The sequence below is a fragment of the Shewanella sp. SM68 genome (genome assembly GCF_025653925.1).
In the GTDB taxonomy this organism is placed as follows: domain Bacteria; phylum Pseudomonadota; class Gammaproteobacteria; order Enterobacterales; family Shewanellaceae; genus Shewanella; species Shewanella oncorhynchi.
On sequence record NZ_JAKKRU010000006.1, the window covers coordinates 1 to 230,686 of the forward strand.

The following is a 230,686-nucleotide window of genomic DNA, read 5'->3' on the forward strand; positions in this document are numbered from 1 at the left end:
TCCAATCGCGGAAGGCCCGAAGGTCCCCTCCTTTCCCCCGTAGGGCGTATGCGGTATTAGCAGTCGTTTCCAACTGTTATCCCCCTCGACTGGGCAGATCCCTAGGCATTACTCACCCGTCCGCCGCTCGCCACCTCAGRAGTAAACTCCCTTGTGCTGCCGCTCGACTTGCATGTGTTAGGCCTGCCGCCAGCGTTCAATCTGAGCCATGATCAAACTCTTCAATTAAAGTTTTGTTGCTTCCGTCTTGCGACTTCAGCGGCTCAATGAATTCTGATTTTTTGTTTCTCGCACTCCCTATAAAAGAAGGGCTGAAACAAACTGTACATATTACTATGAACACTCATTGTTACATTGATTTAAATTTTTGACTGCCAACCCGAAGGCTAAGCAGTTTCGATTAACTCAACACCTGTGAGTGTCCACACAGATTTCTTGTTTTATCTTGTTAAAGAGCAACTCAATATTCGTAAGAGAACTTGAGTACCAGACTGAGCGCCGAACGCTTCCAGTTGGCTAGGGCTGCGTATTCTACGCATTTCCCGTTTCGCGTCAAGGAGTTTTTGCAACTTCTTGCTACTGTTGAATTAAGTGCTTAAAAGCTAATCAATTCAACCTAACTCGTCAGCTGGCTTTCGCAGTCTGCCGTGTCAGTGGATGCGCATTATAGGCAGCAGGAGATTTTGCGCAACCCCTATTTTAAGGAAATTTGCAGTTAATTCTAATTATCTAATCTAGCCACAAGATACCCACTACTTACCCCCAAAGTTATCCACAAAATAGCGTTTTATCTGTAATTTGGCCCAATTGATTACCAGCGTACAGTATCAAGACAAAGGGATCATGAGCATGAATGCTATCAGATTTAAATGAGAATAACGGCTGCTCGAACCGGAATATCTCACCTCCACTTTTATATGGAGTCGTTTATGGGAGAATGACGGGGAACAACAGAAGAAAATGACACTCTGAGTGTATTTGGCGATGAAGATACTTTACCTATATATAGTAGTTGCCTCCCATCAACACACCATAGAAAGTCGAAACAACGTAATCAGCAATATAAAGAGGGTCTCTTTGATACTTATTCGTTAGTAACTGGCTACATTAGATATCAGCATGTAGTAGCAGTAATAAGTAGTTCAGAGACCATTCAACTCTATTCACCTTAATCCATTACCGAGTTGAGTGGATTAGCTCGCACTCCATAGCAGTTGTCCGCAGTCGGTAAGATCATAGCCACCAAGTAGTGCCGCCATTTGCCTCGAGTGACCACTCGCCAACATAGTAAAAAGTTGTTGAAGCTGACGACGGAAGTAAATGCTTTGCGGCATAACGAAATCGAAAGACTCTTTAATCAGTGGCACGAAACTTAAACCACTTTCCAAAGCCACAGATTGACAACCAAAACCAATATCGGCATCACCCCTAGCGATATAACCCGCCAACTCGCGTTCACTATAGGCAGTTAGCACGACATTAAGTTGATCTAAGCGAGCACCTTGCTTTAACAACCAATGCTCTAAGTGCTGTTGGCTACCTGCGCCCCCCTGACGACTCACCCAACGCCAAGGCAAGTTCACGACTTTATCTTCTTCTTGGCATCTGTGGTGCATATCGGCACGCATGATCAACCCTTGCTGACGGGAGTAACCATGCACCATGATCCATTGTTGATGGTTGTTATAACCTTTAAGTAAAGCTGGGTGGCGAATATTTCTATCCTCCATGCTACCCCAGTGTAAGGTGCACACATCGGCATAACCTTTAGCAAGCAACTCTAACCCTAAGCGTGAACCTGTTGCGCTGTAGCTTATCAACTCACGGCTACCAACTTGCGCCATCAAACGCGCCACCAGCATAGATAATAGTGGATCGTCACTACCAGTGATCAATAAACGGTCGGTCAGCATGCCACTGTGGCAAGAATCCATTACCCAACGGTCGATTAACACTTTCGGAAATAGCCATTTACCGGTGATTTTAGTGGCGGGGAGAATTCTGTCATTAGCCATGGCGTAGACTTTTTTCTCATTAAGATCTAAATACTCAGCCACTTGCTTCGCGCTCATGTAGACCAATTCACTGGCAGACGTCATCTTGTTTCCTTGTCTTATTCTTCGTTACTGCATGTAAGTCTTAGCATTACTGTCTTAGCTAACTTGGGGCTAAGGAGCCGTATTGGCATCAAACTGCAGATTTTCACTACCGTGGTACACCAAAAAGTGACGGCCTTTAGCGCGGGCAATAATAGTAATACCCAACTGCTGCGCTAGTGCTAAGCCCATCTGAGTCACGCCACTGCGTGATAGCAAAATAGGGATCCCCATTTTGGCGACTTTAATCACCATTTCCGAAGTTAAGCGGCCAGTGGTATAAAATATCTTATTATCGCCGCGATCCTGAGTCAGCCACATATCCCCAGCCAAAGTATCTACGGCATTATGACGGCCAACATCCTCGACGAAAGCCATAATTTTATCGTCTTCGCACAAGCCACAACCGTGTACAGCACCCGCATTTTTATAGGTTTCATTATATTCGTTGATATTTTTCAATAAGCTATAAAGGGTGCTTTGCTTAAGACTTGGCGTTGGTAAATTGATGCCGTCTAAATCTTGCATAAAACTGCCATAAACCGTGCCTTGACCACAGCCTGATGTCACCGTTTTTTCGGAGAGTTTCTCATCCAGATCGGCGGTTTGTTCACGGGTAACCACGGCTGCAGAACTCACATCCCAATCGACAATAACCGAGTCCAATAGACTGACATCCGAAATAAAGCCTTGGTTCTTAAGATAACCTAACGCCAGTGACTCAGGTTTCGCCCCTAGGGTCATAAGTGTCACTATTGGTCGCCAGTTCAAATACACGGTAAGCGGACGTTCGCAGGCGACAAATTTATCCAACACTTCCCCGGCTTCATTCACTGCTTTTACAGCAATGGTTAGCGGTACTTCCACTTGAGTTCTCACAAAAGAACACTGATGCTGAGTTTTTTGAGAAGGATTGGCTGCCGCTATTTCGCTATCTGTGCTCATGTTGTTATCAGGAATAGTGATATTTTCAGAGATCATAATGTTACCGCTTAACGAGTCATAGCCAGAGCATAGCAATATTTATACCTAGACATAAAAATTGGGGTTAAATGCGTGATCTGCCGCAATGCTGATTTTTCATTAGCCCTTTTATGTCCCAAACAAAATCCTGTACTGGACAAAATGTCCAATTTATAGGGTGTTTTTGATGATCTAGCTCAAACTAATCCACTATGTTTACTGGCACCAATATTGCAGTGACCTTTTATCGCAATTTGTTGGTAAAACCGAACCGTTCACTCTACGGTTTGTCCATCAACACGGCTGAGACGGAGAGACAATGCAACATACAACTAGTGTTTGGCCTATGTACGTTTCACTCAAGAAAGTAGAGAAGCAAGTTGGCCGCTGGACCTCAGTACAATGGGAAATTGATCACCTACTTCCCGCCACCCATCAAGCCCCAGACGATGCAACCTTAGTGCTACTCGAACTGCACAAAGACGAACGCGCCAGCTATCGCCTCAATCTCGATTTAGATAACGCCATGCTGTATTTAGTATGTGATGAAACGGCCGATGGCACTTGGATACCGGCGGCATTATCGGCGGATCAGAATGTCGCGGCGGGTTGTCTTGAGGGCAATACCCCTGTCCTCAACTTATTGATGCCAAAAGCTATCGCTTGTTGGATTGAAGCCTTTATCACCCAATATGGTGAAGTCGAAATTGCCGCTCATCGCCGTAAACATGTCGATGGCCGTAATAATCAAGGCCCGAGTCACGATCCATTACGGAGGGACTAATGGCTGAATCCATACAAAAAACAGGCGGGCTACTGAGTCGCTGGAACCAACGGCGCGAACAAGTTGCAGCAGAGGAAGCGCGAGCTGACGGGGAAATCACACCTCTGGAGACCATCGTAGCCGAGCCCACTATGGCAGTTGAGCAGCTTCAACCCACAGAGTCAGCCTTTGAACCTAATACTGCAGAGTATGACGATCCTAATCGCATCCTCACTGCAGCGGATTTACCCAATCCCGACGAAATTGAAATAGGCGGCAGCTTTGCAAGTTTTATGGGCGCCAATGTTGACCCTGCGGCTAAATCTGCAGCGCTACGTGCACTGTGGAAACAACCGCATTTCAACGAGATAGATGGGCTTTTGGAATATGCACTCGATTACAGTAATCAACCGAAACTCAGTGCAGAAGTCTCAGCTGAATTGATGCAAAAAGTCTTCCGTTACATAGCCGAAGACAGCGAGACCTCGGATGAAGAATCAGCTGTTTTAGCCAAACAAACTGAAGAAAGCAATCCATCCACGAGTCTTGATGTAAGCGAAACAACAACTCATGAGACTAATGAAGTCGAAGTCGAATGGGCAGCTGAGCCGATAACGGACAATTTGGATGGGGAGACTGATGACCTACCCCAAAATGCACCAGAGCCCTTAGCTCAGGCACATACCCGAGTTGTTTAACGTCAGTTTAGCTAATTTTAATGTCCGTAACTTTGGTATGTGAATTGCTGTACTAAGATATAAAAAAGCTTAGATAAAAGCAGAAAAGGCAATGACTTACTTATTACCAGCCGCCTAAATCTGCCCAGATACAGTAAAACAAGAAACAGCCAAAGTACTGTTCAGGAACGCAATGTGAGCACTTATTTGATGACCAATCAAACCCAAGAAGCGTTAAAACAAGCGCGACAACAGGTATTAACGCAAACTCAGATGTTGCAGAATCTGATCCCGCCAACTGTCAGCTATACCACCGAAGGCAATGTTCTTATTATTGGCCCAGAAGATCTGGCTCGCCTTGCCGCGGACAAATTGTCCACTATGGCCCATAGGGTGATTTTAGCCAACGAAGCCATTACCAGCCAAGATGAAGCGCACCTAGAACGTGTCATGGCGGCGGCAACTGATGTCGAAAGCTATTACAACAAACTCATTGGTGTAAAAGGCTTTTTAGGCCAATTTCAAGTCAGTGTTGAACATCAAGATGGTGCTGCCGAACTCAGTTTAGTGTCAATCCGTAAACCCCATTTCGATATCGTGCTCGATTTGAGCAGCGCAGCTTGTTTGAACTTAGAAATGCTGCCACCCGGCTATTTTTACGTAGGCCAAGACGCTGAAAAACTCGAAGATGCCCTTGCGCAAATTCCCGATCTCATCGGCCAATTTGATAAGCCGCGCTACGTCAAAATTAACCCAGATATCTGTGCCCACGACCGCAATGGCATCAATGGTTGTAATCGTTGCCTCAACTTCTGCCCAGCAGATGCGATCAGCAGTGTCGCAAAGAAAATTGAAATCGATCCATATCTTTGCCATGGCGCAGGCAGTTGTACCAGCGCTTGCCCAACGGGTGCCATCAGTTACGATTTACCTACGCCACAAGCTTTGCATTCATACCTGAACAAAGTCGTTAGCCGTTTCCGCGAACAAGCCCAAACCGCACCGGTGATTTTGTTCCACGATAATGCTGTCGGCGCCAACTTTATTAGCGACGATTTAGCAGGCGACATCATCCCCGTTGCCCTCGAAGAAATTACCGTTGCTAGCGTAGATCATTGGTTGTCAGTACTCGCTTGGGGCGCGCGCCAAGTGCTGCTCCTCAACACAGACGCAACAGCGCCAACCCTAACGCAAATGCTTAAAGGCGAACTGTCGTTAGCCAATAGCATTTTAGATGAAATGGGCCAGCCACAACGCATTAGCCTCATCGACCCGAGCATGCTTGCCGATTTAGATTCGATGCTCGATATCAGCTTAGATTGGCCCGTGATCGTGCCCGCTGTATTTGCGTCGACCACAAAACGCAATACGCTATTTGAAGCGATCGACCACCTCAATAGCCAAGCGGGTGAAATCGATACTTGCCTCAGCCTCAGCAATATTCCCTTTGGCAAAGTCAGTGTGAATGTCGAAAAGTGCACTATGTGTATGTCCTGCGTGGCAATTTGTCCCACGATGGCATTACAAGATGGTGGCGACAAACCTGCACTACACTTCATCGAGCAAAACTGCGTGCAATGCGGTTTATGTGAGGCAGCGTGTCCTGAAAAAGTGATAAGCCTTACGCCACAAATTAACTTTGATAAAGCTGCCCGTCAGCAACAACACACCCTGAAAGAAGAAGCCCCCTTCGAATGTATTCGCTGCGGCTCTCCTTTTGCGACCCAATCTATGGTGCATCGGATGCTGGATATGGTCGGCGCGCACAGCGCATTTTCTGCCAATATTGAACGCTTGAAAATGTGTGGCGACTGCCGGGTAAAAGACATGTTTGAAGACATTCTTCAAGATCCTGAAAAGCAACTGCGATAAGAGATCCGCTATGACCGAATCAGTAAGACAAGTTTCAGAAAACGATCAGTTGAGAGCCGATATCTATCAACTGTTAGCCGCCCTATTGCGCCGTCAGCCAAGCCCTGAACTGCTACACTTTTTGGCTAATCTTGAAATTGATGCCAATGAAGACAACGAGATGACTAAAGCTTGGTTATCACTCCAACTCGCCGCACAGCAGTTCAACAGCGCACAACTAGAAGACGAGTATTTTGCCCTGTTCCTCGGTGTAGGTTGCGGTGAGATCCTGCCCTACGGCAGCTGGTTTATGACGGGCTCATTGATGGATAAACCACTGGCATTGCTACGCCAAGACTTAATGCAACTAGGGTTTGAACGCGAAGACAACGTCAAGGAACCCGAAGATCACGTTGCAGCCCTGTGTGAAGTGATGGGAACCCTGATTTTAGAAGCGCCAAGTTATCGCCAATTGGCTTTTTACCAACGCCATATCGGCAGCTGGATTGGCCGTTTTTGCGACAATTTAGCCAAAGCGCCAAGTGCGGCGTTTTACGCCACGGTTGCACAGCTAGCAAAAGCTTTTTTTGCAATGGAAGCCAGTGCTTTTGAGCAATTAAGCTTAGATATTCCAGTCAATTGCCCAGGCAGCGCAGACTTACAGCCAGCCACCAGCGATTTAGCAAAACCAGTAGAGTTAATGAACTAAGACTAAACTGAGTGATAGCGCGGCATGTGCGTGCTAAATGTAAATGTTAGAGATGAGTTCAAACTGCGAAGGTGAGATTAATGTTTACCTTAGCAACAATAACGGAAGCTTAGGCTTCCACAATAACCGAGGTGGTAGCCGTTTGTACCACCTTATCCAGTAACACAAGGAGACACTATGAAGAAGCCAGCTTCCGACATGGGCCGTCGTCAATTGCTTAAAGCATTGGCACTCGGCAGTGCGGCAGGCGCAGTGGTCACTGTGAGTAGTCAAGCGTTAGCTTCGACAAAAACGGCAGCAACCACAGAGCCTAAAAGTGAGAACTACCGCGAAACCGACCATATTCGTAGCTATTATGCGTCGCTTTAAAACTAAAATAGAGGAGAGTGTGTGATGCGATTAACCCGCAAAACAGACCAGGTTGTCGAAACTAAAGCGCCAGCACTGGGTCTCAATCGTCGTCAATTCTTAAAATCGGCAAGTCTTGCCACAGGAGGGATCGCTGCGGCGTCCATGCTGGGCACAGGCATGATGCGTAAAGCACAGGCCCAAGAAGATATTGGCCACAATGTTCCCACCGAAGTAAAACGTACCATCTGTTCTCACTGTGCCGTAGGTTGTGGTGTGTATGCAGAAGTACAAAATGGTGTATGGACGGGTCAAGAACCCGCATTCGATCACCCGTTCAACGCTGGCGGTCACTGCGCGAAAGGGGCTGCACTGCGTGAACATGGTCACGGCGAAAAACGCCTGAAATACCCCATGAAGTTAGAAGGCGGAAAATGGAAAAAGATCTCTTGGGATCAAGCGATTAATGAAGTCGGCGATAAAATGGCTTCAATTCGTCAAGAGTCAGGTCCAGATTCAGTCTACTTTATGGGTAGCGCTAAGTTCTCTAACGAACAAGCTTATTTATATCGCAAATTTGCGGCACTGTGGGGCACGAACAACGTCGACCATTCTGCCCGTATTTGTCACTCTACCACGGTAGCCGGTGTTGCTAACACTTGGGGCTACGGTGCGCAAACCAACTCAATCAACGATATTCGCAACTCTAAGTGCATCATGTTTATTGGGGCAAACCCCAGTGAAGCGCATCCTGTTGCCATGCAGCATATTTTGATTGGTAAAGAACGTGGTGCTAAAATCATCGTTGTTGATCCACGTTTCACCCGTACTGCAGCGAAATCTGACGAGTACGTGCATATCCGTCCTGGCACAGACATCCCCTTCATTTATGGCCTGTTATGGCACATATTTGAAAACGGCTGGGAAGATAAAGAGTTTATCAAACACCGTGTCTATGGCATGGATCGTATCCGCGAAGAAGTAAAAAAGTACCCCCCAGAAGAAGTTGAACTGGTTGCGGGTGTACCAAAGGCGCAGATGTACCGCGTCGCCAAAATGATGGCGGAAACCAAACCCGGCACCATTATTTGGTGTATGGGTGGTACTCAGCATCACGTGGGTAACTCGAACACCCGTTCATACTGCATGTTACAACTCGCTTTAGGCAACATGGGTGTACCTGGCGGCGGCACTAACATTTTCCGCGGCCATGATAACGTGCAAGGCGCAACCGACTTTGGTTTGTTATTTGATAACTTACCGGGTTACTACGGTTTAACGACTGGCGCTTGGGCCCATTGGAATAATGTGTGGGATCTCGACCCTAATTGGGTAGCGAGCCGTTTCGATCAAGGCGAATATCTAGGACAAAAACCGCAAACCTCTGCGGGTATTCCTTGTTCGCGCTGGCACGATGGCGTGTTAGAAGATAAAACCAAGATAGCGCAAAAAGACAATATTCGTCTGGCGTTCTTCTGGGGACAATCGGTCAACACTGAAACCCGTGGCCGTGAAGTGCGTGAAGCTTTAAATAAAATGGATACCGTCGTCGTTGTCGATCCATTCCCAACCATGGCGGGTGTTATGCACCAACGTCAAGATGGGGTTTATTTACTTCCTGCGGCAACCCAGTTTGAAACCTACGGTTCAATCTCTGCGACTAACCGCTCAGTACAATGGCGTTCTAAGGTCATAGAACCCCTGTTCGAATCCCTGCCTGATCATGTGATCATGTACAAACTCGCCAAAAAAGTGGGTATAGATAAAGAGCTATTCAAGCATATTAAAGTCAATGGTGAAGAGCCTTTGATTGAAGATATCACCCGCGAATTTAACACAGGTATGTGGACTATCGGTTATACCGGACAAAGCCCAGAGCGTTTAAAAATGCACCAAGAAAACTGGGGTACTTTTGATGCTGACAGCCTAGAAGCCCCCGGCGGTCCTGCCAAAGGCGAAACCTACGGCTTACCTTGGCCATGTTGGGGCACACCAGAGATGAAACATCCTGGTACCCAGATTCTGTATAACGAAGCCAAACATGTGAAAGACGGTGGCGGTAACTTCCGTGCTCGCTATGGTGTGGAACATGAAGGCAATAATATTCTTGCCGAAGGTACTTACTCTAAAGGCAGTGAGATCCAAGATGGCTATCCTGAATTTACCGCCGATATGCTTAAGCAATTAGGTTGGTGGGATGACCTGACCGAAAACGAGAAAAAACACGCCGAAGGCAAAAACTGGAAAACTGACATTTCCGGCGGTATCCAACGTGTTGCTATCAAGCACGGCTGTATCCCTTACGGTAACGCTAAAGCTCGTTGTATTGTATGGACATTCCCAGACGATATTCCACGCCACCGCGAACCACTTTACACGCCTCGTCGTGACTTAGTCGCTAAATACCCCACCTACGAAGATCGTATGGTTGCTCGTTTACCGACACTGTATAAGTCAATTCAAGACAAGGATTTTGCTAAAGACTTCCCATTGGCACTCACATCAGGCCGCCTAGTGGAATATGAAGGTGGTGGTGAAGAATCCCGTTCTAACCCTTGGTTAGCTGAACTACAACAAGAAATGTTCATCGAAATGAACCCTGCAGATGCAGCGGATCGCGGTATTCGCGACGGTGACAATGTTTTTGTTCATGGTCCAGAAGGCGCCAAAATCACGGTTAAGGCTATGGTGACACCGCGCGTTATTGCCGGTGAATGTTTTATGCCATACCACTTTGCTGGGGTGTTTGAAGGCGAAAGCCTAGCGAAAAACTATCCAGAAGGCACTGTGCCTTACGTGATAGGCGAATCTGCAAACACCATTTTAACTTATGGCTACGACGTTGTGACTCAGATGCAAGAAACTAAGTCCAGCCTATGCCAAATCAGCAAAGCCTAACCTACTTGATGAGGAGATAAGCCATTATGGCAGTCATGAAATTTCTGTGTGACACCAAGCGCTGCATCGAGTGTAACGGTTGCGTCACTGCATGTAAGAACGAAAACGACTCCGCTCTCGAGTGGGGAATTCAACGTCGCCGCGTGGTGACGATCAACGATGGTCTACCTGGCGAAGCCTCAATTTCAGTGGCATGTATGCACTGTACTGACGCTCCCTGCATGGCCGTATGTCCGGCAGATTGTTTCTACCGTACCGAAGACGGCATAGTGCTGCACAACAAAGATACTTGTATCGGTTGTGGTTATTGCTTCTATGCTTGTCCATTTGGTGCACCGCAATTCCCGAAAAAGACTGCCTTTGGTAGTCGTGGCAAGATGGACAAGTGTACTTTCTGTGCCGGTGGCCCAGAAGAAACCTTCTCCGAAGCTGAGCGTAAAAAATACGGTGCCAACCGTATTGCTGAGGGCAAGTTACCTATGTGTGCTGAGCTTTGTTCTACTAAAGCGCTGCTCGCAGGTGATGCGGAAGTGGTATCAAACATTTACCGTCAACGTATGGCCTCTCGAGGCAATCCTAACGTGATTTGGGGTTACAACCCCAAGACAGGTGAGATTAACTAAGCAGAGCGAGGGTTAGGGAGAAATCCCTAACCTCTGGCAAGGAGTGAAAATGTTAAACAAACAGTTAAACAAATCACTGCGCAGTCTGTTTGCTCTGTTGGTGCTCGTCATGGGATTGGGATTAGGTTCAGTCATGAGCTCAAACCCAGTACACGCAAGTGATCAGCAATCGAGTCAACAACAGGCGAAAGCGCAAACCAGCGATGCCGATCTTTGGCGAGCGGTAAAAGCAGGCGATGCCGGCTACACCACTGCCAAAGGGATAGATACTGGGGTGTTGATTAACGTTGCCGGTAACCAAGGTAAAGAACTGAGAAATGAATACTTAACCCCCGTCATGGCGCTAGCCGTGGTAGGTGTGTTTGGTGCTTTCTTATTGTTTTATCTGGTGAATGGTCCATCAAAACTGAGTCATGGCTTTTCAGGCAAGATGGTTTCGCGCTGGTCAAAGGCGGATCTGTGGATCCATTGGATCATGGCGAGCAGCTGTCTGGCACTGATGTTTACCGGCCTAACCATAATGTTAGGTAAGCATGTCATACAGCCAATGTTAGGCCCCGACCTTTGGGCGCCATTGATCTATGGCAGCAAAACAATCCACGATTGGGCAGGTCCCATTTTTATCGCGGCTTGGGCTGTATGTGTGGTGAAATGGATGCCGTTACAAACCTTCAAGATGTATGATTTGAAATGGTTTTTAGTGGTAGGTGGTTATATCAACTTTGGCCCGTTCAAAGGTAAGCACCCTGACAGTGGTTTCGCTAACGCCGGTGAAAAAATGTGGTTCTGGACCCTGATGTTGTTTGGTTTATTCATCAGCGTATCTGGCATCATGTTGGTATTGCCAGGCTTGGATTTACCCCGCGAAGCCTCTATGGGCGCGCTGCTGATCCACTCTATCAGCGCCATTATCTTGATTGCCTTTACTATAGTGCATATTTGGATGGCGACCGTACTGAGCGAAGGCGGTATGGAGTGCATGAAGTCAGGCTATTGTGATGAAAACTGGGCAATCCAGCACCATAATCTCTGGTATGACGAAATCAAGGCCAACGGCAGCTTAAAGTATAAAGACTAAGTTAAACCGCAGCTTTTACATCCTCAAAACACCCCGCATCGCGGGGTGTTTTTTATTCACACTGTTCCCCTCGCATTAATACCAATCGTATTAAATATATGTTCATTCAGCGGGAGTTCAACGCGCTTTAAACAAGGCGAAGGCTTGAAGGCATAGTGGTGCTCTGTCGAAAGCCTTAAACGCAGTATAAAGCGCGTTGCCATGCCGTTAACATCAGCCGCCCTTCGGGAGCCTCACAGGCATCCCACTCCCGTGTTGCATTGACTTAAAAGGGAATAACCATTTCTGCGTCAATGCGCCTTGGATTGAGATGCCTGTGAGGCTCTGAACTGATTAGATATTTAATGTAATTGGTATAATTCAACAGTACAAAAAATTAACAACTGAAACAGCGAGATACAAAAATCCGCCAACGCCATCCTCCCCAGTAGTTCACTAAACTATGAGCGAGTTAACGCTTTAAGAGAACGGCCGCCGATTTCAGGGCTGCAAACTGTCCTAGATCAATTCCTACTCAACCCTTTCCTACTATATTGCCGTCACGCGCGATGATTGATGGTAAACAAGATGATTTCATTATCTTTTCCGCCGCTAATCTTCACTTTTTGATAACAAGATAAACCCCACAAAAAGCCGTGCGTTCTCAAAAACTAAACCCTAATTTCAGGAGTCAGCATGAAGCAGCAACCCAGCGATTTATCTCGCCGATCTTTGCTCAAAGCGCTCACCGTCGGCAGCGTAGCGGGTGCCGCCATTGCCGCAACCGGCATGAGCGTGGCACAGGCCAGCGAGAGCAGCAAGGTAACCACTAAAGAGTCAAAGGGTTACCACGAAACTGCGCATATCAGCAGCTATTACGATAGCTTGCGCAGCTAATCTAGGAGAAGTCAGCGATGAAGTTAACTCGCAAGTCCAATGTTGCCACAGTGGCAGACAAACCGGCGTTAGGCATCAGCCGTCGTCAATTTATGAAGCACGCAGGTATCGCCACAGGTGGTATTGCCGCAGCATCTCTGATGGGCACAGGCATGATGCGTCGTGTCGAAGCCAAAGAAGTGCCGCATGATGCGCCAATCGAAATCAAACGTACTATTTGTAGTGCCTGCGCCGTCGGTTGTGGCCTGTATGCCGAAGTACAAAATGGTGTGTGGACGGGCCAAGAACCCGCATTCGACCATCCATTCAACGCTGGCGGTCACTGCGCGAAAGGTGCTGCACTGCGTGAGCATGGTCATGGTGAAAAACGCCTGAAATATCCAATGAAATTGGTTGATGGCAAGTGGAAAAAAATCTCTTGGGAAGATGCTATTAACGAAGTGGGCGACCAAATGCTCAACATTCGTAAAGAATCTGGCCCAGACTCAGTGTACTTCATGGGTAGCGCTAAGTTTTCTAACGAAGGTTGTTACATGTACCGCAAGTTGGCGGCTATGTGGGGCACAAACAACGTCGACCATTCAGCTCGTATTTGTCACTCTACCACGGTAGCCGGTGTTGCTAACACTTGGGGCTACGGTGCGCAAACGAACTCTTTCAACGATATCCAGAATGCTCATGCCATCTTCCTGATCGGGGCAAACCCAGCAGAAGCGCATCCCGTTTCGATGCAACATATTCTGATCGCTAAAGAAAGAAACAACGCCAAAATCATCGTCGTTGACCCACGTTTCTCTCGCACTGCAGCGCATTCAGACTTGCATTGTGCAATTCGCCCAGGCACTGATATTCCGTTTATTTACGGTATGTTATGGCACATTTTTGAAAATGGTTGGGAAGATAAAACCTTTATCAAGCACCGCGTTTTCGAGATGGAAAGTATCCGTGCTGAAGTGAAGAAGTTCCCACCTAAAGAAGTCGAAAACATCACTGGCGTGAGCGAAGCCGAGGTTTATCAAGCGGCTAAATTAATGGCTGATAACCGTCCTGGCACTGTGATTTGGTGTATGGGTGGAACTCAACACCACGTGGGTAATGCCAACACTCGCGCTTATTGTATTCTGCAATTAGCACTGGGCAACATGGGCGTTTCAGGTGGCGGCACTAACATTTTCCGTGGCCACGATAACGTACAAGGCGCAACTGACTTAGGTTTGTTATTTGATAACTTACCCGGTTACTACGGTTTGACCTCAGCAGCATGGAGTCACTGGACCCATGTTTGGGATCTGGACATGGCATGGGTGAAAGGTCGTTTCGATCAAACAGCCTACCTTGGCAAAGATCCAATGACGACACCGGGTATACCTTGTTCTCGTTGGCATGATGGTGTGTTAGAAGATAAGAGCAAGTTAGCACAGAAAGATAATATCCGTATGGCGTTTTTCTGGGGACAATCTGTCAACACTGAAACCCGTCAACGTGAAGTGCGTGATGCCTTAGACAAGATGGATACAGTCGTCGTTGTCGATCCATTCCCAACGATGGCAGGTGTTATGCACCGTCGTAAGAATGGCGTATATCTGCTGCCTGCGGCAACTCAGTTTGAGACTCACGGTTCAGTATCTAACTCAGGCCGTTCTATCCAGTGGCGTGAGAAAGTCATCGAACCACTGTTCGAGTCTAAAACCGACATCGAAATCATGTACCGTTTAGCCCAAAAACTGGGTATTGCCGAGCAGTACACTAAACGCATCGCGATTGAAAATGGTTTACCTGTGATTGAAGAAATCACCCGTGAAATCAACCGCGGTATGTGGACTATCGGTATGACAGGTCAAAGCCCTGAGCGTATCAAGTTACACACCCAAAACTGGGGCACTTTCAGCAACAAGACGTTGGAAGCCGCAGGCGGCCCAGCTAAAGGCGAAACCTACGGTTTACCTTGGCCATGTTGGGGCACACCAGAGGCTAAACACCCTGGCACTCAGATCCTTTATAACCAAGCCAAACACGTTAAAGACGGCGGTGGTAACTTCCGCGCCCGTTACGGTGTTGAATATAAGGGTCAAAGCATTTTAGCCGATGGCACTTATTCTAAAGGCGCTGAAATTCAAGACGGTTACCCAGAATTTACTGCCGATATGCTCAAACAATTGGGTTGGTGGGATGATCTGACGGCGGAAGAAAAAGCGGAAGCCGAAGGTAAAAACTGGAAAACAGATTTGTCAGGCGGCATAGTGCGCGTGGCGATCAAGCACGGTTGTATCCCCTTTGGTAATGCTAAAGCTCGTTGTATTGTTTGGACTTTCCCTGATCAAGTCCCTGTACACCGTGAACCGTTATACACAGCACGTCGTGACTTAGTGGCGAAATACCCAACCTATGACGACATGCAAGTACACCGTCTCCCTACGCTGTATAAGTCTATCCAAGACAAAGACATGAGCGGCAAGTATCCGCTGGTACTGACATCGGGTCGTCTGGTTGAATACGAAGGTGGTGGTGAAGAATCTCGCTCCAACCCTTGGCTGGCTGAACTTCAACAGGAAATGTTCGTTGAGATAAGCCCTGCCGACGCTGCCGATCGCGGCATTCGTAACGGTGAAGACGTCTGGTTAGAAGGCGCCGAAGGTAGCCGTATTAAGGTGCAAGCCATGGTTACCCCAAGGGTAAAACCCGGCGTTACCTTTATGCCATACCACTTTGCGGGTGTGATGCACGGAGAAAGTTTAGCGCCTAATTATCCAGAGGGAACAGTGCCTTACGTTATTGGTGAATCTTGTAACACTGCGCTGACCTATGGTTATGACCCTGTGACACAAATGCAGGAAACCAAGGCATCACTCTGTCAGATTGTTAAAGCGTAAGTGCAGCTTAAGCTAGGAGAATTGCCATTATGGCTACAATGAAATTTTTGTGTGATACCAAGCGCTGCATCGAATGTAACGGTTGTGTCACTGCCTGTAAAAACGAAAACGACTCCGCTCTCGAATGGGGTATCCAACGCCGCCGCGTAGTGACAATCAACGATGGTCAACGTGGTGAAGCCTCAATCTCTGTCGCCTGTATGCATTGCTCAGATGCACCTTGTATGGCGGTTTGCCCAGCAAACTGCTTCTACAGAACCGACGATGGCATAGTGCTACACGACAAAGATGCCTGTATTGGTTGCGGTTACTGCCTGTACGCCTGTCCATTTGGCGCACCTCAGTTCCCGAAAAAAGGTGCCTTTGGTAGCCGCGGTAAGATGGATAAATGTACCTTCTGTGCCGGTGGCCCAGAAGAAAACCACTCAGATGCAGAACGCCAAAAATACGGTTCAAACCGTATTGCCGAAGGCAAACTGCCTATGTGTGCAGAACTGTGCGCGACTAAAGCCCTGTTAGCAGGTGATGCCGAAGTGGTTTCAAGCATCTTCCGTGAGCGTGTGGCTTATCGTGGTGCTAAAAACGCGGCTTGGAATTAATTCAGGTCAACAGGATCTGTCCACAGACTTAGCTTAGCGCCTATCTAGGTAGGCGCGACTAAGTGAGAGAGGATGTATGATGAACAAATGGTTCAAACACATAGGTTTAGCCATAGCACTATTATTTAGTGCTGTGTGTATAGCCAATGGTGGTGATGAACTGGCGAATCAAGTTCAACAGTCTGATGCCCAAATTTGGGCGCAACTGAAGGATGGTGCCACGGGATACACTACCTCCCAAAGTGAGTTTCATGCTCAGCCTATCAATACCTACGATTTACGAGTATTGGAGCTGCGTAGCGACTGGTTAGCGCCTGCCTTAATGGCAGCACTATTCGGTATGATCATTATCTTTGTCCTATTTATAAAGGTGAATGGCATCTCCAAGCTGCACCATGGTTTTTCAGGCAAGTTAGTGCATCGCTGGTCTAAGTTTGATGTTTCAATCCACTGGTTAGGCGCGATTCCATGCTTACTGTTGATTTTAACAGGCTTAACCTTATTAGCAGGTCGCTTCTTCTTCCAACCTTGGTTGGGCGAAGGCATCTGGGAAGCAATCGTCTATGGCGCGAAGCAAATCCATGACGTGATGGCGATTCCCTTCATGATAGGTTGGGCATTGATGACCACCCTATGGGCGAAAAACCAACTGCCAAAAATGTACGACGTAAAGTGGTTCATGGTAGTAGGCGGTTACATTAACTTTGGTCCGTTCAAAGGTAAGCACCCAGATGCAGGTTTTGCTAACGCGGGTGAGAAAATGTGGTTCTGGGCATTTGCCCTGTTTGGATTAGTGATTTCGGCCTCGGGCATGTTATTACTCTTCCCTAACCTGTTCGAGCCAAGCCGTACATTAAGCTTGATCGCCCTGGTACTGCATTCAGTGAGCGCTATCGTGATCTGTGCTTTCTCTATCGTACACATCTTCATGGCAACTGTGATGTCAGAAGGTGGTATGGAATGTATGGTGTCAGGCTACTGTGATGAAAACTGGGCAAGCCAACATCACAACCTATGGTTTGATGAAATCAAAGCCAACGGCACGCTTAAATATAAAGAATAAGACTGAAATCTAGTTGTAGGTATTCCAAAAATACTTAGCCACTAGCAAACGTAGAGCCCCCGTCAATCACTACTGGCGGGGGCTTTTATTTCAGCATGAGTCATCGGCTTTAACTATACGTCTGAATTACATTTTGAATCATTTGTAGCATTTGAGTACGAGATCACAAAGACCAATTTAAATGCTAAATCACTGTAAAAAAATTGCATATATCATAGTTATTTAATAATAAAAACAATCATCTAGATAAAAATTGAATTTAAACAACACAACACTTCGTAACCTAGCAACCAACCAGATGCAACACCAATAAAACAATTCAATTAAAAACAGTATCTTAGTAGACATTTCCATAAAATACTCTCTTGCTGGCTAGCTCACGCACACGCTAAAATTACCTATAGCGTAATTAAATTACGCATTGCTGCTTTTTATCCTAGAAGGTCACCATGTTTAAAAATGCCAAAACCAGTACATTGACGGCATTGCCATCAGTGTTTACAAGTATCTTACTGATCATCATAGGTATTTCGTGCTATCGAAGTTTTAACGAACTCGGTGAGACCAGTAAAAGCCTAGTCGACAACACTCAGCTCGCAGAAACTTTCACTACAGTACGAGAATCCTTTTTTGAGCTGCGCTTAGCCACCTTAGTCCACAACGGTAAAGCTATAGCAGATCAACAACATAAGGTTGCACAACTCGTCTCTCAACTGACCAAATTTAATACCGACTTCATGGGCACTGATGCTCAAGCTATTCACACTCTTTTACCACAAACAGAACATTATGTTCGTCTCTACCAAGAAGAACTGGCACTCGCTAAACAAACTGGAGCAGTACCTGAGCTAACCGCTGAGCGTGCTGCGCTCGGGCCTAATGTCAGTAATCAAATCAACCAATTAGTCACGCTGATCACTCAGCGAAATCATGAGTTAGGCAAACAAGCTGAAGATAAAGTCACCTCAACAGAAAGCATCCTACTGGGATTGATCTTGTTCGCGATTGTAGCGTCACTCTTCAGCGCCCTCATTATGAGTAAACAACTCGTCCACATAATCAATGAGATAAAACGGGTAATGGAACGTCTTGCCCATGGCGACCTAACTCATAAAACAAATATTAAAGGACAAAATGAGCTCTGCTCACTCGCAGAAGATCTCGACAGCGTGATAGGTAATCTACGTGAAATTATGTCTGAAATTACCCAAGCCTCGGATCATATGTCCGACCAAATTGGGCAATTGAATGTACAGTCAAATGCCAATAATCATGCACTGCAAATCCACGCCGTTGAAACCGACCAAGTCGTGACAGCCATGACTGAAATGAGCGCCACGGCCCATAATGTCGCGGGTGATGCAGCATCTGCAGCCCAGTTTACTCAACAAGCAAATGCGCAAGCGGATAAATCGAAGAAAGCCGTTGAACAAGCTGCCAACACTGTGATTGCCTTGGTCGCTAAAGTCGATGTCGCCGCTGATGCGATTAATGATATGAACGAAAATACTCGTCATATCGCCGCGATTTTGAATGTAATAGGTGAAATTGCCGATCAAACCAATCTGCTAGCGCTTAATGCAGCCATCGAAGCCGCCCGTGCAGGTGAACAAGGTCGAGGCTTTGCTGTTGTCGCCGATGAAGTTCGCTCACTGGCCGCGCGCACGCAAGCAAGTACCGCAGAAATCAACCAGATGCTGGAACAACTTTATCTTGGTGCCAATGCCGCCGTAACCGCAATGGAGCAAACTAAACACAGTTGCCAACAAGCCGCAGATACCACCAATCTGGTAACGGAAAATCTCGATACCCTGACCACTTATGTGTTCGATATTAATGGGCTCAGTAATCAAATCGCCACCGCAGCAGAAGAGCAAAGCGCTGTGACCGAAGAGATAAACCGTAATCTGGCCACCATTCGTGAAATGGTCGATGAACTGAATCAAAGCGGTAAAGCCACCCTCAATAGCGCAACCTCTTTGGCCGCGACAAAGGAACAACTCGTCGGCGTGGTCTCGCATTTTAAGCTTTAGGTTTAGGCTCCCTAAAAAAAGCTTTTAAATCTGCGGCCTAATAACAAAAATTATTGGGCTGTCAGATTTTTAGATGAGATATAAAGCGAAACACACACCTGCAATATAAATCGCAGCCAAGAAAAATAATCTATTATTAATACTATATTTTTATAAAAATTATTTACCAAAAAATGATTAAATTGATTCAGTGTCAACTGTACTAAAGCAATAATAAGAGCGTGAAGCCTATAGTTCAGGAATGAAGATACGTATTGCCCATCTCCCACAATATTGAATACCACTAAAAAACTTCGGACTCAGCTAATCAACGATTAGCTATCGTCGGCTTCCATGTAACGCCAACACACGGCAGTGCTACCGCTGCAATTCATCCGCCTGTCCATAACACAGTGGTAAACCACAAGGCTTGCTTGTAGCATAACAAGCCTCTACGTTAAACAACTTCACTAGCACTACCGCTTACAAGTACCCGCTTAACGACAAGGATGTTATGAAGATATTCACTATTGCTACTCTCCTATTACTGTTGACCGTAAGCTTTGCAGCAACTGCAGAAAAGTCCGCGCTGGAACAGCTATTTGAGCAACAACAATACAACGCTTTCTTGCAACAAGCACAGCAGCAAGCAGCAGAGAACAATGCTGAGGCGTTATTCTTACTGGGTAAAGCCTACCATCTCGGCCGTGGCGTCACGCAAGACAATGCCACCGCCAGCCAATACTATGAACAAGCCAGAGCCTTAGGTTCGGCCCGTGCCAGCCATAATCTAGGCAGCATGGCGCTGGATAATGATCGAAAAATGCAGGCCATCCCCTTGTTAGAAGAAGCGCTGGCGCGGGGTCTTAAACTACCGACCTTATATAACCTAGGACGAGCACACAGTCCGGCAGATCCCAGCTCAAGGTTCTATCTAGCGAAAGCAATCACTGCGGCGCAGCAAGCGGGGAGTTACTTTGGGCAAGCCTTTGAACTCCAGCCCGATAACCTCTATCTGGATAATGCCTCACGCGAGTGTCTGCGCGCGTACTTAATGGCGATGCAAAGTGTCGGCAGCGAAAGAGAAAGCATCAACATCCCGCAGTTACGCCAGCAAGCCATTAAAGTGGCTAGAATTGGGTATGGCAGCAGATGACGGTACGGCGTGGACAAACTACGGCGCTCTGCTGTTGAATGAAAATGACTACAGCGGTGCGAAAGCCGCATTTTTACAAGGTGCTAAGCATCAAGTTGCCATCGCTAACTATCATTTAGGCAGCATAGAAGAGCGCGGTTTGGGCGCAGAAGCCGATAAAGTGCGAGCACTGGCATACTACGAGAAAGCGGCGTTAGCCGGCATGGAACAAGCTAAAACGCCCGCATATAATCTGCTTAATGCACAACTGGAATACGAAAATGATCTCACTAAATTGGAACAGGGCATTGCCCGCTTTTATGCACTAAAACAGCAAGATCAGTATGTTCCCATCTCACTGGACTCAGTTATAAATCGGCTAGCGTGGGGTAAGTTTCTGGCACTGCAGCGACAACAGATTATTTCGCTGCCAGCAGCGGCCAAAACCCAATTAAGCTTGCAGGCCTGTGGTTTAGGATACAACCAACTGCATGGCAGCATATACAATATTGGAGAAAACTCGCACTGGCGTATGGCAGCCTATCTAACCTTAGCTGACAAAATCGCCTTACCACTAGAAGGCAGAGTCGATGAACATGGCTGCGCCAGTTTAACGATTGCCATGACTGATCAGCTGTATCACTTGTTACAACAAGGTGCCGTATTCGGATTGCGCTTTCCCAACTACACACTGCCACTGGCATTAAGCCGGCAAGAAAATATCTTGCAGCTGACACTTATGCCCGTCGAGACCCCATTACCGGTTAATTAGTCACAGCAATTTAAGCCTGTGGCCGCGCTTGCTCAGGTTACAGGCATAGTCTATTTTCGACAGCAACATCTTATTAATCTTGCGATTCCCTCGCCCAATATCCGGCCAACATGGCGCCTGATAGGTTATGCCATATCGAGAAGATGGCACTGGGGATAGCGGAAATGGGGCTAAAAAATTTAATACATAAAGCAGTGGCGAGACCGGAGTTTTGTAGGCCAACTTCGATAGAGATAGTTTTACAGACTGTGTGGTTAAAGCCTAATAAACGGCAACAGAAATAGCCTAAGGCGAGACCAAGACCATTATGTAAGAACACGGCCAGCAGAATAATCGGGCCAACTTTATCAAACTGATTGGCATTTAACGCCACGATAATCGTAATCGCCATCACAATTGCCAAGATAGAAATCAGTGGCAATGCAGGAGCGACTTTAGCCACCAGCGATTTAAAAAAATGATTGATAATCACGCCAACGCTGACAGGGATCAGCACAATTTTCACTAAACTCAGCAGCATATCGGCGAAGGGTATATCGATCATTTCCCCAATCAACAGCTTAATAATCAGTGGTGTTAACACAACGCCCGCTAAGGTTGATAGTGCCGTCATGGTTATCGATAAAGCCACGTCACCTTTCGCTAAATAACAGACCACATTAGAAGCGGTGCCGCCTGCAACACTGCCCACCAACACCATGCCTATGGTGAGTTCCCTATCTAACCCTAATAACAGGCTGATCAATAATGCGCTGAGCGGCATGACCGAAAATTGCAGCACGAGTCCTGCGAGTACCGCACGTTTCTGTTTGAAGGCATTAGCAAAATCCTGAAGATCTAAGGTGAGCCCCATAGATAGCATGATGATCACCAACAGCGGCACTATGGCGGATTTAAGCTCAGTAAACCAACTCGGTATCAGATAAGCTGTCATTGCGCCTATCAGTGCCAACAGCGGGAAGAAGCGGTTTACGTTTGCCAACATAGTGGGCCCTTTACATCAAGAGGTTATTTTTATCGCTCGGATGATGACAGCCGTCCCTTGGATAGACAAGCGCTAATCCGCCAGCAACAAAATGCCTAGAATGGTGATTTTCAATCTCAGTATTTAGACTGACACGGCAAGCTAACCCCGCAAATCTACAATAAATTCCGCTAAAAAATGCATGATAAAAATGCATTCTCAATCGCTAAAACATGATCTGCTTAACAAAAAGCCCGTGATTTCCTTGTTAGGAAACCGTAACTTATAACCAGTTCACGTTTTAACAATTACATACGAGGTAGTCTTATTGCGCTAGGTGGTCGTGAATTACCTAAAGCAATTTCGGTGTTTACGGTTAGCACTCTCAGATAGGAATCGTTATGTCATCAGTTATTCAAACGCTCAGCGGCGCTATCGCAACGCCTTATCAAGCGAATATTACCGTCCCTAACTGGATGCTCGGCTCGATGGAACGGGTCATGCAGTACTATGTCGATAAGAATCTTCGCCTCGATACGCTTTCCGCAGAAATGATGCCAGCACCGGTTGAAGGCAAAAAATATATGCTATACGCACATATTCCCTTCTGCCATACCCTGTGCTCTTACTGTACCTTCCACCGTTTTATGTTTAAGGAAGACAAGGCGCGTGCCTACTTCATCTCATTACGTAAAGAGATGGAAATGGTCAAGGCCCTCGGCTATGACTTTGAATCTATGTACATTGGTGGTGGTACCACCACGGTATTAGAAGACGAATTAGCCCGTACCATAGAACACGCTAAAACCCTATTTCCTAGCATTAAAGAAGTCTCCTGCGAGTCCGATCCGCAGCATTTAGACAGCCCAGGCTTTAAACAGCTCAAAGGCTTAGTGGATCGCATGTCTATCGGCGTGCAAAGCTTTAATGACGATATTTTAAAAATGACCGACCGACTCGATAAATTCGGCACGGGTCAGCAAACCTTCGACAAGATCATGGGTGCCAAAGAGTTGTTCCCTATTATCAACGTCGACCTGATTTTTGGTTTCCGCGGCCAAACCGATGAAGTGATCCAACACGATCTCGACATGGCATCGCGCTTAGACCCAAGACAAATTACCACCTATCCGCTGATGATCACTCATCAAACCCGTAAAAGTGTTAAAGGCAAATTAGCGGCGCCGCAAGCGGATATGGCAAACCAATATCGCCAAATATTAAACAGTCTTAATGGTCAATATAATCAATTGTCTGCATGGGCATTTGGTAAAACCGATGATGAAGGATTTGACGAATACGTTATTGATTACGACGAATACTTAGGGGTAGGTTCGGGCTCATTTAGCTTCTTAAATGACACGCTTTATGTGAATACTTTCTCGCTACGTAAGTACCAAGAACGCATCGCAGCGGGTCAAATGGGTGTCGAGCAACAAAAGAACTACAGCAAAAAAGACGTGATGCAATATCGCTTTTTGCTGGGCATGTTCTCCGGCCGTTTATCGCGTAAATATTTCCGCGAAACCTTTGGCGTCAATTTAGATACCGCCTTATTTAAAGAAATGACCTCGATGAAACTGATTGGCGCCATCAAAAACGACCCAACAGATCCAGACAATCTGATCGTCACCGATAACGGCAAGATGATGGGTCTATTGATGATGAAAGAGTTTTACGCCGGCATGGACAACGTGCGCGCCCAGTTGCGTAAACCGCTCAAACCCTGTGATATGTAACACTTATTGATGATTGTTGATTCATAAAGACTAAACAGGCCCTTCGAGGGCCTTTTTGTTAACTCGGTTTAAAGGTAATCTTGCCCAGTACTATTAATTGAGCACAATCCCAACAATAAAGGAGTATTCGTTATGGGTTTTAATGAACAAGAAAAACAAGCCTTATTAGCACTCAAAGGCGTTGGCCCGACGGTAATTAAACGCTTCGAAGAAATTGGCATCAGCTCGCTGCAACAACTCGCCCAACACGAAGTGGATGATATTGCTAACTTAGTCGCCAGCATGCTGCGCACCACTTGCTGGAAAAATAGCCCACAAGCGCGAAATGCGATAAGTGCGGCCATCGACCTCGCCCGCGCGCAATAATCGTTCCCCATTGATACTAAAACATCCAACTAGAGTTAAGAAGTACATGTCAGCACACTTAGCCATACCCCTTTTTGCTATAGTTTTACTCGTCTACGGAGAAACTGCCTCTGCCAACGATAGCAGTTTTGGCGATGCTAATGGCTCTATTACCTTGAAATATCAGCCTAATATCAGTATGGATAAAGAGTCCCTCTTCATCAGCGAGACCGAAGTCAGGGTCGATTATGTGTTTACCAACACCAGTTCGCAGGATCTTATCGTCCCCATCGCCTTCCCCATGCCACCGATGTTTTTTGGCTCCGCCGATCACAGCAGCATTGATAATTTCACCCTTAAAGTGAATGGCAAAACCCAGCCAACTCAGCACAGGCTTGTTGCCCAACTTGCCGATAAAACCGATATTTCAACCGAGCTGAAACAGCTTGGTTGGGGGATAGATGAAGTCGCTTACTTTGCCGAATATGCCGAAGTCCCCGAGGGCAAACCCGCGCTCCCCAAACAATGGTTGGATGAGGACCAACAAATCGCCTTTACCCTAAGTGATTACTTTGTGTGGGAACAAACCTTTCCCGCGGGCCAATCTGTCGCTATCAGCCATAGCTACACGCCAAGCCTCTCAACGGGCATCCCCGATACTGCCAGTAGTATTATTGATACTTACACTGAACTGGCCTGTTTAGATGAAAGCGCCAAGCAAGGCATTAGGAAGCGCAACCTTATCGTTAAACAAGACGGTGAAGATCAGGAGATTGGCGTCGAATGGAGCCATCTTAGCTATATTTTGGTCACAGCTAATAACTGGCAAGGGTCAATTAAGGACTTCAAACTCACCCTAAAAAAATCCCAGCCCACAGATCTCATTAGCTTGTGTTTTGATGGCGAGCTTAAAAAAACTGACCCACTCACCTTTGAGTTCCAGCAAAAACAGTTCACGCCAAAGCAAGATCTCAGCGTCCTGTTTATTCGTAAACCGAATTTTGAATAATCAAAAAAGAAGCCAGCTAAGTGCTGGCTTCTTTATAACTCGCTATTTTTAATTTAAAAACTATAGGTCATACCTAACCAGTAACGGCGGCCATCTTCGATATAACCGTATTCTTCTTGGGTAATTTTCTTATCGAAGGCGTTATAAATGCCCGCGCTAAATTTCAGGCTATCGTTCAACTGGTAGTTAGCCCCCAAATCCAGCAGAGTATAAGAAGGGGCGATTAAACTGCTCGATGAAGGTCCTGTCGTCGGTTGGCTCTCTTCGCCACGGTAGTTCACCCTCAACCAAGTGCTTAAATTATCAATAGGCTCGTAGTTGAAAGACGCTTGGATCAAATGCTTAGGCAATTGATTCAATGGGCTACCTTTATAAACACCTGTCTTTTGCTCCGAATCCGTATAGGTATAGTTACCTGTCAAACTCAAGTTTGAGCGAATGCGATAGTCGATACTCAGTTCAATCCCTTGGGTCACAGCTTCGTCGACGTTCACATAAGTCGTCGGATTAGAACCAAATTGATTTGGACCATCGGTACATTGAGTCGCAGGACAGGCAACGCGGGTGATCTTGTCATTAAACTCGTTATAGAACACACCCGCGCTAGCGGTAATGCTCTCGGTCAGATCAGAATACAAACCTAACTCGTAGTTAACTGAAGTTTCAGGTTGTAAATCTGGATTACCGTACATGTTGCCACCGCGGCTAACTTGTCCCCAGTCGGGCACTGTCTGGCGTAAACTCGGCGCCCTAAACCCTGTTGATACACCGCCCTTTAAGGTGGTGCTGTCGGTTAATCCCCACACGCCATAAACGCGCGGACTGACATGATTACCAAAGTTCTCATCATCATCCAAACGCAGCCCCATGGTCAGAGCAAAGTTATCGACAATGCGCCATTCATCCTCAGAAAACACCGACCATTGTTTGCGACTAATATCAGTTAAGTCACTCACTTGGTTACCTGTTTCGTCGGTGAGATCTTGATGGTTGAATGCTGCGCCAAAGGTCGCTGTATGACTTTGGCCTAACGTAGTGATAAGGCTAGATTGCGCATCCGTGTTAGTGATTTTCATCTTACGGGATTTATTATCAAACACTTCATGCTTGATATAACTATCCGAAGTACCAAAGTCCCAACGACCTGTATGTGAAAGGGAGAAAGTGCTGTTTTCATATTCTGTCGTTGAAGATTCAGGGCAACCGCGACGACCACAGGCTTCGCCCGGTGCTAACGGTGTGACGGTTTTACCTAAACTGCTGTCGAGTTCTTGGTTAGAGGTGCCAACTTCAAACATGATATCGTGATTTTCATTGGGTGTGAGCGCAAATCTCGCGGTCAAGTTAGTCGCATCGCGACCTCGGTAACCACCATAGATTTGATCTTCTTCACGCTGGGTATATTGACCATAAAGTTGCATCCCTAGCAGATCTTTGATCAAACCACCGTTGACGAAAAAGTTGCCTTGATACACATTTCCCGAGTCAGACTTTTCCTGCAAAGTGCTGTCGAGTCGCACCTCACCCTGCCACTCGTTTGGCACTTTGCGAGTGATAATGTTAATTACCCCACCAATGGCATCCGAACCATAAAGTGACGACATAGGCCCACGAACGATCTCAATTCTATCGATAGCAGCCAATGGTGGCGTCCAAGCGCCTTCAACGCCTGGGCCGTCACTGTTGGTCCGTGTCTCGCGCGAGGATTGGCGTTTACCATCCACTAAAATTAACGTGTATTGGCTACCCATGCCCCGCAGACTGATATCCTGACGGTCTGCACCGCCCGTAATCACCACGCTGGGCACTTCTAACATGGCATCGGTTAAGTCGCGGTAGAAGCGGTTATCCAGATCCTCACGGGTGATCACGCTGATAGAAGCTGGCGCATCGCGAATTTGCTGTTCAAATCCCGATGCAGTCACCACGATTCTTTCCATCATCTTTTCTTTATCTGACGCGGTATCCGCAAGGGCATTTGTTACTGGTACTGTGGGCAACAAACATAAAGCGGTGATCACTTGAGCGAGGTACTTCTTACGACTTAACAACATAACCGACAAGTCTCCATTAGAGCAAAGATTGTAAATGAGAACAATTTTCAATACGGCAATGTATCTCTATGTTACAATCAGCTCAAGTTAGACTTTAGGTATTCACTTGTAAGAGTTACTTAAAAATGAATAAAAACATGATCAAAGGGATGATCGTTTTTGCGACAATCGCAGAAAAGGGCTCAATGAGTGCCGCAGCGCAGCAATTAAATCTCAGCTCGTCGGCGGTAAGTCAGCAAGTGACCAAGCTCGAAATGGACATGGGGATCAGCCTGTTCCACCGCAATACCCGCAACCTCACGCTCACCGAAGCGGGCAGTTTGTTCTATGAGAATTGCCGCAAGGTCATAGCGATAGTCGAAAGCACAGAGCAGAAACTTAATAACTTGAAAGGTATTCCATCAGGGGAATTAAAGATTGCCGCGCCTATAGGATTTGGCGGCGGCCTGTTAAGCGAACCTTTTAATTACCTGTTGGCAGCACATCCACAGATAAGTTTGAATTTACTGCTGCAAGATGGCCCGATAGATATAGTCAACGACGGTATCGATCTGGCGATTTGCATCGGCCCCTTATCGGATTCCAACCTAATTGCCCGCCATTTAGCCGATTGGCGTATGTTACTGTGCGCCTCACCCAATTATCTGCCAATGCATAAAAACCTTAGCCACCCAACGGAGTTAGCTGAATTAAATCGGATCTATCACACTTATGCTAAAGGCGATATCTTAACCCACGCCTTCAGCCAAGAGTGTTTTGAACTGACAAGCCAGCGAATTAGCGTCAACAATATGCAGGCGTTAATTCAACTCACACTCGATGGTCTAGGATTTGCCGCCCTGCCCGAACCTGAAGTACACAAATACCTCGAAAGCGGCCAACTTGTCACCCTATTACCCGAATGGTCACTCAATACCTACAGTGTTTATAGCGTAACGTCGGCGCGAGATAAGCAGCCCGCAAAAGTGAAAGAAGCGCTCAATGCACTTAGCCAATACTTTAGTCAGACAGATTTTCACCAAGCCTATCATGTTAATCTGGGCCATCAAAAAGATAGCGTAAACGATAACGTAACCAATATCTTACCAATTAAAACTAAGAAAAAGTCACATCATCTTGATGTTGGTCACGCATCTTGAGGATACCTTACACGCATTCATTTCTGCGCTAAGCTGGGGTATTCTGCGGTGATAAACCGATAAAAAGATGTAACTCGATGAAAGATGTGGCCTTAGTGTTGGAAGGTGGTGGCCTCAGAGCCATTTATACCGCAGGTGTATTAGACGCGTTTTTACAGCAGTCACTTCACTTCAACTATGTAATTGGGGTATCTGCAGGTGCCATTTATCCCGCGTCCTATGTATCCCGCCAATTTGGTCGCAATCTCCACATTCAGCAGCAATATCTCAATGACAAACGCTATATGGGCATCCGCCATTGGCTGGCAACCGGTAATTATGTCAATACAGACTTTACCTACCGTCGCATGGCTTATGAGTTGCTGCCATTTGATTTTGATACATTTTTAAATAGTAATACCGAATTCAAGGTCGGCGCCTTTAACTGCAACACAGGAAAAACCGATTACTTTGGTATGGCCGATTTTAATGAACACGATAAATTGCTCGACGTGCTCATTGCCTCCTCTAGCCTGCCTTTTATGTCTAAACCCAGCGTGATCAACCAAAATCCTTACCTCGATGGCGGCATCGGCGAACCGATACCGTTAGCGCAATCACGCAAAGATGGTTATGCACGCCAAGTGGTGATCTTGACTCAAGATCAGCATTACCAAAAATCCGCGATGAAAATGAATTGGTTAGCCCGCAAAACCTATAAACGCTACCCCGCCGTTGCCCATGCGTTAAGTGAGCGCCACCGAGTTTATAATCAAGCATTAGTCGAGTTAAACCAAGCCGTTGCGAATAATAAAGCCTTTGTGATCCGCCCAGCGCAACCACTTAATCTATCGCGGCTCGATCGCAATATCGGTAAAGTAACCGCTGTCTATCAGCAAGGCTTAACAGATGGGCAAAATATCTTGCCCGCATTAATCACTTGGTTAGCCGCACCAAAACGGCCTAAATCTGAAGTGTAATCGAACGCAGCACTTGGCTAATAATCAACTCTCGCAGCCATTTATGGCTCAAGTCGTGTTCGAAGTGTTTGTGCCACATCAATAAATACGCACCGGGGATCAGCTTGATGGGTGATGGTAAAGACTGAAGCTCAAAAGACTTCATCACAGCCAAGGCATAGCGCGAAGGTGCGCAGAGGATTAAATCGCTCTGTTCACACAGGGTGAGAGCACTCTGAAAGTCGGTCATATTCACGGCAATATCCCGTTTACGGCCCTCGAGTTGCAACACATCATCCAGCAACCAATGCTCTAAACCGCCAAAGGCCACTTGCAGATGGCGATAACTCAAGAAGGTATCTAAATTCCATTCTTGTGTTAACGCCGGATGATCACGACGCATCAAACACACGGGATAATCCTGCACTAACTCAACATGGCATAAGTCATCGGGAATATTATTCACATGCATGGGCGAGCGCTCATCCCACTCGCGGCAACCTATGGCTAAGTCGATGTCGCAGCGCAGTAATCTGTCCATGGTATCGAGTCGCCACGTTTGGCAATTGAGACTCACACCGGGCGCTTGAGTGAGCAACATGGGCATAAAATGAGGAAAGGTCAGTGAATAGGTGGTTTCGACCAAATGCATTCTAAACTGTCGTTGGCTCAAGGCGGGTTCGAAGGTGTCCGGCCGAGTAAATTGCGCCAATTGCTGTAAGCATTGGCGCAACTCAGGCGCGAGTGACAAAGCCTTGGGTGTCGGTTTTAGGCCGTAGGCGGTACGCTCAAATAAAGGATCATCAAATACTTCCCTCAGACGTGTGAGCTGTTTACTCACCGCCGACTGGCTCAAATGCAACCGCGCAGCAGCGGCGGTCACGCTTTGCTCCTCAAGTAGAATTTCGAGTACGGGCAGTAAATTCAGATCCAAACGTTTTAGCATCTATGCCTCATTCACCCCAAAATAATGACTAGGGTTGCACTTTTTTAAATGGATTTAACCTTAAATTCTGCGGCAACTTCATCAATAACAGTGACAATAAAATCACAGCTATTCCCATCCATTGGCGCATATCTAAAGTTTCCCCCACAATCATGACCCCTAATGATACGGCAACCACAGGGTTGACTAAAGCGACCATACCCATGATTTCTGGCCCTAAGTTTCGCATAGACCATAACCAAGCCCAATAGGCAACGGCGGTGTTGGCAATCACTAACCATATCAGTGAAGGTACAAGCGTCATACTCGGTAGCTGCGGTGGCCCTGCCATAAACCAAGCCAGTGGGATCAACATCAAACCGCCTAATAATAGCTGCCACGCGGTCAGCACTAAAAAGTCACCCACATCCCACTTTTGCATCCAGCGAGAAGAAAAGGCAATTAACGTAGTGGCGCTCAACATGCACAACACGCCGATAGGATCGAGATCCGCCGAAGGGTTAAGCAGTAAAATCACCCCACCAAGACCCATTAAGCCTAATAATAACCACTTCATTGCTGGGCGTTTTTTATCAATGAGCCAAGCCAGTATTAAGAAGATGAGCGGCAGAGTGGCCCCTAAGGTTCCCGCCACCGCGCCCGGCAAACGATACGCGCCGATAAATAGCAAAGTGAAGAAGGCACCGATATTACAAAAAGCCAGCAAACCAAGCTTTGACCAAACCAAAGTTGGCAAACGAGGACGCAGCATCAACATCAGAATCCCCGCAGGCAGCGCGCGCCACACAGCCACCCAATAGGGCGACATATCATGTAAGTAGAGACTCACTAACGCATAGGTCGTCCCCCAAAATACAGGGGCGAGTAACGCAATAATAAAGGGCATAATGACTTCTTAAAAAGTATCTTGATGTTGAGATATATTACTTTGAGATAATAAAACAGGCAAGCCTTGAGATAACAATTCCACCGATTACAACCTCTATTGCATGAACTTAGCCAAATCCACCCACAACAGACACTGCGCTTGGGCGCCGTTTGCCGTATAATCGGCCGTCATTTTCTACAGGCGGGCCAGTATGTTCCATATCGCACTCTATGAGCCAGAAATCGCACCTAACACAGGTAATATCATTCGCCTTTGCGCAAACAATGGCTGCCAGCTGCATTTGATTGAGCCATTAGGTTTTGATCTAGAAGAAAAAAAGCTACGCCGCGCGGGTTTGGACTATGCCGACTTAACCAATGTGACTCGCCATAAAGACTTCGATGCTTTCCTCGAAGCCATGGCTGGCAAGCGCATTATGGCCTGTACGACTAAGGGGAGTAGCCAGCATACTGAACTGAGTTTTGCCAAAGACGATGTGCTGCTATTCGGCCCAGAAACCCGAGGTTTACCGATGGCGATTATCGAATCTATCCCCACTGAGCAGAGACTACGCATCCCCATGGCGGCCACCAGCCGTAGCTTGAATCTTTCTAATGCGGTGGCGATTATCAGCTATGAAGCGTGGCGCCAACTGGATTTTGCTGGCGCACTTTAAGCGCTATCGAAGGTAAATCGGATTGGCGACTAAGGAGATGGCGCGACTGGCGTCATCTCTATCCCGCGAAAAAGCTGATAGCGATCAACATCATCGTCTAAATATTGAATATTCTGCGTCCATTGCCATGTGTTAGCTTGAGCACCCGCCCCCTTTGCCTCGAACAGTAATTGAATTAACGCAGACCGGGCAGTCACCACGCCCTCACCCAGCAAAGAATAATCGCCATTTTGACGATATAAGCTAAAGACTTGCTGCTTCTCTTGGGACACGCCATCGTAATAAGTCAACAACACTTGCTCGCCCTGCTCCCTAAACCACCAGGTTTCACTATAGGGCGCACGCGTGCCAACACTCACAGACAATAACAGCTGCCGCTTATCATGGGAGCAAAATCCGGTGACTGTGACTTTTCGTGGCACTTCCCCCACTTTAGCGGCATCGCCCACCCATTGACCGGTAAACTGAGGGCAAAACTCACTAAAACTTACCCTAGCCGCGTGCGCAGCCAGAGGAATAACAGTACTCAGTGCAATTGTCACTCCCCATAATAGTCTTAATCGATTGATTTTATTCTGCATCTACCTAGTCCTCAGCCGAAATCTCATCCTAGATTAGCCTGTAATTCTGCCATCAACAAATCACAATTAGCCGACAACCATTCACAGATGCTTACACAAAGCGTCCCGCTATGGGTTATCACTCAGTTTGCTTTCATGCTCGGTTTCTATACTCTCGAATCTGCACCATAAATAAAATCATTATAACTATATGTATGATAAGGAGACTCACAGTGAAGAAGGCAGGAATCTTATTGCTCTGTCTGTTGATGCCATTCGGCTCAGCATTTGCGGAGCAGGGTAAACCGCTCTCGGTGGAATTGCTCTGGCAACTTAAGCGTATTGGTAGCCCAGTCGTATCGCCCTCTGGTGAGCATATTATTGCGCCAGTCACGGAATATGATCTGAAGGAAGATAAAGGTTCGACCCAGTTATGGCGTTTTGATGGCGAAGGTAAAAATAATCGTGCTATTACAGTCAAAGGGTTAAAGGTAAGTGAACCCGTGTTTTCGCCCGACGGCAAAACCTTAGCCTTTGTGAGTGAGCGAAATGAAGACGACGCAGGCCAAATCTACCTATTGCCTATGGACGGTCCGGGTGAAGCGCAGCGCTTAACCGACATACCTACTGGCGTAAATGGTATTAAATGGGTTGGCAAGCATTTGTATTTCATCAGCAATGTATTCCCAAATCAAACATGGGACGAGATGAAAACCCAACTAAAAGCCGATGAGGACAATAAGGTCTCCGCTCGTCAGTGGAACGCTTTGCCCTACGCTCAGTTTGATCACTGGTTAGATGAACGTCGCCAAGCCCATGTATTTAGGCTCCCCGCTTCGGGCGGCGAAGTCGAAGCCGTGACGCAAGCACTCGGCCATGAGTTACCACGCTCGAGCCAAAGCAGTTCAAGTTACGATATTTCGCCTAATGAACGCTTAATTGCCTTCAGTACTTATGGCTCAGACAACCGTATCGACCCTAAACTGGATATTTTCCTTGCGACGATTGGCAGTGGTAAAGCAGAGAATATCACCCCAGAAAATCAAGCCGCAGATGCTGATCCCAGCTTTAGCCCCAATGGCAAAACGTTGGCTTTTACCCGTCAGAAAATCCCCGGTTTCTATGCCGATACTTCAAGGCTGATGTTACTGGATATCGATAGCCGTAAACTTAATACGCTAACACCAGAGTGGGATCGTTCGGTCAGCCAATTTAATTGGACCCCCGACAGTAAAGGCTTTTATGCCACCATCGAAGATGCCGCCACTAACCGCATTTATCATATCGATGCCAAAAACGGTAAAGTCAAAGCCATTACAGAGGCAACTGACTTTAGCCAACCCGCCATAGGTAAAGACGGTGAACTGATTGCCACCAACGAGAGCTTTTTGCACCCAGCGCGCTTGGTCAGCATTAATCCCCGCAATGGTAAGACGGTACGCCTAGAGAATTTTAATGACGATATTCTCAAAGATGTTGATTTAGGCACTTACGAATCAGTGACCTACAAGGGATATCAAGATCAAGATATTCAAATGTGGGTTCACTATCCCCCCGGATTCGATCGCAGTAAAAAATATCCCCTCTTTATGCTGGTTCACGGCGGGCCACATAACGCCATTACCGACGGTTTCCATTACCGTTGGAACGCACAAACCTTCGCCTCTTGGGGATATGTCACTGCTTGGCCAAACTTCCATGGTTCTAGCGGCTTCGGACAAGCGTTTGCCGATGCGATTAACCCAGATTGGAAGAATAAATCCCTCGAAGATGTGCTCAAGGCAGCCGACTGGTTTAAACAACAAAGCTGGATAGACAGCGACCGCATGGTGGCGGGTGGTGCAAGTTACGGTGGTTATCTGACCTCAATTATTTTAGGTCAACCACATCCCTTTAAAGCCTTGTTGATCCACGCTGCGGTTTACGACATGTATTCACAAATGGCGTCGGATTTTGCCGTCCACAGCACTCGATTTGGCAACTACTGGGATAATCCTGAACTGTATAAAGCCATTTCTCCGCATTACTTTGCGGCTAACTTTAACACTCCGACCTTAGTCAGCCACGGTCAGCTCGACTACCGGGTACCAGTGGGGCAAGGGTTTGAACTGTTCCGCACCCTGCAAACTCGCAATGTGGAATCACGGATGATTTACTTCCCCGATGAAAATCATTGGGTTATGAAACCCAATAACTCTATCTATTGGTATAACCAAGTGAAAGATTGGATGACCCATTATGCTAAGCCGAGTGGACAATAAACGCTGCATCTAGCACCAAGAACAGAAAAGCAAAAGGTCTGCACTATGCAGACCTTTTCTTTATTGAATCAAGCCTCGCAATGATGGCTTATTGGCCAAATCCCGTGGCGTTAATATCGACGGTTTGCACTTTGCCGTACTTAGCGGCAATAGGTGCAATCTTAGCCGCATTGCCAATCAGCACAAATTGCAGATCTTTTTGCGGGAAGTAAGTTTTCACTAACCTTTGGGTTTCTTCTAAGGTCAAACCATCCACCTTAGCTTGGAACTCATTGATAAACTTATCATCGAAACCGTATAGATACATGCCAGATAAGAGCCCCGCCAGCTGCCCTGAGGTTTCAAACTGAGGCGGGAACTGACCCTTAACGTAGGCTTTAGCCGAATCTAAGGTCGCTTGGTCTACACCTTTTTCCCATAAACGTGCATAGGTTTTTAAGGCTAAATCCATCGCTTCTTGAGTGGTTTCCGTCTTAGTGAAAGTACTGATAGTAAACACACCCGAGTCGGTATAAGGACTAAAACCTGAGCGCGCGCCATAGGTTAGCCCCGCGTTCACCCGCAGCTCGTCGTTAAGCCAAGAGGTAAAACGACCACCTAAAATAGTGTTCACTACCGTTAAACCTACATAGTCTGGATTGTCACGACTAATGCCTAAACCCCCAATCACAAAAGTAGTTTCGATTGCATCGGGTTTATCCACCAGCAAGACTTTGGCCTCGGTCAACTGAGGCAAACCTTGGTTTAAATCAGGTTGTACCAGTTTTTCGCTGCCCTGCCACTGACCAAAGGTTTGCGTCAACTTGGCTTTCATCGTCGCCACATCAAAGTCACCCACGACAGTTATCGCAGTATTGGAAGGCTGATAGTAACTCTTATGGAAGGCGCGCAGCTGCGACACAGTCACTTGCTCCAGTGAGTCACTGTTACCCGAAGCCGCATTACCATAAGGATGTGCACCAAATACGAGCTTATCGAAGTAACGACCAATCACAGCTCGTGGGCTTTCTTTATCCTGCTGCAGCCCAGCAATCGCGCGCTGTTTGAGTTTATCGAACTCGGCGGCATCAAAATCAGGCGTTAACATCGCCGCGCTAAATAAGCCCAGCATCAAGTCAATGTCCTTCGCCATAAAGTCAGCACTCAGATAACTGCCTTCCTTATCCGCTTCGGCCACTAAACTTGCACCGAGAAAATCCACTTGCTGCTCGATATCCGCCTTAGATTTCCCCGCCGCACCTAACAACAAACCTTCTGCTGTCATTTGTGCCACGCCTGCGGTGGTGTCATTCACAGCACCGGCGCGTACCACGGCATTTAAGGTAATTAACGGCACTTCGCGCTGCGGCATTAAGTACACAGTTAAGCCGTTATCTAACACAAACTTATCGTAACTTGGCATCGCAAAGCTGCCAGTATCGACCCGCTTTGGTGCCGATGTCGCCGCGCAGCCCGCTAAGACTAAGCTTGTGCCTAAAGCCAATGCTGCCATTAACTTAGACGATTTCCAAAGTGATTCCATCTTAAGTGATTTCACTGCTGTCGATTTCATAGGGAAGACTCCTCAGTTGCCGCCAGCACAGCCACAGTGCGATTCGATTTACGTAAGTAGGTTTGGGCAACTCGTTGAATATCCGCAGGCGTCACCTTGTTATAGGCTTCAGGTGCATTAAATAACTTGTCGTAACTGCCAAAATACATCTCATAGGTGCCTATGGTATTAGCCTTACCATTAATGGTTTCCATAGAACGATAAAAATCCATCAACTTGATATTTTTAACTTTATCCAGCTCTTGCTGAGTAACGCCCGTTGTCGCAATCGCATCGATTTGCTCAATCAGCGCATGCTCCAGCGTCGAGGCTTTCACCTCAGGTATAGCCACACCCATCACATAGAAAAGGTTAGGATCGACCGACATCGGCATGTAGGTTTGCGCTTCTAAGGCCACTTGTTTATCAACCAATGATTGATATAAACGTGAGCTATTACCTTGGCTTAGAATCGAGCTTAATAAGTCCAGCGCATAAAAATCCGCATGAGTTGCCGCCGGAATATGGTACGCCAACATTACGTTAGGTGTGCTGACCGATGCCTTTTGCACAAAGGTGCGACGCTCACCCTTTTGCTCAGGTTCGACAGTGCGAATCGCTTTAGGCGGAGTCTGTGCCGGAATAGGCGCAAAGTACTTGTCTGCCAAGGCTTTTACTTGGGCAAGCTTTACATCGCCAGCAATCACGACCACGGCATTGTTCGGCGCATAATAGGTTTTATGGTACTGGACTAAATCTTCCAGCGACCAAGCGGCGATATCCGACTCGTGACCGATCACCGACCACGAATAAGGGTGGGCTAAAAACGCCACGCCTTTGATTTCGCCTTCGAGGGCATTCCAGTTAGAGTTTTCTAAGCCAGTGGAACGCTCCGACTGCACTACGCCACGTTCGCTATCGACCATGGCTTGGTTGATATCTAAGTTAGCGATGCGGTCAGCCTCGAGATCGAACATAGTTTCGAGCGCATTGGCGGGGAACCAATCGGTATAAACCGTCATGTCTTCAGTGGTATACGCATTGTTCGCGCCACCGGCGGCTTCCATAGTACGGTCGAACATTTTTGGGCCGTACTTTTTCGAACCGTTGAACATCATGTGTTCGAAAAAGTGCGAAATACCAGTAATGCCGGGCACTTCGTTACGTGAACCGACCTTCCAAAATAAATACATGTTGGCATTGGGAATTGAGGCATCTTCTAGCACCATGATTTTCATGCCGTTATCTAGCGTGAAACTCTTAATGTCTTCTGCCGTGGTGGCCTGTGCTTGGCTTAGGGGGTTCAAAAGTCCCATGGCCAACACCAGAGCCGATAGCGTGCGCTTCATCTTGTTCGCTCCTTGCTGTAAATATCCACATATAGAGGTAAATTGTTTAACAAATCAAGCGCAGGAAGCGTATCCCGCGCCGATTTTTTGTAAGCTCAAGTTATACCGCAGCGCTTACGGAATAATGCATTAGCCACTTATTGGGCTTTGAGCGCCGTTAACGCCACTTTGGTCATGGCCTCAACGCCCACTTTTAGCGCGCTTTCATCCACATAAAATGCCGGCGAATGATTGCTGGCCGCCGTTTCAGGGTCCGTTCCCTTTGGCGTCACCCCGAGGAAGAAAAACATCCCCGGCGTTTCTAAGGCATAGTAAGCAAAGTCTTCGGCACCTGTGATTAACCCGGGTTCAATCAGCATCTTATCGCCCACCACGCTCGCAAGCACAGGCCGCATGCTGGCGACTAATTCAGGATTATTGACCACCACAGGATAACCTTGATGGATCTCAGTAGTCGCAGTCGCCCCTAAGGTTTTCGCCGACAGCTCGGCCATTTGCGCTAAACGCACTTTGATATCGGCGCGCATGGGTTGGTCGAAGGTACGAATCGTACCAATCAGCTCGACTTCATCGGGAATAATGTTAGAGCGAATGCCACCATTTACCGCACCAAAACTCACCACAGCCGGCGCTTTAGTGATATCCACCTGACGGCTGACGATCGTTTGCACGTTAGTGATAATTTGTGCCGCAGCAACAATAGGATCGACCCCATTCCAAGGACGAGAACCGTGGGTTTGGCTGCCTTTCACTTTGATGGTAAAAGAGTCTTCACTCGCCATTGCTGGACCACTGCGCAGGCCAATCATGCCACTCGGCATACTCGAGGTGACATGCATACCAAATACTTGCTCGGGTTTGCGCTGAGCAAACAGCCCTTCTTTGAGCATCAATTCCGCGCCGCCCTCTTCACCCTCTGGCGCACCTTCTTCAGCGGGTTGGAAGATAAACATCACATCCCCCGCTAGACTGTCTTTCACTTTAACCAAGTTTTCAGCCACGCCCATCAACATGGCCACATGGGTATCGTGCCCACAGGCATGCATCACACCCACTTTTTGATCGCGATAAGTGTCAGTCGCCTTAGAGGCAAAAGGCACATCGACCACTTCAGTCACAGGCAGTGCATCCATATCCGCTCGAATCGCAATCAACGGACCAGGCTTGCCGCCCTTCAGCTTCCCGCCTTTCAAAATGGCCACCACGCCCGTATGTGCAACACCCGTTTGCACTTCTAATCCTAAGGATTTCAGATGTTTTTCAATAATCTTGCTGGTGCGAAACTCACGGTTAGACAACTCAGGGTGTTGATGCAAATCACGACGCCAGTCGATCACCTTTTGCTCCACACCCGCCGCCAACTTAGCCGCATCAGGCATAGCACTGGTCGCCGCTTGCACCGAATTAAAACCTGTGCCCATAAAGCTTAAGGCTAAGGCCGACGCGAGTAAGGTCGTGGAAAAATGAGATTTATTTACTAGGGGCTTAAATTCAAATGATGTTGATGCAGCAAGTGATACAGAGGGTAAAGTCATAGCGATAGCCTATTGTTGTTTTTATAAGCTACCTAAACTACACGGACAAGGAGGAATTGTTAATAGATTTAGTGATAAAGGTAAAAGAGACTGTGCTTCATTAGAGGCTGTCTTTAACCGTCATTCCCGCAATGTTTGTGGGCGGGAATCAAACTTTTAGATAAATCAACCTGAAAAAAGATAGGGATGGCGGATCTCAGTTAAAGAAACTCAAGGCAACGGAAAAGCTGTCCTAATGCTTGGCATCGTTAGCTTTAGTCACAAAACAACAAATTCACGATTTTCTTTAAAACCACATGGCCATCGGCCTTGGCTATACAACTCAGCCACCTCACTCCATACGCCCTTTTGTCTGAGAGCGGCCTCTCTCGCTGCCATTTTGAAGGCAAAGAGTGCGCCGCCTCTAAAGCTCTCAGTAAAATCATGAGGACCATACACAAGCAAAGGATGTGACCGGCCAATTTTTCTCAGAGATCTGAGCGCCGATTTATACACAAGCATCTCCGCGTCTTTTGTTTCCTCACATTTTTTCGGACCATTCAAAGGATCCTCTTGATCTCTGCTTGTAGGCAGCCATTCCCATCCATATGTAGAACCCAATACGCCTTCAATGGGACTTGCAGCCGAGAGCCAGTCAATAAATTCAACTTGTTTGGCTAGATATTCAGGTGTCATAGGAGGTTAACGCCGTGTTAAAGGAGTTTCAAACTGAAGCAGCAGTTTGAACTTCCAGTGAGTAAAGCGAAGGATTTTAAACGCTTTGTTACGTTTTGGCTCCTTAGCTTAGTTTACCAGCCAAAGTCTAGCCACCCATTTTAAATCAACAACATAATGCACTTTCGGTTTCTCTACCACCTGTACTGGCTAAAATTACTTGAACAAGAGCCATCATATGTGGATGTCTGGCTAAAATGCTTAGCTAAAATTGCCTTTCTGAGTAACACAGTATTGCGCGGGAATAATAGTAGTAAAATTTAGTCAGCAACTCACAGAAAATTAAGCTCTTCATCTTGAAGGGATAAAGCACTATCAATGGAGGCTAATAACACACCATAGGTGTAACCGCAGTTGCCCACAAAAATCACTTGATTACCATTGAGTACCATCACTTCTACCCCATGATCGGTTTCCCAGTTGCAGGCGTAATGATAACGAATTGCCCGAGTCTCCATTGTGCTGGTGTCATCCAATATAATGTACAACGGCTGGGTATTTGCGGCTATTTCATTGATGGTATTTAAAGAAACCTCCAAATCACCACAATAATCTTCAAAGTACTTATGCATTTTGAGCATAGCATTTAGAATTTGATGCTTCGTTTCTGGTGTCATCAGAGAAACGTCTTCGAGCATTTTTATGCGTAACTTATCGTTGCCCTGAAGCTCACCTTCAATAATCAGTTCACTCGGTTTGTTGAATAATGGATCGTACATTTTTGTTATCCTTAATCCTCAATTAATTCATATGGATATAGCGCGATTTGCGCCAAGGATTGTGCAAAAAATTGGCTTAGGTTTGGGCTGATAAAGTCCATCATATCGGGGTCATGGGTGTATGAGATCACTTGTCCCATTTTACCTAATGCCGAGGGCGAATGATCTGCAATCAAGAGTAATGTGCCACCCCCAAATTGGGCAAAGGGCAGCCAACCTTCTTGATACCATCCCGATTGGATTTTGGGATCCCGCACTTCTGGCTCTTGGTAATTAGCGTAGTGCTGGGCCCGTTTTTTCATTCGGTCACGATATGTAAGAGATGAGGCTAAAGACAAAAAATCATACCGGCAAAAGTAATCTTTTCGGGCAAAGACTGTGCTCCACTCATTGCCGCCATTGGCATATCCCCAAAGCTCCCTTAACGGAGAAACAAATTTAAAACCTAATTGTTTTTCGGCTTCATCTAAGACTGAGTTTGATAAGCCACGATCCAGTTCTAATGTTTGATTCATGTTGGCGTAAATAGCACTCAATGCTTGTAGATACGTCTTAACATCCATTGTATTTATTCCTTCATCTTGACACTTGGCCGCAGTATTAATCCATTTGCTTTATACCGCGAACATATACACTTGGCGAACTTAGTTAATCGAATTAACCACATAAATTCTATTTTCATATTGCTACGACAGATTCTGTCTCAGCCTTCTATTACTTACTAAGCCGCTATTCCAGTCATACCTTATTAACTAGATATACAGCCTAATTTTCAGCGTCAAGTGACCCTTACTCAGTTTGAACCCTCGCTCGCCCCGCAAAATATAGGTGAATGAATTAATCGAGCGTCTTGAAAACCACACGCAGAATACGAGTAAACGTTCGGTGCAACATCCACTACTCGATGATATAGACCAAGCACTGGCGGCAATTGTGAGTGTCGTCGCGAGGAACACCATAGAACTCAGTTAATATAATCAGATAGGCGTGCTAAACAAAAAATGCCCCCCACGATGCCATAGTGATTATCGGGCTAACGGCTAACCCTAATCTTGAGTCAGAGCTTGAGGTATTAGTAATAGCCACTGGCATTGCAACAAAGCCCATAGAAAATCAGGCATCTATAGCGTCACAAATTGATGATAAGTACATTTAAGCGACAACAGCATTAACTCGACTGATGAATTCCTTTATGCATCTCTTTATGCCTCCCTTTATGCAAGAAGACTACGTCCTTATCAATAATTTCGAGTCGCCAGCCATAGTGATGCGCGATCCACTCAAAGGTCGCTTCGGCGTAAAAATTGATGTGGGTGGGATCGTTTTTATAGTGCCAGTGGGCAAATGCGGTTTTATCCTGCACACGCTTGGTCATGACCGCCAGAATGCCGTTGGGTTTTAATAACCTATCGAGCTGAGTAAGCAAACCTGCGGCACCACTCACGTGTTCTATGACTTCGGTTAAGGTAATAAAGTCGTATTGGCGGGCTAACGTTTCGGGATTATTGGCGTAATAAAGGTCGTAATTATCTATCTGATAACCGCGCGCCTTTGCCATTAGACTCAATGCCTTACCTTCTCCGCAGCCAAAATCGAGCCCTTGGGCCGAAGTGCTAACACGGCTAAGTAGTGGCTCAAGTGTGCGATTTAAAAATGTTTGATAGCCGAGATCATCGGCATGATTCTCGTGCTTATCGTACTCGGCTTTTTCTGCCTCGGCCGAAAGATAAAACTCAGAAGGCACGCTCACCAGTTGGCAGGTTTGGCATTGCAGGTAGCTACGCTTCCTATCTTGATGATAAGCGAGTAATTCAACGCCATGGCATAAGGGGCAGATATTCAACAACAATTCCTAGGGATAGTAAGGTGCATAGTAATGAGAATAGTCGTAATGTTCACAAATAATGCTAGCACTGACTAGCTGAAATCGACTGTGTTGATGGCTTGATTAAGGTTTAGGGATTTTACGCTCTTTTGCGGCGGCTTCTTTTGCTTCCCGTAAATATTTTTGCTCGCGACTTTCTCTTTCGTCGAACTGTTTTTGTGCCTTAAGTTTTTGCTGCGCTTCCCAATCGTTGGTTTGGGATTGTTGCTTAATTTTATCTTCCCGCTCTGTCGTCTCTTTAGTGGCTTGACGGGCCTTTTCTAATTGAGCCTGTTCTAATCGCTGTGAGTCGATGCGTGCCTTATCGGCTTTTTGCTCTAGGGTCAATCTAGGCTTTGGCGCCTCGGCGGCATTCGCTAACGCGAGATGAAAATTAAAGATGAAGACTAGCGATATTAATATTTTAGAGATTAACACTTTAAATAAATACGCCATTTCCGGTCTCCTTTATTCGATAATTGAATGAATCAATGATAAAAGCCAATTCACGCAAGATGTGCAAAACATAGCATAAAATCTGCCTAAGCTTGAAATATGCAGCAGGTGTTCTTAAAAAATATGCTTGAATACAAGTCTTAAACTACACTTTTTAAGTTTCTATTTGAGTGAAACAACAATTAGGTTTATTTTTAACCCCATTGGAATGATGTACTATTGGGCAACTTCGTGTTCAACGAAGACCTAAAAATGGGATGTGACTATTTTGCGTCACAAGGGAGTATCCTGAATGATCAGATGGCAACACTTACTTAAGAAACTCAGTACAGATGATCCTGTACTGCAAGAAAAGCTGTCTCTCTGGCAAGCACATCCCCATAAAACCCCCTTAGCCTTAATTCAAGGCTTTAGCTTTATTAGTGCCAACCAAGCCACCCTCAGTTATTTTGAGACTGAATACGATGCTTTTGTGAATGCGACTCCCTATGATTTTTCTCCGAGGATCCAATCTTCAGGCCGCAATAGTGTTGAATTTGCGCGGGAAATGATCCTTGAAGCCATTGCTGGCAATAATGTTGAATTCAACTGGCTGCACATGAGCCAACAAGGCAATGAACTGCCGACTCGAATTAATCTCTATCGCTGTTATCTGCAACAACAGCCCGTGGTACTCGTTGAATTACAAGCTCTTAATCGCCGCAATCAAATGCGCGAAACGATTTCTGATGGTTTTGCTCATATTCCCAAAGAAATTTTGTCGACCACGCTCGAAGAAAGTGCCGAAGCTGTGTATATCACTGACACTGATAATCAAATTTTGGCTGTCAATAAAGCAATGTGCCGTATTTGCGGCTATAGCGCTGAGCAGCTCATCAGTAAAACCCCTGAATTTTTAGAGGTAAGAACCCATAATATGGGGGAAGAAACCGAATGCCAAATCGCCTTGAAACAAAGGGGATTTTGGCAGGGCGAAACGTGGAAAAGACGTTCAGATGGCAGTAACTTTCCTGCTTGGCAGAGCAGTCGTAAAATCGTCACGGAAGATGATGCTCATTATAATGTGAATATTTTCAGTGATATTAGTACTAAAAAACTATTAGAAACCCAGCTAACAACTCGAGCTATGTACGATACCTTGACTGGATTACCTAACAGGTTCCATCTCAAGCAGATCCTCAATAGTGCCCTCGAAAAACTTAAAACAGATCCCCTCGCACTGGGCGCGTTGATGTTTTTAGATCTCAATGGTTTCAAGAATATCAATGACAGCTTCGGTCACTCCATGGGCGATAGAGTATTACAACTCGTCGCAGCCAGACTCGAAGCAGGTTGTATCGAAAAGGCCGACATAGCCCGTATGGGCGGAGATGAGTTTACCTTAGTGCTGCAAGACTGTAGCTGCAAAGATGAAATCCAACTGTTTGCAGAACAGATACTCAGCTTATTTGAGAGTCCCTTTGAAATTGAAGGCCAAAAGTTCTTCCTCGGCACTAGCATAGGCATTGCGCTATTTCCTATCCACAGTAACCAAGCGGGACAGCTGATTAGTCTTGCCGATACTGCCATGTATTGCGCTAAAAAGAGCTTACCGCATCTCGTGTTTTACGATAAGGAAATGAGCCTAGCAGCCGAGTTAAAATTACAGTTAATCAATAACCTAAGGCATGCGCATAGCCTAAAACAATTCACTCTCGCTTATCAAGCCATAGTCGATTTACACACAAATCAAACTATTGCTGCCGAAGCCCTGCTCCGCTGGCAGAAGTCACCGACAGAATATTATGAAGCTGCCGACTTTGTGCCATTGCTTGAGGAAACAGGATTAATTGTCAGCATTGGCCAATGGGTATTAGAACAGGCCTGTGTACAAGCGGCCCTCTGGCGAGCACATTATCAACCCGACTTTAGAATTTCAGTCAATGTGTCACCACTGCAATTGGAACACTTAGATTTTATCGACCAAGTGATAAATGCCTTAGAAATGGCGAAGTTACCCGCTGAAGCACTGATTTTAGAAATTACCGAATCGGCATTGTTACGACAACCGGAGCAAGCACGACTCACACTCAATCGTATCAAAGCGTTAGGTGTCAGCATAGCCATCGATGATTTTGGGACTGGGTTATCGTCACTCAGTCGCTTAGGGACTTTGCCAATAGACAGCGTCAAAATTGATGCCGAGTTTGCCTTGCGCTTAAACGAAGTCTCAGGACAAAAGCTCTGCAATGCTATAGTGCAACTCGCACAAGCACTCGACATTCACTTCGTCGCAGAAGGTATTGAAACTCAACAACAAAAAGACATAATGACTGACATGGGCCAAGGTTTCGCCCAAGGATTTCTATTTGGCTACCCGAGTTCAGTCGAAAACTTCACCCAAGCCTTTCTTGCGGAAAAACGCTTAGCCTAGAACAGATTTAGGACTGCCGATGTTCGCATCGGCTCGATAATCCGACTTGTGCACCAAATTAACGCTCTCAACGTTTACAAAGGAAAACGAAAGATTCCGCTAAGGTTTTATCGAAATATTTTGATGGGTCGCGAACGAAGGGGAAAGATTTTCTTGCAGAAAACATATGATTTAAGCTCGATAGCCCTGCCAGCACGCCATTTACTAATAGTTATGAATGGAATCTACTCCCCTGCAAAACCAATGATGGCCTGGCAAAGCACTCTCATCATTATCAAAAAAACACTATATTTAAAGCTCGATAGCCATGCCAGCACGCCATTTACTAATAGTAATGAATGGAATCACTCCCCTGCAAAGCCAATGATGGCCAGGCAAAGCGCTCTCATCATTATCAATAAAAACACCATATTTAAAGCTCGATAGCCCTGCCAGCACGCCATTTACTAATAGTAATGAATGGAATCACTCCCCTGCAAAGCAATTGGCTGGCAAAGCTATCTCATCATTTGCTGCGCAAATGAATCCCAGTTATTAAACCGTATTTCACATTAAGTTAGCGTGATCTGAATAAGATTTTGACTATTTTAATTCGTACGGAGTCTCAAAAACTCAATAACTTAAAAGCACTAATTCATACCTAAAACATCTAAGACTCAATAGCCTTAACCCCATCAACTATACCTTACCACTGGATTCATTTGAGTTCTGATAACGGGCCTGCACTGTACTCGGCATCGCCTTAATCCGCAGTTCCACCATAGCATCAAATGCCATCATTAACGGCTGAACATCAAGGGTAGGATCAAGGGCGCTTAACATATAAGCGCAAGCTTCTAAGGTCGATAAACTATCGCTACGACTCGATTTACGGATCCGATAGCGCGATTCATAACCTTCAGCCAAATGCACCGCAGGATACTGGGTTAACCAAGGATTCAGCTGCAGCATTTTGAATGCCTTACGCCAAGTGCCATCGAGCAACAGCAATATACAATCAGGATTAATATGTTGCTGTTCAACACTTACACTTAACGCAGAGGGATAGACGAGATAAATAGGCTTATTACACGCCGCTAAATATTCCCGTAAACCTTTGAAGTCAGACTCGCTTTCACCCACATAAACTTGCGTTTTAGGTACAGCAAGACTCAATACCCGCACACTATTCTTCTTATGTTCGACTTCACTCGGGTGCTGTAAAACCACCAACTGAGTCATTGGAGAGATAGGCTGAACACTCGCACATAAGCAAGCATTTTGCGGATAACGACAGATAGAACAATAAAAACGCGACAAAGGCGCAGTCCTCTTAACTTTAGCCTAAAAACTAACACAGCTCACTCAAATTCAATATTCAAGACGGTTTAAGGCTCTATTTTTCAAGCTGTTTTTTTGTTGAACTTTTGTGACAACATCGTATAGTGACACCAGCAAGAACGCTAAGGTCAATAAGTTAAAACTGCTAACACTTAGCATTTATTATACTTTTCTTGCTTTCAGTACCCACAACAAGGACGATAAAATGGACAAAAGACTGATCAGTATTGCGGTTGTATTCGGATTATTGAGTACAAATACATTTGCAGCCACAGACAAAGCCTACCAACATGATGTCAATATTAACTATGGCGCCTCAAGTGAAGCATTTAGTGATGGCGGCTGGAGTGCTGACTATCGCTACTATTCTACCCCAGTTAGTCAAGATTCTGCGCCCTACGCAATAAGTGGCTTTTTAGCACAAACATCTAATATTGGTGGTAATTATAGTTTTAATGATGATTTAGACTCTTATGCTGTCAATGGAGAATATGTTTTCGCATCTAAATGGTTTGTTGGTGCAAATTACTTCAATCTAGATAATGATTTCTATAATGCTAATACTTATGGAATCAACTTAGGTTATTACTTTAACGCTACCTCGGCTGTTTATGCTAGCTACTCCAGTAGTGACGGTGATTATGATGCTGGATTTGGATCAAAAGGAAATTCTGACAATGATGCGTTCGGCATAGGAATACGCAGTTTTATTCCTTTGCAATCGATAGCAGGTATTGATTTGCAAGCAAACATCTACTACAGCCAGTCTGATAATACGCTAACTAACGGCCCTAACGGTCAATATAACAATAGCAATAACAGTACAATTGTAAACTTAACTGCTGATTGGTACATGACTCGCGCTTGGTCTATCGGCGCAAACTACAGTATTCAAGACGATAAGGACCCTTACAGTATTAATACTGCTTATCACTGGCGTATTACAGACTTAATATCCGCTCGAGCTGGTATTGCCAAGTCATTTGAACCCGATTGGGATGGCGTTGATATTTCACTTAGTCTCAACGGCCGCTTTTAAATAAAAAATGCCCGCAGCTTGTGGTTAGCAAGACTGCGGGCAAAGGGTTTACAGAATATACTCAGCAGCACTGATTTCACAAACAGCCCTGTTTACTCTTGAAGCATCGTCATCACAATCGATCATATGATGGGTCTAATCCCGCTTTATCGCTCCTGAACTCAATACTACTAATGCTCGCCAACTAACTGCTCTTGGTGCCAGTGGTCGAATCGACTCAGCGCCATCATCAACAACAAACCAATAGAAAACACGCCCATGACGAGTGCCACTGCGTAAGGTGCAGTTAAATTCGTTTGCTGTATAAGTCCAGCTAAAACGGATGCACCACTCATCTGAATAAAACCTAGCATAGCCGCGGCAGTCCCCGCTCGCTCACCAAAAGCTGACAGCGCCATACTAGTAGCAGGACCAAGTAAGAAGGCAAATCCCACACATAACAACATCATAGGTAACATGAAGTTAAAAGCTGCTGCCATCCCTGTATTTGGACCAAACTGTTGGCCCGCCACTGTCGCCACTGAAGACAGAACGAGTAAGAATAGAGCCAAAATAACCGTTGGACGATTACCCAGTTTGCGAATGACGATCGGTGCCGCAAAACAGGCCACGATATTGAACACAGCATTGAGTCCGAATAAGCCACTAAACGCCAACTCTGAAACCCCTAAATGCCCAATCAACCACACAGGCGCATAAGACACATAACTCAAAATAGCCGCCATAGCCGACATACAAGCAAAGGCATAAAACAAAAAGTGGGTGTTACCGAGTACAGGTTTGAATCTGCCCCAACGGTAAAGTGGGCCAGTAGTAACAGTGTTGGCTGGACGAGTCTCAGGTAAGCGATAACCAACAACGAGCATCATCAACATGGCATATAACGTCATGAAAACGAAGGTTGAACGCCAGCCGAATTGCATCGCTAGCAAGCCACCTAAGGTTGGTGCTAAAGCTGGGATCACGCAAATCGCTCCATTTAAGTAACTGTAAATTTTAGCGCCTTCTTTTTGTGAGTAGCAGTCGCGCACCGCACTAAACACCACGATAGAAGTTGAACAGGCGGCTAAACCTTGCAGCACACGAGCAATCTGTAACCAATGAAACTCGATGGCCGCGGCAGCGAGAAGACTACTTGCGCCGTAGAGTAAGACCCCGAAAATGGCCACAGGACGGCGGCCATAACGGTCGGCTAATGGCCCAATCAACACTTGGCCTAAGCCCATGGCGAATAAAAACAATACGAGCGTGGATTGCACATCACTGGCAGATACGGCGAATTCTGTCGCCATAGTTGGCATTGAAGGTAAATAAATATCGATGGCTAATGGGCTGAGCAGCACCATAGACATCAGGATAGGTAACAGATTGCGCCGCATAAATAATCTCAGTTGATCAGGGAAAGGTATTTCAGTGGGCGCTATTTTAATTAACTCAAGGTATGAACAGAAATGGTATAATTTCCAAAGTAAATTTCCTCTGAGGAATATCTGTGAATATCGACAACTTAGCCAGAATCGATTTGAACTTGCTGGTCATACTCAAAGTGCTGCTAGAGGAGCAGAGTGTCACTCGCGCCGCCAGCCGATTACATATAAGCCAGTCAGCCCTCAGTAAGAGCTTAAATCGACTCAGAGAAACCTTAGATGATCCCCTATTTCAGCGCACGGCGCATGGCTTAAAACCCACCGCGCACGCCCTCATTCTTGGGCAAAAACTGCCGAATATATTGCAAGACTTGTATCAACTCACTCAGCCTCCGACCTTTAATCCTGCCAGTAGCAATCGACAATTTTCTTTTGCCATGGTGGAAAGCGCCTATGAAACCTTAATCCCATATTTTATCGGCCCTATGCTGACCACGGCACCCAACGTCAAACTCGACTCCTATGTCTGGACCGAAAAATCGATGCAGGATTTGCAGCAAGGGCAAATCGACTTTGGCATTTCAGGGCGGGATTTGCATCCACTGTCAGATTTTCAAGTAGATCGCCTGCCCGAAGGGATTGCCTATCAAACATTATTTACCGATCAACAAGTCTGCTTAGTGCGAGAGGATCACCCGCTGATGGCGGCGCTCACCTCAGAACAATGGAATTTACCCCTTTACCTCGATATGGCCCATGTGCAGGTTCGTTGTGAAGGTAGTGATTGGTGGGCACTGGATTACTTTCTTGCCGATCTTGGGCATAGACGCCGGATCAGCACGACTGTACCCGACTTTTATGGTGCCGCCAGCGTTTGCGCCCACAGCAATTTAATCTTCACTCTGCCGTCGAGCTTTGCCCGTCACGCCTGCCAACTTTATCCGCTCAAACAACTGCCACTGCCTTTCGAATTTATGCCAATGGCCTATGTGTTGTTATGGCATCAAAGAAATGATGAAGATCAAGGGCATAAATGGATTAGAGAAACCATTTGTCAAAGTGTGTCTAAGTTATTCAATCCCACAGAAATGCTTTAACACGACAAAAACGGCCAGTAAAAAGCCCGACAAAGCAAAGGCTTTATCGGGCTAATATCGAGGCACGCTATTAAGAATAGCGATTACAGAATAAATGTCGCGACTTGCGCATTCAGGTCATTAGCGCGAGCTTTTAAGCCCCTCGCCTGTGCCAAATCTGCCATGGCCGATGCGGTAATCTCATCGGTCACATCTTTAATCGCAACAGTATTCTGAGTTATTTCACCCGTCACTTGAGTCTGTTCTTCCGCTGCGGTAGCAATTTGGCCTGCCATATCAGAAATCACGTTGACCGCTTGCGTAATCTCTTCAAGGGCTTTCGCCGCGGCATTTGCATCTTCTACGCTATGACCCGCTAATGCTTGGCTGCTTTCCATCAAGCTGACTGCTCGAGCGGTAGTCCGTTGTAGCGTTTCAATCGTGGTATGTACTTCCTGAGTCGAATCCTGTGTACGACGTGACAGTACTCGAACTTCATCGGCAACGACCGCAAAACCACGGCCTTGCTCGCCAGCACGAGCCGCTTCAATGGCTGCGTTAAGCGCTAACAGGTTAGTTTGCTCTGCAATCCCTTGAATTGTCGCCAGAATACTCGAGATAGACTTAGCGTGACGACTTAAATCGCCGATGACATCCGTTGCTTGAGTCACTTCATCTGCGAGTGAATTAATCGAGTTACGAGTTTTATTCACTAACTCTTTGCCCTGTAAACTGCTCGCTGCTGACTGTTGAGCCGCCGTTGCCGTGTTCTCAGCATTGGCTGCGATCTCATTAGTCGCACTCGCCATTTCAGTTACCGCAGTCGCGACCATAGCGACTTCTTGTTGCTGACGTTGTAACTCCGCAACTGAAGTTTGCGTGGTGGCAAGACTACGTTCAGCATCGGCATCTAATTCATTCGCTAATTGGCGAATATGGCTGATCAGCTGATGTTGACTGCCCACAAAGCGGTTAAAGCTGTCGGCAAGCACGCCCACTTCATCTTGAGTGTCGACTGAAATACGTTGAGTTAAATCACCATTACCATCGGCAATACGCGCCAGCGCCTGCGATACTCGACTCAGAGAACCCAGCAGGACACTTACTAGCCAAGAAATGGCTAATACACTTAAGATCAACACGAGTGCAGAAAGCCCAAACTGAGTGAGTAACAAGCTCGACAGTGGCGACTCTAGCGTTTCCTTATCAAGCACTAACACTAATTCCCAATCTGTATTAGGGATATCAACGCTCCAGACTAATTTGTCACGTCCTTCATTTTCAAAATACATAGGTAACAGAGTGCCCGCTGCACGGCTTTGTTCTGGTAAGTTGCGATTAAGCTCGTTATCGATTTCAGCTATAGGTTTCATCGTCTTAGCTTGATCTTTATAAGCGATCACTGTGCCGTCTTTGTGCATCATGATGGCATAACCGTTTGCCGGTAACTTCATGCGGTTGACCTCTTCGATAAGATTACTAATCGATAGATCTCCAGCAATAACTCCACCTGCAACAGGCTCGGCCAAAGTCACCACTAAAATATTAAAAGCAGTATCAAGATAAGGTCGAGTAAATACACTTCCACCAGTTCGCATAGCCTCTTGGTACCAAGGTCGTGTACGAGGATCATAATTTGTATAGTCAGTTGCAGGCTCTGAATCTCTCATATTGCCGTTAGACTCACCAAAATATGTCGATTCAAACCCTCCCGATTGCTTAGCCTGTTTCATTGCTTGCACAATGTCATTATTGCGCTGCCCAGCAAGACCTTTAACAATTTTCTGACGACTTGCAAGCCACTCACTAATCAGTAACGCTTGCTGGTCTCCAAGACGTTGAGCCTGTTCTAAATTCACGTCTAATAGTACTTTCTTCTGACTTGTATAACTTTGCCAAGATAACAGTAAAATTACCGATGAGAGAGCGAGAATTACGGAAAAAAGGATTTTTTGTCTTAATGAATATGATTTCATAATATATTTCACGAATAAAAACTGGATAATTATGCTGACCAAAAATAATAACTATTCCTAGTAGCGCTTAGTTTACTTAGATACGTAAAAATAACGGCGAATACACTTATTTTTACCGCAAGAATAAACAAACTCACAACAAATCCAAGATAGATCAACGTATGCATCTGAGCACCGGCCTCTTATTTAATAGGACGCCTAATTTATGCATATTTAAATATGCACTATAAATCTCATGTAATTTAAAATTACTCTTATCTTAATGCTAATAGTTACGAATTAAATTCAACTTAAATAGAAATGAGTTATAAAAGCATTTAGATGAAAAAGTAATAAAAGTGCCATTTTTATTACATGGCACTTTTATATCAAGATCAAATCATTCGCTATTTTAAACTTAGGCTACAGAATAAATGTCGCGACTTGTGCATTCAGGTCATTAGCACGAGCTTTTAAGCCCCTCGCCTGTGCCAAATCTGCCATGGCCGATGCGGTAATCTCATCGGTCACATCTTTAATCGCAACCGTATTCTGGGTTATTTCACCCGTCACTTGAGTCTGTTCTTCCGCTGCGGTAGCAATTTGGCCTGCCATATCTGAAATCACGTTGACCGCTTGCGTAATCTCTTCAAGGGCTTTCGCCGCCGCATTGGCATCCTCTACGCTATGACCCGCTAATGCTTGGCTGCTTTCCATCAAGCTGACTGCTCGAGCGGTAGTCCGTTGTAGCGTTTCAATCGTGGTATGTACTTCCTGAGTCGAATCCTGTGTACGACGTGACAGTACTCGAACTTCATCGGCAACGACCGCAAAACCACGGCCTTGCTCGCCAGCACGAGCCGCTTCAATGGCTGCGTTAAGCGCCAACAGATTAGTTTGCTCAGCAATCCCTTGAATTGTCGCCAGAATACTCGAGATAGACTTAGCGTGACGACTTAAATCGCCGATGACATCCGTTGCTTGAGTCACTTCATCTGCGAGTGAATTAATCGAGTTACGAGTTTTATTCACTAACTCTTTACCCTGTAAACTGCTCGCTGCAGACTGTTGAGCCGCTGTTGCCGTGTTCTCAGCATTGGCTGCAATCTCATTAGTCGCACTCGCCATTTCAGTTACCGCAGTCGCGACCATAGCGACTTCTTGCTGTTGACGTTGTAACTCCGCAACTGAAGTTTGCGTGGTGGTAAGACTACGTTCAGCATCGGCATCTAATTCATTCGCTAATTGGCGAATATGGCTGATCAGCTGATGTTGACTGCCCACAAAGCGGTTAAAGCTGTCGGCAAGCACGCCCACTTCATCTTGAGTGTCGACTGAAATACGTTGAGTTAAATCACCATTACCATCGGCAATACGCGCAAGGGCTTGCGATACTCGACTCAGAGGACCCAGTAACATGCCAACTAACCAAGAAATGGCTAACACACTCAGCAACAGTACGAGTGCAGAGAGACCCAGTTGAGTGAGTAACAGGCTCGAGAGTGGTGACTCTAGCGTTTCCTTATCAAGCACTAACACTAATTCCCAATCTGTATTAGGGATATCAACGCTCCAGACTAATTTGTCACGTCCTTCATTTTCAAAATACATAGGCAACAGAGTACCCGCTGCACGGCTCTGTTCTGGTAAGTTGCGATTAAGTTCATTGTCGATTTCACCTATAGGTTTCATCGTCTTAGCTTGATCTTTATAAGCGATCACTGTGCCGTCTTTGTGCATCATGATGGCATAACCGTTTGCCGGTAACTTCATCCGATTAACACCGTCAACTAGGCTTGCGATAGATAAGTCACCACCCACAACACCTTGTGCGGTAGGCTGCGCCATAGTCACAACCAGAATGTTATAGGCAACATCCACGTAAGGTTTTGTCAAAATAAGACCGCGCTCACTGATGGCTTGTTGATACCAAGGGCGGCTGCGAGGATCATAGCCCGTACGATCAATACTCGGATCAGAATCCAACATTTGCCCTGCTTGAGAGCCAAAATAGGTCAGCTGAAAACGGCCCGATGCCTGTGCTTGTTGAAGTGTATTGAGGCTGTCACCTTCAACTTTGTTCGCCAGGGCTCCCATAATATCTTGGCGGCCAGCCAACCATTCTTGGATCCGCTCAGCCTGCTGTTCACCTAAGCGCTGCACTTGTTCTAGGCTGTTTTGTAACAGCTGGGATTTTTGGCTGGAATAACTTTGCCATGACAACAAACCAATCACGAGTGAAAGGGCTGCCACGACAGAGAACAGAATTTTTTGCTTGAGCGAATATGAGTTCATGTTGGCGTCTAATTAATTAACAAAGCAGTGAAACAAGAGGGTGTTTGAGCGGGTCGAACGAACATTTACAACCAATATAATAAGGCGGCTAACTGAGTTAAAACTGCAGTTAAATTTGAGCTGAATTTTCTCATATTCTGTACAGTTAGCAAAGAAATTGCTCAGATTTACATCAAAAAGATTTTAGCAAACACATATAATTAACCAACCGTTATTCGAGCAACAACATATAGAAAGGCATGCGATCACATATCAAAGTAATGCGCAACACCAAAATGGCCTCCGGAGTAAAATAAAGTAAATTAATCAAGATTAACGTGACCTATACGCACTCGCTATTGCACACTAAATGTCCACTGCCTATCGAGGAGTTCTTATGATTTTTCAACAGTTCCAACAGAGCCCACTGCAGACCCGAATTTCTGGCCCACGGGCTTGGTTAGCGATGGCAATTAGCATTAGCCTAATTTGTTTATCACTATTTTTATTGCCCTTCGTGCTCTTATTTGGCGCGATTGCGCTCGGTTGTTTAGTCCTATTTAGCCGCTTTTATATGGCACGTCAGTTGGCTAAGTTTAATCAGGCTCAGGCAAGCGCAACGCAGCATGCCCACGCGACAGAGGAGCCGCAGAGTCAGGTTTATGGATCTGACACTATTGTTAGGGAATCTAATGCGGCACGCCATCAAGGGCGCACTTTTGAGCATAAAGAGGATGAACACTAGTTCAATCGAAGCAAAACTGTGCTTAAGCGAGTAAGGTCTGCGCGCGTTTAAGGCTATGAATTTCAGCGGGATCTTGGGTTACCTCAAGCACATTTTCAATCTGTAATACCAGTGAACGCCACAGAGGCTCGATAATATCCGCCTCTTTTTTATTGGCATTTTGCCGTGCCAGCTTAAGCAAAGCAGCAGACCCAACGACATCAATTCGCCCTAAGATACCGTCGGCCAGTGCCATACTCAGCTCAATCATCGCAGGCACACTGTGGCTATATTTGATCACTTGGCGCAAATAATCCTCAGCTTGAGTCAAATCACTGCCAAAAGCATTGTCATCATTGAGCATATGCTGCGCCCGCGTGAGCATAGCATCGAGTTGTCCTTGCTCGGCAGCTTCGGCCATCCAATGCTCACTGGCAATCATATCTCGAGTATAACCATCTCCATTGGCAAGCATTAATGCTAAATGATACTGAGCATGGGGATAACCTGCTTGCGCGGCTTTGCTTATAAAATGATAGGCTTGAGTTAAGTTCTTTTGCTGGTAATGCAACACACCTAGATTCGCCATCGCTTCGGTTTGCTCGCCATCTGCAGCACCTTGTAAGTATTGCTGTGCTAACTTGCTATCGGGTTGAAACGACTCACTGCCTACAAGATAAAAATATCCCAATAACGCCATCGCATTGACCACACCTGCTGCTGCTGCAGTGGCAATGATCTGTTCACCTTTAGCCACTTCTGGCGCGCCTTGATAACCGTGGATCAGTGCTACGCCATGCTCATGTAAGGCTTCCATGTGCTTAGGTGCCGCAAGGGAAAACCAATAGGCCGCTCGGGCAAAACTGTCAGCTGCGCTAATGTGAGAAATGGGATTTAGAGGTGAAACTGTGGATAAATCTTGGCTTGATATAGCTTCGGCTTCTGCCGCAAGTTCTTGCTCTTTGAGCAGTTCTTGTTCTTTCAGTATCAAAGCCTTGGTCTTAAACGATATCCCCACCAAATACTGCGCTTGCGGGTCATCTTCCATCACAGCTCGGTAACATAAGTCCCTCACAGTCATTGCGTCAGTCGCTTCATAACAGTAGTCAGGGGCAACTCGACCTTTAACCTTAGGATACAAGTGCTCGACTAAAGTCAGGACATCTTTAATGGATTTTTGCGCTAGCGCGAGTAATTGTTCTTGGGTGAGATGGTATTTCTCAGGATGAGCGCCGCGGTTACCGTCGGCACGCAATCGATGCAGGGCACGAGTGGTCTTCACATCAATCACGCGCCGCTGATTTAGCTGTTCGATCCTATCGTATAAATTCGGACTGGAAAACGCGATTTGCTTATCTTGCCCCAGTAACTCTGTAAGTTTATGGGTAAAACTGCGAATGTGCAGTAGCGACTGTGTCGGCACATCCTGCACATAGCTTTTCGCCTTGAGGTAATCATCACTCAAGGAGACCGAAAAATCGTGGATAAACTCACTATCCTTAATGACTGTTTTCGTCCCCATGAGTGATTCCCTGCAGGCTGAATTGATGTTGCACTATTCGACGCTTGGTTTTTTCGACACCATATATAAGCGGAACAAAGCGACGTTAACGAATAATCCAATAAAAGACATAAAAGTATCCGCTAACATTTGCACAGGTAATCCGCCCATGGATGCTAACCCAGAAAGCTGGCTACCTATGACGGAGAGTGGTAAATATAACATCAATAATGCAATGGTTTTCAGTACGATAGGGCCACTAAAACTAAAACTACCCTTAATCGCTTCTAGCGGTGTTAAGCGCTCAACCACAACCATAAAGTTCACATAGGCTAAACGCGCAAAGAGATAGAAGCTAATTACCAATCCTACCAGCCACACAGGACCGAAGGCGGCAAACAGCATCACTGGTGCTAAAATCGCTAGACCAGAAAACACCCCAGCCAATAATAATGGTGGAACAAAAGGTAAACTCGCCTTCAACACCACTCCCGCTGAAGGACTATGCCCTTGTGAGCGCAGTTCTAAAAACAGAGTCAAAGCGGCAATTAATACCGAAAATGTAAGTAGTAACAGCATCATGGCGATCATATGCGGCGCGCCAAACTGTGGGTTTTCTAGATCAACTTTACTCATCTCTATACCAAGCCATAACTGGATCCCCACTTGGATCAAAAGTAATGGGATCGTCAGCATAGCGAGTTGCGCCAGATGATTACGGAAGAAGTTATAGGCTTCTGACAAAATTGCGGATAGTGACATGCGACTTTCCAAATAATTGAAATGAATTAACACTTAGAATTGCCGCTAAGGATACCGAAAATCCCTTGGCAATGCACAGTAGAAATCACCAGTGTGAACCGTAAATCACAGAAAACTACTGCAACAAAAGTGACAAACCCGCTAAACTGTCCAGCGAACTCGTGCGCAAACCCTCAAAGGACGCTTCCATATGAAACACACTCTAACCTTTTCTATCCTCCTCAGCACTTGTATTTTAGCGGCGCCCGCCAGTGCAGGCTGGTTAGATAACTTGGCAGGAACTCAAACCAAAACTGAAAAAGCGACCACTACAGCAGCGGCAACTCAGTCGAATGATTTAGTTGGCAGCGTCATGTCACAATTGGGTTTAAACCAAACTCAAGCCGAAGGTGGCTTAGGCAGTTTATTAGGCTTAGCGCAATCAAGCCTAGAAACAACCGACTACTCAAAACTGGCAGCCAGCATTCCTAATGCCGATAGCTTGCTAGCCGCTGCGCCTAAATTGGACTCAAAATCGGGTGTTTCTGGCTTATTATCCAAAGCGGGTGATTTAGGTTCATCACTGCAAGGCAGTGCTATGGTATTAGACTCCTTTGAAAAATTGGGTATTTCTAAAGATCTAGCAATGCCAATGATCAACATAGCTAAGTCTTACTTAGATACCAATGGCACTGAAGGCACCTCAGACTTACTGGTGAAAGGTCTGAACTCGCTACTGTAATTCAGTCTTACCTCACCCTAAGCAATACAAGGTTTAGGGTGAACTTTCACTTCCCAATCGACTCTACTTTATATTCCCTCCAGCATGAGAACCGCCAAATATGATTGCGAAATTAAGACGATTTTTTGAAGCTCATACTCAAGCAGTCTCCCCTGAAGACAAGGCACATCAACTTAAACTGGCCGCAGCGAGTATGTTACTTGAAGTCGTGTTTGCCGATGAGACCTTAACGGCAGAGGAAGAAGCCTTATTACCTAAGCTGCTAACCGATACCTTATCAATGTCAGAAGTAGACGCTAAGATACTGATTGATGAGGCTAAAAGCGTACAAGGCAGCGCGACCTCACTCTTTGAATTCACCTCAGCCATTAACGCTGAATTTAGCCTAGCGCAAAAGCAGCAATTGTTGCTCGCAATGTGGCAACTGGCCTACGCCGATGGCCAGCTATCCCAATATGAAGACCAGATCATTCGACGCACCGCCGATTTGTTGCACCTCAAACACAGCGAGTTGATCCAAATGCGTAATCTTGCCATAGCTGCAACCCAACAAACTGGCTAACCACATACACTATTCAGTCAAAGTGCAAATCAACAAAAGCCCATAAAAAAGCGTGAATGCGAAACACCCGTTCCCCATTCACGCGATGGTCTTCTTAAGACTAAATTGATATCGCTCTTTGGCTAAAAATATTTTTACTGCCGCACTACTCACCAAAAAACTAAACTAAACAAGCTCCTAAGCTAACGCTTTACCGATTTCATATCCCGAACCGTGTAATTCAGTCAACTTAGTCCTTAGCCCGCCCATCTCCATCTTCAATCCTTTCTTAGTCGCTAATTGAGATAACCAACTGGTTTTCTCCTCATCCTCAATCGTATCCCACTCATCTAGAACTTTGTAAGATAAGCATAATAACGCAGCAAGTTTTGAAAATGGGTTTGAATCCTTTGGGTGGTCTTGATACAAAATGCCTTGCACTAACGCTGGTGTAAACTTCCAATTTTTCGCTAGTAATGCGCCAATATCCGGGGAATCATATCCGAGTAACTCGCGCTCAAACTGATGCTTATCTTTGCCCTGCGCCACAGCTTCGGCAATTTTCGCCGCATCTTCAGGCGATACTGCCGCAATCAATAGATCGCCAATACGATGTAAGATACCGCAAGTAAAAGCCTCTTCTGGGACTGCACCACAACGCTTTGCCATTTCTTGACTATAAAGCGCAATCTCAAAGGTTTGCCCCCAAAACTGGGCTAAATCTATTCCTTCACACTTAGGGACTGCACCAATCACCGCCGATGCGAGCACTAAGGTTCGTAGGGTTTGCATCCCAAGACGCACAACAGCTTCATCGATAGTGCCAACCTCTCGACTGCGTCCATAGTGGGCACAATTAGCAAGGCGTAACACCCTAGCGCTGATTAAGGGGTCGTGTGAAACTTTAGTGGCAATGCTTTTTACTGTCGCATTGTCATCATTGACCGCATCTAACAATTCACTGATCGCCTTAGGTAACCTAGGTAACTCATCGACACGATTGAGCAACGCAGCTGAATCCATATTTATTCTCCTTCCGTATGAATGATCAAAATATAGAACACAAGTTATCGCCTCGCTCACCGAGATACATTAAATATCAGTAATGTGCAGTCCTTCGGCAACAAAGCTTGGCGGCCATCAGACTTAAGGTTTACCTCTTTATTTCATTCGATTTAATCGCACTCAATCATATCCAGTTTCGAAATCCACTAAGCCACACAAAAAAGCCCCAAACTCTTATGACAATAAAAAGTTCGGGGCTTTTTTAATTAACCCATCATGTTGATTTAGCCCCAGAGGGTGCGAATATTACTCAGGTAACGCCAAACTTTGTTTGCGACTAATATGGGTCTTTTGCCACCACAAAAATGGCGCGACCACTAAGATCAACACAAGCACATAGGACATACTTGCACCTAGGGCAAAACCTAATACTAAGCAAAACGCACAACCCAGCGCCACCAGCGGCCAATTGTGCCGTGGTAATAACTTAGCGGCAGCGAGCATAGCCATCAAATAGATCACCACAAATACGCCGTTGCTCCATGCAATAAGGTGCTCTAACTCTTGCCCGGTAAGGTAAGTCAGTACGATCACGCTTGCCATCACAGATAACAGCGCAGCAAGTGCTCGAATGGGCACTCCGTGGGCATTCTTAACGGCAAAGAAGCGCGGTAAAATGCCTTCACAACTAAAGCTCCACACTAAACGTGCCGCACTGGCCGCATACACGTTAACGGTTGCCAATCCACTTGCAATACCTAACACACCAATCACTTGTGCGCCGTAACCACCGAGCAGTTGGTCAAACACGCCGATCATGGCGACACTTTTATCTGTCGGCACTAATAGCAGTAAAAGTGTACAAGCCACATAAATCACGCCCACCAGCACTGTGCCCATCATCATAGCGGGGATCATATCCTGCTGCGGACGACGAAAATCATCGGCAAGATGGGTCATAGCTTCTATACCCAAGAAACTCCAAAAAGCGATGCCAGCGGCAATCATCACGGTCGGCATTTCAGGCATACCATGGCTAGCAAGTGTCGTGAGATGACCTTGCTGAAAACTACTCGCACCAAACAAGACCACAACAACGGCGACAATGCAAAGTGTCAGGCCAAATTGCAGCTTAGCCGACACTTGGATGCCTCTTAAATTAATCAGAAACAAGCCAAAAATCACGAGTATTTCAACACCAACCTTGGACCAACCCGATATCGGTATTAAGGCATTCACAAACTGGAAGGTCATCAAAATCGCGGCCGGTGCCCCCATGGGCACAACCAGTAAAAAGATCAGTCCAATTGTTCGACCAGCAGTGCGACCAAAGGCTTTTTCGACAAAGTAAGCGGGGCCTGCGGCATGGGGAAATACACTCGCTAAACGACCAAAGACCAGTGCCACTGGAATAATGGCCAAGGTTAACAAGATCCATGCGACTAAGGCGCCAGAATGCGCTTTTTCAATAGTCATCTGAGGCAAAATAAATACCCCTGTACCGAGCAAAGTGGTCGCCATTAAACCCGCACCTTGCCAACGACCTATAGTTCCGCTATTTGAATTCATCTGTTAATATTCTGTGGTTTTTGAGCTGTCAGTATAATGAGATTTCGCCCTACAATCTGCCGTTAATTTCAGTGTTCTCCACGTCCAATACCGGCAAAATCGCGGCAAATAACGTTATTTCCATCAAAATGACGGCCAGCTTAAATTTTGGTAAAATTTTAAGCAAAAATACTCAGCAAATTCTGTGGTTATTCAAACCAATGGCAAAATAACACACAGATTCAATATAGCCATTTTCACTGGAGTCACCCTTGGATAAATTCGATACGGCCATCATTCATAGTTTGCGTCAGGATGCGCGCCAGAGCGTGTCGAATATCGCCGAACAGGTCAATCTATCCCGTAGTGCGGTTGCCGAGCGCATAAAAAAGCTCGAACAAACTGGAGTGATCCGTGGCTATCAAGTGCTCTTGAGTGAGTCGCAAAAAGAAGGAGTATCGGCTTATTTCGAAATCCAGCATCAATGTCCACGTTGCGCCGACGTGGTACACGTATTCCAAGCGATCCCCGAAGTGATTACCTGCCGTGGTATTTCTGGTGATATGGATTTACTCGTGTACGTGCATGCGCCCTCGATGCGCCGCCTGCATGAGATCCGTGAGTATATCGACACTCACACTGACATCATCAAGATCAAAACCCATGTGGTAATGAGTGAATGGATTAATAACCTCGGCGAGTAAATCGTGCCTCCCTAAAACAAGAAACGCCACCCTTAGGAATAAGGTGGCGAGGCCCGTTTGGAGGCAGGGCAAAATATTGAAGTGTAAAATATGGCATCCTTGCCCAGCGACCTCCCTGTTACACAACCAACCGCGGCTAGACTTAACCCTTGAGAGCTCAGCCAGCGCCGCAAGGGCCTCATCTACAATGTTTTCCTTTGACATTGTTTCCGCGATCCGTCGATTCCATTGATTATTATGATTTTTTCGTCATTAATTAACGGTACGCATTAAGCGATCGTCATTTGTCCTGTATAGAGTATGAAGTTACGTAGCAGTAATACCCCGATCAAGCTCAAGCAAGCCGTCCCCGCCACGTAGGCCCATTTCCGTTTAGATGTCGCCGTCATAAACAGATTCATCGCCAATGGTCCAGACAAACCGAGTCCAATAATACCAAGCCAGAAAATCCATCCCCAGAAGCCATACCCTAAGGCATTAAAGGCGGCAATTTTACTCTGTCCACCTGTTAGCACTAAGCCCATAAAGAAGGTAAAAATCAGCACGATTTCGACTAAAATCAGTGGGATTTCAACCTTGTGGATAAAGTGCACCTCTTTGTCATTAGGTTTGCCATTCATCAACACGCCACCGAGTAAAGATGATGCCGCACCGGAAGACAAACCAGATGCCAAAAACAGCAGAGGTAACACAGGGTTTTTAAGCATGGGATAGCCTGGCAAGGCCGAGAGCAGGAAGCCTGTATACGCGCCCAATGCCAAGGATAGAATCACGAGCAATCCTGTAATTGTCGCTTCAAATCGAGCCAATAATGCGGTCAACTTAAGCACAATAGGAAAGCGTGTTTCACACCAAGCATCAACAGGTTTACGGAAGGTTAAACCAATCCACATAAACATGAATACTTGGTAAATCAGCAGAATAAGCACGCCCATCGACATGACAGATTTAGGGTTGTAGAACACCAAAATCTTCCAAAAATCGAGAGGTTTAGTTAAGTCTGCGACCAATATCCCTAACCCGGCCATCACAGCTACAGGCGCGACAATACAAGCGGCTCGCACAAAACCAGACTGATAGGCGTTTTGCTTCAAAACAAAATGTTTCAACAGTACGGCGAAGAACATGGCTCCCGCAGATACACCTGCTAAAAACAGGTAAATTGCAATCGGCCAATGCCACACTAAGGTATCAAAATGTAGGGCACTCATAGTATCACCTCCCCTGATTTTGCAACGATACGGAACAATTTAGGTCTCGTTCCAAGATCAACCTTAGTGCGCTGGGTTGGATTAGACCGCAGAACTTGAACAACCTCAGAAGTCGGATCTTTTAAATTACCGAACACGAGTGCCTTTGTTGGACAAGCAGCAACACAGGCAGGTTGTTTACCTTGAGCTAGGTTAGTTTCTCGGCAGAAATCACACTTATCCGCCGCATGGGTGACAGGATTAATAAAACGGACTTGATAAGGACAAGCTGCAATACAGTATTGGCAACCTACGCATTTCCATGCATCGACAGAAACGATACCCGTTTCTTTATCAATAAATGCAGCTCCAGTTGGACATACATTTACACAGGGCGCGTCTTCACAATGCTGACAAGACTTGCGACTAAAGTGATAAAACTGATTAGGGTATTCGCCAAAGGGACCCGCTTGCTTAATTTGAAGCCTAGACACACCTTCGGGTACATTATTCACTTCACGACAAGCCACCTCACACGCTTGGCAACCTATACACTTAGTTTCATCATGAATAAGTGCATATTTGACATCAGGTTCTGCTTTAACACTATCCGATGCATTCACTGTGGCGAGTAATGATGCACCTGTAGCGCCGGCAAATAAGGCACAGGTGCCTTTTAGAAATCTTCTTTTTGAATTTTCCATAACCTTACTCCTGCTTGCCAGTGTGGCAACTGCTACATAGCTCACTGCGAACCTTCGGCGTCATATCCGCCATTGGATCCGTTGGGCTATGTAATTTATGGCAGGCGGCACAAGGCACTTTTTGAGCATGTACGTTATGCGTCCAATCTGCTCCACTGAGTTTTTTCTTGGTATGACACTTCTGACACACTCTCAGCTGAACCGTCAGATCCGACGATTCTTCCATACCAAAGACCACCATATCATTCGGTTTTTTAGGGTGATCGCCCTTTTCTCCATGACAGGAAGAACAGCTCATTTTCATCGCATCTTGACCATGATGCCCTAACATTTGACCATTACGCTTGTGACACTTCATACAAGCATCACTGTTAATTTGATTGGCTGGCTCAGCACTCATTGCAGAAAAGCTTAAAAGCAACGCAGCAGCACCTAAGCGTAACGACCACAGCCATTGTCTTTTGGACATAGGAAGTCCTCACATTTATCCGTAGGAAGGTAAAGAAGGGGTCGAGTTCGGATAATTCCGAACCCGACGGTCAAGATCACACAGCCAAGGCTTGCTTAAGACTCTGAGTATCCCACTGTTTATGCTGGTTCATTTCAATGAAACTGATATTGAACTTGCTAAACAGTTTTTTCAGTGGTGAGTTAGTTTCTTTGCCAAAATCACTGATAACCATTTTCACTTCAGATGAATCATGGTCGATCAATACATAATCGAGTCGGCATTCATGATTTAATTCCGTATCATGTTTGTCCATCTCAAATACAGTGTCTAATGGCACGTTACAACAAACATCGTATTTACCTTCAACAACTGTTTTTAATGATTTAAAAAAATTGAAGCTTTGTTTATCAAACAATACTGGTTTAAGTTTCATCTCATGATGTGCGGCTTCATCAGGACCTGCTTTAAAAAACTTAATGCAAGTCATGACAAACATCACAAACACGAATGGTACTGCTACGAATAGTACGAAGTACATAAACGCATAGCTGAGAATGACTGAAGTATTCATACACGCCTCCAAAAACTAATTTATTTTTTGTTATCTCCTTTAAAGCAACTTTAGTATTATTTGAAAACACTTATATTTTCTTGACACATGTCACACTTGCAAATAACAACTTAAATATAAACAATGATTTACATGGCGTGTCACATTGCAAAATTATGTAAATCTTAAATACAAATATTGATACTTGATAATTCAGTATTTGCATTTTAAATATGCAAATATCAGTTTTTGAAATTTTAAATTTTATGAAAAACCATTTTAAATATTAAAAATAAAACAAAAAACCTTTGATACACATAGATAAAATCTAGATCCAAAACTTGGGATTAGTTTCACATTAAAATTATTAATTAGCACCATAATTAGGCATTGATTTAAGTATTTGCTCAATATTAAGGAATATAAAAAATGCACATTAGTAACATGGATGGCCTCGATATTCTGAGTTTAAAAATACTTGTTTCATTATATGAGAACAAGTCAGCAACTTATGTATCGAAAGCGCTAGACATTCCAGCCCCTAAAATCAGCCGTAGCCTTAAAAATCTACGGGAAATTTTTGGTGATGAGTTATTTATTCGGCGTAAATATGGCTTATTCCCAAATGAGTTTGCTACTCATTTATATCCAATTGCAAAAGAAGCAATTGAGTGTACTGATAAGTTTCAAAAAGCCAGAATAGCAAACACTCGCCAAGTTAAGACGCATGTCGAAATAGCAGCGCCAGGATTAATTGCCTACACCTTCCCTAAGGCCTTGATGCAGGCTATTAAAGAAGAGCAAAAACCCATGCACATTAATATAAACCCTTGGTCTATGCATACGACTCAAGACATTATTAATGGTGATACAACCCTAGGTATTTGTTGCAATAAAAGTGCTGCCGATGTTGCCGCCTTCGGCGATAAACTGCTAACGACAGAATTGCAACGTATGGACAAACTCTACCTGATTGCTAGCAGGCATCATCCTATTTTTAAACGGGAAATCACCCTAGAAACGATTGCGGAATACCCCTATGTCAATACTGATCTTGGTAATCCCAGCACCAAATTGAGTCCATACCAAGAGTTTTGCATAACAAATGGCATTAAACTCAATACTGAAATTACCATTACCAGTATTTCAAGTTTGTTTGAATATCTAGGCGAAAGTAATGCAGTCTCCCTATTGCCTTATCGGATAGTTTACGAAATGGTGAGCGATATTCCTGAACTGCATACGTGTCAACTATCGCAGTATGAAGCAGAACGTTTATATGCAGATACAGAAACCCCAACGATTTTCTTAGTGCAAAAAAATCAGCCTAATGCAATCAATGAGGACTTAAAATGGTTAAGCGGAGAGATTAAAAAAATCGTCGATCGTATTATCTAGCCAAGCAAATAGCTCAACATACCCAAACAACAAACCACCGATACACGAGGTGACAGGCATCCTCTGCCTTAGCTTAGGCTCCACCTCAGCCCCCATGCGATCCACTCGAGAATTGTTAAACCAAGCATACATCTTGGAGCATAAACACGTTACACTAAGCCCATCTTTATCCTAATAGATTCAGCTATGCGGACCGAAAATACAGCCACTCTTAATCTTATTTGGGGCGCCCTTATTCTTGAGGAGTTAGCACGTCTTGGGGTGCAACATGTGTGTATGGCGCCGGGCTCGCGCTCAACACCGCTAACCCTCGCCGCCGCCCAGCAAACTAAACTCCAGCGTCACTTACATTTCGACGAGCGTGGGCTCGGCTTTATGGCTTTAGGTCTAGCAAAAGCTAGCCGCGCACCGGTCGCCATAATTACGACCTCAGGCACCGCCGTCGCCAACTTGTACCCTGCCATTGTGGAGGCGTGGTTGACCCATGTACCTTTAATCGTTTTAAGTGGCGATCGTCCGCCAGAATTACTCGGCTGCGGTGCCAATCAAGCCATAGTCCAACCGGGAATTTTTGCGAATTACGCCACCCAAGTGAATTTGCCAACACCAGATACACATATCGCACCGCAGGCGTTGCTTACCACAGTGGATGAAGCGGTGGCGAATCAAACTCGCCCAGTGCACATCAACTGCATGTACCGTGAGCCCTTGTATCCGAGTGAACTCAGTGGCGCGATTCTCGATGCCGAATCACCTTATCTCAAACCATTGCAAACTTGGCTGCAGCTCGCACGTCCGTATACCCAATACGGTAAGAGCAAACAGGTGAGCAGCCCAAGTGACGATGCCATTATGCGGTTCGTCCACGGTAAAGGGGTGATCGTTGTCGGCACTCTCACGCCTGAGCAAGATCCACAGCAACTAATTGCTTTATCACAAAAAATCGGCTGGCCATTACTTACCGATGCCCAGTCGCAACTACGTCAGCATCCCGCGGCAATAGGTAATATTGATCAACTGTTGCAACATCCAAGGGCGCGCAATCTATTACAGGAAGCGGATCGTGTACTCGTATTCGGCGGCCGTTTATTATCAAAGCGCTTGATAGGTTATCTCGCCGAGCAAAATTGGCACAGCTACTGGCAGGTTTTACCAGAACAAGACAGGCTTGACCCTAGCCACAATGCTAAACACATTTGGCACGCGAATGCACAGCAGTTTGCGGCCTTAAATTGGTATCGCTCATCCTCGGCAAACTGGGCGAATACCCTAATCACCTATAACGATGAATTGTATAACTTATTTGTGCGCAATATCGACCAAGGGGAATTTGGTGAAGCACAAGTTGTGCGCGCCATCGCCAATACTCGTCCGCTAGAACAGCAGCTTTTTATCGGCAACAGCCTGCCTGTACGCTTGTACGACATGTATGCCCCTGTCAGTTGTTGTACGGCAACCACTTATACTAATCGTGGCGCATCGGGTATTGACGGACTACTCGCCACCGCCTGCGGTATTGCGGCCCATGAAGGCAAACCCACGAGTTTAATCATCGGTGATTTATCACAACTGCACGATCTTAACTCGCTGGCCATCGCTAAAGGCTTAACCAGCCCGCTAGTGATCGTGATCCTCAATAACGATGGCGGTAACATCTTCAACTTATTGCCTGTTCCCAATGAACAAGTCCGCAGTGATTATTATCGACTCAGCCACGGTTTAGAATTTGGCTACGCCGCAGCTATGTTTAATTTGCCCTATAATCAAGTGGATAATTTAGCCGATTTTCAAGATAGCTATAATGAAGCGCTGGATTTTCAGGGGGCTTCGATCATTGAAGTCAATGTAAGTCAAACACAAGCCAGCGACCAAATCGCCGAGCTCAACTTGTGGGTGAAACAAAGCTAATGCCAACCATGGCCCGTTACGGCAATTCTTCACTACCGACCTTAGTGCTACTGCATGGATTTTTAGGCACTAAGGCCGACTGGTTGCCGTTAATGCCAGCGCTAAGCCAGCACTTTCACTGTATTTGCTTAGATCTGCCTGGCCACGGGGATAACCAAAAGGAGTTGAAGCCAACCGAATTAGATGGATTTAACCAATGTGTTGAAGATATGTTGGCACACCTGAATGGCCTTCATATTGGTCAATTCCATCTCTATGGTTATTCTCTCGGTGGCCGTATTGCTCTGCACCTTGCCAAAGCCTATCCAGAAAGACTTCTGAGCCTAAACCTCGAATCCTGCCATCCTGGACTTACAGACCCGCAAGAAAAACTTGCCAGAATCAAAAATGATACTCAATGGGCCGAGCGTTTACTGCATCTGAATAGCAAAGACTTTTTAAGCTTGTGGTATCAGCAGCCCGTATTTGCCGATATGACGGCTACCAAACGAAAAACCTTAATCGAGCATCGTTCTGCAGCATTAGATCTGCATCCTAAACAGCGGCTTAAAGAGGTATTCATAACCACCTCACTCGCACACCAAGCATCGATGTGGGATGTACCTTTGCAGCTTACCTGTGAGTGCCATTTCTTTGCGGGCAACCAAGATGCTAAGTTCCACGCCCTCGCCCAAGAATGGCAATTACACGCGCCCATCCTCGTCCATAGTATTCACGGCGCCGGCCACAACATACACCAAGCCGCTCCCGAGGCATTAACCTCAAAAATAGTGAAGTTGCTAGGGTAATGACAGAATTAAAATGTAGGAAATATATGATATTAACTTCGCTTAACCTGTATCAATATCGACTACCGCTCGACGTATTATTGCCCGTCGGTAAGCAACGTATCGATCACAGAGCGGGATTTGTACTACAAGCCAGTGTAAGTGCCAGCGCTAATGTTGGTGGCGAGCATAGACAAGTCGAAGTTGAAATTGCCCCACTCTCTGGCATAGATGTCGATGAACAAGCCTTGATGGGGTTCAGCCATGAAACACTCACTCAAGTGCAAACGGCTTTGACTGGATTATTACCCCAACTCTGCGGTCAGCATATTGATACATTACTGGAATGCGCCGAGCAAAGTCCTTACCCTTCTTTGGCCTTTGGTTTAAGTCTGTTACATGCCAAGTTAATGGGCAAACTCGATGCCATCCGTCCACAAACGGCCACAGTCCCTTTGATTTATCATCCAACGGATGCCAGCAAAGACTTGCTCGATAGCAAAATTGCCGCCCTTAGCAGTAATGTTCGTTCGGTTAAAGTCAAAGTCGCGCAAACTTCAATCGAAGATGAACTAAGCCTGATTTATGGCATTTTACGTACCCGCCCCGATCTCAAATTGCGTTTGGACGCGAACCGAGGGTTTACACTTGAGCAAGCAATCGAATTTGCCGCTTGCTTACCCCTAGATACCATAGAGTACATTGAGGAACCTTGCCTGAATCCTCATGATAATCATGAATTTTATCAAGCAATTGGTATACCCTATGCCCTCGATGAATCGCTCAACGATCCAGAATACCAGTTTGTAATGCAAAATGGCCTGACTGCGCTTGTCATCAAGCCTATGCTGCTCGGCAGTATCGAAAAGCTAGCTAATTTAATCGATACGGCGCAAAGCTATGGCGTACGTTGCATTATCAGTTCGAGTCTAGAGAGCAGTTTAGGCATTAATGATCTGGCCCATTTAGCCGCGATTCTCACTCCGGATGAAATCCCTGGGCTCGATACCCTCAGCGCCTTTAGCCAAGATTTAGTCGTGTCATCGGGTAAAAAATACTGCCTCACACTCGCGCAACTTGAGCCAATTGCACTGCACGCCATTGATTCAATGCAACAAAATGATGATACAGCTACAAGTGAGGGAAACGAGTTTGTCTAATGCCAGCCTATCAAAACCGCTTGCGCTGTCACCCGTGCACCAAGCTGCGCTTGCGTTTCCACAGCAGACAGCCATCAAGTTGGCGGGGGAAGACATTAGTTACTCAGAGCTTAGCCAGCGCGTTATCGCACTGGCTCAGCAGCTAAGCGCTGCGGGGATCTCAAACGGTGAGCCGCTCGCCTGTATTGCTAGCAATAATCTCGAGATCATTTGTCTCTATTGGGCCAGCATCGATATAGGAGTAATCTTTTTTCCTATCTCGCCACGTTTTCCCCTCGCGCAGATCCAAGACTTAATTGATCAACATCAGATCCGCTATGTTTGGAGTGCTGAGGTTTGTGAACTACAGAATTGTCATCACTTGCGCTTAAATTTCAATCGCGTTAGCAGTGACTTAGCTCTGCCTGTCGACTTTACTCGTCCAGCTAATGTGATTTTAACTTCAGGCTCTAGTGGCTTTCCCAAAGCGGCGGTGCATTGCTTAGCGAATCATATTGCCAATGCCGAAGGTGCACGCAGCTTAATCCCACTCAAACAAGGTGATGCCTGGCTACTCTCCTTGCCCTTATTCCATATTGGCGGTCTTGCGATATTAAACCGCTGTGCCTTAGTCGGTGCCAGTATTGTCATACCAGATCAAGCGCTAAGACTTAGTCAGCAGATTGACCAAGATCAGTTGACTCACATATCTCTCGTTCCCACACAGCTGAGCAAGTTACTTGCCGATACGAGCAGCAAGCTTAAAAGTATCAAAGCCTTACTACTTGGTGGCGGTGCAGTCTCAATCGACTTACTCCAACAACTTAAGCAACGCAATATCGCCAGCTACACCAGTTACGGCATGACGGAAATGGGCTCGCAGATCACCACAGGTCACGCTTTAAGCGACGGCAGCAGTGGCAAACTACTCCCCAAACGTGAGCTAAAAATCGAAGACGGTGTAATTTTGGTGCGCGGTGAATGCCTGTTTATGGGCTATCTCACCGCGGATGGAATACAAAAGTGCGTTGAACAAGACGGCTGGTTTTACACCAAAGACAAGGGCGAATGGGACGAAAATGGTAATCTGCGCATTCTTGGTCGCGTCGATAATATGTTTATCTGCGGCGGCGAAAACATCCAGCCAGAAGAAATCGAAGCCGCGCTTAAACAACATCCACAAATAGACGATGCAATCGTTTTCGCCATACCAGATATACAATTTGGCAATCTCCCTGCCGCCATCATTCGCGGCAGTTTAACCCACCACCCAGGGTCGATTGCAAATACGCTCGAACTATTCCTTGCCAACAAAATCGCCCGCTTCAAACGTCCAAGACAATATTATTCATGGCCAGAAAATAATGAACAAATAGGACTGAAAGTGAACCGAAAATCCTTGATCAGTGAGCTAACAAAAACAAGTTAATCCACTAAAACTCAAGGCTAAGCTCCTGTAATTCTTTAAGCTGTAAACTCGCAGGGAAAAAACGTTGGATAAATGTTTGCTCATCAATAGGACGAGAAAAACAAAAGCCCTGTCCAATCGTACAGCCAAGCTGTTGCAACAATACTAATTGGGAATTTGTTTCAATACCTTCTATCACTAACTCCATATTAAGTGCTTGTGATAACGCTATCACACTGGAAATTGCGGCTTGGCACCTAGGTTCAACACTAAGTTCACGCACAAAACAACCATCTAATTTAATTTGTGAGAAAGGCAATTCGCATAAACGTGCCAATGAAGAATGTGCAGCACCAAAATCATCAATCGCCAATTCAAATCCTAGCATTCGCAAGCGGATTAAATTCTCCATATTCACTGCTGGCGCAGCCAACAGGCCAGTCTCAGTAATTTCGAGGGTAATACTTTGAGGATGAATGTTAAATTTCTTTACCATATCGACAATCTGATACACTAATTTAGTCGAATTAAGTTGAGAGATATCGAGATTATAGGCGAGAGAAATTAGGCTTTCATGTTGTTGTAAACGCTGCTGTAAAGCGCAGCCTTGCTCGAATAACTGTAAGAATAAATCGTCAAGTAAGCCATGTGAAATTAACCGGTCAATAAAAGTACTGGGATTTAACAATCCAAAATCAGGATGATGCCAGCGTGCGAGCATTTCTGCCCCTTTCAAGTTAAAGCCTGCAACATCAAATTTGGGCTGATAAAAACCCACGAACTGCCTTTGCTTCAATGCTTGTTCAAAATCCTCAAATACAAAATTTTCGGGGCACCTAGCAGCTATAAAACCCGAAGAAATTTGACTCCTTTGAATGCGACTGTTGGTAAATCTATCTAACATACGCTGCAAATTATCCACTGAAGGGCACTTACTTAAATCACCAAGATATTCAAAATTAAGCATTTTAATCATCTGCGATACAGACCGCCTGAGTTCCTTATCAATACAACTAAATAATGCAACTGAAGCTATATCGTATTTTGCTTTTGCTTTGCGCAAAAACGATAGACCATCAATACCTGCCATCATAAGATCGCATATCACTATGTCCGCACTATGATGCTCATCGAGCCAAACAAGCGCATCTTGTGCTGCCCCAAAAGCAAACACCTCAACGTTGTTAAGAGATGCAAGATTATGCTCAAGTACTGCACGTTGAAAGGGGTGGTCTTCTAAGACAATCACTCTAACCTTACCCATTGAATACCCTTTAAAATTAAAATACTAATAGACAAATGCCTGTTACGCCCTTGCCGCAAAAAAGCTGCAACACCGAGATATAGATAGTCAGCTATAATTTAAATCACTAGAGGATCAAAACTCGAGATACAAATATATACAGATGTTTATGAATTAAAAACAATGAGAATGCCTATGATTAAATTCATCTGCCTTCAAATATTTTACGACTATTATTTAAAAGAAATTGCTGAAAAATATGTAGGAAAAATCTTAATCACATAGTTTTATTTCACTGTAGCGACTTACAAAGGATAAAATCTGTACTCAATAGTTATGGAGTTACATGAATGAAAAGAAAAATATTAATAGTAGATGATCATCCAGTTGTTGTTTTAGCACTAAAAATCATTTTAGAACAAAGTGGCTTTGAAGTGATAGCAGAAACCAATAATGGTGTTGATGCATTAAAACTTATTAAAGAACTCTCACCCGATGCTGTTATTCTCGATATTGGCATCCCCCAATTAGATGGATTAGAAGTGATAGAAAGGTCAAGAAAACTCGTAAAGAGCCCGCCAATTTTAGTCTTGACGGCACAACCATCTGATCACTTTGTTTCCCGTTGTATTCAAGCCGGAGCTTCAGGTTTTGTCTCTAAACAAAAGGACATGAATGAAGTCACTGGCGCGCTTAGAGCAATTCTCACAGGCCACTCCTATTTTCCGATTATAAGCAATAACAACATGATTGCTAAATCGAGTCAGGACGAGGCTGAACTCGTAAAAAAGCTTTCAACTCGTGAAATGGTGGTGTTGCAGCAGCTAGCAGTCGGCTTATCTAATAAAGAAATAGCCGAGCGTATGCTGCTAAGTAACAAAACCATTAGCACATATAAAACTAGACTACTTGATAAACTAAATGCAAAAAATTTGGTAGATATAATTGAAATAGCAAAGAGGCAAAACTTAATATGAGAAATGTTATTTTCATTCTTATATTGAGTCTAAATTCAATTTATTCACTAGCACATGAAAGTAAATTTACCCATTATCATTTGATCGGCTATCAAGAGAAGGCTGCATTGCCTATCCAGCTATCATTAGAAGAGATTGATACACTTAAAAAATATAAATTTCTGAATATTGGCATATCGTCGCCTGACTATCCACCATTTGACATGACAGTAAATGGTGAACAAGAATTTTATAAAGGAATTAGTGCTGACTATATACATATTATTGCTAATATGCTCAACATTGAAGTCAATATAAAACGTTATACATCTCGGGAAAAAACAATTACCGCAGCGCTCAATGGAGAAGTAGATCTAATTACTACAGCAAATAAATTTGAACAAATGCACGGTCTGCTACTAAGTACACCTTATACTGTTGATAAGCCTTCTATATTCAGAAATGCTAACTTAGGTGATAATGAACAAATCAAGTCAATGTCTATGGCCTATGAGTACTTACCAGATGAAGCGATAACAGATATTTATCCAAATAGAAAATTACTCAAATTTTCCTCTAGACAGGCGGCCGTTGCTGCAGCTGCATTTCGGCAAGTTGATGCTGTGATTGTCGACCAAGTCTCCGCCAACTATTTAATAAACAACAACTTCTCTGGAAAACTTAAATTAGACACTCACTTGTCTCTAAACTCCTATGGCAGCGCCTTTGCTGCAACAGAACAAAATAAGGCCTTAATAGATATAATTAATAAATCTATTAGTAATATTTCACTCGAACAGAGAAAGTTGATTAGAAAACGCTGGAGTGGCGGTGGAAGCACCATTCCTTTTACCTCAGAACTCCCCAGTTTTACAGCAGATGAGACGGCTTGGCTACAAAAAAACCCTAAAATAACAGTGGCAATTAATAAGTATGCGGCACCGCTAACATACCTTGACGATACACATAACGCTGAAGGGTTTGGCATTGAGGTTTTGGAACTAATACAAATGTATTCAGGGCTAAAGTTTGACTATATTGTTAACAATAGGTTTTCAGAACAGATTAGTTCCGTCCTCAATCATAAAGCTATGATGACAATATTCTCACCGAGTGAAGAACTTAATAAAAATATTATTTTTACTAAAGAATTCTCAAATTCACCTTATGTTTTTGTAACACAGAAAAATGCACAAGACCTAGATATTAACGCTATAGTTGTTCCCGATGGTACTTTTAATGATAACATGCTCAGAAAAATAAATCCTAATGCAGACATTATAATCGCTGACAATTATCTTGAGGCATTGAATGATATAGCGACTGGTGCAACAAATACCACTATTGTGCCACTGGCTTTAGCCGACTTCTATGTAAATAGTTATTTCAGCGATACTTTAGAAGTAAGTAAGATCATAGATGAAATGCCAAGAGCATCTGTGGCATTCGGAATGGCGAGTTCAAATAAACTACTTAAGAGTATACTTAATAAAACATTAACTGTTATTCCTCCTGATGAATTACAAATGGCAGAAAATCGCTGGCGCCGTAATGCCCTGCCTGCACGCCAAAGCTGGAAGGATTATAAGTACACTATTTACACTATTGTGATTGCCTCAACGATCATGATTTTAGTCTCAATTATTTGGGCTCTTTACACTCGAACTCATTATCGCAAGCGGCTATTAGCCAAAAAAGAACTTAATCAACAACTGCAATTTATGCAGTCCATTGTTGATGCCATACCTCATCCTATTTATGTAAGAAATAAGCGGCGTGAACTGACTATGTGTAACGAGAGTTACCTTAATGCTTTCAACGCCTCACGCGAAGATTTGCTATATAAGACCACAATGGAAGGAGCCAGTCGCTCTAAAGAGGCTCCTATTGTAGATAAAGAATATGTGCAAGCCTTAGAGGATGGTCTTGCCATATTTAAGGATAGAGAACTTCATATAAATGGACATAAATATAATATTTATCATTGGTTTAAATCCTATGGCGATGAAGCTGGCAATATAGAAGGGATTATTGGTGGTTGGATAGATGTCAGCGATAGAGTCAAGCTTATTGAAGAATTAGAATATGCGAAGGAAGCTGCGGACAGTGCAAGCCAAGCAAAGAGTACTTTCTTAGCAACTATGAGTCATGAAATCCGTACGCCAATGAATGCCATCATAGGAATGTTAGAACTGGTACTAAAACGTACAAATTCACAACAGTTTGATTTAAATTCAATTAAAGTTGCCTATGATTCCGCTAATGACTTACTTGAACTTATTGGTGATATTTTAGATATTGCTCGTATTGAAGCGGGTCAGCTGTCACTTTCGCCCATGAGAACCAATCTTAAGACAATTGCAACCTCTGTCGTGAGAGTGTTTGATGGACTAGCAAGGCAAAAAGGAATCACTTTACAGTTGGATTTCGATCCTGTTATTGCGAATGATGTACTCGTTGACCCTATGAGGATTAAGCAAATACTGTCAAATTTAATTGGTAACGCCATTAAATTTACTGATAGCGGTGGAGTAAAAGTGAAAATTCAATCAGAAAGTTTCACCAATACAACTCACACGATTCTATTTACTGTCACGGATACAGGAATTGGCATTTCGGGGGACGACCAACAGAAACTATTTACCCCTTTCAGCCAAGCGCAAGGAACCCACACAACCCATGGTGGTACAGGGCTTGGGCTCATGATTAGCCGCTCTCTGTGCGAAATGATGGGTGGGAGTTTAACCCTTGAAAGTAAATTGCATCAAGGAACTCAGATCAGCATGCAATTAACCCTCACCCAGCTTGAAGCCGAAGCAATCCATAACCCTTCACAACCCATTCCAGAATCGCATGTGAGTAATCCCCTCGATATCTTAATTGTTGACGATCACCCTGCGAATCGCTTGCTATTAGCCCAGCAGCTTAAATATTTAGGCCATAGTGTTGATGAAGCAGAAAATGGCTTAATTGCCTTAAACATGTTCGAAAGTAAACAGTATCCTGTGGTGATCACCGATTATAATATGCCAGAAATGAACGGTTATGAACTCTGTCAGAAAATTCGCCAACTCGAACACAAACGTCACACGCATGCTATCGTCATCGGCTATACCGCTAATGCCCAAAAAGAAGCCAAGGATGCCTGTTTAACTGCAGGGATGGATGACTGTTTATTCAAACCCATCAGCCTAATGGAGCTAGAAAGTATGATTAAACGGTTTACCCCAGAGAAAATCACCATAACCGCCACACATTTTGCCGCTGACGCAGTAGAAAAACTCACAGGAAATAATGCAGAGTTAGTCGATAAATTGCTTAAAGAACTCCTTAAAAGCAATCAAAGCGACTTGCAGTCCCTGTATGTAGCCCTCGAAAATAATGATTTGAGTACCATCAAAGATCTCGCCCATAAGATCAAAGGTGCTGCGAGAATTATCGATGCACAGAAGCTTATGTCTGCCTGTGAAATGCTGGAAAATGCGAGCCATCAGCAGTTGAATGCTTATGTTGAAGCCGTATCTCAGGCTATTGCTTCACTCGAGGCAGAAGTGATCTCTTATACCCAAACAGCCTCAAAATAATGCCCAAGCCCATAGTTTCAAGTCACGCTATATAAATACATACACATAAGGCCCTGTTGTAAACAGAGCCTTATGTTCAATTCACTGTCAAAGCAAGCGGCTGAGCATTCCCCTCATCGTCTATGTACTCGGCCTTTAGGATAAGTCCAAGCTGATCGATTAACTCGCTCTCAGTGATAGTCACAGTTTCTACGGAGTAAGGGGCTAGCATTCCTTGAAAAATAGCATAATCCCTCCCTTTAAAACTCAAACTGAGGTTCTGATAGGTCACATAGTAAGGTGACTTATTCTCTATTGATAACATATTGTCTTTCAATATAAATGACTGCCACTTTGCTAAGTCTAAAACATCAATAGCGAGCTTATTGGGCCGCACAAAAACCTTCATTTGAGTACGTAAAGCGACAATCAACAGTTGCCCCTCGGTTTCATCAATATTTTTGGCGGGGGTGGGTGGAACTTCGTATACATTCAGCCAGTATAACTGTTCTTGTTTTTCAGGTTCCTGCTCCGCAATATTAAGCAGATTTATGTGCTTGCGCTCCTTTGGGGCAATTTGCAACAAGCCAGGATAGGGCAAAATTGGCGCATTTGCAGTTTCAGGGCCAGAGTCTGGATCGCCGTCATCCACCCACAGTTGCACCATCACAGGGTAGTCATTAATATTCACCAGTGACAACCCTTGATCCCGATCGGAAGCCGCAAAAATAATTCGACTACGATCGGCGACTACGCCAGCCAGAGCGGTTTGCAACATTAGGAGCCATAAAACTAAACTACTGAACCCGAATAAGCACTTCCGCTTTTGCATAAAATTTTCCTGCCGTTGGACTCATTCCTGGCAACTTACCAAAAACAACTCTGTAATTATCCATATATTGATAACTCGTACCGACAATACCAGTCCGATTCCCCTGTAATGGCCGCCAACCGTCTTTCCATGCATTATATTGTGAGTCTAAGCTGGTTCTATTATCAAAATTTAAAAAGGGTTGAATCACACCATCATTGCGTTGTAGCTTTACCCCCACACCATTAGCAACCGTATTAGTACCATAGCCGTTACTGACTAGATATGTCACAGCATCCTGAGTCGCAAACCCCAACTGTCTCGCTATCTGGTAATTATTACTCTCAATCTTAAAGGCGATAGCATTCGCATTAACTGCGGGGCCATTAATATTGGCTTTCTGTTGGCAACGATAATTAATCTGGATGTCAGCTTCTCGGGTAACGCCGCTGTTTAATTCCGCGATAGTCACAGTGGGGAACAACACATAAGGTGTGACATTCATTACCGCACAACCTCCAGCCCTTCGCGTATACAACTGTTGATATAAGCTGATATTCCCAGGCCAATTCGCATACCAGCCTGGATAATGACTAATATGGTCAACCCCTTCCGTAGGATAGGCAAGGCCAGGCCCACCAAAAGCAATATAAGCTGCAGGTTGATTATAACTGTATGCGATAGACTCAGTCACACCTCTGATATTGCCAATCTGGAACAGCTCTATCGTGACATCAGTAAAGTTTTTCGCCTTCACTAATATTCTTCCCTGAGCATCACGGTCTAACCCCCGCAGCGGTCGATATTGCCATAAGCGCGAAAAATACTGACCGGTGGCATTATTCTTAACCCTGAGCACAACATTTCGATGGTAAGTGGCATAACCTTTGTTAATACCATAAGCCACGCCATCTTCGTACATGCCGCCATAAGCATTATCAGCGTTTACTGAGTAGATCTCATTTAGTTGGTGCTCATCCGCCGCATCGCAACGAAAAAGCACCTGTTCAGGATCATACCCGCCAGTCTGTCCATAGGTACTGAAGGGCGCAACACTCGATCCCAATAACGTGCCATTGGGTTGAAAACTTTCATCGGTAACATTGATGATAGGCAGATTAAGTATGCCCCTATTGGGATCGTGACCACCATACCATATAGCTGTTTTACCATACGCAGGTGCGACATAATAAAAATTTGCCGGATCTGTTGTAGTCGTCGATATACGGTAGCAAGTCGCCATAGCTTGACCACTAACTAAAGTGGCAAACACAAAAGATACCACTGCCAACAGCCGACCTAGGTTGAACTCAATCATAGTTTTTATCTCAATTAACCCGCTCACATAGCGCGGGCATTCTTAATAAAGTGTTATCACGACTGCTTTCGAGGGTATAGTCAAAGTGACATTGCTGATCGGGTTTATTTCCCCAATTAACGGTCAACTGACCACTCGGTTTAGAAGCTCTGACATAAGCCATACCAGCCTGTCCAACCATGCCCAATACTAGGCCATCTTCGTCCACGACTTCGGCGCCAATAGGAATAACGCCGCCGTTGGCTTGCTGAGTCATGAAGACGACGGCTATCCCGTGTCTAGTCTCGAATTTCATCTTAACGATAGAGCCAGCATAGGGCGCAACTTGCTGTTGTGTCTCGATAAGTTCTGTACCACTTAACATAGATCCCGTATCAAGCGTGACACTATTTGTGCGATAAGGCGTCAAAGATGGGATAATTGCATATCCCAAGTCATCAATCTCAGCACCCCAATTATTGGTCACTTTTGCGCCAGAAGCTCCCTCAGCTTGAACAATCGCAAAAGTATCACTGAGGTTTTGGCTTAATGTTACGCCGCCAGAATGCACCACTGCAGCACCACTCAACCCAGCGCCAACCTGCTGATAAGTATCAGAAATCGAATAGTTACCCGATAAAGTCGCTTGGCTAAAACGCTTTTGCGTATTGACGCTGACACTTTCACTCGAACTATCCTGCCGCTGCAGTGAAGCATTCAGGCCATATGTCCAAGTATTATCATCGTCCACAGTGCCTGCGAGTCCTAGATTATACTGTTCATTACCCCTAGATGAGTGACTAAACCCACTGCTAAGCATGTTTGACTGGCGACTACCAAATGGAATGGACACGGTGAGACTCACGAGATCTTCCTTCACCCTATCAGAGGAATAACCGCTCATTTCAGTTAATAGCTGACCACCAAACCCATTCTGTAGCGGAACTTGACTGGTATATTGACGTGAAAAAGTGAGCCCTATATTCACACGACCAATACCCACCGTATAACCGAACTGTAGTTGATCGTCATCATCGCGCCCATCACGGTATTGACGTTTAGAACCACTCAAATAAACAAAGCCAAAGTCATCTAAACTCTGATTCACACTTAAACTCATTTCAGACCGCTGACTGTAGGTCTCAGATTCAAAAATATTCCCACTCTCCAATGCCCTCCTCAAACCTAAAACATCATTCAACTCCCGAAATGACTCTGTAGAGTAGTGATATCCAGCAAGTGCCACTGATGTCCCCGAATCGAACGAATGGCTATAATTAAGTCCAACACGCCAGCCATTTTTCCACTCATTTAATGCTGAAGACTGAGAAATACGAGACATTGAATGTACAGCGGTTAACCCTAGAGCCCCCCATTCTGTACCTAATACAGTCCCTAGACTCAAAGCAAAATAATCATCTCCGACACGCCCACCGCTATTTAGCGTCAGCATATTACTCAAACCATATTCAGAAATTAAATCTACAAAGTACCCACCAGACTCTGCTTGATCTACTTCACCAAATGATAACCCGTACTGGAAACTTCCTTCACGCAACGAGCCAGGCACAGCACTGAATGGCACAGTAAAACTAGAGACCTTCCCATCGGCTTCACTAATTTCAACTAACAAATCCCCCTCATAACTTGTGGGAAATAAGTCATTAATAACAAAAGGCCCCGCCGCTACTGTGGTTTGATAAATACTCACACCATTTTGCTTAATCACTACGCTGGCGGTTGAGTTAGCGAGTCCTCTGACGACAGGTGCATAACCACGCTGCGATTCTGGTAACATACGATTATCAGTCAGCAACTGTACGCCAGTAAAAGCTAAACTACCGAAAATATTTCCTCGAGTGTAGGCATCACCAAGCAAGAGTTCGCTCTGCATATCCGGCAAGGCTCTGGTGATATAAGTTCTAATAGAATTAAAACTTTCTTGAGTATTTTGGCCAACATCCTTGTACTGATAACTCGATTGATTTCTCAGGCGCCATAATCCTAAATTGACACCTGAATTAAGGCCCGTATAAATGGCACGCATATCGCTACCAGCACTGCGGCTATTAGTTTGATAGTAGTTACTGTTGTAACTGATAAATCCAGCATTCTCTCCCTCACTCCAAGATGAAGGATCAACATAGCCACGCGGAATCTGCCGTAAATAAGCTTGTGGGATCGCAATCTCTAATCTTAATTTCTCGGCATCAAATTGCGTCGATACGCCCTTGACCACAGTATCAGGGGCCGCACATTCAGCCTGCAATAATGCATCTTCGTTTATGTATATTGCAGTCACATTCGACTTGTTCCAGAAATTAAGGTCGAGACAAGGCACAACTTCTTGGGAGCCAACCTTAACAAAATTAATAATTTCCCTATTTAAGTAAGTACCATTTATATAGATATCAACTTGGTATTGACCTGGAATAGTTTCTGCAATCGAGTTAAAGCGAGAAAGATAACTATCGCCATAACCACCACCAAGTAATAGGCTGTCATCAAATGTGAAATCCTGTAAGTCATCGGCCCTCAACGATGAAGACATGCAAAAGATCACACCAATCAATAGCAGTAAAGAGTAAATTTGGCTCATCAAACGCATGGATTTTTTCATAACCAATCTTATCAATGATGTGCAGATGCAATAACATATTCACTTTTTACAAATCCGCCGTAATCATTTACTAAAGTGAATTCAATCGTCATTGGATATGTGATGACAAACTGCTTATTCTGAATGTCTATCAACTGATTAGACTTAGGTTCAAGCATAGTAATAGGGATGATTAGCTCTTGTTTTCCCGACTTAATTTTTGCCTCAACAAAAGAGGCAAAAAAAGCCGCATTATTTTTCACATCAAGGTGAATTCCAGCATCAGCATACTGAACATCAAAGGCAATCTCTTTTGCTACATCATCTGGATTAGATTCAATCTCTACAGGCCGATAAAATATTTTCACTCTATTTTTGAGCATCACTAGCATCTGATTTTCACCAGCATTTTCTTTCGATAATGGAGGTATCTGTAGAAAATTAAGATAAAACACACTCTCACGGTCTTTTGGCAGCTCACCGCCGCTATAAATTAAGCGAATTAACTGCCCTCGCTTAGGCTCTATTCTAAAAATAGCGGGTAAGGCCAAAAATGGGCCATCAGCATACTCAGGTGCCGACTCTGGGTTATTAATATCAGTCCAGACCTGAACAACATTTGGAAAAGCATCGTTATTTGTTAACTGAACACTGCGCTCTTTAGCATCACTAGGATAAATGACTCGCGTATTGGTCATGACCACACTCGCATTAACTGAAAAACCGATCATGAGTAGAGTCAAAAATATTAAACGAAGAAGTAAGCTAGAAAAAATCATAGAAGCCCCAAAAAGCAGCAGCGCTCACCCATAGGCTGGGTGAGCGAATAATCATAATTTATCGTATATTAAAGATAAGAAACTGCATATTGGACAGAGCTAATCACACGACCTGCTGTTGCACTACCAGTTTCAGAAATATACTGCACAGCAAAATCATGGGAGGCAGAGTCTGCACCTGCAGCAACATTTAATCCATCAACAGCACTTCCTGCTGTTAAATTGATACTCGTTCCACCAACTGAATCAAGAAGCTGTAATGCTACATTCGTTGCCGTACCAGTATTGCCTAAGTTACCTGCGGTTGTGATATTGTTACCCAAAAATACGGTTTTAATAGGTAAAGCTTGCGTTGCATTGACAGTACAACCACTGACTGAAATGGTAAAAGGTGTTTCACCAGCAACTGAGCCTGCAGTGGCAAGTTGAGCCGTAGAAACTGTTGGTAGCAAGACACTGGGATTAGCCGCATTTCCGTTAATCGCCACTTCACAAGTTTGGTCCGATACTTCACCCAAAAAAGTAATAGTATTATTCGCTTGAACACTAGTACCAAACAATGCACCTAAAACTAAAATAGATAGCGTTAATTTTTTCATCAGACATCCTACTGTTGTTACTATATGGAAATATTAAGGTTATGGCTCATCGAAGCTGAGCACACAATAGCAACAACACTAACAATTACATATAGGACTAGACTTGCGATCTTGTAGGAAATTTCTGACAATAAATATACTAAAGATAAAAATTAAAAAGCGATTTCAAAAAATGAAATCGCCATTATTAATGGCAAAATTGTGAATCAATTATAATGAAGAGCAAGAATAACTTCATTCTCATTTTTTCGGCTAAAAACTAGATTATTAATTTGTTTGAACTGAGTTGATATAACAAGTATTTTGTCGCTATCTATAGAATTTGCATACACTTGGGGAGTTATAGTCTGAGAGATAAATTGATTGAGATTCTGGTCATAACAAGAAATGGTAGATAGATCGGAGTAGCAACTTGGTTCTGCTATCTCACCTTGAAAAGAAAGAGTTTTAAACTCAGTTTTTGCTATCACGTTACAGCTTATCACCGCGCTCAACATGACTGTAGTTACGCCGAATAACGATACCTTTAACATCTCATCACCCATTTCGATTTGTAGGACACCTCCTAACTATCGACCAAGAATGGATGTTCTGAAGTATATTTACTGGCAATAAATGTACTTATTAATAGATTAAAAATTTATAACTAACTAATCACACTTATCTAGCTTAAAACACTACTCATTCATATAAAAATGTCATGGCAAGAATAAGCATTTAAAAAAAACAGTAGTCAGCACAGGTTTGGTTAAGATCAACCGCTATACTATTCTTCCACTGCGCATAGAAGATTGTTGATACATTACGGGGCAGCAACCATCGCACTTGGCTATCGTCTTGAAAATAATGAATGTTATTTTTTTTAAGCAACTCAATTAAAACTCTCGTCTCAAATTGGCATAGAATGACCTCAGCTCCCAATACATAACTAAGCTTTAAGTCCTCGCGTTCAAAAGCGATACCCTTGCAAACTAACCAAAACAAGCTCTGCTGACATACTTCGACGCCCCCATTGACACGAAATGCAGTACCCCAACCAGATTCTGATGATAGGGCTAACTTAGTGATCATTGAGAACATAACTTCCCACCTTTGTAAGCATTAAAAAAAACGCATAATGAGTATCTATCGTAAATTGGCGGGTATCCCTTCTAACTTAAATGCTTTCCTTGGTACATAATCCATCGCTACCCGACCAACCTTCCATGCCCGATGCCTATATCAACTTGCTTAAGGCGATACTCAAAATGCGGAGGAACAAACCGTTCGATAATAAGCATCGAAAATAACTTTCGAATTGAGGCTCAAAAGTTAGCGATATATTAACTATTTATAACGGCTCTAAATGTAGGATAAATCCGATGTCTCGTGGTGAAATCAGCCATAGTCGCCTACGTTTCAATACGATTGAGCTTTATAGCTATAGCGAAATTCACTTTAAATAGCGCGATTAAATCCATTCTTTCTCCCATAAAAAAACCTGCCGCAGCAGGTTTTTTTATGGCTAAGTTAAAATCACTTTACACGTGATGTAACTTAGGCTTCCATGCAAGCTTTTAGCTTGTTCATGGCATTTTTCTCAAGTTGGCGAATACGTTCGGCCGACACTTGATAAGTCTCTGCAAGTTCTTGCAGTGTGGTTTTATCGTCATCTAACCAACGGGCGCGCAGAATATGCTGGCTACGTTCATCTAGGGTTTTGATGGCCGATAATAAACGACCTTGAGCATTGGATTCCCAGTTGTCGTTTTCAATATTTTCCGCTAAATCCGATGAATGATCTTCCAAATAATGGACAGGGGCAAAATCATGCTCCTCGTCTTGATCATTGGTTAAATCAAATGCCGGATCTTGCGCTGCCATACGTGATTCCATTTCGGTCACATCGGCCTTAGACACACCTAAATTTTCAGCCACCATAGTGACTTCTGCATCGCTGAACCAACCTAAGCGTTTTTTCGCTTTACGGATATTAAAGAACAACTTACGTTGTGCTTTAGTGGTCGCGACTTTAACAATGCGCCAGTTTTTCAGCACATATTCATGAATTTCAGCTTTGATCCAGTGCACAGCAAAAGACACAAGACGCACGCCAACATCGGGATCGAAGCGTTTAACCGCTTTCATCAAGCCTATGTTGCCTTCTTGGATCAGGTCTGCCTGTGGCAAACCATAGCCTGAATAGCCCTTTGCAACGTGCACTACAAAACGTAAGTGCGACATAATCAGTTGCTTCGCAGCTTGTAGATCACCAGTTTCCTGTAAACGCTTGGCTAACTCATACTCAGCCTCAGCGTCCAGCATGCTGATGCTAGTCACTGAATGGATATAAGCTTCTAGACTACTGGCGCCCTGTGGGACTGTCAGTGCCATTGATTGCGTTTGAAAGGTCATTCGCTCTCCTACATTTATCAGACTACTTAACGAGTGCATTCTTAGGTTCAACAACAAAATACCCTAAGAATAAGCTCACGAACTATCGGCTAATTGACAGAGTATGTCAACCTCAGCTCGTTTGCAGATACCCTTTTTACCTCGCTGAAGTAGACATTGCAAGTGAACAAAAGTTCATTACTCAGCATTTTTTTCGTCACTTTTTTTAGTTTAATCGACTGATTATTATGAAGGTTCAATCGACCGTAAATGCTGGCGTACAGACAAATACGAACCTAACCAACCTAAAAATGAGGCAAGTCCAACCAATTGCAGCAGTTCAATAAAAGTGAGTGATTTCATTTCAAGCTGACTGCCATACAAGCCTAAAAGCTCAGCAAGGGCGGAATCGAGATACCACACTAATAAGTTGATGATAAGCCAAGCCAATATGCCGCCAATGACTCCGTACCAAATCCCTGTGTAGAGAAATGGGCGCTGGATAAAGGCTTCAGTTGCTCCGACTAGCTTCATCACTTCAATTTCGCTGCGCCGATTCATAATCGCTAAGCGAATCGTATTACCTATCACTAAGACCACGGCCAGCACGAGTAACGCGGCAATCGCCATCACAGTACGTTCGAGTAGGCGTACTACCGCCTGTAACCGCTCTAGCCATTCGATATCTAAACGGCCAAAGCTAATCTCAGGCTCGCGCTCTAGCTTAGTTAACAGTTCACGGGCGCCCACTGGCGTTGAGTAACGCGGTGTAGGTGTGACGGTAATGACCGCTGGTAAAGGGTTTTTATCTAAATAGGCCAAGGCCTCACCAAACCCAGATAAGCGTTGGAATTCTTCTAGCGCTTGATTTTTATCTATGTATTGCACTTTATCCACTTCGGGATATGTCCGAATGCGCATCAGCAGGCTCTGAATCGTTTGTTCACTACGATTATCGTCGATAAACAAGGAGATCTCTGCCGCGCTGTTCCAGGAACTGGTAATGGTCTCGGCATTTTTAACTAACACTTGCAATGCTGCAGGCAAACTTAGGCTCACACCTAAGACAGCCATGGTCATCACAGAGGATATTGGGTTGCGCCAGAGCTCTCCCATGCTCGCCATTGCTTGCTGCGCATGGCGAATAAAAAACATCACAATCCGACCAGACAGCGGCAGCTTGCTGCGAGTTAATTTTGCGCTATCGCTCATTGCCCTTCGCCTCTATTCGTCGATGCACTGCGAGTGTGCAAATTAGGATGCAACTCTTGTGCACCTAACATACGGCCCTGTTTAAGGGTAAAAGTGCGATATTTCATTCGTGCGATAAGACCTAAATCATGGGTGGCAATTAATACGCTGGTTCCAGCATCATTAAAGGTTTCAAACAGACGCAAAATATCCATAGATAATTTAGGATCTAAGTTACCCGTAGGCTCATCGGCGAGCAGTAAAGGTGGTTTATTCACAATCGCACGGGCAATGCCAACACGTTGCTGTTCGCCGCCGGACAACATAATTGGGTTATGCCGCTCCTTGCCATATAAACCCACCATATCGAGCGCACCCGCAACACGCTTACGGATTTCACCGTGTGAGAATCCCTCAATCACTAGCGGTAAAGCCACATTGTCGAACACACTTCGGTCCATCAATAGGTGATGGTTCTGGAAAATCATCCCGATATTGCGGCGTAAATAAGGCACATGTTTAGGGCTGACTTTGGCGATATCGTGACCGTTAATCGCGACGCGCCCCGTTGTTGCCCGCTCGATTACCGTGATTAATTTCAGCAGCGTACTTTTACCCGCCCCCGAGTGGCCGGTTAAAAATGCCATTTCACCTTGCTGTAGATGAAAATTCACATCCTCCAGCGCCATTTGGCCGCCAGGATAAATCTTACTGACCTGCTGAAAATCAATCATAAATTAGCTATCCGCTTTTTCTTGAGTGAACAAGGCATCGATAAATTCTTTCGAATTGAAGGTACGCAAATCATCAATTTGCTCACCCACACCTATGTAACGGATCGGAATATTAAACTTATCAGCAATCGCAAATACCACGCCGCCCTTAGCCGTTCCATCTAACTTACTGATGGTAATACCCGTTACACCTACGGCTTCCTGGAATAATTGTGCTTGGCTAATCGCGTTTTGCCCCGTGCTCGCATCTAATGTCAGCATGACCTCATGTGGCGTATCTGGGTCGAGTTTCTTCATCACTCGCACGACTTTCTTCAATTCTTCCATCAAGTGCGCTTTATTCTGTAAACGACCAGCAGTGTCGGCAATCAATACATCCACTTTACGCGCCTTGGCCGCTTGCAAAGCATCGAACAACACAGAGGCACTATCGGCACCTGTATGCTGGGCAATCACTGTAATATCATTACGTTGACCCCAAACCTGTAGCTGCTCAACCGCTGCAGCACGGAAGGTATCACCCGCGGCTAACATCACTGACTTACCTTGGCTCTGATATTGCTTGGCCAATTTACCAATAGTGGTGGTTTTACCCACGCCATTAACGCCAACCATTAAGATAACAAATGGGCCATTAGCATTGTCTGGCACTAACGGGATAGCGACAGGATCGAGTGTTTTTTGCAACTCATCCCGCAGCAATTCATATAAAGCTTCGGCATCTTTAAGCTGCTTACGTGAGGCATGCTCTGTCAAATTCTTGATTAATCGCGTAGTGGTTTCAACACCAACGTCGGCGATTAATAATTGTTCTTCGAGTTCTTCAAACAGATCATCATCGATTTTCTTGCCGCGAAATAGGCCGATAAAACCACTGCCGATATTCTCGCTGGTACGCATTAAGCCACGTTTCAGGCGAGCAAAGAGGCCTTCCTTAACGGGTCTCGCCTGAGGCTCAGGTTGTAATTCAGCAACTGCTGTAACAGTTTGCTCAGTTTCAGCTTGTTGCTGAACTAAAGCCTCTGCTTGCTCACGTGCTAGTGCTTCGCCAGCAAGTTGTTCTGCCGCTAAGGCTTCAGCAGCATGCTGTTCGGCGGCCAAACGGGCAAGTTCAGCTTGTTCCGCTGCGAGTAATTCTGCTTCTAGCTGAGCGGCAACTACACGCGCCGCCTCTGCTTGAGCTAATTGCTCTGCGGCGGCTTGCTCAACCGCTAACTGCTGTGCTGCCAATTGTTCTGCGATGCGTTGCTCTGCTTCTAACTGTGCTTCGGCTAACTTCTCTGCAGCATGCTTTTGTGCACTAAGTTGTTCTGCAGCCAAACGTGTCGCTTCAGCTTGCTGATTAGCAAAATGCAACGATTCGATTCGGGCATGCTCAAGGGCGAATTGCTCGGCCTCGGCTTTTGCCTGTGTTTGTTCGGCCGCTAACTGTTCTGCAACCTGTTTTTCAGCATGAGCTTCGGCCTCGATGGCCCCTTGTGCCTCTACTTGTTCCTGCGCTACACGCTGTGCTGCATCAGTATCTTGTGTTGGAGTAACAACTGGCGTTTCAGCGACGACCTCATCTTGTGACTTATCTTTACGAAACCAAGAGAAAAAACCTTTCTTTGCCATGTGTGATTCCAGCGCTCTACTTCAGTATTGAATTTTGAATAAGACCCTGATGTTATACCAGATTGCCTCGGCAATTACGCCCAAAACGTCGGCAATTAGCTAAGCTCAGTTAGCCTTCTCACCTTTTAGTGAGACTTTGATATAAAATAGCGGCCTTTATTAAGGTGGCACAGTCTACCACTTTCTTTCTTCAGGCAAAATCACGGGGGCACTTTGGTTAATCATCGAACGGTCAAAAATAATGTGACCATGGGTCAAACAGCCAAAAATAAACCCGGCAGTGGACAAGTGCGGATCATCGCAGGCCAATGGCGCTCGCGTCGTCTACCTATCCAAGATCTCGAAGGTTTACGCCCGACGACAGACAGGGTTCGCGAAACACTCTTTAATTGGTTGGCTAATGATTTAGTCAATGCACGTGTACTCGACTGTTTTGGCGGTAGTGGTGCTTTAGCTCTCGAAGCCTTGTCCCGCTATGCCAGTTTCGCCAAAATTATCGAGTTGCAACGCGGCGCAGCCATGCAATTAAAAGAAAATCTACAAACCCTTAAATGCGATAAGGCCGAAGTGCTCAATGCTGATACGTTAGTGGTACTGCAAAGGGGCTGCGAGCAAGGTTTCGATGTGGTGTTTATCGATCCCCCCTTTCGTAAGGGATTGGCAGAAAAGACGATTCAACTGCTAGATACTCAAGGCTGGCTCAATGATGGTGCGCTGATTTATGTCGAAATCGAGTCTGAATTGCCGCAACTTGCTATCCCTTCTCGCTGGCACGCCTTAAAAGAAAAGAATGCAGGGCAAGTGAGCTACCGTTTATATCAATATCACTCAGAAACCACTGTTGAGCCCATCGAAGATGAAAACCATGTCCTTATTAATTAACTTAGGTAAAGCCACCACTCTGATTGCTTGGTTGATGATGGCCTACAACTTAGTCATCCCCTTTGAAGGCAATGTGGCGATTACTTTAAATATCCTGTTTGCCATTACCTGCATGATGCATTGCTTCCAAGTCGCGATTTTCCACATGCTGTTTAAGACCTTGCTGCCATTAACGCAACAAGATTATCTACAAGTGTTTATCTTCGGAATTTTCAGCCTGTTAGCTTATCGGCAACGGGTGATGACTCAAGCGAATTAACCAAGCACACAGACAGCAAAAAGCCCTCAATTGAGGGCTTTTAAATGGTCAACTAGACGCTAAACCTTATCCTTTTGGATATGGGTGTGCTACGCCTTTATGGCAGTCAACACAGGTCTTTCTCGCGTCAGGTTCTTTCTTGAAGTTATTTGAGTGCATTCTTACAGCCATTTTGCTCATAGTTTCTGGCTGATTCTCGTAAATACGAGTGTGGCAATGCTGACAGTTAGCAGAATCGTTCGCACGGAAATAATTCAGCGCTTTATCCGCTTGTTCTTTACGATTTTCATCTAACCAGGCTTGAGTGTTAAAGCCATCAATTGTCATGAAACCATATAAATCTTTAGATACGATGATTTTTTTGATCAAATAATCGACTGGACCATGGGGTAAGTGACAGTCTTGACACTGAACCGTAATCCCCGCTTTGCCGCCGCCATGGGCAGAAGCCAACACTTCATCCTTCAGCGAATGATTGCTATGGCAAGACATACAGAACTCATCTGTACTGGTCGCGTGTAATGTTTGTTGAGTGGTAAAGTATCCCACAACACCCACTACAATACCGACGACCAGTAGCGCCAGGATTGAATATTTCGCGCTAGGTTTAAATAGTGCACGCCAGTTCATCACTCTATCTCCAAAATTGTCAAAATTAGTTTTTATAAGACTAGTTTATGCTCTTTCATTTATTAGAAATTTGATTTTAAGCCGAAATTTGCTGATTAAATTAACCTTAAAAGCGCAAAATGAGACTTAGCTCTAACTATTTGGACGTCATTTGGTAAAAACCGCTAGCTGAACTGTGATGCACTTTAACTAAAGCTAATGCAATCACCCGATAATCGCAAGTTACCGATTATCGCGATGAGATTTCCCCTTTGAGAATCAATCACTATTGAAATCATTTCTAGAAAATAGAAATGTGATCCAGTCGATGTTTTGTTTAATTATTGAAGTAGGCGGAGAAATAAATCATTAAAAATTAAAATTTGAATCGTATATGAAACTTTATTGGGCTAACTAAGGTCTCTAAGGGTAAGCAATCAATTTTCAGAGTTATCATGGCTAAATTTTGGATCACCATAGCAGTGTTATTTTCGCTAATCGCCCAATCGGCGATAGTGAGTGCTATGCCAACTTCAGCCAACACCAATGGCCACAGCAGTCAAACCATGCTGATGATGGATGCAGAAATGAACTGCACCATGCCAGATTGTTCTGCATCCGATTGCTTGCAACACTGCCAAGATAGTATGACAAGTCATTGTCAAACCCATTGCCTATCATCACTTTACCTTGAGCCTGCAGTGCTAGAACTGGCCTTCGCCAACCCAGCAAGCAAGCGTATTGCCATACAAGGCTGGGCGATGCAAACTGCCGACCTCGGGCTCACCACACCGCCTCCTAACTCCAATTCACTGTAACGTCTTTCGTTTTTTACAACGTAAAACCGACTAAACACCTTTGATTGCGCCGCTGCATATTCGCACCGCAACGAGGTACAGAGAATTTTTGGAGTTTATTATGAAAACCACTTTATTGAACAAAAGCTTACTAGGCCTTACTTTCGTTATCGGTGCCTTATTAAGTAGCACCACAGTTACAGCCGCCAGCTTAAATAGCACAGATGCGCTCAGTGTTATCAGTATCAATGGTGTGCCAACCACGCCCTTTAAACCCATCCAACTCTCCGCAGGGAAAGTACTGCTCGAGCTAAAATATCAGGATATATTTGATTATCGCGCCGATGATAGTGGCAACTGGGTTAAATCAGCGCCGCTTTACTTAGTGCTGGATGTGAAGGCGAGTGATAGCTACCAAATCACCCAGCCCAAAATAATGACTGAAGCTGAAGCGCGTCAATTTATTAAATATCCAACGATTCAACTCAGTATTAATGGTGACAAAGCGGGCGAATATCCACTGCAAAGCCACAGCCAACTGATGGCGAAAATGTTAGTCAGCAACCCCGCTTTCTAATTTAGACGAGTTAAATATTTAATCTGAGGCATGTGCTGAAATGTGAGTTAAATCATTACAGCATAATGCCTCTATGCTAGACTCGAGCCGTTCATCATTTGGAATACTTATGCATCACACACTCAGTCGTTATTTTTTAGTCATATTCACTCTACTCGCACTCGTCGGGCAAAGTGTCGTGTCTAATGGTCACGCCATGGTGCCACACACTATGGATATGAGTGCGATGAATCATGAGGTTTCCTCCCAAATGCACCACGCTACAATGATGCAGATGGACACGGAGAACAGTTCTGACTCACATTCAATGGCCAACACGGATTGCTGCAACGATAAAATGCTTCCCGGCGCGAAACAGCATTGCTGTGATGGCACCACATCATGTTCAAATGATTGTGGTCATTGTTTGACGATTTCAGTCGCTGGCACTCTATTCAGCCCACACCTCTGGCCAAGTGTGAGCATGAGCGATACTGCAATGGCCACTCCTATGCCTCATTTCCACTCTATCTCTTTGTCTTCGGCCTTTAAACCACCGATAGCCTAGCCCTACTTTGTGCTTATTGGGCAAATAAACCCTTAAAAAAAGCCAAACGACCAAGCTAAAACGACAATGCTGTTAGCCCTAAGCTAACGCCCTATTTAGCCGTTTATTGTGGTGCCTTATCATTAAATCGTGCACCCGAGTCTAGCAAAACGTTGATTACTGAGCCGAATGCCAAATTGTGGCATCAATTCGTCTATCGAAGCGAACCGCTTTGATCCACTGTGCTCACTGACGTTTATGCGCTCGTATTCGGCCGTTAATCCGATGGAGTGAATAATATGAAAACACTAACTAATCTCGCCTTAATCACATTCTTGCTGACCAGCACAAGCGTGTTTGCGACGGCCGCGCCGCACGCACATCAACACGACAATGCCAATCCACAGGAACAAGCCCATACCCATGTTTGCCCTATGCACCCTGAAGTGACTGGCAGCAAAGAAGATACTTGCCCTCAATGTGGTATGAACTTAGAGCCAAAGGCAATAGAAGCAAAACCGGCTGAAGGTGCGGCAAAAAACGCCCACAAACACCACTAAGCTAGGCTGGAGATGAGGCATATGAATTCATTTAAAACCGTAAAAAAGCAGACCCCTAAAGCCGTACTGATCTTGAGTAGCTTACTCTTAGGTACGCCTTGGTTGAGCCATGCCCAACTGGCGAGCACACAAGAGCCCGTGGCGACCGAAGCTGCAGTAAATTCTGCAACAGCGCCTAAAAATAATTCGTTAAATCAAGTAAAAACCTACACTTGCCCTATGCATCCCGAAGTGCTCAGCCATGAGCCTGGTCGCTGCCCTAAGTGCAATATGTTTTTAGTTGAGAAACAAGATACCGCAAACTCTGCGGCCGAGCATGCACAGCATCAAGTCGCAGATCACCAAGCCTCTGAGCATGGACAAATCTTGGCAGCGAAAGCTTCGAGCCAGGTATTCGATACCCCAACACCTAAGGCCGACAGCTTAGTTAAAGCCCAAAACCACGTGACAACAATCAAGTACGTTTGCCCTATGCATGCTCACATCATCAGCGATGTGCCCGGCACTTGCCCTATCTGCGGCATGAACTTAGAAAAAGTCGAAACGGGCGGCAATACCCAAGAAATCAATATCAATGTTTCCGGCAGTATGCAGCAAGCGCTGGCACTCAAAGTCGCCAAGGTTGAACGCGACACACTGTGGAAATTTGTCGAAACCGTCGGTCAAATCGATTACGACGAAAGCCAGATCACCCATATCCATGCCCGCGTCACTGGCTGGATTGAAAAGCTCATGGTCAAATCCGTGGGGGATACCGTCAAGAAAGACCAACTGATCTACGAGATCTACTCTCCCGATTTAATTAACGCCCAAGATGACTACCTGCTCGCCATGGACACCGCCAAAGCAAACGGCCAAGGCCGCTACAAAGATTTGGTGCGCAATGCGGGTTTACGCTTATCTTTCCTCGGTTTTAACGACAGACAAATCAAACAATTAGCCGAGTCACATCAAACCCAGTATCGCGTACCTTTCTACGCCAAAGAGGATGGCATAGTTAAAGCCCTCGACGTTCGTGATGGCATGTACATTCAGCCTTCGACCGAAGTCATGTCCCTAGTGGATCTCTCTAAGGTATGGGTGATTGCCGACGTATTCGAGAATGAGCAAAGCTGGATTGCTAAAGGTCAAAAGGCCGAAATTGCCGTTCCCGCCATGAATATCAGTGGCATCGAAGGCACGATCGATTATATCTACCCTGAGCTTGACCCAGTCACTCGCAGCCTGCGAGTACGAGTGGTTCTCAACAATGCCGACGTAGATTTAAGACCTAAAACCCTCGCGAAAGTCTCGCTATTCGGTGGCCCGAATAAAGATGTGCTCGTGATCCCGCAGGAAGCTTTAATTCAGACGGGTAAAGAAAACCGCGTGATCGTCAAACAAACCGATGACAGCTTTACCGCCAAGGCCGTCACAGTCGGCATGATGAGCCAAGGTAAAGCCGAGATTATTTCAGGCCTGAATGAAGGTGAACGTGTGGTGATTTCGGGGCAATTCTTACTCGACTCCGAAGCCAGTCTCAAGGGCAGCTTAATGCGTTTAAGCAGCGGTCATCAGCACTAGGAGCGCGTTATGTTGAAATATATTATCGAGGCGTCAATCAGGCAGCGATTGATGGTGTTGATTATCGCCATCATGATCACAGTTTGGGGCGTGCAGGAGCTGCGCAAAACGCCGCTTGATGCGCTGCCGGATTTATCCGACGTACAAGTGATCATTAAAACCCCTTACCCGGGCCAAGCGCCTAAATTGGTTGAAGAACAAGTGACTTATCCCTTGTCGACCGCCATGTTAGCCGTACCTGGCGCCAAAACCGTACGTGGTTATTCCATGTTCGGCGACTCCTATGTGTATGTGATTTTTGAAGATGGCACAGACATCTACTGGGCGCGCTCGCGGGTACTCGAGTACCTGAGTCAAATTAGCAGCCGTTTGCCCCAGGGTGTACAACCTTCACTCGGCCCCGATGCATCTGGTGTCGGTTGGGTGTATGAATATGCGCTGGTCGATCGCTCTGGCAATTTAGATTTATCACAACTCAAAAGTCTGCAGGATTGGTATCTCAAGCTAGAGCTGCAAAGCGTGGCAGGCGTGTCTGAAGTTGCCACCGTCGGCGGCATGGAGCAAACCTATCAGATAGTGCTTGAGCCGGATAAAATGGCGATCTATAAACTCGATATCGCCAGCATTAAACAAGCGATCGATAAAGCTAATAGCGAAGCTGGCGGCTCAGTGATCGAAATGGCCGAAGCCGAATACATGGTGCGCGCCAAAGGCTATCGCCAGACGCTAGAGGATTTTCGTGAAATTCCCCTTGGTATCACCAGCCCTTCTGGTACAGGTTTATTACTCAAAGATGTCGCCACTGTGCGCAAAGGCCCAGCCTCACGCCGCGGTATAGCCGAACTCGACGGTGAAGGTGAAGTCGTTGGCGGAATTGTGGTGATGCGTTACGGCGAAAACGCCTTAGCGACGATAGATGCGGTGAAAGCTAAACTCGAAGAACTCAAAGCGGGCCTGCCCGATGGGGTTGAGATTATCCCAACCTATGACAGATCCCACTTGATTCTTAAGTCCGTCGACAACTTGTTTAGCAAGGTCGTCGAAGAAATGTTGGTGGTTGGCTTAGTCTGCTTACTGTTTTTGCTGCATGCGCGCTCCACACTCGTGGCCGTGATAACCCTGCCGCTATCCATCCTTATCGCTTTTATCGTGATGAATAAGATGGGTGTGAACGCCAATATCATGAGCCTTGGCGGCATCGCCATTGCTATCGGCGCCGTGGTGGATGGCGCGATTGTGATGATCGAAAACCTGCACAAGCATTTAGAACATTTCAAAGCCAAACATGATCGCGAGCCCGATACTAAGGAGCATTGGCGCATCGTCACCGAAGCGTCGATTGAAGTCGGCCCTGCGTTATTTTTCTCATTGATTATTATCACCTTAAGCTTTGTGCCTGTGTTCGTACTCGAAGCGCAGGAAGGTCGATTATTCGCGCCACTGGCCTACACTAAAACTTTCGCCATGGCAGCGGCGGCCTTTTTATCGATCACCTTAGTGCCGATTTTGATGGGTTACTTTATTCGCGGCAAAATTCCCAGCGAACGCAGCAATCCTCTCAGTCGCTTCTTGATCGCGCTTTACCAACCTTCGCTCAAACTGGTGCTTAAATTTCCTAAAGTCACCCTGATGTTAGCGTTAGTCGCGCTGGCCAGTGCTTGGTATCCCATGACCCGCATGGGTAGTGAGTTTATGCCCGCCCTTGAAGAAGGCGATTTGCTCTACATGCCAACGGCATTGCCCGGTATCAGTGCCAGTAAGGCCGCCGAAGTCTTGCAGCAAACCGACCGCTTGATTAAAACCGTGCCCGAAGTGGCCCGCGTGTTTGGCAAGGTAGGCCGCGCCGAAACCGCGACCGATCCCGCGCCGCTGACCATGCTTGAAACTACTATCATGCTCAAACCCCATGAGGAATGGCGTGAAGGCATGACCTTAGATGGCATCATTGCCCAACTACAGCAAACCGTCAAAGTACCAGGACTCACCAATGCTTGGGTACAACCCATCAAAACCCGTATTGACATGCTCTCGACGGGGATAAAAACCCCCGTCGGTATTAAGATCACCGGCGCCGATGTCAACGAGCTGCAAAATCTAGGGGCAGAAATAGAGGCCATCCTCAGTAGAGTGCCACACACTAAGTCAGCCTATGCTGAACGCAGTGGTGGCGGGCGTTATATCGATATCACCCCCAAACTCGATGTGGCCGCACGTTACGGTATGTCACTGCAAGATATTCAAGATGTCGTGCGTTACGCCATTGGCGGTATGGATATTGGCGAGTCGGTACAAGGGGCTGAGCGCTATCCCATCAACCTACGTTATCCCCGTGAGCTACGCGATAATATCGAAAAGCTGCGCGAACTCCCTGTGATCACTAAATCGGGAAATTATCTACCACTGCGAAATTTAGCGGATATAGAAATCACCGATGGCGCACCTATGCTCACCAGTGAAAACGGTCGCTTAATCTCTTGGGTGTTTATCGATATTGAAGGCACGTCTATCGGCGAATATATTACGACCGCCAAGAAAGCTTTAAATGCCGAACTCAAGGTGCCCCCGCGCTACAGCTACACTTTTGCAGGGCAGTACGAATATATGCAGCGGGTAGATGCAAAACTTAAGCAAGTGATCCCTATGGCATTAGCCGTCATCTTCATCCTGCTGATGATGACCTTTGGCTCCACCATTCAGGCCAGTATTATCATGCTCAGCCTCCCCTTCGCGTTGGTCGGCAGCACTTGGCTGTTATACCTACTGGATTACAACATCTCAGTGGCAGTCGCCGTCGGTATGATTGCCTTAGCGGGTGTAGCCGCCGAGTTTGGGGTAGTAATGCTGGTGTATCTCAATAACGCCATCAAGCACAGACAAGAGAAAGATAATTACCACAGCGTCAGCGACTTAAAAGAAGCGTTAATGGAAGGTGCCGTTATGCGGATCCGCCCCAAAGCCATGACAGTAGCGACCATCTTCTTCGGTCTACTCCCCATTATGTGGGGTGCAGGATCGGGTAACGATGTGATGCAGAAAATTGCCGCACCTATGGTCGGCGGCATGGTTACGGCCCCATTACTGTCACTGTTTGTACTACCCGCACTTTATCTACTGATTTACTCGCGTAAATTAAAGAAAGACGCGGCGTAATTGAGTGTACGGCGCTAGAACACCGATAAAAATCCCCTCAAACCATTAAAGTTTGAGGGGATTTTCTCATTCAATCAGATTAAAAATCTAATTTTACAACAGTGCCATATACCACTCTGGGTAAAATAAGCCTCTAAGTTTATAGCGCTTATGTGTACCATTGACTCAGTGCCACACAGAATTGACTCAATTCACTGCCGCAGGAAGGATTCCATCACATGACCAAGTCATTTTGTTTAACCATCAGCCGGATATGGCCGCAAGCACTTTCCCTTAAAACCCCATCACGCGCATTACTTGCCGCATTCGGTTTATGCGCTGCGCTCATCATTACAGCACCCGCCTTTGCCGCACCCGCAACCGGTGAATTCGTTGCCGACAAACGCTGTGAGCTATTTCAATCGAAAAATAAGCAGACGAATCCAGACCAATGGCAGAGCAATATTGGTGAGCGCTACCCTGTACTTGAAATCCTCGGCAATAGTGCTAAACCTGATTGGCTAAGAGTGCGCACCAATGCGGTGAAGTCTCCCATGCGTTGGATCAGCGGCGATTGTGGTCAATATCTATCTAATGTTGCTGACAGTAATTTATCAACACCTGCAACGGCGGCGGAACCGGCGCAAACCACCACGGCATCGGACATCAAAGCAAAAAGCCGAGATAGCCTTAAAGAGCATGGTACCCCAGAGAAACGCCAAGGAAATCAATGCCGAATCGGCGGTGAATTTGACGCCAACGTGCTGGCATTAAGCTGGCAAAGCACCTTTTGTGAACTCTATGGCCGCCGTAAAGCCGAATGTCGCGCCCTCAGCCAAACGCCAGAATCGAGCCAATGGCAACACTTCAGCCTGCACGGACTGTGGCCGAATAAACAACAATGCGGCACGCGATATGGCTATTGCAGCACAGTCAAACTGCAACCGAATGATTTCTGTACTTATCCAGAGTTTGAACTGAATCCATCGGTGCGCAAAAATTTAGAAGAAGTCATGCCAAGCGCCCAATATGGCACCTGTTTAGAACGCCACGAATGGTGGAAACACGGCACTTGCCGTAGCCAAGACCCTAACGAGTACTTTTTATTGGCAACCCAGCTGACCCAAGCGGTCAATGCCTCGGCATGGGTACAAAAATTTATTCATGACAACATAGGTAAGAGTGTCAGTAAAAGTGAGTTAAACCAAAGTTTTGATAGCAGCTTCGGTCAAGGCGCTCACACTAAAATGAGTCTTGAATGTGGCAAGGGATTACTGAGTGAAATCCGCATTAACTTGCCCGAAGTCATTAAAACTTCTGACTCCTTACCTAGCCTACTCGCCAAAGCCAATAAGGCCTCAAAAGGCTCCTGCCCTGAAACAATCATGATTGATAACGCTAATTAAACAAATAGTTAGACAAATAAAAACGGCGATTTAGCGTCGCCGTTTTTAACCTTAATGACAGTCCTTAATATGGCTGTCACATCTGATTAAGCTTGATCACCGCAAAGGTAGCGCCTTGGGCGTCAGCAATGACAGAAAATCGTCCCACATCAGGGATATCACTAGGCGGAATGCACACTTGCGCGCCTAAGCTTTGGGCTTTCTCAGCAAACGCATCGCAATCCGCCACCACAAAATAGAGCAGCCAATGGGGAGAGATATCGCCCCATTCGGGCATTATCGTCATCATACCGCCGATGGATTGCCCATCAACTTGCCACTCAGAGTATTCGATGTCTGGCATATCGCTGGGCGTGTTTGTCCAAGGGAATATTTTGCAGTAAAAGGCTTCTTCAGTACGCGGCTCTTTGCAAGCCAGCTCAACCCAGCAAAGGGTATTGAGTTCACCCTGACGGCGAGCACCTATGTGGTTCTTCGCTTGCCACAGTGCAAAACGTGCGCCTTGTGGATCGCTCACCTGCGCCATCACGCCCGCATCTCCCACAATATGCGGCCCCATGTGCACTTGGCCGCCCGCAGCTTGAATCGCTGCAATGCTGGCATCCATATCATCCACGGCAAAGTAGACACGCCAATGACTGGGGATCTGCGACTCAGACTCAGGGATTTGGTACATGGCGCCTAAATCATCACCTGCTAAATTGAATAGCGAAAAATGACCTTCTGGGATAGGCATGTCAACTGAGTTCCAACCAAATAACGCTTGATAAAATGCCTTAGCAGCTTGCCAATCGTGGCTTGCGAGTTCAACCCAACATGCATGTCCTTGTGCGTACTGAGTAATTTTCATCATTGGCTCCTTCATTTTTACAATCATTCGAGTTAAGCCTGAGTTCGGGCTTCTGTCCAGTATCGGGATAAAAAAGATCTGCAGGATTAAAACTCAATGGCCAAATACAAAAAAGCCCTCACGCAGAGGGCTTAAATCATCGAAACAAATTAAGAATACTGAGGCAGTAAATTTGCCATCGCGAGCAGATGACAAGCACCCGTGACTATGCCAAATAGCACCACAAGAATAATCAGCGGCGTACCGCCTATCACTCTAAAACCTGTGCTCTCGGGGAATAACTGCCGTGATTTATAGGCCATCAGCGCCGGGACGATTACCGCCCACACTGTCGCCGCTAATGCCGCAAAGCCAATCGCCACTAAAAAGCCGTCGGGGAACAGTAATCCTAAAATCGTCGGCGGCACAAAGGTCACTAACGCGGTTTTCATCCGGCCAGAGCGCGAATCGTCAAAACCAAACAAGTCGGCGAGATAATCGAACAAACCTAAGGTCACCCCTAAGAAAGATGAAGCCACGGCTAAGTTAGCAAACAGGGTCAACATACTGTTTAACCAGCTACTCGCCATCACCTCAGACAAAGCGCCCACCAACACACCCATATTGCCGCCTTGGGCAATAATGTCGATAAACTGGCTGCGGGGAATATTGCCCATAGTCGCCACTAACCAACAGGCATAAATCACCAGTGCGATAAAGGTGCCGACGAAAATCGCCTTGATAATGGTGGAGGAATCTTTGCCGTAATACTTCACTAAGCTGGGAACGTTACCATGGTAGCCGAAGCTGGCGAGACCAAAGGGCAGCGCCGCCCACAGATAAGGTGAAAAGCTGTTATTACCATCAGGTTCGAGCAACTTAGTCACATCAATTTCGATCAATAAATTGCCGACCGCGAGGAAGAAGGTAATGATCATACCGCCGAGCATAATCGTGGTAATCCGATCCACGGCTTTAGTACTGATCAATACTATACTCGCCAATACTATGGCAAACACCAGCCCTGACACGCTTTGCGGTAACTCAATTCCCATGCCCTGCAAGCTGTGATTCACAATCGAACCACCGCCGCTGATATAGGCATAAGTCAAAATATACAACACGAAAGCAATAGAAACGCCGTTCACTATCCGCCAAAACTGCCCAAGAGTTTGCTTGCTTAAGGTATCGAAGCTAGCACCGGGTTCGAAATGTAAATTGGTTTCGAGCAACAATAAGCCCGACATCAACATGCAAAACCAAATGCCCAATAACATCAAAATCGAATAGCCAAACCACATACCTGCACCGACCACGGGCAGAGAAAACATCCCAGCACCTACGGTCGTGCCAGCAATAATCATGGCACCACCAAGCAAGGACTTACCTGCGGGCTTATGCTTAGCCGCATTCATATGATTTGCCATTAAACTGTGTGCTCCGCGGTGACACTCGCCACTATCGTTTGTCTCACTGACGGACGTAATAAGCTATTGGCCTGATCTCGTATGCGATTGATATTGGACTTATCTTCACTATCCGCCAGATATCCCAATTCTTTGAGCTTCACGCTCAAAGTACCGTAGAGTTTTTTATCGTAGAATTCAGGCGCGGTAATACCATGTAAAGCCCCTAAACGCTGAGCGAGTAAATGGCTCTCAGACTCAAGTTCTGAGCGCTCCATCTTAGGTCTGTTCGCTAACAGATTGAAAATAATAGCGTACCGTTGCAGAGTCTCGCTCACTGAACTGGCTAACAATAATAATTGGCTTGAGTGCTCAGGCACGACAGCTAAAGTATCTGTCTCAACCACTAAACCTTGCCCAATCAGGAAATCCAGTACTTGCTCAACATAGGCTGGTAAGTCTTTAATTCCCATGAAGAGTTCGGCTTTCAGCAATGGATAAAAATCGGCAACGATTGAAACGACTTGCTGGCGCAGGATCTGTTCATTGTGGGTTAAACAACTCGCAATTAATGAAGGAACAATAAATAAGTGAATGATATTGTTACGATAGTAAGTCATAGACACTGCCTGACTCGCTTCGATAGACACTATTTCCCCTAAAGGATCGGCACTAACAACAAACTTGTTCAGCTCTAAACCTTGCTGCACTAAATGCTTACCATCACCTTCCGCAACAGATGTATAAGAAGTGTAAGGCACTTTTTTGAGTAGGGTCAGATACAAATCAAGCTGACGCTCCAGCAGACTACGTTCTAAGGCGTTTTGATCTGTCGCCAGTAAGACTAAGCTAGTCAAAGTCACCGAACTCGCGGCTGCGGCATCATTGATACGCGTCATCACCCGATTAGCCAGCACGTTTACCGCTGGAGTTAACCAACTTGGTTTCTGCTCGGGATCATCGGCCAACTCAGCACGCCAGTTTGGCGCACGCTCATTTAAGAAATTTTGTAAGGTAATAGGCTCGCCAAAATTCACGTAACCTTGGCCAAAATTACCTAATTTGCGAATGGCACCGAACACCTGCCACACAGATTCTTTTTTCTTTTTCTTACCGCTTAACTCTTTATGGTAAGTCGCCACTTCCATCACATGGTCATAGCCTAAATACACAGGCACAAGTGTGACAGGACGTTCAATACCGCGCAGTACGCTGTTCATCGTCATGGCGATCATGCCAGTTTTCGGCGCCAACAGACGGCCAGTACGTGAACGGCCACCTTCGGAGAAGTATTCCACCGAATAACCTTTAGCAAACAGCTGATCTAAATACTCACGAAATACTGCGGTATACAGCTTGTTGCCATTAAAACTACGGCGGATAAAGAAGGCACCACCGCGACGGAACATAGGTCCCGCGGGCCAGAAGTTGAGGTTGATGCCAGCAGCAATGTGCGGCGGAACCATGCCTTGATAATACAAAATATACGATAACAGCAGGTAATCCATGTGGCTGCGATGGCAAGGCACATAAACAATCTCGTGGCCATCGTGATGCAGCTGGCGAACTTGCTCGGCGCCTTTAATGTTGATCCCGCTATAAAGCTTGTTCCACAACCAAGTTAAGAAACGCTCGGCAATACGCACTAAACTATCTGAGTAATCGGCTGCTATTTCATCGAGGTACTCAATAGCCGTCTCGCGCGCTTGGGTCTCAGAAATCTTTTTACTGGCGGCTTCTTCTTGAATCGCTTTGCGCAGCGACTCAGATTTGAGTAACGAATGAAACAGTGCTTGGCGGTTTGGCAGCACAGGCCCTGTCATTACCTTACGTTGACGACGGAAATGCACGCGCGCAACCCGTGCTAACTTATGGGCAATCCCCATGTCGGTGCCATGTTCGTCAGCCATGTAACGCAGGGATACGGCATTCGAAAACTGCACGAAGTTATGTCGACCTAAGAACAGAATCATCAAGCACTTGCGCAGCCAAGTCGGGTTTTCCCGCTCAAATACGGCCGCCTTCATAGTGTCGTCTTCTTTCCCTGGCGTGCGACCCCAATACAAGCTCACGGGTACCAGTTGAATATCTAATTCAGGACGTTCCTTATGCACGGCTAACAAACGCATAAAACATTCGAGGAAAGGCTCATTACCAGCACGCTCGCCAAACAGTGGCTTACGTCCTTGAAGACAGACAACCCGAGGCGCAGTCACACCATTAGCCACTAGAGGCTCATAAGGGCTTGGTAAACCTAACTTAGCCGTTATTTCGCTCAAAGCAGCTATGTCACTGAGGGATTCTGTTTTCATCACATAAACAAGGGGTCTGGAAGCATCCAGATTCAGATCGGCAAAGGGATCCTGAGGCACCACAATAGTGTGCACTAAGTGTTTTTGGATCCAACGTAATGATTTCAACCAAAGAGAGTCGTGTTTAGGCATTATTCTTATGCAATTAAGTGCGTTTACTAGCCCGATAGAATACCAGACTATGGGTAATATTCGCTAATTCTCTCCAACATAGCTAAAAAGTGGTTAATACTTGCGCTGCAAATAATACTGTATATACTAACAGTAACTGTATAGAAAAACAGGAAACACCATGAGACCTTTGACGCCACGCCAAGCTGAAATATTAGAGCTAATTAAACGAAATATTGCCGATACTGGCATGCCACCCACTCGGGCAGAAATCGCAACCCGTTTAGGTTTTAAGAGCGCCAATGCGGCTGAAGAACACCTTAAAGCGTTGGCGAAAAAGGGCTGCATTGAGATCATGCCTGGCACATCTCGGGGCATTCGTCTGCCTGCGGAAATCGAAGATTTGACTGAAACAGGTTTACCGCTCATCGGCCAAGTGGCCGCGGGTGAACCTATCCTCGCCCAAGAACATGTTGAACAGTACTACCAAGTCGACCCAAGCATGTTTCATCCCGCCGCCGATTTTTTACTGCGAGTAAAGGGCGACAGCATGAAAAATATCGGTATTCTCGAAGGTGATTTGCTGGCAGTTCATAAAGTAGAACAAGCTAGAAATGGTCAAGTGGTTGTCGCTAGAGTCGATGACGATGTCACTGTTAAACGTTTCGAAAAAAAAGGTAATGTAGTCTATCTACATGCCGAAAATGAAGATTACTCCCCGATTAAAGTGGATTTAGGCTTCCAAAGTTTAACAATTGAAGGACTCGCCGTCGGTGTGATCCGTAATGGAGATTGGCTATGAATAAACTACTTGGCAATGCCCCCCGCCATCCGGGCTTGTGGCTCGATGAAGTCCGTGATGCCGACTATGACTGGCACCATGCGCCTATCGCCTGTATGCCAACCAAGACTCAAGGTCGCCAAGAATTAATTCATCTGAGTGCACAACTCGCTCAGTTAAGCCAACAGGGCCGTTGGTTAGTGCTCATCAACCCTCCAAGTATTGGCTACAAGCAAACACTCGCTAGCGCAGGTGTGCGTATGGATAGAGTTTTGCTGGTACATGCTAAAGATGAAGTCGAAACCCTGTGGGCGATGGAAAAAGCCCTAACAAGTGGTACGTCCAGTGCAGTCATTACTTGGACTCAATCATTAGATGCGCGGGATAATCGACGCCTACAAATCGTGGCTAAAAGTGCCCGAGCTATGGGCATAGTGCTTGAAGACGTAAATAGTCACTTACATGCCGACGTACGCATTGAGCAAGGCAATCTCTTCGGTCAGCAATCTTTTTTTAGCGCTGTACACTAAATATTCATTTAATTTTTTACCTTGAAAGCCGCCTCACCTATGAATGTGAGGCTTTTTTTTGGCAATTTTTCAGATAATTAGATAAATAAGTGATCTTGATCAATATTTAAACAGCAAGTATGGTTGGTTAAGTCGGTGGTGATATATCACCTTCCGTGGTCAATGAATCGAGTATTTATCGAACTCGAAGCGCCACTAAAAATAGAGAACAAATTTATTTCAGCAGTATGTGCCAGCGTGGCTAATTACCAGCAGTAACAATACTTGATTAAAAGTAACAGCCGCCAACGCACGTTGAAGTCAAAAAAGCTTTTTTGGGAACTGAAGAGTTTGCATAGAGTTGAGACTTACTGTGTTGCTCTTCTTTGTAGTTGCTATTCGCAATTGGCAGAGGAGAAGTCTTGTGAAGCAATTGTTGTATTGTTTACTCGTGGTGCTTTTCGCACCACCGTTGACCGCCGCGGACATGCGGTTCAACATGACCCCTGGCGTGACCGAGATCAGTGGCAAGGTTTATCACTTGCACATGACCATCTTGTATATCTGCTGCGCAATAGGCCTAGTGGTCTTTGGCGTCATGATTTACGCCATGATCAACCACAGAAAATCCAAAGGCGCTGTCGCGTCCCACTTTCACGAAAGCACTAAAGTTGAAATCGCTTGGACGATTCTGCCATTTATCATTTTGATCTTAATGGCGATTCCAGCGACAAAAACTTTAATCGCAATGGAAGATCCCAGCAACGCCGATCTCACCGTAAAAGTCACGGGGTCCCAATGGAAATGGCATTACAGCTATTTCGATCAAGATATTGATTTTTATAGCATACTGACAACACCCAGAGCACAAATTGAAGGCACCGAAACCAAGGGTGAAAACTATCTATTGGAAGTCGATAAACCGCTCGTTCTACCGATAAACCGCAAAATCCGCTTTCTGATGACTTCAGAGGATGTCATCCATTCCTGGTGGGTACCCGCCTTTGCCATTAAGAAAGATGCCAACCCTGGATTTATCAATGAGGCTTGGACTCGCATCGACAAACCCGGCATTTACCGCGGTCAATGCGCCGAACTTTGCGGAAAAGACCATGGTTTTATGCCTATCGTAGTACAAGCGTTACCTGAAGCCGAGTTTGAGGCTTGGGTAACAGAGCAGAAACAAGCCGCAGGTGCTGCGGCTGAAGCCGCTCAAGCCGCTTTATCACAAACCCTAAGTAAAGAAGAGTTGATGACTCAAGGTGAACAAGTTTACCTCGGGCACTGCGCAGCCTGCCACCAGCCCAATGGCGAAGGGTTGCAAGGCGTATTTCCGCACCTTAAAGGTAGCCCGATTGCAACGGGACCGCTCAGCGGCCACCTTGAAATTGTGCTCAACGGTAAAACGGGTACAGCCATGCAAGCGTTTAGTAAGCAATTGACTGCACAAGAAATCGCGGCAGTGACTACCTACGAGCGTAATGCTTGGGGCAATAATACTGGCGATGCAGTGCAAGCCAAAGACGTCAACGAGTACATGAACGGCAATTCTGCACAAACATCCGCCGCGGTACCAAGCAGTACAACTCCGACACCCGCACCTGCAGACGTCTCAGCTGCAATCGATCCCGCAAGCCTCCCCACACTCAGCCATGACGCCCTCATGGCCGAAGGTGAAACTGTCTACGCGACCTTCTGTGCTGCCTGCCATCAAGTGACAGGTGCAGGAATACCACCCGCCTTCCCCGCGCTAGTGGGTAGTGCTATCGCCATTGGACCAGTCGCCAATCACATCGATATTGTGATGCACGGCAAAACGGGCACGGCTATGCAGGCATTTGGCAAACAGCTTAGCCCACAGCAACTTGCAGCAGTCATTACCTATGAACGCAATGCTTGGGATAACAATACCGGCGATACAGTGCAACCTGCTGATATCGCAAGTCATGGACAGTAGGGGATAATGATGAGCACTACGACTCAAGATCAAACCGCAGCCCATGATGACCATCATCATGGTGCGCCAAAGGGCATCATGCGCTGGCTGCTAACCACCAACCATAAAGACATAGGTACTTTGTATTTATGGTTCAGCTTCATTATGTTCTTAACCGGTGGCGCTATGGCCATGGTGATCCGCGCTGAACTCTTTCAACCTGGATTACAATTGGTCGAGCCCAACTTTTTCAACCAAATGACAACTGTTCATGGGCTGATCATGGTATTCGGTGCGGTAATGCCAGCCTTTACAGGGCTCGCTAACTGGCTGATCCCTATGATGATAGGGGCGCCCGATATGGCGCTGCCACGGATGAATAACTGGAGTTTTTGGATACTCCCCTTCGCCTTCACTATCCTTCTCAGTTCGCTATTTATGGAAGGTGGCGGACCTAACTTTGGTTGGACCTTCTACGCACCACTATCAACAACTTATAGCCCAGATAGCACGGCGCTCTTTGTATTTTCTATTCACATCATGGGGATAAGTTCGATCATGGGCGCGATCAACGTGATTGTGACCATAGTGAATTTACGCGCGCCAGGCATGACATGGATGAAGTTACCATTGTTTGTCTGGACTTGGCTTATCACGGCATTCCTACTGATCGCAGTTATGCCCGTACTCGCGGGCGCAGTGACTATGGTGCTGACCGATAAGTTTTTCGGCACGAGTTTCTTCGATGCGGCGGGCGGCGGCGATCCTGTGATGTTCCAGCATATTTTCTGGTTCTTCGGCCACCCTGAAGTTTACATCATGATCTTGCCGTCCTTTGGCATCATCTCTGCCATAGTCCCAGCCTTCAGTCGTAAACCCTTATTTGGCTATGCATCCATGGTTTATGCTACGGCTAGTATTGCAATTCTGTCGTTCCTCGTGTGGGCGCACCATATGTTCACCACAGGTATGCCAGTGTTTGCCGAGCTGTTTTTCATGTATTGCACTATGTTGATTGCAGTGCCAACTGGGGTGAAAGTGTTTAACTGGGTTGCCACTATGTGGCGCGGCTCACTCAGTTTCGAAACGCCCATGCTGTTTGCTGTAGCCTTTATCATACTCTTCACTATTGGCGGTTTTTCGGGATTAATGCTCGCCATTACACCCGCCGACTTCCAGTACCACGATACTTATTTTGTTGTGGCACATTTCCATTATGTGCTCGTGACTGGTGCGATTTTCTCCATCATGGCAGCGGCCTATTACTGGCTACCTAAGTGGACGGGACACATGTACAACGAACGACTGGGACAATGGCATTTCTGGTGCTCGGTGATTTCAGTCAATGTGCTATTTTTCCCGATGCATTTCCTTGGGCTGGCAGGAATGCCAAGGCGTATCCCTGACTACTCGATTCAATTTGCCGATGTTAATCAAATCGTCTCGATTGGTGGGTTCGCCTTCGGCTTATCGCAATTGATTTTCTTAGTATTAGTAATTAAGTGCATCCGTGGCGGCGAAAAAGCTCCCGCTAAACCTTGGGAAGGTTCCGAGGGTTTAGAGTGGACATTGCCAAGCCCTGCGCCTTACCACTCCTTCACGACACCACCTGAGGTGAAATGAAATGGCAACCCAACACCAGCAAGATAAATCTAAGTCAAATCGTAAACTTATCAGCATGTTAGTTATAGGCTGTATTGGCATGTTTGGCTTTGGATTCGCGCTGGTGCCGCTCTACGATGTGTTGTGCGAGCAACTCGGTATCAATGGAAAACCCTCCAATACCGCGAGTAGTTATCAAGCAATCACAGTAGATACAAGCCGAATAGTGACTGTGGAATTTATTTCTCAGGTACAAACAGGCATGCCATGGACATTTGCGCCACAAACCAAACGGCTCGAAGTTCACCCTGGCGAGCTAATCCATACGGCATTTCTGGCGCGCAATATGTCAGCTAAAGCAACGATTGGCCAAGCGATACCTTCAGTTTCGCCCGGACAAGGTGCCGCTTATTTTAATAAAACAGAATGCTTTTGCTTTAATCAACAACCCTTAGCGGCGGACACTAGCGCTGAGCTGCCGCTCATTTTCTATGTGGATCCTCAGTTACCTGAGTCTATCCATACTCTGACCCTCTCTTACACTCTCTACGACATTACCGACAAGCAGTTAGCGTCTGCCATAGAGCAAGGAGCTGCAAAATGACAACGAAACATCAGACTTACTACGTTCCATCCCAAAGTGTCTGGCCTATTGTAGGTGCCATTGGCTTGTTCTTAATCGCCTCTGGTGCAGGCCTTTTCGTGCAACAATTGAAATCAGGTGCATCCGGTGGCGGTTATGTGCTGCTGGTTGGGATAGCTGTGATCCTATTCATGCTGGTGGGTTGGTTTAGAACCGTGATCCAAGAGTCGATGGCAGGGCTCTATTCTAGCCAAATGGATCGATCGTTTCGCCAAGGTATGAGCTGGTTTATTTTTTCGGAAGTTATGTTTTTCGGGGCTTTTTTCGGGGCACTATTTTATGCCCGCATGTTCGCAGTGCCTTGGCTCGGTGGCGCATCGAATAATGCCATGACCCACGAAGTACTCTGGCCTCAGTTTGAAGCTATTTGGCCGCTCATTACTACGCCAGATGGCACTAAAACCCAAGCTATGCCATGGACTGGACTGCCATTAATCAACACTATCGTACTGCTAACCTCCTCAGTTACCTTACATTTCGCCCATGTCAGCCTAGAAAAAGGTAAACGTTCTGCCATTACTCTCTGGCTTGGTATCACCATACTCTTGGGTATGGGTTTCCTTGCCTTACAGGCAGAAGAATATATGCATGCCTACCGGGAAATGGGACTCACCCTGACCTCTGGGATTTATGGCAACACCTTCTTCCTGTTAACTGGCTTTCACGGCATGCATGTCACACTGGGGACGCTCTTTTTATTCGTGTTGTTTTTCAGAGTGTTGAAGGGGCACTTTAGCGCAGATAAACATTTTGCGTTCCAAGCGGGGAGTTGGTATTGGCACTTTGTGGATGTGGTCTGGCTGTGTTTGTTTATTTTCGTTTACGTTCTCTAGTGCTTTAGTAAGGCGTGGGATTGGGGCTAATTAACCCAGTCCCTAAGGCCACCAGCAATAACAAGATAACGAGCACGGAGAAAATCACTCGCCGACCAAGATAACGGCTCATAGGCACTTTTTCATCACCTTTCACCATAATAAACAAGGCGCGACCTAGATTAAAAATGATGAATAGCAACAGCAGAACTAAGACCAACTTAAAAATGAACAGGCTATTCATACAATATCCTCATGTTCTGCTGAATAAATTAACGGTTTTTCTACTGATATTGACTGTGGCTGTATTAACTATATTGGTCAAGTTGGGTTTATGGCAGTTAGCCCGTGGTGAAGATAAAACGACGCTTTCAGCCCAAATGGAAGCAAGGCAAGCTTTGCTGCCATTAAGTTTTGAGCAACTCCAACTCAAGGTCGGCAAAGAAGGCGTAACGGGTTATCGACTGCAAGTACGCGCCACTCCCGCAAGCTCACAAATCTGGCTGCTGGATAATCAAATCTATCAAGGTCAAGTGGGCTATTTAGCCTTTCAACCTCTGCAAGTAGAAGTTGAAAAACCTTGGTTGCTGGTCGAGTTAGGCTTTGTTGCCGCAGGCTCCCATCGGGATGAGTTACCCCACATCACTCCCCTAAGCGGGGCATTAAATATCGAAGGCAGGCTTTATCAAAAGCAAATCAATCCCTTGAGCCAAGCTTTAATGGCAGAAACAGGGACAAGTATTCGCTTTCAAAATTTAAATATGCCCGAAATGACTAAGGTATTAGGGCACCCAGTGTTACCTGTCGTGTTGCAACCAGAGCAATTACCTTCCCTCACATTGCCCCATCCTTGGCAACCTTTCCCACTGTCGGCACAAAAACATTGGGGCTATGCGTTGCAGTGGTTTTCGATGGCAGCCGTATTTGCAGGGCTAATGCTGTGGCAAGGGATTAAATATGTAAAACGCCATAGCGCCCAAACAGTCGCAAACTCAAGGAGCAAATAGGGAAATTCGTACCATAATTAGCAAGACACTAATAAAACTAAATAAATATAAAACAATAAATTAGGGATAATTTGAATGAGAGGAGCAAGCATGAACTCCCAGAACAAATCCAAACACAAAGCATTAGGGCTATTACTGCTGGCGTTTATTGCCCCCGTAGTGATTGCTAAGCTAGTGCTGAGCCTAAATTTATACCATGGCGGTGCGACCAATCATGGCGAGCTGATCAGTCCCGAAACCAGTTATGCCAGCCTTGGGGTTGAAAATTCTAATCCCAAAGAATGGCAACTACTGTATTTATTGCCCGCCAAATGCAACGATGCTTGCCGCGAACGCCTGTATATTTTGCGCCAAAGCCACACAGCGCTAGGGCCAGATCAGGCGCGAGTAGAACCGCTTATCCTCACTCATCCCGACAGCGATCTTAACGCCTTAAGCACCTTTAACTTCAATACTCGTCCCGCCAATGCAGGCTTAAGCAAATGGTTAGATGAACAGCAGCTAATCATAGTCGATCCCTTAGGCAACTTAGTCCTGCGCTACCCTCAAGTGCAGGGCAAAGAAGCACATTTAGCTCAAGGCAAGGCGCTGATTGCGGATCTGCGTAAGTTGTTAAAACTGTCGAGGGTAGATTGATGCAACTAACTTGGATCCTACGCTTAACCTTAGTCTTTACCCTATTGGTGATTTTAATGGGCGCTTACACCCGCCTATCGGATGCAGGGCTCGGCTGCCCCGATTGGCCAGGTTGCTACGGCCATATTAAAGTGCCCACCCAAGACCATGAAATCGCCCATGCGCAAACTATATTCCCAGATCACGATATCAATCCAGAGAAAGCTTGGCTGGAAATGATCCACAGATATATCGCAGGCGGACTTGGCTTACTGGTGTTGTTCATCTTAATTTTGTGCTTAAAAACACCGGAAGCACCCAAAAAGTTGCCGATTATCATAGTGCTGCTGATCCTCTTTCAAGGAGCGCTAGGCATGTGGACTGTGACCATGAAACTCATGCCAATAATTGTGATGTCGCATCTTATTGGTGGCTTTAGCCTAATCTCGCTGCTGTTACTCCTTTACCTGCGAACCCGACCTCGGCGTATATTTAATAGCGAAACCCATGCTCGACATCTCGCACCGTTAGCGTTGGTGAGCCTATTCGTCCTTGTGGGTCAGATTATGTTGGGCGCTTGGACATCATCGAATTACGCGGCGCTCGCCTGCACCTCTTTACCCATCTGTGAGGGAAATTGGGTAGATAACTTAGCAATAGCCGAGGCATTTTCACCGTTCCAAGGCCAACACCCTAGCTTCGAATTTGGGGTACTCGATTACCCTGCACGAATGACTATCCACGTAGCCCACAGAATTGGCGCTATCGTCACTGCCAGCTTGTTACTCGTGCTCGCCTACCGATTATTTGTGGGCGCTACGGGACTTAAGGCTTTAAGCCTTTTATTAGTGGGGCTAGTCATACTACAAGTGAGCTTAGGTATTTCTAACGTAGTGATGCATTTACCACTCGGTATTGCCGTGTCTCACAACGGTGGTGCGGCACTACTGCTAATGACCTTAGTCACAATCAACTATTTTTTATGGCGCAAAGCATAAGCGAGGGATCCAAGATGGCAAAACCACTCTCAATCACCAGTAGCCTGCCCAATTTCAGCGTAACATGGCGCGCCTATTTTGAAATGACCAAGCCTAAAGTGGTCGCACTCATGCTGCTCACTGTCCTCGTCGGCATGTGTCTGGCTGTGCCCCATGCGGTGCCCGTTCAGCCTTTGCTCGCGGGTATGCTTGGAATTGCCATGATGGCGGGTTCGGCGGCGGCGCTCAATCATCTGATCGATCGCCGTATTGATGGTTTAATGGCGCGCACCTACAATCGCCCATTGCCTAAGGGACGCATTTCGGCCACCCGCGCGTTAATTTTCGCCGCTAGCTTAGGTAGTTTTGGCTTTATCGTCCTATATTCCTTAGTCAATCCACTCACAGCTTGGCTGACCTTTGCCAGCCTGATTGGCTATGCCTTGGTTTATACTGCCTATTTGAAACGCGCAACATCACAAAATATTGTGATCGGTGGCCTTGCGGGAGCTATGCCACCCTTGCTGGGATGGACGGCAGTGACGAACGAATTTCACGGCCATGCGTTATTGCTAGTGATCATCATTTTTACGTGGACGCCGCCACATTTTTGGGCACTGGCCATTCACAGACGCGCCGAATATGCCAAAGTAGATATTCCCATGCTGCCAGTCACCCACGGTGTCGAATTTACTAAAACCTGCATCTTGCTCTACACAGTATTGCTGGCGATTGCTTGCCTATTACCTGTACTGGTTGGTATGTGTGGGCCTGTGTATTTCGTCAGCTCGAGTTTACTCAGTACGGGATTTATCTATAAAGCATGGCAACTTAAATATCGGGATCATGATGGCTTAGCGATGCAAGTGTTCCGCTTCTCTATCTACCATTTAATGTTGTTATTTATGGCATTACTGCTAGACCACTATTTGTGGAACTAGTGTATGGAACGAGTTTGTCGCGCTAACCTGTATTTATGGAGCGAATAATGCAGAAAAGAATTTTAGTCATCGCCATTTTGTTGTTCGGTCTTGGCGGCCTATTTGCGGTGAAATTTAATCCCCCAAAACCTATCGAGTTAGAGAGCGGTTTTCTGTTTCCACAGGCCTATGAATTAGCGCCCTTTGAATTGGTTGATCAACACAAGCAAGCTTTTACCAATGCTAGTTTGCAGGGAAAATGGAGCTTATTTTTTATCGGTTTTACCTTTTGTCCCGACATTTGCCCTACGACCTTAAATAAACTTGCGGCGGCTTATCCTGATCTAAACAAAATAGCGCCATTGCAAGTGGTGTTTTTATCCGTCGATCCCAAACGGGACACACAGGATAAACTCCTGACCTATGTGAATTTTTTCAATCCAGAGTTTAAAGCTGTAACGGGTGAACAAACGCAGATATTTCCCCTCACCCGCAGCTTAGGACTCACTTATGCCATGGTGGGTGAAGGAGAAAATTACCAAGTCGACCATAGTGCGGGTTATGTGTTGGTGTCGCCGCAGGGAACGCGAGTTGCGGTATTTAAACCTACGGCAGCGTTAGGCAAACCGCCGCAGGTATTAAATGATAAATTAATTAGCGATTTTGAAAAAATAGTGGCGCAATACAAACCTAGCCCTTGATCACTCTTTGACCCAAGAGCCATCGTCCTTTGGCCTTACCCAAGGCTGAGAAAACCAATAGTAGCCATTGCGCGCCTTACTCGGCGCTGTGCAGTTATAACGCGACCGCCCCGCAGGCAAGGCTAAATCCGCTTGAACACTAAACTCGTTTTCATTGAGCCAAGTCGGCTGTTTTGAGCCTTGACCTTGGATATAACACATCACTTGCTTAGCAGAGATATCACTCATATCGAGGGTCACTTTAAGCTCTGGACGCCAATGACCCCCCTTTAACTCAGGATCACTTGGGGTTTGTGCAATCACAGGCATATTTAAGCTGTATAACTTTGCCTTAAGGCTTTTTAGGTCAGCATATTGTCCTGCAACGGGGAAACGCGGCAGTGCCGTTAATGGCGAATAGGGCCCCGCGGCACCGGACTGTTGCCCAAAAGCGACAAAGCCGTTCTCAGTTAACATATCCTGCAACGCTTGATTGTACTCACCGTAGGGATACGCCAGCATTTTAAAATTGTGCCCTGTGGCATCTGCAATCGCTTTTTCTGTATCTAAGATATTGGCTTTTATCCGCGCTAACCACTGCGCCTGTGATTCATTTTCTAAGGCGCGGATCAAATGTTCGTGCGCCCAACTGTGGTTAGCAATATCGGCGCCTTCCTTGGATAGTGTGATGAGTTCATCCCAAGTCATCATCTCGGTAAACTTTTGTTTAATCGGCTCAATTGCCACAAACAAGGTGTAGGGGAATCCAAATTCCTTTAGGATAGGATCCGCCGTAGTCGCTATACTGCGATAACCATCATCGAAGGTAATTGCGATTGTTTTAGCCGGTAAATCTTGTTTTTGCTTGATCGCTTCAACCACTTTAGAAAGCGGGATCACCTTAAAGCCGTCATCGACGAGAAACTGCATTTGCTCACGAAATTGCGCGGGCGTAACGCTGGTTGCCGCCGGAGTGGTTTCTGACACATGGTGATATTGCAGAATGACCACGGCATGGGCAGAAAACGTCATGAGCCCTATGAGTGCCAACAGCACACGTTTAACCATAATGTGAACACCTCTGAAATTAATGAATACTGCTAAATCAACTTGGCTCGACCTCATGCTCAACGGCGCGAAAAATCGCCAGTTACTGGCGCTCGCCCTGCCGATGATACTCTCCAATATCACTATCCCGCTGTTGGGCTTAGTCGATACGGCTGTTATAGGTCATCTGAGTGAGGCCTATTATTTAGGGGGAGTCGCTGTCGGGTCAACGATTATCACATTAATCATTTGGTTATTGGGATTTTTGCGTATGGCGACGACAGGTTTAGTCGCGCAAGCCTTTGGTGCTGACGATCTTCACGCCCAGCACAAGCTCTTAGTCCAAGGCGCTATGCTAGCGATGTTATTGGGCGCAGGCGTTATCGCACTGCAAGTCCCGATATTGAATTTAGCGTTAGGATTATCCGAAGCGAGTAGCGAGGTCGAACGTTATTGCCGCGAGTATTTTCAGGTACGGATTTGGTCAACGCCCTTCGCCCTGCTCAATTTAGTAATGTTAGGTTGGCTCTTAGGGCGACAACAACCTAAAGCCGCCATGTGGCAGCTGATTTTAGCCAACCTTGCCAATATTATTCTCGATGTGGTGTTTGTCCTCGGCTTGGGTTGGGGCGTTAAAGGCGCTGCCCTCGCCTCAGTATTTGCCGATATCACCGCTTTCTCAGTCGCACTCACTATGGTGTTACAACAACTCAAGCGCGCACCCGAGTTTCACTTATCCCACCTATTACCCCATGTCACCTTAACGGGTTATGGCAAATTACTGAAGCTCAACACAGATATTTTTGTCCGCAGCCTCTGTTTGCAGGCAGCTTTTGCCTTTATGACATTCCATGGTGCAGGTCTAGGTGATAATACCGTTGCAGCCAATGCCGTGTTATTGAATTTACTGCTATTAATCTCCTATGCACTCGATGGCATTGCCTATTATGCCGAGGCAGAAGTCGGCCGTGCCTATGGGCAAAAACAGGCAGAACAATTAAGGGAAGCTGTGATCTTAGCTTGGTGCTGGTCGGCCATAACAGCGCTAGGATTCTGTGCTGTATTTAGTCTTTTTGGCAGTAATATTATCGCGTTATTGACCAGCATTAATGAGGTCAGAGCCACTGCGCAAACCTATCTTATCTGGCTGATATTCATGCCTTTATGGTCGTTTGGCTCGTATTTGTTCGACGGAGTCTACATAGGTGCCGCTAAAGGAAAAGTGATGCGCAATAGCATGATACTCGCCACCTTTGGCGCGTTTTTCCCGACCTGGTATTTACTGCAACAGCTATTACTACCAGAGCAAGGCAACCATGCCCTCTGGGCCGCGATGAGTGTCTTTATGCTAACAAGAAGCCTCACACTGGGTGGGCACTATTATTTCAGCAAAGGCTTTCTGACATAGGTAAATTGTTTAATTCAATTTGATTACGGCCAGCTTTACCTACCATTGCCTGATATCGACATCTTTTGGTCATGTCGTAAAAATAAGCATTACTACCCAGTCACTTACAATGTATTGTAATATATATAAAACTAATGACTTGCCGAAAGGCTATTACTGGGTATCGCAAATGGATTCGCAAAAAAAAAGAAAATACATTCCCCTCAATGCCAGTGAAACAGCCGTACTGCATGATACCAACACCATACTTCCGCGTGACGAAATATATAAACCGCTGGCAGAACTTATCCGGCAAGCACGAAATCGGGCAAATGAAGCTAAGTCTAATGGTCAATCGCTAGATGCTCTGCGAGAACATAATGCGATCTCTATAGATGGTGACCGCGGCACAGGCAAAACTGCCGTGCTGGTCAACCTCAAAGATTATCTTAAGCTTGAACATGCAGATTTGTTGAACGATGTACACATTTTGAAGCCAATCGACCCCACCCTGCTGGAAGATGGCGAGTCATTGTTTCTGCATATCATAGTGGCAGCAGTGCTTCATGATGATGACATCAAACAAGCACAATGTAACAACCCAGAAAAATCGCGAAAATTGAATCAAGCGCTTGATCAGCTCGCACACTCGCTGGAAGCCGTTGACACCCAAAAAGAACGCCACGGCATGGATAAAGTGCGCGCCATGTATAACAACAAACAGTTAGCAGACAGTGTGCATGAGTTTTTCTTAGAAGCTGTTAGGCTGCTTGATAAAAAACTGCTCATTCTGCCGATTGACGATGTCGATACCTCACTCAATATGGCTTTTGAAAACCTTGAAATCATCCGCCGTTATTTAACTACGCCTTATGTATTGCCAATCGTTAGTGGTGACCGCGCCTTGTACCACGAAGTAACGTGGCGCGACTTTCATGGTCGTCTGACGAAGGATTCTAGGCATAAATCAATTGCTGCATATGGCACAGCGCTGAAGCTAGCAGAAGAATATCAGCGTAAAGTGTTGCCCTTCCCTCGCCGCCAAAGCATGCCAGAAGTCAGCTGCTATTGGCAGTGGAGCTATGATAGAAAAGAAGCCGATGGCAAAGGCGTGATGCTTGGTAACACCAGCGATGCAATGCCTTTGGCTAATTTTATTTCCTGGCTGGAAATCTATTTAACAGGCCCAGTAAACGGTCAAGAAAATAGTCGTCTACCCTTGCCCATACCGTCCATTCGTGCCTTGACCCAGCTGGTTAATCATTGCAGCGACTTTATTCCTGCATTGCCCAATGCCATTCGTACTGCAAACAGTGAGCTGCAAGTGCGCCGAGTCTGGCAAATGCCAACAGTGCCATTGGAGGCTGTGTATGAGTTTCAGAAGAAGCATCTGGAACTAAGCGATAACAAGACAAAACGGGATTATGCCGACGCGTACAAACTCTTTGCCGATAAAATGAAAACACTTCCACCTGTTGACTATTCATATACCAAGGTGGAGCAAGGAGGGGCAGAGCAACAAGATCTATCCAAAAAACTCGCAGAATATTTCCGTTTCGAACCTAAGGCCGGAGCAATTTATCTGGTGCTGCTCGCTAAGCAACATTGGCAACATCGCACACCGTCTGATCCGGGCAGTATTTTTGATACGCCATTATTCCAACCTCTAGAACACAATGTAGGCAGCCTTGGCTTGTTCGACAAACCTGACGATCTGGTAGCTTGGGCGAGTGCGTTGCATGAGCGTTTGCCTGAAGAATGGCTGGCAGGTCTGAAATCACAGCAAACTATTTTGCCTTATCCTGTGGCCGAGGTTGGGATTAATTCATCAAAAAGCTGGAATTATGAAAAAGACATTTCTTCGCTTACATTGGATGGCCTCGACGACAGGAAGCACAAAGCAACAATCTTAATTAGCCTGCTGGCACAACATAATTTTTATACCAATGCCAAGCAGAGCATGCTGCTGAATATCGGCCGTATTTTTGAACTGATGATTGCCAGTATTGCAGGACCTGTTTCCGTTGAAGATGTGTATGGCATTTTGAATCGGGCGCCCTTCTTTTCGACAGCAGCTTTAGCTCCTACCAAAACCCTGCTGTTTGATGATGAAACTAAAAACGCAGCAGAAGAGCAGGAAAAAGCTGACGAAGATAATACGGAAGATGAACCACAAAACGCACTCATTATCCAGTTGCAGGCTGATATAAAAAAATGGCGTGAGACACATGGCGTCAGTCAAATCGAGCTCTCACCCTGGTTAGTCTATAAGGTGTTTAACAAGGTCTATAGCCAAGTTGCCAGTAGCGAAATAATACCTAACGGCATGAAGCACATTAAAACTGCACTTGATAGGGTTGCTCATATTTTTTACGCTACTTGGTTTGCTTTTGGCAGCTTTGAGAAAGGTGAGTTATTTGGTTTACCTAATGTGGTAGCCACCACCAATATTAATCCGAAAAAGCTGAAAAACTTTGAAAGCAACGATCATTTCACCATGAATGTTGGGCCATTTGCACCAACTAGCACGCAAATTACAAATAAAGATGAGCCCTACCAAAATCGCAATAAGTTTGGAAAAGAGACGCGCACCATCAGTTATTGTCTGGCCGATCATCCATTAAAAATATGGATAGATGAGTTAATTGCACTTGACTGGCCTAAGCCTGAACCTGTGCAGGGAGGGAAATCGCAGAAAACTCCAACGAAAATATCGGCAAAAGTATGGCTGTGTGACAAGTTAAAAATAGCTGCCTCAACAAAGCTCACTGTCCCAGCAATCCAAAAAGCATTAGGTAGTCGGAATTTAGATCAATGTAATAAGTTACTTGATGAGATGAAGAGTATTTACTCGGATAAGTCGAGCAAGAACACCGTCGACAATCTCGATCAGGCCATCAAGCAAAAAGCTGAGCGCCTCTGATGCTCCATCGATCTCTAACCGAACATGTCGCCGAATGTTTTTACGGTGATGAACGCTTGGCTGATTGGTTATGGCAAAACTTGCAGCCAACTGCAGTCGATTTTGCGGCTGATTTTTGGGAAAAACTGCAAGGCCATGTCTACCACTTGCTAGTCGAGAGTGTGGAGGCTCGTTATCCACGCGAACATCGGCTAACCGATGTTCGCCAGTTAATGGGGCAGATGTGTGATGGCGATTTGCTAGTCACGCCAGAATTACCCTGGCTGGATGAACTGCAACAACGGCTATTACAACGCAATGGTGATCTACTGTGTTACCGTGAGCGAGAATGTCAAGCCTATGTACGCCTCGCCGCGGGACTGGACCCTACCCTGTTGGCGGGCTGGCATCTGGCACACTGGTTAGAAGATATCCCCCAACCAGCAGCACATGATATCGAGCGTATAGTCTCTGCCCAAACCGCATTTTTTGCACCACAGGGCAATCCGTCATTGCCTTTTGCTGAAGGGCATGTGCATTTCTGGGGCGTAACCGCCGATAGTGCGATTCTGGATGATTATTTGTTAGCTGGTCGTGCATTGACACTAAGCACAAATAACAACCATTGGCAGCAAGAACAGCACGACAATCTGCAGCCCTTACTACAGCGGGCGCGCCAATTATTGATACTGTTGCTTGAGCCTGACATGGCTTCTCCCTCAGCAACGGCTGATCCGACTCCAACAAATCAGAGCCAGAAATGGCAAAGTTGGCAGAAAAAGCTCAATCGCTTATCTATGCCTATGGATACCCCTATCAAACTACCTGACTGGGAATTATTGACCGATATACAAGCTGCTACCAACGTTGGGAGTGCCGACTGGTTGCTGGGGCAGCTTGCTAACATCATGCAGCGGGGGCGTACTAACCGTTGGTTATGGCTGTATCTTTATCTATGTCGCCGTTATCAAGCAACAGATACACATCCGCTACAACGTGCCGCTATTTTATGTTTTTGGCAGACCGTTAACCTGCTGCGGCGCAGCCTGATCATGGATGGTCAGGGGCTAACACGCTTTGCTGAGCGTTATTTTGGTGCGACTCTGGGGCGTGGTAGTGATACACAAGGGAATATCCATCGCCTATGGGTTGGTGCCAGTGATGTTGCAGAAATCAAATCAGGTCCAGACGGATTTTCTGCTCAATACACACGGCCTTTTGCTAAAGCAATGGCGAAACATGCCGGATTGCGCCAACCTAGACCACCTTATATTTTTGGTGAGCATGAAATTCATCCCGATGCAAAAACACAGGCATATTTGAAAAATTTGGAGCGTTGGCAATTCTGTGGCCATTTTTCACGATCAAAGCCACATAAGCAAAACCAGCGCTCCAAGTCGGATAGCAAGGCCCTATGGAAAGAGGCCGAAAAGCTAATGCGAAATTTGCAAAGCGATGCTGGCTGGGTAGCTCCTGAGTTTTTGGGCGGTAAGCTGAACCACAATTTCCACTTTCAGCCTGCACGTTGGTTTCGCGGCTTGGATGTCGCTGGTGATGAAAACGCTCTAAAAATCGAATGGTTTGCCCCAGTGCTGCGTTGGCTTCGAGGCGGTTTCAAAATGAGTCCGAATGGCGAGCGGGCTGGTACGGGGTTTCATTTAAGTATCCATGCGGGCGAAGACTACGCCCACCCCGCCTCGGGTATGCGTCATATTGACGAAACAGTCCGCTTTTGCGAGATGCGCGAAGGTGATCGACTAGGCCATGGATTGGCGCTGGGCATTGAGCCGAAACAGTGGGCTGGGCGTCAGGGCGATATGATACTCCCCATAGATGAACACTTAGATAATCTGGTGTGGCTATGGCATTACGCCACTATGCTGAGCGGCAATTTGCCGTTGGCACTGCAGGTGCTGCCCTTGCTAGAGCGGCGCATTGCCCATTTCTGGCGTGAATCCGACTGGTGGCAGGTGCCGAACCCTATGGAACCACAGAATTTACCGGCAAGCTCTGCCAATTTTAGTAGTTCACTTCTTAGTCGTGCCACTGCGGATGATTTGTATCAGGCTTGGTTGCTACGACGTAATTGCCAATATCGCTGGCAAGAGCTATTGGGTGGGGCAATGCATGACTCCAAAGACGTGCTTGCCTTGCCGGATCATCGGCAGCTGATTGATAACAATCTGCCCGCTCAGCTCTACTTAGCGCGTCATCAATGGCTGAAGACAAACAAGAAAGAGCGACTGGTGATAATTCGTATGGGTGATGAAAGCAACGCTCACGCACAAATTGGCCACAAGCGTAAGGATAATCTACTGGAAGATGTAGAAACCCCTGCAGAGCTAGCGTTCATGCATGCATTACAAGATTGGTTATTGACCGAATACGACGGACTAGGGCTAATCATCGAGGCTAATCCAACCTCTAATGTGTATATTGCCCGGCTAAAATCACACTCTGAACATCCCATCTTCCGCTGGAGTCCACCTGATGAGTCGGTGCTAGAAAAAGGGGCCGCAGCCAACTTGTACGGACTTCGTCGTGGGCCAGTACGGGTACTGGTAAATACCGATGACCCAGGTATTATGCCGACCACACTGCGCACTGAATTTTTATTGCTACGCGAAGCGGCTCTTGAGTTAAAAGTTGGCCGTACTGTAGCCGAACGCTGGCTGGAAACGCTGCGACAATACGGCATTGAGCAATTTCATCGCAACCATTTGCCAGTGTTTGAACCTGTTTAATAAGGACAGATATGTCACAGAACAATATAAAACCCATTACAAATTACACTGAGTTACTCGCAGTCCTTAATGCAACCAAGGTGGAACTAAAAGACAAAGTCAAAGAAACAAACTGGCTTAGATATACATTTAGACGTATTCCATTATATTCGGCCACTGGCTTGATTTTTTTTGCCGTGTGTTTAGCAATGGCAATGGTTGATCAGATTGGGTTTAAAGTGATCGATCAATTTTTAAAACAACCAATTTCATTGGATTTCAATTGGCCGGAATGGATCCTGGGTATTTCATTTCTTTTGTTGCTGATATTTTTATTTGTTTCCTCGACAAAACAGTCTGATGTAGAAGCACTTAGTCTGCTTTCAAAATTTGCTACGAATTCTTTATTGTTAGATATGTTGTTAGTCGGGGGGTTAGTGGTCATTACCAGCCCATATCCGCTTCAACTAGGCTTAGCTTTATTTTCTGTGGTAACTCTTTCTGCCATGTTAATTGAACGCTCTCTAGGCTTTACCCGTCGTAATGAACGATACCAGCTTTTTGCAAGTCGAGCTGAGGGCTTATGTATTTTATTTGCTAGCCGAGAAAAGCTTGGCGTTCCATTTGTAGAGTCTCACCTACTCGAACTTGGTCAATTTTATGAAGCATTGAGACTAAATAAGCATAACGACACGATCTCCGACTCGCATTATCTACTTGCTCAAGTCGAGCGGTTAAAAGATGCATCGAAGTAATTTGCCTCTAGCGAAGCCAAATATGAAAAACGCGACTCTGAGGTCGCGTTTTTCATTCCGCTTAACAAACAAGATTAAGCGTAAGAATGTTCACCATGTTGGTGATCTGTCACGTCACGTACGCCAGTCAACTCACCTGGGAACATGTCTAACAATTGTTTTTCGATACCATCCTTTAGGGTGATATCAACTTGAGAACAACCGTTACAACCACCGCCGAACTGCAGTACGGCTACACCTTCTTTGGTGATTTCAACCAGCATGATATTACCACCATGGCCGGCTAACTGAGGGTTGATTTCAGATTGGATCACGTATTCGATACGCTCGACTAAAGGTGCATCACCAGACACTTTACGCATTTTTGCGTTAGGTGCTTTGAGCGTGAGTTGTGAACCTAATTGGTCAGTCACAAAATCGATAGTGGCATCTTCAAGGAAAGGTGCACTCTTCTCATCGACCATAGCATTGAAGCCAGTGAACTCGATTTCAATATCATCACTTTCCACTGCATCCGGTGGACAATAAGACACACCACACTCGGCTTGCGAGGTACCAGGACTGATCACAAATACGCGAATATGAGTGCCTTCAGGTTGATCTGCTAACAACTTAACAAAATGGGCTTGAGCCGCATCGGAAATGGTAATCATGAAAACCTGCTCCGTCAGGGGATACCTGAGTGTTTTAGTAAGAATTAGCCGTATGATACTCCGACTCACCTTCGCTTTGTAGTCCTTTGGATAGCAAGTTTATGGATTTTTGCCATAGCGATCACGATTTATTCATCATAAACAAGCTTTAAACGAATGTGTTGTACGCGAGTGAACACCATCATTTACAAACAAAAGCGACCCAATTGGGTCGCTTTAAGCCAGACATAAAATACAAACTATTTAGCCGCTTCTTGTCCCGCGATACGACCAAAGACAATGATATCAGTGTAAGCATTTCCACCGAGTCGATTGGTTCCATGGGTTAAACCAGTCACTTCACCCGCAGCAAACAAGCCCGGAATCACTTTTCCTTGTTCATCAAGTACACGAGTACGTGTATCAACCGCTAGTCCACCCATAGTATGGTGCACAGAAGGTGTAGCCTTTAAAATCCAATAAGGTCCTTTACTTAAATCAACCAATCCTGAGCGATGATTAAAGGCTTCATCCTTTCCTGTTGCGGCATAACGATTAACGTCTTTAATCGTTGATAACAGCTTATCTTCAGGAATATTAAAGACTTTAGCGGCTTCTTCTAAGGTGTCGACCTTATACATTAGCCCGTCTTTTGTGAATTCCTTCAGTTCACCTTGATGCATTTCAACAGTATGGGCAACATCTTCAATAGCTTGGTTCCAGAGCACATAAGTATAACGGCCTGGTTGGGCTAGAATGGCCTGTGAAATCACATCTCGGCGTTCCAATTCTTCAACAAAGCGCTCACCCTTCTGGTTGATTAACACCGCACCAAAGAAGCGAGAGTCTGCAATCAAGGCAATCGCACCCGAGGTTGGGCTACAAATAGGATATGACTGGATATATCCCATATTTTTAGCTGCTGCATGTATTTTTTCTGCCATCACAATACCGTCACCAGTACCACCTGAATGACCAGTGCTGCCATAACGTTCATCTAACTCTGGGTTATATTTTTTACGCATTTCCATGTTAGACGAGAAGCCACCCGTGGCAATCACAACACCGCGTTTTGCATAGTAGGTTACCGTTTTGCCATTATGAATCGCTTCTACACCCACAATTCTGCCCGTTTGATCTTGAATTAACTTTTCAGCCTTAGTATTGGTATGAATTGGTAAGCCTACGTCTTCAGCTTTAATAGAAAACTTGCTGATCACCTCTGCTCCGGTATGACCTTTAGGGATAAGCGCACGTTTCACGCTGTGTCCACCAAACTGAAATAATTGATCTGGGTAAAATTCTACTTTGACGTAATCCCTTAACCACTCAGCAGCATCAACCGCATTATCGACCATGGTCTTAACCATTTCAGGGTCACCTTTGAAATCGCCGCCTTTTAGCGTGTCGCTAATAAACAGCTCTTTGCTATCGGTAACTCCCATATTTTTTTGCACCCAACTACCGGCCACATTCATCTCAGCGCCAGAAATCAAAGAATTACCGCCGATAATAGGCATCTTTTCAATAATAACGGCGGAGCGGCCTGCGGCCATAGCCTCTAAACCAGCACTGAAACCTGCACCACCCGAGCCAATAATCACCACATCATAGGTATATTCTGCTGGTGTTAATGCTTCATTTTTTTTAGCTGAAGCGACAGCAACTAACGTAACACCTGCGGCTTCAACACTTTTACCCACGGCTTCTTTAAGCGCTTTAGACGTTACGGTTGCGCCTGCAATACCGTCAACCTCGATAGAGTTATTATCAATAATCGCCTGTTTAACATCTTTAAATACGGCACCAGCAAGGACCTTATTTTCCTTTTGCTTTAGTACATCAATCGCCACAATGTGTCCGTCTTTGAATGTGGTTTCGACCTGCACTTCGCCATGCTTGCCTTGAGCGGTTCCCTGGCTTTTTACTATTTGATGGGTAACTTGACAGCCGACAATAATTGCTGTTGCCGTGGCAGCAATACCAATAATAGATTTTTTATAATGCATTACAATTCCCTTATTATTTTTGATGAAAATTAGAACAGCACCAAATTAAATGAGATTCTACTTATCAAAATTTCAACCTATTTTATAAACCGTTAAAACTGATAACCAACAGATACACCGTATTCAATACCATCATTATATTGCGAGCCCCAGCTATCATAATGGGTGATATATAACTTTGAAAATATTGAATCCGTGAGGCTTGTTTGTAATGTTGTAATTATCTGATGGCCATAGCTGTCATATGAAAATAATGATTGATGCGCTGCATCCCTATCAATTTGTGCTTCATAATTTAAACTTAAACTATGTTTTAACCCTAGCAATTCAAATGGGTACTTTGCATTTAAAACCACGGCATAACCTGACAGATCATTAAACTTCTCTGATTTGGGGGAAAAGCTACCAATGGTATAATTTAAACCGATACCATAGTTTAGTGATAAATTTTGAATTTTTGCATTATGGGTAATACCTAAGTAAAGATTATCTTCAACTAGCGTTTCACTCGCAGAGATAAAGTTCTGAGTCCAAAAGTTGAACTGCGACTCTCCCAGCTTATTTTCAAGTATCAATAATGACTTAATGGTAGTTTTACCATCAAGGTTCTTCTGATTTTCCGCGATTTCAGCAGGGTTTTCGAGCTTAAGATTAGCAAAGTAAGTACCCCAATCAGCAATTCCTAAATGATTCAACTTTACAAAAGGTTGATTAAAAACACCTGGGTTATCATTTTTTGCGTCACTGGTATAAAACTTATAACCTAAATCCACGCTCGTTTTATTCACATCAGCATATACTGAACCACTAAAAATAATTGCACTGACTAAAATTGATGCCACACTTTTTTTACACATAGAGCCCCTCTCAACCATGTATTCTAGGAAGTATTTTAAAATACTTATCGACCAGTAAACTTTATATAATAAAGTTACTACGAATAGCATGATGACTATGTGATCTAAGCCCAACGGCGCTTTTGCATTTTAAAAGTGTGTGGTTTAATGCAGTAAATCTATAGTTCCCATTCTTTAGTTATTAGATATTACCAGCCTAGCAGTAAATAAATTATTTGCAGATGAGCTAGTAAAAATCCAACCCAGTTGATTCGCAAGACGTTTCACCAGTAAAAGCCCTAAACCAAATCCATGGCGGCCCTTACTATTATAGGAATTGGTTATTGCTATACAACAAGCATCTTGAGTAATACTAATATCCATCCCACCATGCTCAATACTATTCCTTAATAAATTGCTTAATATTATTTTTAGCGGATGAAGCTGAACTGGCAAGCAAGTATCGTCACACAATAATTGAATTTTTTGCTCATAACCATATACCCGTTGCTGCTCCTCGATAATACTGGTAAGTAAAGGCGATAATGCTACGTTTTCCTTTTCTAGGTTTGAACACTCTTTATTAGTTAACCATAGTAGGGTTTCAATGAGTGACTTCATTTGATTGGTCGCTTGGGAAGCATACAGCGTTGGCCCTGCAAGCTCGCCTTGTTGTAAAGCGAGGATTTCAAATGAAGATTGGCATACGGCAACTGGTGTACGTAACTCATGACTAGCAAAACGTAAAAAATTGAGTTCTCGCTGCTGAGCCTCCTGAAGTTGTAAAATCGAGTTATCTAAAGCATCAACAATAGCTTTTAATTCAGCATATTCTTGTTCTGGTAAACTCAGTTTTCCTCCTCCTTCCCAATCATGTTGTTTAATCGCATGACTAATTTGATGAACAGGCGTAATCACTTTACTTTGCATATAAAACGCTAAGCTTGCACTGGCACAAAAGGTTATCAAGACAAGCAGCAAGATCGCCGTCATATTTTTAGGGGCAAATTGCAAATCATGGGTAACACTAAACTGCAGCCAAACGTATAGCGGCTGGCCAGTTTGGGTGTAGTACACACTTAACGCGTTAACAATGGGACCTTCTGCATGCTCATAGTGAATTGTGCTCGCATCAGTTAAGACTTCATTGTTACTTAACTCACGAATTTGCAGCGGAATATCTCCCCAATGAGGATAGACTGTTAAGTTATCGGTTTTTAGAAGTGGTTGATCAAGTAATGATTGCTGAGTTGGCTCCGCCAGCTTCAGTAATGCTTCGGCCGCTTGCCCTGCATTGTGCATTGTGACTTCATGCATAGAAATCATACCTGCACACATCATGCAAAGCGGGATAAAACTATTCACGCCTAAGGTTATTAATAGAAAAATAACTCCCCACACTTGATAGCTACGCTTGAGGCTAAGTTTAGGCGCTTGCATTGATATCATCTCTAAGGCTTAAACCAACGCCACGAATCGTATGTAATATTTGCCGTTCAAAGGGGCGATCGATCACTCGACGTAAAAGATGAATATGGCTGCGCAAGCTGTCACTATCAGGTACGCTGTCGGGCCAAAGCATTCGCTCAATCTCTTCTCTACTCACCGTTTCTGGACTACGCCTAGCTAATAAAGCCAGGATCTGCCATCCGGTTTTAGACAAAGCCAGCTGTTGCCCTTGCCGATACACCATGTGGTTTGCAAAATCGATTTCTAGGTCGCCAATAGTCAACCTTTGGGGCGCGGGACGACGCTGAGCAACCACCTTCAATCGCGCGACCAGTTCCTCCATTGCAAATGGTTTTACTAAATAATCATCAGCGCCCACAGCAAACCCACTCAAGCGATCATTCAGACTACTACGTGCAGTTAACATGATTACTGGTGAAGTAATGCACTGTGCTTTCCAGCGATCACACGCTTCAATCCCATCACCATCCGGCAAATTTAGATCGAGAATAATAGCGTCGAACTGCTGCTGACTAATGAGCATATCCGCTTGTGCCAGGTTGAAAGCGTAATCACACTCTATACCACTCAATTCAAGATATTGAATGATGTTGTTAGAAAGAAGTCGATTATCTTCAACCAGTAATATCAACATTTTTAAATCAACTCATATTGATGGGCTAAATGGATTAAATTTGCTCTATTTGTAGCCCCAAATTTCTTACGCATAGATTCCATATGATATTCAACTCCTCTGACACTTATCGGGAGCTGAGTTGAAATTTCGTCGTTTTGAAGACCGTTTGCGACCATAAGTAGGATATCTCTCGCATTATCTTTAAGCAGAGAGCTTTGTAGAAATGGATTGAACAATTGTTTATTACATTCAAAAAGCTTGTTCTGAGCTTCCTTTAAAGTGCCTGCCAATCCCTCTAACACCACCTCCGAAGCACTAAGATGGCTAAGTAGTATAAACCGGCCTGCCCAATGACGATTAGAGTGGCATGAGATGGGCCAGCTCAAAACATTTTGAATATTATGCTTACTAAACAGTAGGCTGGTCTTATCATTTTTTTCACTCGTGAATCTATACATATAAGATTTTGAAGTATCCAATGAAAAACCAAAATTGAAATCATGAGAGGCTATCTGATTTAAATAAAAACGCTGTAATTCAGCCATAACAGGGGAAGAAGCTATGCTGGCGATAGGTTTTCTTAGTGCCGTAGGAGAGAACAGATTGGTATCTTTTGGAAAGTGATAATTTTCATACGCACAATGTGGAACTCCTTGAAACCAGAAACCACAAAAACCATGTAGCTTCAAAGAGTAGTTTATCGCCTGAATAACGTCCTTCAGCGTTGATGCCGTATCTGCATTTGATCGCGCCAGTTTAGCGTCCATAAATACCCTCCAAACGAAATAATATAGGAAGGTATCTCAATACAAAAAATAAACAAAACCCATTGATACAGATACTTACATCTTGTCGCAAAATTAAAACTTATTCATTTTTACTCAGTATTTTTGACATAATTTTGACATACACAAAGATATAATGGAGCAATGCTTTTAACCGTTTTTAAATGTCATCCAACAAGCCTGGTGCCTCTGCCCTTGCCAAACACCATACTTGAACATGCACATAACGCGCTTCGAATAAGCGAGCAATTTCAGAGACTGTGGTGCCAGTGGTGACCACATCATCCACCAATGCAATACGCTGGAACGCAAAATCATCCGCTAACATAAAGGCATCATGTAAGTTGCGTCGTCGCTGTGCACCCGAAAGCCCCGCCTGCGGTCGAGTGTCTTGTTGGCGCGTTAACCCTTCGCTCACTAACGGCAGTTGCAAGAGCTGTGATAACTCATGGGCAATTAACCAAGCCTGATTAAATCCCCGTTGTTGCAAACGTTTTGGATGCAATGGAACTGGCACTATCGCTTGAGGCAGCGAGATTAATCCTTGCTGTTCTAATACCTTAAGTCGTGCCACTAAGGCGCGACACAGCACGGGCAAAGCGGCAAGTTGACCTTGATATTTAATCGCACCAACCCAAGCCCCCAAACCTTGATGATAACTACAAGGTGCAATGACTTTACGTGGCTGGCGCTTTTGGCATTCACCGCAATAATCGACTTCTATTTGCATCGACTTACCGCAACCTAAGCAAATAGGCCCATGATATAAGCCAGATTGAAGACAAACGGCACAAATGCCTGTCTCGGGAAGTGATATGGATTGGTGGCACAGCAGACAACGGTTAGGTAAACTGCCCGCCAACCACCTTGTACCAAGTTGATAGCCTAAACGCATTATCCGCAAAGCAGATTGCGGCCAAATCCTTTTGACAAAGTACGGCATACATTCACCTAATCCATTTTTGAGGCACTCAAGTGAGCCAAGTGACATCCACAAACCAAGCAAATTTGCATATTGAAATCAGCGGCCAAGGGCCAGATCTGGTGATGCTTCACGGTTGGGGAGTGAATAGCGCTGTGTTTACGCCATTACATGAGTCACTGTCTCAGTATAGGGTGCACTATGTAGACTTGCCGGGCTTCGGCCATAGCCAAATGGTTGAAGGTGGCCTATCAACCTGGGTCGATACCTTAGTCGCTGCATTGCCTGAACACGCTATTTGGGCCGGCTGGTCACTCGGTGGGCTCGTTGCGACTCAGGCAGCGTTAAGTTATCCACAAAAAATCAAAGGCTTGATTACTATTGCCTCATCCCCTTGCTTTATGGCAAGGGAAGACGAAGCATGGCCGGGCATTCCGCCACAAGTCCTTAATCAATTTAGAGAACAACTCGGCCAAAATTTACCTAAAACTATAGAGAGATTTCTGGCGATTCAAGCCATGGGGAGCGAAACCGCCAAGGAAGACATCAAACAACTGCGCGATCTTGTCCTCGCACGTCCTTTACCCAATACCAGAGCCTTAACTCAAGGCCTAAATATGCTGACCGACGTCGACTTAAGGCTGCAACTGATAGAGTTGCAACAACCTTGGCTAAGGATCTGGGGCCGACTCGACGGGCTAGTGCCCAAACGCGTACCACCTAAAATGCCCATCACTGCTCAAAGTGAGGATGTGATGCTAGCCAAAGCCTCCCACGCGCCCTTTATTTCCCATCAGCAGGAGTTTTTGCAGGTATTTATGCCTTGGTTAACGTTACAGACACGTTAACGCTTTATCTTTGAGCGATTAATGGCTAGTATTTAACCATTAATGTGCCAAGGAATTTTCAATGTTAGTTGTCAGTAACTACCCCCAAGTTCCGCTAGCGACCAGTAATGTCGCGACGGACTCGGCTCGGGTCGACAACCAACTGAAACCTGTGGTCATCCCACCACAAGCGGCAACTAAAGGTCACGAAGAACGCGCCTTTAATCCACAGAATGAACGCACTGCGGATCAAGCTCAACAACAGGCGAAAACGCTCGAGCATAATCAGCAACAAGTTCAAGAAAAACAGCAGCAACAGCAATCCTCACAGCAACAGAACCAACAACAGCAAGAGAAAAAAGCGCCCCTTGTAGTGGCCGAGCGTGTTTTACCTAAAACGCTAAAAATTGCTGCAAGAGGCCAAGCGGCGCTGCAACGTAAGGATATACGCTTAAAGGTCAGTCAAGGTGCGGCAAATTATGCCAGCAGTAACGCCAAAGCGAATACCAGCAGTACGGCAAGGCAATCGCTTCAAGGCGAATCGAGTCAATTTTATCAACAACTTGGGCAACGCATTAGTCAGTTCTATCAACAACAGACTCAGCCAGAGCAAGAATCTATTATGTCGACGTGGATTTAACCTATTCCAATCGTATGAATCCGTTTGCGCACAAAATTAGCAGGAATGATAAACAAAAATGCCGCTAAAAATAGCGGCATTTTCCATTCTGTTTAACGCTTATTTAGGCAAACGATACAGCTCTTGCTGGTAGGCTAAACTGCCCCACAATGCCCAACTTAAGGCTTTCTTCTCTAGCGCGGCAGCAGCGGGGGGATGAGGCGTTAACTGCTCGTTTTTTTCATTATATTCGAAACCCTGTGCCTCTTTCTCTGGTTGCAGAATGACCACATCTTTACCTTCCATCAGCGCAAAGTTTTTATCGTATTGCATCAGAGCACGCCCTGGCCAATCATCGCTGACCTGAGTTAAGTCACGGCCCAGCATAGGGTAAGAGTCAGATATTCCAATCAAGGATAACAAAGTCGGCGGCAAGTCAATTTGACTCACGATACGATGATCGCGTTTTGGCGCAACATTATCCCCAAGAATTAATCCCGGAATACGGAAACGCGATACTGGCACCAGATCCGCACCACCCACTCGACTGTCATGGTCGGCAACCACGATAAAAATCGTATCTTTCCAATAGTCCGCGTTTTTCGCCAATTTGAAAAACTCACCAACCGCATAATCAGCATATTTCGCCGCATTGTTGCGAGTTTGCTTAGGTTGTTCATAAAGTTCGATACGATCATCTGGGAATTCAAATGGATCATGGTTGCTCGAACTAAACACTAAACTAAAGAAAGGCTTACCTTCGCTATGCAGACGCTCAAACTCACTGTTCGCCTTGCGCATTAAATCTTCGTCTGACGCGCCCCACGAGCCCACGAAGGCCGGAGATTTGTAATCTTTCTGATCTATGATGTCACTAAAGCCGTTGCCCAAGAAGAAGCTACGCATATTGTCGAAATGGCTCTCACCACCATAAATAAACTGCGTTGTATAACCATGATTTTTAAGTAATTCAGCAATACTGAAAAAGCCAACTTGGCTCTTACCTAGCTTCACCACAGCGCGAGCTGGCGTTGGCGTAAAACCTGTTGTCACGGCTTCGATTCCGCGTACAGATCGTGTACCAGTAGCGTACAAGTTATCGAAATACCAACCTTCTTTAGACAAGGCATCGATATTCGGTGTCAGGGGTAAGCCACCTAAACTGCCGACAAAACGTGCGCCTAAGCTCTCTTGCAGTAGGATCACTAAGTTCTTTGGTTTACCAGTATAACTGGCTTGGTTAAAGCTCAGTGATGGGATATCCGTTGAAGTAAAGGCACTTTCAGGGCGACCACTTTCCTGCCGAATCGTTGCAATAACCTCCGCGTTATCTAGCTTGCCATACACTTTAGAAGCATCTTCTTCACTATCCATCTGCTTGATGGCAAACACCAAGGAATAGGCAGAGTTAATAACTAAAGAGTTCACTAATGGATCGTCAGCAAAGGCCACCAGAGCGGGGTTAAGCGGACGATGACCCAAGGTTGAACGGGCACCTAATATCGTAATTGCGATAACGATTAATGCTAATACTGGACGCCAATACCAGCGTGGAAAGCGCAGGTTTTTCGTCAGCTTACCGCTGAGAACCCAACCGCCCCAGAGTGTACCTATGGTTAATAATATTGAGAAAATAAGCTCAAGCTTACGACCCGCCCACAGCATAGAAAGCACTTCTTTCGGGTAGATCAGATATTCCACATACAAACGATTCGGACGAAAACCGTATTCTTCAATAAAGGCGGGGGTCGATGCTTCTAAAAACAGTATGATCCACAGACCGACAGTTAACCACACCCGTAAAATCGGCTGCCATAGACGGCCAATAAAATGATCACCTGAAAATAATGCAGTCCCTAAGGCGGCAATACCCCATAACCAACACAGAGTAGCGATATCGACGCGTAAACCTTGGATTAATAGATGCGACCAACCATCCACAGCAGCCACGCGATCCGCTTGCCACAGCCCTAAAGCGATACGGCTCGCGGTGGCAATGAAAAGCACTAATAACGAAAAGATAAAGATGGCGCGAAAAGGCCCATGGGCATTGTTTCGCCCGCGAGGTGATAAACCAGATTGCATGTGTTACCCCAAAACGTGTAAAAAGAGCCACTCTGCTTTGGAGTGTCTATTTGAAAAATCGGTGAATAAGCTGTGCTATGACAACCGATTTTGCTTAACGTTGCATTAAATGCCGACTTTATATTCCCTAAGACGACATTTATGCAACAATTTTGTGAGTAACAGGTTAAAAAGTCGACTCGGACATGACGTATGTCCGAGTATTAACATTACAGCGTCTACTTTTTCAGCTTAGCGAAGGCATCGGCAAAGGCATTGCCCATGGCCGCGTTTGCTGGCGCTTTAGGTGCTTGCTTTTGCGCAGGACGCGCAGCCGGTTTCGCTGACTGCGGTGTTTTACCATGATTAGTTCTGGCAGGATTGTGCGGTCTTTGCTGCGGCTTGCTTTGGTCGATAGCTTCATCCAAACGCATGCTCAAACCGATGCGGCGGCGCTCAACGTCAACTTCCATCACTTTGACTTTCACCACATCTCCCGCTTTCACCACAGTGTGCGGGTCGCTGATGAACTTGTCGGTTAGAGAAGAGATATGCACGAGTCCATCTTGATGTACGCCAATATCAACGAAGGCACCAAAATTAGTCACGTTGGTCACTACGCCTTCGAGTACCATTTCAGGTTTCAGATGTTTAAGTTCTTCAACACCATCTTTAAACTTGGCGGTTTTGAACTCACCGCGGGGATCGCGTCCTGGCTTATCCAGTTCTGCTAAAATATCCGTCACCGTCGGCAAGCCAAATTCCGCCGTAATAAACTCTTCAGCCTTGATGCTGCGCAGCAAATCAGAGTTACCCATCAGGCTCGCCAACTCTACTTGCTTAGTCTTAGCGATAGTTTCCACTAGCGAATAAGCCTCTGGATGCACAGACGAGGCATCGAGTGGATTGTCCCCTTCTCGAATACGCAAAAAGCCCGCCGCTTGCTCGTAGGCTTTAGGCCCTAAACGCGGTACTTTCAGCAGCTCTTTACGATTCTTAAACTGACCATTGGCATCGCGATAATCGACCACATTTTTCGCTAACGTCTTATTTAAACCAGCCACTTGTGACAATAACGGCACTGAGGCCATGTTGAGATCTACACCCACGCCGTTTACACAATCTTCCACCACGGCTTCCAGCGAACCCGATAATTGGCTTTGACTCACATCGTGTTGATATTGACCGACACCGATAGACTTAGGCTCAATCTTCACCAACTCGGCTAATGGATCTTGCAAGCGGCGGGCGATAGACACAGCGCCACGAATCGACACATCAAGATCAGGAAACTCCAACGCCGCCAATTCCGATGCAGAATACACAGACGCACCCGCCTCACTGACCATCACTTTGGTCAAATGTGGATGGGTATCTTTCACTTCGGCAATCAGCTCAGCGGCCAGCTTGTCAGTTTCCCGTGATGCAGTGCCGTTACCAATCGCAATCAACTCAACCTTGTGCATTTTGACTAAGTTAGCCAAAGTACGGATCGACTTTTCCCACAGATTTTGCGGTGCGTGTGGGAAAATCGTTGCATGGCACAACAACTTGCCCGTGTTATCGACCACTGCGACTTTAACACCGGTACGTAAACCAGGATCGAGTCCCATGGTGGCTTTCGCACCCGCAGGAGCGGCCATCAATAAATCACCTAAGTTACGAGCGAAGACTTTAATCGCTTCGGCTTCAGCGCGTTCGCGCATTTGCGAAATAAACTCAGTTTCCATCTGCAGGGCAATCTTAATACGCCATGTCGCCGTCACCACGGTTTTCAACCATTGATCAACGCTGCTATCGCCTAATTTCAGCCCTAAATGATCACAGATAATCACTTCGCAGTAACTACCTTGGCCCGCTTCAGCTGCTGGGTCGGCATTCATAGATAAGGTTAAGAAACCTTCATTACGCCCACGCAGCATAGCCAGTGCACGGTGTGATGGGATCTTAGCTAACTGTTCTGTATGCTCAAAATAATCGCGGAACTTCGCGCCGTCTTTTTCTTTGCCAGCAATTAAACGGCTTTCTAACACACTGTTTTGGCTTAAATGCTCACGCACTTTACGCAGTAATTCAGCGTCTTCGGCGTAGCGCTCCATCAGAATATAACGCGCGCCCTCGAGCACAGTCTTAACATCGGCAAAACCCGCTTCGCTATTGATATAGCCTACCGCTGTAGTCTCGACATCTACGCTACGATCAGCCAGTAATGCATCGGCTAATGGCTCAAGCCCAGCCTCGATAGCGATTTGGCCCTTAGTACGACGCTTAGGTTTGAAGGGCAGGTATAAATCTTCGAGGCGTGTCTTACTGTCTGCCTCGTCAATCGCCCATTGTAATTCTGGCGTTAACTTACCCTGAGCTTGGATGCTAGACAGGATCACTTGGCGTCTGTCGTTCAGCTCACGCAGGTAACCTAAACGCGTGTACAAGGTACGCAGTTGTGTATCGTCTAAACCGCCCGTGGCTTCTTTACGGTAGCGGGCAACGAAGGGAACTGTCGCACCATCGTCAAGCAGAGTGATGGTTGCGGCAACTTGTTGCTCACGAACATTCAGTTCTTGAGCGATTATCAGAGCGATGTTATGTGCATTAGTTTGCATAAATAAAGTGTCGTGCCTAACTGTAAAGTAAGTCGTTATTGCGCCAAAGATACCACAGGCGCCCCGTATGTTTCATGCTAAAGCCTAGGTCAAATCAGAGAGTTTGATCTTTCCCGCAATCCCGTGACTACCGCCGTTATTTTAAGAGCGGCAACTCTGTGGTTAATTCGCCTCGCTGGCGAGAGTAGTTTCAAAAGGGGTATAACGGATCTGATTGATATACCACTCTTTTGGACCCGAGGGCGTTTGCACTAGCACCTCATCATCCACTTGCTTGCCGATTAAGGCACGCGCCATGGGCGAGTCGATGGTGATATAGCCTAATTTTGTATCGAGCTCATCTTTACCGACGATCCGATAACGCACGCGATCACCGGCTTCATTTTCAAGCTCAAACCAAGCGCCAAAGAATATTTTGCCTTCCTGCTGCGGCGAGTAATCGACGATTTTTAATTCTTCTAACCGCTTAACTAAGTATCTGACTCGGCCATCAATTTGTCTTAACAAACGCTTGTTGTAGGTGTAGTCCGCGTTCTCACTACGGTCGCCCTGCGCCGCCGCTTCTTGGACTTTAAGGGTGATTTGCGGCCGATATTCCTTCCACAAATACTTCAATTCTTTATCTAAAGTTTGCCAACCCTGTCGGGTGATCAAATGCGCTTTCATACTCATTACTCAATCGTTGGATTAAACGACCACAATTGATGCGGGATAATATATTAGACTGATGATACTCAGACTGGACGCTAAAGTTAACTCACTAAATCATCTCTGTGCATAATGGCTTTTAAATCACCTCTTTTGCTGATGCCAATTTAGTTACAATTTCAGCTATAGCGTGAATAAACGCGAGTATTCCCATGCAATTTCATTTGCTTAATATTAACATTGGGCAATCAATGTCAGCATTTATCGCATTCAAGTTACTAAGGTGAGCTAGTCGCCTTGGTTAAATGCGGCTATATTAGGCAGATTCGTTTTCAATTTCAGCCAGTTGGTTAATCTTAACTGTTTCTCATCAGTAGAAGTAAGCACCAATCTGAGCAATTAAAGGACATCCCATGGGACAAGAAACCTCGAAAATCCTCGTCGTCGATGATGATATGCGCCTGCGAGCGTTACTCGAGCGTTACCTGATGGAGCAAGGTTATCAGGTGCGTAGCGCGGCCAATGCCGAGCAGATGGACCGCCTATTAGAACGCGAAAACTTCCATTTACTCGTGCTCGACTTGATGTTACCCGGTGAAGATGGCCTGTCTATCTGCCGCCGTTTGCGCCAGCAAGGTAATCCTATTCCGATCGTGATGCTGACGGCCAAGGGCGATGAAGTCGACCGTATTATTGGCCTAGAGTTAGGCGCCGACGATTATCTGCCAAAACCTTTTAATCCACGGGAATTGCTCGCGCGGATCAAAGCCGTGATGCGTCGCCAAACCCAAGATGTGCCCGGTGCGCCAGCCCAGCAGGAAGCACAGATTAGCTTCGGTGAGTTCTCGCTAGATTTAGCCACCCGTGAGATGTACCACGGCGACGAATCCATCGCACTCACTAGCGGTGAGTTTGCCGTACTTAAAGTGCTCGTCACCCATCCACGCGAGCCCTTGTCTCGGGATAAGTTAATGAACCTCGCCCGTGGCCGCGATTATTCGGCGCTAGAACGCTCCATCGACGTGCAAGTGTCACGTCTGCGCCGCTTAATCGAAAAAGATCCCGCGAATCCTCGCTACATTCAAACGGTTTGGGGTTTAGGTTATGTGTTTGTACCCGATGGTGCCGCGCGTCGATGAGCCGCGTTGCCATCTTAATCTCCTGCGGTTATTGAGCCCACGATGAAAGCTAAGTTTTGGTGGCGGTTTGTTCCTCGCAGCGCATTTAGTCAAACCGTGATGCTGATTGGTTGTCTATTACTGATCAATCAGCTGGTGTCTTACGTCACGGTCGCAGTATATGTACTTAAGCCAAGTTACCAACAAATCAATCAGTTAATCGCTCGCCAAGTCAAATTACTGTTTGTCGACGGCATAGATATTGGCCGCGAACACTTAACCATAGTCGATGCCCTTAATGCCAAAGTCCACGACGATGGCATGAAAATCTACAATCAACAGCAAGCGCATGAAGCAGGTATTGAGCAAGCCACTTACTATGGTTTCTGGTCATCGCAGATGTCGGAATATCTTGGTGGCGATGCCGAAGTCCGCGTCACCCATGGCAGCGTATTACAGATTTGGATCCGTCCACCACAAGCGCCCTCGATTTGGATAAAAGTGCCACTTATCGGCCAAAATGTTTCAGATCTTTCGCCACTCACCCTTTATTTAATGGTGATTGGCGCACTTAGTGTCGCTGGGGGATGGTGGTTTGCTCGCCAGCAAAACCGCCCACTTAGGCGACTACAAAAAGCCGCGATTTCAGTCTCCCGCGGTGAATTTCCCGATCCCTTGCCGCTAAAAGGTTCGAGTGAAATTGTCGAAGTTACCAATGCTTTCAACCAGATGGCACACAGCATGAAGCAACTGGAGCAGGACAGAGCGCTATTGATGGCGGGGATCTCCCACGACTTGCGCACGCCGCTCACCCGTATTCGCCTCGCCTCTGAGATGATGGTTGAAGAAGATCAATATCTTAAAGATGGCATAGTCAACGATATCGAAGATATGGACGCCATCATCAGCCAATTTATTGCTTACATTCGCCAAGATCAGGAAACCAGCCGTGAGCTAGGCCAAATCAATAAACTCATTCAAGATATCGCTCAAGCAGAAGCCAATCGCGCTGGTGAAATTGAAGTGCTGTTAACTGACTGCCCAGAAGCTCAATTCCAAGCGATTGCCATTAAACGGGTACTGAGCAACTTAGTCGAAAATGCCTTTCGCTATGGTTCAGGCTGGATCCGCATTAGCTCGCAGTTCGATGGCAAGCGTATCGGTTTTAGTGTTGAAGATAATGGACCAGGGATCGATGAGTCGCAAATTACCAAACTATTTCAACCTTTTACCCAAGGTGATATCGCCCGTGGTAGTGTTGGTTCGGGCCTAGGCCTCGCCATTATCAAACGGATTATCGACAGACACCAAGGGCAAATTACCCTCTCCAACCGCGCCGAAGGCGGTTTAAAAGCCCAAGTGTGGCTGCCGCTGGAATAACGCGAGATCACATATTTGCAAATCAAATGACAACGCTGACATCCAAGTGAGCACTTGTCATATTAATGTCACCTTAAATTCATAAACTCAGCACAGTTACTGGCTCTGACCATTATGAAGATTGCAAAATGAAAATTTCAACGCTGTCGCTTTCTGCTTCTGCCCTGTTGTTATTGCTCGCGGGATTGCTAGCAGCCGTAGTGCTGTGGAGCAGTGATCAGCGGCAACAAATTGAGCAGCAAACACTGACATTACAAGCTATTCAGCAGGATTTTCTCGTCGGTGTACGCCGCGATCTCGATGGCTATTTAGCCAGTGGCAACGCTAGCCAACTTGAACAAGCGAAAACCAAACTCAGCGCCATTAAAAACCAGCTCACGCAGCTTAACCTCGCAGCCATGGGCGCTACCGACAATGACTTGCAAGCCAGCCTAAGCAACTTCATTCAAGATTTAGATACCAAGTACCGCGCCGCGGGTAAACTCGCTGGCAATCCTAGGCAACTGCTCGCCCACGCGGAATCTGAAATGCTCGACTACAACCGTCGTCTGGGCAGCTATGCCGATAAAGGCTTAGCCACAAATGCGGCGGTCGCCGAACAATATCTGCAATTGAGCCGCAATTTACCTTCTATCGTCTACCAACTTTCCCAACTGACCGATGGTTATCTGATCGGTAAAAATCAGCAGCTCAAGGGCATTTTAGACAGCACCAGCAAAGAGCTAAATACGTGGCACGACACCCTCAGCGCTCTGCCGTTAATCGGTGTATATGAGCAGCAAGAAGCCGATGAATTTGCACTCGGCGCAAGCGAACCGGAACAAATTGAAATCGGCGAGAGTGACCGCAGTGAACTGCTCAGTCTCGCCAATCGATACAACAAAGAAGTCGCCAATACCCACCAATTACTGCAAACAAACCAAGAGATGCAAGATCAACTCATTCAAGCGATTAGCAATGTGGAACAACAACTTATTGGCTTAGGTGAGGCCCAGACAGCAAAGAACCAGCAGCTGAAATATGAGTTACAGCTAATCCTCTACACTATGGTTTCCATCATGGCCTTGTTTGCGATTGGTTATTTAATCCTGCAGCAAAATCGCGTCGTCAAACCGCTAAAACGTCTCAACCAAGCTTTTATGAAATTAAGCGAATCGAACAGCCGCGAGCGTTTAGACATTAATCGTCGCTGCGAGACGGGCCAAATAGCAGGTCATTTCAACCAGTTACTGCACAGGTTTGAACAGGAAGACGAGGCACAGCGCCAGCAAATCACTAAGGTTTCTCAATCATTAAGCCAACTGGTGGCACGCATTACTCAGCTATCACAACACACAGAGCACACCCAAACGATTGTGGCCGATACGCAAACACAGACCGAGCATATCCGCAGCCTCGCCAATGAGGTGAGCCACACTTCGGCACTCGTGGAAGACAGCGCAGCCGAAACCATGCGCCAAATGCAGTCGAGTCAAGCACAAGCAGAGGCGGTATTGAGCGCGACCGAGCAAACACAAACCGCGGTCGGTCTGTGCCATTCGTCCCTTGAAAGCCTAAATAACTCAGTGACGGATGTATCGAAAATCATTGATGTGATTGGCAATATTGCCGAGCAAACTAACTTACTCGCCCTTAATGCTGCCATCGAAGCTGCGCGGGCTGGCGAGCAAGGTCGCGGCTTTGCCGTGGTGGCCGATGAAGTGCGTAATTTAAGCCAACGCACCCAAGTGTCTTTGAATGAGATCGTGAAAATTCTGCAACAACTTACCCAATCAAATCATGCTCTCAGTGAGAGTGTCGATGGCATAGCACAGGCCACCAGCAGCCAGAAACTGCGTGCTCAGAGTCTGTGGCAAGTGGCGCAAACAGTGCAAAACCAAGCAAGTGAAATGGCTAATACCGCCAAACAAGGCTCGCTCAATGCCAAAGAGCAAGTCGATTATCTCGATGAATTTGTTCGCACTATGGATAGTTTAAAAGAACAAGCGCAAACCAGTTCACTGCAGAGTGAGGTCATCGCCCAAGAAGTACAGCAGAGTGTAGAAGATATTGAAACCAGCTTGGGGATTGGGCAAAGCCAAATAAACCGTGCGGCCTAAAACCGCACGTTTATTCACTTAATTTCTCTATTTGTGTTTAATCGTCGATTCGACAATTGTGGATATTAGAGCCATCGAACTGGCATTCGACATCAACCCATTTGCCTTCAAATGGCGTTAATGAAGCATCAGTCGCTTGATAGCCCCACAAGGTCTTTTGCATCACTAAACCCGACAAATCAAGCTCATTGCTTCGCACTTCAAGATCAATTTCTTTCACTAACCACTGGTTGTCTGCGAGTTCAACACCTTCTATTTGAATCCATTTTTGGTCAAGTGTCGCTAAGGTTAAACCGTCATCGAATTGAGTTCTGGCATCAATATCAAATGTAAATCCATTAATTTGTAGCTGATTATTGGTAGTCAGTGTCGCCAGACCTTCTAGCTCGAACTTTTTACCTAAGGTTGGAGGTATTCCACCATTATCATGTGATGTTTCAAATTCAACTTCTCTGGCCCATAAACCCTGCGGCATAGATTGAATATCTACATCGACTAGCTTGCCTTCAACCAAGTTAGCTTGCTTGCCATCTTCAAATTGAGTATTTGTAGTGACATAGAGTCGAGTACGGGCATTAAGCTCAAACTGCGTTTTATCTTGGTTGACCCAAGTAATAGTCCCTTCTAGCTCCATATCGTTAAAAGACGCCGTATCTTCCACCTCGACTTCAGAGGCAAAAAATGAAGCACCACTTTGCTGGCCTTCCACTTCGACCCATGCGCCTTCCTGTAAGCTGCCTTCTAAACGTGCGTTGGCATAATTAATCACTGCCGAACCGATATTGAATTGTTGCGCAGCCTTATTTAATCCAGAGACACGTCCCTCGATTTCAGCAAACGCAAAATTGGGGATAAGGTTTATAGAATTAACCTGCCATTCTCCCATTACCGTTGGATAACCATTTACCGCCACCCAATCGCCTACTTTATACTGGGTCGCGTCCGCTGGTTTAACGACTAAATTAATCCCATTAACGGCAATAGTATTTTGATTAACGGAACTGATTTCACCCACGAGGCTTGGATCTAATATGACATTTTTAGCCTGTTGGCCTTCATTATCAATTTTGACCCTCATCCCCATTTGAATGGCATTAACCTCTAACGGCTGTTGTCCATAGTGAATCTTAGCATTAGCGATATTGACGTTATATCCATTGACCGTAATCGAATTATTGTCAGAAGCGATATTTGTTACTGTACCGTTAATTTTTGCGGGTAACGTAGGTTGTGGAACGATAGGATCGGGTTTAGAGGTATCTGTTGATGAATCATTACCACCGCAACCTGCCAGCAAAATGGCCGTAATACAGACTAAGAGTTTATTCATTTTCTTCCCTATTATGTCTTGTTAAATCAGTGCTGGGCATCTTAGTATGAAGATCGTCAAGCAAATGTGAAGAAATGAATTAACCTATGAAAGTATTAATTGTTGATGATAATCATGATGTTATTGAAACAATCATGGATTATTTAACCCTAGAGGGGATTATTGCCGACTGTGCATATCACGGGGAAAGTGCAATCAATTTAATTCAACAAAACCATTACGATGTCATCATAATGGATATTATGATGCCCAAATTAGACGGTATTAATACGGTCAAAAAACTGCGTGAAGAAATTTATTGTAATACACCGATTATATTTTTAACCGCCAAAGATAGTTTGCAGGATAAAATTGATTCTTTTACATCAGGTGGGGATGATTTTTTAAATAAACCTTTCGCGATGGAAGAATTATGCTTACGACTACATTCACTGCATAATCGTGGCCCACGTTTAGATGTGGGTATTTTGCGCTTCAGTGATATCAGTTTAAATTTGCAAACCCATCAAGTTACCCGTGCTGGTAAAGAAATTAAGCTCAGTAAAATTCAGCGCACCATTCTTTCACTGTTACTAAAACATGCGCCCGCTATCGTGAGTAAAGAGCAATTGGTAGATACAGTATGGGGAGATGATGCACCTTCGAGTGATTCACTTCGCAGCCACATATACAGCTTACGCAGTGCACTCGATAAAGGTTTTTCAGACTCAAAATTAGAGACTATCCATGGCCAAGGTTACCGACTTATCCCCTGAGCATTTTCCGAGTTTATATAAAAAAATCCGCCTCACTTTTTTAGTATTAACTAGCTTGATGTTTGCCATTTTTTGGAGCCTCATTTATATCGCCGAAGAACAAATTGAGAAGATTAGCCTCGAGCAAACGCTGGCCACAGAGACTCGCGAATATCTAAAGAATTATCAAAGGTTTGGTGATAAAGCACAGCTCCCCGATATCAATGAATTGAAAACATATTGGAGCAAAGAGTTTGTACCAGCTTGGCTGCAACCTTATCAAAATACCGGATTTTACGAACATCAACTGGGTGACGAAGATAAACACTTTTTGATATCCGCTCATCCTTCTGGGCAAGGGCTGTTGTATGTGGTTTATAAGGATGACGCGGACGATTTCCTTGATAGTTATGAAGATAGAATGCACATTTTGATCTCTATTATGGGGATAGGTTTGCTCCTGTTTATCATGGCGTATGGATTGTATTTTGTACGTCTGCTATCCAGTCCACTCGCTGAGATTGAAAATAAAATCAATCAACTATCACCAAAAAGACCGACATCAACACCGAGTACTTCATACCGTGAAACCCGCCAGATTGAGCAAACCCTATTAAGCAACAAAGCTAAAATTGCCGCCTACTTCACTCGGGAACAAGAATTTAGCCGTTTTGCCTCCCATGAACTACGCACGCCCATTATGGTGATCCAAGGTTCGGTCGAATTGCTCAAAAAAATCCCCAATGCGACAACCGAGGCTCAACAATTAATGGTCAAAAAAGCCATTACACGTATTGATTACGCAGGGCATCAAATGAAAACGCTCACCGAGGCCTTTTTACTTCTCGGAAAAGAAGACATTGAATCCCAGCACTACAGCCAAATTGATTTAGCACCACGCCTTGAACACATTTTAGCTGAGATGGCACAACACTTTGCCAAGCAAGAAATCACCTACAGCTTAACGCTTAAAGATTGCTTGAGCATCAAGGCGCCACTGAGCTTTATTGACATAGTGATAGGTAATTTAATTAAAAATGCTTTCAATTACAGTGTCGGAAACATTGAAATTACGATGCAAAGCAACCAATTATGGATACTGAATCCACTAAGCACTCAAAGTACTGATACATCAGGCTATGGCTGCGGATTAATTATTATTGAACGTATTTGCGAGCGAATGGGCTGGGCATTTTCAACCCAAAACGATGGTGCTAGCTATCAGGCTTATGTTCAGTTTATAGATAATGCCCATTAACTGAAGTTAGCTTGGATAAATGACCTCGTTTTAGCAAATTCTGAGTTGCAAACCCAATCTTCACAACCGCTTCACGCTTGTCTTGGCACTATGCTCGCAACACTGTAATAGCCATTGAGGCTGAGTTACATAAAACCATAGAAAGGACAAACAGATGAATAAAATGACTCTTACCGTTTTCGCAATGGCACTTTCATTCACGACTATGGCCAGCCAAGCAGGCTTTCAACCTACAACGGGTGAACCTCAAATACAGGGTGGCTTCCAAGGGCCGAGCGCAAGACAAGTGATTCATGATGTGGTGAGCGCGCTCAATGCCAGTGATGACGCCCAAATTGAGTTAACGGGCCATATCATTTCTTCCATTGGACACGATGATTATATTTTCCGTGACGCTACGGGTGATATTAAGGTCGAAATTGATGATGATTTATGGCGCGGCAACACAGTAACACCTGAGACTCAGGTCATTATTCGTGGTGAAGTGGATAAAGATTGGTCTGAAGTGACCATAGATGCAGACAACATTCAAATCGTACAATAAATGGATTTAGTTAAAGCCAGCCAATGAATGGCTGGCTTTGGTCACATCCAAACTTCATGTCTTAAATACGCTTAGATAGCAGCCAAAACAACTTCAGCTTTACTGGCTTCAAAAGCCTTTGGCTCTTCTACATTCAGTAGAGTCACTACACCGTTATCGATGATCATGGCATAACGTTGTGAACGCACTCCACCAAAACCGGCAGTATCCATCTCCAAACCTAAGGCTTTAGTAAAGCTGGCATCGCCATCGGCTAACATCATTAATTCAGAGGCATTTTGTGCTTCGCCCCACGCTTTCATCACAAAGGCATCGTTCACAGCAACACAGGCAATCAAATCCACGCCTTTCGCTTTAAATTGATCGGCTAATACCACATAGCCAGGTAAATGCGCTTCAGAACACGTTGGAGTAAAAGCACCTGGCACTGCAAACAATACGACTTTTTTACCCGCGAACAATTCGGTAACTTGGTGATTCACCATGCCATCTTTAGTCAGTTGACCTAATGTGGCAGCAGGTAATGTTTGACCTTGAGCAATCATGTCTTTCTCCATTTAGTTAAAATAACTCATCCATACTAGCCCTATTTACCGCAGATAAACACCGAGAGAAATAAGGGCGATTAGGCTCGAGTTCGATTCAACCGCAGCCCCGCACACAAACTAAGACATAACAAACCTAATACTGAGAAGGCGCCGCCACTTTCCTCAACAACGATAATGTCGGGCTCTCTGTCTCGATCGCTACTCTCCAATGGCAGCGCATACAAACTATCGGTCTCATCGGCGCTAATGGTCGCAACAATATCGCTGTAACCCACTTCATACACATCAATCAACACATCATAGTGATCCGTCGCATAACCCGTGTAGAGCGTGGTCAACACTTCGTAATCGTCCTGTGTCGAATCGCCGTAAATGGTAAATACGTCTGTGGTGTAGTAATGCACCCAAGGGCCACCATCACGACTGAGATAAAGCTCGGCAAATAAATCAGCTCTTTCATTAAGATATGCACCATTGACATCAACGTCGAAGGTCACGCTAAACGTTTGATAAAACCCATCGTAGTCAAAGTCTTCAAACAAACGACTGCTGGCATCAAAAATCGAAAAGCTGTGATACACAGGTGCGCGGTAGGGATCGTCACTGGTCGCGCTCGAACTCGGAATCCCTTGGCTCGCATGTTTCGCTGTCACTTGCTCACGCGTCATCGGCGAGGCGCCCATAAGTTGCACTCGGTTTGCCGTCGGCGCTTTGGATGATAAGGCTGGCGCCAAGGATTTCACGGCCGCAGCGGCGACTTCAGTGACATTTTTTGCGGGCGCGGCTTGTTGTAACAAAGTTAAGGCTTGTTGTTCCTGCTCGGCAGCTTGCTCGCTATTTTCCGCTTTTTTAGCAATGCCAACGCTGGCTGCAGTAAATGGCGTTAAGCTTTGCGATGACTCCAGTTCGCGGGGCTGAGCGCTAGCGGCAGATGACGCTAAAAACAACGCAGCAATAGCCGTTGCCATAAATAGCTTAATATTAACTGTGGCTGCCATATCTTGCTTATTGAGTGTGTTCATCTTGAATATCCTATGGATAACCCGTTCAAATTGGAGCTATTAAAGTGCAATGAAGGTGAACATAAGCTGAACATCAACACTCACTGTTCTCAGCTAGAAGATACGTTCAGCCCGAGTTCATCTGGAATGAGTAACACTCACCAAACTTAAACGATACAAGCACGAGCATAGAGATAGACTCGCCAACAGAACTTCAGTTCTGTCACGAATAACAAAATAACTGCCAGAGTTAATTTTGAAGGAATTGTGCCAACCAATTGGCTGATCTCTATGTGTTTGTTAAGGTGATGAGGTATTCTTAGTCGACTCGATAAGTTATCCATCTCACTCATTAACTTAAGATCGCTGAACATTGCGGGTACCCGATATGAAACTTGGTTTGACCTTGGCCCTAATCACTTGCTTATCAGCCTCCTTTGGTTGCATAGCAGGTAATGATAGACATGATGATCGCAATCAGCCTCGTAACCAAGGTGCGAAGAATGAGCAGCGCCGTCTAGCGGTCAATAGCCCTGATCAAGCGGTGGCAATGGCGCAACGACAATTTCAAGGCAAAGTATTGAGCGTACAATCCAGCGGATCGGGATATCGTATTAAAATCCTCAATAATGATGGCCAAGTATTTTCTGTTTCAGTAGATGCCGCAACGGGCCGAGTCTCGAGGAACTAACGATGCGATTGTTACTAGTTGAAGATGATATAGAACTACAGACTAACTTAAAGCAACATCTCCTCGATGCCCATTACAGTATCGATGTGGCGAGTGATGGTGAAGAAGGCTTATTTCAAGCGCTCGAATACAACTATGATGCAGCAATTATCGATGTAGGTTTACCTAAACTCGATGGTATCGCCTTGATCCGTAGCGTGCGTGAACAAAAACGCGACTTTCCTATCCTGATTTTAACCGCAAGGGACAGTTGGCAAGATAAGGTTGAAGGACTCGATGCCGGTGCCGACGACTATCTGACGAAACCTTTCCATCCCCAAGAACTCATCGCACGACTAAAAGCCCTGATCCGTCGCTCTGCCGGTAAGGCCAGCCCCCTGATCTACAACGGCCCCTTTAGCCTTAACACCAGCAGTCTAGAAGTACGTAAAGGCGAAGAACTGGTTAATCTCAGTGGTTCTGAATACAAGTTATTCGAATTTTTTATGTTGCATCAAGGCGAAGTCAAATCAAAAACTGTACTCACAGAGCATATTTACGATCAGGATTTTGATTTAGATTCTAACGTCATCGAAGTCTTTATCCGCCGGTTACGCAAAAAACTCGACCCAGATAATCAATACAACTTAATTGAAACTCTGCGCGGCCAAGGTTATCGCCTAAAAGCGTTAACGTCCGGGCAAGCAGCCGATGAGTAAACGCGCCATGGCGTGGCAAGTGTTAAACTCCCTTAAAGCGCGCTTAGTTGCCAGCGCGCTATTATTTATCTTAGTGTTATTACCTTTGATCGGCGTTGCCTTAAACGATGCCTTTACTGAACAAGTTAAAAGCGCAACCAAGAATGAACTCAGTGCCTATGTCTATTCGATTCTCGCGGTGACTGAAGTCGAAAACAAACAAATCTCCATCCCAGAGTTAGTGTTAGAGAATCGTTTTAACCTCATTCAATCAGGACTGTATGCCATTGCAACCACTGAAGACGCCAGCGGCAAACAAGATATAGTGTGGCACTCGCAATCTTTTATGGGGATTACGCCACCGCCACATTTTACCATCCCAGCCACAGGTCAAAGCGCATTTGAGCAAATCGAGCTCGCCGATCAACTCCATTTGATTTATAGCTTTAGTGTCAGTTTTGCCAGCCAAAATCAAAACGTGCCAGTGACAATCCACATCATTAAAGACGAGCGAGAATTTCAGCAGCAAATTGATCAGTTTAATCAACAGCTTTGGACTTGGCTGCTGATCTTAATGTTAGTCATGTTAGTGTTTCAATTAAGTTGGTTACTGTGGACGTTGCGACCTTTAGCACGCTTTACCCAAGAGTTACATTCCGTCGAGCAAGGTAAGTCGATGCAGCTAAGTAGCCAGTACCCCACTGAATTACAAGCGGTTGCTCGGCAGCTTAATATTTTGCTCAATACCGAACAAACCCAACGAAAACGCTATCGTAATGCCTTGGCCGACCTAGCCCATAGCCTCAAAACTCCACTGGCGGTGATCAAGAGTCAGGCCGACTTAAGCGAATCCTCCAGTGAGCAAGTATCAGTGATCAGCCGGATCATTGGCCACCAGCTAAAACGCGCCCAAACCGCAGCGGCGGCCTCGTGGCATTTAGGTATTCGTGTCGATGAAATCGCCGCTAAGTTATTACGCACGTTAGCTAAGATTTATCGAGAGCCACAAATCAATCTCAGCGGCGAGATGGTAGAACACGCAGTATTCAAAGGGGATGAAGCAGATCTGACTGAAATTCTAGGCAATTTACTCGACAACGCCTGTAAAGCCGCGAAGTCTACGGTGACATTAACGGTCACAGGCGATGCCTATCAACTGCTAATCTGTATCGAAGATGATGGCCCAGGGATCAGTGAAGCCCTGCAAAATCAAATCTTTGAACGTGGTATTCGCGCAGACTCCTACCTTCAAGGTAATGGTATTGGGCTTGCTATCGTGCGCGATTTAGTCGACAGCTATAACGGCAGAATTTCTGTCTCTCGCTCAGAAACCTTAGGTGGTGCCAAATTTAGCATCAGCTTTGCACACTCAGTTTAAGTCTTTATTTTCAATGTGATAGATTTATTACTTCTCTTAAAACTTGGCTATAAATAAATATTTAACCGCAAAACACTTTCAGCTTATGTTCATATTCACACGCCTAATATGCCCATAACATCCTCGAACAGGATTATTGGAGCAAACCATGAACAGACTACATCGATGGAATTGGCTAGTGTTAACGGCGGCATTAGTGGCCTTGCCTTTCACTACCACAGCACAGGCTGCGGGCATATCTGCGAGCCAAGGATCGAGCACAGCGGCAAGCCAAGCCAAACTCGAACAAATGCTGGCGCCTATTGCCCTGTATCCCGATAGCTTATTGACCCACATACTTATTGCCTCAACTTATCCACTCGAAATAGTGCAGGCACAGCGTTGGTTAACCCAGCGCCCCAAATCATCGATCGACCAAATTATGTCGCAAGCCGAAGATCAGGACTGGGACCCGAGCGTCAAAGCCTTGCTGGCCTTCCCGACGCTGCTGCAAAAAATGAGTGAAGATCTCGAATGGACTCAAAGACTCGGTGAAGCCTTCTTAGAAGATGAAGGCCAAGTGATGAACAGCATTCAGTCCCTAAGACAACAGGCTGATAAAGCGAATAGCTTAGCGGACATGGATAACATGGCAATTACCCGCGCCAACAATCAGATCATCATAGAACCCGCTAAGCGAGAAATCGTCTACGTCCCCTATTACGATCCACGCGTGGTTTACGGCACATGGCGTTGGGGTGTGGCTTATCCTCCTGTATATTGGGAATTTGGCGGCTATGCTGGCTATCCCTATCGTCCGAGTCATAACCATTTCTACTGGTCACCGGGCATCCATATTTCCTTTAACTACTTCTTCAGTTCGTTCCACTGGCACAACCATAAAGTGGTGGTGATCGACTATCGCCATTCACACCGATATCGCCCACGGGAAAGATACAGTGTCAGCCATGGCGCACAACCTTGGAAACATAAACCCGAACATAGACGCGGTGTGAGTTATCACAATCCAGTGGTGAAACAACGCTATTACCATGATGATAAATATCGCGGCAGAGATTCACACTCAAGCGGCAGTAAACAGCACTTCAATAGCCAATATTCGAAGTCTAAAGAACGCCAAGATACCCATAGTAATCTGGGTAATATGAGTAATCAGGGCAATAAAAGTCGTGATAATAAAGACTATCACAACGTCAGCCGTGAACGTGATAACCGCACGCCGAGTTATCAAAAAACGCAAGCCGAGTTAAAGGAACGTCGCTCCGCCCCTATGGTACAAACACCAACCCACAAGGAGCGTAATGACATGCAATCAAGACCCGTGCAGTCAAAGCCAATGCCATCAAAGGAGCCTCAGCAAAGGCAATATCAAACTCGGGAGTCACAGCCGCGTAATGTCGATCAACAAAGGGCACAGTCACAAAGGCAAGAAAAACCAAGAACTATGACCCCAAGAGTTGAAACGCCACGACCTGAAACAAGACGTACAGAGCCACAACGGATTGAACAACCAAGACAAGCAGCGCCTAGACAACGCGAAGAAGTGAGAGTGAGACAAAGTGAGCCACGCCAAAATGCGCAAACCGCTCGCTCGGTAGAACATAACCAAGGTCGATCAACTCAAAGTCAAGAACGCCGTCATAGGGAATAACAAGATATAAACTGAAAACGAGTGCCCAGGAGACTCACCCTCTTACTGGGCATTTTTATGGATTATTTATCTGTAACATCACCTCACAAAGGCAACTTCCTCCAGAGTTAATACCCTAAATATATCTCATATTCCAAAATGAACTACAAATAACAATTTTAATAACCAAATTTGCAGATATAGTCAGAGTGCGAGTCAAACTGGCTTCATCCGGTCGTCATTTGGCTCTCTTATAAACTCACATCTTGGAGGATGAAATATGGCAACCTTATTAATTGTGCCAGGGTTTGGTGGTAGCGGCCCTTTACATTGGCAAAGTTGGATTGCACAAAAATATGAATCAGCTATATGGGTCAATGACTTACCACTATTGGAGCCTAAGATTCATATCTGGGCCAATGCCATTTGCCGCGCAATCGATCAAATCGAAGGTGAAATCCTCATCCTCGCCCACAGTTTTGGCTGTTTAGCGACAAGCCTTGCCATCGCTCATCATCCACAGCGGGTAGCAGCAGCTATTTTAGTCGCGCCAGCATCACCAGCACGATTTTCTGAGAATGGACACATTCTGCCTGAACACGATGGCACTCAAACGATCAAACACTTGTTGCCAAGACATCCCTTAGGTGTCACTGGGCTTGTCATTGCCAGTGAAAACGATCCTTGGATGCCCTTTAATCAAGCTGCAAAACTGGCAAAAAAATTGGGATTCCCAACAATCAACTTAGGGTTAAGTGGCCACATTAATGTCGATTCCGGACATGGACAGTGGCCCCTCATTGATGTGCTTATTGGTAATCTTATCTATCAAATAGAAAGTGCAACTCAGAGCCTGTCTAACGATCTCACAAACTCAAACACACAAAAGACACACTTATTACATAAAAGAATATCAAATCGCAAAATGTAACTTTTTAGTTATCAATATTTGATTATAATTCCAATTACGTTGTCAAAAACCACTTACATGAGGACTTATATGGCAACCAAAGAAGATCTACAAACCGTGATCCCCGTGCTCGTCAATAGTTTAGAAAAACTACTGGGTAGAATTGAGTTTGGGACAGTGGAATTAACCTTTCACCATGGGAAATTAGTGCAATTAGAAAAGAAAGAAAAAATTCGTTTAGACCAAGTTACGCCGTCGAAATAAAAACGAAATTTACCACCCAATCAACACAGTTAGACCACATCGCTGACCGGTCAACCGGAAGCCTTATTAAATAATATGAGGATTTCGGTATGAATATTTTATCTCTCCTACAAAAAGCAACACTCACCTTAGTTTTGGCCTCTACTAGTTTTCTCGCACTCGCTGAAGATACGCTATTGAATGTTTCCTATGATCCAACCCGTGAATTCTATCGGGAATATAACCAAATCTTCAGCCAATACTGGCAAAAACAAGGCCATAAAGCCCCAACCATACGTCAATCTCACGGTGGTTCAGGCTCGCAAGCTCGCTCAGTTATCGATGGATTAGAAGCGGATGTTGTCACTCTGGCACTGGCCTATGACGTTGATGCATTAAGGCAAAAAGCGGATTTAATTCCTGAAAATTGGCAAAGTCGCCTACCACACAATAGCTCGCCCTATACCTCAACCATAGTGCTATTGGTTCGCAAGGGAAATCCAAAAAACATCCATGACTGGAATGACTTAGTTCGTGAAGGTGTCGAAGTCATTACCCCAAATCCTAAGACTTCAGGTGGGGCGCGCTGGAACTATCTCGCCGCTTGGGGTTATGCACTGAAGCAATACGGCTCAGAAGAAAAAGCGTTAGAGTTTGTCACTCAGATTTATAAAAACGTACCAGTGCTGGACTCTGGCGCCCGTGGCGCAACCAATACCTTTGTACAGCGAAAAATTGGCGATGTGTTCATCGCTTGGGAAAATGAAGCCATATTATCTGTTGAGCAGTTAGGAAAAGGTGAATTTGAAATCATTGTTCCAAGTGTCAGCATTCTTGCTGAGCCACCAGTGACAGTGGTAGATAAAAATGTCGATCGCAAAGGGACACGTAAGTTAGCAGAAGCTTACCTAGCACATCTCTATACTGATGAAGCACAACACCTAGCTGCAAAACACTTTTATCGCCCGACAAACCCAGACATTGCGTTGCAATACAAAGACAAGTTTCCACAACTGAAGCTCTTTACCATTGATGAGGTTTTTGGTGGCTGGAACAAAGCACAAAAAACTCATTTTAATGATGGTGGTCAATTCGATTCTATTTTAACCAAGATTAGCAAGTAATCTTTTACGCGGTTTCATTAATACGAAACCGCCCATTGGTTTCACTTATCTCGCGACGGAATAATGATATGAGCAAGGTTGTCATAAAATCTGTGCTACCTGGATTTGGTATTACCTTAGGCTTCTCAGTTTTATATTTAAGTTTGCTATTTCTTATTCCTGTAGCCGGATTAGTTCTGTTTACGCTGCAAATGAGTTGGGCTGACTTTTGGGTCGCCATTAGTCATCCTCAGGTTGTAGCCTCATACAAGCTGTCATTTACGGCGTCTTTTATTGGCGCCAGCATTAATGCCATTTTTGGGACTCTCGTCGCTTGGGTGTTAGTACGTTATCAATTTTTTGGTAAAAAAGTCGTCGATGCTTTAGTCGATCTGCCTTTTGCCTTACCGACGGCTGTCGCAGGTATCGCGCTCGTAACGCTTTATTCAACGACCGGGTGGGTAGGTCAATATTTACATTTATGGGGCATTAAAGTCGCCTACAGTCAAATTGGTGTTGTGATCGCCTTAACTTACATTGGATTGCCCTTTGTCGTGCGAACAGTGCAACCGGTTTTAGCAGACTTTTCAAAGGAACTTGAAGAAGCATCAGCATCCCTCGGTGCTAATCGATTAACCACCATAAGAAGAGTGATCCTACCTGCGGTATTGCCTGCATTATTAACGGGTTACGCCTTAGCCTTTGCACGTGCAGTAGGCGAATATGGTTCCGTCATTTTTATCTCGGGCAATTTGCCCTATCGCACCGAAATTACTCCGCTACTGATAGTGTCCAAAGCTGAGCAATATGACTATAACGGCGCTGCGGCTATCGGCGTGGTCATGCTCGCAGCAGCTTTCCTCTTATTGTTATTAATTAATAGCCTACAGTGGTGGGCGAGTAAAAGAGGTTAAGTCTATGGGCCAAATATCGACTGTAAATCATCAAGCTACCACTGAGGCACCTTGGATAAAGTGGAGTTTAATCGGGATCGCATTAAGCTTTCTCGCACTGTTTCTGGTTTTGCCATTAGCGGTTGTGCTCTACGGCGCATTCGAAGCGGGTCTCAAGGTCTGGTGGCAAGCCGTGACCGATCCCGATGCGCTCGCTTCCATTCGCCTCACCTTGTTAGTGTTAATTATTGTTGTGCCCACCAATGCTATTTTTGGTGTCGCCATCGCTTGGGCCATTGCTAAATTTGAGTTTAGAGGCAAAACCATACTGATCTCAATAATCGATATGCCCTTCGCTATCTCACCCGTCGTGGTCGGGCTGATTTTTGTGATCCTCTTTGGTGCCCAAGGCTGGTTTGGGCCTTGGCTTGCTGCCCATGATTTAAAAGTGATTTTTGCCGTTCCGGGCATAGTCATTGTCATCATGTTCGGCACTTTACCCTTTATTGCCCGTGAACTCATCCCACTGATGCAGCAACAGGGCAAAGATGAAGAAGAGGCCTCACTCACCCTAGGTGCCAGTGGTTTAAAGACCTTTTGGTACGTCACACTGCCGAACATTAAGTGGGGCTTACTCTACGGCGTGATCCTGTGTAATGCCCGTGCTATGGGCGAGTTTGGGGCGGTAGCAGTGGTCTCTGGACGCATTCGCGGTGAGACCAATACTATGCCGCTACACATAGAAGTGCTTTATAACGAATACATGTTTACGGCCGCGTTTGCCGTGTCATCCCTGCTCACAGGTTTAGCACTGGTCACTATCGTGCTGAAAAGCCTTGTGGAGTGGAAAGATGAGCGCAAACATCAAATTAACTAAACGCAACGTCCTTGGGAACAGAGCATTATGAGCATACACATTCAACAAGTTAATAAGCGTTTTAGTGATTTTGTTGCCGTGGACTCGGTCAATTTAGAGATCAAAACCGGAGAGCTGACAGCCCTTTTAGGTCCATCCGGCTCAGGCAAAACAACTTTACTCAGGATTATTGCCGGACTCGAACAGGCCGACAGTGGCATAGTCAGATTTAATGGCGAAGACATCACCACACAGCATGTGAGTGAACGCGGTGTCGGTTTTGTATTCCAGCATTACGCCCTGTTTAAACATATGACTGTATTCGAAAATGTCGCCTATGGACTCACAGTCAGACCACGAAAGACACGTCCGACTAAAGCAGAAATTGCCGATAAGGTGCATTCATTACTCAAACTCGTCCAATTAGATTGGACTGCTAATCGCTATCCATCACAACTTTCAGGCGGTCAAAGGCAACGCATCGCACTCGCCCGCGCGCTTGCGGTCGAACCTAAGGTTCTATTGTTAGACGAACCCTTTGGCGCGCTCGATGCAAAAGTGCGCGCAGAATTACGCCGCTGGTTAAGACGCTTACACGATGAGATTAATGTCACTACCGTATTTGTGACCCATGATCAGGAAGAAGCACTCGAAGTCGCAGACAAAATCGTGGTGATGAATCAAGGGCGTATCGAGCAGCAAGGTACGCCAGAAGAAGTCTATGATAATCCAAGCAATCCTTTTGTGTACGAGTTTCTTGGCAATGTGAACCTATTTCATGCCCGAGTAAAACAAGGGCATAGCACTATAGGCAATATTCACATTCCCTCACCTGAGCACACGATTAACGAAGAGCAACAAGGCTTAGCCTATGTGCGCCCACACGAAATCGAGGTACTGACACAACCAACTGAAAATGCCCTTAAAGTCAGTTTAGACTTAGTGACCATAGTTGGCCCTGCAGTGAGATTAGAAGTCCTAACTGAGCTAGATAACCAACTGATCCATGTTGAATTATCTAAAGTGCAATTTAAACAGCTTGGCATAAACAAAGGTGATAGCGCTTGGATCCAGCCACGCTATACCAAAGTCTTTTTAGGGGAAGGCATTTAGCCACTCACCGCCCTAATCAATAGATCAGAACTTCAAGGTCAAGGACTGACCTTCACCCATTCCCTGCCACTCAACACTCAAATCCATAATCTCATTGAGAATATGATCAAAATCTGTTTGGTTAACAGTAGGAACTGCTAAGTCTCGACTGCTACAGGCTTGCTCTAACAGATAAATAAAGCCGTCATAGGTTGGCGTTTCACCCGACCACAGTAACGACTGCAGGGTCTCAACTATGGATTCGGTTTGCCACACCTCCGTTTTATCAGCGATGCCGCGGGAGGTTTCATTATGCTCTAAGGTAAAGCTGATATCGGCGCCAGCTCTGATCTGCGAGAAGAAAGCGCCTTGAATATGCAGGCGTTTTTCAACCACATAGTGGATCATATCGTGAGGTGCTATACCTTGTTCTGGCATTTGGGTTTGGGTCGCACTACCGTCCATGCGCACACAGCGCAACTGGCCATAACGCTGAGTACCTTTAGTGAAGATGACTTGCATAAAACCATCCTTAGTATTTTGATTAATGCATGCATAATGCGAACTCAAGTATAGTCCAACTCTGCGCCAGCATTAGAAAAACAACAACACTCTGCCGTTATAAATTACGCTGGATAAAGCGGAAGCACTCTTCTGCCGCTAAGGGTTTACTAAAGTAAAACCCTTGCACTAAGTCGCACCCCATGCTCGACAATAATACCAATTGCGCCTCATTTTCAACCCCTTCAGCGACCACAGTTAACCCTAATTCATGGGACATAGAAATAGTTGCAGCGCTAATGGCTGCATCGTTCGGGTCGGTCTCAATATCCTTCACAAAGGATCGGTCAAGCTTTAACCTGTCTAAGGGCAAGAGTTTCAAATAGGATAAAGAGGAATATCCTGTACCAAAATCATCGATGGCGAGCTCGATACCATGTTGGCGCAATTCCGCTAATAGGCGCGCATTCTGCTCAGGATATTGCATCGTCACACTCTCGGTAATCTCCAGCTCCAGTGCGCCTTTGCCCAACTTATGCTTCACCAGCACATTGGTAATATCGGCGACTATCGTATCCTTACGGAGTTGATGTGCTGACAGATTCACTGCCATTCGCAACTCAGTGGCACCCGCTGCGCGCCAGACAGCAAGTTGCGCCATCGCCGTTTCTAACACCCATTGGCCAATTGGGATGATCATGTCGATCTCTTCGGCAATGGGAATAAAACGGTCAGGCGCTATCATGCCAAATTCGGGATGCTGCCAGCGCACAAGCGCTTCGACACTGACCACTTGCCCGCTTCTAATATCAATTTGTGGCTGATAATGAAGTCGTAATTCGTCGTTTGCTAACACTTGCCTTAGGCCAGTTTCAATATGCTGGCGCTCAGTGATCAAGGTGTTCATTGCCGCAGTAAAGAATTGATAGTTATTGCGTCCAGCCGCTTTTGCGCGGTACATGGCCATATCGGCATTTTTCATCAAGGCTTCAACACTGTCACCATCATTGGGGAATAAACTGATCCCTATACTTGGCGATGAATGTAATGCTTGATTATTAATCACATAGGTTTGACTCAAACCACTGCGCAGCGCCTCGGCTAAACTGGCCACTTCATCATGGTTCGTATCGGACAAGGCAACCACAAACTCATCGCCCCCCAAACGCGCCACAGTATCATTATCACCAACGATGTATTTCAAACGTCGGGCCACCTCTAGCAGCAGTTGATCGCCCACATGATGGCCCAAGGTATCGTTGATATTTTTAAAGTGGTCCATGTCGATGAACATTACCGCTATTTGGCTGTGGGATACCAGAGCATCCTTAAACACCACTTCGAGGCGCGACTGCAAGCTCAGTCGATTAGGCAATAAGGTCAAAGAGTCATGATGGGCAAGGAAATGAATGCGTTCCTCACTGACTTTACGCTCACTGATATCGGTAAAGCTGCCAATATAGTGACTCACGGCACCAGAATCATCCCGCACCACAGACATCATCAACCATTTCGGGAAATCGTAGCCTTGTTTATGCCTATCCCAGACTTCACCTTGCCAGAAACCCGTTTGTTCGAGGGCAGCACGGACTTGAGAATCGATACTTTTATCCGTTCGTTCAGCCTCTATAAAACGGCAGTTTTTACCAATAATGTCCTCTCGGGAATAACCCGTGATCTGAGAAAATGCGCTATTCACATCCACAATGATATCGTTGGCATCCATAATCGTGATGCCTTCACCACTCTGCTGAAATACTTGCGCCAAGAGATTTACCCGCGCAACGGTACGCTCCTGCTCGGTAATATCTTCGACGATAAACAAAATAAGCTGTTCACCATTAGCACCTGTAACTAAAGCCCCGTTAAGGCGCACCGCCACTAATTGGCCATTTCTATGTAAATAATGCTTCTGATAGGGACCATAACGGCGCGTCTGCTTTAAGCGCTCTAATTGCTCAGTTTCACTTAATTGATAACGCTTTGGGGTAAGATCCCAAGGATCAAGTTGATTAAGCTCATCGAGTGAATAACCCGTAATCGCTTGAAAGGCGGGGTTAATCGCCACAAATTGACCATCATCTAAACGTTTAAGCACATGCCCCACAGGGGCCTTATCAAATAGGTTTCGATATTTTTGCTCACTTTCGACCAAGGTAGCTTGAAAAGCCTGACGGCGGGCAATTTCCTTCGACAATGCCATGGTTTTTTCTGTCACTTTTTCGGCAATACGTTGGCGCTCGCCGGAGGAAACCAGTGTCATACCGCCCACGACCGCACAAGTGATAAAGGCGAGCAGCAGCATCAGTAGCGATAAGCTAAAAGTATCGCCCATCAGCACCGCATAGGATTGATAAATCACTATATGCCAATGACGATCCGCTAACATCAGGTTTGCCTGAAAATACTGCCCAGTTTTATCGCTGAAGAGCTTACTGCTAAATTCGGGAAACGATTTTCGAGTATTGCTATAAAGTAAGGTACCGCCCGCACTCATATCTGTAAGTTGCCACTGCAACCCTTTTACACTATCAACATCATCAATAATGCCTTGCAAATCAATTACGGCAGAACAAAACCCTGAGATCTTACCCAATCTGTCAAAAGCAGGAGCAATGAGTAAGGTGCCACCAGGGCCATTGGGATCTTGTGCTAGTTGAATCTTGGCTGTCATCACTGGTGCTAACGTCGCACGCACTTTTGCTATGGCTGCGGCTCGCGTCGGCTCACTATTGAGATCTAATCCCAAGGCCGCTTCGTTACCTATCTGCGGCTGAATATACATCACAGGGACTAGCCAACCATCAGTATTCGCCTGCCAGCCTTCGGGACGAGTCACTTTGTAGGAACCACCAACCACAGAACGAATGGATGCCTCAAAACTTTGCTGATCGGCTGCCGCCACAAGCGGTGACCAAGACCAAGCTCTAAAGCCATCCTTCATCAACATATTGCGTTTGCCAAACTGTACAAACTCATCCTCAGAAACCTGCTCGCTATTATCGAACAAGCTTGCTAAGGCAACAATTTGTTGGAGGTTAGCATCTTGAAAACTTTCAATATTGCTAATAATTGCATTAGATTGAACCAGAAACTTATCCCGTAACTGTTGGCGCTGATTCATATCTGAGTAGTAATAAATCCCCACGCAGAATAAAAAGCCCACCAGCAAAGGCACACCCGTCTGAATGCGGCGAGAACGCCAAATAACTCGCTTATCAAATAGCAACATAGTCAGAGGGATAAAAATCACGGCACCGAGCAAATCCCCAGTCCACCAATTTATTAAACTACCCAGTAAATCGGACTGTGGAATCGTACCGTTAATCACTAAGGAGAAATTGCCAAAAACAGTCGCTACTGTACAAGTTAAAGCTAAACTCAAGCAGGATTTAATGACGGCGTTAGGATTGTCTAGGGTGAATAAATGATCGACCCGCCCAAGAACATAGGCAGAAAGCACTGCCTGTATAGATGAGCCAATTGAAATCGCAAAGGGCAACCACCCCCAATGGATATGTCCGCTAATGTTGAGATTAATCAACAAAGAACCAATGAACACGCCAATCCAAGGCGCATATTCTTTCCATAAAACACAAGCGGCAATAGCAATACCTGCGGCAGGCCAAATTGCAGCAGAATATCCAGGCGGCAAAGCAATCATCAAACCAATTTTACCTACAATAACGTAAGCTAAGGCGATGAAAATGTTTACCTTAAGGTATGGGATAAATGACTTTATGTGTAGTCCTTCATGCTGACGCACTTCGAGAATTGAGAAGCATCATGCCCTACTCACAGGCTCAATCTCAAGCACATATCAGGGGCGAGATAAGTTCACAGTTTAATAATCGGTTTATCTAATGTAAATAGCGTAAATGACTGACACAATCACTCATTTAACGTGATGTTTTTATTTGGGATGCCGATCTCAAATGCACTTAATCACACAGCCAAACTTAGCGAGCCCAATCTTGCGACAAACAAGCTAACCCATCAAGACAACTACCGGCAACATTAGCCCCGCCATAGAAGTTAAGCTTAGTCTTTTTGCGGGTAAAGCTAACATGTTTATAGGGGCTATAATCAACTCAATGACGCCACGAGCAAATCAACTTTAGCCAAAATGAATAAATGAGAAGCTTCACAATTTTTTATTTTATGAGAACAAAATCAGTTTAAATACTGTTAATTTTGTAAAGCTAACGATCCAATTTAGTTTTAATTAAGGTTTTTTTAATACTTAAGCCCTTTTACTACGGGGATCCGCTTTCATTCAATAGCCGCTTCTTGGTATCCTCCTGCCGCATAAAAAAGTTACATGCTGAATATTTTTTGTTCTGCCAACTGACTCCTTTTCCCGTTCAGCCGGACTCATTAATTGAAATTAGCTCTTAGCCAATTCATTGTTGAAAGATTGAACCTAACTATTCGGCTTTCAACCTTTAGCATGACAAATCTAACCCTGTTTTTCGGGTTATTGTTTGTGCTGCCTATTGCTAACGTTTTATCCGTGTTGATCGGCGGTTGTGTCGATATTAGTGAATTAATCAGCCTCAGCAATGGCTTTTTAGTCGAGTTTATCGGCGCCAGTCTGCTCAGCCTATTATTGCTCAACCCCCTCGTTATTCTGCAGTTATGGCATTTAATCGACTGCTGCTTCAAATTTTTCAATCATCTCGATTTAACTAACGCTTCACTTTTTTTAGCACCCCCAAGGCTAAAATCCCTCGAACATACCGCCCACGGTTGTCGCGCGCCGCCATTTTAACCCTCTGTTTTTAAATTAAAATTAAGCATTAAGCGCTGAAAGCGGATCTTAGATTTACCTCGGAATGGCGGCACATTGTTGTGTCATGCCTCTTGGGTCTCAGGATTTGCGCTCAGATAACGCCGCTTAGTGCGACTGCCGGTTCACGCTTGGCAGAGTTGTAAATCTTAGGGTTAGAGGAATCTTCCTTTGTTAATTCGAAAATTAAGTAAAGCAGCAATCGCGGCAGTAGCACTCATGCTCGCGGGTTGTGATGGCGGAGTATTGGACCCTAAGGGCCAAATCGGTATCGATGAAAAACACCTGATTATCGTCGCCACCCTACTCATGCTCATTGTCGTTATCCCTGTGATTGCCATGACATTGTACTTCGCGTGGAAATACCGCGATGGCCGTGATCAGGAAATCTATGCGCCTAAATGGGCACACTCAACGGCGATTGAAACCGTAGTGTGGATAGTGCCGATTGTGATCGTGATAGTGCTAGGTGTGATCACTTGGGGTTCGACCCATGATCTTGATCCATACAAGCCTTTAGAACACGAAGCGAAACCCGTCACGGTTGAAGTAGTGTCGCTGGACTGGAAATGGTTATTCATTTATCCAGAACAAGGCGTGGCATCGGTCAATGAGTTGGCGTTCCCAGCCAATGTGCCGGTGAACTTTAAGATCACCTCTGACACTGCGATGAACTCCTTCTTCATCCCTCAGTTAGGCAGCCAGATTTATTCTATGGCGGGCATGACCACTAAGTTGCATTTGATCGCTAACGAGCCCGGCACCTTCGACGGTATCTCGGCTAACTACAGCGGCGCCGGATTTGCGGGCATGAAGTTTAAAGCGATTGCCACTCAAACACCTGCCGACTTCGAGGCATGGGTAGCCAAGTTAAAACAACAGGGCAAGACATTGGACTCAGCGGCCTATGCCACACTGGCTAAACCGAGTGAATACAATCCAGTTGAATACTTTGGCTCAGTGAGCAAAGGGATGTTTGACCAAATCGTGATGCAATACATGCACATGGACTCACATGAGGGCATGAAAGGTCACGAAGGAATGGACATGCACGCAGGCATGGAACACATGGGCACTGAGCACACATCTGACATGGCAGACATGAAAGGTATGCACGACATGGCACATATGGCAGGCGAGCACGCGATGGAAAATACACAGAACATGGCCGACATGGATAGCTCAACACCTTCTGTACCGTCATTAACACAAGACTCATCCACAGAACCTTCATCCTTAGAGCACTCATCCACTCATAAAGTGGAGGCGGAGTAATCATGTCATTTCTCGGTAAATTAAGCTTAGATGCGATTCCGTATCACGAGCCCATCATCATGGTGACCCTAGCGGTCGTCGCTGTGGTAGGTTTGTATATCGCAGCCTTGATCACTAAACACAAAAAATGGAGTGTACTCTGGAATAATTGGTTAACCTCAGTTGACCATAAACGCCTCGGTATCATGTACATAGTGTTGGCTTTAGTGATGCTCATTCGTGGCTTCTCCGATGCCATTATGATGCGTACCCAGCAAGCACTCGCCACCAACGGCGCCGCAGGTTATCTGCCGCCAGAACACTACGACCAGATCTTCACCGCCCACGGCGTGATCATGATTATCTTTATGGCGATGCCATTTATGATAGGTCTAATGAACTTAGTAGTGCCGCTGCAGATTGGCGCACGCGACGTTGCCTTCCCCTTCTTGAATAACCTCAGTTTCTGGCTGACCGCCTCTGGCGCTGTGCTGATCAATATTTCATTGGGTTTAGGTGAATTTGCTAAGACAGGTTGGGTGGCGTATCCCCCCCTCTCAGAACTGGCTTACAGTCCGGGGGTTGGAGTCGATTACTATATCTGGGCACTGCAAATTTCAGGCATAGGGACGACCTTAACCGGGGTGAACTTTATCGCCACCGTACTGAAGATGCGTGCCCCAGGCATGAAGCTGATGCAAATGCCAATCTTCACTTGGACTTGTACTTGGGCGAACATTTTGATCGTAGCGTCGTTCCCAATATTAACCGCCGTGTTAGCCATGTTAACGCTCGACCGTTATATGGATTTCCACTTTTTCACCAATGACGGTGGCGGTAACGCCATGATGTATATCAACCTATTTTGGGCGTGGGGACATCCTGAAGTTTACATCCTGATTTTGCCTGCTTTTGGTATTTTCTCCGAGGTGATCTCAACCTTTACGGCTAAGCGTTTGTTTGGTTACACCTCTATGGTGTGGGCGAGCGGTGCGATTTCAATTTTAGGTTTCATCGTTTGGTTACACCACTTCTTCACTATGGGCTCAAGTGCCAACGTCAACGCCTTCTTCGGGGTGATGACTATGGTGATTGCCGTTCCAACCGGGGTAAAACTGTTTAACTGGTTGTTCACTATCTACCGTGGCCGCCTACGGTTAACTGTACCTGTGTTGTGGACGCTAGGCTTTATGGTGACTTTCACCATAGGCGGTATGACAGGTGTGCTATTAGCCTTACCAGGAGCCGATTACGTTCTACATAACAGTTTGTTTTTAATCGCGCATTTCCATAACACTATTATTGGTGGTGCGGTATTTGGTTACTTAGCAGGCTTTGCTTACTGGTTCCCTAAAGCGACAGGTTTCCACTTGAATGAGCGTTTAGGTAAAGCGTCATTCTGGTGCTGGCAAATCGGTTTCTATGTAGCCTTTATGCCGCTGTACGTATTGGGCTTTATGGGTATGACGCGCCGAATTAGTCATACGGATAACCCAGCATGGAACCTGTGGATCTACTTAGCCGCCGTGGGTGCTTGCATCATCATGGTCGGTATCATTCTGCAGTTTATCCAACTCTACGTGAGTATCCGTGACCGCGACCAAAACCGCGATACCACGGGCGATCCATGGAATGGCCATACTTTAGAGTGGTCAACCGCTTCACCACCCCAGTTCTATAACTTCGCTAAGCTGCCACAGGTTGCTGATATCGATGCCTTTACCGATGCGAAAGAAAAAGGCTTGGCTTATCAAGGCCTCAAACACTATCAGCCAATCCATATGCCGAAAAATACCTCAAGCGGTATCTTAATGGCGCTGGGGATCACTGCAGCTGGTTTTGCCGCTATTTGGCACATTCTGTGGTTAGCCATTGTGGGCTTAGTGGGCGCGTTTATCGTGTTCTTATTCCGAGCCTATAACAATGACGTCGACTATTACGTGCAACCCGATGAAGTGGCCCGCATTGAAAATGCCCACTTAAACAATGTAGTAAGGGGCTGATATGAGTATTGCAATCCCAGCAGATTTAGAAGTAGCTCACGCAGAAGATCATCAAGAACACCATGATACGAGTGGCAACACTCTGTTTGGTTTTTGGATTTACCTGATGACCGACTGCATTTTGTTTGCCTCGGTTTTCGCAACCTATGCTGTGCTCTACATGAACACGGACGGTGGCGTTTCGGGTAAAGACATTTTCGAATTGGACTTTGTGCTGATCGAAACTGCCGCCCTGCTCGTTAGTAGTATTACCTATGGCATGGCGCTAATTTTTGCTAAGCGCCACAACAAAGCCGCGACCTTGGCTTGGTTACTCGTGACCTTCGCCCTCGGTTGTGTGTTTATCGGGATGGAAGTCTATGAGTTCCATCACCTGATTGAACATGGCAATGGCCCGCAGCGCAGCGCTTTCCTGTCGTCCTTCTTCACCCTTGTCGGTATGCACGGTTTGCACGTGACCGCAGGTCTGATTTGGATGGCGATCATGATGATTGAAGTGGCGAAAAACGGTTTAGGTCATCGCAGCATCACCCGCCTGAGCTGCTTAAGCCTGTTCTGGCATTTCCTCGACATAGTGTGGATTTGTGTATTCACGGTCGTGTATTTATTGGGAGCACTGTAATGAGCGCACATAGTCATACTGATAAGCATAGCCATGGCACTGACGATCTGGCCGCGAGCATTAAGTCATATCTAATGGGCTTTGTGCTGTCAGTGATATTAACCGCCATTCCATTTTGGGCCGTAATGACCCATCACTTCGAGAAAGCGACCACCCTTAGCTTAGTGCTAGTGATGGCGATAGTGCAGATAGTGGTACATCTTAAGTACTTCTTGCACTTAGATTTCTCGAAAGAAGGCAAAGTGAATACCTTCTCCTTCCTGTTTACCGCCCTGATTATTGTCATGGTCGTCGGCTTGTCGGTGTGGATCATACTCGAAGCCAACGCTTTGATGATGTAACGAGAAACAGTCTATGCAAACACAAGACAGATTTATGTCACCGCAATGGAAAGCACGCTTCAAAGGGTATGTGCAGGTCACTAAGCCTGGCATCATTTTCGGGAATCTGATTTCCGTTGCTGGCGGTTTTTTATTAGCCGCCAAAGGCGACGTAAATTTGGTCTTGATGCTGGCGAGCTTAGTGGGATTGTCCTTGGTCGTAGCCTCGGGTTGCGCAATCAATAACTGTATTGACCGTGATATCGACGCCAAGATGCAGCGCACCTGCAAACGCGTCACTGTCACGGGCGAAATTGCCGTGGGTAACGTACTCGCGTTTGGACTCGCCTTAGGTGTGTTAGGCTTTAGCATCTTAGCCTTGTTTACCAATGCATTAGCCCTGCTATTTGCCGTTATTGGTTACATCGTTTATGTGGGGGTTTATAGCCTCTACATGAAACGTAACTCAGTGTATGGCACTTTAGTTGGCAGCTTCTCGGGCGCAGTACCGCCCGTGGTTGGCTATTGCAGTGTGACAGGGCAAATGGACATGGGCGCGGCTATTTTGCTGTTGATGTTCAGCCTATGGCAGATGCCACATTCCTATGCCATCGCGATTTTCCGTTTTAATGACTATGCGGCAGCCAATATTCCTGTGCTACCGGTTGCAGAAGGCATGACCAAAGCAAAACTGCATATCGTGCTTTATATTGCCGTGTTCGCCTTAGTCAGTGCGCTGTTGCCACTCGCGGGTTACACAGGTATCGCCTTTATGGCGGTCACCTGCGCAACCAGCCTGTGGTGGCTTGCCATGGCATTAAAAGGTTATCGCCACGGCGTCGACATGCAACGCTGGGCTCGCCAAGTGTTTGGTTTTTCAATCATCACTATTACGGCGCTCAGTGTGACTATGGCGCTCGACTTCCAAGTTGTGAGTCAGGCACCACTACTCACTTTAGTGAAGTAAATCCTAAGCTTTCAGCTAGTTGTCTAGACCTGAAATAAGTTGATAATACAAAAGCGCTAACCAAGATTAGCGCTTTTTTCTCTCCTAAAACAGCCCTTGAAGCATCACGTCTAAGTGAACATCATTCGCCACCACATACCGGGTAGGCTAGTAAAGCCTGTCGTATAGTGTTTTAGCTCACCCTCTTTAAAGATCATAATGGTTGGCGTCGCCTGCAATGACCAATCACGGGCAATCTTGCTGTCACTATCATTAATAGTGTCAAAGCCATAGCCTTGATGCTGAAGATATTTTCTCAGTTTCTCATCCTCCCCCGAATTCATGGCAACCGTCACCACAGGGTAATAGGCCGACATTTGATTGACTGCCGGGCTGACAAAATTACACACAGGGCACCAAGTGCCCCAAAAGTATACCAATACCGCCTGATCTTGGCTTAACTTGGCAATATCAAGCGCTTCCCCAGCCAAAGTCGTCCCTTGGAGCTGCGGCAAATTATCCCGCGGGATATCTTTGCCGCGCCAGATGTCCATCACGCTGGTCACGATAAGAGCAATGAGCAGCCAAAGTGCCAGCTGCTTAATCCAGCCCAATATGCGTTTAGATAAAGATGTCGAAACCTGTTCGGCGCTCATATTTTCAGTTTCCTTTGGCGGCATCTTAACTGCTCTTCTGCGTCTTATCTTTAGCGGCAATCGCGGCTTCAAGCTGCTCTTTTAACACTTCGTAAGGCACTAATCCAGGAATAAGCGTATCGGCCACTATCATACTTGGAGTGCCACCTATGCCTAACTCATTCATTAAATTAACATTGTCATCGACCATTTTAGCCACGCGCTCATCTGTGTTGCCAACCCAACGCTCGGTTGCCGTCAGTTTAGCGACCTTAGCGATGGCGGCGGCATCGAGTCCACGCGGACTCGACATCAACATATCCTTCACCTTGAGATACTTTTCAGGCTCGTTTAACCAAACCGTTTGGGCAAAATCGACTGCCATTTTGGAGCCTTCGCCCTGCAGCGGCACCATTTTAACTATGATTTTTAACTGCGGAAATTCTTCAATCAGCTGGTTCAGCGAAGGCTCGATTTTCTTGCAGTATGGGCAGTTAAAATCGGTGAAATACACCATCTCAATCTCAGGTGTCGCAGAGCCCTTCCACGGATCGCTTTTGGTCTCATACATGGCTTTATGATGGGTCACTAGGCTCGTTTGCATGGCTGTATTGGCCCCCTCTTGCTCCCTTGCTTGCCACGCAATAATTGCTTCTCTCATTAGGTCAGGATCATTGATCAAGGCATCTTTAAGAATCGCTCGCACCTCTTGCTGCTGGGCCGCCGATAAACTGCTGTCTTTGGCATAGGCCATGGTGCTCACCGAAGGCAAGGAAACCACCAGCATTGCCATGGCGACACCCGAGACAGCAAACATCTGCAACTTGCGATGTTTGAATAAAGAGCTAAATTTCGACATCTTAGTGCCTCCGATGACTTGAGTATTCTGCATTGATTCAGTGATGTTTTGTGCTTCAATTGTCTGTTTCATAATCGATTTCCATTGTCTTAAGTCAGAGTTATCCCTGACCTGAGTATTTGTTGAGTGCCACTCGACTCGCTATTGAATGAGACTCGCCAGTGATATTGCCGAATGACATGTCCGAGTGAATGGCTGTTCGTTAGCGTTATTTCTCTGCCGCTACTGATGACTTTTCAAGGGACGCTGAGGCCTGCTCAATCGCAGCGAGCACAAGGTCAGTCGATAGAATTTCCGGCAGCTCAATCCCCTGCGGTGCACCCGGGCCGTAAACCACGTTGAATGGCACCCCAAAACGATGATGGCTTTGCAGGTAGTGAGTAATGGGCTCAGAAGGCGTAGTCCAATCGCCCTTCATCGGCAAAATATGCGGCTGTTGCAACAGGCTATAAACAGGGTCTTGCAGGATCACGCCAACTTTATTGGCCTTACAGGTAATGCACCAATCGGCAGTGACATCGACAAATACTGTCTTGCCCTGGGCGACCTGCTGATTAATCAATGCTTGATCCAATGGCGTCCAAGCAAGATCCGCAGGTAAAGGTTTAGCCCACTGGTTCACCGTCATAAATGCAATAACCGCCGACAGTAAAATGCCGATACCTAAGCAGCTCACGATGGCAATCGCGCCATATTTTTTAGCCATAAACACCATAAATATCAGTGCAATGACACCCGATAAGGGCCAGAGGTAGAGCACATCAATAAAGCTAGCCAACAGGCTAATCAGCCACAAACTGGTGAGGAGCAACATGCCGGAGAAAAACACTTTGACTGTGTTCATCCAGCGACCGGGTTTAGGGAAATAACCCGCCACTTGCGGAAATGCCGCCACAATCAACCAAGGGAACGCCATACCCACGGCCAACGCAGTGAAGATGGCAAACAAGCTCAGTACATCGGCGCCCAAGGCGAAGGCGACCGCAGTACCCAAAAATGGTGCACTGCACGGTGTCGCCAGTAGCGTCGCAAACATGCCCTGTAAAAAGTGCCCGCTGTTATTATTGCCGCCCGTCGTCGCTAACTTGGTTTGCACGTTAGAGGGTAAGTTAATCTCAAATACACCTAACATATTGAATGCAAAAACTGTGGTCACCAGCGCCATAAAGCCGATAAACCAAGGGTTTTGGAACTGCACGCCCCAACCAATCGCCTGCCCTGTAAGCTTAAGCATTAAGATAAAGCCAGCGAGTAACCAGAATGAGGCCAATATCCCCAGCGCTGATGCGATGAACTGTTGGCGGATTTGATTGCGCTTAAGATCTGGCGCGGCCACCACTGAACTGAGCTTCATGCCAAGCACTGGTAACACGCAGGGCATGACGTTTAAGATCAAACCACCGATAAGCGCTAACAAAATCATGCCAAATATCGAGGTGCTTTCTTGGGTAATTACCACAGGCTTAACCTCGGCGCTGTATTCCAACGCCCGCTCGCTATCGGCGACAGTCATGTTCAGCGATTTACCTAAGACTTCGGGCTCACCCAGCCAACTTTTACCGCTAAAAATACCGACCAATTGCTTGCCGTTAACATCGCTTTCACTCGGTTTTAAGCTCACTAGCTTAAATGTGGTATCTGGCTCGCCATCGATAATCACTGTGGGTTGCTGCCAATTGGCATCATTGAGTCTGACTTCAAGTTGACCTTTGGCGGCATCCCAACCCATTGTCATGGCAGGATTTTGGCCCTCTTGGGTCAACACTTTTTGTGGCACAAGCGACACGGCCTTGTTGTAAGCCAACATAGCATCGGTATCCGCTTGCAGCGCATTAGGCGTGAAGTCGAGACTAATCTGATAATCCGTCAGTACACAGATGGTGGTACAGGTCGACAAGGTCACTTTGCCGCGCAGCTGAGTTGGAGCAGCGATATCATCGACTTTTAGGGTTAATGGGAAGGTAGTATTACCTTTGTACCCAAAGGTTTGTAACCCCAATAATGAGAATTCCTCTGGCGCTGGCCATCTCCAATCCACTTGCTGTAGATTGTGTGAGCCATCCCATTTTATCGTCGGCGCGATACCGCCTTCCCCAGGACTACGCCAATAGGTTTTCCAATCGCCCTCAAGTTGTACTTCAAGCACAGCGGGCAAAGTATTCGTTGCAGGATCAACCTCCCCCGTTAGCATAAAACGTACTTTGGCTGGAGGGTGATTATCATTAACCAACCACCCCGTCGATGCGGCCATTAGCGACGGACTCGTCACTATCAAGGCGAGTATCCAGAATCTGGTTAACATGGATTTTAATGTACTCATTTTGTCCCCCCCAATATGCACTAACTGTTTGTTATTAAATTGCATATTAATCTCTTCGATATATCGTCAGCATTTGCCATTGCAATACTTAAGCGCTGTTAGACCAAGCTAAGTTAAACAAGACTCTGTGATGCTGCGTGCATGCTTACCTTGCTTCTAGGCCATATAAATATTGGCTAACGCTATGTTCTGGTTACCAATATCGTTATGGCTTAAGAAACATCAGCGTGATAGAAGGCTTAAGTTCAAGCAGTCAGATAGGGAGGTGTGATGTGTAAAATTGGATGTTCTGCAGCCGCTTAACTTTCTTTTCTACCGGCAAACTGGCGAGAAAAGTCAAATATTAACTGAGAGAAAGCATGCCTAAACAAACCCACCTATCAAATTGATAAATAAGTTTTTATTCTTGAAAGCGACAATGTGTGAGATGTATTCGCCTAGGTTTAGCTTGATAACCTTGTATGGGTAACAGTGTTATCACGCGGGAGGCGCGGGGAAGTAACGGCAGTAGGAACAGCAGGATAAGAAATGGGATGGTACTCGGAGTGTCGATACAGGTTCGGATCGATTTCTCAGACAATTCACATTTTTTAGGTTCACTTTTGACCAGCTCAGTACCCGCCGCTTGAGCATCGGCATGGCTAGCCATATTGTTTGAAGCTGAACTGCTGTTTAAAGCAGAACTTGAGTTTAAAGCTGAGTTGGCGCTAAAACCAGCACCAGAAAAAGACGTAGCCGACATCGCTTGCGCGCTCGACTCCTTGAGCAACAAGTTAAGTATTCCACTATTTTGAGTCAAACAGAACAAGGTCAGAATGGTAAACACCATCACGCCCCATAGGTTGCCTGTTTGCTTAGTCGATAACTTAGAAATTTGGATTTCCCTTCGTCTTATTCTTTGATAATAAAGATAAAAAATGAGTGTCTTTCAACAGATAGCTGAAGATAAGACCGGCGGATTGTAACAATAGTTCATCAACAAGCAAATTATTTTGCCTTGCCTGAGTCAAGCCATAGTCCACCATTTCAATAAAACCGCGCTTTGCTGACGGATAATTTGAGTAACAACGACCTAAGTTATTACCATCATACTCAACAAGTTTTTATGCTCTAACATATTGATTCTACATAACTAGCCACAACTTAAGCAAAGCCCGCCAGAGTGACTCTTGTGCAGGCTTATTAATGATTGGAATCAAACTTTTTGCCTAAAAGATAAATACAGGCAAAACTTATGCAGAAAACCCACCATCAATCATCAAACTCGCCCCTGTGATATAGCCCGCTTCTGGGCCCGCAATAAAGGCGACAAAGCTGGCGATCTCTTCGGCTTTACCATAACGCCCTAGGGCGCCCATCGCCTTAACGGGCTCGGATGAATCACCATTATCAGGGTTCATATCGGTATCCACAGGTCCAGGCTGAATATTATTCACCGTAATAGCTCGTGGGCCTAAATCCCGCGCGAGTCCTTTAGCCAAACCGACTAAGGCCGATTTACTCATGCCGTAAATCGCACCACCTACAAACGGAATACGCTCAGCGTTTGTGCTACCGATATTGATGATGCGGCCGCCGTCATTCATATGCAGCGCGGCTTCTTGACTGGCCACAAACACACTGCGCACATTAGTATTAACAGTTCGCTCCCAGTCTTCTAGCGTCAGATTTTCAATGCTATCCCAAATCAGCGTACCCGCATTATTAACCACTATATCTAAGCCACCGAAATGCGCTTTGGTCTCGCGGATGGCACGACGGATCGCCTCAGGCTCTGTACTGTCGGCCTTAATGGCAATGGCTTGACCGCCATGAGTGATAACTTCGTCCACCAGCAATTGCGACTGCGCCTCAGATGAAACATAGGTAAAGGCAACTGCGGCGCCGTCACTCGCCAATCTTTTAACAATGGCGGCACCGATACCACGACTACCACCTTGTACAAAAGCCACTTTACCTTGCAAATTATTCGACGATTTCATAGTTTGCTCACTCAATAGGAGGTTAAGGTTGATTGTATAGAAAAACCTTTTTAATCAATTACAAAATGACGTTCGCTTGTACGTTAACGCTCATTTTCATACTGTGGTAGTAGCTTACGCGATTCACTTACCATGATTAAGTCACTAAAATGACCCTCACTAAGTCCTATAAGGAATTAATTGCCGTGATAAATAATCAATTTGTTGAGATACGCCATTTCGTCACAGTTGCCCAGCTAGGCAGTTTTACCTTAGCGGCGCAGGCGTTAGGCATGACTGGTTCGGCGCTCAGTAAAAGCATAGTGCGATTAGAAACCCGCTTAGGCACTAAGCTGCTGCACCGCACCACACGGCGTGTGAGCTTAACCAATGATGGCGATTCATACCTCACAGATTGCCAAAATGCCATGGCAATCCTAGACAATGCACAGAGCCGACTCGGCAGCGAACAGCAAATTCCCTCTGGTCGAGTGCGAGTGGATTTACCCGTGACATTTGGGCGGCGATATATACTGCCAACCCTATTATCACTATCGCAAAAATATCCCAAGCTCGAGTTATCTATTACCTTCAACGATAGAGCGACTGACTTGTTCAGTGACGGCATTGATTTGGCGGTGCGTGTCGGACAACTCGGCGACACTGTGGATTTAGTCGCCCGTAGATTAGGAGAACAACGCCGAGTGATCTGCGCATCTCCCGCCTATTTCGCTCGACTTGGCACGCCACAAGGCAAAGAAGATCTCAGCCAGCACCAATGCATTGTCGGCTGGCCGCTTGGGCAGCAACATCGCTGGTTACTTAAAAATGAGGATGGGGTCACTGAGGCCTATGACATTCCAGTACGCCACGAAATAGCTGATTGCGAAGCCATTTTAGCGGCCACACTGGCGGGAGTGGGTTTAGCGCAAGTGCCGATATGGTTAGTTGAGGACTATCTTAAAACTGGTGAACTTATCTCAGTACTAGACGAACTCGCCAGTGACGACACACCCATCCACTTAATTTGGCTTAAAACTCCTTACCTCCAACCCAAGCTACGGGTGATCATCGAAGAACTGGTCGACTTAGCGAAAGCGCCCAAAAGCAGATTTAAGGCAGGATAAGTGAAAGGCCTCGACTGAGCGCGACCTTTCACTTTGGGACTAACGGCTATTTATTTTGATGTACAGATTGGTCATAGAGAGTGATCGCTTTGCTGAGCGCGTCAAAATCCGCCGAACACAAATACCGCTTTAAGCTTTCAAACTTTTCGGCAGGCCAATCGTAGATTTTTAACGCCAGTAACTCAGTAATGACGTCTTTATCAAACCGATACTTGATTAATTTCGCGGGTGATCCCGCCACAATACTGTAGGGTTCGATATTTTGGGTGACAACACTATTTGCGGCAACAACCGCACCTTCACCTATCGTCACCCCTGGCATCAACATACATCTCATGCCTAACCAAGCCCCATCATCAATATGAGTATCACCTTTGCCTACGTAGGCATCCTCGATGAAATCCATAAAGGGGTATAAACAAAACCAATCTGCTCTATGCGTATGATTTCCGCCCATTAAGATCACAACTTCGGCAGCGATACACACATAATTACCGATATAAAGTTTATCGATAGACCACTTAGGTTCCCACTCACGGCTCACTTCATCGCCATGAAGATATCTCACCGCTGCTCCCTCAAAGCCAGCATCCCAGCAATCACTGTAATAGCTATGCTGACCTTTGACTATGATATTGGGATTGGTGACCACCTCATGCAATAACTGAACTTTTGACCAATGCTTGTTCTGCATTGTAAATCCCCTTTATAAACAAAATAGTTAATACGAAACATAATGTTATGAGAAGTTTTACATTAGAATAGTCAGTGAATACGCGGTTGTTTTAGCAGAGGAATGAGTTTCATATAAAAAATCACAAGTGAATATCAAAAAGAAAATAGCCCATAAAACTGAAATATCGGCATGGGCTAGCCGTTGTCACTGAAAGCATACAATGTTCGCGATGAGAAAAATCTTCGCTATTTCATCGCGGCTTTTACATAGACATCGAAACGGTTTTTCTTGGTTTCAATAACCGTATTAGGCTTAACCCCGTCCAAATCTTCGGCATAGTCTGGGCGCTTAACGACGACACGTTTAGTTGCTAAGGCTAAAGCGGGGGCGAGTAAGCCATCGGCATCTAAATCGGCACCGACTAAGGATTGGAATATACGCATTTCTTTTTTAACAAGGGCCGATTTATCACGGTGGGGGTACATAGGATCGAGGTAAACCACATCCACCTCTTGTGCCAATTTCGATAGTGCTTCTAGGCTAGAACCATGAAACAGGCGCATCCGCTCACGCATCCAATCGCCGATTTCAACATCTTGATAGGCGCGGCGCAGGCCGTCTTCAAGCAATGCCGCAACCACAGGATGACGTTCAACCATAGTTACAGTGCAACCAAGGCTTGCGAGCACAAATGCATCGCGCCCTAAACCCGCAGTGCCATCGACCACACTCGGTGTTACCCCTTGTTTCAATCCCACCGCTTTAGCGATAGATTGGCCGCGACCACCACCAAACTTACGTCTATGGGCGACGGCGCCAGTCACAAAATCCACCACTATGCCATCGAGCTTAGGCTCATCGCGTTTATGCAGTGATAAAGTATCTGATTCAAAACGCAATTCGAAGGTCGCATTCGCATCGTAGACGAGTTGCCAACGTGCACAAATATCCACAAGTGTTGGGTATTGCTGATTGAAAAAAATCGGGGTCACAGGCTGTCTTCTAACCAACGAAAATGATGGCCATTATGCCTAAAAATCTCGTTTATGAATATGCTAGTAAGCAAAACACATCGCTAAGCTCATCACTGTCTTAGCCAATTTGTCTCAGTACGCCCTTAATAATTCAAACAAGCATCACACTGTAATGTACTGATTTATAAAGGCAGCAATCTATTTGTATAACAGTTTAGTGATTTATGTTATATGTTACGTCCCCAGCCAACCTGCGTGACTTCCGTACGGGATAAGGACTTTTTTTGCTTCAATGGCTAAAAGGTTTTTTGTTTATCAGGGAGCAAGATTTTTTAAATCCTGACAAAACGATATTAAAAACCAGCTTATTGCGGATTATTCTGCTTAGTGGCGCCATCTTGACCACTAGCATAGTGCTGCATAGCTCTTTAATTGCGTATGAGTTAAACCTCACTTTCATTATCAGCATTACGGTCAGTTTTTTAACCGTACTATTCCTATCTTTATGGTTTACGCGCAAATATTTACTCGTCAGCTCTATCAGCCTGCTGGCTATGGTTATTGCAGCCTGTTTATCTATGCTGTTGTTTATCCCTGACTTTAACTTATCGCAGGTAGGTATTACTTTCTTATATACCTTGCCCTTGATGGCGCTTTTCCTGTTTGGCAGAAAAGTCGCTTTTATTATGATGTGTTTCAACGTATTGCCTTTTTTACTGCTACTGCGTAACCAAAACCTGCCACCCATTATCGATATTGATATCAGCCTACCTGCGACCCACGCTTATCTAAACGGTTTGCTGTTTATGTTTTTTAATATCTGTATCCCGTTGTCGGCAATGCGCCTGCTAAAAACCCAGAAAATCCATGCGCAGCAAATGATCCAGCATCAAAATGCACTGCAACATACATTAGATCAATATGCTGAAATCTTTGAAAATAATGGTACAGCCTCTTTCTTCTGCAATGAGGATGGAGTCATTCTCAACCTGAATAATGCCGCGAGGGAAATCGCTGGAAAAGTCACACTAAACAGCACTCGCCTATGTGGCATTTTTGAACTTACCGAAGATACCAGCACAAATTTACTGGCGGCCTCGTTTCCAACCCATTTAAAAAACAATAACAGCACTAAATATCTGCTGCAAAAAGCCTCATTACAGCACCATGATACTTTGTTATTTCACTGCCACGATGTCACAGAACAGGCAAACCATGCGATTGAGCTGAGTCGCCTTAAAAAACACCACATCAGCACACATTTCTATGATTTAGTGACAGGATTACCCAACGAAAATCACTGGTATAACCCAGCGCCAAGCTTGATCCATCAGGAAATGACCGTAGCCTTAATAAAAATTGATAATCTTAGCCAAATTAATGCTGCTTTCGGTATCAGCGTCGGAGATGCCATCCTAAAAGCCTTTGCTATTGAACTCAAAAATCGCTTTGGTCATATCGCAAAAATATACCGATTTAGAGGAGCATCGTTTGCACTCGAGTATACTAGCCTGCCGCTTATCTCCCCTGAAAACCTAGCGCTACAATTACGCGAGCGTATTCCAACAAACCTACAACTTAAGCAAGAACAACAGAATGAATATCATCTCGAGTGCAGAGTCGGTTGCAGCTCAGGTAATAAAGCCTCACCGCAGCAAGCCGCGGAGCAATGTTTAATTGCCATAAAACAAACCACCCAAGCTAGCCCAGTGATGGTGTATTACATTGGTTTGATTAACAATCTTCTCGAAGCTTCATCGCAAAAAGCCAGAATCCGTGACGCGCTGAAACACAACCGCCTTGAAATGTGGCTGCAACCTAAAGTGATGGCCAATGGCCACATTACTAGCTTTGAAGCGCTAGCAAGAATGTTTGACGAAGACGGCACTATGATCATGCCGAACACTTTTATCCCCATCATAGAGTCATCTCAATTGCAGGCGATTTTTGCGATAAAAGTCTTCAGGCAATTACTACAACTGATCCGTTCTTGGCCTAAGAATGTGCCTCTGGTTAGGATAGCCTTTAATTTATCAGGGCAAGATATTCTGTCGGATCGCTTCTTTAAAGTGTTGATCCAAACCTATATGAATCATCCTGAACTCATCCCATTGTTGGAAATTGAAATTACTGAAACCTCTGTATTTTCAACCCATAAAGAAACAGGCCGACGCCTAAACACCTTAGCTCGCATGGGGGTTTCTATCGCCATTGACGATTTTGGCACTGGCCATGCGTCATTAAGCCAGCTCATTGATATCAGTGCCGACACAATTAAAATCGACCGTTACTTTGTCAGTCAAATGGGCATTAGTGAACGCCATACCCAAATTGTTAACGCCGCCATCCTGTTAGCCAAGAGCTTAAAACTCAACGTCATTGCCGAAGGTATCGAAACCGAAGCCCAATTATTGCAACTCACTGCGCTAGGATGCGAACAATTTCAAGGTTATTTATTCGGTAAACCCGCACCAGCGAATCTCTGGCTGAAAACCTTTCAAATGCAAACCCCCACACATTGGTTTGCCAATAAAAAGAGCGCCAACTGAGGCATTAAATTTACGCCTAGAACCATCGCAGGTATAATTGCCGACTGGCATTTGCCTCTCTTTGCTATGTTTGCAAATTACTAGGATTACCCCATGTTAAGTTACCGTCATGGTTATCACGCTGGCAATTATGCCGATGTGTTGAAACACGCCATCTTGCTACAAACCTTGCAGCTGATGCACAAAAAAGACAAACCACTCGTGTATATCGATACCCACGCAGGTGCGGGTGGTTATGCTTTAAGCGATGAATTTGCACAGAAAACAGGTGAATACCTCGAAGGTGTAGCTAAGCTTTGGGATAAAACTGACCTACCACAATCGCTGCAGGACTATGTCGCCGCCGTGCGCCATTTTAATGAAGAAAATCCAGAAGAACTCAACTTCTACCCAGGTTCACCCGCCATTATCGACATGGAGCTAGGGCCTAAAGATCGCATGGTCTTGCACGAGCTGCACAGCACTGATTATGTGTTATTGGATGATTATTTCTGCGAAGACAGACAAGTTAAAGTGATCAAAGGTGATGGCTTAAAAGGCCTTATCGCCGCAGTACCACCATTAGAGCGTCGTGCTCTGGTGCTAGTCGATCCTAGCTACGAGATGAAAACCGACTACCAAGATGTGGCCGAAACCCTGATAAAAGCGCACAAGCGTTTTGCTACGGGTGTGTTTATCCTGTGGTATCCAGTCGTAAATCGCACTCAGACCGAAGGTATGTTATCGCGCCTCGCCAGCAGTGGCATTAAACGTCAGTTGAGAATTGAACAAGCCATTAAGCCCGATTCAGATGAATTTGGCATGACAGCGGCAGGATTATGGATCATCAATCCACCTTGGCAGTTAGACGAAATCGCAACTGAATTAATGGATTACTTGGGTAAAACACTTGGACAAGTGGACGGTGACATCACCGTAAAATGGGAAGTCGGCGAGTAACCTTCGATTCAAATGGCGGCGATGATCTCCGGATTTTCGCCACTTCATTTTAGCTTATCAATACGGCAACTAAACGTCCTTCTGCTCGCGGTAACGCTTCAATAAAATTTTCACACGCTCAACATAGGCTTGGGTTTCAGGATAGGGCGGAATGCCATTGTACTGAACCACGGTCGTCGGCCCCGCATTGTAAGCCGCGCAGGCCAATGCGATATCACCATTGAACTGTTTTAGCATTTGTGCCAAATACTTACTGCCACCTAAGATATTCTCTTCGGGTAAAAATGCATTTGCTACACCCATTTCTTTTGCTGTTTCTGGCATCAATTGCATTAATCCCATGGCGCCAGTTCGCGAAAGTGCACGCGCATTAAAGGCTGATTCCGCGTGGATCACAGCGCGGATTAAGGCGGGATCAAGTTGATGCTTATGGGCTGCATGGGAGATCAAGGCATCATAATTAGCGGTAAATAGCCGAATACCATTCCAGTCTATGGTCGAATCGGGACGACAGGCAAAACAGTCATATAACAAAATTTGATACTGGTTATTTGCGGGGGCTTTGTCGGTAAATACGGTGACACCATTAGCTTGTTGGTATTGATAAATTTTGAGTTTTTCTAAACCTTCACTACTCACTATGCCGCTCTGTGAGTACCGCGCCACAATACGCGGCTTAGCTTTTTCGTGCGCCTCCTCAGCATTTGCATTTATCATCAAACTCGATATCAATAATAAGCACAGGCCTAGCGCCTCAAATCTGCAGGGCAATGAAAAGGCTGCAAAAGTCAGTGTACGAGCAAGCGCTGAGCGAGTAAGCAACATCAAAGTCCCGTGTACTGATTAAGTTTAAGTACTTCAATAATAGCAAAGAGTTGCTTCATTTCTCGGTTTATCTGACTAAATTCTACTGAAAAGGTTGCGCCATGAAAAATGGACTGCATTTGAAAATGCGTTCTGCGATTCGGTAGGAACAAAGTTAGTTTATTGCGGAAAAATGCACATTGAATATTGCCATCGAAATTTTTTGCAAGCTCCTGTAAGCGCTCCATAAATGCCGTATTGAGCAAATAGCGTGACTCGATTTGATCCGTTGAAAACACGTCGAACTCTTTTTCAAATTGCGGATCTTCAAGTTTGACTCGTACCAGTCCCGCATGGCTGTCGGACAGGAAATTTGCTAAACCACCGCGATCCCTCAGCACAACAGTATGACCCATAAACGCTTTATGGCTACTCAGCTCAACCACTAAGCCACGAAACTGGGTTTCCGTGCGGGTCACAGTTCTGCGCCTGCTGGTACTGACATCCAGCTCTTCGACTTGCACATTCTTGGTCAGGGTAAGCTCATTGACCGCCAACTCAACGCCCTTATAGCAGCCTTGTATATAGTCACCGAAGCTGACTTTGTCGTATCCCGGTAATACTTTAGCCGCAACGAGTCGATTCATGTCGAGGCACATTTCACGGCTATAAATAAAATCATCGCCGAAATATTTAAACATCAGCGGATAAATATCATTTTGAACCAAATGCTTAAACTCACGAGTCGGAGCAAAGCTCCACCAGCTTAATCCAACTAAGGCAAGCAATGGCAAAGGCGGGAAATAAGCGCCACCGCTGTAGTAGCCAATAACGGTGAGCAAGCTCAGCCCAAGCACTATCATCAAACTCAAATACAAACGTTTACGCGCCGCCTTAAGGCAAGCCACACGCTTAGTTTCATATTTGCGACTGATTGGAGCGATATGTTCTTCGTAATAGGCTTCGAGTTGAGGTAGTTCGTCCAAATCCGCAGACAAACCAACAGGCCCCCGATAAGTCCGAATCGGGCTACCTAAAATAAAAGTGATGATATTCATATTGATGTCATAGTATTGCAGGGTGATAACTCACCCTGCACAGCTAAGCTTACAAGTATTCGGCCGCATCTACGGGCGCTTTTGCCGCTTCGCTCACCTCATAGAATGGCATCACTTTAATACTCGCCATAGAAGCAATAATCGAGCCGGGGAAGATTTCTACCGCAGTATTAAGCTCGGAAACTGCCGAGTTGTAAAAACGCCTCGCAGCTGAGATATGCGCTTCGACCTCGTTATAGGTCTGCATCGCCTGCAACATAGTGTTGTCGGACTTGAGCTCAGGATAGTTCTCCACATTCACCATCAAGGTACTCATTTTGTCGTTCAACCGCTCAGCCTGAACTAAATGTTCTTTAACTGCGCTAGGGTCGGCCTTGTTGTAATTATGGCTTAGCAGAGTGCGTAATTCGGTGATTTCAGTGAGCAGTGACTTTTCATGCTCCATAAATCGTTTAGCAATTTTTAGAATATTAGGCACAAGGTCGGCACGCTTGGTCAGCTGTACATCGATACCCGACAAGGCTTCGAGCGCGGTATTGCGCTTTTTGACTAGGCTGACGTACCAAAGATAGGTCACGATAAAAATCAGCGTTAATCCCAATAACAATTTTTCCATCTTCCATCCTTAGGTTTCTTATTCTTGTTAATAGGATACAGCTAACCATAAATGAGTGAAAATTTCACCTGCGGGCTGATTAAGACAATGAAATTACTCGCTGGTCAGAGCTGGCGATGTTATCTAACGAGCAATCATCAACGAAACTGGCCATATTCAGCGATGAAAAGTGATCATCTGCATAAAAAACAGCATTTAACCTATAAATTTATCAATATTCAGCTCCGATACAGCAAACAACGTCTATAGTGATATGGCACAACATTAGAGCATCCAATTTTGCTCGTGAATACTGGACTCCTCGAGAGTCCATTTTTTTATCCTAATTTTCGCCCTCCTCACTTCAACACAGTCAATAGCAACATTTAAGTTTCAATTAAAACTTAACAATCATACTTTGCCGCTAATTTTTTAACTTTTACCTTAGCTTTCACTCCGAGTCTTGCATCTAGAGTTATCCCCTCAGCCACGTCATCCACAATCGGCCGTCGGCAATGTCTCGAGTCTGTTATAGGGTCAAAATATTGCGCTGCGTAAAGGTCGACATAAAGGAAGGACGATGAGTTTTAATTCCGGCGATATTCCCCCACAAAAAGCTTCTGAACCCAATCCACAACAGGGCGATATCAGCTCTAGTGGTTGGTTTGTACGTTTTCTCAATATTGTTGAACGCTTAGGCAATCTGCTGCCCCATCCAATCACCTTATTCGCACTGTTCTGTGTTGCAGTGGTCATTATTTCAGGTATTGCGGGCTACTTTGGGTTAACCGTGGTTGATCCTAGACCTATTGGCTCACACGGCCGCAGTGCCGACGGTTTAATCCATGTGGTGAGCCTGATGAACGCCGAAGGTTTGCGGATGATTGTCTCGCATCTAGTGACCAACTTTACTGGCTTTACACCGCTCGGCACTGTACTCGTGGCGCTACTCGGCGTCGGGATTGCCGAACGCTCAGGCTTATTATCTGCGGCTATGCGCGCCTTAGTCATGGGTGCCTCTAAACGATTAGTCACTGTGACCATAGTATTTGCCGGCATTATGTCCAACACCGCTGCCGAGCTTGGCTATGTGGTACTTATCCCTATGGCGGCGATGATTTTCCACTCCCTTGGCCGCCATCCACTTGCAGGTTTAGCTGCCGCTTTTGCCGGAGTTTCAGGAGGTTATAGCGCTAACTTATTGCTTGGTACTGTCGATCCCTTGCTATCGGGCATTACCGAAGCTGCGGCGCGTATGATAGATCCTCAATACAACGTCGGCCCAGAAGTAAACTGGTACTTCATGTTTGTCTCCACCTTTGTGATCACTTTCCTTGGCGCCTTTGTCACAGAGAAAATCGTCGAACCTAAGTTAGGTCAATACCAAGATGATGATGCAGACGAAACCGTACTGCAATCGATGGAGAGCATCAGTGCTATTGAGAAACGCGGCTTAAAATGGGCTGGGTTATCTATGTTAGTGCTCGCGGTTATTTTAGCGATTTCAGTCGTACCAGAAGGCGCACCGCTGCGCCATCCTGAAACCGGTCTCATCTCAGGTTCGCCATTCCTCAAGGGCATAGTCGCCTTTATCTTTATCTGTTTTGCCATACCGGGCTTTATTTACGGCAAAGTCGTGGGCAGCATCAAAAATGATAAAGATGTCATCAATGCCATGTCCCACAGCATGAGCACTATGGGCATGTACATCGTCCTCGTCTTTTTCGCCGCGCAGTTTGTCGCCTTCTTCAACTGGAGTAATTTAGGCGCAGTATTGGCGGTGTTAGGTGCCGATGCACTGCAATCCATAGGCTTGACGGGCCCAATCGTATTTTTGTTCTTTATTATGCTCTGCGGCATTATCAACTTGATGCTTGGCAGTGCCTCGGCCCAGTGGGCCATTACCGCTCCTATTTTTGTGCCTATGCTCATGCTGGTTGGTTATGCGCCCGAAACGATTCAAGCGGCGTACCGTATTGGGGATTCGGTGACTAACTTAATCACACCTATGATGAGTTACTTTGGCTTGATCTTAGCGGTTGCCTGTCGTTACCAGAAAAACCTAGGGATAGGTACGCTGATCGCCACTATGCTGCCGTACTCGCTCGTGTTTTTCGTGGGTTGGACAGCGTTCTTCTTCCTGTGGGTATTTGGCTTTGGTCTGCCCGTTGGGCCAGGAGCCGCGACTTACTACACGCCTTAATCGCAATAAAAAAGGCGTCGATGATGAAGTCGACGCCCTTTCTTTATTCGATAGCTTTAGTCGTATAGCCATTCCATTAACAGACTGCAGATCATCAAAAAAATACCTAGATTAAACACATAGGTCTGTAGGGTAGATTTTAATGTCGAGTCCTCAGCTTGCGATACTATCTGGCTCACTGACATAAAAAATAATTGAGGGGCTAGCCCCATGCCCACAAATAACACTGCAGCACCGACACAGCGAGTTAACTCTGGCAGTACAAGCTCCTGCAAGTAAAATGCATAAACGCCATAGGCCAAAAACGCCAGCGCTATGCCATGGCATACCATTCCCACGATAAGTTGCTTAGTGGCAAGATTACCCCACGAAAACACCATGTCACCCCTACACTCAGCTTAACCACAACTATTGATACTATTGGGCGCGCAGTTTATCTCGCTTACGATTAATCTGCACCCACACAAACCAACCAAATAAAATACCGCCAATGGGATAAATATAGAGCGCTCTTTGCAGTTCCGCCCAGAATGGATCGCCCGAGACAAAATAATGTATTAAGGCGACCACGAGGGACGTCAGCATACCCCAGAAAAATACGCCAAAGGCCAAAATGACGTACATCTTACCCTTAGCAATGAGTGCATCTAGTTTTTGCAATTCCAACGCAGCATCATCCATGTTTCGTCCTCTTAACTGCCTCAGCGCAATATGCCAGAACTCGCGCACAGTGCCTATCCATCTTTATAACTAACAGCATTAAAATAACAAAAAGCCCTGCAATTGCAGGGCTTTAGTTTAGAAGTTTAGAAACGATCGAGCTTATTCAGCTGAGTTTGGCTTCTGTTCTTTAGCTTTCTTCTCGCGCTTACTGAAGAGACGCTCCACTATCACGAAGAATAATGGTACGAAGAAGATCCCTAGGAAAGTCGAGCTCATCATACCGCCGAGTACACCTGTACCAATGGCGTTTTGACTACCAGAGCCGACACCGGTACTGATAGCTAACGGCACAACACCCAGACCAAAGGCTAGAGACGTCATTAAGATGGGGCGAAGACGCACACGCACCGCATGCAAGGTCGCCTCGACTAAGCCTGAACCTTTCTCATAGAACTCTTTGGCGAATTCCACAATCAAGATGGCGTTCTTAGTCGCTAACCCTACTGTGGTTAACAGCCCCACTTGGAAGAACACGTCGTTTGGCAAGCCGCGACCATTCATTGCAATCAAGGCACCGATGATCCCAAGCGGAACCACGAGCACAACTGCAAAGGGTACCGACCAGCTTTCATAGAGTGCTGCCAATACTAAGAAGACCACTAAGATCGACAGAGCATACAGCGCTGGCGCTTGGTTACCCGATAGACGTTCTTCATACGATAGACCGTTCCACGCGACACCAAAACCAGGAGGAAGCTGCTTGGCTAAGTCTTCCATAATTGTCATAGCTGCACCGGTACTGAATCCAGGAGCTGTGGCACCCTGAATGTTCATCGATGGTAAGCCGTTAAAGCGTTCTAAACGTGGAGAACCGTATTCCCATGCACCAGTGGCAAACGCAGAGAATGGCACCATGTCACCCTTGTTATTGCGCACGTACCAAGAATCTAAATCTCCCGGTTGCATACGATACTGGGCATCACCTTGCACATATACTTTCTTCACGCGGCCGCGGTCAATAAAGTCATTCACATAAGAACCACCCCAAGCCGTTGCAAGCACATTGTTCACATTAGTGATTTCAATGCCTAACGCGCTCAACTTAGCGTGATCTACATGTAATTGATAAATTGGCGCATCTTCTTGACCGTTTGGACGCACACCCACCAGATTTGGATTCTGTGCCGCCATACCAAGCAGTTGATTACGTGCCGCCACTAACTTCTCGTGGCCTTGGCCGTTCTTATCCTGCAGGTACATGTCGAAACCGTTCGCCGTCCCCAACTCGATTACCGCAGGCGGTACGAAGGCGAATACTAAGGCATCTTTCATCTGACCGAACACACCCATAGCGCGACCAGCAATAGACTTCACATCCATACCAGGCGCTTCACGCTCAGACCAATCCTTCAAACCAACGAAGGCGATACCCATGTTTTGCCCTTGACCCGCAAAACTGAAGCCCGCCACACTAAACACCGACCTCACGCCCTCCTCAGCCATAAAGTGATCAGACACTTTCTCCAATACTTTTAAGGTACTTTCTTGAGTTGAGTTAGTCGGCAAAATGGCTTGCGTGAACAAAATACCTTGGTCTTCATCTGGTAAGAACGCCGTAGGCATACGGATAAAGATCCAACCGACTGCAATAACCAGCACAACGTAAATCGCCATCACTCTAAAGCCGCGCTTGATGATCCCAGCAACGCTCGATTCATAACGATTAGTCAGTTTATCGAAACTACGGTTAAACCAACCAAAGAAGCCAGTTTCGATATGAGCATGGCCCTTCTTAATCGGTTTGAGCATAGTCGCACAAAGTGCAGGAGTTAAAATCAAAGCAACTAGAACAGACAACGCCATCGCAGATACGATAGTGATAGAGAATTGACGATAAATAACCCCAGTTGAACCTGACATAAATGCCATAGGGACAAACACTGCGGAGAGGGTCAGACCGATACCGACTAAAGCACCGGTAATTTGATCCATCGACTTACGCGTCGCTTCCAGTGGACTTAAGCCCTCCTCGGCCATTACCCGCTCGACGTTTTCCACCACCACAATCGCATCGTCCACCAGCAAACCAATGGCGAGCACCATAGCAAACATGGTTAAAGTGTTAATCGAGAAACCCGCTAACGACAGAATCGCAAAGGTTCCCAGCAATACCACTGGTACCGCAATAGTCGGGATCAAAGTTGCACGGAAATTTTGCAAGAAGAGGTACATGATGATGAACACTAGTACAATAGCTTCAAGCAGGGTATGCACTACACCTTCTATCGATTTTTCAACGAAAGGCGTTGTATCGTATGGATAAACAACTTCTAGCCCTTGCGGGAAGAAAGGTTTCATCTCAGCAATTTTTTCACGAACAGCTTCAGCAGTATCAAGCGCGTTAGCACCCGTTGCCAGCTTAATCGCTAACCCTGTCGCAGGTTGACCGTTATACAGTGACACCACAGCATAACTTTCAGAACCTAATTCAACCCGTGCCACATCGCTTAGGAAGACGTTTGCGCCTGAAATATCCGATTTAAGGATAATTTTACGGAACTCTTCTGCCGTTTGTAAGCGGCTTTGAGCCGATACCGTTGCGTTCAACTCTTGGCCTGCCACAGAGGGCGCGCCACCTAACTGTCCAGCTGAAACTTGAGCGTTTTGAGAACGAATCGCTGCGATAACGTCTAAACTGGTCAAGTTGTATTGAGTCAATTTCAACGGATCTAGCCATATACGCATCGCATATTGGGCACCAAACAACTGAATTTCACCTACGCCAGGTACGCGACTCATAGGATCTTGAATGTTCGCACCAACATAGTCGGCGATATCGCCTTTATCTAACGAACCATCGGTCGATACGAAGCCTAATACCATTAAGAAGCCTGAACTCGACTTGTTAACGTTAACCCCTTGTGCCTGCACCTCTTGCGGTAACAGGGTCATAGCGCCCTGTAACTTGTTCTGTACTTGAACCTGTGCAATATCCGGATCGGCTTCAGCGTTAAAGGTTAAAGTGATCTCAGCATTACCAAAACTGTCACTGGCTGAGGCGATATAACGGAGGTGATCGATACCCGTCATACGTTGCTCAATCACCTGAGTCACAGAATCTTCAACAATCTTAGCGGAAGCGCCAGGATAGTTAGCACTGATCACCACGGTCGGTGGTGCAATGTTAGGATATTGGGACACTGGCAGCGAGCGGATCGAGAGGATCCCCGCCAGCATAATAATCAAGGAGATCACCCACGCAAAGATGGGGCGATCAATAAAAAAACGTGCCATAGCTATGCCCTATTGTGCTTGCGTTTCAGAAATAACTTTGGTGGTTACTGGAGCGCCGGGACGAACTTTCTGTAATCCTTCCACAATCAACTTGTCGCCCACAGTTAAACCAGAAGTGACTCGCCATTGGTTGTTAATCACTTCTGCGGTCGTCACTGTTTTCGCTTCGACTAAACCTTGGTCATTCACCACCATAGCCACAGCTTCACCCTTAGAGTTACGCGTAATCGCTTTTTGTGGAACCAAGATAGCCTGTGGATCAGTGCCCGCATTTAACATAGCGCGAACATACATGCCAGGTAACAAGATACCTTCAGGGTTAGGGAATTCTGCGCGCAGAATAACTGAGCCAGTGTTTGGATCCACGCTCACTTCAGCGAACTGCAACTTACCCGGATGACTATATTGAGTACCATCTTCAAGCAATAATTTCACGTCTGCATTTTCTGAAGCTTGTAGTTTACCTTGCTGCAACTTAGCTTTAAGACGTAACAACTGAGCACTCGATTGCGCGATATCCACATTGATAGGATCAAGTTGTTGAATCGTCGCCAGCGTTTGGCTCTGGTTGGCAGTGACTAACGCACCCGCAGTCACACTCGATTTACCGATACGACCAGAGATAGGTGCTAATACTTCAGTATATTGCAGGTTGATTTTAGCGGTGTTAATCGCAGCTTCAGCCACGGTTACATTTGCCAATGCTTCTTTATATGCCGCTTCAGCTTCATCGAACTCTTGCTTACTGATGGCGTTGGTTTTTACCAATTGCTGATAACGTGCCGCCTTAGCTTTTGCTGAGGCTAAGCCCGCATTCGCTCTGGCTAAATCAGCATTGGCACTCACTAAAGCAGCTTTATAAGTAGAAGAGTCAATCTGATACAGAGATTCACCCTGTTTCACATTGCCACCTTCAACAAAACTACGCTTAGTGATAATACCGTTAACCTGTGGACGAACTTCAGCCTCGAGGAAAGCTTTACTGCGTCCTGGTAATTCCACCTGAATCACTTGTGGCTGGGCAACAACATTAAGGATTCCCACTTCCATACTACGTGGACCAGCACCCGCCTGAGCGCTCTCTTCTTGAGGGCTGCAAGCTGCCATCCATAACGCCACGCTTATAACTGAGGCAAGTTTAATTGTCTGCCGCATGAGAACTCCTTCAAATATTAACTGCCCACATACCAGTACACTTATTGCGCTGACACGAGCCGTAATTGTAACTAAAATCAAATCCGTTATTTATCTCATAGCCTATATGAATCAACAAGGAAGATAACGAAACTAAATTGTAAACTAATGAAAATTTTCACTCATTCAGCATTACTATATTCATCGAATTGTTATTCGATTTAAAAAATCGGTTAACTTTGAGTGGCATTGTTAGGGGGATATGCCGTAAAACACCCAATAAGCCTACTCCATATTGAATATGTTGCAAATCTGTTCATATTCTAGACTTGCGGCAGGCCAAGGCCCACAGCTCAATGACGTTAGCTTAACCGTCACTTGTTGCAATAATTTGTACATAGAGACGAAAACGCAGCGCGCTTGTTTTTACTCAGGCCACTCTCAGTATCAAGTCGTTAAAAACGCCCCTATCAAGACTGACAATACCGAAAGAGAGTAAGCAAAGAGCTGGCTTCAGACTGCTTGTGCGTAAAAACATGAATACATCCGATAGCGGATTGCTGTGCAGTTTATTACATCTACTATTTGTGCACGGCTAAAAGGCAGCGCCAGCGTTATGAGTCAACGCCACACAATTAAACAGTCACAAATAATAGCTAGCGGGCTATTTTAGTGGTTACCCCAAAACGGAGCAAACCCGAAATTCAGATTAATACTCCATTAAATGAAACTCAGACTCCCACAAATAATGCTTCTGTAATGAAAAATATTGCTAGCAAAGCAATATTTGTCTATTAAAACTAATTTGTTCATCTTCAATCACAACTTAACAGGACTAAATTCGATTATCGCCCACGCTGCAAGCCAGAATACGGCTGATATCAGCCAAACAACGACCCGACTCCTGTTGCCACTGATTAAATACGGCTTGCACTTGCTTAAGCGCCGTTTGTGATGAAAAACCCGTATCGACTAACTTATGTGCTTTAAAATAGCCTTGTACATCATCGGTTAACAAAAAAGTATCTTTGCCAATACCGCGCAGAAAATAGGGACCCGTATTGCCGCCCAATCGAGTACCGCGTTTCTTCAACAACGCCCACAAACCAATAATATCCTGTGTCGGCCAAGCGGCGATCAGTTGCGCCAAACTGCCATGTTCGCGAGCAACATCGTGGATCATCAGAGCGTTATCATAAATAGCTTGAGTCTTTTTAAGATGGCGAATCAAGGTCGCATCACTTGCCCGCGCTTGAATTTGTTCAGGCGATAACATCAATACTTTATGCGGTTCGAACCCAAAGAAAGACTTCTCATACTCGGGCCATTTGTTAACAACCACCCGCCATACAAAACCACTTTGAAACACCTGACGGCTCATCGCCGACAATAATTCAGCATCCCGATATTGGCGAATTTCATCATCAGACAGGCAACCAGACAATAAGGCTTCGAGTCCAGCAGGTCCGCCTTTGCGCTCACTGGCTCTGGCATAAATTGATGAAAAACGCTCTAACTGGCTCATATTATTACCTTTAAAATGATTAAATCCCGACACTTTCTATATGGGCTCATAATACCGATTTTTATCCCTGATGGATCACTTGGCTTTGCCAATAAAAATTGTGTTTATTCCAGCATTTTTTAAGAAAACTCTTACAGCAAGCGCTTCAATTACGACTAAAGTTAAAACGTAAAGTCCGTAAAAGACTGGGTTTGGAGTGAGTGCCTATGGAGCTTTTTTATCACCCGTTATCACGCTATTCACAGAAAGTGCTCATCGCACTTTATGAAAAGCAGGCCAACTTCTACCCCAGAATCATAGATCTACGCGACCCTTTGTCCCGCAAGGAATTTCACCAACGTTATCCGCAAGCGCGAATCCCCCTGCTTAAAGCCCAAAATGAACAGCTGATACCCGAATCCAGCATTATTATCGAGTACTTAGATAGGCATTTTGAAAACAGTACCCAACTGCTGCCACAAGAACCACAACGCAACTTACAGGTACGTTTGTTCGATCGCATCATAGACAATGATATTAACAACCCATTATTTCAATTAGAAAAGTTAAAGCATATAGAAGACAGTAATGAATTCGAAATCAAACAATTAGAGAAGCAACTACTGACACAGTTTCAACGCTTAGACGCGCAACTCACACAACATCATTGGGTCTGTGGCGACAGTTTTACCTTAGCCGACTGTGCACTCATCCCTTGCTTAAGCTATAGCTTCCAACATCTAAACCTGTTGGATTTAGATGAAATCGTGCGCTATTGGCAACAGGCACAACTGCGTGGCGCTTGGATGTTAGTACAAGAAGAGGTGTTACTGGCTGAGATGGAGGAAACGGCAGGAATAAGAGGCATACCTTAGCAAGTAAGTCATGCCTCAACACAATCACATATTGCGTTCTTTCTTCAACTGCAAAAACGCTTTCCACTTCACGACTTCGGGCGGCAACTCAGGTGCAGGATCGGTATAACCCGCTTCTTTCACTAGTACATCTAGCGGCACTTGCTTACCTTTGCACACAAACACACCGCGTACATGGACGATACAATGTAGGCCACGTTCGCTCACAAAGCGTTGTTCAATATAGAAATATTTTTCATCCCAACCGACGACTTTGGTTTCAATCTCAAAAGTTTTCAGCGGCTTAATATCGCGAATATAGGTAAATTCGGCGGCGTTGACTATCGGCATCCACTTCAACTTTAAGAAACGTTTCAGCAGACCCATCTCAGCCAACATATAAGTCCGCGCCAGATCCATAAACGCGGGATAGCGAGAATTAGTTAGATGGAAATTGATGTCGCAATCGCTCGGTAAAGCACGATAAGTGATACGGCTTGTCCCTAGAAAATCGATCTTACGACAATGGCGCGTGCGCCAGAATAACAACCAAAACAAACGAAAATACAGATTCATAACGCGCCGCCCTTGAAATAAGAGCCACAGGCTAACAGAGGTCATACCACAGGGCAAGCGGGATATAGCTCACAAAAAAGACGCCCTAAGGCGTCTTTTTATCGTTCGATTAAGCTAAATACCCTCAAATAATCATCCCATTAAAATGGGCTGATTTATCAAAACTCACAATTGCTTATGCAGCAATACCTGAATGTCTTAACAGGGCATCGATATTAGGCTCGCGTCCCATAAACTGTTTGAACAAGTCCATAGGTTCGGCTGAGCCACCCATTTCGAGGATATTGTGCAGGAAGCGACGACCCGTTTCAGGGTTGAAAATACCTTCCTCTTCGAAACGGGAAAACGCATCAGCCGAGAGCACTTCAGCCCATTTATAGCTGTAATAACCTGCGGCATAACCGCCCGCAAAAATATGGGCAAATCCATGTTGGAAACGGTTAAAATCCGGCGGCGTTAATACGGCTACCTGACGACGCACTTCGTCTAAGGTTTCTTGAATGCGCGCGCCTTTAGCGGGATCGTATTCGTGGTGCATTCTAAAATCGAACAACGAGAACTCGAGTTGGCGCAGCATCATCATGCCAGACTGGAAGTTTTTCGCCGCCAGCATTTTATCTAATAAGGCTTTAGGTAATGGTTCGCCGGTTTCAAAGTGGCCAGAAATTTCGGCCAATGCTTCTTCCTGCCAACACCAGTTTTCCATAAATTGACTTGGTAACTCGACCGCATCCCAAGGCACGCCATTGATACCCGACACGCCTGCAACATCGATTTTGGTCAGCATGTGGTGGATACCATGGCCAAATTCGTGGAACAGGGTTGTCACTTCATCATGGGTAAACAGCGCAGGTTTGCCATCGACCGGACCATTAAAGTTACAGGTCAAATAAGCCACAGGCTTTTGTAATCCATTGGCGGTTTGACGGCGCACACGGCAGTCATCCATCCAAGCACCACCACGTTTACCTGTGCGGGCATATAAATCGAGGTAGAAACTGCCTCTGTGTTCGTCAGTTTCGTCGAAAATATCGAAGAAACGCACGTCTTTATGCCAACGGTCAAAATCCTTTTGCTCAAGGATTTTGATACCGAACAAACGCGATACTGTGTAGAACAAACCCGAGAGCACTTTATCTTCGGGGAAATACGGACGCAGGATTTCCTGTGAAATCTCATACTTATGCTGCTGCAACTTCTCAGCATAGAAACTTAAGTCCCAAGAGGCCATTTCAGTCACGCCATATTCGGCCTCGGCAAACGCTCTCAGCTCAGCCAGTTCTGCCTTAGCTTGATCCTTTGAGCGCAGCGCTAACTCATTTAAAAATGCCATCACCTGCGCCGGTGTTTCAGCCATTTTCGTCGCCAGAGATTTGTCAGCAAAACTATCAAAACCGAGTAACAATGCGAGTTCGTGGCGCAAAGCAAGAATTTCGTCCATCAGCGGGCTGTTATCAAACTCTCCGGCATTGGGACCTTGATCTGAAGCGCGAGTGACAAACGCACGGTAGCATTCTTCCCTAAGACTGCGGTTTTCGCTGTAGGTCATGACGGGTAGATAAGAGGGGAAATCTAAGGTAAATAACCAACCTTCTAGCTCACGCGACTGCGCCATCGCTTTAGCGGCGGCTTTGGCAGACTCAGGCAAACCAGCAAGCTCAGCTTCATCAGTGATCAACTTAGTCCAAGCTTGCGTCGCATCCAGTAATTGATTCGAAAAACCACTGGTGAGTTCAGAAAGACGTTTTACAATCTCGCCATAACGCACTTTTTGCGCGTCATCTAAGCCAATACCCGATAGTTCAAAGTCGCGCAGGCTGTGCTCTATCACCATCTGCTGGGCTTGGCTCAATTGTGCAAATTCATTGGATGCTCGCAGCGCTTTATAAGCTTGATACAAACCTTGGTGTTGGCCAACGTAAGTACCGTATTCCGATAAAAGAGGTAAACAAGCATCATGGGCGGCACGCCACTCATCTGTGCTAGTCACTGAATTCATATGAGAAACGGGCGACCAAATTTGGCTTAGCTCATCGTCAACCTGTTCTAATGGCGCGACCAAGTTGTCCCACGTAAAAGGACCTTGGTTCTGCAGCACTTCATCAATCTTAGTGCGGCACTGAGCAATGGCATGCTCAACGGCGACTTGAATATGTTCCGGTTTAATCTGTGAAAAAAGCGGTAATTTTGCGCCGCTAAGCAAAGGGTTGCTCATATTGACTCCTCAACAATCTGTATCTGTTATAAATAAGGGCTAATGGCCTATTTATCAAGGCGAGAAAACCGATTGTCCCCTTCGAACGCCTTACTTAACCCTATTTCCCCTGAAAAAAAGTGAACTAGTTCGCATTTAGGATTTACGTTTTATTTACCTACACATTGTTGCAATCTCGATCGCAAATCGAATCAATTCGCATTAATGTTTGTATGTGAGCAAGGTATTATCTGCGTAACTAACGTACCTCGACCAAAATCAGTAAAAATATGGCAACACACTCAGTGAAACTTATCGCCAGCGTCCTCTGCACATTAGGGATCAACTGCCTTAGTCACAACGCAGTTGCTAATGAGGGCCTAGAACAAGTCGATAGTATTTCAAACACCATATTACCCCGCCAGATAACAGAACCTTTGGCGGTGACGCTGGATTTAGGTTGGGACAGCAAATATGTCTCACAGGGTCGCAATAACTTGCAAAATGGGGGTATTTATTGGCTCAATGCTGCTGTTCAACACGGCAACTTAACCACTTATGCCTTAGTCGGACGCGGTGATAGCCAAGCCTATACAGAGTGGAATATCGGCCTTGAATATGGGTTCAACTTAGCCGAAAACCTAGAGGCCAATTTGGGATATCAGCGCATTGAAGGCTATAGCAATAGCCGCTGCCAAGATAACGAGCTATTTGCAGAACTCGCCTACAGCGCCACAGCTTGGTTGGTACCATCGGTGAGTTATGTCTATTCCACAGAAGCGGCAGGCTACTTTGTTGAAGTGAGTTTGCACAGTTATTGGAATATCACAGACCAGTTCAGCCTCACGCCCTATATCACTCAAGGGTTTGATTTTAAATACCGCACAGAAGAACACGATGGCAGTAATAACCTGCAGTTTGGCCTCGAAGCGAATTATCAACTGACCCCAAGCATGAATATTAGCGGGCACATTAGCCACAGCATTGCCCAGAGTGATATTGAGCAAGAAGCCTCAGCCAATGGCGATATGAGTTCACAGGATCAAACCTATGCAGGCATCCACTTTGCAATAACGTTTTAACGTCGTTTTAGCTCTGTGTTTCTAGCGCTGTATTGCAACCTTCCTCTGTCAATTTATCCCGTGACATTTGGCAAAAACAAAGCTCACTAACTAAACTCAAAATGTCGACGGAGCGACTCACTATTCACATCGATTTTGCCGAGGAACAGGGAATGTTAACGCATCATTTCTATCTTATCCGAACCGCTGTCATTACCTTGCCCCTGCTTTTTATCCAAGCTACAAGCTCGACAAATGCGCAGCAGGTACCAGAGCCTGAACCGAGTCTAGACTCCTTAGCGCAACCGACACAAACCGCACCTTTGCCCCTAGGCACTTTGCTCGACAATGAGGGCAAGCCGATTAATGTGCCTAACCAAGTGCAAAGTGCGTTCGAGTATTCGCCCCCCACTGTCACACCCGCAGAGCCATCCAAAACCACTAAATCAACTAAAGCCACTCAATCGAACAAAGCCGCTAAGAGTAAAAAGCTCAGTCGCAAGCAACAGCTCGCCAGTCGTGCACATGTCGCCAATGATCCTAACTGCCGTTGGCTCGATAAACGTATGGATCAGCTAGAGTCCCTACTCGGCGACAAGCAAGATAACGCTGCTAAACATCAAGCCGACGAACTCAGCGCCCGCCAAAAGGAGTGGCAATGTTTGAAATGTGGTGCAGAAGGCCCAGCTCAAAACGATCACTCTAAGTGCCAATATCGCCGCGAAACAGCCACGCGATAACAACTGAATGCAACTTTAGGATTATTTTTATTAAAAGCAATGCCTTATACGTTAGTGATGCAATAGGCTGGTCTGTTACCGCAAAGCCCCCTACAATGACCTTCTGCTGTAAAGCATCTCATCCTTGAAGTAAGACGGAGAAACTCATGGCTCAACATTTTGACTATATCTGCCTAGGCGCAGGCAGCGGCGGTATCGCCTCAGCAAACCGAGCGGCAATGCGTGGTGCTAAGGTTCTACTCATCGAAGCCAAACACGTGGGTGGCACCTGTGTAAACGTAGGTTGTGTGCCCAAAAAAGTCATGTGGTATGGCGCCCATGTTGCCGAAGCGATGAACCTTTACGCCAAAGATTATGGTTTCGACGTCACTGTTAATAAATTCGATTGGAACACTTTGGTCGAAAACCGCGAAGCCTACATTGGTCGCATTCACGATGCCTATGGCCGTGGTTTTGCCAACAACAAAGTGACGCTGTTAAATGGCTACGGCCGTTTTGTGGATGGCAACACCATCGAAGTGGACGGCGAACATTACACCGCTGATCATATTCTTATCGCCACTGGCGGCGCACCGACGATTCCGAATATTCCTGGCGCGCAATACGGTATCGATTCCGATGGTTTCTTCGCCCTACGCGAGCAACCTAAGCGCGTTGCCGTTGTTGGCGCGGGTTATATCGCTGTTGAAGTCGCTGGCGTGTTACACGCTCTGGGCAGTGAAACTCACTTATTAGTGCGTAAACATGCGCCGCTGCGTAACTTTGACCCTATATTAGTCGATGCTCTCGTCGATGCGATGGCAACCGAAGGCCCAACATTGCACACCCATAGCGTGCCAAAAGCAGTGGTTAAAAATGCCGATGACAGCCTGACATTAAACTTAGAAAACGGTGAAAGCATTACAGTCGATTGCCTAATTTGGGCAATTGGCCGCTCACCTGCAACAGGCAATATCGGCCTAGAAAATACCGAAGTGCAATTAGATAGCAAAGGCTATGTCATCACTGATGAGCAGCAAAATACAACTCACAAAGGGATTTACTGTGTCGGCGACATTATGGCGGGCGGCGTAGAGCTCACCCCTGTTGCGGTTAAAGCGGGCCGTTTGTTATCTGAGCGTTTATTTAACGGCATGACAGATGCCAAAATGGATTACAACCTGATCCCAACAGTTGTATTCAGCCATCCACCTATCGGCACTATGGGCTTGACCGAACCAGAAGCGCGCACTCAATACGGCGACGATAACGTCAAAGTGTATACGTCGACGTTTACCTCAATGTACACAGCCGTCACGGCCCATCGCCAAGCCTGTAAGATGAAGTTAGTCTGCGCTGGCAAGGACGAAAAAGTCGTCGGTATTCATGGTATTGGTTTTGGTATGGACGAAATCCTTCAAGGTTTCGGCGTCGCCATGAAAATGGGTGCAACTAAGGCCGATTTCGATGCGGTCGTTGCTATCCACCCAACGGGCGCCGAAGAGTTTGTTACCATGAGGTAGAAGCGATTTTCGCTTTGATTTCATCATATTTAGGGCCAGCTTATGCTGGCCCTAATTGATCACAGATAGTATAAAACCATTAACTCTCACGCGACTTTCCTATAATCTCGACTGAGTACTTTGCATTTTAAACACCTAGCGCGGTTATCGCTGCGCCACTGTTATCGGGATGAATAGCGTAATGCTTAAAGAACTCGCGTTCGATGGTTTGTTATTTAGTCCATTAATTATCTTTATCCCCTTAGCTTTTCTGCTTTCCTGCATCACTCGCGGGGTACTCTATCAAACTGGGCTCTATCACAAGCTGTGGCGCGCAGCTTGGTTCGAAGTTGGGCTGTTTATCTGCTATCTGGCGTTGGTCATTTACTTGCTTGGGAGTTGATTGTTCATGGGAAAAATCTTTCGTATCAGCCTCACCCTTATTGTGGTCACGATTGCAGGTATCGCCGGACATTGGATATGGTCGCACTACCTTTATTCTCCTTGGACCCGCGACGGCCGAGTTCGCGCCGAAATCATTACCATAGCGCCAGATGTGTCCGGTTGGGTGAACCAACTGAATGTAAAAGACAATCAAGTCGTTAATAAAGGTGATGTATTGTTCACAGTGGACGATACCCGCTACAAAGCCACCATTGCCGAATTGAATGCCAAAGCGGAAAGCCAAAAATTAGCATGGGAACTGGCAAAACATAAATACAAACGCCGTATTGGTTTGACCAACGCCAACTTAGTCAGCAAAGAAACCTTCGACGAAGCCTTTATCAATACCGAACTGGCAAGAACCAGTTATGAACTCGCACAGGCACAATTAAATACCGCCAAAATTGACTTAGCGCGAACGCAAATTCATGCCCCCGAAAATGGCACCCTGATCAATTTAAGCCTGCGTAATGGCAACTATGTCAGCAAAGGCAACTCAGTATTTTCGCTGGTCAAACAAGACTCTCTCTATATCACAGGGTATTTTGAAGAAACCAAAATCCCCTTGGTTCACATAGGTCAAAACGCCGATGTCAGCCTGATGAGTGGCGGCCATGTCTTGCACGGTAAAGTGGTCAGCATAGGTAAGGCGATTGCAAATACCAATGTCACCGCTAATGGGCAGTTATTGCCGCAAATCGGCCAAACCTTTAATTGGGTGAGATTGTCGCAGCGTATTCCGGTCGATATCCAGCTAGACAGCATTCCTAAGGACATAGAGCTGAGCGTCGGCATGACAGTTTCCATCCAGCTACAGACTGACAAATAGTCATTATGACACTGTTACTTAAGAGTTTATTTTTTCCTGACCGACGAACCCTCATCTTCGCGATTAAAGGCGTGATTTCGATGGCGCTCGCCTTATATGTGGCCATGTTCTTAAATTTAGAACGGCCATATTGGGCGCTGGTGTCAGCGGTATTTTTGCAAATTCGCCCCGAAAGTGGACTCGTGATCGAAAAGGGCTTATGCCAAATTGGCGGCACCTTAGTCGGTGCGCTCGCGGGGATTGCCATACTCAACGGGTTTACGCCCTATCCCGAACTCGCCTTAGGATTACTCGCCTGCTGGATAGGGTTAAATTCTGGGTTGTCGGCCATGGTGCGCCAGCAAAACTTTGTCTATGCCTTTGCTATGGCGGGCATGACAGCCTGCTTGATAGTGCTTATTGTGATGGCGAGCCCAGGCACAGCCGATAGTGCAAAAATATTCGATGTGGCGCAGGCGAGGATCAGCGAAATTATCGTCGGCGCAATTTGTGCCGTCTTGGTCAGTTCGCTACTTTGGCCGACTAAGGTAAAACATGGTCTGCAACTGCATGCTAAAAACACAATTAATCAAACACTTAACTATCTTATATTAGAACTCGATTTACAGGGCGTACATGCGAGCCGCCATGAACATATCGACACTATTATGGAATCAGTATCGGCGCTGAGTGACGACTCCAGCGCGGTGATTTATGAAGGTCCTGAAGGACGCGGACAAAGCCATGCGGCGAACTTTCTCTGCAATAAAACCCTTTCGCTGTTGGCGGCAATCCAAATATTTGGCCGACTACAACGTAATCATTCCCATCTGGTCAGCGAACCGCTCGCGAAAACCTTAGCCAATATGCGCAGCAGTTTTACCCTGATGGCGCAATCCACTGATGACCAAGAATGCTACAAAATGGCGCGTACCCTAAGGTATCAACTCCAGCAAAACCTGATGCAATACCGCGACCGAACCCCATTAGAGACTCGCTTACTCAAAGTTGCGATGGAGTTAAGCGCCGATCTGATCATGGTGCTCAAGAGTTATAACGTGCTGACAAGCAATTCTGCGGTACAACTCAACGCGCCACCAATGGAATTTCACCGAGATCCACTGATAGGGTTTACGACCGGTCTACGTAGCATGGCGGTATTTGTCATTGGTGCTTCGCTGTGGATCGGCACAGGGTCGAGTGCGGTACTCATGATGATCCTGATGCCTGTGGTCTTTTCCATCATGATGGCGCGCCAGCCACTGCCAATGCTAACCACGATTTTGCGCCGTATTCTTGTCGGTATCACTATCGCTGTACCCCTCACAGTGTTTTACGCTTTACCTTTGCTGGCAGAGAGTAGCGGCGATTTCGAAATCCTCATTTTAGTGCTCGCAGGCCCCTTTTTTATTGGGCTACTCGCCTTAGCGAATCGACCGACCTTGCCCTATGGGCTCGGGATTTGCGTGCCGTTTGCGGTATTAGTACAGCCCAGTAATACCATTTCATTTGCGATAGAAAACACTGTCAGCAATGCCTTAGCGATTTTTGTTGGCGTCACTGTTCTGTATTGGTTGTTTAAATTGATTACCGAACCGAGCCAGCGGCTGATGCAATATCGTCTGCTGCAATCTATCCAAAAAGATCTAGTGCATATCGCGCAGCATAACGATCCTGAGCCTTGGTTTAACGCCCGCATGGGCGATCGACTGCTGCGGATAGCCAGTTACGAAAAAGGCTCGGGCAAGAGTTCGAGGGTATTTACCGATCTGGTGTTCACTGCACTGAATCTAGGCCATGTGTCGATTCGAATGCGACGCATATTGCAGGGGATTTCAGATACGCACTCAGACTTAGAAAATGCACTCAACCTCTGGCAACACAATTTAGGTCAGGCATTTATCGCCTGCGCCCACGGCCAAGTCGCAGAAGAGTTTAACACCAGCAGCGAAGCCTTATTACAAGCGCTGGCGCAATGCCCGTTACCCCACGAACAATTAACTCTGATTACTGGGATGTTTGAACGCATCACCTTAACCTTCGAACGTACCGCCCACAGTATCGCCGAGCAGAAAAACACCGCTGAAAAATAATCAGATCTCAAACTATTTACCGCCGAAAAAGCCACTCTCGTACCGCCGCCAAAACCATTTAAATCCAATAGAAGCTTGATATTTGGCCGATAAAATGCCTTAATATAATTAGATCACTAACTATATTGGTGATATAAATTCAATTATCAACCAAGGAGCAATTATGTCTACGGAGAACCCACCAGAGGAAAATCTTATCTCGCAAGTAGCAAGCTTTACCCGATTACACGCCAAGGAAACCATGCAGTTTATGTGTTTATGCGCAATATTAAGCACCTATCTCTTTGTCATTTTGAAACCGAGTATTATTCAAAATAACAAAGCGTTAGGAGACAAATAACCCATGAATTACCTGGCTTACGTTTCCTTAGCGATTTACTTTATCGCCATGCTTGCTATTGGCTTATTCGCCTATAAAAAATCCACCAGCGATGTGTCCGGCTATATTTTGGGCGGCCGCAAGGTGAGCCCACAGGTCACCGCACTCTCAGCGGGTGCATCTGACATGAGTGGCTGGATGCTAATGGGTCTTCCCGGCGCAATGTTTTTGGTTGGTTTCGAAACCATTTACATCGCACTTGGACTATTAATTGGTGCTCTAATTAATTACTTGGTCGTTGCACCCAAATTAAGGGTCTATACCGAAGTCGCGGATAACGCCCTTACTATCCCGGAGTTTTTTGCTAAACGCTTCGGCAATGCCAACAGTAGTATCCGAATTATCTCGGCCGTGATCATTGTGATCTTCTTTACCTTGTATACCTCTGCGGGTTTAGTGGCTGGCGGTAAGTTATTTGAGTCAGCATTTGGCCTGAACTACGACATAGGTTTAGTCGTCACCCTCGGCGTAGTGGTTTCTTATACCTTGTTGGGCGGATTCTTAGCAGTGAGCCTCACTGACTTTGTCCAAGGCTGTATCATGTTTGTCGCTTTAATCTTAGTGCCTGTGGTGGCATATCAAGAGTTTACCAGCGCTGACACTATGCTGAACTTTGCGTATCAATCGATTCCACACTTCACCGATGCCATGCAAAACGTCACTATGTTAGGGCTTATCTCAAGCTTATCTTGGGGACTCGGTTACTTTGGCCAACCGCATATTATTGTGCGCTTTATGGCAATTCGTTCAGTCGCTGACATTAAAACCGCCAGACACATAGGTATGGGCTGGATGACAGTGACCATTGTGGGTGCACTGGCAACAGGTCTTGTCGGTATCGCTTACGCCAATAAATTTGGCATGAAGCTGACCGATCCTGAAACCATCTTTATCGTGTTTTCTGAGTTGTTGTTCCATCCGATCATTAGTGGCTTCTTATTAGCCGCAATTCTGGCCGCGATCATGAGCACCATTTCATCGCAACTATTAGTGTCATCAAGCTCGCTAACGGAAGATATTTATCGCGTGATCTCGAAGAAAGAATCTAGCGAAAAAGACATGGTGAAAATGGGACGTTTTGGCGTAGCTGGCGTGGCAATTGTCGCAAGTCTACTGGCGCTTGACCGCTCTAGCAGTGTGCTGTCATTGGTGAGTAATGCATGGGCAGGATTCGGTGCCGCCTTCGGTCCGTTAGTCTTGTTTAGCTTGTATAAAGCTAACCTAACCCACAAAGCCGCGATTGCCGGCATAGTGTCAGGTGCAGCCACAGTCCTGTTTTGGATTTATGCACCAGTACTTGCTGACGGTAAAGCTTTAACCACAGTGGTGTATGAGATGATCCCCGGCTTTGCCGTGAGCAGTGTGGTGATTTGGATAGTCTCGTTACTCGATACTGATCCCTGTGCCAAAACCACTAAATTATTCCATAAGGCTGGCCGTGTTTTAGCCGAAGACAGATGAGGCGCGCAGGTATGACTGACTTACCCTGGAAACGCATTGTCGTTAAGGTAGGTAGTGCCCTGATTGCTCCACACAAACAAGGTTGCAGCAGCCACTACTTACTCGGCATTGCCCAATTTATTACTTATTGTCGTGCCCAAGGGATCCAAGTTGTCTTGGTCTCTTCGGGCTCAGTCGCTGCAGGATGGCATCACTTTGGCGAGGTTGATAAACCGAGCGTCACAGTGAAGAAAGCCATGGCTGCAGCGGGTCAGGCCGATATGATGGCCACATGGAACAAGTTATTCGATTTCCCAACCGCACAGCTACTGTTAACCCACGGTGATTTACGCAATCGAGATCGTTACATCAGTATTAAAGACACGATTTTCAGCCTACTCGAACATGGGCTATTGCCTATCATCAACGAGAACGATGCCGTGACCGCCGACAAGCTCAAAGTTGGCGATAACGATAATCTCTCGGCCATGGTCGCCGCGGCGGCCGATGCCGATACGCTGATTATCTGTTCTGATGTGAATGGGCTTTACACGCAAAACCCCCATGAATATCCCGATGCACAGCTTATCAAGCAGGTGACCGAGATTAATGCCGAGATCTACGCCATGGCAGGCGGCGCCAGCAGTGCCGTCGGTACGGGGGGAATGCGGACTAAGATACAAGCCGCCAAGAAGGCGATTTCCCACGGGATCGAAACCTTTATTATTAATGGTTTTGATGCCGACTCATTCAACCAATTGTTGAAGGGCCAAAACCCAGGAACCTTATTTACCCCCGATGAGAAGCCAATGCAGGATCACTTGCACTGGATGACACATACCTCGCAGGCTCAAGGCGAAGTCATTGTTGAAAATGACTTTAATATCGCCCTTGATATCCATAGCGAGCAATTGACCAGTGACGATGTCGTTGCCATCAATGGGGACTTTTCTGTCGGTGACACCATTTTAGTACGCAAAGACGATGGCACTAAATTGGCCAAGGCCAAATCCAATTACAGCAGCTGTTTACTTAGCTTTATTACGGACCAAGACGATCGCGAGTTTGCTAGTGAATTTCAGCAAAAGACTGGGCCGATTATTTCCGAGAAAAACATCGCTATTCTCGAATAAGCATCAGCCGAATAAAACTAAGCGAGTAAACATCTAAGCGGAGTAAATATGACTTTAATCAAAAACTTATCTCAAGAAGCTGCCAAGGCGGCTCTGATCCTCGCCCAAGTTGACGAACAGCTTAAAAATACTGTACTCCTCGATATGGCACGCTCATTACGCGAAAAGTCCTATGAAATCCAAAGCGCAAATTTAATCGACTTACACAGAGCGACCGCCGATAACGTCGGCCCTGCCATGCTCGACCGATTAACGCTAACGCCAGAGCGTATAGAAGCTATGGCGGTAGGCATTGAAACCATCGCCGCCTTACCCGATCCCATTGGCAACGAACGCTATATTGGTCAACGACCTAATGGTTTATCCATCAGTAAGATGCGCGTTCCCTTAGGCGTGGTTTGTATGATTTATGAAGCGCGTCCCAATGTCACCGCCGATGCGGGTGCCCTGTGCTTTAAATCCGGCAATGCCGTGATCCTGCGCGGTGGTAAGGAGGCGCTGCACAGCAGTAAAATTATCGCCACTATTTTGCAAAGCGTATTGAAACAATACGGCTTGCCCGAGGCGTTAATCACAGTGGTGCCCGACCCAGATCGCGGCCTCATGCTAGAACTGCTGCAGCAACGAGATTATATCGATGTGATCATTCCCCGCGGCGGTGAAGGCTTGATTAACTTTGTGACTGACAACAGTAAAATCCCAGTGATCCAGCATTTTAAAGGCGTGTGTCATTTATACGTCGATAAAGATGCCGATCTGGATATTGCTATGGACTTACTGCTCAACGGTAAAACCCAGCGCACTGGCGTATGTAATGCCCTCGAAGCCCTATTAGTACACCAAGAAATTGCCTCGCAATTTTTGCCTAAAGTAGCCAAAGCGCTGGCCGAGCATAAGGTTAAAATCAACGCTTGTACTCAAGCCGGTGGTTATTTTGAAAACTGTACTTACATGGAAGAAGACGATTTCGGCCAAGAGTATTTAGATCTCGAAATTGCCATTCGCCAAGTCGATCACTTTGACCATGCTATCCAACATATTGCCCGTTTTGGTAGCCAGCACACCGAAGTGATTTGCACCGAAAACGAAGTCACAGCCGCACACTTCCAACGTGCGGTCGATGCTTCTGTGGTAATGGTCAATGCCTCTTCGCGCTTCTCCGACGGCAGCGAACTCGGCCTTGGAGCAGAAATCGGCATCGCGACCTCTAAGCTACATGCCTATGGCCCAATGGGACTCGAATCCTTGACCGCTGAGAAGTATTTAGTCTCAGGCACAGGCCAAGTACGGGCATAAACCTAAGGTGTAAATCACACTTTTAGGCTTAACAAGTCCGCTGGATTTCGATTCAATTGTAAAGATTAAAGGCCACAGTCAGTAACGTCTGTGGCCTTTTTGTTGGCTAAATTGACCCTATCCACAACAGCCTGAGTTCCCAGTCAATGCCCTGAAACCGAGTTATAGTAAGGCATGCGCTAAAAGTGCAGATCCTACTGCGACGGCTTGTCACAGCTCGCTGACAAGCTATTCGCCAATAAGTTACAACCCAGCTTAAACAATTTACACATTGAGCATATTGCATTTATTTTCAACAAACCTATCATGCGATCGATTCTCATTTGCACCTAAACACTTTATTTGCACTCAGGATCACCAATCATTATTTAATCTGAAATCGCCTGAAAGGATTGAAATACCATGCCTCCCCTATCTGTTTTAACGTCTTGGCGCTCGCCATTGATCCCTGTACTTCTCAGCACACTTACTCTGACGGTTCAAGCCAATACTGACCCTAAGCAAGATGAGAAAAAAGATACAGAACAGATAGAAAGATTGAACGTGGTAGGAACATATACCCGCGCGGCAATGAATAGCGCCACGGGTTTGTCTATGTCACTCAAAGAAACCCCACAAAGCGTCACTTTGATTACCGAAGAAATGATTAGCGACAAAGGTTTGGTCACTATGGAGTCAGTGTTAAATCACACTCCTGGCGTCACTATGGTGGGCGATGCCTCTGAAAATAGTCAGATATTCGTGCGCGGTTATGCACTCGACAGCGGTGTTCAAATTGACGGCTTAATCACAACCTCTTCATCCCATGTTTACAGCGGCTCAATTGATCAAGGTTTAGACCCTGTGATTGCCGAACGGGTTGAAGTATTAAAAGGTGCGGCAGGGATTTTAAGCGGTTTAGGTGAACCTTCTGCCACGGTTAATTTTATTCGTAAACGTCCAACGGATGACACCCGTGCCACGGCAAGTGCAAGTTATGGCTCATGGAATACCTATAGACTTGAGGCCGATGTTTCTGGCTGGCTCACGGATTCGGGCAATGTGAAAGGTCGATTCGTGAGTGCGGTGAAGAAAGGCGATTCTTTTATCGATCGCTATCAACGCGATACCACAGTGCTCTATGGCGTGGTTGAAACGAGTCTCGGCACAGATACTAGCTTGTCGCTATTTGCGGACTATCAAAAATCACAAACCGACGGTGTGTATAACTGGAACTCTAATCCCGCATTTTATACCGATGGCACAGCTGTCGATTTTGGCCGCAACTACTCTAGCTCACAGGACTGGACCCATTGGGACGTGACACAAAAGAGTCTCATGGCCGAATTTAAACATAGATTCGATAACGACTGGTCACTCGTCAGTGCCTATCGTATCGCCAACGCCACCATAGATGCATTGGCCTTTTACCCTGGCGATTATATCGTCAAATCAACCGGCGAATTTGTTGGCCCTTGGGGCGATACCTATGCCGCCCAACATGATCGCGAATCCGATACCAACAGTTTCAACCTGTACGCCACGGGTAACTTCGACTTACTCGGCCGTGAACATAGTGCGGTGATCGGTTTTAACTATGGTGACAACGAGTTCGATAACATCAACACAAACTCCGCACGCCAACGTCGCTATAACGTCGCGGATCAGGGCAATTACCCCAAGCCTAATATTCCTAATTCACCCACCAATGGCCAAACCAATGAGCAAAGCCAATCGGGTGTTTACGGCACTGTCCGTGTCAATCTGTTGGATTCACTGAAATTAATGGTCGGTGGACGCGTAAGTAACTGGTCCTATGAAAAGCATGATCTCGTGGGTAACAGCACAGATGCGACCATGGAAAAAACCGGTATTTTCATCCCCTACTACGGCCTAGTCTACGATGTGACCGAGCAGATCGCTGTCTACGCTAGCCGTACTGAAATCTTCAAACCTGGCACCTATTTTGGTGAAGATGGCCAACTGCTCGAACCTGCAGAAGGCACAAACGTCGAAGGCGGCGTCAAGGTCGCGCTGTTCGATGACACGCTAAACATGTCAGCCGCCATCTACGAAACCAATAAAGACAACGAACCCGAATATGCAGGGAAAGGTCAGCTACCTTCCGGTGACTCTATCTACGAAAGTGTGGATGGGATTACCACCAAAGGCTATGAGTTAGAAATAGCCGGACGTCTTACCGACTTATGGGATATCAGCGGTGGTTATACCCACAACAATGCAGAAGATAAAGATGGCCTACGTCGTCAAACTTATCTGCCCGAAGATATCTTCAAACTCACCACTAAATATAACTTTGAAGATATTCTGCCGGGCATTACTGCAGGTGCGAGCTGGCGCTGGCAGAGCAGCACCTTCTATCAAGGCACTATTTGGGGTGTCGATGGCGCGCCGAATGTGGCTTACCGCCAAACACAATCCGCCTACTCACTCGTTGACTTAATGTTTGGCTACCAAATCACACCATCTATTTCTATGCAATTGAACATTAACAATATTTTCGACAAGAACTACAACCGTTCACTCTGGGGTTACGCCGACTTTGGCGAGCCACGTAATGCCACACTGTCACTACGTTGGACGCTCTAAAACATAGCCCTAACCAGAAATAACATTAAGGATGATCAAATGAAACAAGCACTTGTAATACTCACTTTACTCGGCGGTATCGCTTTTTCGGCTCAAGCACATGAAGTATGGCTTGAGCGTAATAACGATGGTTCGGTTAAAGTGCAATTTGGCGAACCGGGTTCAGAGCAGGCTTCGGCAGAAGAGTTAGCATCGTTAAGCGCGGCGCGTATTTTCGCCGCCAATGCCAAGACACCGTTAACCGCCACAGCACAGGCCGATCATCTACTGGTCAAAACCCAAGATAGCAAGAGTGACATCAGTTTCTATGCCGATACCGCGTGGCAACCATGGAAAACCGAGACCGGATTGCAGGCCGCAATACTCTATGCCCGCACGGGACAAGAACACACAAAAGCGCTGCAAGATTTTGAATTTACGCCAGTAAAGTCAGGCGTTCCCGAGTTTGTGCTTAGCTATAAAGGCGCGCCACTGGTGAATCATCCAGTGCAAGTGTATCGCCCCGGTTTTTGGAGCAAGTCTTTCACCACCGATGCCCAAGGTAAATTCGCCCTCGATACCCCAGATGCGGGCCGCTACTTACTCGTCAGTAATCACACCACAGAAGGTAAACAAACACTCGCAGGCAACGAGGTTGATAGCGTTTTACACATCACCACCACGAGTTTTATCACTCAGTAATAATCTTAATAGTGAGATGGAGTTAACGTGCGTTATTTAATGATAGGTTTATACATGCTGTGTTCTGCAGTCCACGCAAGCACAGCACCTGTAACAGTCGCCTTGCCCCAAACAGGCAGTACCAATGAACTTTTGCCACTCAGTGGCTCCATTAAATCCGCACGGGTAGCCCGCTTATCTGCACGTACCGATGGCCTAGTCGCCAAAGTGCTGGTCGATGCGGGCTCGCAAGTCCGCGCTGGCCAGCCTCTACTCGCACTCGATGACACCTTAGCCATACACCAATTAGCACAGCGTCAGGCCGATGTAATGGCCGCTAAGACCATGCTGGCAGAAAAACAGCGACTCCTCACCGAAGCGCAAACACTCAGTTCTCAGCAATTATTCCCCGAAACTGAGCGCGCGATTCGCCAAGCGGCGTTAACCGAAGCCGAAGCTAATCTGCAGAGTTTAACGGCGGCATTAGCACACCAAAAAGAGGTGGTCGCCCGCCACCAACTGATCGCGCCGTTTGCGGGAGTGATTTCAAGCAAACAAACTGAAACTGGTGAATGGGTCAATGTCGGCACTGAAATCTTCACCTTAGTATCCCAAGAACAGCTCTGGCTCGATATTCAAGTCCCACAGGAAATGTTCCAAAACATAGCCACTGCAACTCAAGTCGATATTGCCGCAGATATGCTGCCTGAACAGCAGTTTATCGGCCATGTGAATGCACTCGTCCCCGTGAGCGACCACAATGCTCGCAGCTTCTTGGTGCGCTTAACCATTCCTGATGCGAGTGGACTTTTGATGCCCGGCACATCGGCCACTGCGACCTTCCACTTACAGCGGGCGCAACACAGTGTTGTCGTGCCGCAAGATGCGCTAGTCCGTCACCCGGACGGCCAGTTCAGTGTCTTTACCGTGCAAAACAACATAGCCCAAAGGCATACCGTTCAAGTGGGCCATACGAGCGCCATCGGGATTGAAATCCTTAGCCCATTACCCAAAGACGCGCCCGTGGTGATCCGCGGTAACGAGAGCCTACAAGACCAACAGTCAGTCTCTGTACTCAACTCTGCTGTAGGAGGTTAGTTGGATGCTGAAGTTTGGAATTAAACATGGCACCTTACTGTCTGTCATCGTCTTGATATTTTGCGTATTGGGCACGGCTGCCGCACTGCGTATCCCAATCCAAATGATCCCCGACTTAGATGTGCGCACCATCAGCGTGGCCACAGGTTGGCCGGGGGCTACGCCGCAAGACGTCGAGAAAGAAATTCTGCTTGAGCAGGAACGCTACCTGCGCACTCTGCCCAACTTACAACGCATGACATCTTGGGCTGATACGGGTTCGGCATGGATAGAACTCGAATTCCCCCAGAGCACTGAGATCAGCGACGCGCTTATTCGTGTTAGCAATGCGCTCAGCCAAGTATCGTCCTACCCTGAAAACGTCGATCAACCACGGCTTTACAGCAGTTCATATTCAGACAACGCTTTCATGTATTTCCGCCTCGTGCCTGTCGCGGGGAACCCGCTGAATCTAGACATAGACATGATGCGCGATTTCGCTAACGACTTTATTCGCCCACAAATGGAGCGCGTCAAAGGCGTTTCCTCTGTCACTATTCAAGGCGGCGCTGAACGGCAAATTCAAATACGGCTCGATCCCGCCAAACTCGCCCAACGCGGCATCAGCATTATGGACGTGCGCCAAGCCATTCGAGATCGCAACAAGGACACTTCTGCGGGCGATATCGACAGTGGTAAAAAACGTTATTTACTGCGGGTAATTGGCCGTTTTGAGGATTTAAATCAACTTAAGCAACTGATTTTAAAACGCCAAGGTAATACGAATATTCTGCTGCAAGACGTTGCCGAGATAAAACTCGACCACGCCGAGATCCGAGAACTGTCCTTTGCCGAACAAGAACGCACCCTCAGCTTAGCGGTCAAACGGGATGTCGGTTCTAACGTTATCGCCATCAAAGATGCCATGATGCCCGTGATAGCGCAGATCAATCAAAATCAACTCGCCCAGCACGCCATGCAGTTAGAGTTATTCAGTGATGATGTGCGCTATGTGCAAGATTCGGTTGCAAATGTGTGGGTCAATTTAGGTCTAGGTGCCTTACTGGCAACCTTGGTCATGTACCTCTTCTTGCGCTCGAATCGAGCCACCCTGATTGGTGTTATCGGTATTCCGCTGTGTACCTTAGCCGCCTTCGTCGGGCTGCTGGTGTTTAATCGCACTATTAATGTCATTTCACTGGCGGGTGTTGCCTTTGCCATCGGCATGACGGTCGATAACAGCATTGTGGTGCTCGAAAGCATTGAACAAGCGCGCAGACGCGGATTAGAGCGTCTCGAAGCAGCCATAAGTGGTATCTACGATGTCTGGCCCGCAGTATTAGCCTCGACGCTCACCACAGTACTAGTGTTTGTACCCATTCTATTTATCAAACAAGAAGCGGGACAACTGTACTCGGATATCGCGATTGCCATCGCTTCATCCATTATCGCTTCTATGCTGGTCGCGGTGTTCATCGTACCCGCCGCTATTGCCCGTTTTGGTTTCGGTAAGATGCACTCGGCGCAGACAAACCAAAGTGAGCCCCCCAAAGCATCACGCATATTGAGCTTAGTTAGCCAACTTGTACTCTCTGCAAGACGCCGCACCTTTGTGATTGTGCTGTCACTCGTCTCGACGATTGGGCTTGCTGCTTGGCTGATGCCCCCGGCCGAATATTTACCCGAAGGTGAAGAACCAAAAGCCTTTACTTCTATGGTCGCGCCGCCGGGTTACAACCTATCGGAAATGGCTAAAATTGCAGAAGAATTAACGACTCAGCTATCCGCGAGAGTCAATGCCGAGGCGGCATCCTTTGAACGTGGTGAGCAAAAGATCCCGCCGCTAAAATACTATACCCTCAGCGTGGGTGTCGGCAGTATTTGGGTGATGAGCGAGCCCGTTCGCAGCCAAGATATGGATGCCATGATGAGTTCACTCACCGCCTTGTTTGAGCAATATCCGGGCATGCGCGCCTATTCATCGCGGGGTTCCATTATTTCCAGCAACGATGGTGGCACCCGCGCTGTCGCCTTGGATATTTCTGGCCCGAATCAAGCCAGCCTCTATCGTGCTGCCGAAGCGGCGTATCAAGCGGCGGAAAAAGTATTTGCCGAACCACAGCTGTATTCTGACCCATCGACCTTGTCGCTAGATCAACCGCTGTGGCAGATCTCCCCTCGCTGGCAACGTCTTGTAGAACAAGATTTTAGCGGCAGCGAGTTTGGCTATGCAGTTTCGGCACTGAGCGATGGCGCCTATGTCGACGAGTTTTTCCTTAATGATAACAAGGTGGATATCTTTCTATTTAGTCTGGCAGGCAATCAACAGAGTCTGTCGCAATTAGCGCTCGCTCCGATAGTCACGCCTAAGGGCAATGTACTGCCACTGCAAGCCTTGGCCGACATTAGTGAGCAAATGGATAGCGACAGTTTACGCCGCGTCGATGGCCGCAGAACCGTGACTCTTTACATTATTCCGCCGCGTTCCATTGCGTTAGAAACCGCTGTGGCTAAGGTGCGGGAAGAATTAGTCCCCATCCTCTATCAACAGGGTGCTGTCGGCAAAGATGTCAGTTTGGATATTTCGGGCGCAGCCGATCAGCTCGAAGCGACGAAAGCGGCACTCTCCAGCAATTTTCTGGTCGCCGTGTTGATCATCTACTTGTTATTAGTCGCGATTTTTAATCACTGGGGTTATCCGTTATTTGTGCTGATCACTATCCCGCTAGGACTTGCTGGCGGTTTAGTCGGCTTACAAGCGCTTAATTATACTGGCAGCTTATTTGCGTATTTTGGCGGCCAAGGTTGGCACCAACCCTTTGATATGATTACTATGCTTGGGTTTTTAATCCTACTCGGCACTGTCGTTAACAACCCGATTTTGATCGTGGAACAGAGCCGTAAAAACCTGCAATCGGGTCAGTTTGGTGTCGTTGAAGCCGTCAAATCTGCCGTCGCCAGTCGATTACGACCGATTCTAATGTCTACCGCGACGACCTTGTTTGGCTTATTGCCGCTGGTGTTATTCCCCGGTGCTGGAAGCGAACTCTACCGCGGCGTTGGCATAGTGGTATTGGCAGGTCTTATCGTGGCAACGCTACTTAGCTTAACCTTTTTACCCGCCCTGTTAATCTCTGTGCTATCCCGCACCCACAAGACAAATTCAGCAGAAGTGGCACACCATCATGACTGAAAAAACCAACATGACTCCGCCGTTAACACAAAGACTGATGCGCTGGAAAACGTCAGCCATCTGGAACGATAGCCTGCACATAGGCAATCGCTGCCTCGCAGCAACCTTTGGCGGCTATTTGTTAAGTGCAGTAGCGACTATTTTGCTCGCACAAATCCTGCCGTTATCTCAGGTTGATCGGGTGTTAACCGCCATGATGCTGTCATTTACTGTGTACACCTGCGCCGTGATTTGGGTGTTCAGCGTTAAATCAACATGGCGATACTGGCTGGATTTATTCGCGCTCAGCGGTCTGCTGTATTTAGCTTACCTCGCCGCTAAAGCGTTTGATGTTACAAGTGTTCAAGGGAGTGGATTATGAAAGACTCCTTTTTTCGTTCAATGACTTGGCTACACACTTGGGTTGGATTGCTCACCTGCTGGGTGTTGTTTCTGGTTTTTTTCGCCGGAACAGCGGCCTATTACCGTGCTGAAATCAACCTGTGGATGCAACCCGAAAACCACGGCAGCCAATATGATGCCAATGCGGATAATCAACAATTGATACTTAAGGGCCTCACGTCCTTGGCACAACAAGCGCCTGACGCTGAGTCATGGTGGATTTACTTACCCACACAACGGATGCCATTACTGACCTATGCATGGAGCGATCCCGCCGCTGAAGGCCAGCGATTTGGTGATTATCATCAAGGCTTTATTAACCCTGCGACAGGTGAAGCCTTACCTAAAGCACGGGAAAGCCGAGGGGGCGACTTTCTCTATCGACTGCATTTCGACTTGTACTACATGAGTGTGCTCACGGCGCGTTGGATTGTCGGCTTTTGCACTATGTTCATGTTGGTCGCCATCATCAGCGGGATAGTGATCCACAAACGTATTTTTAAGGATTTTTTTAGTTTTCGCCCCGGAAAAGGCCCGCGCTCTTGGTTAGATGCCCATGTCGCCAGCTCAGTTCTCGCATTGCCCTTTCATCTTATGATCACTTATACCGGCCTAGTGACCCTGATGTTTATGTATATGCCATGGGGACTTAACACGCAATATGGTGATGAAACTCAAGCCTTTTATTCGCAATGGAAACCCATTTACCAAACTCCCGCCGCCACTGGCACACCAGCCACTATGCTCGATAGTCAGAGTTTACTCAGTGCGATTCACAGTGTCGTGGGTGAGTCGCCACTTGAAGGCTTGCAGTTTGATAATCTCAACGACAGCAATGCCAGCGTAACAGTCAAAATCGCCCCTGAGCACAGCTTAAATCAGCAAGCGCCTTGGTATCACTTGTCTACTGTGACAGGTGCTGTGTTGGCGCAGTCGGCTGTGACTTCGGGAGCGAATCAAACCCAAAGTGCCATGATAGCCTTGCACAGTGGTCGCTTTGCTGGCCAAGGCCTACGTTTACTGTATTTACTGGCGGGATTAACGGGCTGCGTGATGATCGCCAGCGGCGCGATTATGTGGGCCGATAAACTGGCACAAAAGCAGCTTAAAAAAGATAAGAATCATAGCGGGCTTACGCTAGTGAACATGTTAAATCTCGCCACCTTTGCTGGCCTGCCCATTGCGCTAGCCTGTTATTTTTATGCCAATCGACTCTTACCTGTCACCTTTGCAGATAGAGAGAACTGGGAAATCCATTGTTTCTTTATCAGTTGGGCGTTAGTCGCACTGCTCGCTTGCTTCAAACGAGATAAACAAACATGGCAACGACTTTTTTTACTCACAGCCTTGCTTTATGGCCTGCTACCCCTGCTCAATGCCATGACTTCGCAGTATCAGCTGATAAGCAATCTACAGCGCCAAGCCTATGTTCTCGCAGGATTTGATCTCATGATGCTCGCACTTGCAGCGCTATTTTACATGGCAGCCAAACGCTTGCGTAGCCCTAAAAAAGTGCTGGCTACACGGGTAACCAAAGCGACGGCAGAATTAGGAGTTGAATCATGATAGCCACAGTCGAATTGTTAACCTGTTTTATCGCCATGGGGCTGTTGGCCTTATCTTATTTTAGCCACCACCGAGCCGTGCGTAACCGCCCGTTAACCGATGCACAGGCACGCGGATTTCGCACCGCTGGTACTGCAACGCTCGTCCTGTGCTATTGGCTTGCCAGTCGTCATTACGGCCCAGCGTACGCCAGCGTATTACTGCTCGGCTGGGTGTGTTTGAGTTCGATAATCCTAGTAATTTTACTCAGCTACAAGCCACGCTGGTTACAGCCCATATTGCCCACCAGCGCCGTAGTATGTTTGCTCGGTTTGCTGTATTAAGTCACCATACCAAGCGCCGAATAACGTCAATCATGATCGAGGTTGGAAAGGTAGGAGATAGGTTTAGCTTGATAAAAAATCGCTGAGTGTGATGTGAAGCGGATAGCCAAACTATAATTCGATAGAATTATAGTGAAAATGCTTAAGCACTCGCATTCCAGTGACTCGCCGTGAATATATCCCTATAGGCTCGACGGCGGCATCCATGCCGCCAACGGTCACTTACATGCAAGTACTTAATCTCGACAACTCAATGCAAACCTTAAGTACGCTCTTTCAAGTTTTACAAATAGACCTAGATAATGAAGTAAAGCCCCTTACAAAGGCTTCAAATAAACCGAAAGTACCCAAGCAACTTGGTTTTTATATAAAAAAACCTTCCAGTCACCACTGGTAGTAATAACTTCAATACGCTCTCCTTTTAAAAGTGAGCCGAGTAGATATCCATTACGATTAGGCTTATCTCTAACATTGAGCTTATCTACTGTAACTTCAAATACTTGTATATTCTCAGATGTAGGTTCGCTGGTACCTTTAACCCCAGAGGATTGGATATTATTTGCTCCGTACAATGTAGACGATTTATAGCTCTGACTTGATGTTCCAACATGACAAGTTTTATTCCACGAAATGCATGAATTACCACATGGTTGGCCTTTCTTACAGTTTTTAGCATAAGTAACTGATGTCAAATTACTCATTAAAAATACTAGCACTAGCACCCATAGCCTATTCATATTTAGTTCCTTTAATGTTCTTACCTAACACCCAAAAGACATGACAAGCAAATCTCTTCGGGCCTAAATTTCATACCTGATGCCGCAGAATACTATTCCCCTCGGAGTTGCCGCAGGGCGAATGGTAAATTCGCGTGAGTCTCGCCATGGATGGCGAGCTAGCTTTCGCAGGTGCATGGACGCATCCTTCGGAAGCGATAGCAAATTTGCCAATGAGCACAAGGAGCTTTCAACTCCGTTGGGGGCGTCATGGAGCATCCAAGGAGGATAGGACGAGCAGTCCTCCTTGGTCGGGTGTGGGGTGAAGCCCCACGACTTTCTCGGCTGTAAGCCCGCAAAACTCAACGTAAATCAAATAGTGATTTACGTTGCCCCATCACACTGTGACTTACCTGCTTGATAGCAACTTGGTTGACGTGGGCATACGGCGCCGCGAGAGCAAATAAGGCGGGCATCGTTTTTGATCCCGCGTTCTATCCAGTTGATATTGAGGATTTTTGCGACGCTGACCAGATCGCTTTTAATGTGTTTGGGAATAGTGACTGAACCGCCGCTGGCGACACAGGCATCTTTCAGGTCGTGGGCGATAGACAGGGCATCTTTACCCTGTGCTTCAATCGCTGGATTTAAATCTATGCCAGCACAGAGAACATGCGGGTTGCCCGCCGAGTCTTCGACTTTAATCGACTCGCAGCAGTAAATGCGTGGTTCGTTGCCGACGTTTAAAATCGAAATCTGTGCCGAAGTGCCGACCGTCGGCTCGCTGATCATCCTAAAGACGGCCCAATGCTGACAAGGGTCTTCCACTAGTCGCATATTGCCCCAAGGCAGTGGAATCCCGTTACCACGGTAAACGGCTTTGAGCTTGCCCGGTGCGTAAGCATCGAAATAATGCCAATGGGGATAAGGAGAGACGACAGTCATACGCCGCATGGCGACTGAAGCTGACACTTGCAGTTGCTTGTGTACTTCAATCTCATAACCGTGGCGGTCGAGTAATTGGCGATAAGGCACTTTAGGACACAGCAGCGCACCGGCGAAGAAGCTCGATTCAAAATCGCGCCATGCATGCAAGATATCCTGCGCGTTCAAGGTATTGGACTGCATACCCGCCTCTTCATCCACTTCTAATTTGCGGCCTGAGATCATCACACTCTTGAGGCCGTCCTTGTTGTGCAACACGCAATGACCTATGTGCACGGCTAAATCATATTTGAGTCTGTTGGGGCGATTTTTGAGGATTTTATTTACATAAATCGTGCTCGGCGGCTCAATAAATGAGGTGACCAACTGACGCGAACTCACGCCCATTTCATCGATAACTTCCTGCGGCGTACTGTCTATCCACTTGATTTTTAATCCCATTCCCTTAGCGATATCCAGCATATCGTCCAGAGATAAGGGCATACGTTTGAGGCCGACGTCTTCGGCGGCACGTTCAAGATCGGGGAAATGATTTTGATGGTGTTCTTGATGGGCGCGGATCAATAAATGGGCAAACTGCCGACCTGAGATCCCTGTTTGCGACAGCATCTCAGGTATCGCTATTTGTAAAATATCATTGGAAAACAAAAAGCTGGGCTCGAGTGCCATACCGCTTATGCCACCACGTCGGCCCTTGTCTGGCGTAATGGCGTTTTCTTCGGGCACATCGTCTAAGAACCATTCGGCGTCTTTTTGAAAAACCGCGGCGATCACAGCCAGCATTCCTGCACTCGGCACACGCTTGCCACGTTCGATCATCGACAAATATGACACAGAGGGCGCACTTCCCGCGTCGACTCGAATGCATCGTGCCGACAAATCTTCCATAGTTAAATTATTACGTTTCCGTAGGTTACGTATTTTTGTGCCTAGGAAATGTGATTTTCTCATCAAGCTCTGGTCATTGCGCATTTTGTAAAATTCACAGTGTAAAATTTTTATTGTGAAATTGTAGTCAAAAAAAGACTAGACTACAAATCAAGCAATCAAGGAAAGGCTAATGCGAACAAGCTAAGCCATTCCAGTACAAGAAATGCTTAACCACTCCCACTAAAAGTGGCTAAGCACTCAAAGCGGACAAACCAAATTGAAGACAAACTTTGATAAGCCAAAAGTTAAATCAAAACCCTGAATTTTTTTAAATTGAAAGAGTGAGAGGAACAAGCGATGAATATGTCAATTATCAAGAGCAACCAGATCCAACCGAATCTAAACAGCCTCATCGCAGAAGAAGTGCTAGCCGTGGCCCAAGTGAATGTCGCCGAGCACGAGAAGATCGCTAATGCGAAACAATTCCTCGACCGCCTCTTTCCACTTAACTCTGGTTCACACCAAGATGTGAGCAGCTATGTGGTTTACTACCAACACCTGTTGGCCTTTTTTGCCGACGGCAGCCACAGTGGTTTACGTCAGCCAAAACAGTTTGTGGCCTTTAACGGCACTAAAGATGCGCCTTGCGCCATAGTGTTACAGGACCTAGGTTGCCACGTTGAACTCAGTTTCGACCGCAGTGGCATGATAGGTGCGAGAGACGTTGCCAATCTGGAAGATATCCAAATCGGAACGTCATTAAACATGGTAGTCGGAACACCAGAGTCACGTTCTGCCGCATCGCGCCATTGGCTCAGCCTATTACATGCGGGTATGTCCAGCGCCAACGACACCCAAGATAAGTTGTTTACCGCAAAGGATGGCAGCGATTACAACTTGAAAAGTATCGTAAATTTATAATTTCACGCTTTGTAACCTCGCCATTTATTATCTAGCCAAGAAGATGAACTGAGCTCAGTTCATCTTCTTCGATTTACCCTCCTGCTTTGCCAAATCTTCTAAGAGTCAATAAAATTGATTAACTAGGTAAGTTTAATTGATTTTATTGAGGCTCATACACACAGCTATAATGCCCTCTTGCATCTGTCTCCATGATCAATCCAATTGATCGCCATTTTGTATCCGTCGCTTAATGTGAAGATCTGTGGTTGGAACGATAAACCGAATCGCTCGAGCCTAAGGCGTTATGAATTCTTCATCGACATCACAGCAAGATAATAAGACTCATCGCATCGTTTTCATCTGTGCGGGTTTGTTATGCCTCGCGCCTTTTATCTCATCGCCCATGGCGCTAGTGCTCGGTTTTACCTTAGCGAGCCTTGGTTGGGTACCAGTGCAATGGAATATCGCCGCACTCACCAAAAAACTCCTGTCTTATTCGATCATTGGCTTAGGGTTTGGGATTAACTTAAACGCGGCGATCGAGGCGAGCACCCACAACTTCGGCCTGATTGTTGGCTCAATCTTTTTCACCCTCAGCTTAGGGTTTGTGCTCACCCGCGCCCTGAAATTTGATCATGTCACGGGCCACTTAATCGCCTCTGGTACCGCTATTTGCGGTGGCAGCGCCATTGCCGCAGTCGCTCCGGCCATCAATGCGCGTAACGATCAAACCGCCACTGCGTTAGCCTGCGTATTTGTGCTCAATTCAGTCGCGCTATTTTTATTCCCCGCTCTCGGCCACTTGCTCAATATGAGTCAATACGATTTTGGCGTGTGGAGCGCCATCGCCATCCACGATACTTCATCGGTTGTTGGCGCGGCTTCAGCCTACGGCGATGAAGCCTTAAAAACCGCAACCACCATAAAACTTGCCCGCGCCCTGTGGATTATTCCGATCGCATTGGTCAGCGCTATGTTGTTTGGTGGCGATAAGCGCAAGCTTAACCTGCCGTATTTTATCGGTTTTTATTGTTTAGCCATTGCCGTGGCCCATTGGTTGCCACAATTCCACGCTGTTTATGACACCTTATTTATGGTGTCGAAACGGGCATTAGTCCTGTGTTTATTTTTGATTGGTGCAGGAATTACAGTGCAGAAAATGCGGGCGAGTGGCCCCAAACCTTTGTTGCTTGGGGTGATGCTGTGGGCAGCGATTGGTATCACGTCTTTAGTGTATATTCTTTATTTTCAATAGCTAAGATTTAACTCAAAGCCAATCTACTCTGCCGTCGGCTTCATTCGCCAAGCCCAGTAGAGGACGCCAACAAAGGCGGAGAATTCGATAAGTGAACGCACGAGTCCTGTGGTTTGCGTCGAAGCGACCAAGGCAATCAGGCAAAACACGATAATCAGCCAGTTTTTCAATTGCATCTTCCTGCAAACTTAGGGGATGCTCATTATTGTTTAGAACTAAAAACTCAGCAAATATCGATTTTCAATAACAAATAGCTATAACAGCTAAGCCAATCCTGCGTTGATTAAGCCGCCTTAGGGCTTGATGCCGCTTCATTCGCAGCAAGATCTTGATTATGTTCTTGAATAAAATCTTCCATAAACCAAGCGCAAAAAGTATGGCGTCCATCGACTGCCGCTTTACCGTAAATGGTCGATGCCTGTTGTCTGACGGTTTTTTCTTTAGTCTGGCGCACTTCAGCAATTTCTTTAAAACTTAAGCCCTTAAGTAATAAAAATGCCACTTGCTGCTCACTCTTAGTAAAGCCCCAAGTCTCGAATTGCTGCGACACCGCTTGGCTATATTCTTGTCTGGCAGAGCGCATTTGCGTCGACATATTGTCGATTTTTTTATCCGCATGCTCCAACCGTTTAGCCAACGCTTTCACTTCGCGGGAGCGACGAATAAGGTCATAACTTAAGTACATGGCACCAATCACAGTGAGCACTAATAACATGGCTTCCTGGGCAATATGCCATTGGGGAATGCCCAATTGAATGTCGGAAGTGATGTCAAAAAGCTTAAAGCATATGATCAAGGCCAACAGACCAATAATGACAAGATCCTTCATCGAAAAACTCCTAAATAAAAGCAAAATCAACCCATTAATTTATGGGACATATGTACCATAGACGGTTTTATGATACATGTCCCCCACGACTTTCGCCCACCAATCCCTACACTGACAGCACACTTTATTACCATAGAATCGTCCTATGTCTGTCAGTACGTCTTGTATCAAGTTATGTCTGTTGGCGACCTTAGTCAGCTGCAGTTTCCTGTGCCACGCCGCTAATTCCGAGCTATCTCAAGCACTCACCACCAGCCAAGCAAGATTACATTCTCTATCTCAATCAGGCGGTCAGTTACCGCAATCACAAATAAGCTTAAGCAGTTCATCTTGGCTCAATGGCCTGCCGAGCATTAGCTTGAGTCACTTAGGTAGCCTAGATAATGGTAACAGCTACGAGCAGGAACTCTCACTCAATTTGCCAATAAAATCCCCTGCTTTGCACAGCAGCGATAAGCAAATTAAACAACTCGCCCAAGGCATTCAGGTGCAACAAGCCGCGCTGCAAGGCCTGTATTTATCGGGATTATTGCGACAAAGCCTGTGGGAACATCGCCTTGCCGCAGTAAAACTGGCCCAATTAGATCGCAAGAGCCAATTACTCGACAAGCTTCATAGTCAGCAAAAGCAACTCACAGATGCGGGCGAACTGCCGATTGCCCACATTCTCTTGTTAGAACGCGAACTGGTGGATATTGCACTGGAGCGGGTCGATCTTAATCAGCAACAGGCCGAGGCGCGTGCCCTCTATCAACAACTCACCGGACAAGAGCAAATACCGCAGAACATAGCCGAAACCGCGCGGCCACTTTCTGCCAACAACCAACCCAATGACATGCTCGCGCAGCATCCATTATGGCAACTATTGAGCCTGCAGAAGCAGCAACAGCTGTTGATCATCCAGAGTCAGCAAGCAGGGAATAACGATCCTTGGGCAGTCTCACTCACGGCCAAAAATACCGCCGATAATAAAGTCGATGATCAACAGCTTGGCATCGCCGTTTCTGTACCACTGACCTTAGGTTCTGCCCTATCACAAACCGAATTATCCCAATGGCAACAAGCCAATACCGAGCACACGCTCAACCTCGACCGTACCTATATCGAGCTAAAAACTCAGCTTAAAAAGCTAGAGCAACAGCAACAAAACTTACTCGACCAACAAACATTGCTAACCCAAGCCTTACACCTTAGCCGCACCATCACTGAAGAGCTGGCCAAGGTCAAAGACCAAAATCAAGTTAGCTACGAAGTCTGGCTGCGCCGCTATATGGATGCCCTCGATACCGAATCCCGCTTAGCACTGAACCAAGTCGCGCAGCAACAACTGCACTCCCAACAACTGCAAGCCTTAGGAATTTCATTATGATGGCCAAGTACGGCGCATGCCTTTTCTGTTTATCCGCCAGTGTTGCCACTTTAGTGCAGGCTGAATCCTTAACGATAAGCTCCCTCGGTAATTTAGACCTGAGCTACGTACAACCACAGAAAGTCGCCAGTTATGAGGGCAGCCCGTTGCCCGCGCAGGTTGAAATCCTCCCCGGTAACGATTATTGGATCAGCACGCCGGAGAATATCCAGCAGATCAGCTTTCTCGTCGGCCAAGGCCAGCTCGTCACTAAAGGCCAAGCGATTGTCAAACTGACTGGGCCAGAAGTGTTCCACTACCTCGCCCAAGTCGAAGCCGCCAGCAGCTTATATCAACTGGCCAAAAGCCGTTATGAGCGCAATAAACCCTTATTAAACAATGGCAGTATCAGCGCAGAAAAATGGCAAGAGATCAGCCAAGACTACTTCAGCACTCACCTCGAATACGAGCACATGCAGCATTTTATGGAGATAGTCAAAAGCACAGATGCCGCCACAGACTCCCTAGTGGTAGGCACGCCAGTGGCGGGGATCGTTAAACTCAACCAAGTGAATGGACCTTATATGGCGGGTTCACAGCTATTCTCACTGGTGCCCAGCGACAGCATTCGCGTCAAGGTCAGTGTGCCAATGAGTCAGTCGCACTCACTTTCGGCGGTGAATATCAATCAGTGCCATATCGCCATTGAGTCCGTGTCGGCCATCGCCGAAGGTGCCTTTGTGACCGCTTGGTCATCACCCTTGCCGCAGGAATGTAACTTACTGTTAGGACAACAGATCACTGTGATACCCGAGTATCAAAAGGCGGTGTATTTATTGCCTAAAAATAGCGTATTCAGTTGGGAGCAAGACAGCCAAGTCTTCACTAAAACCGCAGACACGCTCACCTCGATTACGATCGATATTCTCGGTTCAACCCCAGAGCAATATATCGTTGAAAGCGATCAAGATCTCAGCCAAATCCAAGTGTTATCCCAGTCAGTTGCTGCAGTCAAAGGCATAATGCTTGGCCTAGGAGGCGAATAAGATGTTGACCTCAGTCATCCGCTTTTCGCTTACGCAGCGCTTATTTGTGCTGATTGTGGCGCTGATCATCATGTTAGCGGGAGCGCGAGCCTGGTTTTCCATTCCCTTGGATGCCTTTCCCGATATTTCGCCCACCCAAGTGAAAATCATCCTCAAGGCGCCCGGCATGACGCCGGAGGAAATCGAAGCGCAAATTACCGTGCCGATTGAAACCGAACTGTTAGGTATTCCCCATCAATCGATTCTGCGCTCGACCACTAAATACGCCATCAGCGATATCACCCTCGATTTTGACGAAGGCACAGATATCTATTGGGCGCGCCAGCAGGTGAGCGAACGCATCGCCGCCGTGTGGGACAGTTTCCCTGAAGGTGTGACGGGCGGCGTAGCGCCAATGAGTACGCCGCTCAGCGAAATCTTTATGTTTTCACTCGAAAATCCCAATCTATCACTGATGGAAAGGCGTCAATTACTCGAATGGGAAATCCGTCCGCTACTACGAACCGTTGCAGGTGTCGCCGATGTGAATATCCTCGGTGGCTATGCCAAAAGCTTTAGTGTGACCCCCAAACCTGCGGCTATGGCGGGCGCGGGCGTAAGTTTTGCGGCGCTGCAACAGGCGATAGTGGAGAATAATCACAACGAAGGTGCGGGCAAGCTCACCATTGGTACAGATACCATCATAGTGCGTGCCGAAGGTCGCATCGATGACATCGACGAGCTCAAACAATTAGTGATCAAAGCCGATGATGCCAGAGTCTATCGACTGCAGGATTTAGCCGATATTCAAATTGGCCACTTAGCCCGCTATGGCGCAGTCACTAAGGACGGTAACGAAACCGCCGAAGCCTTGATCATCGCCCTGAAAGACGCCAATACCGCACAAGTAGTCAAAAACATTAAAGAAAAACTCGATCAAATCAGCCTAACCTTACCAGAAGGGAGCCAGATCAACACCTTTTACGACCGCGCGAATCTGATCAATACCGCGATTGATACTATCTCCAATGCCTTGTTCGAAGCCGTAGTGTTGGTGATCATCTTACTGGCGCTATTTTTAGGCAACGTTCGCGCCGCATTAGTCGTGTCACTCTCGCTACCACTCGCCGCGCTGATGACGTTTTTGATGATGGATTACTTTAATCTTTCTGCGAACTTAATGAGCCTAGGCGGGCTAGTTATCGCCATCGGCATGTTAGTGGATTCATCTGTGGTCGTAGTCGAAAACATGGTGAATCTCATCGCCACTAAGCAGAGATTACCGCGGCTGCATTTGATTTTTCGCGCGACCAAGGATGTTGCCATTCCCGTGGTGTCGGGCACTGTGATCGTCATGATAGTGTTCTCACCCTTGCTGACCTTGAGCGGGCTCGAAGGCAAACTCTTTACCCCAGTTGCGGTCACTATCGTGTTTGCCATGCTGTCGGCGCTGGTGTTGTCGTTAACTGTTATTCCGGTTATCGCTTCTTATCTCGTCAACGAAAAAGCCGCCAAGGAACCTAAGGCGATTGAAAAGCTTAAACAGCTTTATCTGGCCAGCCTCAAGAGCACGTTTAGCCATCAAAAACGCTTTATGGTGATCGCCTTTAGCTTGCTTATCGTCAGCCTAGGGCTGTTCGGGTTAGTGGGAAAAACCTTTATGCCGACCTTAGATGAAGGCGACATTATCCTGCAGCTGGAGAAATCCCCGTCGATTTCACTCGAAGCTTCGATTGCCATCGACAAGCAAATTCAGCAAACCTTGCTGGCTAAAGTTCCTGAAATCAAACAAATGGTGGCGCGTACTGGCGCGGATGAAATCGGCTTAGATCCCATGGGGCTCAATGAAACCGATGTATTCTTAGAACTTCTGCCCCGCAGCGAATGGCGCTTTGCAAATAAAGAAGCGCTTATCGATGCGATCCGCACTGTGTTATTGGACTATCCCGGCGTTAATTTTAACTTCACTCAACCGATACAAATGCGCGTGTCCGAAATGCTCACCGGTAGCATTGGCGACGTGGCGATTAAGGTCTTTGGTAATGATATCGACACCTTAGGTCAGCTCACGAGCCAAATCCAACAGCTGGTTAATGCCACCAGCGGCAGCGTCGATGTGAAAATGGCGATGATCGAAGGCAGCCCTTTTATCAACCTCACCTTAGATAACGAGCTCGCCCGTGGCTTTGGCATGAGCACCATGGAGTTTGCTCGCTACCTGAAAAGCCAACTCGAAGGCGTGATCGTGACCGAAGTGCTGCAAGGTAAGAAGCGCACACCCGTACTGATGGCTAATAATCAGAGCCACTTAAGCAGCATTAATGAGCTTAAAAATCAGTTACTGGTGATGCCAGATCACTCCTTAAAACGCCTGAGTGATGTCGCCACCTTAAGCTATAAGCAAGGCCCCATCCTTATCGAGCGTGAGCAAGGGAATCGCTTTTCAGTGATCACCACCAACGTGCAGGGGCGCGATATTGTGAGTTTTGTAGAAGAGCTCAACGCTAAAATCGCAAAGGAAATCAAACTCCCGAGCGGTTATAGCGTGAGTTTTGGTGGCGAGTTTGAAAACCAGCAGCGAGCCACCAGCAATTTACTGTTAGTGATCCCCATTGCTATCGCACTGATCACTTTGATTTTATTCACCACATTTGGCTCACTGGCCAAAGCGGGCTTAATCCTCGCCAACGTTCCCTTCGCTATGATGGGCGGCATAGTTAGCCTGTATTTATCGGGGGAGTATTTGTCCGTGCCCGCCTCAGTTGGCTTTATCGCCCTGCTCGGCGTCGCTGTGCTCAATGGCGTGGTAATGGTCAGCTATTACGAACAAACCAAGCACATGTTCAGTCATCTGCGCGAACGGGTAGAACAAGGTGCGGCGCGGCGTTTACGCCCCATTTTGATGACGGCGACAACGGCCATGTTTGGTCTTATGCCGCTAGTGTTTGCCTCAGGTCCTGGGGCTGAAATTCAAAAACCTTTAGCGATTGTGGTGATTGGCGGTCTGCTCACTTCAACCATTACCACACTGTATTTACTGCCAATTCTGTATTTTTGGCTGGAGAAACGTAAATGAGCACAGAACAACTGTTAGTACTGATCGCCCAAAATGATATTAAGGACGACATAGTCGATACCTTGATAGAGTTAGAGTTTCTATCGGGTTTTAGCCTAGGGAATATTTGTGGTTTTAGCCGTGAACACAGCCATTTTAATATCAAGGAACAAGTGGAAGGTTATCGGGAGTTTTGCAAATTCGAAATCATGCACCCCGTTGCACAACAAGCCGCGCTGCTCGCTGCGCTGGCGTTGGTCTGCAAACATAATCCCTGTCGCTATTGGATTATGCCCATTTATCAAAATGGCACTTTGTCCTAACTCACTGCGCCATTAACCGCGTTAAATCTCGTCATCCGGCCTTATCGCTAAGGTCGGGATGCCTTATAAAATAGCTACAAAATTGGCGTTGGACGCCGCACTAAAAAACCACTCAGGATCGATAAAATGCAGTAAGCGGTAAAGAAGTAAAATCCATTTTCAAATTGCGCTTGGGTTTTTAGCATTTCCCCCATGCCACCTGAGGCGTTCCCCGCCATAAAGGTGATGATCAGCGCTACCACAAACACATCGGCCATCGACCACTTGGCGAGTGCGTTGACGACGGCATTAATCCTCAGTTTCAGGCCAATCGAGCTAACACATTGCTGTGCCAACATTAAGCTCAACTTCAAGGCTGGCACTATCACACTGAATAACATGACTAATCCCGCGACGAGCCCATTACCAGAGTGATAAAGCTCGGTCACTGTTCCCCAAATACTACGAGTCTTCTGCAACACTTGGACTTCACCTTTAAGACTATTAAACCCAAGCAAACCACTGACCATGCTTAACATACCGCGGGCACTGTCACGCCCAGAGTCCTCATCAAAGCTTTGGGCAACTTGCTCTATGCCTTGTTCCGCCAGCTTGGCCTTATCGATACTGCCGCTGATACTCAAAATTGGTTGAGTCACCCCAGGGATTAACAAAGCCAAGGATAAGATAATGATAAAAATAGGAAATAGAGATTTCATAGCACTGTTCATAGCATTGCTCGACCAGAGAAATACTTTCAGTTTACGGTTTTTAGCGCAGGCTCTGCAATCATTCACACCAGCCATCGACTCAGATGACCGGTATTTAAGGTAGGATTTGAAGATTAATAGAAAGGAGTCGGATCGATATCTAATGTACTCGGTGACACACCGCGTTCAATATAAAGTTCAGATTTTAATAAATCCACCATAGCGACATCAGTGTAACGTTTTACTTTTAAAGAATAAAAACACTTTACGATTGGATGTAGCGCATCCCTATCTTTCGAGGCCCAAACAATACCAACACGACCATCCGACAATTCAACTAAGGAACCCACAGGGTAAACACCAATACAACGAATAAACTCATAGACCAATTCTTGATCCAAATGGAATGGCGTCAGACTGAGTAAAATTTTAAAGGCCGCGGCAGGGCTCATAGCCTCTTTATAACATCGCGTTGCTGTCAAAGCATCGAAGATATCGACGATACAACTCATACGGCCATGGCGGGGGATTTCATCACCCTTCAAACCCCTTGGATAACCTCTGCCATCTAACTTTTCGTGGTGCATTAAGCAGATATCTTTACTGATCTGTGACAATCCATTAGTTTCGTTCATAATTTCAAGAGCATACACTTGATGCAGCTTCATATGTTCGAACTCTTCCGGCGTCAGTTTGCCCGGCTTATGCAGCACTTTATTGTCGACTTTAATCTTGCCAATATCGTGCAAAATCCCGCCGACCGCCATTTCCCGTAACATGACGCGATCTAGCTTTAAGTATTTACCAAAGGTAACCAGTAGAAAGGCGACATTCACTGAATGTTCAAGTAGATAGGCATCTTTTGAACGGAGTGCAGACATACATTTAAGCGCATCAGCATCCAACATCACTGACTCTATCATGGTATCGGCTAACGCTTCGAAGGGGGCAACTTCGATGGCTTTACCTTCGAAGGTCTCAGATAAGACTTTACGAATGAGGTCTTTCGCTTCGGTAAGCATGACTTTAGCTTGAGCTTGTTGCTTATCTCGGCTAATGAGCGCTTTTTTATTGTCGGTTTGATTATCGTTAGTGATTTTTTTCTTTAACCCACAATGTTCAGCCGAACGATCAGCGTCTACCCAAACAAATTTAATACCGCTTTTAGCTAACTTTAAAATCGCATCCTTGTGTTTAATTTGTCCTGCATTTGCAATAGCAAGTTGACCTTTATCATTTTTGTCTATGGCACTGACAAACATACCCAATGTCAGCTGTGACACTGGTAATTTGATAAGTTCAACTGATTCTGCCGACTCACTCATATCTACAACCCCAAGGATGATGTGCCTGAATAAAATATCAACTTAACCATACGACATTAAAGCGACTTACGCTCAAATGTTCTGTTGTTATTTTTGATTATTATAGAACAGACGTGAGGGGCATTCTAAGACGAGGATTAGAAAATCACCATAGACTTTCTTGGTAAATAAAGGGGCTTAAACAAGATACGATGAAATCAGAGCTTAAGGTGTAGATTAGACCCATTTCAATCTCTCATTATTTCAACAAATGCCTAAGGGCTAGGCATTCAAAACCTGCGACCCTCACGCGCGAAAAGCTCACAACTACCCCACATAACGCTCAGCCATTTCAGTTGACTCTTCCACCAATAAACCATTACGTAAACTCAGTTGCCGTGACACTGCGCTGTGTTCAATGCTTCTGTGAGTGCTGAGCAAAATAGCGCAACCTTGGGAGCTTAACCGCTTTAGCAAGTACCACACTTTGCCGTAGTAATGCTTATCCATCCCCGCCAATGGATCGTCCAAAAGCAGCACCTTAGGGCGTAGACAGGCGAGTGACGCTAAGGCAATCAAGTGCTGTTGGCCGTAGGATAATTTGTGGGGCGACAGATGGGCTAAGCTAAATAAATCCAACTCGTCTAACATTTGCACCGCTCGCTCTTTGGGGAGCTCAAAGCGCCTAAGGCTAAACTGCATTTCGGCTAGCACGTTAGACTCGAATAATTGTCGACTCGGCCTTTGCATCAATAGTCCCAATTCAGCGCCATAAATCCCCAATTTAGGCCTTCGCCCTAGCACTTTAAGGGGAAGACGCTGCCTTAAACTGTGCACGCCCGCTATGGTTTTCAATAAACTCGTTTTACCAGAGCCGTTGTCGCCCACTAAGGTCACTATCTCCCCCGCTTGCAATTGAAATCCTTGTGGACACGCAAATAACGTGGGACAAGCATCGAACCCAAAATCAAAGGCTTCGGCACTGACCAAGACTTTGCCTAAATGCTCAAATTTAGCTTGATGTCGCCACGCAGGCGCTTCAATTTGCGGCGCATCGCTCACTGTATAGATGCCTTCGGACAACTTGCCAGCCTCTAACTGCCAATAATGCTGAATAATCTCGGCGAATGCCGAGGCGTTATGCTCAACTAATACTAGCGCCATACCATCTTGGATAAGATTGCGAAGCACGACCAGCAGCTCACTCACACCGTGATCATCGAGTTGTGCCCAAGGTTCATCGAGCAACAGTAAATGCGGCTCTGACACTAGTTGGGCGGCGATCATTAAGCGATATTTTTGACCGAGGGAAAGCGTGCTGACTTGGGTATCGAGGCGCAGATACAAGCCCACGCGCCGCAGTGCTAATTGCACTTTAGGTAGCATTTGCTCGGCGGGAATACCGAGGTTTTCTAAGGCGAAAGCCACCTCGGCACCAACGGTTTGCCTTAGTAGCTGAGTTTGTGGGTCTTGCATTACCAGACCCGTAACCAATTGAGGATAACGCCAGATGTCACCTTCATGCGGGCGATTTAACACGCCCGCCAGTAGATTTAGCAGACTCGATTTTCCTGAGCCCGTAGGACCGCTCACGCAATGACATTGGCCAGTGCCAATCGCCAAGTTAATTTCCTGTAATACCGTCGGTAACTGGCTGCCATAGTTGAAGCTAACGCCTTCGAGATCTAAGAGTTTCATGCTATATCTGCCTATAAAGATCTAACGAACAGCCTATGACAAGGCTTCACCCTAGTCGTCTTTCATTCCCCACGGCGAGTCATACGTTAATAGACATCTAACTTGTCACGTAGAAAATTTAAGATGTGCAAGCTATTGTGGACCGCGATTATTCTGTCTCAACCGAAAAACGTTTAAAAACCAACCTAGATCGACTAATTACGACAAAGGGAAAGTATATTTAGCGACTAAGAGACAAAATGTCCACCGAGGGTGACTTGCCCGACAAAAAGACCCACTCAAGTCACATTTTTTATCAGCGTAAAATGAGACTATGGCGAAAGTCACACGATAGGGCCTTACATCTTGACACACTCGACCGTGGCCTTTAATTTGAGCGAAAGATTCTTATTTACAGACTAAAATCACTACGGGTAAATGGCTTGTAAAAGAGGACATTAACCTGAGTCGAATTTACTGACGCTGACAGAGTGACCTTCAGCTTTCGCCTTCATCCGTTATCTTTGGAGTTCTATTTGCCCGTTCATGCCCTGTCTGAAGACCTTAAGTCTCTCATCGACAAACTCATTCAATTAAAGCAAGTTCCACCGACGGAACCGATAGTGCAGTTGTCACTAAACACTGTCGCTATGCCTTTAATTTCATGGCTGGCATCCCAGACTCAATACCCAAGGATCTACTGGCATGGGCGCGACAGAATCGAAGA

Annotated in this window: 198 protein-coding genes and 1 rRNA gene (1 of these 199 cut by a window edge); 115 read left to right on the forward strand and 84 right to left on the reverse strand. The window is 46.0% G+C overall.

The window, feature by feature from the left end; genetic code table 11:
• From L5M40_RS11270 to L5M40_RS11280, 3 genes are all read right to left on the reverse strand, one after another.
• Positions 1-228, reverse strand: a 16S ribosomal RNA gene (locus L5M40_RS11270); the annotation flags it as partial.
• Positions 229-1,193: 965 nt separating this feature from the next.
• Positions 1,194-2,099: a helix-turn-helix transcriptional regulator gene (locus L5M40_RS11275; protein WP_006083558.1), complete on the reverse strand. Its 906-nt coding sequence runs from the start codon at positions 2,097-2,099 to the stop codon at positions 1,194-1,196.
• A gap of 69 nt (positions 2,100-2,168) precedes the next feature.
• Complete coding sequence (locus tag L5M40_RS11280; protein ID WP_113940335.1) at positions 2,169-3,041, reverse strand: formate dehydrogenase accessory sulfurtransferase FdhD; 873 nt, start codon at positions 3,039-3,041, stop codon at positions 2,169-2,171.
• 337 nt (positions 3,042-3,378) lie between these two features.
• Between L5M40_RS11280 and L5M40_RS11285 the strand changes: the two genes are divergently transcribed.
• The 15 genes from L5M40_RS11285 to L5M40_RS11355 all read left to right on the forward strand — a co-directional run bounded on the left by L5M40_RS11285 (position 3,379) and on the right by L5M40_RS11355 (position 21,333).
• Positions 3,379-3,843 (forward strand): DUF3305 domain-containing protein, encoded by a 465-nt coding sequence (locus tag L5M40_RS11285; RefSeq protein WP_105250549.1) that lies wholly within the window; start codon positions 3,379-3,381, stop codon positions 3,841-3,843.
• Entirely contained in the window at positions 3,843-4,520 is a 678-nt protein-coding gene (locus L5M40_RS11290) for a DUF3306 domain-containing protein (RefSeq protein WP_263175632.1), read from the forward strand. Before L5M40_RS11285 ends, L5M40_RS11290 begins: the two co-directional genes overlap by 1 nt.
• A gap of 189 nt (positions 4,521-4,709) precedes the next feature.
• Positions 4,710-6,371: a 4Fe-4S binding protein gene (locus tag L5M40_RS11295; RefSeq protein WP_263175705.1), complete on the forward strand. Its 1,662-nt coding sequence runs from the start codon at positions 4,710-4,712 to the stop codon at positions 6,369-6,371.
• Positions 6,372-6,381: 10 nt separating this feature from the next.
• Positions 6,382-7,059 (forward strand): molecular chaperone, encoded by a 678-nt coding sequence (locus tag L5M40_RS11300; RefSeq protein WP_113940321.1) that lies wholly within the window; start codon positions 6,382-6,384, stop codon positions 7,057-7,059.
• A gap of 177 nt (positions 7,060-7,236) precedes the next feature.
• Complete coding sequence (locus L5M40_RS11305) at positions 7,237-7,428, forward strand: twin-arginine translocation signal domain-containing protein (protein ID WP_113940320.1); 192 nt, start codon at positions 7,237-7,239, stop codon at positions 7,426-7,428.
• Positions 7,429-7,452: 24 nt separating this feature from the next.
• Complete coding sequence (locus tag L5M40_RS11310; protein WP_105250554.1) at positions 7,453-10,305, forward strand: formate dehydrogenase subunit alpha; 2,853 nt, start codon at positions 7,453-7,455, stop codon at positions 10,303-10,305.
• A gap of 26 nt (positions 10,306-10,331) precedes the next feature.
• Entirely contained in the window at positions 10,332-10,928 is a 597-nt protein-coding gene (fdh3B, locus tag L5M40_RS11315) for a formate dehydrogenase FDH3 subunit beta (protein ID WP_006083566.1), read from the forward strand.
• Positions 10,929-10,977: 49 nt separating this feature from the next.
• On the forward strand, positions 10,978-12,006 hold the full coding sequence (locus tag L5M40_RS11320; protein WP_113940318.1) for a formate dehydrogenase subunit gamma: 1,029 nt from the start codon (positions 10,978-10,980) through the stop codon (positions 12,004-12,006).
• A 675-nt stretch (positions 12,007-12,681) separates the two neighbouring features.
• Positions 12,682-12,882: a twin-arginine translocation signal domain-containing protein gene (locus L5M40_RS11325; protein ID WP_253989766.1), complete on the forward strand. Its 201-nt coding sequence runs from the start codon at positions 12,682-12,684 to the stop codon at positions 12,880-12,882.
• A 17-nt stretch (positions 12,883-12,899) separates the two neighbouring features.
• Positions 12,900-15,752 carry a molybdopterin-dependent oxidoreductase gene (locus L5M40_RS11330; protein WP_263256675.1) on the forward strand — a complete coding sequence of 951 codons (2,853 nt, stop codon included), beginning with the start codon at positions 12,900-12,902 and terminating at the stop codon, positions 15,750-15,752.
• A gap of 29 nt (positions 15,753-15,781) precedes the next feature.
• Positions 15,782-16,351 carry a formate dehydrogenase FDH3 subunit beta gene (fdh3B, locus tag L5M40_RS11335; RefSeq protein WP_105250558.1) on the forward strand — a complete coding sequence of 190 codons (570 nt, stop codon included), beginning with the start codon at positions 15,782-15,784 and terminating at the stop codon, positions 16,349-16,351.
• 79 nt (positions 16,352-16,430) lie between these two features.
• Positions 16,431-17,414, forward strand: a complete 984-nt coding sequence (locus L5M40_RS11340) for a formate dehydrogenase subunit gamma (RefSeq protein WP_105250559.1) — start codon at positions 16,431-16,433, stop codon at positions 17,412-17,414.
• A 449-nt stretch (positions 17,415-17,863) separates the two neighbouring features.
• Positions 17,864-19,447: a methyl-accepting chemotaxis protein gene (locus L5M40_RS11345; RefSeq protein ID WP_263256676.1), complete on the forward strand. Its 1,584-nt coding sequence runs from the start codon at positions 17,864-17,866 to the stop codon at positions 19,445-19,447.
• A 493-nt stretch (positions 19,448-19,940) separates the two neighbouring features.
• The gene (locus L5M40_RS11350) at positions 19,941-20,582 is read left to right on the forward strand and encodes an SEL1-like repeat protein (RefSeq protein WP_263175635.1); all 642 of its coding nucleotides are present in this window, start codon (positions 19,941-19,943) and stop codon (positions 20,580-20,582) included.
• Positions 20,494-21,333: a hypothetical protein gene (locus L5M40_RS11355; RefSeq protein ID WP_263175636.1), complete on the forward strand. Its 840-nt coding sequence runs from the start codon at positions 20,494-20,496 to the stop codon at positions 21,331-21,333. The genes L5M40_RS11350 and L5M40_RS11355 overlap by 89 nt, the downstream gene beginning before the upstream one ends.
• A gap of 73 nt (positions 21,334-21,406) precedes the next feature.
• Here the strand turns inward: L5M40_RS11355 and L5M40_RS11360 are convergent, their stop codons facing one another.
• Positions 21,407-22,318 carry a bile acid:sodium symporter family protein gene (locus tag L5M40_RS11360; protein WP_173248130.1) on the reverse strand — a complete coding sequence of 304 codons (912 nt, stop codon included), beginning with the start codon at positions 22,316-22,318 and terminating at the stop codon, positions 21,407-21,409.
• Positions 22,319-22,698: 380 nt separating this feature from the next.
• Here L5M40_RS11360 and L5M40_RS11365 point away from each other — a divergent pair, with 380 nt between their 5' ends.
• From L5M40_RS11365 to L5M40_RS11375, 3 genes are all read left to right on the forward strand, one after another.
• On the forward strand, positions 22,699-24,036 hold the full coding sequence (locus L5M40_RS11365) for a coproporphyrinogen III oxidase family protein (RefSeq protein WP_263162313.1): 1,338 nt from the start codon (positions 22,699-22,701) through the stop codon (positions 24,034-24,036).
• Between the two features lie 132 nt (positions 24,037-24,168).
• A complete protein-coding gene (locus tag L5M40_RS11370; protein ID WP_011787794.1) occupies positions 24,169-24,402 on the forward strand; it encodes a hypothetical protein in 234 nt (77 codons plus the stop codon).
• Positions 24,403-24,448: 46 nt separating this feature from the next.
• Positions 24,449-25,390 carry a DUF4424 domain-containing protein gene (locus L5M40_RS11375; RefSeq protein WP_263175637.1) on the forward strand — a complete coding sequence of 314 codons (942 nt, stop codon included), beginning with the start codon at positions 24,449-24,451 and terminating at the stop codon, positions 25,388-25,390.
• A gap of 53 nt (positions 25,391-25,443) precedes the next feature.
• Here L5M40_RS11375 and L5M40_RS11380 read toward each other — a convergent pair whose 3' ends face one another.
• Positions 25,444-27,444 (reverse strand): ligand-gated channel protein, encoded by a 2,001-nt coding sequence (locus L5M40_RS11380; protein ID WP_263175638.1) that lies wholly within the window; start codon positions 27,442-27,444, stop codon positions 25,444-25,446.
• A gap of 125 nt (positions 27,445-27,569) precedes the next feature.
• Between L5M40_RS11380 and L5M40_RS11385 the strand changes: the two genes are divergently transcribed.
• Together L5M40_RS11385 and L5M40_RS11390 are read left to right on the forward strand one after the other, a co-directional pair.
• Positions 27,570-28,583, forward strand: a complete 1,014-nt coding sequence (locus L5M40_RS11385; protein ID WP_263175639.1) for a LysR family transcriptional regulator — start codon at positions 27,570-27,572, stop codon at positions 28,581-28,583.
• A gap of 77 nt (positions 28,584-28,660) precedes the next feature.
• On the forward strand, positions 28,661-29,542 hold the full coding sequence (locus tag L5M40_RS11390; protein ID WP_263175640.1) for a patatin family protein: 882 nt from the start codon (positions 28,661-28,663) through the stop codon (positions 29,540-29,542).
• Here L5M40_RS11390 and L5M40_RS11395 read toward each other — a convergent pair.
• Entirely contained in the window at positions 29,526-30,467 is a 942-nt protein-coding gene (locus L5M40_RS11395) for a LysR family transcriptional regulator (protein WP_198572366.1), read from the reverse strand. The two genes, L5M40_RS11390 and L5M40_RS11395, sit on opposite strands and share 17 nt — an antisense overlap.
• A 28-nt stretch (positions 30,468-30,495) precedes the next feature.
• On the reverse strand, positions 30,496-31,353 hold the full coding sequence (locus tag L5M40_RS11400; RefSeq protein WP_173497717.1) for a DMT family transporter: 858 nt from the start codon (positions 31,351-31,353) through the stop codon (positions 30,496-30,498).
• 193 nt (positions 31,354-31,546) lie between these two features.
• Here L5M40_RS11400 and trmL point away from each other — a divergent pair, with 193 nt between their 5' ends.
• A complete protein-coding gene (gene trmL, locus L5M40_RS11405) occupies positions 31,547-32,011 on the forward strand; it encodes a tRNA (uridine(34)/cytosine(34)/5-carboxymethylaminomethyluridine(34)-2'-O)-methyltransferase TrmL (protein ID WP_198572367.1) in 465 nt (154 codons plus the stop codon).
• Between the two features lie 29 nt (positions 32,012-32,040).
• Here the strand turns inward: trmL and L5M40_RS11410 are convergent, their stop codons facing one another.
• On the reverse strand, positions 32,041-32,592 hold the full coding sequence (locus L5M40_RS11410; protein ID WP_173497718.1) for a hypothetical protein: 552 nt from the start codon (positions 32,590-32,592) through the stop codon (positions 32,041-32,043).
• 212 nt (positions 32,593-32,804) lie between these two features.
• On the opposite strand from L5M40_RS11410, the gene L5M40_RS11415 reads away from it, so the two are divergent.
• A complete protein-coding gene (locus L5M40_RS11415; protein WP_263256677.1) occupies positions 32,805-34,832 on the forward strand; it encodes an alpha/beta hydrolase family protein in 2,028 nt (675 codons plus the stop codon).
• A gap of 88 nt (positions 34,833-34,920) precedes the next feature.
• Here the strand turns inward: L5M40_RS11415 and L5M40_RS11420 are convergent, their stop codons facing one another.
• The 6 genes from L5M40_RS11420 to L5M40_RS11445 form a co-directional block, all read right to left on the reverse strand.
• A complete protein-coding gene (locus L5M40_RS11420) occupies positions 34,921-36,384 on the reverse strand; it encodes a M16 family metallopeptidase (RefSeq protein ID WP_263175641.1) in 1,464 nt (487 codons plus the stop codon).
• The gene (locus L5M40_RS11425) at positions 36,381-37,712 is read right to left on the reverse strand and encodes a M16 family metallopeptidase (RefSeq protein ID WP_168827775.1); all 1,332 of its coding nucleotides are present in this window, start codon (positions 37,710-37,712) and stop codon (positions 36,381-36,383) included. The genes L5M40_RS11420 and L5M40_RS11425 overlap by 4 nt, the downstream gene beginning before the upstream one ends.
• Before the next feature lie 137 nt (positions 37,713-37,849).
• Positions 37,850-39,247, reverse strand: coding sequence for an amidohydrolase (locus L5M40_RS11430; protein WP_168827776.1), 1,398 nt, complete (start codon positions 39,245-39,247; stop codon positions 37,850-37,852).
• 258 nt (positions 39,248-39,505) lie between these two features.
• Positions 39,506-39,922 carry a hypothetical protein gene (locus L5M40_RS11435; RefSeq protein WP_113940298.1) on the reverse strand — a complete coding sequence of 139 codons (417 nt, stop codon included), beginning with the start codon at positions 39,920-39,922 and terminating at the stop codon, positions 39,506-39,508.
• A gap of 311 nt (positions 39,923-40,233) precedes the next feature.
• On the reverse strand, positions 40,234-40,680 hold the full coding sequence (locus L5M40_RS11440) for a DUF6985 domain-containing protein (RefSeq protein ID WP_168827277.1): 447 nt from the start codon (positions 40,678-40,680) through the stop codon (positions 40,234-40,236).
• 11 nt (positions 40,681-40,691) lie between these two features.
• The gene (locus L5M40_RS11445) at positions 40,692-41,243 is read right to left on the reverse strand and encodes an SMI1/KNR4 family protein (RefSeq protein ID WP_263175646.1); all 552 of its coding nucleotides are present in this window, start codon (positions 41,241-41,243) and stop codon (positions 40,692-40,694) included.
• Between the two features lie 265 nt (positions 41,244-41,508).
• Here L5M40_RS11445 and L5M40_RS11450 point away from each other — a divergent pair, with 265 nt between their 5' ends.
• Positions 41,509-41,652: a hypothetical protein gene (locus L5M40_RS11450; RefSeq protein WP_211085969.1), complete on the forward strand. Its 144-nt coding sequence runs from the start codon at positions 41,509-41,511 to the stop codon at positions 41,650-41,652.
• A 196-nt stretch (positions 41,653-41,848) separates the two neighbouring features.
• Here L5M40_RS11450 and L5M40_RS11455 read toward each other — a convergent pair whose 3' ends face one another.
• Positions 41,849-42,523, reverse strand: coding sequence for a class I SAM-dependent methyltransferase (locus L5M40_RS11455; RefSeq protein WP_263175647.1), 675 nt, complete (start codon positions 42,521-42,523; stop codon positions 41,849-41,851).
• 105 nt (positions 42,524-42,628) lie between these two features.
• Complete coding sequence (locus L5M40_RS11460; protein WP_219255514.1) at positions 42,629-43,000, reverse strand: hypothetical protein; 372 nt, start codon at positions 42,998-43,000, stop codon at positions 42,629-42,631.
• 292 nt (positions 43,001-43,292) lie between these two features.
• Here L5M40_RS11460 and L5M40_RS11465 point away from each other — a divergent pair, with 292 nt between their 5' ends.
• Both L5M40_RS11465 and L5M40_RS11470 read left to right on the forward strand, forming a co-directional pair.
• On the forward strand, positions 43,293-45,413 hold the full coding sequence (locus L5M40_RS11465) for a putative bifunctional diguanylate cyclase/phosphodiesterase (protein ID WP_263256678.1): 2,121 nt from the start codon (positions 43,293-43,295) through the stop codon (positions 45,411-45,413).
• A 153-nt stretch (positions 45,414-45,566) separates the two neighbouring features.
• A complete protein-coding gene (locus tag L5M40_RS11470; RefSeq protein WP_263175649.1) occupies positions 45,567-45,839 on the forward strand; it encodes a hypothetical protein in 273 nt (90 codons plus the stop codon).
• A 252-nt stretch (positions 45,840-46,091) separates the two neighbouring features.
• On the opposite strand, the gene L5M40_RS11475 is transcribed toward L5M40_RS11470, so the two are convergent.
• The gene (locus L5M40_RS11475) at positions 46,092-46,712 is read right to left on the reverse strand and encodes a tRNA-uridine aminocarboxypropyltransferase (protein ID WP_263173498.1); all 621 of its coding nucleotides are present in this window, start codon (positions 46,710-46,712) and stop codon (positions 46,092-46,094) included.
• A 226-nt stretch (positions 46,713-46,938) separates the two neighbouring features.
• Here L5M40_RS11475 and L5M40_RS11480 point away from each other — a divergent pair, with 226 nt between their 5' ends.
• The gene (locus L5M40_RS11480) at positions 46,939-47,772 is read left to right on the forward strand and encodes a hypothetical protein (protein ID WP_263173496.1); all 834 of its coding nucleotides are present in this window, start codon (positions 46,939-46,941) and stop codon (positions 47,770-47,772) included.
• 170 nt (positions 47,773-47,942) lie between these two features.
• Here the strand turns inward: L5M40_RS11480 and L5M40_RS11485 are convergent, their stop codons facing one another.
• Positions 47,943-49,151 (reverse strand): multidrug effflux MFS transporter, encoded by a 1,209-nt coding sequence (locus L5M40_RS11485; RefSeq protein ID WP_263173493.1) that lies wholly within the window; start codon positions 49,149-49,151, stop codon positions 47,943-47,945.
• A gap of 113 nt (positions 49,152-49,264) precedes the next feature.
• On the opposite strand from L5M40_RS11485, the gene L5M40_RS11490 reads away from it, so the two are divergent.
• A complete protein-coding gene (locus L5M40_RS11490) occupies positions 49,265-50,236 on the forward strand; it encodes a LysR family transcriptional regulator (RefSeq protein ID WP_263175650.1) in 972 nt (323 codons plus the stop codon).
• A gap of 83 nt (positions 50,237-50,319) precedes the next feature.
• Here the strand turns inward: L5M40_RS11490 and L5M40_RS11495 are convergent, their stop codons facing one another.
• Both L5M40_RS11495 and L5M40_RS11500 read right to left on the reverse strand, forming a co-directional pair.
• Positions 50,320-52,191, reverse strand: a complete 1,872-nt coding sequence (locus L5M40_RS11495; RefSeq protein WP_263175651.1) for a methyl-accepting chemotaxis protein — start codon at positions 52,189-52,191, stop codon at positions 50,320-50,322.
• Between the two features lie 402 nt (positions 52,192-52,593).
• A complete protein-coding gene (locus tag L5M40_RS11500) occupies positions 52,594-54,465 on the reverse strand; it encodes a methyl-accepting chemotaxis protein (protein WP_263256680.1) in 1,872 nt (623 codons plus the stop codon).
• A 376-nt stretch (positions 54,466-54,841) separates the two neighbouring features.
• Between L5M40_RS11500 and L5M40_RS11505 the strand changes: the two genes are divergently transcribed.
• Entirely contained in the window at positions 54,842-55,189 is a 348-nt protein-coding gene (locus L5M40_RS11505; protein WP_263175652.1) for a hypothetical protein, read from the forward strand.
• A 22-nt stretch (positions 55,190-55,211) separates the two neighbouring features.
• On the opposite strand, the gene L5M40_RS11510 is transcribed toward L5M40_RS11505, so the two are convergent.
• Both L5M40_RS11510 and L5M40_RS11515 read right to left on the reverse strand, forming a co-directional pair.
• Complete coding sequence (locus L5M40_RS11510; protein WP_263256682.1) at positions 55,212-56,690, reverse strand: DUF4145 domain-containing protein; 1,479 nt, start codon at positions 56,688-56,690, stop codon at positions 55,212-55,214.
• Between the two features lie 33 nt (positions 56,691-56,723).
• On the reverse strand, positions 56,724-57,431 hold the full coding sequence (locus L5M40_RS11515; protein ID WP_105250588.1) for a hypothetical protein: 708 nt from the start codon (positions 57,429-57,431) through the stop codon (positions 56,724-56,726).
• 190 nt (positions 57,432-57,621) lie between these two features.
• Here L5M40_RS11515 and L5M40_RS11520 point away from each other — a divergent pair, with 190 nt between their 5' ends.
• Together L5M40_RS11520 and L5M40_RS11525 are read left to right on the forward strand one after the other, a co-directional pair.
• On the forward strand, positions 57,622-58,152 hold the full coding sequence (locus tag L5M40_RS11520) for a DUF2780 domain-containing protein (RefSeq protein ID WP_263175654.1): 531 nt from the start codon (positions 57,622-57,624) through the stop codon (positions 58,150-58,152).
• A gap of 100 nt (positions 58,153-58,252) precedes the next feature.
• Complete coding sequence (locus L5M40_RS11525) at positions 58,253-58,714, forward strand: TerB family tellurite resistance protein (RefSeq protein WP_105250590.1); 462 nt, start codon at positions 58,253-58,255, stop codon at positions 58,712-58,714.
• Between the two features lie 177 nt (positions 58,715-58,891).
• On the opposite strand, the gene L5M40_RS11530 is transcribed toward L5M40_RS11525, so the two are convergent.
• A complete protein-coding gene (locus tag L5M40_RS11530) occupies positions 58,892-59,716 on the reverse strand; it encodes an HDOD domain-containing protein (protein WP_131525752.1) in 825 nt (274 codons plus the stop codon).
• A 288-nt stretch (positions 59,717-60,004) separates the two neighbouring features.
• Positions 60,005-61,267: an L-methionine/branched-chain amino acid transporter gene (yjeH, locus tag L5M40_RS11535; protein WP_113940284.1), complete on the reverse strand. Its 1,263-nt coding sequence runs from the start codon at positions 61,265-61,267 to the stop codon at positions 60,005-60,007.
• A gap of 251 nt (positions 61,268-61,518) precedes the next feature.
• Here yjeH and L5M40_RS11540 point away from each other — a divergent pair, with 251 nt between their 5' ends.
• Complete coding sequence (locus L5M40_RS11540) at positions 61,519-61,950, forward strand: Lrp/AsnC family transcriptional regulator (RefSeq protein WP_006079646.1); 432 nt, start codon at positions 61,519-61,521, stop codon at positions 61,948-61,950.
• A gap of 269 nt (positions 61,951-62,219) precedes the next feature.
• On the opposite strand, the gene nrfD is transcribed toward L5M40_RS11540, so the two are convergent.
• From nrfD to L5M40_RS11560, 4 genes are all read right to left on the reverse strand, one after another.
• Entirely contained in the window at positions 62,220-63,161 is a 942-nt protein-coding gene (nrfD, locus tag L5M40_RS11545; protein WP_105250593.1) for a cytochrome c nitrite reductase subunit NrfD, read from the reverse strand.
• Entirely contained in the window at positions 63,158-63,844 is a 687-nt protein-coding gene (locus tag L5M40_RS11550; protein WP_105250594.1) for a 4Fe-4S dicluster domain-containing protein, read from the reverse strand. The genes nrfD and L5M40_RS11550 overlap by 4 nt, the downstream gene beginning before the upstream one ends.
• Before the next feature lie 4 nt (positions 63,845-63,848).
• Positions 63,849-64,313 carry a cytochrome c3 family protein gene (locus L5M40_RS11555; RefSeq protein WP_105250595.1) on the reverse strand — a complete coding sequence of 155 codons (465 nt, stop codon included), beginning with the start codon at positions 64,311-64,313 and terminating at the stop codon, positions 63,849-63,851.
• A gap of 76 nt (positions 64,314-64,389) precedes the next feature.
• Positions 64,390-64,866 carry a DUF2726 domain-containing protein gene (locus tag L5M40_RS11560; RefSeq protein ID WP_105250596.1) on the reverse strand — a complete coding sequence of 159 codons (477 nt, stop codon included), beginning with the start codon at positions 64,864-64,866 and terminating at the stop codon, positions 64,390-64,392.
• Positions 64,867-65,274: 408 nt separating this feature from the next.
• On the opposite strand from L5M40_RS11560, the gene L5M40_RS11565 reads away from it, so the two are divergent.
• From L5M40_RS11565 to menE, 5 genes are all read left to right on the forward strand, one after another.
• Positions 65,275-66,243: a LysR family transcriptional regulator gene (locus tag L5M40_RS11565; protein WP_105250597.1), complete on the forward strand. Its 969-nt coding sequence runs from the start codon at positions 65,275-65,277 to the stop codon at positions 66,241-66,243.
• A gap of 186 nt (positions 66,244-66,429) precedes the next feature.
• Positions 66,430-68,151: a 2-succinyl-5-enolpyruvyl-6-hydroxy-3-cyclohexene-1-carboxylic-acid synthase gene (gene menD, locus L5M40_RS11570; protein WP_263175657.1), complete on the forward strand. Its 1,722-nt coding sequence runs from the start codon at positions 66,430-66,432 to the stop codon at positions 68,149-68,151.
• Positions 68,151-68,939, forward strand: a complete 789-nt coding sequence (gene menH, locus L5M40_RS11575; protein ID WP_263175659.1) for a 2-succinyl-6-hydroxy-2,4-cyclohexadiene-1-carboxylate synthase — start codon at positions 68,151-68,153, stop codon at positions 68,937-68,939. The genes menD and menH overlap by 1 nt, the downstream gene beginning before the upstream one ends.
• Before the next feature lie 26 nt (positions 68,940-68,965).
• Entirely contained in the window at positions 68,966-70,078 is a 1,113-nt protein-coding gene (gene menC, locus L5M40_RS11580; RefSeq protein ID WP_263175661.1) for an o-succinylbenzoate synthase, read from the forward strand.
• A complete protein-coding gene (gene menE, locus L5M40_RS11585; protein ID WP_411569003.1) occupies positions 70,041-71,486 on the forward strand; it encodes an o-succinylbenzoate--CoA ligase in 1,446 nt (481 codons plus the stop codon). Before menC ends, menE begins: the two co-directional genes overlap by 38 nt.
• Positions 71,487-71,490: 4 nt before the next feature.
• Here menE and L5M40_RS11590 read toward each other — a convergent pair whose 3' ends face one another.
• Positions 71,491-72,729 (reverse strand): EAL domain-containing protein, encoded by a 1,239-nt coding sequence (locus L5M40_RS11590; RefSeq protein WP_263175663.1) that lies wholly within the window; start codon positions 72,727-72,729, stop codon positions 71,491-71,493.
• A gap of 329 nt (positions 72,730-73,058) precedes the next feature.
• On the opposite strand from L5M40_RS11590, the gene L5M40_RS11595 reads away from it, so the two are divergent.
• Together L5M40_RS11595 and L5M40_RS11600 are read left to right on the forward strand one after the other, a co-directional pair.
• Entirely contained in the window at positions 73,059-73,685 is a 627-nt protein-coding gene (locus L5M40_RS11595; protein WP_113940277.1) for a response regulator transcription factor, read from the forward strand.
• A complete protein-coding gene (locus L5M40_RS11600; RefSeq protein ID WP_263256684.1) occupies positions 73,682-77,248 on the forward strand; it encodes an ATP-binding protein in 3,567 nt (1,188 codons plus the stop codon). Before L5M40_RS11595 ends, L5M40_RS11600 begins: the two co-directional genes overlap by 4 nt.
• A gap of 76 nt (positions 77,249-77,324) precedes the next feature.
• On the opposite strand, the gene L5M40_RS11605 is transcribed toward L5M40_RS11600, so the two are convergent.
• The 10 genes from L5M40_RS11605 to ftsY all read right to left on the reverse strand — a co-directional run bounded on the left by L5M40_RS11605 (position 77,325) and on the right by ftsY (position 89,224).
• Positions 77,325-78,005: a molecular chaperone gene (locus tag L5M40_RS11605; protein ID WP_263173474.1), complete on the reverse strand. Its 681-nt coding sequence runs from the start codon at positions 78,003-78,005 to the stop codon at positions 77,325-77,327.
• Positions 78,006-78,024: 19 nt separating this feature from the next.
• Positions 78,025-79,356 carry a fimbrial protein gene (locus tag L5M40_RS11610; RefSeq protein ID WP_263173472.1) on the reverse strand — a complete coding sequence of 444 codons (1,332 nt, stop codon included), beginning with the start codon at positions 79,354-79,356 and terminating at the stop codon, positions 78,025-78,027.
• A gap of 10 nt (positions 79,357-79,366) precedes the next feature.
• On the reverse strand, positions 79,367-81,955 hold the full coding sequence (locus tag L5M40_RS11615) for a fimbria/pilus outer membrane usher protein (RefSeq protein ID WP_263256686.1): 2,589 nt from the start codon (positions 81,953-81,955) through the stop codon (positions 79,367-79,369).
• An 11-nt stretch (positions 81,956-81,966) separates the two neighbouring features.
• Entirely contained in the window at positions 81,967-82,713 is a 747-nt protein-coding gene (locus L5M40_RS11620; protein WP_173248192.1) for a molecular chaperone, read from the reverse strand.
• Between the two features lie 68 nt (positions 82,714-82,781).
• On the reverse strand, positions 82,782-83,312 hold the full coding sequence (locus tag L5M40_RS11625) for a fimbrial protein (RefSeq protein ID WP_131524791.1): 531 nt from the start codon (positions 83,310-83,312) through the stop codon (positions 82,782-82,784).
• A 717-nt stretch (positions 83,313-84,029) separates the two neighbouring features.
• Complete coding sequence (locus L5M40_RS11630; RefSeq protein ID WP_219251866.1) at positions 84,030-84,392, reverse strand: hypothetical protein; 363 nt, start codon at positions 84,390-84,392, stop codon at positions 84,030-84,032.
• Positions 84,393-84,848: 456 nt separating this feature from the next.
• A complete protein-coding gene (gene rpoH, locus L5M40_RS11635; protein ID WP_006079635.1) occupies positions 84,849-85,706 on the reverse strand; it encodes an RNA polymerase sigma factor RpoH in 858 nt (285 codons plus the stop codon).
• Between the two features lie 225 nt (positions 85,707-85,931).
• Positions 85,932-86,897: a permease-like cell division protein FtsX gene (ftsX, locus tag L5M40_RS11640; RefSeq protein WP_263175666.1), complete on the reverse strand. Its 966-nt coding sequence runs from the start codon at positions 86,895-86,897 to the stop codon at positions 85,932-85,934.
• Positions 86,894-87,610 (reverse strand): cell division ATP-binding protein FtsE, encoded by a 717-nt coding sequence (ftsE, locus tag L5M40_RS11645; protein WP_263175668.1) that lies wholly within the window; start codon positions 87,608-87,610, stop codon positions 86,894-86,896. The genes ftsX and ftsE overlap by 4 nt, the downstream gene beginning before the upstream one ends.
• Positions 87,611-87,613: 3 nt before the next feature.
• Entirely contained in the window at positions 87,614-89,224 is a 1,611-nt protein-coding gene (gene ftsY, locus L5M40_RS11650; RefSeq protein WP_263256688.1) for a signal recognition particle-docking protein FtsY, read from the reverse strand.
• A gap of 213 nt (positions 89,225-89,437) precedes the next feature.
• On the opposite strand from ftsY, the gene rsmD reads away from it, so the two are divergent.
• Together rsmD and L5M40_RS11660 are read left to right on the forward strand one after the other, a co-directional pair.
• On the forward strand, positions 89,438-90,106 hold the full coding sequence (rsmD, locus tag L5M40_RS11655; protein ID WP_263147454.1) for a 16S rRNA (guanine(966)-N(2))-methyltransferase RsmD: 669 nt from the start codon (positions 89,438-89,440) through the stop codon (positions 90,104-90,106).
• Positions 90,081-90,365 carry a DUF1145 domain-containing protein gene (locus L5M40_RS11660; protein ID WP_263256689.1) on the forward strand — a complete coding sequence of 95 codons (285 nt, stop codon included), beginning with the start codon at positions 90,081-90,083 and terminating at the stop codon, positions 90,363-90,365. Before rsmD ends, L5M40_RS11660 begins: the two co-directional genes overlap by 26 nt.
• Positions 90,366-90,431: 66 nt before the next feature.
• On the opposite strand, the gene L5M40_RS11665 is transcribed toward L5M40_RS11660, so the two are convergent.
• Positions 90,432-90,995 (reverse strand): NapC/NirT family cytochrome c, encoded by a 564-nt coding sequence (locus tag L5M40_RS11665; protein ID WP_105250630.1) that lies wholly within the window; start codon positions 90,993-90,995, stop codon positions 90,432-90,434.
• Positions 90,996-91,429: 434 nt separating this feature from the next.
• Here L5M40_RS11665 and L5M40_RS11670 point away from each other — a divergent pair, with 434 nt between their 5' ends.
• The 7 genes from L5M40_RS11670 (at position 91,430) to L5M40_RS11700 (ending at position 99,532) form a co-directional block, all read left to right on the forward strand.
• Positions 91,430-91,792 (forward strand): hypothetical protein, encoded by a 363-nt coding sequence (locus L5M40_RS11670; RefSeq protein ID WP_198572390.1) that lies wholly within the window; start codon positions 91,430-91,432, stop codon positions 91,790-91,792.
• A 100-nt stretch (positions 91,793-91,892) separates the two neighbouring features.
• Positions 91,893-92,348: a DUF2057 family protein gene (locus tag L5M40_RS11675; RefSeq protein ID WP_198572391.1), complete on the forward strand. Its 456-nt coding sequence runs from the start codon at positions 91,893-91,895 to the stop codon at positions 92,346-92,348.
• A gap of 109 nt (positions 92,349-92,457) precedes the next feature.
• On the forward strand, positions 92,458-92,895 hold the full coding sequence (locus tag L5M40_RS11680; RefSeq protein ID WP_263168558.1) for a hypothetical protein: 438 nt from the start codon (positions 92,458-92,460) through the stop codon (positions 92,893-92,895).
• A 278-nt stretch (positions 92,896-93,173) separates the two neighbouring features.
• On the forward strand, positions 93,174-93,434 hold the full coding sequence (locus L5M40_RS11685; RefSeq protein ID WP_198572393.1) for a heavy metal-binding domain-containing protein: 261 nt from the start codon (positions 93,174-93,176) through the stop codon (positions 93,432-93,434).
• Positions 93,435-93,455: 21 nt separating this feature from the next.
• Entirely contained in the window at positions 93,456-94,997 is a 1,542-nt protein-coding gene (locus tag L5M40_RS11690; RefSeq protein ID WP_263168561.1) for an efflux RND transporter periplasmic adaptor subunit, read from the forward strand.
• Between the two features lie 9 nt (positions 94,998-95,006).
• Positions 95,007-98,147, forward strand: coding sequence for an efflux RND transporter permease subunit (locus L5M40_RS11695; RefSeq protein WP_263256691.1), 3,141 nt, complete (start codon positions 95,007-95,009; stop codon positions 98,145-98,147).
• Between the two features lie 218 nt (positions 98,148-98,365).
• Complete coding sequence (locus tag L5M40_RS11700; RefSeq protein ID WP_263147440.1) at positions 98,366-99,532, forward strand: ribonuclease T2; 1,167 nt, start codon at positions 98,366-98,368, stop codon at positions 99,530-99,532.
• Between the two features lie 76 nt (positions 99,533-99,608).
• Here the strand turns inward: L5M40_RS11700 and L5M40_RS11705 are convergent, their stop codons facing one another.
• The 3 genes from L5M40_RS11705 to plsB form a co-directional block, all read right to left on the reverse strand.
• The gene (locus tag L5M40_RS11705; RefSeq protein WP_263147438.1) at positions 99,609-100,382 is read right to left on the reverse strand and encodes a VOC family protein; all 774 of its coding nucleotides are present in this window, start codon (positions 100,380-100,382) and stop codon (positions 99,609-99,611) included.
• Between the two features lie 149 nt (positions 100,383-100,531).
• On the reverse strand, positions 100,532-101,788 hold the full coding sequence (mtr, locus tag L5M40_RS11710; protein WP_263147435.1) for a tryptophan permease: 1,257 nt from the start codon (positions 101,786-101,788) through the stop codon (positions 100,532-100,534).
• A complete protein-coding gene (plsB, locus tag L5M40_RS11715) occupies positions 101,788-104,211 on the reverse strand; it encodes a glycerol-3-phosphate 1-O-acyltransferase PlsB (protein ID WP_105250638.1) in 2,424 nt (807 codons plus the stop codon). Before plsB ends, mtr begins: the two co-directional genes overlap by 1 nt.
• Before the next feature lie 160 nt (positions 104,212-104,371).
• On the opposite strand from plsB, the gene lexA reads away from it, so the two are divergent.
• The 6 genes from lexA (at position 104,372) to L5M40_RS11745 (ending at position 110,494) form a co-directional block, all read left to right on the forward strand.
• On the forward strand, positions 104,372-104,992 hold the full coding sequence (gene lexA / locus L5M40_RS11720; RefSeq protein ID WP_105250639.1) for a transcriptional repressor LexA: 621 nt from the start codon (positions 104,372-104,374) through the stop codon (positions 104,990-104,992).
• Positions 104,989-105,501 (forward strand): cell division inhibitor SulA, encoded by a 513-nt coding sequence (locus tag L5M40_RS11725; RefSeq protein ID WP_212599505.1) that lies wholly within the window; start codon positions 104,989-104,991, stop codon positions 105,499-105,501. The genes lexA and L5M40_RS11725 overlap by 4 nt, the downstream gene beginning before the upstream one ends.
• 403 nt (positions 105,502-105,904) lie before the next feature.
• Positions 105,905-107,437 carry a cytochrome c oxidase subunit II gene (gene coxB / locus L5M40_RS11730; RefSeq protein WP_212599504.1) on the forward strand — a complete coding sequence of 511 codons (1,533 nt, stop codon included), beginning with the start codon at positions 105,905-105,907 and terminating at the stop codon, positions 107,435-107,437.
• A 9-nt stretch (positions 107,438-107,446) separates the two neighbouring features.
• Complete coding sequence (gene ctaD / locus L5M40_RS11735) at positions 107,447-109,039, forward strand: cytochrome c oxidase subunit I (protein WP_105250642.1); 1,593 nt, start codon at positions 107,447-107,449, stop codon at positions 109,037-109,039.
• Position 109,040: 1 nt separating this feature from the next.
• Positions 109,041-109,622, forward strand: coding sequence for a cytochrome c oxidase assembly protein (locus L5M40_RS11740; RefSeq protein WP_198572399.1), 582 nt, complete (start codon positions 109,041-109,043; stop codon positions 109,620-109,622).
• Positions 109,619-110,494: a cytochrome c oxidase subunit 3 gene (locus L5M40_RS11745; RefSeq protein WP_198572400.1), complete on the forward strand. Its 876-nt coding sequence runs from the start codon at positions 109,619-109,621 to the stop codon at positions 110,492-110,494. Before L5M40_RS11740 ends, L5M40_RS11745 begins: the two co-directional genes overlap by 4 nt.
• A 4-nt stretch (positions 110,495-110,498) precedes the next feature.
• Here L5M40_RS11745 and L5M40_RS11750 read toward each other — a convergent pair whose 3' ends face one another.
• Complete coding sequence (locus tag L5M40_RS11750) at positions 110,499-110,717, reverse strand: DUF2909 family protein (protein WP_105250645.1); 219 nt, start codon at positions 110,715-110,717, stop codon at positions 110,499-110,501.
• Between L5M40_RS11750 and L5M40_RS11755 the strand changes: the two genes are divergently transcribed.
• The 5 genes from L5M40_RS11755 to L5M40_RS11775 all read left to right on the forward strand — a co-directional run bounded on the left by L5M40_RS11755 (position 110,716) and on the right by L5M40_RS11775 (position 114,693).
• Complete coding sequence (locus L5M40_RS11755) at positions 110,716-111,480, forward strand: SURF1 family protein (RefSeq protein ID WP_212599566.1); 765 nt, start codon at positions 110,716-110,718, stop codon at positions 111,478-111,480. The genes L5M40_RS11750 and L5M40_RS11755 overlap by 2 nt on opposite strands.
• Before the next feature lie 90 nt (positions 111,481-111,570).
• Entirely contained in the window at positions 111,571-112,116 is a 546-nt protein-coding gene (locus tag L5M40_RS11760; protein WP_212599502.1) for a hypothetical protein, read from the forward strand.
• Positions 112,116-113,093 carry a COX15/CtaA family protein gene (locus tag L5M40_RS11765; protein WP_263175677.1) on the forward strand — a complete coding sequence of 326 codons (978 nt, stop codon included), beginning with the start codon at positions 112,116-112,118 and terminating at the stop codon, positions 113,091-113,093. The genes L5M40_RS11760 and L5M40_RS11765 overlap by 1 nt, the downstream gene beginning before the upstream one ends.
• Before the next feature lie 14 nt (positions 113,094-113,107).
• Complete coding sequence (gene cyoE, locus L5M40_RS11770; RefSeq protein WP_263175678.1) at positions 113,108-114,013, forward strand: heme o synthase; 906 nt, start codon at positions 113,108-113,110, stop codon at positions 114,011-114,013.
• A 47-nt stretch (positions 114,014-114,060) separates the two neighbouring features.
• Positions 114,061-114,693, forward strand: a complete 633-nt coding sequence (locus L5M40_RS11775) for an SCO family protein (protein ID WP_263175680.1) — start codon at positions 114,061-114,063, stop codon at positions 114,691-114,693.
• On the opposite strand, the gene L5M40_RS11780 is transcribed toward L5M40_RS11775, so the two are convergent.
• Positions 114,694-115,740 carry a polysaccharide deacetylase family protein gene (locus L5M40_RS11780; protein ID WP_263175682.1) on the reverse strand — a complete coding sequence of 349 codons (1,047 nt, stop codon included), beginning with the start codon at positions 115,738-115,740 and terminating at the stop codon, positions 114,694-114,696.
• A 22-nt stretch (positions 115,741-115,762) separates the two neighbouring features.
• Between L5M40_RS11780 and L5M40_RS11785 the strand changes: the two genes are divergently transcribed.
• The 4 genes from L5M40_RS11785 (at position 115,763) to rdrD (ending at position 123,486) form a co-directional block, all read left to right on the forward strand.
• Positions 115,763-117,127, forward strand: a complete 1,365-nt coding sequence (locus L5M40_RS11785; RefSeq protein WP_263175683.1) for an MATE family efflux transporter — start codon at positions 115,763-115,765, stop codon at positions 117,125-117,127.
• A 169-nt stretch (positions 117,128-117,296) separates the two neighbouring features.
• The gene (rdrA, locus tag L5M40_RS11790) at positions 117,297-120,029 is read left to right on the forward strand and encodes an antiviral RADAR system adenosine triphosphatase RdrA (RefSeq protein ID WP_263175684.1); all 2,733 of its coding nucleotides are present in this window, start codon (positions 117,297-117,299) and stop codon (positions 120,027-120,029) included.
• Entirely contained in the window at positions 120,029-122,752 is a 2,724-nt protein-coding gene (gene rdrB, locus L5M40_RS11795) for an antiviral RADAR system adenosine deaminase RdrB (RefSeq protein ID WP_263175685.1), read from the forward strand. Before rdrA ends, rdrB begins: the two co-directional genes overlap by 1 nt.
• An 11-nt stretch (positions 122,753-122,763) precedes the next feature.
• Positions 122,764-123,486, forward strand: a complete 723-nt coding sequence (gene rdrD, locus L5M40_RS11800; protein WP_263175686.1) for an antiviral RADAR system accessory protein RdrD — start codon at positions 122,764-122,766, stop codon at positions 123,484-123,486.
• 74 nt (positions 123,487-123,560) lie between these two features.
• Here rdrD and nfuA read toward each other — a convergent pair whose 3' ends face one another.
• From nfuA to L5M40_RS11835, 7 genes are all read right to left on the reverse strand, one after another.
• On the reverse strand, positions 123,561-124,139 hold the full coding sequence (nfuA, locus tag L5M40_RS11805) for a Fe-S biogenesis protein NfuA (RefSeq protein WP_006079591.1): 579 nt from the start codon (positions 124,137-124,139) through the stop codon (positions 123,561-123,563).
• A 239-nt stretch (positions 124,140-124,378) separates the two neighbouring features.
• Positions 124,379-126,127, reverse strand: a complete 1,749-nt coding sequence (urdA, locus tag L5M40_RS11810) for a urocanate reductase (protein WP_263175687.1) — start codon at positions 126,125-126,127, stop codon at positions 124,379-124,381.
• A gap of 92 nt (positions 126,128-126,219) precedes the next feature.
• Positions 126,220-126,984, reverse strand: coding sequence for an outer membrane protein OmpK (locus L5M40_RS11815; RefSeq protein WP_263175690.1), 765 nt, complete (start codon positions 126,982-126,984; stop codon positions 126,220-126,222).
• Between the two features lie 174 nt (positions 126,985-127,158).
• Positions 127,159-128,403 carry a sensor histidine kinase gene (locus tag L5M40_RS11820; RefSeq protein ID WP_263175691.1) on the reverse strand — a complete coding sequence of 415 codons (1,245 nt, stop codon included), beginning with the start codon at positions 128,401-128,403 and terminating at the stop codon, positions 127,159-127,161.
• Entirely contained in the window at positions 128,390-129,067 is a 678-nt protein-coding gene (locus L5M40_RS11825; RefSeq protein ID WP_263175692.1) for a response regulator transcription factor, read from the reverse strand. Before L5M40_RS11825 ends, L5M40_RS11820 begins: the two co-directional genes overlap by 14 nt.
• 2 nt (positions 129,068-129,069) lie before the next feature.
• Positions 129,070-129,816, reverse strand: coding sequence for a helix-turn-helix transcriptional regulator (locus tag L5M40_RS11830; RefSeq protein ID WP_263175693.1), 747 nt, complete (start codon positions 129,814-129,816; stop codon positions 129,070-129,072).
• A gap of 178 nt (positions 129,817-129,994) precedes the next feature.
• The gene (locus tag L5M40_RS11835; protein WP_263175695.1) at positions 129,995-130,777 is read right to left on the reverse strand and encodes a ComF family protein; all 783 of its coding nucleotides are present in this window, start codon (positions 130,775-130,777) and stop codon (positions 129,995-129,997) included.
• 32 nt (positions 130,778-130,809) lie between these two features.
• Here L5M40_RS11835 and bioH point away from each other — a divergent pair, with 32 nt between their 5' ends.
• Together bioH and L5M40_RS11845 are read left to right on the forward strand one after the other, a co-directional pair.
• A complete protein-coding gene (gene bioH, locus L5M40_RS11840) occupies positions 130,810-131,604 on the forward strand; it encodes a pimeloyl-ACP methyl ester esterase BioH (RefSeq protein ID WP_263175697.1) in 795 nt (264 codons plus the stop codon).
• 61 nt (positions 131,605-131,665) lie between these two features.
• A complete protein-coding gene (locus tag L5M40_RS11845) occupies positions 131,666-132,223 on the forward strand; it encodes a hypothetical protein (RefSeq protein ID WP_173248241.1) in 558 nt (185 codons plus the stop codon).
• Positions 132,224-132,322: 99 nt separating this feature from the next.
• Here the strand turns inward: L5M40_RS11845 and L5M40_RS11850 are convergent, their stop codons facing one another.
• The 3 genes from L5M40_RS11850 to greB all read right to left on the reverse strand — a co-directional run bounded on the left by L5M40_RS11850 (position 132,323) and on the right by greB (position 137,535).
• Positions 132,323-134,287 (reverse strand): LTA synthase family protein, encoded by a 1,965-nt coding sequence (locus tag L5M40_RS11850; RefSeq protein ID WP_263175699.1) that lies wholly within the window; start codon positions 134,285-134,287, stop codon positions 132,323-132,325.
• A 218-nt stretch (positions 134,288-134,505) separates the two neighbouring features.
• Positions 134,506-136,869, reverse strand: a complete 2,364-nt coding sequence (locus L5M40_RS11855; RefSeq protein WP_263175701.1) for a Tex family protein — start codon at positions 136,867-136,869, stop codon at positions 134,506-134,508.
• A 162-nt stretch (positions 136,870-137,031) separates the two neighbouring features.
• Complete coding sequence (greB, locus tag L5M40_RS11860) at positions 137,032-137,535, reverse strand: transcription elongation factor GreB (protein ID WP_105250662.1); 504 nt, start codon at positions 137,533-137,535, stop codon at positions 137,032-137,034.
• Between the two features lie 395 nt (positions 137,536-137,930).
• On the opposite strand from greB, the gene ompR reads away from it, so the two are divergent.
• The 3 genes from ompR to L5M40_RS11875 all read left to right on the forward strand — a co-directional run bounded on the left by ompR (position 137,931) and on the right by L5M40_RS11875 (position 142,114).
• Positions 137,931-138,656 (forward strand): two-component system response regulator OmpR, encoded by a 726-nt coding sequence (gene ompR / locus L5M40_RS11865; RefSeq protein WP_006079507.1) that lies wholly within the window; start codon positions 137,931-137,933, stop codon positions 138,654-138,656.
• Between the two features lie 42 nt (positions 138,657-138,698).
• Positions 138,699-140,015 carry a two-component system sensor histidine kinase EnvZ gene (gene envZ / locus L5M40_RS11870; RefSeq protein ID WP_219251399.1) on the forward strand — a complete coding sequence of 439 codons (1,317 nt, stop codon included), beginning with the start codon at positions 138,699-138,701 and terminating at the stop codon, positions 140,013-140,015.
• A gap of 128 nt (positions 140,016-140,143) precedes the next feature.
• Entirely contained in the window at positions 140,144-142,114 is a 1,971-nt protein-coding gene (locus L5M40_RS11875) for a methyl-accepting chemotaxis protein (RefSeq protein WP_219251400.1), read from the forward strand.
• A gap of 37 nt (positions 142,115-142,151) precedes the next feature.
• On the opposite strand, the gene L5M40_RS11880 is transcribed toward L5M40_RS11875, so the two are convergent.
• Positions 142,152-143,444, reverse strand: a complete 1,293-nt coding sequence (locus L5M40_RS11880) for a DUF5666 domain-containing protein (RefSeq protein WP_131525519.1) — start codon at positions 143,442-143,444, stop codon at positions 142,152-142,154.
• Positions 143,445-143,530: 86 nt separating this feature from the next.
• Here L5M40_RS11880 and L5M40_RS11885 point away from each other — a divergent pair, with 86 nt between their 5' ends.
• The 3 genes from L5M40_RS11885 (at position 143,531) to L5M40_RS11895 (ending at position 145,980) form a co-directional block, all read left to right on the forward strand.
• Positions 143,531-144,199 (forward strand): response regulator transcription factor, encoded by a 669-nt coding sequence (locus L5M40_RS11885; RefSeq protein WP_131525518.1) that lies wholly within the window; start codon positions 143,531-143,533, stop codon positions 144,197-144,199.
• Positions 144,171-145,436, forward strand: coding sequence for a sensor histidine kinase (locus L5M40_RS11890; RefSeq protein WP_198572429.1), 1,266 nt, complete (start codon positions 144,171-144,173; stop codon positions 145,434-145,436). Before L5M40_RS11885 ends, L5M40_RS11890 begins: the two co-directional genes overlap by 29 nt.
• A gap of 154 nt (positions 145,437-145,590) precedes the next feature.
• Positions 145,591-145,980, forward strand: coding sequence for a YgiW/YdeI family stress tolerance OB fold protein (locus L5M40_RS11895; protein ID WP_113940229.1), 390 nt, complete (start codon positions 145,591-145,593; stop codon positions 145,978-145,980).
• A 71-nt stretch (positions 145,981-146,051) separates the two neighbouring features.
• Here L5M40_RS11895 and L5M40_RS11900 read toward each other — a convergent pair whose 3' ends face one another.
• Together L5M40_RS11900 and L5M40_RS11905 are read right to left on the reverse strand one after the other, a co-directional pair.
• Positions 146,052-146,525 (reverse strand): peroxiredoxin, encoded by a 474-nt coding sequence (locus tag L5M40_RS11900; RefSeq protein WP_113940228.1) that lies wholly within the window; start codon positions 146,523-146,525, stop codon positions 146,052-146,054.
• An 80-nt stretch (positions 146,526-146,605) separates the two neighbouring features.
• Complete coding sequence (locus L5M40_RS11905) at positions 146,606-147,550, reverse strand: choice-of-anchor H family protein (protein WP_198572430.1); 945 nt, start codon at positions 147,548-147,550, stop codon at positions 146,606-146,608.
• A gap of 367 nt (positions 147,551-147,917) precedes the next feature.
• On the opposite strand from L5M40_RS11905, the gene L5M40_RS11910 reads away from it, so the two are divergent.
• From L5M40_RS11910 to L5M40_RS11955, 10 genes are all read left to right on the forward strand, one after another.
• Complete coding sequence (locus L5M40_RS11910) at positions 147,918-148,220, forward strand: PepSY domain-containing protein (RefSeq protein WP_105250671.1); 303 nt, start codon at positions 147,918-147,920, stop codon at positions 148,218-148,220.
• Positions 148,221-148,222: 2 nt separating this feature from the next.
• Complete coding sequence (locus L5M40_RS11915) at positions 148,223-148,918, forward strand: response regulator transcription factor (RefSeq protein ID WP_105250672.1); 696 nt, start codon at positions 148,223-148,225, stop codon at positions 148,916-148,918.
• On the forward strand, positions 148,911-150,275 hold the full coding sequence (locus L5M40_RS11920; RefSeq protein WP_198572432.1) for an ATP-binding protein: 1,365 nt from the start codon (positions 148,911-148,913) through the stop codon (positions 150,273-150,275). The genes L5M40_RS11915 and L5M40_RS11920 overlap by 8 nt, the downstream gene beginning before the upstream one ends.
• Positions 150,276-150,423: 148 nt before the next feature.
• Entirely contained in the window at positions 150,424-151,926 is a 1,503-nt protein-coding gene (locus L5M40_RS11925; RefSeq protein ID WP_263176888.1) for a DUF3300 domain-containing protein, read from the forward strand.
• Positions 151,927-152,185: 259 nt separating this feature from the next.
• Positions 152,186-152,836 (forward strand): alpha/beta hydrolase, encoded by a 651-nt coding sequence (locus L5M40_RS11930; RefSeq protein ID WP_113940224.1) that lies wholly within the window; start codon positions 152,186-152,188, stop codon positions 152,834-152,836.
• A gap of 69 nt (positions 152,837-152,905) precedes the next feature.
• Positions 152,906-153,079 carry a YezD family protein gene (locus L5M40_RS11935; RefSeq protein WP_105250676.1) on the forward strand — a complete coding sequence of 58 codons (174 nt, stop codon included), beginning with the start codon at positions 152,906-152,908 and terminating at the stop codon, positions 153,077-153,079.
• 89 nt (positions 153,080-153,168) lie between these two features.
• A complete protein-coding gene (locus tag L5M40_RS11940) occupies positions 153,169-154,182 on the forward strand; it encodes a sulfate ABC transporter substrate-binding protein (RefSeq protein WP_263176890.1) in 1,014 nt (337 codons plus the stop codon).
• A 68-nt stretch (positions 154,183-154,250) separates the two neighbouring features.
• Positions 154,251-155,075: a sulfate ABC transporter permease subunit CysT gene (cysT, locus tag L5M40_RS11945; protein ID WP_011790693.1), complete on the forward strand. Its 825-nt coding sequence runs from the start codon at positions 154,251-154,253 to the stop codon at positions 155,073-155,075.
• Between the two features lie 4 nt (positions 155,076-155,079).
• The gene (gene cysW, locus L5M40_RS11950) at positions 155,080-155,931 is read left to right on the forward strand and encodes a sulfate ABC transporter permease subunit CysW (protein WP_014609850.1); all 852 of its coding nucleotides are present in this window, start codon (positions 155,080-155,082) and stop codon (positions 155,929-155,931) included.
• Positions 155,932-155,958: 27 nt separating this feature from the next.
• Positions 155,959-157,023, forward strand: coding sequence for a sulfate/molybdate ABC transporter ATP-binding protein (locus L5M40_RS11955; protein ID WP_263176891.1), 1,065 nt, complete (start codon positions 155,959-155,961; stop codon positions 157,021-157,023).
• Positions 157,024-157,047: 24 nt separating this feature from the next.
• Here the strand turns inward: L5M40_RS11955 and L5M40_RS11960 are convergent, their stop codons facing one another.
• Complete coding sequence (locus L5M40_RS11960) at positions 157,048-157,524, reverse strand: cytoplasmic protein (RefSeq protein ID WP_131525512.1); 477 nt, start codon at positions 157,522-157,524, stop codon at positions 157,048-157,050.
• A gap of 97 nt (positions 157,525-157,621) precedes the next feature.
• Positions 157,622-161,269: an EAL domain-containing protein gene (locus L5M40_RS11965; RefSeq protein WP_263256693.1), complete on the reverse strand. Its 3,648-nt coding sequence runs from the start codon at positions 161,267-161,269 to the stop codon at positions 157,622-157,624.
• Positions 161,270-161,884: 615 nt separating this feature from the next.
• Here L5M40_RS11965 and L5M40_RS11970 point away from each other — a divergent pair.
• The 6 genes from L5M40_RS11970 to cyoE (L5M40_RS11995) all read left to right on the forward strand — a co-directional run bounded on the left by L5M40_RS11970 (position 161,885) and on the right by cyoE (L5M40_RS11995) (position 167,458).
• The gene (locus L5M40_RS11970; protein WP_317629673.1) at positions 161,885-162,274 is read left to right on the forward strand and encodes a hypothetical protein; all 390 of its coding nucleotides are present in this window, start codon (positions 161,885-161,887) and stop codon (positions 162,272-162,274) included.
• A gap of 189 nt (positions 162,275-162,463) precedes the next feature.
• The gene (gene cyoA, locus L5M40_RS11975; protein WP_263141412.1) at positions 162,464-163,567 is read left to right on the forward strand and encodes a ubiquinol oxidase subunit II; all 1,104 of its coding nucleotides are present in this window, start codon (positions 162,464-162,466) and stop codon (positions 163,565-163,567) included.
• 2 nt (positions 163,568-163,569) lie between these two features.
• Positions 163,570-165,549, forward strand: coding sequence for a cytochrome o ubiquinol oxidase subunit I (gene cyoB, locus L5M40_RS11980; RefSeq protein WP_173248333.1), 1,980 nt, complete (start codon positions 163,570-163,572; stop codon positions 165,547-165,549).
• 1 nt (position 165,550) lies between these two features.
• Complete coding sequence (cyoC, locus tag L5M40_RS11985) at positions 165,551-166,171, forward strand: cytochrome o ubiquinol oxidase subunit III (RefSeq protein WP_263256695.1); 621 nt, start codon at positions 165,551-165,553, stop codon at positions 166,169-166,171.
• Positions 166,171-166,512, forward strand: coding sequence for a cytochrome o ubiquinol oxidase subunit IV (gene cyoD, locus L5M40_RS11990; protein WP_263162517.1), 342 nt, complete (start codon positions 166,171-166,173; stop codon positions 166,510-166,512). Before cyoC ends, cyoD begins: the two co-directional genes overlap by 1 nt.
• A gap of 13 nt (positions 166,513-166,525) precedes the next feature.
• Positions 166,526-167,458, forward strand: a complete 933-nt coding sequence (gene cyoE, locus L5M40_RS11995; protein ID WP_259524424.1) for a heme o synthase — start codon at positions 166,526-166,528, stop codon at positions 167,456-167,458.
• Between the two features lie 110 nt (positions 167,459-167,568).
• On the opposite strand, the gene L5M40_RS12000 is transcribed toward cyoE (L5M40_RS11995), so the two are convergent.
• The 5 genes from L5M40_RS12000 to L5M40_RS12020 all read right to left on the reverse strand — a co-directional run bounded on the left by L5M40_RS12000 (position 167,569) and on the right by L5M40_RS12020 (position 173,233).
• Complete coding sequence (locus tag L5M40_RS12000) at positions 167,569-168,093, reverse strand: protein disulfide oxidoreductase (RefSeq protein ID WP_263162522.1); 525 nt, start codon at positions 168,091-168,093, stop codon at positions 167,569-167,571.
• Positions 168,094-168,118: 25 nt separating this feature from the next.
• A complete protein-coding gene (locus L5M40_RS12005; RefSeq protein ID WP_198572442.1) occupies positions 168,119-169,003 on the reverse strand; it encodes a DsbA family protein in 885 nt (294 codons plus the stop codon).
• A 136-nt stretch (positions 169,004-169,139) separates the two neighbouring features.
• Positions 169,140-171,251: a protein-disulfide reductase DsbD family protein gene (locus tag L5M40_RS12010; protein ID WP_263176902.1), complete on the reverse strand. Its 2,112-nt coding sequence runs from the start codon at positions 171,249-171,251 to the stop codon at positions 169,140-169,142.
• A 400-nt stretch (positions 171,252-171,651) separates the two neighbouring features.
• Positions 171,652-172,080 carry a hypothetical protein gene (locus tag L5M40_RS12015; protein ID WP_173248345.1) on the reverse strand — a complete coding sequence of 143 codons (429 nt, stop codon included), beginning with the start codon at positions 172,078-172,080 and terminating at the stop codon, positions 171,652-171,654.
• 403 nt (positions 172,081-172,483) lie between these two features.
• Positions 172,484-173,233 carry a 3-oxoacyl-ACP reductase family protein gene (locus L5M40_RS12020; RefSeq protein WP_263176904.1) on the reverse strand — a complete coding sequence of 250 codons (750 nt, stop codon included), beginning with the start codon at positions 173,231-173,233 and terminating at the stop codon, positions 172,484-172,486.
• Between the two features lie 185 nt (positions 173,234-173,418).
• On the opposite strand from L5M40_RS12020, the gene L5M40_RS12025 reads away from it, so the two are divergent.
• Positions 173,419-174,339 (forward strand): LysR family transcriptional regulator, encoded by a 921-nt coding sequence (locus L5M40_RS12025; protein WP_263176905.1) that lies wholly within the window; start codon positions 173,419-173,421, stop codon positions 174,337-174,339.
• Positions 174,340-174,385: 46 nt separating this feature from the next.
• Here L5M40_RS12025 and L5M40_RS12030 read toward each other — a convergent pair whose 3' ends face one another.
• Positions 174,386-175,033: a CatB-related O-acetyltransferase gene (locus L5M40_RS12030; protein WP_263176906.1), complete on the reverse strand. Its 648-nt coding sequence runs from the start codon at positions 175,031-175,033 to the stop codon at positions 174,386-174,388.
• A gap of 227 nt (positions 175,034-175,260) precedes the next feature.
• Positions 175,261-176,007, reverse strand: coding sequence for a class I SAM-dependent methyltransferase (locus tag L5M40_RS12035; RefSeq protein WP_263176907.1), 747 nt, complete (start codon positions 176,005-176,007; stop codon positions 175,261-175,263).
• A 266-nt stretch (positions 176,008-176,273) separates the two neighbouring features.
• Here L5M40_RS12035 and L5M40_RS12040 point away from each other — a divergent pair, with 266 nt between their 5' ends.
• Both L5M40_RS12040 and L5M40_RS12045 read left to right on the forward strand, forming a co-directional pair.
• Positions 176,274-178,538: a GGDEF domain-containing phosphodiesterase gene (locus L5M40_RS12040; protein ID WP_263256697.1), complete on the forward strand. Its 2,265-nt coding sequence runs from the start codon at positions 176,274-176,276 to the stop codon at positions 178,536-178,538.
• A 93-nt stretch (positions 178,539-178,631) separates the two neighbouring features.
• Positions 178,632-179,477 carry a 23S rRNA (adenine(2030)-N(6))-methyltransferase RlmJ gene (locus L5M40_RS12045; protein WP_263256699.1) on the forward strand — a complete coding sequence of 282 codons (846 nt, stop codon included), beginning with the start codon at positions 178,632-178,634 and terminating at the stop codon, positions 179,475-179,477.
• Between the two features lie 69 nt (positions 179,478-179,546).
• Here L5M40_RS12045 and L5M40_RS12050 read toward each other — a convergent pair whose 3' ends face one another.
• The 3 genes from L5M40_RS12050 to L5M40_RS12060 are packed head-to-tail and all read right to left on the reverse strand — an operon-like array spanning position 179,547 to position 181,955.
• Positions 179,547-180,302: a lytic transglycosylase domain-containing protein gene (locus L5M40_RS12050; RefSeq protein ID WP_263176911.1), complete on the reverse strand. Its 756-nt coding sequence runs from the start codon at positions 180,300-180,302 to the stop codon at positions 179,547-179,549.
• A complete protein-coding gene (locus tag L5M40_RS12055) occupies positions 180,302-181,339 on the reverse strand; it encodes a DUF3137 domain-containing protein (RefSeq protein ID WP_263176912.1) in 1,038 nt (345 codons plus the stop codon). Before L5M40_RS12055 ends, L5M40_RS12050 begins: the two co-directional genes overlap by 1 nt.
• A gap of 49 nt (positions 181,340-181,388) precedes the next feature.
• The gene (locus tag L5M40_RS12060; RefSeq protein ID WP_105250697.1) at positions 181,389-181,955 is read right to left on the reverse strand and encodes a LemA family protein; all 567 of its coding nucleotides are present in this window, start codon (positions 181,953-181,955) and stop codon (positions 181,389-181,391) included.
• 559 nt (positions 181,956-182,514) lie between these two features.
• Here L5M40_RS12060 and L5M40_RS12065 point away from each other — a divergent pair.
• Positions 182,515-184,137 carry an AbgT family transporter gene (locus L5M40_RS12065; RefSeq protein WP_131524446.1) on the forward strand — a complete coding sequence of 541 codons (1,623 nt, stop codon included), beginning with the start codon at positions 182,515-182,517 and terminating at the stop codon, positions 184,135-184,137.
• 56 nt (positions 184,138-184,193) lie between these two features.
• Here the strand turns inward: L5M40_RS12065 and L5M40_RS12070 are convergent, their stop codons facing one another.
• From L5M40_RS12070 to L5M40_RS12090, 5 genes are all read right to left on the reverse strand, one after another.
• Complete coding sequence (locus tag L5M40_RS12070) at positions 184,194-184,517, reverse strand: hypothetical protein (RefSeq protein WP_131524445.1); 324 nt, start codon at positions 184,515-184,517, stop codon at positions 184,194-184,196.
• Positions 184,518-184,554: 37 nt separating this feature from the next.
• A complete protein-coding gene (locus L5M40_RS12075) occupies positions 184,555-184,818 on the reverse strand; it encodes a hypothetical protein (protein WP_131524444.1) in 264 nt (87 codons plus the stop codon).
• A 141-nt stretch (positions 184,819-184,959) separates the two neighbouring features.
• Positions 184,960-188,094, reverse strand: coding sequence for an efflux RND transporter permease subunit (locus L5M40_RS12080; protein ID WP_113940203.1), 3,135 nt, complete (start codon positions 188,092-188,094; stop codon positions 184,960-184,962).
• A 9-nt stretch (positions 188,095-188,103) separates the two neighbouring features.
• On the reverse strand, positions 188,104-189,249 hold the full coding sequence (locus L5M40_RS12085; protein WP_105250703.1) for an efflux RND transporter periplasmic adaptor subunit: 1,146 nt from the start codon (positions 189,247-189,249) through the stop codon (positions 188,104-188,106).
• Between the two features lie 814 nt (positions 189,250-190,063).
• A complete protein-coding gene (locus tag L5M40_RS12090; protein WP_105250704.1) occupies positions 190,064-190,753 on the reverse strand; it encodes a DNA-3-methyladenine glycosylase I in 690 nt (229 codons plus the stop codon).
• A gap of 206 nt (positions 190,754-190,959) precedes the next feature.
• On the opposite strand from L5M40_RS12090, the gene L5M40_RS12095 reads away from it, so the two are divergent.
• Positions 190,960-191,607: a glutathione S-transferase family protein gene (locus L5M40_RS12095; RefSeq protein WP_131524442.1), complete on the forward strand. Its 648-nt coding sequence runs from the start codon at positions 190,960-190,962 to the stop codon at positions 191,605-191,607.
• 24 nt (positions 191,608-191,631) lie between these two features.
• Here L5M40_RS12095 and L5M40_RS12100 read toward each other — a convergent pair whose 3' ends face one another.
• Both L5M40_RS12100 and prlC read right to left on the reverse strand, forming a co-directional pair.
• Positions 191,632-192,162, reverse strand: coding sequence for a thioesterase family protein (locus L5M40_RS12100; protein WP_011791203.1), 531 nt, complete (start codon positions 192,160-192,162; stop codon positions 191,632-191,634).
• A 175-nt stretch (positions 192,163-192,337) separates the two neighbouring features.
• Positions 192,338-194,377 (reverse strand): oligopeptidase A, encoded by a 2,040-nt coding sequence (gene prlC, locus L5M40_RS12105; protein ID WP_263176913.1) that lies wholly within the window; start codon positions 194,375-194,377, stop codon positions 192,338-192,340.
• Positions 194,378-194,646: 269 nt separating this feature from the next.
• Between prlC and L5M40_RS12110 the strand changes: the two genes are divergently transcribed.
• From L5M40_RS12110 to L5M40_RS12190, 17 genes are all read left to right on the forward strand, one after another.
• On the forward strand, positions 194,647-195,438 hold the full coding sequence (locus L5M40_RS12110; RefSeq protein WP_173497829.1) for a hypothetical protein: 792 nt from the start codon (positions 194,647-194,649) through the stop codon (positions 195,436-195,438).
• 152 nt (positions 195,439-195,590) lie between these two features.
• The gene (locus tag L5M40_RS12115) at positions 195,591-196,157 is read left to right on the forward strand and encodes a hypothetical protein (RefSeq protein ID WP_263176834.1); all 567 of its coding nucleotides are present in this window, start codon (positions 195,591-195,593) and stop codon (positions 196,155-196,157) included.
• Between the two features lie 146 nt (positions 196,158-196,303).
• Positions 196,304-197,659 (forward strand): glutathione-disulfide reductase, encoded by a 1,356-nt coding sequence (gene gorA / locus L5M40_RS12120; protein ID WP_113940197.1) that lies wholly within the window; start codon positions 196,304-196,306, stop codon positions 197,657-197,659.
• A gap of 181 nt (positions 197,660-197,840) precedes the next feature.
• The gene (locus L5M40_RS12125) at positions 197,841-198,041 is read left to right on the forward strand and encodes a DUF1656 domain-containing protein (RefSeq protein WP_131524438.1); all 201 of its coding nucleotides are present in this window, start codon (positions 197,841-197,843) and stop codon (positions 198,039-198,041) included.
• 6 nt (positions 198,042-198,047) lie between these two features.
• On the forward strand, positions 198,048-198,911 hold the full coding sequence (locus L5M40_RS12130) for an HlyD family secretion protein (RefSeq protein WP_263176793.1): 864 nt from the start codon (positions 198,048-198,050) through the stop codon (positions 198,909-198,911).
• Between the two features lie 5 nt (positions 198,912-198,916).
• A complete protein-coding gene (locus tag L5M40_RS12135) occupies positions 198,917-200,983 on the forward strand; it encodes an FUSC family protein (protein WP_263176794.1) in 2,067 nt (688 codons plus the stop codon).
• 163 nt (positions 200,984-201,146) lie between these two features.
• A complete protein-coding gene (locus L5M40_RS12140; RefSeq protein WP_168826181.1) occupies positions 201,147-201,323 on the forward strand; it encodes a hypothetical protein in 177 nt (58 codons plus the stop codon).
• Between the two features lie 3 nt (positions 201,324-201,326).
• The gene (gene putP, locus L5M40_RS12145; RefSeq protein WP_168826179.1) at positions 201,327-202,823 is read left to right on the forward strand and encodes a sodium/proline symporter PutP; all 1,497 of its coding nucleotides are present in this window, start codon (positions 201,327-201,329) and stop codon (positions 202,821-202,823) included.
• Between the two features lie 11 nt (positions 202,824-202,834).
• The gene (proB, locus tag L5M40_RS12150) at positions 202,835-203,935 is read left to right on the forward strand and encodes a glutamate 5-kinase (protein ID WP_105250714.1); all 1,101 of its coding nucleotides are present in this window, start codon (positions 202,835-202,837) and stop codon (positions 203,933-203,935) included.
• 48 nt (positions 203,936-203,983) lie between these two features.
• Complete coding sequence (locus L5M40_RS12155; RefSeq protein WP_263176795.1) at positions 203,984-205,231, forward strand: glutamate-5-semialdehyde dehydrogenase; 1,248 nt, start codon at positions 203,984-203,986, stop codon at positions 205,229-205,231.
• A 402-nt stretch (positions 205,232-205,633) separates the two neighbouring features.
• Positions 205,634-207,820: a TonB-dependent siderophore receptor gene (locus tag L5M40_RS12160; protein ID WP_263176796.1), complete on the forward strand. Its 2,187-nt coding sequence runs from the start codon at positions 205,634-205,636 to the stop codon at positions 207,818-207,820.
• Positions 207,821-207,859: 39 nt separating this feature from the next.
• On the forward strand, positions 207,860-208,501 hold the full coding sequence (locus L5M40_RS12165) for a nickel transporter (protein WP_105250717.1): 642 nt from the start codon (positions 207,860-207,862) through the stop codon (positions 208,499-208,501).
• A 27-nt stretch (positions 208,502-208,528) separates the two neighbouring features.
• Positions 208,529-209,578: an efflux RND transporter periplasmic adaptor subunit gene (locus L5M40_RS12170; RefSeq protein ID WP_263176798.1), complete on the forward strand. Its 1,050-nt coding sequence runs from the start codon at positions 208,529-208,531 to the stop codon at positions 209,576-209,578.
• 4 nt (positions 209,579-209,582) lie between these two features.
• Positions 209,583-212,750, forward strand: a complete 3,168-nt coding sequence (locus L5M40_RS12175) for an efflux RND transporter permease subunit (RefSeq protein ID WP_263176799.1) — start codon at positions 209,583-209,585, stop codon at positions 212,748-212,750.
• Positions 212,743-213,111 carry a hypothetical protein gene (locus tag L5M40_RS12180; protein WP_173248398.1) on the forward strand — a complete coding sequence of 123 codons (369 nt, stop codon included), beginning with the start codon at positions 212,743-212,745 and terminating at the stop codon, positions 213,109-213,111. Before L5M40_RS12175 ends, L5M40_RS12180 begins: the two co-directional genes overlap by 8 nt.
• Positions 213,108-214,697 carry a PepSY-associated TM helix domain-containing protein gene (locus L5M40_RS12185; protein WP_263162581.1) on the forward strand — a complete coding sequence of 530 codons (1,590 nt, stop codon included), beginning with the start codon at positions 213,108-213,110 and terminating at the stop codon, positions 214,695-214,697. The genes L5M40_RS12180 and L5M40_RS12185 overlap by 4 nt, the downstream gene beginning before the upstream one ends.
• A complete protein-coding gene (locus tag L5M40_RS12190) occupies positions 214,694-215,020 on the forward strand; it encodes a DUF3325 domain-containing protein (protein ID WP_263176800.1) in 327 nt (108 codons plus the stop codon). Before L5M40_RS12185 ends, L5M40_RS12190 begins: the two co-directional genes overlap by 4 nt.
• Positions 215,021-215,337: 317 nt before the next feature.
• Here the strand turns inward: L5M40_RS12190 and L5M40_RS12195 are convergent, their stop codons facing one another.
• Both L5M40_RS12195 and L5M40_RS12200 read right to left on the reverse strand, forming a co-directional pair.
• The gene (locus tag L5M40_RS12195) at positions 215,338-215,757 is read right to left on the reverse strand and encodes an SH3 domain-containing protein (RefSeq protein WP_105250723.1); all 420 of its coding nucleotides are present in this window, start codon (positions 215,755-215,757) and stop codon (positions 215,338-215,340) included.
• 363 nt (positions 215,758-216,120) lie between these two features.
• The gene (locus L5M40_RS12200) at positions 216,121-217,653 is read right to left on the reverse strand and encodes a DUF3612 domain-containing protein (protein WP_263176801.1); all 1,533 of its coding nucleotides are present in this window, start codon (positions 217,651-217,653) and stop codon (positions 216,121-216,123) included.
• Between the two features lie 255 nt (positions 217,654-217,908).
• Here L5M40_RS12200 and L5M40_RS12205 point away from each other — a divergent pair, with 255 nt between their 5' ends.
• Together L5M40_RS12205 and L5M40_RS12210 are read left to right on the forward strand one after the other, a co-directional pair.
• Positions 217,909-218,472: a malate synthase gene (locus tag L5M40_RS12205; RefSeq protein WP_011845404.1), complete on the forward strand. Its 564-nt coding sequence runs from the start codon at positions 217,909-217,911 to the stop codon at positions 218,470-218,472.
• Positions 218,473-218,758: 286 nt separating this feature from the next.
• Positions 218,759-219,709 carry a YeiH family protein gene (locus L5M40_RS12210; protein WP_106648891.1) on the forward strand — a complete coding sequence of 317 codons (951 nt, stop codon included), beginning with the start codon at positions 218,759-218,761 and terminating at the stop codon, positions 219,707-219,709.
• A 23-nt stretch (positions 219,710-219,732) separates the two neighbouring features.
• Here L5M40_RS12210 and L5M40_RS12215 read toward each other — a convergent pair whose 3' ends face one another.
• Positions 219,733-219,879: a hypothetical protein gene (locus L5M40_RS12215; protein ID WP_105253023.1), complete on the reverse strand. Its 147-nt coding sequence runs from the start codon at positions 219,877-219,879 to the stop codon at positions 219,733-219,735.
• 113 nt (positions 219,880-219,992) lie between these two features.
• The gene (locus L5M40_RS12220) at positions 219,993-220,538 is read right to left on the reverse strand and encodes a helix-turn-helix transcriptional regulator (protein WP_105250726.1); all 546 of its coding nucleotides are present in this window, start codon (positions 220,536-220,538) and stop codon (positions 219,993-219,995) included.
• A gap of 145 nt (positions 220,539-220,683) precedes the next feature.
• Here L5M40_RS12220 and L5M40_RS12225 point away from each other — a divergent pair, with 145 nt between their 5' ends.
• The 4 genes from L5M40_RS12225 to L5M40_RS12240 are packed head-to-tail and all read left to right on the forward strand — an operon-like array spanning position 220,684 to position 226,289.
• Positions 220,684-221,907 (forward strand): metal transporter, encoded by a 1,224-nt coding sequence (locus L5M40_RS12225; protein ID WP_263176804.1) that lies wholly within the window; start codon positions 220,684-220,686, stop codon positions 221,905-221,907.
• Complete coding sequence (locus tag L5M40_RS12230) at positions 221,904-222,932, forward strand: membrane fusion-like protein (RefSeq protein ID WP_263148643.1); 1,029 nt, start codon at positions 221,904-221,906, stop codon at positions 222,930-222,932. Before L5M40_RS12225 ends, L5M40_RS12230 begins: the two co-directional genes overlap by 4 nt.
• 1 nt (position 222,933) lies before the next feature.
• A complete protein-coding gene (locus tag L5M40_RS12235) occupies positions 222,934-225,987 on the forward strand; it encodes an efflux RND transporter permease subunit (RefSeq protein ID WP_263176805.1) in 3,054 nt (1,017 codons plus the stop codon).
• The gene (locus L5M40_RS12240) at positions 225,984-226,289 is read left to right on the forward strand and encodes a DUF3240 family protein (RefSeq protein ID WP_105250730.1); all 306 of its coding nucleotides are present in this window, start codon (positions 225,984-225,986) and stop codon (positions 226,287-226,289) included. Before L5M40_RS12235 ends, L5M40_RS12240 begins: the two co-directional genes overlap by 4 nt.
• A 74-nt stretch (positions 226,290-226,363) precedes the next feature.
• Here L5M40_RS12240 and L5M40_RS12245 read toward each other — a convergent pair whose 3' ends face one another.
• From L5M40_RS12245 to L5M40_RS12255, 3 genes are all read right to left on the reverse strand, one after another.
• Positions 226,364-226,999: a paraquat-inducible protein A gene (locus L5M40_RS12245; protein ID WP_173248414.1), complete on the reverse strand. Its 636-nt coding sequence runs from the start codon at positions 226,997-226,999 to the stop codon at positions 226,364-226,366.
• Positions 227,000-227,112: 113 nt separating this feature from the next.
• Entirely contained in the window at positions 227,113-228,303 is a 1,191-nt protein-coding gene (locus tag L5M40_RS12250) for an HD-GYP domain-containing protein (protein WP_219251447.1), read from the reverse strand.
• A gap of 306 nt (positions 228,304-228,609) precedes the next feature.
• Complete coding sequence (locus tag L5M40_RS12255) at positions 228,610-229,980, reverse strand: ATP-binding cassette domain-containing protein (RefSeq protein ID WP_263176806.1); 1,371 nt, start codon at positions 229,978-229,980, stop codon at positions 228,610-228,612.
• Positions 229,981-230,495: 515 nt separating this feature from the next.
• On the opposite strand from L5M40_RS12255, the gene L5M40_RS12260 reads away from it, so the two are divergent.
• Positions 230,496-230,686 carry the start of an isochorismate synthase MenF gene (locus tag L5M40_RS12260; protein WP_131524435.1) on the forward strand. Its footprint extends 1,168 nt past the window's final position, so only the first 191 of its 1,359 coding nucleotides appear in the window; the start codon lies at positions 230,496-230,498; the stop codon falls past the right edge of the window.

Excerpts from the sequence above, each read along its gene's own strand:
- L5M40_RS11275 (WP_006083558.1), bottom strand. The coding sequence starts at position 2,099 with ATGACGTCTGCCAGTGAATTGGTCTACATGAGCGCGAAGCAAGTGGCT.
- L5M40_RS11280 (WP_113940335.1), bottom strand. The coding sequence starts at position 3,041 with ATGAGCACAGATAGCGAAATAGCGGCAGCCAATCCTTCTCAAAAAACT.
- L5M40_RS11285 (WP_105250549.1), top strand. The coding sequence starts at position 3,379 with ATGCAACATACAACTAGTGTTTGGCCTATGTACGTTTCACTCAAGAAA.
- L5M40_RS11290 (WP_263175632.1), top strand. The coding sequence starts at position 3,843 with ATGGCTGAATCCATACAAAAAACAGGCGGGCTACTGAGTCGCTGGAAC.
- L5M40_RS11295 (WP_263175705.1), top strand. The coding sequence starts at position 4,710 with ATGACCAATCAAACCCAAGAAGCGTTAAAACAAGCGCGACAACAGGTA.
- L5M40_RS11300 (WP_113940321.1), top strand. The coding sequence starts at position 6,382 with ATGACCGAATCAGTAAGACAAGTTTCAGAAAACGATCAGTTGAGAGCC.
- L5M40_RS11305 (WP_113940320.1), top strand. The coding sequence starts at position 7,237 with ATGAAGAAGCCAGCTTCCGACATGGGCCGTCGTCAATTGCTTAAAGCA.
- L5M40_RS11310 (WP_105250554.1), top strand. The coding sequence starts at position 7,453 with ATGCGATTAACCCGCAAAACAGACCAGGTTGTCGAAACTAAAGCGCCA.
- fdh3B (WP_006083566.1), top strand. The coding sequence starts at position 10,332 with ATGGCAGTCATGAAATTTCTGTGTGACACCAAGCGCTGCATCGAGTGT.
- L5M40_RS11320 (WP_113940318.1), top strand. The coding sequence starts at position 10,978 with ATGTTAAACAAACAGTTAAACAAATCACTGCGCAGTCTGTTTGCTCTG.
- L5M40_RS11325 (WP_253989766.1), top strand. The coding sequence starts at position 12,682 with ATGAAGCAGCAACCCAGCGATTTATCTCGCCGATCTTTGCTCAAAGCG.
- L5M40_RS11330 (WP_263256675.1), top strand. The coding sequence starts at position 12,900 with ATGAAGTTAACTCGCAAGTCCAATGTTGCCACAGTGGCAGACAAACCG.
- fdh3B (WP_105250558.1), top strand. The coding sequence starts at position 15,782 with ATGGCTACAATGAAATTTTTGTGTGATACCAAGCGCTGCATCGAATGT.
- L5M40_RS11340 (WP_105250559.1), top strand. The coding sequence starts at position 16,431 with ATGAACAAATGGTTCAAACACATAGGTTTAGCCATAGCACTATTATTT.
- L5M40_RS11345 (WP_263256676.1), top strand. The coding sequence starts at position 17,864 with ATGTTTAAAAATGCCAAAACCAGTACATTGACGGCATTGCCATCAGTG.
- L5M40_RS11350 (WP_263175635.1), top strand. The coding sequence starts at position 19,941 with ATGAAGATATTCACTATTGCTACTCTCCTATTACTGTTGACCGTAAGC.
- L5M40_RS11360 (WP_173248130.1), bottom strand. The coding sequence starts at position 22,318 with ATGTTGGCAAACGTAAACCGCTTCTTCCCGCTGTTGGCACTGATAGGC.
- L5M40_RS11365 (WP_263162313.1), top strand. The coding sequence starts at position 22,699 with ATGTCATCAGTTATTCAAACGCTCAGCGGCGCTATCGCAACGCCTTAT.
- L5M40_RS11370 (WP_011787794.1), top strand. The coding sequence starts at position 24,169 with ATGGGTTTTAATGAACAAGAAAAACAAGCCTTATTAGCACTCAAAGGC.
- L5M40_RS11375 (WP_263175637.1), top strand. The coding sequence starts at position 24,449 with ATGTCAGCACACTTAGCCATACCCCTTTTTGCTATAGTTTTACTCGTC.
- L5M40_RS11380 (WP_263175638.1), bottom strand. The coding sequence starts at position 27,444 with ATGTTGTTAAGTCGTAAGAAGTACCTCGCTCAAGTGATCACCGCTTTA.
- L5M40_RS11385 (WP_263175639.1), top strand. The coding sequence starts at position 27,570 with ATGAATAAAAACATGATCAAAGGGATGATCGTTTTTGCGACAATCGCA.
- L5M40_RS11390 (WP_263175640.1), top strand. The coding sequence starts at position 28,661 with ATGAAAGATGTGGCCTTAGTGTTGGAAGGTGGTGGCCTCAGAGCCATT.
- L5M40_RS11395 (WP_198572366.1), bottom strand. The coding sequence starts at position 30,467 with ATGCTAAAACGTTTGGATCTGAATTTACTGCCCGTACTCGAAATTCTA.
- L5M40_RS11400 (WP_173497717.1), bottom strand. The coding sequence starts at position 31,353 with ATGCCCTTTATTATTGCGTTACTCGCCCCTGTATTTTGGGGGACGACC.
- trmL (WP_198572367.1), top strand. The coding sequence starts at position 31,547 with ATGTTCCATATCGCACTCTATGAGCCAGAAATCGCACCTAACACAGGT.
- L5M40_RS11410 (WP_173497718.1), bottom strand. The coding sequence starts at position 32,592 with ATGCAGAATAAAATCAATCGATTAAGACTATTATGGGGAGTGACAATT.
- L5M40_RS11420 (WP_263175641.1), bottom strand. The coding sequence starts at position 36,384 with ATGAAATCGACAGCAGTGAAATCACTTAAGATGGAATCACTTTGGAAA.
- L5M40_RS11425 (WP_168827775.1), bottom strand. The coding sequence starts at position 37,712 with ATGAAGCGCACGCTATCGGCTCTGGTGTTGGCCATGGGACTTTTGAAC.
- L5M40_RS11430 (WP_168827776.1), bottom strand. The coding sequence starts at position 39,247 with ATGACTTTACCCTCTGTATCACTTGCTGCATCAACATCATTTGAATTT.
- L5M40_RS11435 (WP_113940298.1), bottom strand. The coding sequence starts at position 39,922 with ATGACACCTGAATATCTAGCCAAACAAGTTGAATTTATTGACTGGCTC.
- L5M40_RS11440 (WP_168827277.1), bottom strand. The coding sequence starts at position 40,680 with ATGTACGATCCATTATTCAACAAACCGAGTGAACTGATTATTGAAGGT.
- L5M40_RS11445 (WP_263175646.1), bottom strand. The coding sequence starts at position 41,243 with ATGGATGTTAAGACGTATCTACAAGCATTGAGTGCTATTTACGCCAAC.
- L5M40_RS11460 (WP_219255514.1), bottom strand. The coding sequence starts at position 43,000 with ATGGCGTATTTATTTAAAGTGTTAATCTCTAAAATATTAATATCGCTA.
- L5M40_RS11465 (WP_263256678.1), top strand. The coding sequence starts at position 43,293 with ATGATCAGATGGCAACACTTACTTAAGAAACTCAGTACAGATGATCCT.
- L5M40_RS11480 (WP_263173496.1), top strand. The coding sequence starts at position 46,939 with ATGGACAAAAGACTGATCAGTATTGCGGTTGTATTCGGATTATTGAGT.
- L5M40_RS11485 (WP_263173493.1), bottom strand. The coding sequence starts at position 49,151 with ATGCGGCGCAATCTGTTACCTATCCTGATGTCTATGGTGCTGCTCAGC.
- L5M40_RS11495 (WP_263175651.1), bottom strand. The coding sequence starts at position 52,191 with ATGAAATCATATTCATTAAGACAAAAAATCCTTTTTTCCGTAATTCTC.
- L5M40_RS11500 (WP_263256680.1), bottom strand. The coding sequence starts at position 54,465 with ATGAACTCATATTCGCTCAAGCAAAAAATTCTGTTCTCTGTCGTGGCA.
- L5M40_RS11505 (WP_263175652.1), top strand. The coding sequence starts at position 54,842 with ATGATTTTTCAACAGTTCCAACAGAGCCCACTGCAGACCCGAATTTCT.
- L5M40_RS11510 (WP_263256682.1), bottom strand. The coding sequence starts at position 56,690 with ATGGGGACGAAAACAGTCATTAAGGATAGTGAGTTTATCCACGATTTT.
- L5M40_RS11515 (WP_105250588.1), bottom strand. The coding sequence starts at position 57,431 with ATGTCACTATCCGCAATTTTGTCAGAAGCCTATAACTTCTTCCGTAAT.
- L5M40_RS11520 (WP_263175654.1), top strand. The coding sequence starts at position 57,622 with ATGAAACACACTCTAACCTTTTCTATCCTCCTCAGCACTTGTATTTTA.
- L5M40_RS11525 (WP_105250590.1), top strand. The coding sequence starts at position 58,253 with ATGATTGCGAAATTAAGACGATTTTTTGAAGCTCATACTCAAGCAGTC.
- L5M40_RS11530 (WP_131525752.1), bottom strand. The coding sequence starts at position 59,716 with ATGGATTCAGCTGCGTTGCTCAATCGTGTCGATGAGTTACCTAGGTTA.
- yjeH (WP_113940284.1), bottom strand. The coding sequence starts at position 61,267 with ATGAATTCAAATAGCGGAACTATAGGTCGTTGGCAAGGTGCGGGTTTA.
- nrfD (WP_105250593.1), bottom strand. The coding sequence starts at position 63,161 with ATGAGTGCCCTACATTTTGATACCTTAGTGTGGCATTGGCCGATTGCA.
- L5M40_RS11550 (WP_105250594.1), bottom strand. The coding sequence starts at position 63,844 with ATGGAAAATTCAAAAAGAAGATTTCTAAAAGGCACCTGTGCCTTATTT.
- L5M40_RS11555 (WP_105250595.1), bottom strand. The coding sequence starts at position 64,313 with ATGTCCAAAAGACAATGGCTGTGGTCGTTACGCTTAGGTGCTGCTGCG.
- L5M40_RS11560 (WP_105250596.1), bottom strand. The coding sequence starts at position 64,866 with ATGAATACTTCAGTCATTCTCAGCTATGCGTTTATGTACTTCGTACTA.
- L5M40_RS11565 (WP_105250597.1), top strand. The coding sequence starts at position 65,275 with ATGCACATTAGTAACATGGATGGCCTCGATATTCTGAGTTTAAAAATA.
- menD (WP_263175657.1), top strand. The coding sequence starts at position 66,430 with ATGCGGACCGAAAATACAGCCACTCTTAATCTTATTTGGGGCGCCCTT.
- menH (WP_263175659.1), top strand. The coding sequence starts at position 68,151 with ATGCCAACCATGGCCCGTTACGGCAATTCTTCACTACCGACCTTAGTG.
- menC (WP_263175661.1), top strand. The coding sequence starts at position 68,966 with ATGATATTAACTTCGCTTAACCTGTATCAATATCGACTACCGCTCGAC.
- menE (WP_411569003.1), top strand. The coding sequence starts at position 70,041 with ATGATACAGCTACAAGTGAGGGAAACGAGTTTGTCTAATGCCAGCCTA.
- L5M40_RS11590 (WP_263175663.1), bottom strand. The coding sequence starts at position 72,729 with ATGGGTAAGGTTAGAGTGATTGTCTTAGAAGACCACCCCTTTCAACGT.
- L5M40_RS11595 (WP_113940277.1), top strand. The coding sequence starts at position 73,059 with ATGAAAAGAAAAATATTAATAGTAGATGATCATCCAGTTGTTGTTTTA.
- L5M40_RS11600 (WP_263256684.1), top strand. The coding sequence starts at position 73,682 with ATGAGAAATGTTATTTTCATTCTTATATTGAGTCTAAATTCAATTTAT.
- L5M40_RS11605 (WP_263173474.1), bottom strand. The coding sequence starts at position 78,005 with ATGTTGCAAACCGCTCTGGCTGGCGTAGTCGCCGATCGTAGTCGAATT.
- L5M40_RS11610 (WP_263173472.1), bottom strand. The coding sequence starts at position 79,356 with ATGATTGAGTTCAACCTAGGTCGGCTGTTGGCAGTGGTATCTTTTGTG.
- L5M40_RS11615 (WP_263256686.1), bottom strand. The coding sequence starts at position 81,955 with ATGAAAAAATCCATGCGTTTGATGAGCCAAATTTACTCTTTACTGCTA.
- L5M40_RS11620 (WP_173248192.1), bottom strand. The coding sequence starts at position 82,713 with ATGATTTTTTCTAGCTTACTTCTTCGTTTAATATTTTTGACTCTACTC.
- L5M40_RS11625 (WP_131524791.1), bottom strand. The coding sequence starts at position 83,312 with ATGAAAAAATTAACGCTATCTATTTTAGTTTTAGGTGCATTGTTTGGT.
- L5M40_RS11630 (WP_219251866.1), bottom strand. The coding sequence starts at position 84,392 with ATGTTCTCAATGATCACTAAGTTAGCCCTATCATCAGAATCTGGTTGG.
- rpoH (WP_006079635.1), bottom strand. The coding sequence starts at position 85,706 with ATGACCTTTCAAACGCAATCAATGGCACTGACAGTCCCACAGGGCGCC.
- ftsX (WP_263175666.1), bottom strand. The coding sequence starts at position 86,897 with ATGAGCGATAGCGCAAAATTAACTCGCAGCAAGCTGCCGCTGTCTGGT.
- ftsE (WP_263175668.1), bottom strand. The coding sequence starts at position 87,610 with ATGATTGATTTTCAGCAGGTCAGTAAGATTTATCCTGGCGGCCAAATG.
- ftsY (WP_263256688.1), bottom strand. The coding sequence starts at position 89,224 with ATGGCAAAGAAAGGTTTTTTCTCTTGGTTTCGTAAAGATAAGTCACAA.
- L5M40_RS11660 (WP_263256689.1), top strand. The coding sequence starts at position 90,081 with ATGAAAACCATGTCCTTATTAATTAACTTAGGTAAAGCCACCACTCTG.
- L5M40_RS11665 (WP_105250630.1), bottom strand. The coding sequence starts at position 90,995 with ATGAACTGGCGTGCACTATTTAAACCTAGCGCGAAATATTCAATCCTG.
- L5M40_RS11670 (WP_198572390.1), top strand. The coding sequence starts at position 91,430 with ATGGCTAAATTTTGGATCACCATAGCAGTGTTATTTTCGCTAATCGCC.
- L5M40_RS11675 (WP_198572391.1), top strand. The coding sequence starts at position 91,893 with ATGAAAACCACTTTATTGAACAAAAGCTTACTAGGCCTTACTTTCGTT.
- L5M40_RS11680 (WP_263168558.1), top strand. The coding sequence starts at position 92,458 with ATGCATCACACACTCAGTCGTTATTTTTTAGTCATATTCACTCTACTC.
- L5M40_RS11685 (WP_198572393.1), top strand. The coding sequence starts at position 93,174 with ATGAAAACACTAACTAATCTCGCCTTAATCACATTCTTGCTGACCAGC.
- L5M40_RS11690 (WP_263168561.1), top strand. The coding sequence starts at position 93,456 with ATGAATTCATTTAAAACCGTAAAAAAGCAGACCCCTAAAGCCGTACTG.
- L5M40_RS11695 (WP_263256691.1), top strand. The coding sequence starts at position 95,007 with ATGTTGAAATATATTATCGAGGCGTCAATCAGGCAGCGATTGATGGTG.
- L5M40_RS11700 (WP_263147440.1), top strand. The coding sequence starts at position 98,366 with ATGACCAAGTCATTTTGTTTAACCATCAGCCGGATATGGCCGCAAGCA.
- L5M40_RS11705 (WP_263147438.1), bottom strand. The coding sequence starts at position 100,382 with ATGAAAATTACTCAGTACGCACAAGGACATGCATGTTGGGTTGAACTC.
- mtr (WP_263147435.1), bottom strand. The coding sequence starts at position 101,788 with ATGGCAAATCATATGAATGCGGCTAAGCATAAGCCCGCAGGTAAGTCC.
- plsB (WP_105250638.1), bottom strand. The coding sequence starts at position 104,211 with ATGCCTAAACACGACTCTCTTTGGTTGAAATCATTACGTTGGATCCAA.
- lexA (WP_105250639.1), top strand. The coding sequence starts at position 104,372 with ATGAGACCTTTGACGCCACGCCAAGCTGAAATATTAGAGCTAATTAAA.
- L5M40_RS11725 (WP_212599505.1), top strand. The coding sequence starts at position 104,989 with ATGAATAAACTACTTGGCAATGCCCCCCGCCATCCGGGCTTGTGGCTC.
- ctaD (WP_105250642.1), top strand. The coding sequence starts at position 107,447 with ATGAGCACTACGACTCAAGATCAAACCGCAGCCCATGATGACCATCAT.
- L5M40_RS11740 (WP_198572399.1), top strand. The coding sequence starts at position 109,041 with ATGGCAACCCAACACCAGCAAGATAAATCTAAGTCAAATCGTAAACTT.
- L5M40_RS11745 (WP_198572400.1), top strand. The coding sequence starts at position 109,619 with ATGACAACGAAACATCAGACTTACTACGTTCCATCCCAAAGTGTCTGG.
- L5M40_RS11750 (WP_105250645.1), bottom strand. The coding sequence starts at position 110,717 with ATGAATAGCCTGTTCATTTTTAAGTTGGTCTTAGTTCTGCTGTTGCTA.
- L5M40_RS11760 (WP_212599502.1), top strand. The coding sequence starts at position 111,571 with ATGAACTCCCAGAACAAATCCAAACACAAAGCATTAGGGCTATTACTG.
- L5M40_RS11765 (WP_263175677.1), top strand. The coding sequence starts at position 112,116 with ATGCAACTAACTTGGATCCTACGCTTAACCTTAGTCTTTACCCTATTG.
- cyoE (WP_263175678.1), top strand. The coding sequence starts at position 113,108 with ATGGCAAAACCACTCTCAATCACCAGTAGCCTGCCCAATTTCAGCGTA.
- L5M40_RS11775 (WP_263175680.1), top strand. The coding sequence starts at position 114,061 with ATGCAGAAAAGAATTTTAGTCATCGCCATTTTGTTGTTCGGTCTTGGC.
- L5M40_RS11780 (WP_263175682.1), bottom strand. The coding sequence starts at position 115,740 with ATGGTTAAACGTGTGCTGTTGGCACTCATAGGGCTCATGACGTTTTCT.
- L5M40_RS11785 (WP_263175683.1), top strand. The coding sequence starts at position 115,763 with ATGAATACTGCTAAATCAACTTGGCTCGACCTCATGCTCAACGGCGCG.
- rdrA (WP_263175684.1), top strand. The coding sequence starts at position 117,297 with ATGGATTCGCAAAAAAAAAGAAAATACATTCCCCTCAATGCCAGTGAA.
- rdrB (WP_263175685.1), top strand. The coding sequence starts at position 120,029 with ATGCTCCATCGATCTCTAACCGAACATGTCGCCGAATGTTTTTACGGT.
- rdrD (WP_263175686.1), top strand. The coding sequence starts at position 122,764 with ATGTCACAGAACAATATAAAACCCATTACAAATTACACTGAGTTACTC.
- nfuA (WP_006079591.1), bottom strand. The coding sequence starts at position 124,139 with ATGATTACCATTTCCGATGCGGCTCAAGCCCATTTTGTTAAGTTGTTA.
- urdA (WP_263175687.1), bottom strand. The coding sequence starts at position 126,127 with ATGCATTATAAAAAATCTATTATTGGTATTGCTGCCACGGCAACAGCA.
- L5M40_RS11815 (WP_263175690.1), bottom strand. The coding sequence starts at position 126,984 with ATGTGTAAAAAAAGTGTGGCATCAATTTTAGTCAGTGCAATTATTTTT.
- L5M40_RS11820 (WP_263175691.1), bottom strand. The coding sequence starts at position 128,403 with ATGCAAGCGCCTAAACTTAGCCTCAAGCGTAGCTATCAAGTGTGGGGA.
- L5M40_RS11825 (WP_263175692.1), bottom strand. The coding sequence starts at position 129,067 with ATGTTGATATTACTGGTTGAAGATAATCGACTTCTTTCTAACAACATC.
- L5M40_RS11830 (WP_263175693.1), bottom strand. The coding sequence starts at position 129,816 with ATGGACGCTAAACTGGCGCGATCAAATGCAGATACGGCATCAACGCTG.
- L5M40_RS11835 (WP_263175695.1), bottom strand. The coding sequence starts at position 130,777 with ATGCCGTACTTTGTCAAAAGGATTTGGCCGCAATCTGCTTTGCGGATA.
- L5M40_RS11845 (WP_173248241.1), top strand. The coding sequence starts at position 131,666 with ATGTTAGTTGTCAGTAACTACCCCCAAGTTCCGCTAGCGACCAGTAAT.
- L5M40_RS11850 (WP_263175699.1), bottom strand. The coding sequence starts at position 134,287 with ATGCAATCTGGTTTATCACCTCGCGGGCGAAACAATGCCCATGGGCCT.
- L5M40_RS11855 (WP_263175701.1), bottom strand. The coding sequence starts at position 136,869 with ATGCAAACTAATGCACATAACATCGCTCTGATAATCGCTCAAGAACTG.
- greB (WP_105250662.1), bottom strand. The coding sequence starts at position 137,535 with ATGAAAGCGCATTTGATCACCCGACAGGGTTGGCAAACTTTAGATAAA.
- ompR (WP_006079507.1), top strand. The coding sequence starts at position 137,931 with ATGGGACAAGAAACCTCGAAAATCCTCGTCGTCGATGATGATATGCGC.
- envZ (WP_219251399.1), top strand. The coding sequence starts at position 138,699 with ATGAAAGCTAAGTTTTGGTGGCGGTTTGTTCCTCGCAGCGCATTTAGT.
- L5M40_RS11875 (WP_219251400.1), top strand. The coding sequence starts at position 140,144 with ATGAAAATTTCAACGCTGTCGCTTTCTGCTTCTGCCCTGTTGTTATTG.
- L5M40_RS11880 (WP_131525519.1), bottom strand. The coding sequence starts at position 143,444 with ATGAATAAACTCTTAGTCTGTATTACGGCCATTTTGCTGGCAGGTTGC.
- L5M40_RS11885 (WP_131525518.1), top strand. The coding sequence starts at position 143,531 with ATGAAAGTATTAATTGTTGATGATAATCATGATGTTATTGAAACAATC.
- L5M40_RS11890 (WP_198572429.1), top strand. The coding sequence starts at position 144,171 with ATGGCCAAGGTTACCGACTTATCCCCTGAGCATTTTCCGAGTTTATAT.
- L5M40_RS11895 (WP_113940229.1), top strand. The coding sequence starts at position 145,591 with ATGAATAAAATGACTCTTACCGTTTTCGCAATGGCACTTTCATTCACG.
- L5M40_RS11900 (WP_113940228.1), bottom strand. The coding sequence starts at position 146,525 with ATGATTGCTCAAGGTCAAACATTACCTGCTGCCACATTAGGTCAACTG.
- L5M40_RS11905 (WP_198572430.1), bottom strand. The coding sequence starts at position 147,550 with ATGAACACACTCAATAAGCAAGATATGGCAGCCACAGTTAATATTAAG.
- L5M40_RS11910 (WP_105250671.1), top strand. The coding sequence starts at position 147,918 with ATGAAACTTGGTTTGACCTTGGCCCTAATCACTTGCTTATCAGCCTCC.
- L5M40_RS11915 (WP_105250672.1), top strand. The coding sequence starts at position 148,223 with ATGCGATTGTTACTAGTTGAAGATGATATAGAACTACAGACTAACTTA.
- L5M40_RS11920 (WP_198572432.1), top strand. The coding sequence starts at position 148,911 with ATGAGTAAACGCGCCATGGCGTGGCAAGTGTTAAACTCCCTTAAAGCG.
- L5M40_RS11925 (WP_263176888.1), top strand. The coding sequence starts at position 150,424 with ATGAACAGACTACATCGATGGAATTGGCTAGTGTTAACGGCGGCATTA.
- L5M40_RS11930 (WP_113940224.1), top strand. The coding sequence starts at position 152,186 with ATGGCAACCTTATTAATTGTGCCAGGGTTTGGTGGTAGCGGCCCTTTA.
- L5M40_RS11935 (WP_105250676.1), top strand. The coding sequence starts at position 152,906 with ATGGCAACCAAAGAAGATCTACAAACCGTGATCCCCGTGCTCGTCAAT.
- L5M40_RS11940 (WP_263176890.1), top strand. The coding sequence starts at position 153,169 with ATGAATATTTTATCTCTCCTACAAAAAGCAACACTCACCTTAGTTTTG.
- cysT (WP_011790693.1), top strand. The coding sequence starts at position 154,251 with ATGAGCAAGGTTGTCATAAAATCTGTGCTACCTGGATTTGGTATTACC.
- cysW (WP_014609850.1), top strand. The coding sequence starts at position 155,080 with ATGGGCCAAATATCGACTGTAAATCATCAAGCTACCACTGAGGCACCT.
- L5M40_RS11955 (WP_263176891.1), top strand. The coding sequence starts at position 155,959 with ATGAGCATACACATTCAACAAGTTAATAAGCGTTTTAGTGATTTTGTT.
- L5M40_RS11960 (WP_131525512.1), bottom strand. The coding sequence starts at position 157,524 with ATGCAAGTCATCTTCACTAAAGGTACTCAGCGTTATGGCCAGTTGCGC.
- cyoB (WP_173248333.1), top strand. The coding sequence starts at position 163,570 with ATGTCATTTCTCGGTAAATTAAGCTTAGATGCGATTCCGTATCACGAG.
- cyoC (WP_263256695.1), top strand. The coding sequence starts at position 165,551 with ATGAGTATTGCAATCCCAGCAGATTTAGAAGTAGCTCACGCAGAAGAT.
- cyoD (WP_263162517.1), top strand. The coding sequence starts at position 166,171 with ATGAGCGCACATAGTCATACTGATAAGCATAGCCATGGCACTGACGAT.
- cyoE (WP_259524424.1), top strand. The coding sequence starts at position 166,526 with ATGCAAACACAAGACAGATTTATGTCACCGCAATGGAAAGCACGCTTC.
- L5M40_RS12000 (WP_263162522.1), bottom strand. The coding sequence starts at position 168,093 with ATGAGCGCCGAACAGGTTTCGACATCTTTATCTAAACGCATATTGGGC.
- L5M40_RS12005 (WP_198572442.1), bottom strand. The coding sequence starts at position 169,003 with ATGAAACAGACAATTGAAGCACAAAACATCACTGAATCAATGCAGAAT.
- L5M40_RS12010 (WP_263176902.1), bottom strand. The coding sequence starts at position 171,251 with ATGAGTACATTAAAATCCATGTTAACCAGATTCTGGATACTCGCCTTG.
- L5M40_RS12015 (WP_173248345.1), bottom strand. The coding sequence starts at position 172,080 with ATGGTGTTTACCATTCTGACCTTGTTCTGTTTGACTCAAAATAGTGGA.
- L5M40_RS12020 (WP_263176904.1), bottom strand. The coding sequence starts at position 173,233 with ATGAAATCGTCGAATAATTTGCAAGGTAAAGTGGCTTTTGTACAAGGT.
- L5M40_RS12030 (WP_263176906.1), bottom strand. The coding sequence starts at position 175,033 with ATGCAGAACAAGCATTGGTCAAAAGTTCAGTTATTGCATGAGGTGGTC.
- L5M40_RS12045 (WP_263256699.1), top strand. The coding sequence starts at position 178,632 with ATGTTAAGTTACCGTCATGGTTATCACGCTGGCAATTATGCCGATGTG.
- L5M40_RS12050 (WP_263176911.1), bottom strand. The coding sequence starts at position 180,302 with ATGTTGCTTACTCGCTCAGCGCTTGCTCGTACACTGACTTTTGCAGCC.
- L5M40_RS12055 (WP_263176912.1), bottom strand. The coding sequence starts at position 181,339 with ATGAATATCATCACTTTTATTTTAGGTAGCCCGATTCGGACTTATCGG.
- L5M40_RS12060 (WP_105250697.1), bottom strand. The coding sequence starts at position 181,955 with ATGGAAAAATTGTTATTGGGATTAACGCTGATTTTTATCGTGACCTAT.
- L5M40_RS12065 (WP_131524446.1), top strand. The coding sequence starts at position 182,515 with ATGAGTTTTAATTCCGGCGATATTCCCCCACAAAAAGCTTCTGAACCC.
- L5M40_RS12070 (WP_131524445.1), bottom strand. The coding sequence starts at position 184,517 with ATGGTGTTTTCGTGGGGTAATCTTGCCACTAAGCAACTTATCGTGGGA.
- L5M40_RS12075 (WP_131524444.1), bottom strand. The coding sequence starts at position 184,818 with ATGGATGATGCTGCGTTGGAATTGCAAAAACTAGATGCACTCATTGCT.
- L5M40_RS12080 (WP_113940203.1), bottom strand. The coding sequence starts at position 188,094 with ATGGCACGTTTTTTTATTGATCGCCCCATCTTTGCGTGGGTGATCTCC.
- L5M40_RS12085 (WP_105250703.1), bottom strand. The coding sequence starts at position 189,249 with ATGCGGCAGACAATTAAACTTGCCTCAGTTATAAGCGTGGCGTTATGG.
- L5M40_RS12090 (WP_105250704.1), bottom strand. The coding sequence starts at position 190,753 with ATGAGCCAGTTAGAGCGTTTTTCATCAATTTATGCCAGAGCCAGTGAG.
- L5M40_RS12095 (WP_131524442.1), top strand. The coding sequence starts at position 190,960 with ATGGAGCTTTTTTATCACCCGTTATCACGCTATTCACAGAAAGTGCTC.
- L5M40_RS12100 (WP_011791203.1), bottom strand. The coding sequence starts at position 192,162 with ATGAATCTGTATTTTCGTTTGTTTTGGTTGTTATTCTGGCGCACGCGC.
- prlC (WP_263176913.1), bottom strand. The coding sequence starts at position 194,377 with ATGAGCAACCCTTTGCTTAGCGGCGCAAAATTACCGCTTTTTTCACAG.
- L5M40_RS12110 (WP_173497829.1), top strand. The coding sequence starts at position 194,647 with ATGGCAACACACTCAGTGAAACTTATCGCCAGCGTCCTCTGCACATTA.
- L5M40_RS12115 (WP_263176834.1), top strand. The coding sequence starts at position 195,591 with ATGTTAACGCATCATTTCTATCTTATCCGAACCGCTGTCATTACCTTG.
- gorA (WP_113940197.1), top strand. The coding sequence starts at position 196,304 with ATGGCTCAACATTTTGACTATATCTGCCTAGGCGCAGGCAGCGGCGGT.
- L5M40_RS12125 (WP_131524438.1), top strand. The coding sequence starts at position 197,841 with ATGCTTAAAGAACTCGCGTTCGATGGTTTGTTATTTAGTCCATTAATT.
- L5M40_RS12130 (WP_263176793.1), top strand. The coding sequence starts at position 198,048 with ATGGGAAAAATCTTTCGTATCAGCCTCACCCTTATTGTGGTCACGATT.
- L5M40_RS12135 (WP_263176794.1), top strand. The coding sequence starts at position 198,917 with ATGACACTGTTACTTAAGAGTTTATTTTTTCCTGACCGACGAACCCTC.
- L5M40_RS12140 (WP_168826181.1), top strand. The coding sequence starts at position 201,147 with ATGTCTACGGAGAACCCACCAGAGGAAAATCTTATCTCGCAAGTAGCA.
- putP (WP_168826179.1), top strand. The coding sequence starts at position 201,327 with ATGAATTACCTGGCTTACGTTTCCTTAGCGATTTACTTTATCGCCATG.
- proB (WP_105250714.1), top strand. The coding sequence starts at position 202,835 with ATGACTGACTTACCCTGGAAACGCATTGTCGTTAAGGTAGGTAGTGCC.
- L5M40_RS12155 (WP_263176795.1), top strand. The coding sequence starts at position 203,984 with ATGACTTTAATCAAAAACTTATCTCAAGAAGCTGCCAAGGCGGCTCTG.
- L5M40_RS12160 (WP_263176796.1), top strand. The coding sequence starts at position 205,634 with ATGCCTCCCCTATCTGTTTTAACGTCTTGGCGCTCGCCATTGATCCCT.
- L5M40_RS12165 (WP_105250717.1), top strand. The coding sequence starts at position 207,860 with ATGAAACAAGCACTTGTAATACTCACTTTACTCGGCGGTATCGCTTTT.
- L5M40_RS12175 (WP_263176799.1), top strand. The coding sequence starts at position 209,583 with ATGCTGAAGTTTGGAATTAAACATGGCACCTTACTGTCTGTCATCGTC.
- L5M40_RS12180 (WP_173248398.1), top strand. The coding sequence starts at position 212,743 with ATGACTGAAAAAACCAACATGACTCCGCCGTTAACACAAAGACTGATG.
- L5M40_RS12185 (WP_263162581.1), top strand. The coding sequence starts at position 213,108 with ATGAAAGACTCCTTTTTTCGTTCAATGACTTGGCTACACACTTGGGTT.
- L5M40_RS12190 (WP_263176800.1), top strand. The coding sequence starts at position 214,694 with ATGATAGCCACAGTCGAATTGTTAACCTGTTTTATCGCCATGGGGCTG.
- L5M40_RS12195 (WP_105250723.1), bottom strand. The coding sequence starts at position 215,757 with ATGAATAGGCTATGGGTGCTAGTGCTAGTATTTTTAATGAGTAATTTG.
- L5M40_RS12200 (WP_263176801.1), bottom strand. The coding sequence starts at position 217,653 with ATGCGCAATGACCAGAGCTTGATGAGAAAATCACATTTCCTAGGCACA.
- L5M40_RS12205 (WP_011845404.1), top strand. The coding sequence starts at position 217,909 with ATGAATATGTCAATTATCAAGAGCAACCAGATCCAACCGAATCTAAAC.
- L5M40_RS12210 (WP_106648891.1), top strand. The coding sequence starts at position 218,759 with ATGAATTCTTCATCGACATCACAGCAAGATAATAAGACTCATCGCATC.
- L5M40_RS12220 (WP_105250726.1), bottom strand. The coding sequence starts at position 220,538 with ATGAAGGATCTTGTCATTATTGGTCTGTTGGCCTTGATCATATGCTTT.
- L5M40_RS12225 (WP_263176804.1), top strand. The coding sequence starts at position 220,684 with ATGTCTGTCAGTACGTCTTGTATCAAGTTATGTCTGTTGGCGACCTTA.
- L5M40_RS12230 (WP_263148643.1), top strand. The coding sequence starts at position 221,904 with ATGATGGCCAAGTACGGCGCATGCCTTTTCTGTTTATCCGCCAGTGTT.
- L5M40_RS12235 (WP_263176805.1), top strand. The coding sequence starts at position 222,934 with ATGTTGACCTCAGTCATCCGCTTTTCGCTTACGCAGCGCTTATTTGTG.
- L5M40_RS12240 (WP_105250730.1), top strand. The coding sequence starts at position 225,984 with ATGAGCACAGAACAACTGTTAGTACTGATCGCCCAAAATGATATTAAG.
- L5M40_RS12245 (WP_173248414.1), bottom strand. The coding sequence starts at position 226,999 with ATGAACAGTGCTATGAAATCTCTATTTCCTATTTTTATCATTATCTTA.
- L5M40_RS12250 (WP_219251447.1), bottom strand. The coding sequence starts at position 228,303 with ATGAGTGAGTCGGCAGAATCAGTTGAACTTATCAAATTACCAGTGTCA.
- L5M40_RS12255 (WP_263176806.1), bottom strand. The coding sequence starts at position 229,980 with ATGAAACTCTTAGATCTCGAAGGCGTTAGCTTCAACTATGGCAGCCAG.